The organism is Spartinivicinus marinus, from assembly GCF_026309355.1.
In the GTDB taxonomy this organism is placed as follows: Bacteria; Pseudomonadota; Gammaproteobacteria; order Pseudomonadales; family Zooshikellaceae; genus Spartinivicinus; species Spartinivicinus marinus.
In genome coordinates this window covers 461,373-689,382 of record NZ_JAPJZK010000001.1, presented here as the reverse complement: position 1 = coordinate 689,382, position 228,010 = coordinate 461,373, and the positions used below count along the sequence as shown (strand labels likewise).

Here is a 228,010-nt window from a genome sequence, read left to right as displayed (position 1 = left end):
AGTATTAGAGGGTGCTGATCCTATCACTTGTCGTCCAGCTGATTTACTCAAACCTGAAGTGGATAAATTAACCGAAGAGCTCAATCAGCAAGCCAAAGAAAAAGGCTTTTCATTAGCAAAAGAGAGCATTGATGATGTATTAACTTATGCTTTGTTTCCGCAAGTGGGGCTGAAGTTTTTACAAAACCGTGGTAATTCTGATGCCTTTGAACCCGTGCCAACAGGAGAGGATGCTGTATCTGCTCCAGTAACTAAAGCAACTGTGCCAGCTGCTGGACCAGAGGTTTATACCGTTACAGTCAATGGTCAGGCCTATGTGGTTGAAGTGGCAGAAGGAGGGGAGGTTGCAAATATAGCCTCTACACCGACAAGTCCTGGGCCTGCTGCAACAGCTGAAGGGGATGGTGAGCCATTATTAGCACCATTAGCAGGCAATATTTGGACAGTGCATGTAACGCCGGGGCAGTCTGTTCAAGAAGGTGATGTACTGATTATTTTAGAGGCCATGAAAATGGAAACTGAAATACGAGCGCCAAAAACAGGAAAGGTCACCGCTGTCATGGTTAAAGATGGTGACTCTGTGGCTGTGGGTGATGCGCTGCTCAAGCTGAAGTAAGGTGTAGCTGAATGGATAAACTTCTTCTCTTATGGCAGGGCTCAGGGTTGGCAAACCTTGGGCTTGGTCAGTTTGCCATGATCGTTATTGGGTTCTTATTGCTATTTTTAGCAATACGGAAAAACTTTGAACCGCTTTTGCTTGTCCCCATTGGTTTTGGTGGCATTTTGGCAAATATTCCTGAGGCTGGTTTGGCTTATTCCGCTGTGGAACAGGCATTGCACCAGGCCAGTAATATGATGGCAAATGGTGCAAAGCAAGTAGAAGCACTGATTATTGTCAATAAAATTGCGGCAGCACTGGAACAAACGGGTCTAACAGACCCTCAAGCTGTTCTAAAGGCCTATTATAATGCGGCGCCTACTTTGCAGTCGGCAGCGGCAGGTATTGCCCAAAACTTAGGATATAACAATGGTGTTTTATACCAGTTTTATAATGTAGGTATCGCTAGTGGTGTATTTCCCCTTGTGATATTTATGGGGGTAGGAGCAATGACAGATTTTGGACCATTGCTTGCCAACCCTAAAACGCTATTTTTAGGAGCAGCAGCACAGTTTGGTATCTTTGCCACAATAATGGGTGCTTTAGGTTTAACCTATTTAGGCTGGATGGACTTTTCATTGGCTGATGCAGCAGCAATAGGTATTATTGGTGGTGCAGATGGGCCGACAGCTATTTATGTATCCAGTATTTTAGCACCGCATTTGCTTGGGGCCATTGCTGTGGCGGCATACTCCTACATGGCATTGGTGCCGCTGATTCAGCCGCCAATCATGCGTGCTTTAACCACCCCGAAAGAGCGTGAAATAAAAATGGTGCAATTGCGCCATGTCTCTAAGCGTGAAAAAATTGTTTTCCCATTAGTACTATTAGTGTTAGTTGCATTGCTATTGCCAGATGCAGCGCCATTACTTGGGATGTTTTGTTTTGGTAATTTAATGCGTGAGTGTGGTGTGGTAGGTCGATTAAGTGATACAGCACAAAATGCATTGATTAATACCGTTACGATCTTTTTGGGCTTATCTGTTGGCTCTAAACTAGTTGCTGATAAGTTTTTACAAGCAGAAACCATGGGTATTTTAGGTTTGGGCGTTGTAGCTTTTTGTATTGGCACAGCTACGGGAGTGTTGATGGCTAAGTTAATGAACAAACTATCAAAAACGCCAATCAATCCATTAATTGGTTCTGCAGGGGTCTCAGCAGTGCCAATGGCTGCGCGGGTTTCGAATAAGCTTGGTTTGGAAGCAAACCCACAGAACTTTTTGTTAATGCATGCAATGGGGCCTAACGTTGCTGGTGTTATTGGCTCGGCAGTGGCTGCTGGAGTGATGATTAAATACGTATCAGGCTAGTGCTATTAATTTATACCCAACACTCTGTTGAAAGGTTGCTTAAGTCATTTATTTAGGCAACCTTTTTTATTGGTGAGTTAAAAGTAAATGGTTCTACTAAAGGTATTATGTACCTGAAAATAAATATTATAATTCTATCTTGTTAGAAGAATGATAATGAAAGTAAACATTATTAAGGATTAATCTTGAATAAGAAGCTGTCTTTATAAAAAAGCGTTATTCTTTTTAGTTTTATTGGCTCTTTGCAGATTAGAGGAGGTACTCAGCATATTTGAATACCTCTAGTCTGTGTAATGGCGTGGCAGTAGCTTTTATTTAGGCATCATACTGTTGCTGAGAGTCTTGAGGGCTTTGAAACTGCCTACGTTTTTTATAGACAACCTTGGGTGCAGCCTGGTTTTGCCTAGAGCGAGGCTCCCCAGCTTCATAAGTAGATTGCTGTGGCTGCTGATTATTATAATAGCCTGCTTGCTGTCTAGCCCGGTTTTGTCTGAAAGGGTGGCCAGTTCCTTTATTGTTGTGACCAGCATGATTATGGCTAGATCTAGTATTGTTATAGCCATTACCAGAGTGATGCTGGTTTTCATGTTGGTAAGAAGGTGGCTGAAAATCCCCTTCCTGTTGATCCTGATCCCGTTGGTTTTGCATGTTGTGACGCATACGGTAAGGGTGGCCATGCGTTTTGCGTTGACGGTGCTCAGGCTTTGGTTCTGGCTCGGGTGGCTTTTGCCCAGTGAACTGTTCATAAACGGTAGTATAGAGATACTTGGCCATTACATACTCCTCAATGACTAAATTCTGTATTTATTTTTAATTGCTAAATGATAAAAACTGAGTTGACAGGGTAAATAGGTATGATTACGTAGTAGGTGCTTTTTCTACTCAAAAACAACTTTAACATTCTGAATAAACTGCAATAAGGCTGAACTTAGTTGATTACTACAGAATAAAGCTTGCTCAATAAACTATATCTACTTAGAAAGTTATCCTTATATTAGGCTTCATCGCTGCCAGTTAAAAATAGTCTGATAAATATGCAGCTACCCAAAGATGGGCGATTCTAATGTAAAAGTGAAGCCGTAGCAAGAAGAATGTGAACCAGTTTGTTATCTGTAGCAGTGATGTTATAAAAACTAGTAGTGATGCCTAGATCGCTAAGGTAGAAAACGATTGGAGCTCATCATTTGTTGGATTCCCTTAAAAGCTATTCTTTTTAACTGTAAGTTAAGTGGTGTTTTATTGATTGATTTCTGTACTATTTAATGAAGAATGGTCAGCACTATTATTGAACTTTAAATTGCCAGATATTGATTGAATCCCTGTGATTAGCCATTGGCTGTCCTGCTGTAAGTTTTCCAAATGCCAAATTTCGCAATAGGCCTCTACTTCTTTATTAGCCTTTGCTTTTGACCAGCCATGAAATTTCACGCTAATCATCGCAAGGTCACCTAAATTACTGGCGCTGGTAATGTCAGCAAAAACAGTAAGTAACTCAATTGCAGTTTGCTCTTTAGCCGAAAGTGACAAACTTAAGCGCTCAAACAGCTCAGGTGTTGTATAGTGCTTTAGCGTTTGCTGATCCTTAGCTAACCATGCTTGATGAATGCGCTTAAATAAAATTTTTGCCTGATCTAAAAACAACTCTGGTTGTAAATCTTTAGGTAGGTCAAACTGAGCATAGTGAGCGGCTAAATCTGACGCTTTTTGATCTGCTGAAGCGTCGACTATTTTTGTTAAATCATCTGTAGCGATAGGTTCATCATTTTTGGGGGGATCAGTTGGCTTCATTTTGAAGCTGATGTGAAAAGGAATGGTCTTATCTTTATTAATGTGTGATGTTGGCGACTCTGTGGTAGCCAGGTCTTGTTGGATAGTTGTTGATAGTGAAGCTAGGCTTTCGTCATTAATAGTGGGCTCTGGCCTGGGGGTTAGGTAGCGTTTGAGTCGATCTGCTCGATACTTTAATAAAAAGACTAAACCTGCAGTAAGTAGAAGCAGTAGCAAAACATCTGCAACGCGAAGACCATGGAACGGCTCTTTAAATAGTAAGCTGGCTAAAAAACCACCATCTAATGGCTGAAAACCTGAAGATTGATCCGAGTTAGCAATACTAGCTTCCGGAGAAGGGGTTGCATAGCTGTAGAATGCTGGGGTGCATAATAGGGTGAAAAGTATCAGAAACTTAGTAATACAGTGTTTCAATTTGAACTTCCTGGTAGTGACTGTTTTATTAACTACTTACTTTATCAAGTACTGGTTGCCTTAATTGAAAGCAATGCAGTTAGAAGTACCATGCAACTTGTGTTGTTTTGATATTTTTGCAGGGGTATTTTAAAAGGAGTGTGTAGTTTAAACAGTGAATCATGCCTAATTACTTGTGTTGACTGAATCAGATATTTCGCCATACATGAAAAAATTAGCGATCATCTAAGAATAGAGTGAGCTATATCTGGTTGCTACTGGAGTAATTAGTTTTCTTGTCAGTTCGTTAACCGGTTGGCAGATATGCTCAGATAAGCACTTTATATTTTTGCTAAACCAAGATCATAATGTACTTAGTTTGTTTTTTGAATTTTTAAAACGTCTATTAAAGGTTGATAATGAAGCATTCATTAAATGGTTTATGATTCCTACCGGCGGGGAAGGATGACGTTTTATGGCTGTTATCATTTTAAAAATTAAGCCGACTTAGTTTACAGTTTTTGATGTTTTTTTAAATTTTGATGCTTTTGAATTATAGTTAAAGCAGTTTTACTTAAACTGCTTTATATAAATTAGTTGTTTGGCAAGTTTAACTGGTTGTAATGACTGAAGCTGTAGTAACGAAGAAGTATGCAATAGCCAGATAGTTGTTATAACGGAAAAACAAGGCAAACAACTGATCGATCCCAGTAGCTGGTCTAAAAAATGATAGCCCGCATCTTTTAGCTAACCGCTAGCTGGTGAATAACTAAAAACCAACAAAGCCATAGTCTCAATTCCTACGCCCTTACTTTTATAGTAAGGGTTTTTTGTTTTAAGCGTCTTTAAAATACATTGTCCTCCATATAATACATGTTGAATGGCAAAAAATTGTTTAAGATTTGCTATGCCACTTGAATTGAATATATTTTCTGAAAAATTACTGTGTTCGGATTGAATGTACGTTTTTCTGGATTGATGAGCAGTCTGTTTTTTGGTCAGCGCAGATTAGTCACTTTCAAGAAAATGGTATGTGGCAGGTTATCTGTTAGGGAGAACTTTTTAATCATAAAAATCAGTGATATTGCCCCTTTTAAACTATGCTTGATCAGTATAAGGTTGCCTTGGGAGTTTAACAGCTTTTTCCAAGTTGAAGGCTATACTTAAATGATTAATATTGTCAGACAAAATTAGGATGAGGGTAGTAATGAAGTCTGTAGATCAAATCACTGCCTTTTATGTAGAAGCATTAGTGGAAGGCAAAGGCGACTTTTCTGCAAGGGCTAAATCGCTGGGTCAGGAGTTTTATCATAGTATTCAGAAAGGGCTGCTCTATTGGCTGGCAGCTATTATTGCATCAGCATTATTACTGAATAGCAGCAATACTATTCTAGTTACCATTTTGTTATCAGCTATCGTGATTGGTTGGTATCTACGGAAAGATTATTTACAGCTTAAACAAGCTTTTAATACCGAGTGCTATTCGGCCATTTTACCCAAGGTGGTGCAGTTTGCTGATGACTCTTTGCAATACGAAGCTAATCAAGGGATTACTCGCCACGTCTTTCAGGATAGTAAGCTAGTACCAGGTGCTTTTGTTCGCTACCAAGGCCAGGATTACATCACTGGTCAGTGGGAAGGTGTCCACTTTGAAATGTCAGATGTTTATGCTGCAGTAGAGAGGAAAGGAATATTCCACTTTTTACAAACTGCTTTTCATGGTGTTTGTGTCATTATTGATAATGATAAAAGCTTTCCAGGGCACTTAGTGATACGACCCAAGCCTAACTTTATGGATGAAGAAGATCGTCAGGAGTATGAAGCGTTTTATAAGCCTTTTAATAACATTAATGTTGGGTATGCTGCCTTTGATCGGTATTTTGAAGTCTTCTCGGATTGCACTGAAGATGTTCACCAGTTATTGAGTTCTCGAATGATAATGCAGATGATGTCTTTGCGGGCAAAATATGGTGATAACGTTTATTTAGTATTTAATGGCAATAAGATTGTTATTGGTATTAATGGTTTGCATGTATTTGATCGGTCTAAGAATGTTTATTTTGACAGTTTTTATTCAGATGATGTAGTGGTTTGGTACAGTGAACTGATGCGAGCTTGTTCATTAATCTATGATGTTCGGTTAGCAATAAAGAGCTAAACAAGGCTTGTAAAAGAATAATTGATAACTAAAAAGAGCAAAAGGCCCTGAAATGGGCCTTTTCAGTGATATTAATATCTACTAGTTGTTGTACCAAAGTGGTCTTTTCCTGAGCGAGTCTCTATCTTCTCTTTCAATATAACGCCTACCTTTTCTGCCATCTTGGCTGGTCACATAAGCAGTTAGCCTGACTTTGTTTGAGGGAAATCGAAACCGATGAAAGCCTTCGTTATTTAAGGATTTGTTGATTATAAGGCGATTAAAATCATCAAAAACTTCAAGTTGGGCGCCTCCGGCGGGTTCTCCTTCGGGTAGGTAAGCTCGCAAATTAACAAAGTCACCCTGAGTGTAATAGTAGACACTCAAAGGGTATTGAGCTTGCTGCTTGGCAATATGAGAGCAGCCACTAACTAGTAGTGCGCTGACAAGAAAGCAGGAATAAACAACTCGTTTAAGCATTTAACAACCTCCATGCTTTTATGATTGATGTGCTGGTTTCACAGTACGAAAGCAACAAGTGTACCTGTCTTAACCCGGAAAAATACGTTAAGTGTAAAGTTTGACCTTGATTTGATTGGTTTGTCACCAGTGTGGCGAGCAAATATTAGGGAGAGGGTAAAGTAACTGCAGCACTGAGACTGATCACTCAAAGGTACTGCAGATAGCTAACAACTGCTTAGATGTTTAGGGCTTTTGGTGTTTGACGGAGCTTTGGTTTAGTGTTTTTCAATCAGAGAGCGAATTTTGGTTTTAATTAAATCAATTGCAATCCGGTTTCGTCCGCCATGGGGAATGATCAAGTCGGCATACTGACGTGAAGGTTCAATAAACTGCATAAACATGGGGCGAACTGTTTCTTGGTATTGTTTGAGAACAGAGTCCATGTCTCGGCCGCGGCTAATGATGTCTCTTTGCAAACGGCGAAGTAAACAAATGTCTAATGGGGTATCCATATAAAACTTTAAGTCAAATTCGTTTCTGACTGCTGGGCTTGCAAGGAGTAGAATACCTTCGATAAGTACCACTCGTGTTGGCTTTACTGCTCGGGTTTCTGACCGGCGGTTATGAATAGAGTAGTCGTACACCGGTACCGGAACGGTTGTGCCTAACTTAAGCTCCTGCATATGTTTGATCATTAACTCATGATCAAGTGAGTCGGGGTGGTCATAGTTGGTTTTAGTGCGCTCTTCCATGGTCAGATGGCTTTGATCCTTGTAGTATGAGTCCTCTGAAATCACGCAAACCTGCTCAGATTGAAGTTCCTTGATTAAGGTTTGAGCAAGTAAACTTTTGCCAGAGGCTGATGCGCCTGCAATGCCAACAAGAATGGTATTCTGTGCCATGTGTTTGCTACTTTCTCTATGCTCTAAAAGAGACTACTAATACAAAAATATAAAGTTTCAATATACGATTCTGGCCGAAAATCAGCCAAAAAATTTCCCTATTGTAACATATATACATTAAGGTTCTAGGTCATGTGAGTGCATCTATTTCGGTCAGTAATGTTTAGTGTACATATATAACCAAACGTTATTTTTATGTTATTTTTTAGTATTTTGTGGCTGACCTATTCTTCAGTATGGTGTCCTCCTGGCTAAGTCTATCAACGTTGTTAGGAATCGCTTCCCGCTAACATCATTGGCCAAACCACTCTATAACAAAGCATGTGTACCAAGTACGTGCAACTCGAGTAATTCAGTCTTAAGTACAGCACAAACTGTGTTATTTTTGAGCTTTCTAGTTAATTTTTGAGGAAAGATTAGTGAAACAATTTATAGGTTGGTTACTATCAATAACTGTCGCCTTAACAGGATTGGTTGGTTGCTCATCATCAGAAAATGAACAAGCTGAGGCGAATAAAATACAAGCCATTAAAGTGGGCAGTTCAGGTAGTTACTATCCCTTTACTTTTGTTGAAAAAGGTGAATTACAAGGCTTTGAAATTGACTTGTGGAATGAGATTGGTAAGCGAGTGAACCAACCTATTGAATTTGTGACTGCTAATTTCTCGGGCTTATTTGGTATGTTAGAGGCAGGAAAAATTGACACAATTTCAAATCAAATTACGATTACTGAAGAGCGTAATAAAAAGTACCAGTTTTCTGCTCCTTATGTTTACGATGGTGCCCAAGTAGTAGTCCATGAAAATAATACAACCATTAAGTCGCTTACTGACTTGGCTGGAAAAAAAGTAGCGGTTAATTTGGGGTCTAATTTTGAAGCGATTTTGCGCAATCATGACAAGCAGCAACAGATTGAAATTATCTCTTTTGATACTGGTGTCGAGCAGAATGTAGTTAAAGGCAGCTCAGATGCTTTTGTTATGGATAGGGTATCGGTATTGGCGTTAATTAAGAAATCTAAACTACCTTTAAAATTGGTGGGAAACCCTATTGAAGTTATTCGTAATGCATTGCCATTTCCACGCAATGAACGGGGTGATGCTTTACGTCAGCAAGTTGATGAAGCCTTGGTTGCCATGCAGCAGGATGGCACATTGGCAAACATTTCTAACAAATGGTTTGGCATGGATATTACCACGCAGTCATGAATTTCGACTTTTATTATCTCTACGACCGACTTCCAGTTATCCTCAATGCATTGGACATTACTTTAGGGATGTCCATTGTTGCGGTTTTGTTATCACTGGGGATTGGTATCGTTCTCGCCTTGATAAAAGTCTTTCAGCTAAAAGGGTTAACCCAACTGGCTGACTTTTATATTTCTTTTTTTCGGGGCACACCATTATTAGTCCAGTTATTTTTGTTGTATTACGGGTTGCCTCAGCTAGTACCGGCAGCGGATATGTCTGGCTTTGCCGCCGCTGTGATTGGACTGGGATTACACTTTGCGGCTTATATGGCAGAGAGTATTCGTGCCGCTATTTTAAGTGTTGAGAACGCACAACGTGAGGCGGCATTAAGCATTGGTATGACAGAGCTGCAAGCGATGCGTCGAATAATATTGCCACAAGCTACTCGAATAGCGACTCCGCCACTAATGAATAACTTTATCGACTTACTCAAAAGCACTTCGCTGGCATTTACTTTGGGGGTGGCGGATATTATGGCAAAAGCCAAGCTAGAGGCAGCCAGCAGCTTTAAATATTTTGAAAGCTTTGTTCTTGTGGCATTGGTTTATTGGTTGATAGTGGTGTTGTTAACCCGTTGCCAGCAAGCGTTGGAAAATCATTTAAATAAAGCCTATTGAGTTTAGTGTTTATGCTTGAAGTAAAAGGTTTAACTAAGGCATTTGCAGGTAAAACCGTTTTGTCTGACATTGATCTCTCAGTCAGGGCGGGTGAGACGGTGGCTATTATTGGCCCTTCAGGTACGGGTAAATCCACCTTGTTACGCTGTTTGAACTGGCTGGAAAAACCATCAGCAGGAACAGTGACAATTGATGGTGTAACAGTCAACAGTCTTAGTTATACCTCTAATGATGTGTTAGCTTTGCGGCGTAAGACCGCTTTTGTATTTCAACAATATGCTTTGTTTAAAAATAAGACAGCACTGGCCAACATTATGGAACCACTGGTAGCGGTGCAAAAAAGATCCAAAACAGAGGCAAAAAAAACGGCTACGGACATATTAGCGAAGGTGGGGCTGGCAGATAAGGCAAATGCATTTCCAGCCCAGTTATCTGGCGGTCAACAACAGCGGATAGGTATTGGTCGAGCCCTTGCTACCCAAAGCCCAGTGATATTATTTGATGAGCCTACATCAGCACTTGACCCTGAAAAAGTAGGTGAAGTGCTGGATTTAATGAAAGCTTTAGCTGAGCAACAGCAAACCATGCTAGTTGTTACCCATGAAATGCAGTTTGCTCGTCAGGTGGCCGATCGGGTGTTATTTATGGCTGATGGTGGCATTGTTGAGCAAGGATCACCTGAGCAATTATTTACAAATCCCCAGGATTCCCGTACTAAAGATTTTTTGGCGCGAGTAAGTTAGTTTACTCTGGTCTTGTTATTAACACGATATTCCCTGCCGCCCCTTTTTCCAGCACTTGTTGGTGGGCTTGGCCCGCTTGCTCTAGCGAGAAGCTATGATGAACGACAGGGTTAATTTTGCCATCTTTGGCCAACTCAACAATATTGTTGTACATTGCTTGTCGTTCATCCAGACTGGCATTGGCCAGTGCTAAACCTCTGATATCTGCATTGCGCGCCATTAGATCCCTTGGGTTAATACTCACCTCGCCACGACTACCAATAATAATCACCCGCCCTTTTTTGCTGAGCAAGGGGAGGTCTTGACCCAAATTAACATTAGCCAGCATTTCTAAAATAATATCTACACCTTGATTATCAGTGTATTCCTTAATGGCCTGCCAGTGGCTTTGATCATAATGATTGAATACTTGGTCAGCCCCTTGTTGATAGGCGGCTTGTGTACCAGGCTCAGTGCTGGCTGTGCCTATTACCGTTAAACCATGGGCATTGCCTAATTCAATTGCCGCTAAGCCAACACCACCACTCGCGCCGTGGATTAGTATGGTTTCACCGGTTATTGCTCCAGCTCGCTGATGGATGGCTAGCCAGGCGGTGCCATAAGGAATACCCAGACAAGCCCCTTGAGCAAAGCTAAGGTTATCGGGCAAAGGGTAAGCATGATCTTGTGAGCAAATAGTGGTGTCAGCATAACAGCCCATACCCGTATTGGTACAAAATACTCGATCACCTGGTTTAAACCAGGAAACGGCTTCGCCTACTGCGGCGACTATACCTGCCCCATCTTTGCCGGGTGTATAAGGAAAATTCGCAGTGTAGTTATTAACACCTGCCCTGATATAAGTATCGACAGGATTGACGCCAGCCGCGTACAAATTAATGACTAACTCTTCTGGGCCTGGTGTCGGTAATTCTTTTTCTACCAGTTGCAATACATCAATATCACCGTGCTGTGAAACTTGGATCGCTTTCATTATTAACAGGCTCCATATAGTTGATATGAAAGTCATCAGGTGTTGCATGCCATCTTATATTAACATCCCATAGTTGAATACTGTGTTCACGCTCATAACTATTTTGTAAATAGGCTGGCCTGGGATCTTGGCTAAGTACTTGGTGGGTTAATAAAGACAGATTGCGCCCCGTGACTTGTTGGTATTGATGACAGAATGATTGAGCCTGCTGACTGAAGGTCACCGGTTTATTAGCCACTGGCGGTGGGGCAAAGCCATTACTGGCATCAGCAATATAGTCACTATACGGCAGATAGGGCTTTATATCGATAACGGGTGTGCCATCCAGTAAGTCTATTTCGCTTAACTGTAGGCTTAACTTGTCGCTTTCTTGAGAAATGCTTTTTAGTTTTACAACAGATAAACCAATAGGGTTAGGGCGATGCGTTGAGCGTGAAGCAAAAACCCCCACTCTTTTTTTACCCCCCAAGCGTGGTGGACGAATGGTAGGACGCCAGCCTTCACTTAAGGTTTCGTGAAATATAAATGAAACCCAAAGATGAGAGAATACTTCCAAGCCGTTGAAGCATTCTCGGCGGTTAAAGGGGGGGAGTAACTCCAGTTCGGCAGTGGCAGCAGTAACTAAACCGGGTTGGCGTGGGATACCAAATTTTTGGGTAAAACAAGAATGAATAATCCCGATGGGTTTAAACGTAAACTCGGTTACATTGTCCACACTTTCTCCTCAAAATACATAAAAACCTTACGTTCAAATAATAAAAGTAAAAAATAATAAAAATAAGAGGTTTTCCTTATGTCTTTGTTTAAACACTGGCTCTTGCTAGGGCTATGTCTTTCCTTATTTTCTCAAGTTTGTCAGTCCAAACAAACCCAATTGCAAGTGATGGCTTATAACATCATGCAGCTTGGCAAAATTGCAGGGGACTGGGATCAGTCTAATCGATTAAGCCAACTCAATAAGGCCATTCGGCAACTCAAGTCATTGCCGGATATTATTGTGTTTAATGAGGTATTTACTGATAGTGCGGCAGATATTTTACATCAGTTGGCAGACTTATACCCTTATCAAACGCCTAATGTAGGGCAAGATTGCTCCGGTAGCGGATGGCATAGTTTAAGTGGAGATTGCTCCACTAGTTTGCTTGTTATTCGAGGGGGCGTGATGATGGTAAGCCGTCATCCCATTTTGGAGCAACATGCATTGGTTTTTACGGCTAGTCAGTTTGGCTCTTGGGATTATCAATCCAATAAAGGCGCAGCTTATATAAAAATCGAGCGGAATGGTCAATATTTTCATGTGCTGGGAACTCATTTACAAGCGGCTCATGATGATAGTGAAAACTCTCATCCGGTGCGAATGCAACAGCTAGCAGAGCTACGTCAATGGACAGATGGGTTTAACATCAGTCGCTCCGAACCAGTGATAGTGGCAGGTGATATGAATGTTGAGTTTGGTCGTAGTAGCCATGTAGAGGATATGTTAAGCAGCTGCCAGTGCAACTTAGCCTATCAGCCTGGGCCAGTGATGTCTTATTCAGCAACCACTAATTGGCATACCCTAGCTAATGCATATCATTTTAAGTTTTCGCTTGAATATAACGATACTCTGGATTATGTCATGACTCGAGCCGACTATCGGCAACCTCGTCAAGCAGCCATGATGGAAGTAGTGCCATTAAAATCTAACCAACCCTGGTATTGGTCCTATTTGCGTGGCTGGTGGCCTTTAGCTGCAGGCAAGGAGTGGCATGATGGCTACTATCAAGATATTTCAGATCATTACCCTGTAGTTGCCACCTTTCATTATTAGCAGGCCCTAGGTAATACTGTGTAGATGAGGGTGATGAGCCTGGTCAAAATAGGCGTCAATTGAAGCCTGAAGAACTTGGGTAAATAGTGGAATTTCTTCAAAGGGCATATTACTGGCCAGGCAGTCAGCGAGAATAGCAAATTCATACCACTCAGGCCCGCGCTTTTGTTGCTTGTGCTTGCTTACAATTGCTAAGAGTACGAAGCGGTGTAGCCATTTTTCTCGATAACTTTCCAACATAAATGTGGGTAGTTGATCTTGTTGTTCTTTGGTTAGCTGCTCATTTTCCCACTGTACGATTTTTTTATGGAGCTGGTTATCACTTTCAAACCAGCTAAACTGGGTCATTTCGCTATTAGGCCAGTTGCTGCTTTTGGTGAGTACCTTAGCGATTTGGTTAAACTCAAATAGTGCAGGGTTTGCTTGCTGCCATTCTGCCAAGATTGTCTTACTATCTATAAAAGCAGGCTGCCACTGGGTAATATTAAGCATTTCAAACAGCATCATTACTTCAGCTGTTACCGCTTGTTGGTTAGCCCGATTGTAAGCCAGGAAGTGAGGTAACACATAATTCAGGCACTGCTTATCAACAGCAAAGTTAAAGACCTGTTGGCGAAATTGTTTAAAGGCTTCGTCGCAGTCCTTACGAAATGACAGTGGCGTAAACCAGCTGTCGATAATGCCAAACTGCTCTTTTAACACCATGCCAATTAAGCGAAATTTTTTATGCTCTTTAACCAAGGCTAATAGTGAGCAAGCTCCGGAACCATCAACCATAGAAACCCGAAGATCTTTTAACTCAAAATGGGGCTGATCTAGGTACTCTTCGCAATCAATACCAAGCCGGCGAATTTGTCGGATAATAGTATCCAACTGCTGTTGCTCTTCAGTTGCCAGCCAGTTTCTCATCATAATAAGCCGGCGTAGAATTTTACTAGAGACCTGCTCTAGGCAATGTGGATGCTGTAAGAGGGACAGTAACGTTTGTCGTACTTCAGGACGCTTATGTAATAAAAATAAAAAGCAGCCCTCATTAATGGTGGCGCTGGTAGAGCGTAACATATCTGCCAATAAAGGGATGAGCGTATCTTCTGGTACAAAGGTTAGATTGTCAGCAAAGTGAAGATAAAAGTCATATTCATTGCTAATGTTACAGTCGCTAATTAATGTTTCCAGCTCAGCCATCAGGGTTTCTGGAGTAGCCTCTGCTTTATGCTCCTGTTGGTGATAGGCTTGCTGCTGGTGCCAGTTTTGGCAGGCTGCTACTAGTTGTTGATTAAGTGGCAGGTCAAACTCAGTTAAATGGCCTAAAAATAGTAAGATACTTGATTTGGATAGCTGTTCTGAATTGAGCTTGTCGACAAATGTCGACTGAAATTGCTCCCATTTTTTGCGAATGCCAGGCACTTGATTACGTAACTGGATCATTAGCTCTAATAGGCCTACATAAGCCGTACGGTCAATGGCTTCCAGAATATGCTCATCAATATCGGTAGAAAGTGTTTCAATATAGCTCAATAAATCCATTAAAAAATGAGCAGGGCTGCGCCAGCCACAATCCTCAATATCTTGCCAACTAAGGACTAGCTCAGTGTTGTCACTGAGTACTTGGGCGTACTGGCTGATAACGTTAGTGATGTTGTCAGAGTTAGCGTTCATTAAAAACCTGGTTGTGTCATTTCTAAAGTAAAGCTCAAATTTGCGCTGTTATTCTGAATGTAGGTGCTGGATGAATGTAACGGAATGTATATGGGCTCGCTTTTTTATGAAGCTCTGGTTCCTTAAATTAAGAAAAGAGATGTATTCATCATTTTATTGCTACAGCATGTAGTATAAATGCAGCTTAAGACAGTGGTGTGCAAAAGGTGTGTTTGGTTATCAAGTAGACAACACTTGTTCACTTACCTGCTGCTCACTGAACTAACAGCAAAAAACTCGACTCAAGGACTTTGTTAGTGCCAGGAAGGCTGTCACAAAATGCTTGTACATGCAACTTAAGCACTACCACTTGGTTTAAAAAAGCTGAGCTGAGCAAGACTTTCAGCACGGCGGGCTAGTTGACTGTATCAGGGTTTTGTCATGCTAGCCCTTGCCCAGTTTTGACTTTATCGCAAAAAACAGTGGCTTTAAAGCAAAGCAATATTGAGTACCGAGGCAATATATAACATGCAGGAGATTTGGCTGATGATTATGGCATTTTTATTAGGCCTGTTAACTTTTGGGCTAATAGGCAGGTGTTATTGTTTTAACCCTGGTAACAGTGCCTCAGATTTATCAACGGTTATCGATTGAGCATGAGCAGTTATTAATTAAGCAGGTCATGCCAATGGCTTATCCCGTAATTGGTGGTGTTGCTTTATTATCTGCTCTTTTAAGCTTTCTACAAACTCAGCCAATGTTTTGGGGAGCCGTGCTGTTAGTAGCAGTAGTTGGTGCTAGTTTGTTTGCCTGGGGCTATATGGCACCACAAATTAACCAAAGCTATGAGCTGCTACAGCAGCAGAAATTTGGGGCAGATAAAGATTTTAGCCAATGGCGCAACTTCTACCTGGGGCTGAACGCAGCGCTGTTGGTTGTTTTGTTAACTGTGTTTGTAATGATTTGATTGATAGTTTTTTATCTGAAACCCAGGTTAGCCACTATACAGGTTAACCTGAGGCGCTTAATGCTCTTCTCTTGACTCCATTAACGCATTAAAGTCACTGAGTCGTTTACCTGGCTCATCTAAAAAGTAGCTATTTTGCAACGTCAGCTGTTGAACTCGGTCCAGTCGAAAGTTTCTAAAGTCATTACGTAATTCACACCAAGCGGTGAGAGTCCAAACCTTTCCCCAAAAATAAAGCTGTAGTGGTCGAATGGTTCGAGTGCTGGCTTGTTGTTTTTCATCAAGGTAATCAAGAGTGACTTTTTGCTTATCAACGGTTGCTTTTCTAAGTGGCTCAATTCGTTCACTGACTTGCTTATTATGTAATGGAAAAGGGACTCCTAATGGGTTGTGCTGAATTTGGGTTAATAACTTAGCTGGGATATTTTCTTTGACTTTATGGAGCACTGACTCAGCAGCATGCTGCAGTTGCTGGTCAGTACATTGGATAGTGAGCTGTAAACCAAGAACGAGTGCAGTTAATTCTTCTTCAGTAAATTGTAGTGGGGGGAAGTTAAAACTCTGGTCCAGTTGGTAACCATAACCAGCCTCACTAATCACGGGTACACCACTTAGCTGCAAATCCTGCATATCCCGGTAGATAGTGCGTTCAGATACCTCTAGCCGCTCAGCTAGGTAAGCAGCAGTAGTCCACTGACGGTGACGAATAATTTGAACAATTTGAAACAATCTATCAGAACGGCGCATGGATACTACCTATTCAATTGTTGGAGGTACCTTCAATATTATACTGACCTTCTCCTGCCACCTGTATGTCAGGAGGAGGTTATTCGGGGTAGAACTTGAACTTTGTTGGGACAAATGCGGGTTTTTATGCATAATATGTCGTATTTAACGGTTTGAAATTGTTTTAGAACGAAAAATCAAAATACCTTATATGGCTTCAATACGTGTTTGTTTAATTTTACCTTGGTGGGCTTTTTTATTACTGGCTCCAATCTTTTACAGCTTGATGGCTTATTATTTACCCGATCAAAACTTTTCTATTGGTGTTTTTGAGAGGTTGGTGACTGCTATTGAGCCCTATGCAAAAGATACTGCTTTGGTGATGTTGGCGTTGGCAGTGTTTGAATTAATTATTTACTTATTTCGAGGACGCACCAGCCCAATTAAAGTGAGAGTGAAAGGTAAGGATATTCGTAAAATAAGCTGGCGTGAATTCGAATTACTAGTAGCAGAAGCTTATCGGCGTAAGGGGTATCGGGCGCAGGTCACAGAAGGTTCCGCTGATGATGGTATTGATGTTGTACTGAAGAAGGGAGCACAAATTACTTTAGTGCAATGTAAACACTGGAAGAATAGTAAAGTGGGTGTTAAACCTGTGAGGGAATTATTGGGGGTAATAACGGCTAAAAGAGCCCATAAAGGTATTTTTGTGACATCAGGTACTTATACCCGGCCTGCGATTGAGTTTGCTCAAGCTAATGATCTAACTCTTCTTGATGGTGAGGGGTTACAATCGCTATTAGCAAAAGTGAGTTAAAAGTGGCTTTCTCTTAGCCACTTTTTGTGTTCTATATTGAGTAGTGCTTGTTTCTGTGTTCAGGCTACTCTTTTAAAGCATCAATTTTCTTTAAAGCACTGTACAGTTGTTGCCAGCGTTGTTCGGCAGAACCTGTATATCCAATGGCTAGCCGAATTAAGCCTGGACTAATGCCTGCTTTTTGCTTGTCTTCATCACTCAGTTCGCTGGAAGTGGAGCTGCCAGAGCAAGACATTAAAGTGTCAAAGTAACCTAAACTAACAGCCATATACCCGAACTGGTGTTCGTTTTGTAAGCAGTTCATCAGTTCATTGGCCCTGGTTTCAGTACCCATATCTAGAGTTAAGATACCACCAAAGCCGTATTCAGGATTAGCAATTTCTTTGAACAGCTGATGGTCTGGATGGGTTGGTAAACCAGGGTAATTCACCTTAATACCATTTTCCGTTAGCTTGTTGGCAATGAAGCGTGCTCGTTGGCTGTGCTCTTTAATACGTAAGGGCAAATGGGGCAGGCGCATACTGATTCGAAAGGCCACTTCAGGGTCCATGGTTGGTCCTAATAACATTAAAGTGCCTTGGCGTAAGTCCATCATATCCAGAATAAAATCTTGGCTGGCGCAGATAGCGCCTGCAATGATGTCTGAAGCACCATTAATAAATTTGGTTAAACTATGTAAAACAATATCAGCACCCAGATTAATTGGGTTAATAATCAATGGACTAAAAGTATTGTCTATGACTAATGTGAGTTTATGTTGTTGGGCAAGCTTGGCCAGTAAGGGAATGGGGGCTACCCGTAGAGTAGGGTTAGAAAGGGTTTCTGCGTAAATTACTTTGGTTTTCGTGGTAATAGCTGCCTTGACTGCTTTGATGTCAGTGATGTCAACAAAGTGAGTTTTAATATGATTTTTGGCAGGTAGCAGATCATTTAAGAGTGCAAAAGTGCCACCATAGATGGAGTGGGCGGCAATGATTTCATCGCCAGGCTGGCATAGTTGTATGAGGGTGGAGCTGATTGCACTCATGCCGCTTGCAGTACAGTAACCCGCGTCAGTACCTTCTAAAGCGGCTAACTGCTGGCCTAAATTATAAACAGTGGGGTTAAAGTGTCGTCCATATAAATAGCAGCCGCCTTGGCTTGGCCCTTTTTCTCCTTGAAACAGGGCTGGTAGTGTATCTGCTTCCATTACAGTAAAGGTGGTACTGGCTTCGATGGACATGTTAACGCCACCGTGCTCGCCAAACTCATGGCGAGCAGTTGCCATTCGCTCAACGGGGTCTTGATTATCGGTCATTGGTTAATTCCGTTTATTGTGCTTATTTTATTTTGTACTTACTACTCAGTGTAACGTCAGTTGTTGTCTAAAGAAATACTTTCCTCAGTGCTATCTCTCTCTTGGGCTTATTCAACTAGCTACGGCTGTGAAGATGAGAAATTTTCTATCCTATTTACCACTGGGCAGCATTTTGTATAGGGTGTCATCCTGTTTAATCCAGTGATGGTAAAAAGCCGCTAATATATGTACAACAATTAGCATCCAGACTAAATATTGGCCGCCAATTTGTTTATGAAAAAAATCGATGGGTTTTTCAAACTCTTTAAATGTCATACCAAGTTGCTCAACTACCCACCAGTCAAATAGTGGAGTATGGGCGAATTGAGGGATATTAAATAAAAAGAAAAACTGAGTATCATCGTGGGTACCCAAATACCCCGTTAATGGCATAGCAATCATAAAGAAGTACAGTGCAAAGTGACCAGCCTTAGCTGCTAAGTGTTCCCACCAGCTGCCTGGAGCAGGTTGAGGCGAAGGATTGGTAAAGCGCCAGATGAGTCTGACTATTACAAAAACGCCTATTGAAACACCAAAGGAAAGATGCAGGTGAAGTGCAGTTAAGTTAGCTTCAGTTTTAGGTGTGGTAAACCAGTGACGATAATAAACACTGGTATAAACGGCCAAAAAAACAAGTGCTGTTAACCAATGTAACCATTTGGCAAAGCTGCCATAGTGTTGAGTTGTGTTTTTTAACATGACTACCCCTCCATTGGGAATTGAGTGAATGATGCTCCCTCAATCAATAGGTGTTCTTGTGATATTGGCTATAAATAAACTTTATTGAGTTCTAAAGTGAAAGTAATTTAACTGAAATTAAGTTGTATCCCAAGTAGAACAAACATAACTATTAATTGTTAGTGGATACTATGTGGTCTGAGTAAGTGGATGAGCCAAAAAAAGTTGTTTTAAGCTTGGCTTTATCGGTATGATGGCGCGCCTGATAGGCTTGGCTTGTTGTTAAGAAGCCGAAGTAGCGCTAAGTGTTTATGAGGTAAAAACGTATATGCCCATCATGCAAAGTACGCTCGATGACATTATCGCCGAAGTAAAACCGTTAATTGGCCAAGGTAAAGTGGCCGATTATATTCCAGCATTAGCGGAAGTACCCGCTAATCGGCTGGGTATTGCAGTTTGTACAGTTGACGGCAAAGTGTTTAAAGCAGGCGATGCAGATGAGCTGTTTTCGATTCAAAGTATTTCCAAAGTACTTAGTCTGACATTAGCAATTAACCGGGTAGGGGATGAGCTTTGGGAGCGAGTGGGTAAAGAACCCTCAGGCTTATCATTTAATTCGCTAGTCCAGCTGGAATATGAAAAAGGTATACCTCGAAATCCTTTTATCAATGCTGGGGCTTTGGTTGTGAGCGATGTTTTGCAAAGCCGTCTTTCTGCACCTAAACATCGAATGTTGGAGTTAGTAAGAGGCTTGGCAGATGATCCAGCTGTTATATCAGATAAGCGAGTAGCTCGTTCAGAATATCAGCATAGTGATCGTAATGCGGCAATTGCTTATTTAATGAAGTCATTTGGTAATTTTTCTAACCGGGTAGAAGATGTGTTGCGCTCCTATTTTAGCTATTGTGCGCTAAAAATGAGCTGTGTCGACTTAGCGAAAACATTTATATATCTCGCTAACCAAGGCCGTCCCTTAGGCTGGAATAAGCCTTTGATCACCCCTAAGCAAACTAAACAAATCAATGCGCTGTTGGTTACCTGTGGGCTATATGATGAAGCAGGTGATTTTGCCTATCGGGTGGGTATTCCCGGCAAAAGTGGAGTGGGTGGCGGGATCATTGGGATTGTGCCTGGAGAACTGACAGTATGTGTCTGGTCGCCGGAGTTGAATAAATCTGGAAACTCGCTGGCAGGTACTGCTGCATTAGAACTGTTTACTTCAAGACTGGGACGTTCAATTTTTTAACTAACAATCAATATAGTCACTGCTAAGATATAGTCACTGCTAAGATAGTGTGTAAGAGCAGTGGCTTTTCCATATAGCCATCAGTCAGTGGTGGTTTTCTCACAAGCATTTATACTTCTCTTAGCTGCTTATCCTTCAATTGAATTCAATATTGGCGATAGCATGAGGTTTAGGCTTGCTATTCTGTGGCAAAGTTTAAGAAATATACTCTTGGTAGTCATGCTGATGGTACTGGCATGGTCTCCTGTTGTTTCCCAGGGGGCTGAGCGAAGCTTAGCCAATGTGACTGCTGCGTTTATTTATAAGATAAGTAAATTTGTTATCTGGCCTGACTCTTCCTTTAAATCAAAACAGTCGACGGTAAATTTATGCCTATATGGCCCAGATAAATTGGGCTTGGCAAAGGTTCTGGGGCAATTGAAGGGTAAAAAGACTCAGCAGCGATATATGAAAGTTATCTCGCTGCCAACAGAACAGGCGCTCACTCAGTCGATCAGCCGTGGTCACCAATGCCATATACTTTATTTTACCAATGGCAATCTTAATCATATCTTAGCGCGTAACCGAAACATATTAACAAGTACTCTTTTAATTGGTGCTAGTAAGGGATTTTTAAGTGATGGTGGAATGGTTGCTCTGATTTTGATTGATAAAAAACTGAATATTTATATTAACCGTAAGGCATTAGATAAAAGTGAGGTGAAGTTGCAAGCACGTTTATTGATGATAACCAAGACTTATTGAAAACAGTCACTAGGTGCATAAAGGCAGGAGTAGTTGAACGTCAATGTTGAGTGGATTTCGCACGATAAAAGAAAAGATCATCTTGCTGGCGATGGGAGCGTCATGTGTTGCTTTGCTATTGTCTACGGCGATATTGACCTATTTAGAGGTTAAACGGATTAAGTCCGATACGATTAAAACCGTAGAAACACAGGCTAAACTCATTTCAGTTAATATTATTCCTGCACTGACCTTTGGTGAAGTCACAACGGCAAATTTGATTTTGCAAACATTAGAGTCTGAACCGGGTATTCTAGCGGTAATCATCTACCGTACAGATCCACTAACCAGCCAAACCGATATATTTTCCCACTATGTCAGGCCAGGCGATAGTTTGCCGGTCATCAATAATCATATGAATTACCTGACACTTAAAGAAGAAACCCAAGGTATTCGTTTTACCAGGCCGATTGAGTTTGAAGGGGAAACGCTAGGCTATTTATTTATTCAGGCAGAAATTCGTCAGCTCTCTGATATTTTAATTGCCAGTAGTCAAGCAAGTTTTGTGATAGCACTGATTGCATTGGTTATTGCCTTTTTAATTGCCATTCGCTTTCAACGTTTGATTACCGAGCCGATTCAGTCATTGATGGAGGTAACGCGTAATGTCACTCAACGGAAGGATTATACATTGAGAGTGCCCGTAGTTTCTAATGATGAGCTGGCTCAGCTTGCAGAAACATTTAACTCCATGATGGCAGACATACAAGTTTATTTGGCTGAAAAAAAACAAGCTGAACAAGAAATGAAGCAGCTGAATGAAGAGCTGGAACAAAAAGTGGCAGCGAGAACCTATGAATTGGAAACATCGAACCTAGAGCTGCGTAGTACATTAGATCAATTAAATACTTCGCAACAACAGTTAGTTGAGCGCGAAAAAATGGCTTCATTAGGTGAGCTGGTGGCGGGGGTGGCTCATGAGATCAATACGCCTATAGGTATAGGCGTTACCTCAATTACGTTTTTACAAGACGCTGTAAAACAGCTAGCTAAGGCCTACGAGCAAGAAACGCTTTCCGCTGAAATGTTGGAAGAATTTATTGAGAATGCCAAGCAAAGCTGTCAGCTTTTGTTTTCTAACTTACAGCGGGCGGCTGATTTAGTTCGTAGCTTTAAACAAGTGGCTGTTGATCAGTCGAGTGAGCAAATAAGGACATTTAAGGTAAAAGAGTATTTGGATGAAATTATCCTATCACTGCGACCAAAATTGAAGCGAGTCAAACATGAGATTGTAGTCGATTGTGATGCTGAATTGGTGATTACTAGTCACCCTGGAATCTTGTCGCAGATTTTTACTAACTTAATTTTAAATTCGTTGATTCACGGTTTTGAGGATAAAGAGAAGGGGTTAATAAAGATAGATGTACATCGATCAGACTCCCACATAAAGATTCAGTATCAGGATAATGGTAAAGGTTTAGCTAAGGAGCAGTTGAATAAGTTATTTGAGCCGTTCTTTACAACTAAACGAGGACAGGGAGGAAGTGGGCTAGGTACTTATATTATTTATAATTTGGTTACCCAAGGGCTAGGGGGGCTTATTAAGGTAGATAGTCAGCAAGGAGAGGGACTAACATATGAAATTGAGTTTTCTGTTGATTGACTGGGAATATTAGCGGGAATACTAGAACTAGAAAGTTACTTGGAGTGTCCCGTAGATGGCTCGTCCTTGGTAGTTAGGTGAGGTGTTTACCGTTTGGGTTGAATAGTTAGGGAAAAAGATTTCTTCATCTAACAAATTATCTACATACAATGAAAAAGATGTGTTAGTTAATTGTGGTTTGTCAAAAAGTTTACCCAGATTGAGAGTTAGGTTAGCAGTGACCAGGTGATGGCTGTTAGCTTTAGGATTAACATTTTGTGCAGTGTTTGTTACTGCATCTAAAGGTGTTGGGTCATCAAAATAACTATCAAATAAGGAAAAGCTGAATCCTATAGGATTTTCATAAGCAATACCCAGTTTAGCCATCAGGTTAGGAATAAACGTTGAGTCTTTTAGTCCTGTATCGCTTTTATTGGTTTGATAACTGGCATTAGTAACAAGGCTCAATGTTTTAGTGAGCTGCCACCTAGCCTCAAATTCTACACCATCAAATTCTACAGCACCTGAATTGATTGTTTGGAATTTATTGAGGCTGGGAAGAAATACAGGCTTATGGATGTCGCTTATACGGCTATGGTAATAAGTGAGAGCAATATTATAGTGATCAGCTTGATAGGCTATTTGGGCATCATAAGTTTCTATGGTTTCAGGTTTAAGTGAAGAATTGGCTGTGGCAAGACTGCCATCAAAGTAACGGTTAATGGATTCACCATTGCGATATGCCTGCCCATAAAGCAATTTGCCATGCCAGCCATTTTTGAAGTTAAAAATTAGCCCTGCTCGTGGTGACGTATCAATTGATAATTCTTTGGGGCGATTTAGTTGAAGGCCTCCAACCAGCTTTAGCCAATCAAACCATTGGTAGTCAACTTGGCTAAAAATACCAACCTGCCAGGTGCTCCAATCGCCGCTGAGATTTCCTTCAGCAAAATCACCTTTTGAATATAAAGGATTTATACCTAAGAGAAGATTGGTTTGCTGATTAAGCTGCCCATGTAAATTAAACTCCAGTGAGTGCAGTGTACCATCGACTTCATTGGTTAAGCCATTTGTGGCAATAAAAAGGTCGGCAAAATCAGAAAAGTAGCCATAATGGCTGCGGAAGGACCAGTTTTTTGATAGATCCCAGTTGTGACTCACATTAATTGATGTGCGTCTTGATCTTACCTGTTCGGCAGGAAATTGGAAATCGGCTAGTAAATTATCTCGTTTGGCATCACTGATATAACCATTAACTTTAAAATTATTGAAATCCATTACAAATACGGCACTTGATCCTTGGCCACCCATGGGATAGTTATCAGTTTGGCCGGTAAGGTCTGTGATATCAGAAAATTCATCGCCGGCAAAATCAGTTGTATGCACGGCGCCTGTTAACCAGCCTTCTGCAAGGGGGGTACTACCTTGCAGATTGGCAGATTTGGTTGCGTAAGAACCGTAACTGAAGGATAGAGTATCATCAAATGAAGTGCCTGATTTAGTCTTGATATTAACAATGCCACTAAAAGCATTGCTTCCATATAGAACAGAGCCAGGGCCGCGAATAATTTCTATTTGTTCAATGGTAGTTATTGGAAAAGTTAAAAAAAGGTCTACATGTACATTGCTACTTTGAGTATCGGCTATTGGTCGACCATTTAGCAGATAAAGTATTTGATTATCTTGTGGTGCTTCCAGTGCTCCTCTTAATACGGATCGAGATTCAGGTAGTACATGTCCACCTACCATCATAAAACTGGTTTGACGGTTTAATATATCGCGAAGGTTACGGGCTCCAAATTTTCTAATATCGTCAGCTGTAATAACGCTAATAACACCAGGTGCATTACTAAGAGGTTCTTCTCGTTTTGATGCTATAGTGATGGTTACCAGTTCTTCTAAATCCATTTCCAGAAGTTCGTCCAGTTCATCTTCACTGGCATATGAACTCATAAAGGAAAGACTGGTTATCACCGTAAGTAGCGCAAGACTAACGTAGTGTTTAACAAAAATAAGTGTGCCTATTTTCGGCTTCATAAGATTATTGTTTTAATTGTTTTATTTGTTGTTAATTGGCTTGTATTTGTTTGTTTAGACTGAACAACCCGTTAGTGCAAGTATTGATAATAATAGGAAGAAATTAAAGAAAAGAAAAACCAAATAAATAACATATAAAAACTTTAAGCTTTTTTCTGACTGTTAAACAAAAACGTAAAGGGATGACAGGTTATATTAAAAATGGGTAATGGCGTTATAAGTATGTCATGTCTCAATAGGTAACAGCATCTTTATGATAAGTAGTAAAAAAATTGACTGGAGGGGCAGTTTCTTTATTGGTGGAATACTGTTGCTATTAGCAGCTGAATTATATGCTAAAAATGGGGCTAACGATGATGATCAAGATAGTTTGTATGAACTGCCACTAGAAGAGCTTTTAAATATAGACATATCTGTTGCTTCAATAAAACAGGAGAATATCGCTAATACCCCTGCAGTTGTATCTAGTTACACAGCAGAAGATTTGAGTAAATTAGGCTTGCGCTCATTAAAAGATGTGATCAGTTTTGTGCCTGGATTTGTTGTGGATCGAAATGTATCTGGAACACCGCAAATAATGGTCAGGGGAGCTGCTTCAGATTTTGGAGCAAAAATATTAGTATTGCTCAATGGGGTCCCGTATTGGTCTCCTTCTCACAGTAATATTCCTGTTCTGGGTATTCCTTGGGCTGCTATTGATAAAGTAGAAATTATACGAGGGCCTGGCGCTGTTATTTACGGATCTAATGCTATTGCGGGGGTGATAAATGTGATTACTAAAGAAACCCCGGGAGGGTCTATTCAAGTCGATTATGGCTCAAACCCTACAGTAAATTCAACAGGGTATTATCGCTACTCAAGTGATGGTAAAGAGAGTGGAAGTGGGGTTGTTATTGCTTATGAAAAACAGCATGAAGATGATGGCTATGATGCAGAAGTCAGACAGTTAAATCAGGTGGTTGCTCCAGCTAAGTATCAACAAAAAGAATTATTTGAATCTATTTTTATTCAGTTTAAGCATGAGTATGGGCAAGTGTTTTTATCATATTTTAATGATTTTACTGAAGGAGCCACTGTTAAAGTTCCTCCGTTTCCAACACCTGGCTTGCCGCCTCCGATACCTGGGGAGTTGATCGACTCAAAAGTGCCTGATGTGAAAACCGAAGGATTGTTATTGCATGGTGATTATCAATGGGGTTGGCAAGAACATTCTTTATCGGTGTTTGCTGATTATAATCAATATGCCCCCGCTTTCTTATCACCAGATATGATCTCCCGCTTTGATGACAGTTGGCAAGATAATTTTCGCTTTCGTACTGGACTTTTAGCAGAAGGTTCAGTCAATGAAATAGTTGACTATTTAGCTGGTATAGAGACTGAATTGCGAAAAGTGGATGATTTTAGAAATATACCAAAAAATTCAGGAGGTGCAGAATCGCTTTTATTTTCAGCAGATGATGTACGTGAAGATACTGTTTATGGTCAGTTGGATTTTCATCGGGATAACTGGCGTGTTTTAGTGGGAGCAAGGGCAACAGATAATGAGGCGTCAGGGTTTAAAATAACACCAAGAACATCACTAGTGTACTCTATTGATAAACAACAATCGTTAAAGTTACTTTATTCCGTCGGTTTTACCTCACCGAATTTTGAAACAAATATAACGGCCAGTGGTAGTTCTTTAAAGCCCGAAACGATTAAAATGTTGGATTTGGTTTATTCATACGTTACACCGGAAAAATTATTTGTTGCTAATGTATATTATTATGAAGGGGAAGACTTCATTACCCGCTTTCCAGCGCCACCACCTTTTTTGTTGTTTACCAATAGAGACCCTTTTTCCCGTAAGGGGGTAGAGCTTGACTATCAGATACAGCTGAAGAGCTCCCGTTTACATGCAAACTTAGCTTATAATCACGAAGGTAACCGAACAGGCATAAATAATGATGCTTTTGCTGCGTTAGTACCTGAGCTAACTGTTAATATTGGCGGGCACTATCGGCTTCAAAGTCACTTGTTTGGGGCGAGTTTACGTTATATTAGCCAGAGACAGATTGCTGATAGCTCTGCTGATTTGGCTATTAACTATCAATATAAAAAAAATGGGCTGACGCTCTTTGCAACAGTTAACAATTTGTTGTCTGATGAATTAATTGCAGTTAATTTTTCACCTGGGGGTATAAGTGCTAATCAGCGTAACGATAACAAAATAAATTTTACTCTAGGATTTAAATTCGACTTTTAATGTATACCCTGTGTGAATCATTTTTAGGATTTTTTAGTGGACTATCTATCACTAGAAACGTTTATAACAACAACTTTATTTATCTTGGTAGCGCTCTTTGATTGAGATAAACTCATCTATGTTATTCATTAGAATGTCAACCAAAGTCGGGTCAAAGTGTTTGGCTCGTTCTTTTGTTATGTACGCAAGTACCTCATCTATTTCCCATGGGCTTTTGTAACAGCGCTTGCTACTTAATGCGTCAAATACGTCAGCTAGTGCTGTAATGCGACCATAGATATGAATTTCTTCACCTGATAATTGATTTGGATAACCCGAGCCATCCCATTTTTCGTGATGTTGTTGAGCGATAACACTAGCTGCATAAAATACTTTCGATTCGTCTCCTTTAAGGATATTGTAGCCAGCCTCTGCATGAGTTTTCATTACCTCCCATTCGGTATCAGTCAACTTTTCGGGTTTATGCAGAATGGCATCGGGGATGGCAACTTTACCTATATCATGTAGGGGGGAGGCCATTTCAACAATTTCAGCTTCTGTTGCACTTAACCCTAATTTTATAGCAAGTAATTTTGAGTATTCTGCTACCCGTTGGATATGAGCGCCCGTCTCTTTGGAGCGGTTTTCTACAGCAGAGCCTAGTGTGTTGATGATTTTACGTTGGATTTGATCGCTTTCTTCACTCAGCTTTAAGTTTTCTAAGCATGTAGTAACATTATGTAGAAAAATATCGATTAAATGTTTTTCTATAGCACCTAAAGTATCTATTTTATTAATGCCTGAAAAGTACATGACTAATTCATTGTTATGCCGTGAAGTATAGTAAGCATAGCCGTTTTCCGTGCAGATACTCTGTTGTTTTTCTAAAGCTGTTTTGATGCACGTTTGGATGTTTTCATCTAATTGAGTAATATTGCTTCCAGTTGACGTTTCGTGGCAGCCTGTACCACAAAGCACTTTTATATCGGTTGAGCCTGATAAATTGGCTGTAGCAAGATGATTATTGTTAATAATTAATGTATTATCAGTTAAATGAAGTAATCCACAAAGTTGGGTTGCCACACCTGTTAGTAGTTGATTGAGAGATCGAAACTGATAAATATTGTCCAGAGATTGAATGACCTCTTTGAGCCCTTGCTTGTTTTTTTCAATGGATATGATATTCCGATAGGAGCGCAGGTTGGAGCGCATTAAAGTAAATAGCTTCTGGGAAGTCAGCTCAGTTTTTTCTTTGTAATCATCAATATCATAATTAACAATGACTTCATTTTCTGGGGCTTGGCCTGGTTGTCCTGTGCGGAGTACTATTCTCACAAAAGGGTTTTTCAAATTTTCTCGAATATACTTAACTACCTCAAGACCAGCATGGTCGCTTTCCATTACGACATCTAATAAAATCAGCGCTATATTAGATTCCTTTTCAAGGAGCTGGCATGCTTCTTGTCCTGAGTAGGCACTGACAAACTCGATTTTAGAGCCTTCGAATGTAAAGTTACTTAAGACCATTTTAGTGATTGTGTGTACTTCAAGATCATCGTCAACCACCATTACCTTCCATTTATCTTCAGTTGCTGAGTTCGTATCAGCTTTTTTAGTAGGCTCATTAGAGGAAGATTTGTTCGCAAAGATAAAATTAGGCATGATGTAGCATTACCGCTGTAATGAGCTGATATTTGGCCAGTCAACCATATTATTTGTAGTATAACAGACGCCTATCTTTTGTCAGAGTTAAGCAAAAAGATCATCACTTTATATTAAATAAAAATATATTTATCAGATTTGATTCTATTAAGCCCGGCAATGCTAGGCTTAATAAGTTGCTGGATAATTGGCAGGGTAGAATATGGTTGATTTATTTTACGTTATACCCAGGAGGTACTTTTTTGGGGTCAAAGGCTTCTTTATTTTCCCCAAATGACCAGTGATAGCCATCAATGTCAACGGCAGAATACATTTCATCACCCCAGAACATGAGTGTAGGCTCCATAATAATCTCAGTACCTGCTGCTTTTGCTTGTTCATAGTGGGCTTGGATATCGGGACAGTATACATAAAGGCCAATACCATGCTGAATCTGACTGTGCTTGGGTGTCACGCTATTATTTTGCATAGCCCCTTGTCTACCCAGCATGATCCGGGCGTCATGAAAGGACATTTCTGCATGAACTAGCGTATTACCATCCGCAAGAGGGTTTTCTGCTGGGATAAAACCAAAAGATGTTTGATAAAACTTCAGTGAAGCTTCAATGTCTTTAACTGTAATATAGGGCATCAGTTGTGGCATACCGTCTGCGATGTAGGATGGGGTAGCCATAAATATCTCTCCTTGATGATGGTGAAATTGAGATTAACTTTGTAAGGAACTGTAAAATGCTAAAGCATGATAAGTCTACAATGATATCGGCAGAACAAGCATTACCAGGTTGTGATGAATTGATGAAGATTACCAATCAACACTTTGTTTTGGGTAATCCATTGATACCGCCATTTCCTACGGGGTATCAGCAAGCGGTGTTTGGGTTGGGGTGTTTCTGGGGAGCTGAGCGCTTATTTTGGCAGCAAGCGGGTGTTTATACCACGGCTGTGGGGTATGCAGGTGGTTTTACTCCTAATCCTACTTACCAAGAAGTTTGTTCTGGAATGACAGGGCATGCAGAAGTGGTACTGGTGGTCTTCGATCCTGATCGAATTAGCTATCAGCAGCTGTTACAGATATTTTGGGAGTCCCATAACCCTACCCAAGGAATGAGGCAAGGCAATGATCGGGGAACTCAATACCGTTCTGCTATTTATGTAACCTCTTCTGAGCAGCAACAGTGCGTGGTGCAATCGAAAACGCATTATCAGGATGCTTTGACCCAGGATGGATATGCTGAAATTACCACTGAAATTACTGAGCTGAAACATTTTTACTATGCAGAGGAATATCATCAGCAATACTTAGCTAAAAATCCTGATGGTTATTGTGGGTTGAAAGGCACAGGTGTGAGTTGTGGCATTTAGGGCCTGTTAATATTATTTGAATCACCACTGCCTGAGGTTATTTTTTTGTGCTTTTATCGTTTTATTTTTGTTCAATTAATTAATAAAAAATTGAAGGTTTCTCTCGTAAAAGTTGGCTATTTCTAGTGCGAAAAAATATATGAGGCTTGGTTCTTTTTTTAAAAAGTGGGTGGTTAAAAAATCAAATTTTGATTGGTATCTTTTGTGCCTTGTTTGATAATTGTTCAATATCTAAAAGGAGTTTTTATGAAAAACTTACTCAAGTCTTTAACTCTCGCTATTTCAGTTTTAATGGCTAGCTTCTCTTGGGCAAGTGCCAATGAAGTGAATATTAATACGGCCGATGCAGTCACTATTGCAGAGGTTTTGACAGGTGTTGGTGAAGCTAAGGCAAAAGCCATTATTGCTTACCGTGATGAGCATGGCGATTTTACTAGTATTGAACAATTGCTTGAAGTTAAAGGAATTGGAGAGGGAACTTTGAACAAAAATGAGGGAAAAATAGTAGTTAAATAATTAGCTTTAACTGAATAATTAAAATTGGCTCCCCGAACTGGACTCGAACCAGTGACCCAATGATTAACAGTCATTTGCTCTACCAACTGAGCTATCGGGGAAGCACTAACGGGGTGGTATACTAATAATTTGTGAGGGGAAGGTCAACACTTTGTTGGTGGTTAAAATTCGGTTTTCCAACAAAGTGTTACACTTGATTAAACCTTGTACTACCCTAAGATATTCAAAGCTCACCAAATGGCGAGCTTTCTTTTTTTGCTTCTTACAACGCTTGATGTATACGGTCTAATGCTTCATTAAGTATGACTTCACTTGTTGCATAAGATAACCGCATATAGCCAGGTGCACCAAAAGCGGAGCCTGGTACTAAAGCAACCCCTGCTTGTTCGAGTAAATACTCAGCAAAATCGACATCAGAGTTCATGCCCTTATTATTCATAGCTTCTGAGAAGTTAGCGAAAGCATAAAATGCGCCATCAGCTTCAATGCAAGAAACACCAGGCAATTGGTTGAGCCTTTCAACGACTAGATCATGACGTACTTTAAAGGCTTTAACCATTTCTTTTACGCACTCTTGGGAGTTGCTTAATGCAGCCGTTGCAGCAGCCTGTGAGATGGAGCAAGCGTTGGAGGTGCTTTGGGACTGGATTTTTTTCATGGCAGCAATGAGGGTTGCAGGCCCTGCTGCGTAACCAATTCGCCAGCCAGTCATGGAGTAAGCCTTTGAAACACCATTAAGTACAATGGTGCGAGGATATAAATCAGGTGCTGCATTTAAAATATTGCTGAATGGCTCATCACTCCACAGTATCTTTTCATACATGTCATCAGTGGCAACCAGTATATTGGGATGGGCCTGAAGTACTTCAGCTAATGCGGCTAAGTCAGCTTTAGTATAGGCGACACCTGTAGGGTTTGATGGGCTATTCAAAACAACCAGCCGGGTCTTATCTGTAATAGCGGCAGATAGTTGCTCAGCAGTCAGCTTAAACCGGTTCTCCTCCAGGGTAGGGATGATGATAGGTTCAGCCTCTGCAATCTTCACCATATCAGGATAAGAAACCCAGTAAGGAGCGGGGATAATGACCTCATCACCTGGGTTTAACAGGGCTAAAGCCAAGTTGAAAAAGCTTTGCTTTCCACCAGAGGAAACCAGGATCTGGTTCGGCTGATAGGTGAGCTGATTATCATTAGCCAGTTTATTAATGATGGCTTGTTTTAGTTCGGTTGTACCATCTACAGCAGTATATTTTGTTTGGCCTGCATTGATGGCAGCAATGGCTGCATCTTTAATATGTTTGGGTGTGTCAAAATCAGGCTCACCAGCACCTAGACCAATAATATCTTTACCTTCAGCACGCAGTGCGGCTGCACGGCTGGTGACGGCTAATGTGGGGGAAGGTTTGATGGCACTGACACGAAGGGAGAGCTGCACGTCCACCTTGATTCCTCTTAAATCGGTTTATGTGTTTACTATTTGATTTGCTCAGGCTAGCCTGTATACCCATTCGTAAATAGTTATTACGTTTGGGGTAATTACCAGTTAAAAATAGCCCTAATATATTGGGTAGGTATTAACTGACTTTTTAGATCTTTTGCTCATCCATCATACTAGATGAAGCAGGCTTCAGGAACCATGACAAAGCAATTTCAAGTTGTTTCAACGTTTCAGCCAGCAGGTGATCAAGGCGCAGCGATTAAGGCTGTGATACAAGGTGTGAATGCTGGCCTGGCATCACAGACTTTATTAGGCGTTACTGGGTCAGGTAAAACTTACTCAGTAGCCAAAGTGATTGAGCAGTTACAACGGCCTACATTAGTGATGGCACATAATAAGACGCTAGCGGCTCAATTGTATGGCGAATTCAAAAGTTTTTTCCCAAATAACTCTGTTGAGTACTTTGTTTCTTATTACGACTACTACCAGCCAGAAGCTTATGTACCCACCTCTGATACCTACATTGAAAAAGATGCTTCAATCAATGACCACATTGATCAGATGCGCCTTTCGGCAACAAAGGCATTACTTGAAAGGTCTGATGCCATCATAGTGGCCACTGTTTCGGCAATTTATGGCTTGGGTGATCCAGAATCTTATTTGAAAATGGTGATGCACCTTGATCGAGGTGATACGGTTGATCAGCGAACTATTTTAAGGCGATTGGCTGAGCTGCAATATACTCGTAATGATCTTGAGTTACGAAGGGGAACCTACCGAGTGCGCGGTGATGTCATTGATATTTTCCCAGCAGACTCTGAACAGGAAGCCGTTCGAGTTGAGTTATTTGATGAAGAGATTGACCAACTGGCTTACTTTGACCCACTGACAGGAACGGTCACTCAAAAGACTCCCCGAGTCACTATTTTCCCCAAGTCTCACTATGTGACACCAAGGCAAAAATTGCTGGATGCTGTTGAAGAAATAAAAGTTGAATTAAAAGAGCGTCTGGAGCAGTTACGAAGTAATAATAAGTTGGTTGAAGCTCAGCGCCTAGAACAACGCACTCGTTATGATTTAGAAATGATCATGGAGTTGGGCTATTGCACAGGTATTGAAAACTACTCCCGCTATCTTTCTGGTCGGGCTCCAGGCGAACCCCCACCAACCCTATTTGATTACCTACCCGATGATGCCTTGTTAGTGATTGATGAGTCTCATGTGACTGTGCCGCAAGTGGGGGCCATGTATCGTGGTGACCGCTCTCGTAAGGAAACCCTAGTGGAGTATGGCTTCCGCTTACCTTCTGCCTTGGATAACCGTCCGATGAAGTTTGAAGAGTGGGAGCTGAAACGCCCGCAAACTATTTTTGTGTCAGCAACACCAGGCCCGTATGAAATGGAGCACCAAGGTCAGCAGGTTGAGTTGGTGGTAAGGCCAACAGGGCTAATTGATCCAGAAATAGAAGTTCGGCCTGCGACTAGTCAAATCGATGACTTATTGTCTGAAATCAGTGTGTATGTAGAGCAGCAGCAACGGGTGTTGGTAACTACCTTAACTAAGCGGATGGCAGAAGATCTAACGGAGTTTCTGCTTGAGCATGGGGTTAAGGTCCGTTATTTACACTCAGATATTGATACGGTTGAGCGTGTAGAGATTATACGCGACCTGCGCCTGGGGGTGTTTGATGTATTGGTGGGCATTAACCTGCTAAGAGAAGGCCTGGATATGCCCGAAGTCGCCTTGGTGGCTATTCTGGATGCAGATAAAGAAGGCTTCTTACGCTCAGATCGTTCCCTAATTCAAACTATTGGCCGCGCTGCCCGTAATATTCACGGTAAAGCGATTTTATATGCGGATAAAATTACCGGCTCTATGCAGCGTGCCATTGATGAAACTGATCGCCGTCGAGCAAAACAGGTGGCGTACAATCAACAGCATGGCATTACTCCAAAAGGAGTGACCAAAGCTGTTGCGGATATTCTTGAAGGTGCCACAATTCCAGGGAAAAAAGGCAAGAAGGGCAAGCAGCAGAGGAAGGTTGCAGAGCCGGAAGCACAGTATCAAGTGAAGCACGCTAGCCGAGAGAGTTTGTTAGCGCAAATCAGTAAGCTTGAAGAGAAAATGTATGAGCATGCCAAGAACCTTGAGTTTGAGGAAGCAGCGTCGGTACGTGATCACATTAATCAACTAAAGCAAAATGCGCTCTTACAATAGTTGGGGCTTAGTCGAAATTGCTTGCGTAGTCATTAGTGCTTACTAGGATTATACTTGCCGGCAGTTATAACCTTTAAATTGATAAATGAGTTAGATTTTAGGCGGAGAAACGACTACATGGACCAGCGATTAAAAGAAAAGAAAATCGCAGTAATTGGCTTAGGTTATGTGGGTTTGCCATTAGCCGTGGAGTTTGGCAAGCACTATAACACAGTTGGCTTTGATATTAATCAAACGCGAGTTGCTGAGCTTTGTGATGGTGTAGACAAAACCTTGGAAGTGGACTCAGCTGAGTTAAAAGCGGTAGATAAAATCAGTTATACAGCCAGTGTAGCTGACCTGAAAGACTGCTCTATCTATATTGTGACTGTTCCTACGCCAATTGATGACTATCGGCAGCCTGATTTAACCCCTTTAACCAAAGCCAGTGAAATGCTTGCTAAAGTAATCAGCAAGGGTGATATCGTTATCTATGAGTCGACAGTTTACCCAGGAGCAACCGAAGAACACTGCATTCCTATATTAGAGCAAGGCTCTGGTTTGACTTATAACCAGGATTTTTTTGCTGGCTACAGTCCTGAGCGAATTAACCCAGGTGATAAAGAGCACCGCTTAACGACTATTAAAAAGGTAACGTCTGGCTCAACTCCTGAAATCGCTGAGCTGGTGGATCAACTGTATGCCAGCATTATCACTGCAGGTACTCACAAAGCATCTTGTATTAAAGTGGCTGAAGCAGCCAAGGTAATTGAAAATACCCAGCGAGACTTGAATATTGCCTTGATTAATGAGTTGGCATTGATTTTTGAGCGGATCGGCATTGATACATTAGAAGTATTAGAAGCAGCAGGAACCAAGTGGAATTTCTTACCATTTCGACCAGGATTAGTCGGTGGCCACTGTATAGGCGTAGACCCTTACTACCTTACCCATAAAGCAAAGTCCATTGGCTATCGCCCTGAAGTGATTTTGGCAGGCCGGCGGATTAACGACCGGATGGGTGCCACTGTTGCCAACCGAGTGCTAAAGCTAATGGTGGGTAGAAAACTCAACCTGTCGGAAGCCAAAGTCCTTATTCTTGGGTTGACCTTTAAAGAAAACTGTCCAGATCTACGTAATACCAAAGCCATTGATATCATCTCAGAACTGCAAGGTTGGGGAGTGCAAGTTGATGTGCATGATCCTTGGGTTGATCCTGCAGAAGCACATCATGAGTATCAGCTTGAAGTATTGACTGAGCTACCTAAGCAACAATATCAAGCCATTATTTTAGCCGTAGGGCATCAACAGTTTGTTTCTCTAACAGAAGACCAGCTGAATGCACTAAAAGCCGCGAATGGTGTGCTATTTGATGTAAAAAGTGCGCTCCCTAAAGCATGGGTTGATGATAGGCTGTAATTTTCTTAAAGCGACTACTCATGAAAATAACCATTATGGGGACAGGCTATGTAGGTCTCGTAACAGGGGCCTGCCTAGCTGATGTAGGGCATCAAGTTTTTTGCTTTGATATTAATCGTGAAAAAATTCAACAATTGTTGCAAGGTCAGGTACCTTTTTTTGAGCCTGGCCTGGCTCAAATTATAAAGCGCAATGTCAGTCAGCGACTCTTTTTCAGTGACGATTTTTTGCAGTCTCTTAATTATGCAGATGTTATTTTTATTGCAGTAGGAACACCACCCAACGGAGATGGTTCTGCGGATTTACAGTATGTATTAGGTTTGGCTGAGCAAATTGGCAGTCATATTACTGATAGTAAAATTATTGTTACTAAATCGACTGTGCCTGTAGGCACGGCTGAAAAAGTTAAGCAGGTTGTTGATCAACAGTTAGAAGTACGTGGCTTAACAGTTAACGTTGAAGTGGTAGCAAATCCTGAATTTCTCAAGGAGGGGGCTGCTGTTGCAGATTTTATGCGGCCTGACCGAATTGTTGTCGGTGTTGAATCAGAAAGCACAAAACAGGTGATGTCTGAAATTTATGCGCCATTTAATCGTAACCATAATCGAATGATGTTTATGGAGGTTAAGGCGGCAGAACTAACCAAGTATGCAGCCAATGCTATGTTGGCGACCAAAATTAGCTTTATGAACGATATGGCTAATCTAGCTGAGCGCTTAGGTGTTGATATTGAGCAAGTTCGACTAGGCATTGGTTCTGATCATCGAATTGGTTATCACTTTATTTATCCAGGCTGTGGTTATGGTGGCTCCTGTTTTCCAAAGGATGTCAAAGCAATTACGCAAACAGCAAGACAAGCTGGTAGTCCTCTAACCTTATTAGAAACAGTCGATCAGGTTAATCAAAAGCAGAAGCAAGCGCTATTCAATAAGCTCAACCAGTATTTTGCTGGCGAGCTAAGTGGCAAAGTGATTGCTGTTTGGGGGTTAGCATTTAAGCCTAAAACCGATGATATGCGTGAAGCCCCCAGTCGACAGTTAATGGAGCAATTATGGCAGGTGGGTGCAACCGTTAAGGCATTTGACCCAGAAGCCATGGCGCAAGCCAGGTTAATCTATGAAGGGAGCCTGAAACTGACTTTGGTTGATAACCCTTATGATGCTTTAGTTGAAGCAGATGCGTTGGTTATCTGTACTGAGTGGGCGGTGTTTCGTGCCCCAGATTTTGAGCAGATGAGGCAGTTGTTGCGCCAACCTGTCATTTTTGATGGCCGTAATATTTATGATCCTCATGCGATGGCTTGTTTGGGGTTTCACTATTACGCCATTGGTCGTGGCAAGTCTGCATTAAATGGGTAAAATAATGCTGCCTTGTTTTGCCGTTTTTGTAAGAAGTAAGTGTTGTATACTATCAGTGAAACTGGTGGAAAATATTAGCGCAATCGTTTTGCGGCAGTCTCATTAAGTAGGAAGCCAAGTTGAGCAATAATATGAAGATTTTAGTAACAGGAGCAGCTGGGTTTATTGGTTGTCATGTGACTCGTTATTTATTATCCCGTGGTGATCAGGTTGTAGGCTTGGATAATGTTAATGATTATTATGACGTTAACCTCAAGCTGGATCGGTTGAAGTTGATTGACAGCCATGAGCAGGCTTCCAATTTTCAGTTTGTTAAAATGGACTTGGCTGATAAAGAAGGAATGGCCAAGCTGTTTGCTGAAGAGCAGTTTGATAAGGTGGTTCACTTAGCTGCTCAAGCTGGTGTTCGGTATTCTATAGAAAACCCTCATGCTTATATCGATAGTAATATCGTTGGTTTTATGAATATTTTGGAAGGCTGCCGGCATCAGCAAGTTAAACACTTGGTGTATGCCTCTTCTAGCTCTGTGTATGGTGCCAACGAAGAAATGCCATTCTCAGTGCATCACAATGTGGATCACCCACTGTCATTGTATGCAGCCACTAAAAAGTCTAATGAGCTGATGGCGCATACCTACTCTTCATTATACGGCTTACCTACTACAGGGCTGCGCTTTTTTACCGTTTATGGCCCTTGGGGGCGGCCCGATATGGCGCTGTTTTTATTTACCAAAAATATTCTGGCTGGTAAGCCAATTGACGTCTTTAACTATGGTAAGCATCGCCGTGACTTTACCTATGTTGATGATATTGTTGAAGGTGTAGTCAGAACCCTTGATAAAACGGCCACCGCAAATCCTGACTGGACTGGCATGAGCCCAGATCCCGGTACTTCCAAAGCCCCATGGCGGGTATACAATATTGGTAACAACCAGCCAGTGGAGCTGCTGACATACATTAGTACTCTGGAAGAAAAACTAGGCAAAAAAGCGGAAATGAACTTGTTACCATTACAACCTGGTGATGTGCCCGATACTTATGCCAATGTAGAAGACCTGGTTAATGATGTAGACTACAAACCAAGCACAACAGTTGCTGAAGGTATTGACCGGTTTGTTCAATGGTATCGGGATTACTATCAGGCGTGATAGTTACCTAAGATGGCATTGCAAAATAGGGGTTGTCTTTTTTTAAAATGATTGATAAGGTACGCCCCACGTTTCAGGCGCGTAGCTCAGTTGGTTAGAGCGCCACCTTGACATGGTGGAGGTCGTTGGTTCGACTCCAATCGCGCCTACCAAGTTTTAAAAGAGGCCAGTCTAAAGACTGGCTTTTTCTGTTTCGCTTTGAATGTTTGAGTTAACAAACAAGTCTCCTGACTGAGTTTACCTTACAAAGCAAACTAAACATGTGGCCTTTGGTGTGGGTCACCACTGAACCAAGTAAGGAAATCTAATGCCTGTAATTACCCTTCCTGATGGCAGTAACCGCCAGTTTGATCAGCCCATATCTGTGTTAGCTGTCGCTGAATCAATCGGCCCCGGACTGGCTAAAGCTACGATTGCCGGTCGCGTCAATGGTCAGCTAAAAGATGCCTGTGACCTAATTGAAGAAGATGCTGAGCTTCAAATCATTACCGCCAAAGACGAAGAAGGTGTCGACATTATTCGCCACTCATTTGCTCACTTAGTTGGCCATGCAGTAAAGCAGCTGTTCCCAACGGCTAAAATGGCGATTGGTCCAGTAATAGAAAATGGTTTCTATTATGATATCGCTTATGAGCGCTCATTTACTCACGAAGACCTGCAGGCAATCGAGACTCGAATCGGTGAGTTGATTAAAAAAAATTATCCTGTCATTAAAAAGATGACTCCTGTGGAAGAAGCACGGCAGGTGTTTCTCGATAGAGGTGAGAACTATAAAGTACAGTTGATTGATGATATGGATGCAACTGTTAAGGCAGTCGGCTTATATCATCATGAAGAATACACTGATATGTGTCGTGGCCCCCATGTACCCAATACCCGTTTTTTAAGAGCCTTCAAGCTCACTAAACTGGCTGGTGCCTACTGGCGGGGCGATTCTAATAATGAAATGTTGCAGCGTATTTATGGTACTGCTTGGGCTGATAAAAAGCAGCTAAAAGCTTATTTGCATCGTTTGGAAGAAGCAGAAAAAAGGGACCATCGTAAGCTAGGTAAGCGACTAGGGTTATTTCATACTCAGGAAGAAGCGCCAGGAATGGTGTTTTGGCATCATCATGGCTGGACTATTTATCAAGTGATTGAGCAGTATATGCGACAGGTTCAGCGTGATAATGGTTACCTGGAAATAAAAACCCCTCAAATGGTTGATCGAACTTTATGGGAAAAATCTGGGCACTGGGATAAGTTCCAGGACATGATGTATACGACCCATTCAGAAAGCCGCGATTTTGCTGTAAAACCGATGAACTGCCCTTGCCATGTGCAGGTATTTAATCAAGGATTACGGAGTTACCGTGACCTGCCATTACGTCTGGCTGAATTTGGCTCCTGTCATCGTGATGAACCATCTGGTACCTTACATGGTCTGATGCGGGTAAGAGGCTTTACCCAAGATGATGCTCATATTTTCTGTACTGAGGATCAGATCCAGCAAGAAGTGGCCACGTTTATAGACTTACTATTTGCTGTTTACCGAGATTTTAGCTTTGATGAAGTGATGCTAAAGCTATCCACTCGTCCTGAGCAACGAGTTGGTTCTGATGCAGTATGGGATCAGGCAGAAGCTGCTCTTGCCTCTGCGCTTGATGCTACTGGTTTAGATTGGGAAGAGCTACCTGGCGAAGGTGCCTTTTATGGACCTAAAATTGAGTTTTCATTAAAAGACTGTATTGGTCGGGTATGGCAGTGTGGAACAATTCAGGTAGACTTTTCAATGCCTGATCGATTGAGTGCTCAATACGTGGCTGAAGATGGCTCGCGTCAAGTTCCAGTGATGCTACACCGTGCTATACTTGGCTCGTTTGAGCGTTTTATCGGTATTTTAATTGAGCACTATGAAGGTGCAATGCCACCTTGGCTGGCACCTGTGCAAGCGGTGGTGTTAAATATTACCGATAATCAGGCTGACTATGCAGCGAAAGTCGTTGATCAACTAAAAAATCAAGGCTTTCGAGTCTTATCAGACTTGAGAAACGAAAAAATCAGTTTTAAAATCCGCGAGCACACTTTACAAAAAGTACCTTATCTCTTGGTTGTTGGTGATCAAGAGATGAATGCTGGGACGGTCGCTGTAAGGACTCGAAAAGGGCAAGACCTAGGAACCCTCTCAATCGAAGAGTTCTGCAAGCATCTGTCAGCAGATATAGAATTACGCGGCCGATTACAGAGTGAATCGAAGTAGGAGACATTACAATTAAGCGCGACAACAGAAGAGAAAAACGTGCCAATCGTATCAACGATGAGATTCGTGCTAAACAGGTGCGTTTGATTGGAGCTGATGGCGATCAGGTAGGCATTGTAGATTTATCCGATGCATTGGCTAAGGCAAAAGAAGCTACGCTTGATCTAGTCGAAATCAATAGCAGTGCCGAGCCACCTGTTTGTAAAGTAATGGATTATGGCAAGCATCTGTTTGAGCTTAAAAAGCAGAAAGCGGCTGCAAAGAAAAAGCAGAAACAAACTCAGGTGAAAGAAATTAAGTTTCGCCCGGGAACCGAAGAAGGGGATTATCAGGTAAAACTGCGCAACCTGATACGTTTCCTTACAGAGGGCAATAAAGCCAAGGTGTCGTTAAGATACCGCGGTCGAGAGATGGCTCACCAAGAGCTGGGATTAGAGTTGCTAAAACGGGTTGAAGCCGACTTGGACGAGTACGGTACTGTTGAGCAATATCCCAAAATGGAAGGTCGTCAGTTGATCATGGTGTTAGCCCCGAAAAAGAAAAAGTAGTTTTAAGCAAACTGACACAGGGTTAGTTTCACTACTTTTTATTAACTAAATGGCAAAGGCTATAAGCCTCACGAATGCGGAGTGAATATTATGCCAAAAATGAAAACCAACAAAGGTGCTGCGAAGCGCTTTAAAAAGACTGCGTCTGGCTTTAAGCGTAAGAGTGCGTTTAAAAGCCACATCCTCACAAAAATGACCACTAAGCGTAAGCGTCAGTTACGTGGTACCTCTGCAGTAGCTGCTGCTGATGTACCAGCAGTAAAAAGAATGCTGCGAGCGAACTAGTCAACTTTTCTTAGGGTTCAATATTTTTAAAGTAGGAGTGAGGAATGCCTCGAGTTAAACGTGGTGTTGTGGCGCGTCGCCGTCATAAGAAAATTTTAAAGCAGGCTAAAGGTTATTACGGTGCTCGTAGCCGAGTATTTCGTGTAGCTAAACAAGCTGTTACTAAAGCAGGCCAGTATGCTTACCGTGACCGTCGTCAGCGTAAGCGTCAGTTCCGTGCATTGTGGATTGCTCGAATTAATGCAGGTGCGCGTATGAACGGCTTATCCTATAGCCGTTTTATTGCTGGTTTGAAAAAAGCTTCTGTTACCATCGACCGTAAAGTCCTAGCAGACTTAGCTGTTAATGATAAAGAAGTGTTTACTCAGATAGTCGAAAAGGCAAAGCTGGCATTAGCCTAACCAGATTTGTACATCGACTGAAACTAAGAAAGGAGGCTAAAGCCTCCTTTCTTAGTATATGGAGCATGAAAAATCTAAGAAGCAGAAAAGCCTTGCCAAAAATAATGGTTAGTGTTGTACATCAAGTTAAGTATATTGAAGCGCTGAACAAACAGCACAATTATATTTTTGAGAAGGTTTTTGTAAAAGACTGATTACTAATAGCCGGAGTGACCCATGGAAAATCTTGATGCATTAGTTGCTGCTGCGTTAGCCGATGTATCCTCAGCAGCTAATGAGGCTGCACTGGATCAGGTGCGGGTGCAGTATTTAGGTAAAAAAGGTGAAATTACCCAACTGCTAAAAGGTTTAGGCAAGCTGAGTGCCGAGGAACGGCCGCAGGCTGGTGCCAAAATTAATGAAGCTAAGCAACAAGTGCAGCAGGCTATCAATGAAAATAAAACGTTACTTAAGCAGCAACAGTTAGATGCGAAGCTAGCCAGTGAAACAGTAGATGTTACCTTGCCTGGTAGGCGTCAGTCGAAAGGTAGTATTCATCCAGTCACTAAAACCATGGAACGGATAGAAGCATTTTTTGGTAGTGTGGGCTTTAGTGTGGCTGAGGGACCTGAAATTGAGGACGACTATCATAACTTTGAAGCGTTGAATATTCCCTCACATCATCCAGCAAGGGCAATGCACGACACTTTTTATTTTAATAGCCATACGCTGTTGAGAACTCATACTTCTCCGGTGCAGGTTAGAACCATGAAAGAAAATCAGCCGCCGATAAGGATAATTTGTCCTGGGAAGGTTTATCGTTGTGACTCTGATATGACTCATACCCCTATGTTCCATCAGGTTGAAGGGCTATGTGTTGATAAAAATATTAGCTTTGCTGATTTAAAAAGCACGATAGAAGCATTTTTGAGAGTATTTTTTGAACGTGATTTAAAAGTGCGATTTCGCCCGTCCTACTTCCCTTTCACTGAGCCTTCTGCTGAAGTAGATATTGAGTGGGGAACAGACGAAAAAGGGAATACAAAATGGCTTGAAATAATGGGGTGTGGCATGGTTCACCCTAAAGTATTTGAGGCAGTGGGAATTGATTCTGAAAAATATACGGGGTATGCCTTTGGTTTGGGGGTTGAGCGAATGGCTATGCTGCGTTATGGGGTGAATGATCTGCGGATGTTTTTTGAAAATGACTTGAATTTCTTGCAGCAATTTTAAGTGGCCTTAATAAAAGCAACGAAAGGCGTATAGTTTTCAGAATAATTAATTTGTAAATGGTAAAACGATGAAATTCAGTGAACAGTGGCTACGTGAGTGGGTTAACCCGAAAGCAACAACTGAAGAAATAGTATCTACAATCACCATGGCTGGGCTGGAAGTTGATGAAGTTGAGCCTGTTGCTGGTGATTTTAAAGGCATTGTTGTCGGTGAAATTTTAAGTACTGAGCCACACCCTAATGCTGATAAATTAAAAGTGTGTCAGGTAGCTGCTGGTAATGAAACCCTACAAGTGGTTTGCGGTGCGCCCAACGCAACAGCAGGAATGAAAGTGCCGTTTGCTTTGGTTGGGGCTGTATTGCCTGAAAATTTTAAAATTAAAAAGGCAAAACTTAGAGGGGTGGAGTCTTTTGGAATGCTGTGCTCTGAAGCTGAGTTAGGGATTTCTGAAAATCATGATGGATTAATGGCACTACCTGCTGATGCACCTGTTGGAGAAGATATACGTCAGTATTTACAACTAGATGATCATATCATTGATGTTGATTTAACGCCTAACCGTGCTGACTGTTTAAGTATTGCTGGTGTTGCTCGTGAAGTGGGTGTGAGCTTTGATGAGCCTGTTAATTCAGTTGAAATTAAACCTGTACCTCCACAAATTGATGAAAAATTTGCTATAGAAATACAGGCACCCGATGACTGTCCTCGTTATATTGGCCGAGTAATAAAAGATGTGGATTTATCACAACCTACCCCTTTATGGCTAAAAGAAAAATTACGTCGTAGTGGTATTCGTAGTATTGATCCTGTGGTTGATGTGACCAACTATGTGATGTTGGAATTGGGACAGCCAATGCACGGTTTTGACTTGGCAGAATTACACGGTCAAATAATTGTGAGAAAAGCTAAGGCAGAGGAAAAACTTAAATTATTAGATGGCCAGGAAATAACCCTTCAAGATGATATTTTGCTGATTGCTGATGAAAAAGGGCCATTAGCAATGGCAGGAATTATGGGGGGAGAGCACTCTGGGGTTTCAGAAAAAACCAAAGATATTTTCTTGGAAAGTGCTTTTTTTAATCCGATCACTATTGCTGGTAAGGCACGTCGTTATGGTATGCATACCGACTCATCGCATCGCTTTGAACGAGGGGTAGACTATGAGCTACCACGGCTAGCAGCAGAACGTGCTACCGCATTAATTTTAGCAATTTGTGGTGGTCAGCCTGGCCCATTAACAGAGGCGGTTGCACAAGAAAAACTACCTCCACGCCGACAAGTTAAATTGAGAGAAGCAATAATTGAAAGGCTGCTGGGCTTTGGTATGGCGAAGGAAAAGGTTGAAACCATACTAAGTGGGCTTGGGATGCAAGTGGCAGCTGCTGAAGAAAACAGTTGGATAGTAGATGTACCGAGCTATCGTTTTGATATTGAGCGGGAAGAAGACCTGATTGAAGAGCTTGCGCGTGTGTTTGGCTATAACCAACTGCCCACAACAACACCGCAAAGCCAGCAGGTAATGGCACAAATACCAGAGACTAAAACACCACTAAATCAGCAGCGTAAGTTGTTGACAACTTTAGGCTATCAAGAAGTCATTAATTACAGCTTTATTGCTTCAGAGTTGCAGCAGTTGTTTAGTCCAGATTTAAAGCCTCAACCATTGGCTAATCCTATTTCGGCAGACATGGCTGTCATGAGAACCAGCTTATTGCCAAGTTTATTGAGCAATGTGCAATACAACTTAAATAGACAGCAGCCAAGAGTCAGATTATTTGAAACTGGGCAGGTGTTTATCGAAGCAGGTAATGGTTTGACTCAAGAACAAAAAATAGCGGGTGTTGTTTACGGTAGTCTCTTCCCAGAGAGCTGGCACTCTCAAAAACAGTCAGTAGACTTCTATGACCTGAAAGGAGATGTAGAAGCACTGCTTGCCTTAGGTAATGAAGCTGAAGTTGAAATTAAACCTGGTAAGCATACCGCTATGCACCCTGGTCAAACGGCTGCTGTTTATTGTAATGGAAAGCTTGCAGGTCACTTAGGTACATTGCATCCAGAACTACAAGCGAAGTTGGATTTGCCGAATGCTGCCTATTTATTTGAGCTGGACTTAAAGGCAATTAGTGTTGGCAAAGTTACAAGCTTTGTCCCATTGTCTAAATTCCCAGAAGTTAGACGAGACCTGGCGTTTATTGTAAATAGAGCAGTATTAGCCCAAGAGCTTAAGTCAGTAATTGCGGAAAAAGCGGGTGAATGGCTTAAGTCATTGACTTTATTCGACTTATATGAAGGGAAAGGAATTGAACCAGGTCAGAAAAGTGTGGCTTTAGGCTTGACGTTGCAACATCCATCGCGCACTCTTAATGATGAAGAGGTGAACTCAATTATTGATCAAGTAGTCACAGAACTGGAGCAAAAATTTCAGGCAAGTTTGAGGAAGTAGCCAATGGCGGCACTGACGAAAGCAGAAATGGCTGAGCGTCTTTTTGAGGAGCTTGGCCTTAACAAGCGAGAAGCCAAGGATATGGTAGAGTTGTTCTTTGAAGAAATTCGTCATGCCTTGGAATCTAATGAACAAGTTAAATTGTCTGGCTTTGGTAACTTTGACTTAAGAGACAAACGAGAAAGGCCAGGTCGAAACCCAAAAACAGGGGAGGAGATTCCAATATCTGCAAGAAGAGTGGTTACCTTCAGACCAGGACAAAAACTCAAGGCAAGAGTAGAGGCATATGCTGGAACCAAGCATCATCAATGAAGAACTACCAGCGATACCTGGTAAACGCTACTTTACTATTGGTGAAGTAAGTGAGCTGTGCCAGGTGAAGCCCCATGTGCTTCGTTATTGGGAACAAGAGTTTGAACAACTCAAACCCGTAAAGCGGCGAGGTAATCGTCGCTATTACCAGCGTCAAGATGTATTAATGATCCGGCAAATTAGAAGCTTGCTATATGAAAAAGGCTTTACTATTGGTGGGGCTAGAAATCAGCTTGCTGGTGAAGACTCAAAATCAGATCGCACGCAATATAAACAACTTATACGGCAGATGATCGCCGAGCTGGAAGAAGTGCTTGCTGTATTAAAGTCTCGTTAAATCACGACAGGAAATCCGCTTGAACTTCAGCGGATTTCCTGTATCATCACCATTGCTTCAAAGCCTTGAAGCAATTCGGAGTGTAGCGCAGCCTGGTAGCGCACCACAATGGGGTTGTGGGGGTCGGAGGTTCGAATCCTCTCACTCCGACCATTTTTTCTTTCTAGATCAATCACTTACAAGTCTTTGAAATTGAGACTCATTCTCGTCCTGCAATATTCTGCAATAACCTGCAATATAATTTTTAGCAAAAGTCTACTAAACGACAACTGACTTCTATTTATGGGGCAAGTTTTGTTTTAAGTTGGTGTTTGTTTATGGTTTGATCATTACTGAGTTTAACGATCAGAAGAAGGTATTCTTTCTGGTAAGTTGCCTTAGGTTTGCTTTTGGTATTCAAGTTTGAATTATCACTTCATTGCATGCCAGGGTAATGCGTGGCTTCGTTTTGCTTAGCAAAGGGATATTAAACAGCAGAAGTTTTATGTTAAAGTTTTGTGGAATATATTATAAATAATTATCCCATAAAAAATGGGATAATTATATATTGCCTAGCTTCATTTTATCTATCAAACTATTAGTTTAATAAAATCTAATAATCTTTACAAAATTTACATTTTTATTGTTGTTTGTCTTAATAGACCATATATAATTTAATGGCTTTATATTTTCATGTCTTAGTAGTCTGATAGAGTATTTTATTAATATCAGATACCTCAGAGGTAGACTCTGCTGTAAGTATTGATTTATTTTTGGTTTTAAATCTAGTCTACTTAAACTTACATTAACTCTATATTGTTGAGCGGTAAATATAAGTTATGTTGAATTTTAAAAAACTTAGTTTTGTTATTTTAATGGGAGCTTTTCTATTTGGATGTAGCCCTCATCAGTTAAGGAATACGGTAGGTGGCGTCCCTAGCGATACTTACACGATAAAAATTTTTGACTATTCAGGAAACTACATAGGTTCTTCCACTAGGTTTTTTGAGAATATTTTTGATTTATCTCATCATCAAGAAGTTACCTGTGATAAATATAGAGATGCCTACCATTATCAAATTTTAAAAAGCGATAATAGTATTTATAATAAGGGAAGTTGTAGGATGCAGGAAAAATACTAATCAGTCGGGAATAATCAATACTTTTGTGCTATAATCTCTTGCATGAAATACGATGCAAGAAAATTTAGCACAGAAGAGTAGCGCTTAATCCGAAAAAAGGGAGGAGGTATGGTTATTTCAAGTTTACAGTTAAACTCTTTAAAAACTAGCAAATCACACTATTTTTACACAAATAATATTATTCTTTTAGCCAATCCAACCTAAAATCAGCATCAACCATCGTCCACCTTTCTACATGCCCCTGTAAGTAATGCTCTGTCATCTTGTCAGTAGTATGGCCCATTAATGACCGTACTTCGGCTTTAGTTCTACCGTGCTGTTCATAGAGGTGTCCACCTAAAGCCCTGATTTCATGAAAAGTGGGTCTTTGTTGTTGTGGTACGCTGGTAAATAAATCCGTTTTATCTCGGGCTTGAGCAAAGGCATCCGACAAGTATCGTGGGGTGATGGCTGTCCAATGCGCCTTAGCCTCTAGTTGCTTTCTCTGGCGTTGTAGCGGCTTTCGGTGAATGATGAAAGGGGAGAGCACACCACTAGACCTTGCTCGTTGTATAATGGCTTGTAAATCATGGCCAACATGAATGGATAGTCGGGCTGCATCACCATGCTTTTCGGTTTTACTTTGAACTAGGTATAATCTGCCGTCTTTAATATCGGTGAATTTTAGTTGTAATAAGTCTGAGCGTCTTTGTAGCGTGGTCAGAGCCAAGTCCATTGCTATTTGTAACCAGGGTTCTGCAAATTGATAGATGGCTTGGTATTGTTCTACGGTTAATCGACTTCTTTGTTTTTTTATTTTTTCACCTTGCAGGGTAGGCAGGGTGGCTTCTACGGGATTTTCTTTCATCCAGCCTTTAACTACAGCAGTGCGACAGAGTTGATTTAATACAGAGCGGTGTTGTTTATAGGCATCCCCTTTAAAATTAATATCTAAATAATAAGCAATTTTTTGTGTGGATAATTTCGTTAATGCCCAATGGCCGATATCTTTTTCAATTCTATTTAAGCGGTAATTTATCTCGTATAATGAACGCTCCTTTAATTCTTTCTTGGGTAATATTTCTTCTTTAAATTTAAGGATTAAATCTTTGACGGTTTTATTGTCTAAACCCATGACACCACGAATTAACGTTTCATGATTGGGCAATAATATGGCATTCAGCTCTTTAGCTGCTTTAACGGCTTTAGCCTTATCACGCCCTAAATTATGCCAGGTTTTCTTATAAGGGTGTCGATAACGGTAAAGCCCATCAGACTCATAAAGGTTGGGGCAGAGCCCCGGTTTAATTCTACGTCTAGGTGTCATAAAAACCTATCTCACTTAATACCTGCTCCACTAATGGATCACCACTCGTCGATGAGGCAACATCTATATCTACATACCATAATTTACCTTCCTTTCGAGCGCCAGCAAGATCACCACTTCGGCACTGTCGTCGCAATGACCCCATTGAAGGTCCATCACCAAAAGGAAACTTGGTTTTTCTGTAATTTTCCAAGCTAATAAGTCGCATGGTATCTCCTTAAGCAGCCGTTAACTTTTTATTGGGCTTAATTTTTTTCTTCCTTGCTTCCAGCTCACTTCGTAATATTTTAATCTCTCTCGGTGCATCAAAATAGAAACGCACCTGACCACCAATAAGACGAATAAAAAACGTAATGTCATCATCTAACTTTTGATCAAGCTCGTAAGGTACCTCCTTGATAGCTAATTGTTTATACATCACCACTCCTAGCCGGGCCGACTTACGATTAAACCCACCCAGTGAAATTCTGATATCGTTACCAATATTAATGGACTGTCCGTATTTTCGCGTGAGTGCTAGCATAGTGATTCCTTAATGGTTAACCGGTACAACAGGTATATTGTTGAGGGTGTAGGGTGGTTTACATTTGCCGTTAGTCTTTGTTAGTAAATTTTTCCTCAGCTTTTCATACTGTTTAGCTTCTAACTGTATTCTCTCAGGTTTTCGTCCATCCGCCTTGGCTAGTTTGTAATAGCTAATATATTCCCTCATTCTCTCAACAACCTTTCTATTTTCTCTTGATAAATGCATCTGGTTAATTTCCATAAGCCATCTCCTTTATTGTCTCGGGTAGAAACTCATAATTAATTATTTTTTTATATTTGCCTTCCGGTTTAACCTGAATGGCTGAAGGGGTTTTGACTTTATTATTATTTAAATAATCTAAGGCGCTATCACAATTATTCGGGCAGGGTGGTTGATACCCGACACGTTGTACCCACCAGGTTAATGCGCGATGTTTGGGAAAACCGGTATGCTCAAAGCAAACCCATTCATCAAAAAACTCTGTACCACATTGATAAGTGACTTTGACCGAATTGTTTGAAAACGCCTTGCTATGCAGTTGATAAAACACGGCTTCCACTGGATACCATTCGGCCTGCTGCATGGCAGATAAGACTGCTTTATTGCTGGCTGTCGCTTTGTGAGGGTCTTGAGGTGGAAAAATATAACCACAATCTGGGCACTCTGATGCAAAACATGGAATAAATAACTGGCACTTCGGGCATTCCTTAACAGGCATTTCGCCCGGCTCTTTTTTCTTGCCTGCATTCCTAACTTTGATTTGATCAATTGGCCCATGGCGTTCAACGTTACCCCCATAATCCAACACTAAGCAGTTAGCCTTGCCAGTCTCGGGCGATATTCTCAGTCCTCGTCCTAGTATTTGGACATATAACCCAGCGGACTTAGTGGAGCGTAATAATGCAATCAGGTCGGTTCTAGGTGCATCAAAGCCAGTGGTTAAAACACCTTGCGAAATTAAGCAACGTAACCTACCTTGTTTAAAGTACTTAGTAGTTTCATCCCGAAACTTAATGGGTGTCTTACCATGAATAACACTTACGGAGACACCCAATTTTTTTAATTTCTCTTCAATTTCCAAACAGTGATTAACGGATACTCCAAAGATCAACCAGCTTTTTCGGTCTGCGCCTAACTCAATAATTTCAGCCAAAGCCTTATCAGTTAAATCATCTTTATTAACCGCCTTTTCCATATCCTTAGAGGCATAGTCACCGTTCTGGGTCCGTACGCCAGAGAGGTCGATTTTCTGCCGACCGCCTTTGGTAACCAAGGGAGATAAATACCCATCATCAATTAATTGCTGAATATCGGTTTCATAGACAATTTCATCGAATAAGGCATTGTCACCATGAGTCAGTAAGCCCGATTTCATCCGATATGGTGTCGCTGAAAACCCAATCACTTTAATATTGGGATTCATCTTTTTGGCATCGGTAAAAAACTGGCTGTACATGGTGGTGTCTTTATCGGCATTAATTAAGTGGCATTCGTCTACAATGATTAAATTGAATGGCCCTAAATCAAACGCCTTGGAATACACGGATTGGATGCCAGCAAATAACACACTGGCGTCTTTGTCTTTGCGTTTTAAGCTGGCCGAATAAATCCCCATATCCACGTCAGGGGCCAGGGTTTTTAGTTTGCTGTAATTCTGCTCCAGAATTTCCTTAACATGGCTAAGGATTAATATACGCTGGTTAGGAAATTGGTTTAACACCAACTGACACCAAGCCGCTATGACGACTGATTTACCACCACCAGTAGAGATACAAATTAATGGGTTTCCTGTGGCACGATGGAAATAGTCAATTAATGCCTGAATCGCTTCCTGCTGATAAGGTCGGAGTTTCATGCCACCACCTTGGCATCAAAGTATTCTCGAATAGCCTCAACGTTTTTATCTTTTAATAGTGATAAATCAGAAACGGCTCTTAATTCACTACTCTTGTAGTGTTCAGGTGCTTCACCCGTGGTAATGATTTCACCAGTGGCTTTGATAACAAACTGATACCAGTAATCCCCGCTGTCCAGTACCTCTGCCCAGGGATACAACAGGTGTGGGTTAAACATATGACTCTGGCAGCCCCAGCGCTGCTGTTCATCAGTGGGGTTAAGTTGGTAACGTTCACATAGCCATTGACCATTTTCCACTGGGGTAGAATGCATACAGGTACGGCAGTTAACCGGTGGTAATTTCCCTTGATGGCAAACGGCTTGGTGATCACAAAACTTGCACTTAAAAAAGCTTGGGTCTTCGGTAAGCTTGTTTGGTGGTGCCGTTGAAAAAATTACATGACAGGCTTTATCAATAGCTTCTCTGGCATGGGGTTTATCATACTCAACCCGTTCACCATAAAGCTCGTCAGTGTTTTTATTCACGGCAATATAAAAGGCTCGTTCAAACCCGCCAAGATGCATATACACTTGCATTTGGGTGTAATTTTGAGGCTTGGATTCTTTGACTTGTTTCTTTTGTAAGTCTTTAAATGATTTCTCGCTATGGGTTTTCATTTCCACCACATGCGGTGTCTTTGGGGCTTCTGGAAACCCTTGACCAATGCCATCCATACTGCCACCAAAGTGGCCATCACAAGCCACCACTCGATATTGCAAACCGGTCTTCGGGTCGACGGTATGAATTTGTACGCCAATAGCTCTAAGATTTTCAGCAAAGCGTGCTTCGGCTAATTGACCAGTTTCAAATAACCGGAGTACTTGGCCTGAATGATTACTAGGGGTGCACCAATGGAAGTCATACCACAGCGCCCGTTGGCATTCTTTACCAATGATGGAAGCGCCTAAGTGAGCCCGAAAACCACTATCGGCATTTTGTTCATAATGTTTGTAAATGGCATTAACTGTTGTATTGCTGGCGTCAGGAATTTGCATGTATTCACTCCCGGTAACCGAGTGTTGAAAGTGTCGTTTTTAATAAAATTAGTTATGGCAGTTGCAGTAAACTTTTTTCGTCCATAGCAGTCTTAGTAAATGGGTGTATAGTTACCCCTGCGTACCTTGGCATTGCTTCGTTGTTGTACTTTATGACCCAAGCCCGCGTTTACGAAGCAATGCTTTTTTAGTGCCTATTGTTCTGCTTGTTTAATTTCTTTCTCTGTTTTATCAATGGCATCTAGATAGGTTTGAATGTCTTCTGTGATAAGAACAACAGCTATCTCAGGGTTTCCATCACCATCCATTAACTTCAATTCTATTTTTCTTGTTTTTTGAGTCATCATATGTTGCAAAATGTCTTGTAGTTGGGTCTCCATATAAGTATCAATATTTGCTGTTAATAATGATTCCATTTTTGCTTCCTTATTATTGATTAAGTAATTTCCCACCCGCAGGTGGAACTTAATTAAACGGCTATTTTTGCTGCTTGCTCAGACGATGGCGTATTAAATACCGGCTGACCATTTGGACCTCCAATATTCATTGGTTGTTGTGGAGGCTGAGCTACTGGTTGTTGTATTGGCGCTTGGTTTATTTGTGGTTGTGCAGGTGGCTGCTGTTGGATACCTTGTGGCGGCATAGTAGGCACAGCTGTTTGTTGGTAACTGCCCGGTGATGCCGGTTGTTGCATACCAAACTGATAAGCGGCAAAATGCTTAATAATATTTTTATCGCCATACTCTTTATCTTTTTTTATACCCAAAGTTAACACACAGGGCTTTTGTAGCAGTTGATCGGTATCTTGCGCGTCAGGAATACCGATGGCATGGGCAATAGCCGACAGTCGTTGCCGACCTAATTTCTCAGCCATGGTATTTTGATGGGTAATATTCACTACATCAAAAATATTCCGGTTAGCAAACTCGCCTTCAGTAATTAACCATTTGCAGTTAATAAATTGGCCTGTATTTTTGGAGTTGGTTTTAATATCAGCTTCCACCAGCATTGCTATATAATCACCTGCAGGTAATACATCAAAACCGGCATTAGGATCATATTCGCCCGTGTTAAATCCAAAACTTGCCATGGTTACTCTCCTTATACAGAGGGTTGTGGGTTAAGTGCATTGGTAAATGCCTCCCATGAAAGGGGCATTTTTTCGGGTAAATTAAAACGGTTTTTTGCGATATAAGCGGGTTTTTCGACGGTATGAATCAGCCGTTGTCCAGTGGAAATACCTCGGGCTTTTTCTTTACCAAAACCAACATCCGCTTTATTAATATTGACTTGATAATTACAGAACAGTACACAGTCCACTGACTCTTGAACCAAACCACTGGCCTTGTCATTGAGTTTAATTTGGTAACGGTCATAAGAATCGGTTTCAGGACTATCAAAGCGTTTAATATGGGTATGAGCCGTTAAAATATAGGTCATGCCTTTTTGATTACGTAAGGCATCCAGCCAACCTAATATTTCACGCCAATAACGTAAGGCTTCCATATAGCCTTTGCCATAGCCAAAGTCTTCGATACTGTCTTTATTACATTGCTGAGCCGTATGGGCCCAAATTAAGGGCTCTAAATGGTCCAGTGAATCAATAATGACAGTCTGAAAATTATGTTCCTCATTATATAAAGCCGCTAACGCCTGTATGACATCAAAATAGCTTGTGAGCAATGGAAAGGAATTTAGCTCTAATTGACCGGCTCCATCTTCGGTAAATAAAAAGATAGGATTAGGCGCACCAGCAGCAAAGGTAGTTTTACCAATGCCGTGGGTGCCATAAATCAATATCCGTGGGGCCTTAATCCCGTTGGTTTTTGATATGCTGGCTAATGAAATGGCCATGGTTATTGCTCCAAGCGTTCGACGCTGACGCTAGTTCTGGCTGGGGTGGAAATCACTGCATGCGCTGCAACATTGTAGGTCCGACTATCGGTTATCATTAACTCTTTAAAAGCCGTGGTATTCACCTCATATTTCACCCGAAACAGATTATTAAATAAGGTGGGGTTTATGGACTGCGCGACATCAGCTAACTTATTGACATCTACTTTGCGATTAACTTTAGCGTTAGTTTTTAGCTTGAAGTAATGAGTGGATTTACTGCAAGTACCTTCAGGTTTACGGCCAACTAATTCAATCAGTTTATCTTCAATAGCACGACGACTTTTTATTGCTTCTGTTTCTTGTTGTTTGGCAAACTCCCATTGATTAGCCAATTCATCAATCATATTAACGGGTTGTGGTTGTTGGATTGCATGCATGGTTTAACTCCTTGGTTATTTCAGGTTATTAAAATTGGTTTAGTTGTATGCATAGATTACGGACGCCTTCAGAAAAAGCATGGGGTAATCGTCCGCGATACAAAACAAGTGTTGTGCCTGGTATTGGGCAATTATCAGAGTCTGAAATAGTCCTGGTATAGAATTGTGTTTTGCACTCTTTCATTGCATTAACTAAAATCTCTAGAGGTGCTTCTAATAGTTTTTCGTCTGTTAGTTCTGAGCTCATGATAATCATCCTTGTTGGAATCAATTAATTATTCTTCTGCCATCCACTGATCAAAGCGGGCCTGATCGATAATGACGATTTTCGTTCTATCTTTTGCGTAATAAATAATCTTTTGCTGTTGGTTCCACTCAGTCACGAACTTGATGAGTTCTTCTCGACCAATAACCTTGGAACCCGGTTTGAGTCGTATAAAATCAATTTCACAGTCAAGTATTTCCGCTATGGGCAAGCCTTCCCATCGTTTTTCAAGTGCGGGATAGGCATACCACGGTGGTTCCTTACCTTCTGACTTATATTTTTCGATTAGCTGTTTTGCATTACCATCAAAGAACTTGGCTAACACACTGAATCCTGCTAGCACTGGCACAAATAACTTAGTCAGGCAATCCTCAGCTTTTACTTGTTCTAGCTTTTTTAACCTCTCTTTAAGCTCTTTTTCGTTTTGCTTTTTCAAGCATTTCACACAGTGAGTAGACTTTTTGGTTTTAATTTCCTCACCGCATGCACAATAGCGTTGAATATTATTAGTGATCAGTTGATGCATTAATGTCATGTCCTTCTCCTTTTTTCAGGCAATAAGGTGCCGTGGCTCTAATTTGAGCATTTTTAATTTCAGCTATTTATTCGGTTTAGAACCCGGCAGGTTCTCTTAGTAATCTATGTTTCGTTTTATCGAGTTGATAACGTAATCGTATTCTTAGGCTGTTGTTAATCTTTAATAATTCGTGGTACTCCCTGGAGATTTTCTCCCACATAATTTCGGCTTCAGTTTTTCTCCTTCTTAATGCTTGGTTTGCTTTTAGCTCTCGTTCGGGTAATTGGGTGGCCATGGGTTTCATGCCGCTTTCTCTTCAGGCGCTTTTTCCTCAACCAATCCACCAAACGCCTTAATTAAGGTATTCATAATTTCACTGATGGTTTGTTGAGTGACAAAAGCATTAACCCGGAGGTAATGAAGCTTGTCTTCTTCCTCGTCTGAATTTATATGAGATTCGGTGTAAGCATCATCAATTTTGAGTCGTTTAATTTGCATGTGTTCGGTGATGTCAAAGGTGTAATGCATACTTTCAAGCGTTAATTGCTTGACTTGGCGTGATTGGCAAAGCTCGATAATATCGTCGTTTTGTAAGTCTTCTTTACGACAGTTAATAGCACCACCATCATGGTTGGTTATTTTGGCACTGTCACCTAACCAAAATGCAGAAAAATCTAAAGCCTCTTGAAATATCCAAGCCGTCATCTTGGCGCTAGGTTCATCTCTTGTCACCATTAGCTCACTAGAAAAACCACTCACTACTTGCCTAATAGCGCTCAACACATAATCAAGCACTGTATTATTACAGCTACCCACCACTAACCAACCGTTTTGTGTATCAATATAAGCATCAATGGTTTTATAAAGGCTAAAAGCACGCGGGAGTAATTCAATACGGACAGCCTCTTTTATTTGTTCTTTTTCTTGTTTAGATAAGGGTTTACCGTTTTTTTCTTCGGCTTCTACAATACGTTTTTCGGCATGATGTTCAATCACGGCTTTAGGCAATATTTTTTCTTCGATTTTGTAACGGAATAAAACCAAGTGATCACCCATTAAAACAAAGTTATTGTCAGCAACTGGCGTAAAGCCATGGCTTAATTCCTGAGTTTTACCACAAGGCTGAAATGCATATTGTTGTAACCCACCCATTATTTTTTCCACTACCATATCTGAGTGGACTTTAAGTCTATAAATTGTTGCTTCCTTTATTGATGCCATTGTGTGGCTCCTTATACTAGTAATGTCGTTGTATCATCAGCTCGTCGTACAGGTCGCTGAGTAATGCGTACCTGGCGCGGTTGATTCGGGTCATCGTCTTGGGCAAAGAGTGGTACTTCCGGTAGAGTAATCGCAGCTAATACCATCATTAGTGGGGTAACCACTTTTAGCCTAATTAACTCAGCCACTAAATGTGCCCGGTTATGGGTCTGTAGCTTGTAATGTACAGTTTTTATACGTTGCGTCACTGTGCCCGGTGAGACTTCACAATCGCGGGCGATCTGCTTGTCAGACTTACCCGCTAGGAGACCGAAGCAGTACAACGTTTCCCGTGGGGCAAGATGCGGATTGTTCAGGTGCGCTTGCCAGTGTCCTTCTGATATTACGTTACCGTCCATAGCAACAACTCTACTCTAAGTATCTTTTCTATTTATAGTGTCATTATTTTCGATGAAATCAACCCAAAATAACTAATAAAAGATCTCTTGCTAATTAATAAAATTTATTGATGATTGAGGAAGGTAAAGGAGATGGTTTACTAGTGGGTTAAGGAAGGGTAGCGATTATTCACCTACTTCTATGCGTTCTTCGATAATCTGTAGAAGTGCCTTAAACATTTTTACATCAGACTGCTTAAGTTTGCTATCTAATGCTAATTCAGTAAGTTTCACTGAAATTGTAGTTACATCTTCCATGACACGATTACGAGTTAGATTTTCATTATCAACTTTGTCTGGATGTTCATTAGTGACTTTTTCTAACCACAGAGCATCTATTTCGCTTTCATCTGAGACTAGCCAATCAAAGGGGCAATCAAGAACTTCACTTAGCTGTTGAATTATACGAATACTAGGAACATTTCTTCCATGCTCCCATGCAGCAACAGCAGACTTGCTAAGGCCAAGCAACTCCCCCAACTCCGTTTGGTTATGGAGTCGGTACTTCCTAGCAGCCCTAATACGATCCTTTAGTTCAGACTTTTTGTTACCCATAAAAACTTAAATGACACATAAAATAAATTATAGCAGAACTGTTGACACTTAATTCTACTCTGTGTATACATATACTTGTCACATAATAAAAAGCCGGAACCTCCCAAGGGAAGTCCGGCTAAACCCGAAACAACAAAGGAGATGGGGAGAGGTATAAGGAGTAGCCTCGCGGCTATTGGGCTCTTCACATCCCTTGGTTGAGCAATAACTATATCTGAGTGGGGTTGGGATGTCACTACTCCCCAGTCAGAGATACGGAGTCAGTAGTACCGAATTGGAGTGTTGTAGGACAGGAATTGTACTTATTTAGATACCTAAACTTAAAAGGAAACTGACTGATGGTACCAGAAAAAAATTTTAGTGGCATGACTCCAAAAGAATTGGATGCTGAATTGAGTGCTGAAATCTGGCGGTTAAAATATATCAGGCAAAAAAGTAAAGTTTTACAAGAAATTAAAGAATATAAAGGCCCTTACTTTCACCCAGATACGGGGTATAAATTAGATGAATTTTCGCCTAAAGAACGTAAAGAGTGGTATCAATCTAAAATCGAGCAATTTAAGTACATGAAGTCCATGGATAAACTATCGAGAGTAAGAATGGCTGAAATGGATAATAGTGAGCATATGGATATATATCTAGAATGCAAAAAAAGAACGGCTAATCAGCCAAACAGTTGATAACCCCGTTAAGAGATAGATGCTTTATCACTAAGTCTTGATTAATTTCTAAATTCTTTTTTACATCGAAGTAATAAGTAAATGATGATATTAGGAGGTAGGGTAATGCAATTTACCTTATTGCCCGCCTCACATGAGGCTAAGGGCTGCCTGTGCTCGGAAAACTCCTGGCCAGACTTTTATAAGCACTATTTATCGAATCACCAAGTCAGACCGTTAAAAGAAGGTCCGTTATTTTGTCCGACTATTTTTAAAGACAATCACCGTTGTTTGGCGAATGCCATTAGCGCGCAGTTTATTGTTTTTGACTACGACAATAAAATAGGTAAAGAAAGGTCTAATTCACCAGCATTACCTGATGATGTCGCTTTTGAATTAGAGGGTTATGCCTGGGCGTGTTATTCCACTTATAGTCATCAAGACGACTGGCCGAAGTGGCGTTTAGTGATTCCATTAGACCGCCCGATTAAGCCTTTTGAATGGGAAGCCGTTTGGACTGGTGCTTTTTACACATTAGGTGGTGATTCAAATAATATCGATACCAGCTGTAAAGACATGAGCCGTGCGTTTTGGTTACCGGCTTGCCATCCTGAACGTAAAGACCAAGTCTTCACCGAATTTTATGAGGGGACTTTTATTAGTGTTGAAAAACTAATAGAAGCCTCTGGTCTTATTCCTAAAGCACCCGAGCCAGAAGCGCCAACCATTCCTAAAAATAGAGCATCGACTTTACCACTGGCAACGCTTCGGGATGTGTGCGATGCCTTGCAATACATTGACCCCACCCCTTATGAAGATTGGGTCAAAGTGGGCATGGCACTTTATAACTTAAATAATGATGAAACCGGTTTCAGTCTATGGCAGCAGTGGTCTAGTCAAGCCAGTAATTATGACGCTAAGGCTATAAAGGAGATGCCGGCTAAATGGAAAAGCTTTGGCAACCGACCCAATGAAATTCAGTTAGAAACACTTTTTTATAGAGCCAAAGAAAGTGGCTGGCCTGGTAATCAACAACCGGTCAAAAGTAACTTGGTGGATAACTTACTTAAAAAGCAACAGGAGCAATTAACCATTCCTGATGAGAAGATTTTTAAGCAAGAACACCATCAGCCCCAATTTCCTAGTCATTTATTAACTGTGGGGGGAATGTTGGGCTTGGTATCCGATTTAATCAATCGCACGGCTACCAAAGTACAACCGGTCTTTTCGTTATGTGCAGCCATTATGTTGGTGGGTTTACTGACTAATCGAAAGTTTTGCACACCCACAGGCTTACGACTGAATGAGTATATTGTGTGTCTGGGGCCAACGGGTTCAGGTAAAGATCATCCCCGTAAAGCCCTTAAAAAAATTCTGCATGATTTACAGCTAACCGATTACTTAGGTGGTGAACGGGTGGCGAGTGGTCAAGGCTTATTATCGCGCGTTAAAAACAATCCGAACGTATTATTTCCTATTGATGAAATGGGGCTGCTCCTTCAGTCGGTCATGCATACGAATGCTTCCAACCATGAAGCACAGATCATTACCAACTTAATGCAGTTGTATACCAGTGCAGCTTCTATCTTTATAGGTACAGAATACGCGGATCAAAAAAATAAGCCACGCCAGGATATTGAGTATCCCCATGTGTTTTTATATGGTTCTTCCGCCACTGAAGAATTCTGGCGAGCCTTAGAATCCAAAAATGTGTTGTCTGGATTTGTGAGTCGGATGTTAATCACCCAAACCAGCGATGAATATCCAGCCGATAATGAATTCCAACAAATCGACATTAAAGCACCAGAAGAATTAAAAGAATGGTGGAAAGAGGTCAGTAACTTATCTGGTGACGATGGTAATTTAGTGGGACTGTCACCAGACAAACCGATTCGCTTGTTATTTGATAAGCCCGCGAAAGAATTAGTGGACCACTATAACCGTGATATCATTCACTCAGCATTAAAACAAGGCAATGAAGTTGACCGTGCACTTTTTTCGCGTGCTTTTGAACATGTGAGTAAGCTAGCTTCCATCAGAGCACTCAGCAATAACCCTAAGTCTCGCTATATCCAATTAGATGATGTAAAGTGGGCGATGGACTTTGTGTCGTATAGTATTAATGTCACTCGATTTGCTGCCCAAAACCGAATGGCGGATAGTGAATATCAAAAGAACTACAACGAAATATTAGAAGCTTTTCGATGCGCAGGTAATAAAGGCATTACTGAACGCGAATTTAATCGCGGTGTCTTCTCTAAGTGGTCTAAAAAAGTCAGGATGGAAATCAGGGATACACTCATTGCGGCTGAGTTAATTAAGTATGGCCGTGTAGAAGGTATTGCTGGTCGCCCTCGTCATGCATTTGTTGCCATGCAAGCTGAATAATGACAATAAAGACAATTATGCCAATTAACGTGTCAAAACAAGTGGCTGAAAAATAAAGGGAAAATGGAGTTTTGACAATTATGACAATTACGCAGCAGGGCCTTAAAAACAATCTAATAAATAGGGTTTAAGTACCCCCTTGTCATTATTGTCAAAATTGTCATTATTATATTTATTATTATTTTTTATATTATATATCAATAGTTTATAGATTCTTAGTTTTGACAAAGTAAAAGCAGATTAAAGACAAGGTTGTCAAAAGTACGTAAAACCCGAAATAACGAATGGAGAATAACAACAATGAAAAGCAAAAAACGAACGACCAACTTGATTGCCATGGCAAAACGCTTTGAGAGGCTCGCAGAGCAGCTAGAAGACAGTTTGGAACATGGCAGTAGAGAACTAGCCCTAGCAGTGAGAAAAACGGCTGAGGGGCTGAAGAGAGGCAAGTGTGGTATGTGTGGAGAGTGATTAACAATGCGTGATATCGAAGGAAAAGAACAAGCCGATTTATTTCGTTGGTTACATGGCAACTACCCTGATGTGTATCGTCATGCCTTTCATGTGCCTAATGGTGGCCATCGACATGTGGCCGTGGCAAACAAATTAAAACAGCAAGGGGTTAAGGCTGGGGTACCTGATATTTTTATCATGATGCCCCGTGGTGGTTACCATGGTTTGGTCATTGAGTTTAAAGCCAGCCCTCCAGCTAAGACACAAGTGTCAGCCAATCAAAAAGAATGGTTAAACCGTTTAGCTGATCAAGGTTACCTGGCCGTCTTGTGTCGTGGAATAGAAGCCGCTAAGCAACAGATTCAAGATTACTTAATGCTAACTGAAAATAAAAAAATAGCATAAGTGTTTAATGACCCGAAGCAACAAAAAGAGAAAAGAGGTAACCATCAATGAAATGGTATAGTGCAAAAGTCGCCTGGCATGATGCTTTTCTTGATATCGAAAGTCGAGTAGGTAAAACGCCCTCTGGTTTTAGAACGAACTTAGGTCGTATCGCAAAGAATGTGGAAGCAGGTAAGGTACAAGATATCGTGGCAAAGCTACCTCAGCCAATAAAAGAATGGGGAATGTTTTGTTATGCCCCTGATCACTTACGAACTGAAAAATTAAAATCAAGGATCGCTGACCGGCTTTATAAAGTGGTTATACAAAAGCATGGCGATAAGATCATTAACAGTCGTATAAAGTGTGCTCGGTTAATCTCTTTATGTAATGTGGCGATTGAAGATCGAAAAGAACAGCAATGGAAAGGTGAGTTTATACCTGCGGCTAAAAAGGCTGAGTTGCTTGATGTGAAAAAGCAAAACTTTACGCGTGACTGGGGTGACGTTTATTCCACAATGCAAAGTTTTTTAGATGATTACTGTGGTAAAGCATTAGGTCCCGTGTCCGTCTTGTGCGAAAAAGAACGTAATGCACTTGAGCAAGAAGCGGCATAAACTTTTTTTGAATTTTTTTAAATTTAGGTGTTGACAATTGATTACCCAGAAAGTACCCTTCAGGTAAGCTGTTATTTTTATGTCAACAGCACTCAATTCAAGAAGCCCTGTCAGATGACGGGGCTTTTTTCGTTCTAGCGACCTAATGCCATTCCACCTAGAGAATCAAATGGTACCCAATCTGCTCTAACTTCACGGTTAACATCAACAGTTTGGCTAATTGGCTGAGGGGCCTCTTTTGCGGTTGGTTCTGCAACTTCAATACTCAAACGAGTATTTATATGACTAACAAATTGGCTGTTAGCACGGGCAATTGTAAAATGGTTAATTGAAGCTGGTGGGATTGTTTGTGGGTCGTAATAAAATGCACTTAGTATTCCTTTCTGTGCTTCTAGTTGACCATTTCCATTTTGCGTAACGAAAATGTACCAGCTGCTAACAGAATAGTTACCAGGTTGAGGGACATAATTACCTGAGCAAGACCTATTTAGCTTTTCAAAGTCAGACTTGGCTACTAGCAAATAGTTGAACGTTAACTTGTTATTTCCATCAACAGTTGCTGAATGCCACTCACCATTTATAGTTATTTGCTTTCCATCTGAGTCTTTAGCCCATGACCAGTTGTTCATGTTAGTAAGATCAGAACAGAACACATTTGTTGTCGCAGCTTGTGAGTGTACCGCAATAATAAGTACTACCCATGCAGTAAAAGCGATTCCCATTCGTTTCAACATAGAAAGCTCCTTAAATTTAATATTTCAGATGTTGCTATTTATGATGCAGGAGCATTCTATTTCAGTAATTCACTTACATTAAATAGTATTTTTGTAACCACATTGCACATAAATTGACGTATATCAATCTTAATTAGTAGTTCGTACTACTGTACATCTGCTTTTATCCAATAGTTATACAGTTATCCATGAAAATAACCAAACTCGTCGTCCACTGCTCAGACTCTCCTAACAACCTAGATATCTCCGCCAAAGATATTCACCTATGGCACCTTGAAAGAGGCTGGTCAGGTATTGGGTATCATAAAGTAATTAAACGAGATGGTACTATCGAAAATGGTCGGCCTGAATATTGGGTCGGGGCGCATGTTAAAGGTCACAATAGTCATAGCTTGGGTGTTTGTTTGATTGGACGAGACCAGTTTACCGATGCTCAACTTGATAGCTTAAAAAAAGTGGTTATCGACTGGCACATTAAATACCCTGATGCTGAAGTGGTTGGGCATTGTGATTTGGACTCTGGTAAGGCTTGTCCTAGCTTTGACGTTGCAAAATGGGTAAAAGCAAATCAATAAAACTTTCAGACAGCTTATTGCTTATGCTGGTCTGGCTTTGGGCATAATACCAAAGAAAAGAATTAAATGGGCTTTTATAGGCATTAAGAAAAATATATTTTGATACAAATGATTACAATAATTTACGATACATTTATTTTTCTTTGCTATGATGCGTCATTGTAACATTTGGGATAAATAATAAAGTACGGATGAACTATTGTGAAAAAAATAATTGCTACTATTGTTCTAACTTCTGTTTCAACTTTTTCTCATGCATATTGCCAAGGTTGGGAATGTGCTCGAGGGGTATGGAGTGATCGTAACCTTAAACAAAATATTACTCCTGTCGAAAGCTCACTAAATAAAGTTAGCCAACTCAAAGGCGTTACTTTTGAGTGGAAAATTCCTAGTGAAACTGATATCGAACACCTTCCCCAAGGGAAAGATATTGGTGTAATTGCCCAAGATGTAGAAAAAGTGTTTCCTGAGTTGGTTCATGATACCAAAGTCACAGATAAGAATGGTGCTGAAGTAACACTTAAACAGGTTAACTATGCTGGGCTTGTTGGCGTTTTAATCGAAGCAGTGAAAGAGTTGAAACAAGAGAATAAAGAACTACGCGAGCAGCTAGGCCTTTAAAACTGATTACAATCTGATTCCACTCCAAATTAAGCCAGGGCTAATCAGTCTTGGTTTTTTTATTCCCATGAAATTGATCTCAATTGATAATATAGCTAACACTATTGTGTCTGGCTTGGATAGCTTATTCACTTCAGACGAAGAACGCTTAGCTGCTAAGCAAAAGCTCCAAGAAACACTCAACCAACCGCATTTACTTCAAGCATTTACCAATTTAGAAGAAGCTAAGCATCCATCATTATGGGTTTCAGGTTGGCGGCCTGGATTGGGTTGGTTATGTGTTGGGTTGTTGGCTTATGCTTGGATACTGCGTGATTTTATCGTGATTGGTTTATCCCTAGCCAATCGCCCTGATGTGGTAGCCATGCTACCAACAATTGAAACCAGTGAATTAATGACACTTGTCTTTACCCTCTTGGGTCTTGGTGCTCAACGAACTGCCGAAAAATTAAAAGGTGTTGCTCGACAACGATAATGGTTAGCCCGATGGTAACTGAAAAAATCATATCAAACGCCCCATATGTCGCCAGTGCAGGGACTGTTATTGCAGGTCTAACACTTAAAGACTGGGGTGTGATTATCGGTATTATTTTGACCACGATTACCGTTGTTGTTAATTGGGTGTACAAGCATCGGCGGGATAAGCGGGAGACTGAATTGTTCAACAGGCAGATTACTAACTTGTCTCAGTCAGCAAATAAATAGTTATTTAGCAACTTTCTTATAATAGCCAGTGATAAGCATATCTAAGTGTTTTTCAAATGTACCATCATCTTTCATTGACTGGAGTCCTTTATTAAATATTGTAAGCAATAATTTAGTGTCAGTGTGACTTTTAGGGAATAGCAAGTGAGCAGGATTATTAACTAGTGGTTTACTATTATAAGTAACAGATTGAGCAATAACGGGATCAAACTTTTCATTAAGTATCATGAGGCCTGTAATAGAAGAGACAATCATTAAGTTTAGTCTACCTTTTAGAAGCATTTTCATACTAATTTCATCAGTTGTATTAACTATTAGGTCGAGCTCTTTATTTTTATGAGAATCCCAAAATGCTTTTGTATAGGTATAACCGCGTGTTACGCCTATCTTGTAGCCTTTAAGGTCATCTAATGTATTCCATCCTGAAAATTGAGTTGTTTTTAAGTGAAAAAAAACATAAGCCTCTGTATGAAGAGGCTCACTACAAAAAAAAGATTGTTTCCTTTCTGGCGAACATGCCCAATATGAGGCTGCATGAAACCTACCTTTTTCAGCCTCTTTAATGCTTCTAGCCCATGCTAAATAGATGAAGCTAACTTGGTAGCTTTGTCTACGGAATGCTTCACTAATGACGTGATTAACGAACCCTTGATCTTTATAGTCTTTGGATGTCCATGGAGGGTATTCACCTGAGGCGATACTAACTGTTTTCACATCTTGAGCAAGGATGATCGAACTTAAACTACATACCAAAATAAATAGGAGAAACTTCATTTTAATACTTACTAGTTAACAAACTGTTTTCTTAGTTTAGCATACGTAGGTTAATAGTATTTTTCGTTATATATACTCTCTAATTATTGCTTTTTCAGTCTACCCAAAACCATAAAGAAACGAGACAGGTAATTTTATGAACTTAATACCATTCACTTTTAATCATTCATCAATTCGGGTTATCGATAAAGATGGAGAGCCTTGGTTTGTGGCTAAGGATGTTGCTCAATTACTGGGTTATGCCAGACCATCTGATGCGGTGGCAGCACACTGCAAAGCCACGTCACTTCTTAAATACGGTGAAATACCGACTTTAGAAACACCACCTCGTGGACTTACAATTATTCCAGAAAGTGATGTATTTAGGTTAATTGTTAAATCTAAACTTCCGGAAGCTCAAAAGTTTGAACGATGGGTTATGGAAGAAGTGTTGCCTAATATCCGCAAAACAGGCAGCTATGGTGTCGCTAAAATTGATTGGTCCAATTCACAACAAATAGCAGGCTTGCTAGTTCAGTCATTAGAAAAGGTGCAAGAGCAAACTAAACAAATTGAAGTGCTAACCCCTAAAGCTGAGTTTCATGATCAAGTCATTCAATCGGATGATGCTATTACCATAGCCGAAGCCGCTAAGATTATTGGCACGGGACGTAATCGGTTATTTAAGTTTTTACGTGATATTAAATGGGTAACCTATTTTAATGAGCCTTATCAACGATTGATTGAAAAGGGCTATCTTGACGTTAAATTAAGTGAGTTTGATCATCCTAGCCAAGGGCTAAAACAATCGGTCACTGCATTAATTACGGGTAAAGGGCTTAGGGAATTAAACGAGTTATGGAGTCAGCGGTTAGTAGCCTAAATTTGAATGGAATGTTGCCCACTTCGGTGGGCTTTTTTTAAAGGGTTTTAATATGCAATGCGTGTTATTGGCTGTGTTTATTTATTCCTTATTTAATTATTCAATGACTGCGCAAAATGACTCAAATAAATATCAAAACTAATTTAATATTACACAACACTTGTCGCTATGTTAGTGACGGGTCCTTCTGCAGCCCTTTAAATTCGGGCCGCGCCGCTACAGCGCGGTTCTTGCGTAAAAATCCAGCTCCCTACGCCGCAGCACCAGTAGGGGTTCAGCCCCTCTAACTCGGACCTTTCAAGCAATTTAATCTAGGGCATACTCTCAGTGTGGGACCTCAGAACTGGTCAATCAGCGAAATGGCCGCGTATTTTGGTATGTGCCGTAAAACGGTATCAAAACGTTTGGAAATGGCCAACGTGCAATCCGTGGGTAAACGTCGGGGTTATGATGTGTATCCCTCTGATGTCGTGGGTCCTGTGTTATTCAATGCGGCCAATGGTAATAGCCTAAAGCCCATTGAACAGATGACACCCCGAGAGCGCAACGAATGGTATCGCTCCGAAAATGAAAAACTGACCTTACTTGAACGTGAAAAAAAGCTAGTACCTGTGGAAGATGTTCGCCGCGAATTACATCAAGTGGTGTCTACCGTTAATCAACAACTTGAAACCTTACCGGATCAACTAGAACGTAATTGCCAATTATCTTCTGAGGCATTGAGTCAGGTACAGGTGGTAACGGATGGTATACGCCAATCCCTGTATGACCGAATCAAATAACTTTGCTTCTGCCGAACAAATCCGCAAAGAAGTGGCTTGTTTATTTAAACCACCACGACGATTAACGGTGACTCAAGCCATTGAAGAAAGCTTATGGATACCGGGGGCTGCTGGTAGCAGTCAGCCATGGACAACCGATGCTATTCCCTATTTAGTGGAGGTATTAAATTGCCTCAATCAACGGGATTATGAATCAGTGGTATTTGTTGGGCCTGCACGTTGTGGTAAAACCAATGCGCTTATTGAGGGTTGGATGGCCTATGTCATTATGATTGAGCCAGCTGACATGTTGATTGTGCAGCTTTCCAAAGAAAAAGCGCAAGAGTATTCTAAAAAAAGGATTCGGCGCACCATTTATGCGAGCCCCAATTTACGTGATCAATGCTCCAGTCGGCGGCATGACAACAATGTCCACGATATTATTTTTAAGCCGGGAAATTATTTAAAAATTGGTTGGCCAACAATTAATGTATTATCCAGCTCGGATTATCGTTATGTGGCCTTAACGGACTATGATCGCTTGCCCGCGAATGTGGATGAAGAAGGTGATCCTTATACCTTAGCGAAAAAACGGACCCAAACCTTTATGAGTGCGGGTAAAACCCTGGTGGAATCCTCGCCCGGCTGGGAAGTGCTTGACCCTAAATGGCAACCCACCACCACCCATGAATCCCCACCAACCCAAGGTATTTTAAGCCTGTATAACATGGGCGACCGGCGTCGTTATTATTGGCAATGCCCGAATCCGGTTTGCTTAGAGTGGTTTCAACCGATCTTTGATCACCTGCATTGGGTGGAACAAGCGGATTTAGTCAAAGCGGCTGAATCGGTAGTCATGCGTTGTCCTCATTGCCAAGGGGTAATACGCCCTGAGCAAAAATTCAAACTGAACCAAGCCGGGCGTTGGCTGAAAGAAGGCGAATGGCTGGATAAAAAAGGCAATCAATATGGCACAAGCCGTTCTTCTAAAATGGCCACCTTTTGGTTAGAAGGTCCGGCAGCAGGCTTTCAGACCTGGCAACAACTGGTGTATCAAGGGCTGTTAGCCGAACAGGATTATGAGCATACCGGCAGCCAAGAAAAATTAAAAAGCTGGACCAATTTAGATTTAGGTAAACCCTATCGTTATCGACACAATACCGAATTTCGCACCGCTGAAGCCTTAATGGATCGCCAGGAAAACTTAGGTGAACAAGTCGTTCCTGAAGGCGTCCGCTTTTTAACCGCTGCGATTGATGTGCAGGGCGGTAAACAAAAGCGTTTTGTTGTGCAGGTTATTGGCTGGGGAAAAGAATTTGAAGGTTGGGTCATTGATCGATTCATGATAGATAAATCCCAGCGGCTAGACCATAAAGGTAAACCCTACCCATTAAATCCCGCCGCTTTTAAAGAAGACTGGCATTGCCTGGTTGATCAGGTCATCCATAAAACCTATCCCTTAGCGGACAATTCCGGTCGTTTAATGCAAATTAAATTAGTCGCCTGTGACAGTGGTGGTGAAGATGGGGTGACCGATAAGGCCTATGAATTTTATCGGTATTTAAAAAATCGGCAATTAACTCACCGTTTAATCTTAATTAAAGGCACAGGCCGCGAAGGTGCGCCACGCATTCAAGAAACCTTTCCTGATAATCGCAACCGGCAACAACGTAAAGCCTTTATTCAAGGGGATATCCCACTCTATTTACTCAATACCAATTTAATTAAAGATACGGTGAGTAATGCATTAGAACGGGATGAACCCGGCGCGGATTATATTCACTTTCCGGATTGGCTCACGAAAGACTTTTTTGAAGAGCTCACCAATGAAGCCCGCGATGCGAAAGGCCGTTGGTGCAAAGTCGTCGATAAAGCCCCTAACGAAGCGTGGGATTTATTGGTGTACAACATGGGCTGTTTATTAAAACTCAATGCCCACAAGCTTAATTGGCAACAACCACCGGGTTGGGCCGCTCACTGGGATGATAACCGTTTAGTCACCCACTCAAACCAACCCAACCAATCAACGACACCTGCCTTACAACTCTCAGACTTAGCGGATTTATTAGGATGACCCACCAGCAACGTTTAGAAGAAGCCAAAGCTGCTTTACATAAGCTACAAACGGGTTCACTCCGTGCTACTGTCCGCGACAGCGAAGGCAATAGCGTTACCTTTCATGCCCCTCAACAGTTGGAGCATTATATTAAGTCCTTGGAAGCGGAATTAAATGGAAAAGCACCACGGCAAGCCTTTTGGGTCACCTTTTAATGCCACAATTAATCGATCAATGGGGAAACCCCATTCAAGCGCACACCTATAGCCGACAGTTGCAGGAAACGTTGCAAGACTGGCAGCCGCCTACCTTGTCAGTGGACATGGAGCACTTGCCCGAACGGCAGCTGCGTAACAGCCGTGCTCGGGATATTAAGCGCAGCCATGGTTATGCCGCCGGGGCTGAACAAACCTATGTGGATAATATCGTTGGTCACCAGTTTCGGTTATCGGCTAAGCCTAACTATAAAGTGTTGGGCATTGATCATAAGGTGGCTAACGAATGGGCTAAAGACGTAGAGGCGCGCTTTACCGATTGGGCGGAAGACCCTGACGCTTGGATTGATGCGGAAGAAAAGCGCACCTTAACCATGCTCGCCAGAGAAAGCGTTCGTCACCATGCTCATCAAGGCGAAGTATTGGCCAGTGTGGAATGGCGGAAATTGGCCAGAAATAACGCCCAAACCGCAATCAAACTTATTGATAGTGAACGGCTCTGTAATCCCTATGAATTACCCGACAGTTACCGGCTTCGGGCTGGGGTGGAATTAGGACCACGCGGCCAAGCCTTGGCTTACCATATTCGTTCTGCCCATCAATCAGAAGCCGGCTTAACTCATCAGGCTTATCAGTGGAAAAAAATCGCCAAGCGTAAGCGCTGGGGCCGATTACAAATCTTACATATTTTTGAGCCGGAACAAGCCGACCAAACCCGTGGGGTGAATGTGTTTGTGTCCAGTTTAAAAGGCTTAAAAATGCTGGAACAATTTCAGGATGCCACTCTACAAAATGCCATTGTGAATGCCATGTATGCCGCCGTCATTGAGTCTGAAATGGACAGTCAAACCGTATTAGCGGCACTGGGTGGGGTAGATGATGGCCACAATAATGCATTTACCAATTATTTAGCCCAAGTGGCGGGTTATCACCAAAAGGCTAAAAATATTCGATTTAATGGGGTGAAAATCCCGCATTTACTACCTAATGAAAAGTTAGAGCTGAAAACCGCCAGTACCAATGCCGCCTTTAGCCAGTTTGAGGATACTTTGCTACGGCACTTAGCGGCTAGCATGAATTTAAGCTTCGAACAGCTGAGTAAGGATTACAGTAAAACCAATTATTCCAGTGCCCGAGCCAGTATGCTGGAGAGTTGGAAATATTTCTTAGGGATAAGGGAAATTATTCCCGCCCGATTTTGCAGTCAACTCTATGCGCTTTGGCTAGAAGAAATGGTCAATAAAGGCATCATTCAATTACCTAATGGCTCCCCAAACTTTTATCAAGCCAAATCCGCTTGGTGTCGTTGCCTGTGGATCGCACAAGGTCAAACCCATATTGATGGTTTAAAAGAAGTCAAACGCATTGAACTACTGATGAAGCTAGGCTTACTCACTTACGAGAAAGCAGCCATGATGTTGGGTGAAGATTATCAAGAGTTGTTTGAGCAGCGGTTGCGGGAGAAGGCGGAGCATAAAGGACTAATATGAGTTAGCTATATATCATTAACATATATATAATCAGTGGTTAGTTGGCTAATGTCATGGAATGGTAGGAAAGTAAACTGTGGAACAATTTCCAAACCCTACGTCAATATTTCACTTTACACATATAAGTAACCTTTCAAATATTGTCAAAGTTGGTGCAATATTGTGTAAAAATCGAGTGAATACTCAATATACTAGTGCTGCAAACGCAGAGATTCAAAACCAACGAAATACCTACCAGGTACCAGTACCACCTTACGGCTGTATACACGACTATGTTCCATTTTACTTTAACAGCCTGTCGCCAATGCTGTATACAATCAAACAAGGCAATATCCAAGGTGTCACAATGGAAAAAATGGTTGTTTTTCAGACAACCGTACAAATAGTGCAACAAAACACTAAGCTGTTTGTTTTCACTGATGGTCACAGCATCATGGGTTTGACTGACTACTATAATGATGTAAGAGAACTATCTAAATTGGACTGGCAAATTATTAATGCTAAGTACTGGAAGAATTTCCCGGATGGCAAGAGGATTCGTCAATCTGAGTTTATGATACATGATGAGTTTAACTTAAATTTAGTTCAGTCCATTGGTGTTCATAATCTTGACATGGTAAAGCAAGTACTCCAAGTCATCGGTCAAAAGCAGTACACTATTAACGTAGCAGTTAGGCCAGATTGGTTTTTTTAAATAGGCAGTACAGTATGATTAAGTTTACAACAGGTAATATTTTAAAAGACAAATCAGAGGCATTAGTCAATACTGTTAACTGTGTTGGTGTAATGGGGAAAGGCTTAGCGCTTCAATTTAAGAAAGCTTTTCCAGACAACTTTAATGCCTATAAAAAAGCTTGTGACAAAAAACTTGTTGCTACTGGTAATATGTTTGTCACCAAACAAGAAGATATGTATGACACAAAATGGATTATAAACTTCCCTACTAAAAAGCATTGGCGTGGTAGTTCAAACATTGAATATATCGAAAATGGTTTAGTAGACTTAGTTAAGATAATTAAGAAAAATAATATAAATTCAATTGCAATACCCCCTTTGGGCTCTGGATTAGGTGGATTGGATTGGTCAATAGTCAAGGAAAAGATAATGACTGCACTTGCAACCTTAGAAAATGTAGATATTACAGTATATGAGCCGTCTCGTAGTCCATCTGTGTCAGAAATGCCTATTAGGACTAAAAAGCCCAATATGACCAAAGGCAGAGCGCTGTTACTTAAACTTCTTGAGTTTTATCACAAAAAAGAATACGAATGTACAAAAATAGACATTCAAAAACTTGCTTATTTTCTACAAGAAGCAGGTCAGCCTCTTAAACTTAATTATGAGGCAAATAAATATGGCCCTTATGCCAAAAATTTAAATAATGTTCTACACATTATAGATGGACATTTTATTGAAGGTTATGGGGATGGTGTTGCTAAATCAGAAATATCTGTAAAAACATCTGCAATAGAAGAAGCTTCAAATTTTCTTGAAGAAAATAAAAATATTGAAGCTAAAAAACGGCTAAAGAAAGTAGAAAAATTGATTGATGGTTATGAAACACCATTAAGCATGGAGGTGCTTGCAACAGTACACTGGGTTGTAAACCATGAAGGCTTAGATAAAGATAATGTAGATGGAATTACAGACTTCATTCAACACTGGAATGAGCACAAAGCGTCTATTAAACCTACTTATATACATAAAGCGCTTAATAGACTAAAAGAGTATGCTTGGATATAAGTCAAGCATAACCACAAATTAATGAAACCCGGCAAATGCCGGGTTTTTTTATGCCTAAAAAAAGATGAAACATACCCATTTACTCTCGCAAATAATTAATCAGCCTTTATTGATTGAACCCAGTTATGCCCAAGTGATGCTAGGTGCGCTATCTGACCGGCTAGTGATTGAGTCGTTGATTAATGGTGACAAGCAGTTATCCGCCACCGAATTAAAGCAAGCCGCCGATGAATTTGAGCCTCGTGAACACAAGCTTTATCAAGTCAATCAAGGCGTAGCCATTATTCCTGTGGTTGGCACCTTGACCCATAAATACGGTCATCTGGATCCTTATAGTGGAATGACCGGCTATGATGGGATTCAGAGAAAATTAGCAGAAGCCATTAATGACCCGGATATTCAAGGGATTTTATTGGATATTAATAGCCCCGGCGGCAGTGTTTCGGGCTGCTTTGATTTAGCCGATTTGATTTATCAAGCGAGGCAATATAAACCGATTTGGGCGTTAGTCGATGAACAAGCGTGCAGTGCGGCGTATGCCTTAGCCTCAGCGGCCAATGAAATTATTCTGCCTCGTACCGGCATGGTTGGCAGTATCGGGGTATTACTCGCCCATACCGATCAAAGTGAATTGCTGGCTAAAGAGGGGATTAATGTCACCTTAATTCATGCCGGTGCCCATAAAGCCGATGGTAATCCGTTTGAGCCGTTACCTAATAATGTCAAAGCCGACTTGCAATCTGAAATAAACGACATTTATGGTTTATTTATCGAAACGGTTTCCCGTCATCGGCAACTTGATACAGAAGCCATTAAAAATACCGAAGCCAAAGTATTTACCGGGCAAGCGGCTATCGATGTTGGCTTAGCTGATCGGGTTTTACCCGCCCATCAAGTATTACCCACTTTTATTCAAACCCTTAATTCATCCACCACCCTAAGGACTGTTATGACAGCAACCCATGAACCCGCTTCTAAAGCGGAAGCCCCCATTAATTTAGACGTAGAAAAACAAGCGGCTGTGGCAGAAGAACGCCAGCGGATTCAAGCCATTTTAACCAGTGACGAAGCTAAAGGTCGCGAAGCCACTGCACAACAACTGGCGTTAAATACCGCGATGTCAGCGGATGAAGCCATTATGCTATTAAAAACGATTCCTCAAACTACAAAAGCAAATACAACTGATTTTACCCAAGTAATGAATAACGATACGCATCCGAATATTGATAGCGAAGCAGTACCAGCAGCCGAAGCACCTAAAACAGCCATTGGCCAAATGCTCGCGGATTTTAATCATGTGTATGGAGATAAAGCCTAATGATTGCGGATAGCCAACATCATTCGATTGCCGCCCAACCAATTATTATTACGGGCAATCAGCCGATTACTACGGTTACGGTGACTATTGCTAAAGGCCAAAAGTTAAAACCCTATTCGGTGTTAGGGCGTGATAATAAAGGCCAATATCGTTTATCCGATAAAAATGCTAACGATGGCAGCGAAGTGCCAGATTGCGTATTACCGTATGGGATGGATACCACCAGCAAAGAAACCACCGCCGGTGTGTATACCTCGATTTGTTTAAATCCAGCGATTTTAAACTTAGGACCTGGCCATACAACAGACACCGTTTTTCAGCCCTTAAGAGAGCGTGGCATTTTATTACAAGCTCCTAGTATTTTTTAAATGATAGTTTTACTTAGCCTGCTTACAACACTTCTGCTGTTTATCTTATTTATTCTTTTAATTGATCTTTTTAAATAACAGGTACCCCATGGAACGTTATACCGATACGATGCAATTGGTCCAAACCATTGAGACCAAGAAAAAGCCCTTACCTTTTTATTTAAGCCGTTATTATTCCACTACTCATGAGTTTGAAACTGAAACTATTGAGTTTGAGCTATTATTTCGTGATCGTCATTTAGCCCCCTTTGTTTCACCCATGGTGGAAGGCCAAGTCATGGAAGAGCAAGGCAGCGAAATGAAGTCGTTTAAACCGGCTTATATTAAACCCAAGCAACCGATTATTCCCCAAGCCATGTTAAAGCGTCGGCCTGGTGAGCCTTACCATGGCCAATTGTCACCACAGCAACGACGTAACCTCCGTAAAATGGAAATCTTGCTGGAGCATGCCGAGTCTATCGACAACCGGCTAGAGTGGATGGCGGTAGAAGCGAGTTTACATGGGCGGGTGATGGTTGAAGGAGAAAAATACCCTAAGCGTGTCGTGGATTATCAGCGGGACCCTAGTTTAACTAAAACGGTTTCTGTTAAATGGAATGACCCCAAAGCCACGCCGATCGATGACCTAGAAGACATGAGCGTTGCCATGTCGATGACTAAAGGTGGTGCACCGGCTGAAGATGTGGTGATGAGTCCATCCGTCTGGAAAGCACTACGGAAAAATCAACAATTATTAGAACAGCTAGATACTCAAGTAGCTGGCACTAATGCCACGATTGATCGTGGTCCATTAAATAATAGCGATGAAGTGATTAAAGTGGGTAGCTTAGGCGGTGGTCGTTTTATTTTATACGTCGATAGTCGCCAATACATGGAAAAAGGTATTAGCAAACCCTTTATTCCAGAGGGTGGTGTTAATTTAATGAGTCGTTCAGTGCAAGGTACCCAATGCTTTGGGGCGATTATGGATTTAGATGCACTAATAGCCATGAAACTATTTCCCAAAATCTGGAAGCAGGATGACCCTAGTGTAGAAATGGTCATGACCCAATCAGCGCCCTTAATTGTACCGGTTAGACCGAATGCCACTGCACTGTTAACTGTGTTATGAGATTTAGTGAATATCAACAGGCATTAAACCAGGAGAAAGTAGCATTATTTGGTGAGCCGGTGACCTTGCCAGATGGGAGTACCCTAGCCGGTATTTTTCGCTGGCAAGTGGCTAATACAGAAGTCGGTCATATTGATTCTGACCAGAAACAGCCCACCTTAGAAGTGTTCAATACCGAAGCTGAAAACTGGCCTGATCAACTCACTCTACTTATCCGTAACCAGCCGTATACCTTGGTGAAGTGCCTACCGAAAAACAATGGCATGACATTATGTATGCTAACCGAAACCCCTGATACCCAACCCAATCGAGTCTGGCAATGAATGTGTATTTAGAGGTGGATGAGGCATTTGATGAATTGCTAAAAGGCTTAGATGAAAACAGTAAAGCCGTGCAAAAAGCCATTCGCCGTGCCGTGCGTAAACTCACCCAATTTCTGAGACGGCAGTTGCTACAAGCCCTCAGTCAAACCACGGGATTAAAGCAGAAAGCCTTTAAAAATAATCAGCGGTTATTTATCGAGGTGGCTAAGGATGGCAAATCAGGACGGGTGTGGTTAGGCCTGAATCCCATTGGGTTACACCACTTTGGTAAACCTAAGCAAGTCACCACTGGGGTTAAGGTCAGAGGGAAACCGCTACGCCAAGGGGCTTTTACTATCCAAAGTAGTCACGGCAATACCGTTGTATTTAAACGTAAAGGTAAAGCCCGCTTTCCTATTGAGTATCAAACCGAAGCGATAGACCAATTGGCAACACCAGTCGTTGAACGAATCATTAAACAAGCCGAAGAACGGTTTTTTGTTTTGTTAGAGCAAGAATTAAATTATGCCTTAAACCATGAATGAATTAACCCAACTCCATAACCAAATGCTGGCTACTTTAGGCCAGCACTTTGATAAAAAAATTGATCGTATCCAAGTCTATTCACCCAGCCAAAGTATAGAAAGCCCTGCCATTTATTTAGGTAGTCATGAATTAACTGTAGAAAAACAGCAATGGGATGGTCGCCATTTATTGCATAGTGAGTGGTTTGCCTTGTGTGTGCTCTCCATTCAAACCCCTAACGTGGATATTGAAATACGGCAATTTGCTACAGAAATTATGTTGGTTTTAAATAACCACGACAAAAATAGATGGAGCCTAGCCGACCAGGTATCTGAGCCGAAAATGATTCAAAGTCGGCCTGCGATATTTAATCCCGATGCTGATGGCTATGAAGCTTGGGAAGTGTCATGGCAACAGAGCTTGTACATTGGCGATTCTATTTGGCTAGATGAAGGTACTCCACCTACCACGGTGTTATGCAGTGATGCCCCAGAGATAGGAATCCCTCACGAAGATGACTACCGAGTTATTTCGCGTTAATGAGCTTTACCGGCTTTTAGTTAATTTAATTCGACCAGGCACTATCCATCAAGTTGATCACCAGCGCACACGAGTAAGAGTGCAAATCGATCAATTAACCACTGGCTGGTTACCTTGGTTAACGACAAGAGCCGGTCATGACCAAAGCTGGTGGGCTCCGGAAGTGGGTGAACAAGTCATTGTCTTATCCCCCAGCGGTGAATTAGCCAATGGCTTTGTGTTACCTGCCGTCTGTCAAAACAAGCACCCAACCCCTAGCCATGATCCTGATGAATCGGTGTGGCAATTTAAAAACCATGCTCGGTTTAGCTATCACCGAGGCAATGATGAATTAATCATTGAGTTAACAGGTGCTGGCAATACCAAGCTAATTAGCCCTGAAGGTATTCATTTTGTCGGTGACTTACTGGTGGAAGGAAATATTACAGCTACCCAAGACATTACAGACCACACCCGTAGCATGCAGGCTGATCGAGACATCTATAATGGGCATGGCCACGATGTACCTGGGCATGGTACTGCTATTCCTACTGGCAATAAACAATAAGAAGTGTTAACTCTCATAGAGGAGGATGCATATTTTAATAGTTTTATTCTAGATGGAATAACTCATTAGTAGATCATATTGAAATACTCCTTTCGTTACCAAAGTTAATGAAACTCTGTTTACAAATGTAAAGATAGCGTAAAAAATATTACACCTAAAGAATCATTATGATAAAAATATCTGGCGTATTTAATATTTATATATAGGAGGTTTTAAAGTATTTTTTCATTGTAATTATTAGTCGTCTCAAGCAATCTGCCAGATGTATATATTTAATATATTACTTTGAGTAAGTGCTTATTAGGTATCTTGAAAAAATCTCAAAATATAACGAAGCCAACAATAAACAACCTACTTATTGTTATGTGCCAAGCAATAATAGTTAGTTAATAACATTCTGATTTTTAATTTAAGAATTAGAAAAAGTTACTGGAAGGTCATTTGGATTCGTTATATCTAGGGGTTTTTAGCAATCCCTAATTGAAGAAAAAGTTAATATCAGATAAAAACTTTCAAAAGGAATAAATGATTATGGAAATAAAAAAAATTATACTTGCATCTCTATCTTCAACAATTTTAATGCTTCAAACTAATGTAGCTTCTGCGCTTGACATAAAGGCCGGCCCTATATGGAATAATGCTGATGCTGCAACAAAATGTCCAATGGCAACTCAACATTATGGTGGATGGACTGGTAATTGGAAAACCATTAAACCAGGTGTTATGTCTGTATGTGAGACTGTAGAAGAAAGCATTACCAGTGATGAATATGCTATTCAAGCAGGTCCTATATGGAACAATCAAGATGCTGTTAACAAGTGCTCTTCAGCAACACAGCACTATGGAGGTTGGACTGGAAATTGGACAACTATAATTGCTGGCAAGATGTCCGTATGTGAAACTCACCAAAAAGTCATTACTGAATATCATTAATTTTTTGATAGAAAGGTAAATTTATTTTTTCCTATACAAAATTTTAATTAATCTATTAACTACCCTCAGAGCATAGCCCTCGACAAGAATTTTGTTCTCTATAAGCATAAGATTATGTCGAGGGTACTCAGTAAAAAACTATTCTTATATTGTAGTGTTTTCTTCAAAACTATAATGCAATTAAGGAACATTTTTGTTTGATGAAAGGCACTCACCGACAAACCGGTAAACCCCTTTCTAACCTCGATCACCTCCGCCAATCCATCACTGATATATTAACCACCCGCATTGGTACCCGACTGATGCGGCGTGATTATGGCAGCCGTTTGCCTGAGTTAGTGGATAGACCCATGAATGGTCAGTGGTTAGTGGAAATCTATGCGGCGACAGCTGAAGCCTTAATCCGTTGGGAACCACGCCTAAAAGTCAACAAGGTTAAGGCTTATCGCGGCGAGCCAGGCGAGTTATTGATTGCGTTAGAAGGGATTTATTTACCCGAAGGCAAACCCATTACCTTGGATGGCATCATTGTATGAGCGAATTTACCGCCATTGATTTATCACAGCTACCCGCACCGGATGTAATCGAGCCGATTGATTATGAAGTGGTCCTAGCATCCATGCTAGATGATTTACAAAAGCGCGATAGTAGCTTTACAGCCTTAGTCGAATCTGACCCGGCTATGAAGATTTTAGAAGTTTGCGCGTATCGCGAAATGCTAATTCGCCAGCAATTTAATGAACGGGCTAAAGCCGTCATGCTCGCTTATGCGGCGGGTAGTGATTTAGATCATTTAGGTGCGAATTACGGTGTTAAACGTAAAGTGATTGATTCAGGTGATGATAGCCAAATACCACCAGAATCACCGATTATGGAGACTGACGAAGACTTTAGGCGTCGTATTCAATTAGGGCCTGAAGGCTATTCAACCGCTGGTCCAGTCGGTGCCTACTTAGCCCATGCGCATAATGCCCATGATCAAATTGCGGATGTCTCGGTGTATTCTGATGAGCCTGGCAAAGTCATGATTACGTTTTTACGGCGGCCTTTAGCGAATGAAGCCGATATAGCGCCTGATGACGAAATAAAACAAGCGTTGTTAACTGCTTTAAATGATGAAGATGTTAGACCGCTGACAGATCATATTACCGTGCAAGCCGCTGAAATTATCGATTATTCCATTGATGCCAAACTGCATGTACAACAAGGGCCGTCTTCCAAAACCATTATTGATACAGCTACCACAGCATTAAATGAATATGTCGAGCAGTGTTATAAGCTGGGTAAAACCGTCGCCTTATCGGGTATTTATGATGCACTCCATATGGGGGGCGTTACCCGTGTGGAATTGCTTTCACCTGTAGCGGATATTCAAGCCAAAGTTTTTCAGGCACCTAAAGCCAAGACGATAGCTATTAACCTCGCTTAAATAATCCATTTTTTCTCATGAGTTTATTACCCAGTAATGCTAGCCCGTTAGAGGAAGGGTTGGCTGATAGCACTCGTCGTATTAGTGACATACCCGCTTATCCTAATCACGTCTGGAATCCTGATACTTGCCCAGCGAATTGTTTGCCCTGGTTAGCCTGGGCCTTATCGGTGGATGTATGGAATCCAGACTGGCCTGAGTATGTAAAACGACAAACCATTGCGAATAGTGTGGCGGTGCATCGGATTAAAGGCACAAGAGGTGCGCTTAAAAAAGCACTAGACGCCTTAAATGTGCAAACCGAAATTAAAGAATGGTTTGAATACCATGGTGAGCCCTTTACTTTTCAGGTTACTGCCTATGCCAATGATAATTTAAATACATCAGGTGATATTTTAAATAAAGCGTTAATTGAGCAAATCCAAGAAACCATTCAACGCACTAAAAATGTACGCAGTCATTTTAGCTTTCAGCTGGGTGCCAAATTTAATACAGGCATTACAGCAGGTTGTGTCACTCGAAATATCAATAGCATCAGAGTCACCAGTGTTGGTCGCATTGAGCAGCGCAACACGCTGGGTATTTGTGCGACGGCTGTAGTCCGTCCACTGACAATTATTCGTGTATAGGAATAACCATGCAAATTAATCCTATTATTACCGATGCAGGATTGCAGGCGGTATTTAATGCCAGTAATGATGGTTTACAAGCCACCATTGCCGAAATTGCGCTGGGTGATGGTCGTTACCAGCCTAACGCGAAACAGACTCAATTAAAAAGTGAGCAACTCAGGTTGCCTATTTCAAAAAGTGAACGTGCCGGTAAAACACATATCATTTTAAGCGCCATAGCCGATGGTGAGTCAGAGTTTTGGATTAGAGAGTTTGGCATATTTTTAGAGGATGGCACTTTATTAGCGGTTTGGTCATCATTAGAGAAAGCCTTGCAGTATAAGGCTGCAAGCGCGCCTTGTTTTTTCTCGACTGACTTCATACTCAGTGGCATGCCTGCCGACGCCATTACCGTCAATGACCAAGGGGCGGATATTGCCATTGCCTTATTTTTAGAGCAGTTCGCTATGTTAAGTCAGGCGCAAATTGACCAAATGCGTCGCCACCTGGAATTGTTATTTTCATTTAATCAATACGAAAAAACAGCGAGGAAATGATGACTATCGAACAACGGTTAGCAGATGCGGTACAGGCCAGTAATCAATTAACAGAAGTAGTACAAAATAAAATCAATGATATTAATCAGCAACTGAAAGCCGCTGAAGATCGTTTTAATGCTTTTATGTTAGAGGCCCATAAGGAAAGCCCCTTTTACCGACAATCCAAAAATCAGTTTGGAAATTTAGTGGATAAGATGTTAGATGGATTTGATAAAAGCGAAGCATTTTCTATTGAAGTCTCATTATATCGAGAAATTAAAACTGGTATAGATTGGGAGCAGCGAGATAGCGAAGAAAAAGAAATTCTGACGTGTATGGGGCTTAAAGGGCATAAGTATTTACAGCCGACCATTCGTGTACTGAGACTGAAGTGGAGCGGTTATGATCGAGATACACATAATGCCTACTCTATTTACCCCACAGTTCCTGCCAACCGTTCAGTACCACTCACTGTAGGCTGCTATGCAAAATTAATCTCTGGTGATATTCGTTATACCTGGCTTAACGGTGTTAATCATGAATGGGGGGTATGCGGTGCAAACTATGAAAGCCAGCCTGGCTCATATTTTCATGCTCACCCTTATGTGTATTCTCCGGCAGGTGAAGTGTTATTTTTCTGGCCTGCGATTGTGACGGGTTATGTGCCCATTGATAGGGATAAGCCGCTATGGGGCTATTATCCTTCAATGCACGGCGAAAATCCTTTTGATACAGACCCTTTGCCTGACCTTGATCGTGAGAGCCGGCGCTCAATCGAACGATCATAGTTAGCACTTTACTCCCCTATAAATTAATTCAAAAAGGAACCCTTATGCCTGAAGAATTTCTTCATGGCGTCGAGGTCGTTGAAATTGACAGCGGCCCACGTCCGATCCGTACGGTAAAAAGCAGTGTCATTGGCTTAGTCGGCACAGCGCCCGAAGCTGACGAAAAAGTGTTTCCCTATGACACCCCTGTGTTATTAGCCGGTAGTTTAAAAAAGGCTAAAGAATTAGGCAAAAAAGGGACCTTGCCTGCTGCATTACAAGGTATTTTTAGTCAGATTGGGGCGATGGTTGTCGTTATTCGGGTAAACGATAAACCACCAGCGGCCCCTGAAACGACTGATAATGAAAATACGGCACTGAATGCCATTATTGGTAAGCAAGGCGAGCCTAATACCGGTATTTATGCACTGCTTGATGCGAAAAGTACCGTACATGTCGAACCACGCATTTTAATTGCACCAGAATTTTCACATATCAAAGCCGCTGCTGATGCCTTGATCACAGCCGCTGAGCGCTTAGGTGGCGTGGCTATCATTGATGGTCCTAACACGACAGGTGAAGAGGCAGTCAAATACCGTGAAACATTTGGTAAACGTTATGCCTACCTAGTCGATCCTTGGGTTAAAGTCTGGAATAGTAATGCTAACGAAGGTAAAGGCGGCATTGTCATTGAGCCACCTTCAGCCCGAGTCGCAGGACTCATGGCTAAAATTGATAATGACAACGGGTTTTGGCATTCGCCCTCGAATAAATTAATTAATGGCGTATTAGGTACTGCTAGACCGATTGATTTTAAACTGGGTGATAAAAACTGCCGAGCCAATTACTTAAATAGCAATAATGTCACCACCATTATTCAAGAAAACGGTTATCGACTGTGGGGCAACCGTACCTGTAGTGGCGACCCTAAATGGGCCTTTATTAATGTGGTGCGCACAGCTGATATTATTTATGACTCACTGCAACGTGCTCATATGTGGGCGGTTGATAAAAATATCAGCAAAAACTACGTGGCTGATGTAACAGAAGGTGTGAATAATTATCTACGTCGGCTAAAAAATATTGGTGCTATTTTAGGCGGCACCTGCTGGGCTGATCCTGATTTAAATACCCCGGACGCCTTAGCGGATGGCAAGGTATATTTTAACTTTGATTTTACCCCACCCACTCCAGCCGAACACATCACCTTTAATGCCACTTTAACCGACGATTATTTTAAGGAGGTACTCAGTGCACGCCAATAATGTCACTTATGCCACCCTGTTTATTGATGGGGTAAGCCAGGCAGGACGAGTGCAGTCTATTACACTACCCAAGCTTACAGTTAAAACTGAAGAATACCGTGGTGGTGGCATGGATGGCGTGACCCACCTGGATATGGGAATGGAAGCCATGGAACTGAGCTTTACCATTGATGACTGTAATATCAATGTACTGAAAGAATTCGGTTTCCAGCAAGGTAAGCAAGTGCCGTTCAATATCAAAGGTGTATTGCGCAACCCTGGCCAGGGCGACCAAGGAATTGATGCGGTTTGTCGTGGCCTGGTCAGTGAAATAGATTTTGGTGAATGGAAACAAGCCGAGCTATCCAGCTTAACGACCACGGTCAAACTGGATTACTACAAACTCACCATCAATAACAAACTCATTTACGAGATCGATGTGGTTAACCATGTACGCAAAATAGAAGGCACTGATCACATGCAAAACATCCGTGAGTTACTGGGGCTGTAGTAATAGTGCGTATTTTAAACAAGTTGTTTAAATGGTAATATTGGGGTTGGAATTAACGAACGGAGAAGTAACGTTGAGCAACCCTTATAAAACCCCTGAGTCTCAAATTGGTGGTGATAATGGCTTTACTTATGTAGGTTTTTGGGCAAGATCTGGTGCGGCAATAGTTGATACAATTATTATGCTATTAATTACCGTTCCAATATTAATGTCTGTATATGGGAAAGATTATTATCTTTCAGAAGAGATGATTAAAGGTCCACTAGATTTTCTATTAAGCTATGTATTACCTGCAGTAGTTGTTATCCTATTTTGGGTATACAAATCTGCAACACCAGGAAAAATGGCCGTTAAAGCTAAAATAGTCAATGCAAAGACTGGTCAAAAGGCCTCTACAGGTCAACTTATTGGACGTTATTTTGCTTATTATATTTCCCTCCTTCCATTAGGTTTAGGTATTTTGTGGGTAGCATGGGATAAGAAAAAACAAGGTTTTCATGACAAGTTAGCTGGTACAGTAGTGATTCGTCCCGCTGACTTTGGTGAAACAAAAGCAGAGTTCAGCTAAACCAGTTTACTATTTAAATTCTTATATAAAATGCCTCGTTTTTACGGGGTATTTTATTATCTATAACTTTTTAAAAATAAAGGTATAACATGAGCGAAATAATAACCTTAAATTACCCTATCGAACGCAATGGCGAAGTGATTAACGAAGTGACCTTACGTCGCCCCAAAACCAAAGACATGAAAAACATTGAAAAACGGGGTGGTGGGGAAATTACCCAAAGCATCCATATGATAGCTGATCTATCTGGACTGGATATTAAAACAATAGAAGAACTGGATGCCGCAGACTTTCAACACTTGAATGAAGTGGTGGCAGGTTTTTTAGAATCGACTGGCAATCAGTAAAACAAATCTGCCTGGCCTTATCCTACTACCTGCGAGGTACCCCACTGTCAGAGCTGTTAGACATGGACCTCGACGACCTGCTTGATTGGTACAAATCCCTCCCTAAGCAACAATAATAATCATGGCGAATAAACTCAACATTGCGATTGGCGCTTATATTGATAAGTCGCTGGCGAAGTCATTTAAAAAAACCGAATCTGCTGCCAGTCGGTTAGGTAAAGCTTACCGGGAAACCAATAAAAAACTAGCCGCTGTAAGACAGGTGGATCAGTATCGCCAGCGTCTTGCTCGATTACGCCAACAGCAACAACAAGCGGGTGGTAGTAATCAGCAGTTAGCCAATGCGATTCGGCGTACTGAGCAATCCTTGTCGCGGGCTTCACGTTCTGCACAACGCTATGGAGTCAATTTAAATAACTTGGCACGCACCCAACGACAGTTGCAGCGTACCGCCCGTTTCCAAGGACTTCAGCAATCAGGGATGCAACGGCTTGGCCAGTTAAAAACCGCCGGTAAATGGGCAGCAGGTGGGTTAGCCGGAGCAGCAGGTGGTTTATTGGCGATGGTGAAATCCACGGCTGATCGAGGAGACCCCATTGCCAAGCATGCGGCCAAACTGGGCTTTAGTGTCGAAGGGCTCCAAGAATATCAATATGCGGCTGAGCGTTCTGGGGTGTCTACCGCGCAGTTTAATACCGCCTCTCAACGGATGGTACGACGGGTGTCGGAAGCGGCTGCTGGGATTGGTAAAACGGGTAAAGCGCTCAAAGAATTAGGGTTAGATGCTAAGTGGTTAAACTCACTGAAGCCTGAAGAACAGTTTGAGCATATCTCGGAAGCGATGAAGCATATCCCCAATAAAGCTGATCGTGTGCGACTGGCAATGAAGTTATTCGATACCGAAGGCGTTGGGCTGGTTAATATGCTTAATGGCGGAAAAGCGGGCCTTGAAGCATTAAGAAAAGATGCCAGAGCGACTGGTAACATTATCTCAAAAGAAGATGCCAAAAATGCAGAGGATTTTCAGGACGCGTTTTTAGACTTTAAACAAATCATTGGCAGTGTCAATAAATCCATTGGGGCCAAGTTTATGCCCTTGGTTACCCGCATGATGATTAAGTTTAAAGCCTTTCATGAAAAATACGGTGCTCGCTTTAACCAACGGTTAATTCAGGTAGCTGACTCATTAGTGAGTGTGGGGCGGTTTATGTGGAACCTGGGTAAAACTGTATTTACTGTCGCCAGTAAAATAAGCCATTTTATTGAGGAAACCGTTGGTTGGAAAAACATTGCAGCGGTTGTAGCCGCTTTAATTGGAGTAAAATTAGTGGGTGCCGTATTGGCAGCTGGGTCTGCATTAATAGCATTTATTCCAGCAATAAAAGCCGTTGGGTTAGCCATGATGGCCAATCCGGTTGGCCTAATTATTAAAGCCATTGCGATTGGTGCGACATTAATTATTACCCACTGGAGTACTGTATCCACATTTTTAGGTGATACATTTGATACTGTTGCTAATGCTTGTAGTTCAGCATTTGAAACCATTAAACACTACTTTTTCAATTTTACGCCGCTAGGTTTGCTGATATCTAATTGGGAACCAATCACAGACTACTTTGGTAACTTATGGGAGAGAGTCAAAGCAATATTCGGTGTAGCCTGGGAGGCTATTAAAAACTACTTCTTTACTAGTACACCTCTAGGCTTATTAATCGCTAACTGGGACCCGGTCAAAGACTATTTTAGTAATCTCTGGGATTCTGTGCTTAATGCATTCAGCTCAGGGGTAAATAACATTAAAAACAGGCTTTCTAGTTTTTCAGCTAAAAAGCTATTCATGAAAGTCTGGCAACCAGCAATTGATTGGCTCCGCAGCAAATTCCAGTGGATTAATAAAGCCATTGAGAAGCTAAAAGGTATTAAACGTTGGTTTACTGGTGATGATGAGGAAGAAAAGAAAACAGTTGCCGGAAAAATTAACCAGCGAACGCAGCAACGCAGAGCCCAGATACAAGAGACACAAGCGGTTAATGCTAAGCAAATTGAAAAGCGGCTACAGCAAATCAACCAACAAAAAAACATGAATGTCACCACTCACCTAAACGCACCAATTACCATCAATGCAGCCCCAGGTATGTCAGCAGAAGAAGTCACACAGCAAGTGAAGGATGCTTTAGAAGAACGTGAGCAGGAAGCGGAAGCCAGGCAGCGAGGTGCGCTTTATGATATGGATATGGCGGCTGCTCTATGAGTTATACACTACTCAAGCTGGGTGACTTTATATTCTCCATCAAAACTGCCAGCTATCAAAAACTCCGTCAACAATGGCAGTTTACATGGGCCAGCCAGCCTATTATTGGGGGTTATCCTCAGCAGCAGTATACCGGGGAAACCGTTCGAACGATGGCTTTAAGTGGTACCATGTACCCTGGCCAATATGGCAGTCGTGATAGCCTACTTCATATGGTTGAGCTAGCCGGTACAGGTGCACCCTTCATTTTGGTAGCGGGTACTGGCGAAATACTCGGCTATTGGTGCATCACCCAAGTGAGTGAAAGTGGCACCTACCCGGATAAGGAAGGCATTTGCCGTAAGATTGAATTCAGCGTGAGCATAACCTACTATGGCGACAATCTACCGAACAAAGGACGGTGATACCCTGGATTGGATTTGTAAGCAGTATTATGGCGATGAAGCTTTTGTACTGCAGGTGTTGGATGCTAATCCGAGATTAGTGGAGCAAGGGCCTGTTTTAGTCGCAGGAATTAATATTTTATTACCAGCGCTAACCCCTCAAAATCAGACTGTAGAATACCTTTGGTCTTAAGTTTTCATATTCAGCCAAAGAATACTAATTATATGCTATTTTGATAGTATTATACTACTCTCTAATTAGTTGATTTGACACTCAATATAATATTCGAGATGATTATGTATAAGCTTAGTAAATTTTCGACTATAACTAAATTTTTATTAATTATTATTTTCTCACCTCTAGTATATTCCAATCCTATATGTGATAGAGCTTTAAAAGTTGGCTGGGATGATTGGCCTCCATATCAAATCAAATCCGAAGGGGATCCAAAAGGCATTGACCCTGATATTCTACAAGAAATATCTAAAATTATAGGATGTAAAGTGATTTTTGAAGAGATTCCATGGAAACGTCAGTTAGAAATGCTCAAGCAAGGATTAATCGATATTGTTCCCCAAGCAAATATAACTAAAGAGCGGGAAAAATATGCGATTTTTTCAATAAAATATTTGTTGTATGAGTCAAGGTTGTGGCTGAATACAACAAATTTAAGCCAACCTAAAAACCTACAAAGCTTCCTTGATTCAAATGAACTACTTGGTATTACACGAGGTTATTCCTATGGAAAAAATACTGATGAAATAATTAACAATCCTAAATATACTAATAAAATTAAATCAGGAACTTACACCAAGCAAATTATTGGAATGCTAGCAGAAGGTCGACTCGATGGTATCCTAGGAAATCGATTTACAGTAGGTTATATTGCAAAAAAAGAATCTCTGCATAAAAAAATCCGTGCAACTGGAATTGTAGTTCAATCTGATCCAGTTTATTTTATGTTCTCAAAAAAATCAATATCAATGCCGGTACTAAATTCATTCAATAAAGCAATTCTTGAATTAGATAAAAAACAAATAATTAAAAGAATAGCTAACTCTTATACAGGTGAAAACTAATTAGTGGCTTTCAAAAATTACTCTGACCGGAGTTCGTGCTTATACAGTGAATAGTTAAGAACTCTTATCATCCATTAAAACGTTTACTGAATGTTAACTGCCTAACATTAATAGTTGGGCATAATTTTTTCCAAATTTATAAGTCATAAACCGTGTTTATCGATTATCAAGTATTAATTGCCAACTTGGCCGTTGATATTAAACAACATTTAATTAGCTTAGAACTCTCTGATGAAGCGGGTATCAAGTCAGATAGAGCAACCCTAAAGCTTTCTGACCCTGAAGGTAATTTACCCATACCCGCCAAAGGCACCAGGCTATCAGTGACCATCCAGAATACTCATATGGGTGATTTTATTATTGATGAGGTGTCACTCTCTGGCCCACCTAATCAGATGACCATTCAGGCGAAAGGAGCTAACTTAAGGGATCAGCTCCGTAGCCCTAAATCCCGTTCATGGCATCAAAAAAAGCTGGTAGATATTGTTACCACAGTGGCCAATGACAATGGGTTGATACCTAAAATTGCAGAAGTATTTACCTCTATTGTCATTGATCATATAGACCAGACAGAAGAATCCGATATTAATTTTTTAAGTCGTATTGCATTAGATCATGGGGCAATTGTTAAGCCAATGATGGAGCATTTAGTGTTTGTTGAACGAGGCAAAACCAAAACAGCCACTGGTAAACAATTGTCACCAATAACAATTTCTAAAATTAATAAATGGAATTTAAAAGCCCCTGACAGACAATATTATAAAAGTGTGATAGTTAAATATCACAGTGCTGAAGGTGGTAAGACAGAGCATGTAAAGGTTGGTAATGGTGAACCGATCTATACTATTAAAATGGTATATCCAACCATGGAAGCAGCCAAAGCCAGTGCTAAAGCCAAATTAAGTGGGTTAAATGATACAGAAGCCAGTTTAAGCATAACGGTAGTAGGTAATCCTGAATTAATAGCTGAACGGCCAGTGATTATTCAAGGTGTAAGGACTGGTGTTGATGGTCGGTGGGTGGTGAAGCAGGCAAAGCACTCGGTAAGTGCTTCGGGGTATACGACGGGTGTTAGTTTGATCAAATGAGGCTGTTACGATAGTTTAGCTTTTGGCAGAGGTTTAAACCTGGAACAAACTAATCAAACAGAGTAGAATGTTTTACTGTGTTGTATATCTTAATTACAGCTGGCACACTGTATTAGAAAAAAAGGAATCTCAAAATGAGTATTGATATTGATTCTCTATCTTATGAAGAGTTAATAAAACTGAATCAACAAATTGTAGAACGCCTTAAGTTTTTAGATACAGTGCATACTCAAAAGGAAATGATGCAGTTTTTTACTGGTGATCAAGTGAGTTTTCAATCATCTGGCCGTGGCCGGCAAGTTGGTATAGTCGTAAAATGCAATAAGAAAACCATCACTGTTTTAGCTGAGTCTGGTGAAAAGTGGAATATATCACCTCAATTACTTAGCAAAATAAAAAACGTTAAGTCACGTAGCAAAAAACTAGATAATATTTTTGATCTTCCCCGTAAAAAGTAGCTTATTAATGACTGCTCATAAAAGAGAGCAAAAATCACAGTTATTATAACTAACTGGCGCTTCTTGATATTGTTGATTAATAGGAGTTCAAATTACCACCAAACTGTACGACCAATAATTTGGTAAATAGTATGATGGCAATTTGGTTCGCTACAGAATGGTATTATATTTACCCATCTCCACCCGCCATAACAAACATGCATGCATGGCAAAGCAGGATTGTGCACAAACAACAGGCACAAAAAAACCGCAAATCTGACGGGTGCGGAAACCGCTGTTTGTTTAGTAGTGATTGAAGGCTACACCTGAGGTGTGTTAGGTGTCAAGACAGTTCACCATGACATTTTTATGGTAGGCTTTTCTAGCCTTCTAAAAAGACTCAGCCCCCAAGTTACTATCAAGACACAAAACAACCAATCCGATAATAATTTGTACATAAGCTTTAAAAAATAATCATTTTTGATGAAATAGCTTTCCCATTGTTATCAAACAAAACATTACAAATTTGACCTTTAGGTAAGTGATCCATTTCATCATTAGCTATCCAGTACTTTACTCTTGTATTATTTACATCTATAGCTACCAGCCTTTTATTATGTGACATTACCAAGTTATCCACTCTATTAACTGACATTCCTTTTTGTACACTATTACACTCTCTAACCAAGTCTTTTTCTGAGTATTTTATTTTTTTTATTTCAACTATATCATCCTTAAAATAAACCAACTTAAACCACAGCGCTAATAAAATTAGAGGCAAAAAAAGAGTAAATTTTTTCCAAGACTTCAATTTAGTTAGTGGCTTTATAAGTTTAACAAACCTTTTATTCATAATTGACATATTCACCGTTTAGCCAGTTTACATAATGCAGCTCTTTGTTCTGGCGTTAAGCTTGCTATATAGGCTCTTGCTGCTTCATAAGCAATTTTTTTATATTGGCCAAACTTAGTATAAAAGTCTGTAAATGTTATTATTGGGCATCCTAATGTTGGCAACTTTAGTCTTCCAGCAGCAGCCACAGTCGTGCATATTAGACCAGGTGCAGGTCCCTTATAAGTGATATCCATTGCGTTATAAAAACCATCAACTTCTACAGTCCATTCTTCGCAGGTCTCAGTATCAGAGCACTTTAGTAAACCTTCAGAAACAATTACTTCAAACCAAAGATATACCTCCATACCAAGCCCTGAATGTGTTGCTTTCCAATAGCAATCGGCTATATTTTTTGTTGTACATGCATCCCTATTCCTTCTAAAGCCCCAGTTTTCATCAATTCCAGGCTCTTTAATCCATTCTCCAATTATTTCCAGACCAAAGGGATCCATAAATTTTAAAGGATTACCTAAGACATAAGCATAAGTATTTAAGCCTCCTTGCAGCCCAATCGGATCACTCTGAACATAACGTCCAAGGTTCGGGTCGTAATCCCTAAAGTAGTTGTAGTGTAGTCCTGACTCCGGGTCAAAAACTTGCCCAGGAAAACGCAGTGCAACTACTGTTTTCTGGCCATCACCATCCACATCTTCATTGGCTAAACCAATCCCAAAGGCATCTGATTGCCACTGCCAAACAGCTTGGCCTGCTGCATTAGTAGCAACCCTCGGAGTGTTAAGATGATCACTATGGATATAGGCCACTTGCTGTTTAGTGCTTTGGCCTTTGTCGTTTAGCCATTGCTCTAACATGGCTATGGGTTGAGTACCTAACCACGCATAGTTACGGGTGTAGAAGAGTTTATTGTTAGCGTTATAATAAGCTTCTTCTAATAGTTGTCCGTTTTGGTTGTAGCTATAAATAACAGTTTGGTTATTTAAGACTTTTACTAATCGTTCTCCAATCGCGTTATAGCGATATTCGGCTTGTGTAGTACCACCTTCAACAACTGCTTTTAAACGCCCTTGACCATCATATTGGAGCTGTAAGCCATTACCATTATTCTGGATATTTCCCATACCGTCATAGCTAACATTGCTTTCTTCACGCTTGATTAAGCGGTTGCTATTTTCGGCATAAGTTAATTTTTGCGTTTCAGTTTTACCGTCTTTTTCGGTTGTACGCTTGGTGCGGTTACCGACCGGGTCATATTCATAGGTTTTACGGCCGTAGTTGGCTTGCTCTTCGATTAAGCGGTCTAACGGATCATAACCATATGAGCTGTTGTTTTGCTCAGCCAGTAAATTATCAATGCCGGTAATGTTTCCGTTTGGATCATACTGGTAATTTAGCTCTTGGATACCTTGTACGGTTTGCTGAATTAACTGTAAGTCCTGATCATATTGGCGGTTTAAGGTTTTGCCATTACCCCACGTCAATTGTTGTACAGGGCCAAACGGCACATAGCCAATATTGTTGGCTAAATTAATGGTTTGATCGCTTCCCTTAAATTGGCCTGTCACTTGGTTAACCTGTCCATTGCTATTGCGTTGGTAGCTGATGGTTAAACCAGAGGGGTATTGAATACGGGTCAGTTGGTTAGCCAGGTTGTAGCCATAGGCCACACCAAAGAATTGATCTTTACCATTAAGGCTTACCGAGCGCATAGTTTTGGTGACATTGCCACGGTCATCGTAATGGTAAGCAATTAAGCCTGACTGGTCCTGAATGCCAGTTAAGCGGCCAATACCTTTGCTGCCATCGTTGGTGTTATCATAAAGGTAAGTAACATTTAGCTCAGGGCTAGCAGGATAAGACCGGCTGGTTTGACGATTTAGAGCGTCATAGCTGTATTTAGTAACAACACCACGGCCATCTACCTTTTGAGTAACGTTGCCTGCTGCATCATGGCTATAAACGGTTTCACCACTGCTTGGGCTAATTTCTTTTACCAAACGGCCTAAACCATCATATTGATAAGTAGTAGCCACCCCGCGCGGGTCAGTGACTTGGGTTAAGTTATCTTGCGAATCGTATTTAAATTGCGTGCTTTGGTTTAATGCATCAGTGTTTTGTACCAACCGATTTAACGCATCATATGCATTGCCACTTTTATAATTACGGGGATTAGTCGCACCTGTCGTATTGCTGTTTTTGTCGTATACAAAGTGGCTGGTTTGACCATTAGCGCCAACAGACTTTAATAGCCTACTCATTTCATCATAAGCTTGGCTAAATTGGCTCACTACTGCGCCAGTCGATGATTTAACAACCTGCTTAGTAATATTCCCTGCATTGTCGTGCTGATACTCAATGCGTTCGCCTAAGCCATTTTGAATAGCGGTTAAGCGTTTCGCGGCATCATATTCATAATGTAATTCGCTACCATTCGGTAAATAAACCGCCGTCACTTGACTAATGGCATCGTATTCAAAGCGAGTAGTGATATCACCAGCTGCACTTTTAATAGTGGATTGGGTTAATTGGCCCATCTCATCATAAGACAGGCTAGTTATCGTGCCATTAGCATCAGTAATTTGTTGCGGATTACCAAAGGCATTGTGATTTGATAATTGTGTCGAATGTCCCAAGGCATTAACAACTTCAGTTAATTGCCCTTTATCGTTGTAACTAAATTGGGTGATGTCCTGTACATCTGTCCGTGGGCCATCAATTTGGGTGACATTGCCTTGGTTGTCATATTGGTAACTGGTGGTACTGCTCGCACCTGAAAGTGCTAACGGGGAAATAAATAACGATAATGCCCCGGCTAATAAAGTCTGTTTAAACTGCATCTTTAAATTACTCTAAAAATTTAAACAAAAAATTGAGGTTAGGTAGAAAAGGGTTCTACCTAACAATAAAGCTAAACATATTATTTTGAAGTATTAATGGATGGTATTGCATCGATTGCAATGTATAGATCACCATGATCCCAGCTATTTCTATGACTACCATCATTACCTTCAGGGCTTATTGCAAAATCCAAAATATCACCTTTAGAAACAGTAATGCGGCGAGTTTTAGTGTTGCCTTTAAAATCATCTTTGAGAATTAATTGCTGATTGATTAGCTTACCATTTAAATAAAATTTTCCAGTAAAACCATTTCCTTGGCTATAGGTTATTTTATGTGTTAACCACCTAATTTCTAACATTCCATTGTACATGCTAACCCAACGCCTAACCGGCCAATGTTCGTTTGTTCTAATACCATAAGGGCCGCTAGGAATAAAGTTATTTTTTCCTATTTCCAAATAAGGAGCACCACTCTTACTTAAGTCCCACTTATCTCCAGTCCAATACTGTGTTGCAAATGGTATAAATTCAGAAGGTAAGAAGATTTTATCTTTATCATTTTCATAGTCAAAATACCCATAGTACCAACCATTTTGACCTTGTTCTCCTATCACAGACCAGTCTTTTTTAGAGTCAGCTAAGTTAATTGGTTGAGTTGATTGATTTTTTGCTCTTTCAACAGCACTGATTGAAATGTAAAGATCCCCATGGTCCCAACTATTGCGGTGGCTTCCATCAAGTCCTTCAGGACTAATCGCAAAGTCTAAAACATCCCCTTCAGTAACACTTAGACGATGTGTTTTTGAGTTACCTTTAAAGTCATCCTTTAGCACAACTTGCTGATCATACAGCTTACTATTAAGATAAAATTTTCCAGTAAAGCCATTACCTTTATCATAAGTAATTTTATGTGTTAACCAGGTTACTTCAATGATTCCTGTATAAGGACTAACCCAACGCCTAACCGGCCAATGTTCGTTTGTTCTATTACCATAAGGGCCGCTAGGAATAAAGTTATTTTTTCCTATTTCCAAATAAGGAGCACCACTCTTACTTAAGTCCCACTTATCTCCAGTCCAATATTGACTTTCTAGTTGAGTAAAATCACCTTGCTGAAATTGTTTATCTTCATCTTTTTCATAATCGAAGTAGCCATAATACCAGCCACGCTTTCCTTGCTCACCGTTTGTTGGCCAATCTTGTTTGGAATCTGCAATAACTCTTAATTCCTTAACAACTTCTTTTTTAACTGGGTTACGCCCTAATACAAGCTCTTGTTCAGTGGTAAACCCATCATTATCTAAGTCAAGTTTAGATTCATTTTTTAATGGGTCAGTGTTATTATTTAACTCCCAAGAATCACTTAAACCATCATTATCAGTATCATCACTTTCAAACGAAGTACCTAGTTCCTTCTCTCTTTCATTCGATATTCCATCACCATCGTAGTCATCAATACTCACAATATTTATTTGCGTATTAGGATCGCTAATAGTTTGTGATAGCAGTTTTCCAGTATTAGAGTATTCATAGCTAATTAATTTGCCAGGCTCAGAGATGATTACCGGAAATGAGTATTGATAATGCCATTGCGTAGTAATAGTGCGTGCTTGTGGAGTACCTGCGGCTTCGGTTTTTTCGGTGACTAAACCACGGTCATTATATTGGTAAGTGGTTTTAACCCCTTGCCAGTCAGTTTTAGATTTTAATAAGCCATTGTCAAAATACTCATACTCCTTATTAGCCGCTGCACAATTGGCTGAAGTATGACCTTCTACTTTGGTTACATTAAACACACCATGGTAATTTTTAAAATAATACGTAGTTTTTTTACCGAGCGGATTAGTTACAGTGGTTTGTTGATCACCGTAAATAAGGCTATAACGCTCTTTACCATTAGCCAGTTCACTAACTATCGCACGTCCTTTATCATCATATTCCCATACGAGTGAACGCACTCCACGTCGATCGGTAACACTGGTTAAGTGATTTGGAAATTGCTCATTTTCATAGTGAAAGCGGCGGGTTTTATCACCAGGATAGGTGACGGTAGTTAAACGTTTTTGCTCATCATACTGGTAACTCACTTGATAATTATTATTTAACTGCGCTTCAATTAACTGCTGCGCTTCATTAAATGTCAGAACAAGTGTATTGCCATTATTATCTGCAACCGTGGTTGTATGACCTTGATACTGGTATAGTAAAGCTCTACCATCCAACCATTGTTGCTTAGTGATTTTTCCGCTCTCATTAAACCAGGCTTGACGGTTGTTACTAAATGTTACCAGCCATTTTGAGTCAGCTTCATCAATCGCTTTTAATTGGTGGAAAACATCGGCGTCGCTTTGCCAACCGTTGTCTGTTTGAACAAAGTTATAAACTTTGCCATCACCTAAATGGAGTGATATTTGGTTGCCGAAAATATATAGCTTGGTTTCAAAGTTAAATCGCCAATAACCCAAACTACTGTTATAGGTCCGAATTAAAGGTAAAACACCCACTATATCAGTGTCCACATGATACATATTGCCTGTCGCAATTCGGATAGGCTCACCTTCACTTGGGTTTTTGGTACAATCACCGGCACCATTTTCTTTGGGGCCCATTGGTGCTTCTAAGATTTTAAAACACTCTTTGTTTCCTTGCTTATTTGTGCGCATTTTAAAGTCATCAGGACATTCTAATTTACGTGAACGGCTGACAAATATCGTTTCACCATCACCTGCTTTATCACATGCACCTGAAGAAGAATGTTTATAGCCATTTACTCGAAATCGTTGGCCACTTGATAATTCATGGCCATTTTCATACGTTAGCTCGGCTCCATTACAATTATAGGTTTTAGCCACCTCTCCCCAGCCTGGAAGGCTTGGTCTATCTACTCCACATAAATTATCAACCTTTTGAGTAAAGGCCATCGCCAGCTCAACATAGTTGCTGTCAGTGATAGGACCGCTACCACGGCAACCATTAGAGGAGGTCCAAGTACCACCTTTTACTTCACACCAAGCAGCCACACGATAAAGGTAAGAACCGGTATTATCACAAAGCCTATAACCCCATTTAGATAAACTCGGAGAAATACATAGAGCCTTCCCACCATTTTTTATACAATCACTATCCTCTACAGCACTGACCGGAAAACTAAACCCACCCAGCAATAAAAATATTGAAAAAGCCAGAAGGCCTTTACTTTTCAAAGACTTTAAAACTGATAACCGCATGAAGTAATAACCTAAATAGAACTCTGAAACTTGTGTTGTGAACAATTGCGTTTGATGGCAAGCCAGCTGCTTTGCTATTCACAAAATCGTGCAAATTTTACGCAGAATAAGATAAATATCAAATTTAATTCGCGTATATTAATTTCAGTGATCGACAATCCTATCAATTATAAATGTGAGTGATTATGGGTCGGTAATTACGTAGAAAATACCATGCAAGAAAGCTTGACAATGATCGCGAGAAATGAGGTAAGAAAAGAAAGCTAACCCAATATTGGGCCTGCTATATGGTGTGGCTATAGACAAGACTAAACACGGTTACTTACAGCTCAATAGTAACCGAAGCAGGTTGGAACAGCATAAGGTATGCCCTTATGACAATAGTAGATTGTTGAGTTGTAATTATAGATTTATGTTTTTTGTTGTGGCGTTCAGAAACGTAATAAAACTAGATATAAGTTGCTTCAGCTCTATATTCTCCATTAATACTTTTTGATATTCTTGTTGGCTAACCGTTTCCCCTTTATTTGATAATAACTGATCATACTCAAGCTTTCTCCAAGGTCTAAACTCAGGCATTTTTCATCCTTATATATGCTGGAAAGGTTCATTGAACTGCTGGTTACAACGCAGCAAAACAAAGCTTAAATATACAATAAAAATAAGAGCTGTGCACTATTTTTTAAAGAAAAAATACAACAGTTTTTACATTAAAATCTACTTTTTATTTTTACCTAATTTGACATCTTTTTACCTGGATTTACCTTATTTGATAATTCTTTATATAATCAATATTTCTATAAAGTTTGATCCTTATTATAATTAGTATTTTCTAATGTATATATTAGGGCACTTCATGTCATGAGCCTGTTTTTTATGGTTGGTTCTGGTATCGGTTTGGAGCTATACAAGGTGAAGCTTTTTCAAACTGAAAAGTAGAGTTCAGCTGAGTGGGGTAGGGGATAGATTGTTAGACAATAGATCAAAAGACAAGAAGCCTAAATTTTAACCACGACAGGTGTTACCTATCGCGAAACCCCAGAATGTCTGCAATATGCACCTTGTAGCCCAGGATTCATAAGGGGGTATAATGGCTATAATGGGTGTAGGACAAGAGGGTGCTTTTTTAAATAAAATCAATAGGTTATGCTTGACCATAGGATATATATGGGGTTGTGGGGGTCGGAGGTTCGAATCCTCTCACTCCGACCATTTTTATTCTTTAAATTCAATAACTTACATCCTATCTGCAATTAAGAATCATTCTTCTTTAAGTATAAATTAAGTATATTTTAAGTAAATAACACCAGATTCTACCCCTGTTTTTAGAAGCCAGTTGTAGTGTAATTTGTTTGCCAATCCAATTTATCATGCGATAGATACAAAAGCTGCATATTCCTTTTCATTCTAAAATCGGACAAAGCACATTAGTGCAACACAAGTTGGAAAAAGATGAATAGAAGCTGTGTAAAAGGGTAGTTACTAGAATTTTCACACCTCTATGGCAATCAAATTTGCAAAACAGTTAATATATTGGTTGGGAATTACTTTACTATTAAGTTACATAAATGTAACATTTCTTGCGGCATCTTCAATTTGACTCATCCTTATTAACAGATTTTACGTTATTCGTTATTACATTCCTTGATGGAAAAATATTAACTGGGAAACCTATGCTTACAAAGTTATCGAAAATAAGGACTTATATAGCTGTTATTATTCCAGCTTTATTAGCATTTAGTAATTCACATGGATCAACGGTTCATCCTGTTGATGTCCTGGTTCTTTATACTGATGCAGCAAAAACATTCTTAGATAAAAAGTCTATTAAGGTTGAAGATGAAATAAATGGTTACATAACGTTTTCAAATGAAGTATTTAAAAGAAGCCAAGTCAATATGCAGTACAATCTTGTTTATCAAGGCTATGCTGACTGGCTAAGCTCTATAAAAGAATCATCATCAAGTAATCTTGGAAAAGTTGTTAATGATCAACGCGTTCACCAATTAAGAAGCTACTTTGGTGCTGACCTGGTAGTAGTTTTAACTAAATCAAGCTACCAGGGTGGTATTGCTAGAGGAGTTGATACTACACGTCGAGAAGTCCTTGATGGTGAATTTGATTTACGACATAAAATATCTCCATTTGCTTTGGTAGGCGTAAGTCCTTCAAAGGGAGTAGATGCAGGGTCAGAGGAACAACAAAGATACCAAGCAAAAGCTAACTTTCTTCATGAGGTTGGCCATGCAATGGGATTGGGACATGACTTTGAGACAGATTTTTACTACTTGGATACATCTTTTACTGATGCTATTGAAAAAAAAGCAGAAGAACAACGAAAAAAATATCTTGAAGAAAACAATTTATTGAGCTTTGTAGAGTTTAGCCTGAAAGATGAGTATCAAGGTGCTAAATATGAAAAAATACTTGAGCTGTATAATAAATATTTAATAAAACATAATGCTAGATCTGAAGAGAGCTTTCAAAGAGAGTTAGTTGAGGAGTACATAGGCGGAATTTATAAATATTCAACTGGATTTAAGATATATAAAAATGAAAAGTCATATGGCACAATAATGTCTTATGCCCAAAATCTTCCTTATTTTTCTAATCCAAACATTAAGTGTTCTTCTGAAGATTTAAGTGAAACTGGTATTGTATGTGGATCTGCAGATGATAATGCAGCAAAGTCATTAAATTTATCAGCTCCATCAATAAGTAATTTCTGCTCAGCTTCTAAACGGGATAGATCTGATTTATCCATGAACTTTGAATTGGTTAAGTTGATACCTGAAAGTGAAGCTGAAACCATAGATTTTGATTTTAATCATGCTTATTACAATGAGTTCAGTTCTAAAGATCAGTTTGGTATTTATCCGTGGAATAAAACAGGTATATTAAATTTTGACACAGAAAATAAGCAAGTAGTTGATGATGAAGGTAACTCTAGTACAGAGAAAACGAATGTACTAACAGTTCAAGATAGCAAGTATTTTCCTGCGGTAGGCTTTGAATTGAGTTGTGTAGCAGAGAAGAAAAAGGTATTTGCAATTGGTGCATCTGTGAAGTCAGCAAAACCAGGTAAGTCTACATTATGGCTTTATTATGAGCTAGCGGCTTTAGATCTAGAAACTGATACACAGGTAAAAAAATGGCTAAAGCTTGATGAAAAAGATACTAATAACAAGCAATTTACTGACCTAGAGGCAGGGATTAGGCTACCTGACAATATCACTGTGGTTAGGTTAGCAATCACAAGTACTGATGATAATACACTTATTATTGACTCATTGGCTGTAGCAAAAGAGAAGTAGTACTTCGTTAGTTTATCAAGTCTATGAGCCCCTTTACTGGGGCTCTTTGCTTTTCCATTCAAAATTTAATCCAGCTTCAGCCAACGTCCACCGTGTTTCATGTCCTTGTAAGTAATGCTCTGTCATTTTCTCAGAGGTATGGCCCATCAGTCTTCTAATTGCATCTTTATCATAACCTGCTTGCTCATAAAGATAGCCACCCAGTGATCGTATTTCGTGAAAGGTAGGGCGCTCTCTGGCTTTTAACTCCTTAAATAAATTAGTTTTATCTCGCACTTCAGAGAATGCCCGGCTAAGATAATCCCGCTTGATAGCGGTCCAGTGGTCATTACGTCGATGGCTGCTACTGCGCCTGTCAGGGTTTCGGTGAACAATGTAGGGGCTACGTATGCCACTCTCTCTTGCTCGTTTAATAACTGCACCTAGCTCTTCGCCAATGTTGATGGCCAAGTAGGCTGATTCACCATGCTTTTCTGTCTTCTGTTGTATAACAAAGAGGCGGTTGTTTTTGATGTCCTCAAACTTCATTTTTACAACATCACCTGCACGTTGAAGGGTAATCAATCCAATATCCATAGCATTTTTCAACCATGGGTCTGCTAGTTGGTATATAGCGTGGTATTGCTCAATGGTCATCCGTTGCCGTATTTTTTCAGCTTTTTTATTCATTGTTACTTCAGCGGGGTTGATAGTTAGTAATCCTTTAGTGATACCAAAGCGACAGACTTGAATTAAAATTGATCGATGTTGGCAGTATGAGTCACCTGAAAAACTATTGTCTAGATAGTCAGCAACTGTTGGCACTGTAAGCTCTTTCAATGGCAGCTTTCCAATATCCCTGGCAATGCGATTTAATCGGTACTCTGAATTCAATAAGCTGCGAGGCTTAAGGTTGCGAGTAGGTAAATACTCTTTTTTAAACCTATCAATTAACAGCTCAACATTAGCTGCATCGGAGTCCATCACATGAGCGACCAGCATACACTGGCCATCAAGCCTAATATTCAACTGACGAGCCGCAGCTTGTGCTTTGGCTCGATTCTTACCCATGGGGTGGTACTTTCCAGTAAGGGGGTGCTTGTACCGGAAGTAGTCATTTTTAGGTCCATAGGTATATAAGTTAGGCTCTAGCCCTAGATTTTTCCTACTTCTTTTGCGTGGCGGCATAATTACAAACCATTTAATACTTTATCAACCAGCTCATTACCAGTCATACTCTTTTCAATATCTGCTTCAATGTACCAAGTGTTGCCTATTTTAGTGGCGGGTAATTTACCTTCACGACACAAGCGGTTTACCGTGCTAATAGAGGGCGCACCTGAAATAAATCGGGTTGCAATCCAATCTTTAATTGATAATAAATTAGGTTTTTTTATCATAAATAACTACCTTTATATTTGTTGTTTGTTGTAAAAACCTCAAGTCACTACGCCAAAATAAGTTTGATTATTACTCCTTTTAAAGTCTGTTTCTGTTTCATCGCGAAGTATAATTACATGTTTAGGTGCACTAACACTTAGCTTTGCCTGCCCCATTGACTTAGATAAACTCTCCCTATTGCTAGGGTAGGAGTAAACAGTTATTTCATGATCAAGCTTAAAGGGGTGTCCAAACTCAACCTCTTTGATACTAAGATGCCCGCGGTGAATAGTGGTGAGCGTAACACCACCCACTGTCCTCGCTCGCAGTATCAGTCGATAATCACCAATCTTTAGCGACTCACCAACTCGACGCGTTACAGTCAACATTACCTTACCTCTATATGAATTAAATACAGTACACCTTTAAACTGGCCAGGCAGGGATTGATTACTAGCATTAAATCCAGCTTTTAAGCATTGGTATTGCTTCTCGCTTATCCTTATATAAGCAGGTGGCTCACCCTTGCCAGTTTCAAAATAATCAATAAATTTATATATTTGTTTAACTAGCTTTTGAGTATTTGAATTTAGCAACTCAATATTGAAACTATCGTTTATTGGCTCCATTTGAGTCATATTCCATCATATTAACAATTACCTGGTTGGCTATACCTGCCGATTGATCGAGTACAAACTCAACAATCGCTACATCAATTTCATCGGCATCTTTAGGGTGATGTTTGAATACCCTGGCTCTTGGCTTCCATGGCTGCAAACCTATCATGAGAATTGCCCTATTATTTATTTTCAGCTTTCAATCTTGCTAATCGATTCTGTAAAATCACTTCAACAACAGCAACCACCTCGCTTGCTTCGCTACTATCAACCTGTATAGAGCCGTAGTTCGTTTGAATGGAAAAACCTTGTTTCATATCAGGTACTTGCTTTGCTAAAGAATATTCAACTCTATTTACTTCACTTTTCTTATCGGCTTTCTGCTTAGCTTTCATTGCTAGTTGTTGAATAATACTCATAAGTTCACTCCTTACATATTGACTACATGTATTAGGCGGCTTTTGCTGTTCTTATTTCTTTTAGCCCTGCTTGAACAGATTTAATTATTCTGCATAAATATTGATAATCAGGGTTGGGAACTTCAGGTAAATTGTATATCCAGTCATCATCTCCATATAATTGACTTATTAGCCCATAGTTTTCCTGATACATATCCAATCGTTCAATGTCTTCGAATAGTTCTTTAGCTTCGCGACTGCTTATTTCTTTATTTCTTCGCATTTTAATAACACGTTGTTTTGCATCAGCTTGTAAATCTTCTCCCTCTGCTACTTTTGTTGATCGTTCTCCTGATAAGTTGCTAATTAAGTAGTCTTCATCGCATCGTATAAAAAATTCGGCAATTGTTCCTCCCATACCAGGCCAGTATGATGACCAAGATTTCCCATAACACTCTATAGTTATCTTGCCTTTGCCTAGCTCAAAGTCTTCTAGAAACACTGTAATAGGATCAAGTCGCTCTAAATCTGTTAATTTAATTTTGGTCACTTTGCTTTGTTCAACTTTCATAGCTAAATCCTTTTTTAAGACAATAAGATGCCGTGGCTCAAAATTGAGCATTAGATAATATTTATTAATTAGCTTAAAAAGTTGCTGGTTCTACAAATAACTTATGCAAGGTTTTATCAAGCAAGTACCTCATACGACAACGTAAACTATCATGGACTGCTAATTTAGCTTGATACTCCTCTGTTATTTTATCCCACATCAAATCGGCTTCTGTTTTTCTTCTCCTTAGTTGCTGACTATGAATTATTTCATTCTGAGATAATCGGGTAACCATAGATTTTATGCTGCCACCTTTGAATTGTTTTCGATCCCGCCACATGCTGTTATTGCATGATTAACTATTTCACTGATTGTTTGTCGAATAATATAAGTGTCAACAATTATCTGATGTGTTTGGTCATTGATTTCAGCAGGTGTATGCTCTGTAATAAACTGATCCTTATGTTGAATCTTCTTTACTCTCAACTGATTATCCAGCACAAAGCTATAGTTTTCGTTATACAGAGATATTTCCTTTACAACTCTATCTTCACTGAGCTTGATAATATCGGCGTCATACAAATCTTGTTTACGACAAGTAATCGAGCCAAACTCATCTTTTAATACACAGTAGTTACACGTTTCATAAGAGGTATCTGTGCTATGACCTTCAAATAACCAAGTTTTCATTACATCACTTAATGGGTGTTTAACAGTAATCAGCGATGAACTAAGGCCAATAACCTCTCTTAAAAGCCCAATAATTGATTCACAATGTGACGGCTTAACACTATCAATAACCAGCCAATTATTTTCAGCATCAACATATACGTCAGTGTAGGTAGTTGTCGAAAATGCCTGTGGCATTAATTCCGATCTAATCCGCTCTTTAATCTGGAAAATCTCTTTTTTGGAAGGCGTCTTGTCTTGTTGTGCTTCAAATTCTTCTTTAGCTTCATATACCAGTTGACTAATCGTTGAAGCCGGTATTTTCTTTTCATCATGTCGAACACGAAATAAAGCAAAGCGATCACCAGGAATAACTAAACTATCCCCATCAATAGCCACAAACCCTAAACTAAACTCTTGCAGTTTACCGCAAGGTTTAAACTCAGCATCACGCAAACCACCAATTAACTGCTCTACAATATAATCAGCATTAGTTTTTAGGCGATATACAGTTGCGTTTTTAAACATAGCTCGTCTCCTTTTATATTATTGTCTAACGGCAAATACTCTGGTCGTCTTCCAGTCCGTTGTACTATGCGGACTTGTCTGGGTTTATCAGGGTTATCATTCACTACCAAAGGCACGCTATTCACAACAAATACAGCCAATAACATCATCACCATCGGTGAAGCATTAAGTGTGACGATTTTTAGCCGTATTAACTCGGCTACCAGGTGCGCTCGATTAGCAGTTTTAAGCTTGTAATGTACGTTTTTTATTCTGTTGCTAACGGTGCCAGGCTCTACACCTTGTTCGCGGGCTATAACTTTGTCCGTCTTGCCAGACAATAAGCCTAAGCAATATTTGGTTTCACGCGGTGCAAGGTGTGGATTGTCTAAATGCGCTTGCCAGTGTCCATCAATAGTAATCATTATCTCAGCCGTCCTTAGCTCTAAAATATATTTAATTTAAAATAAGCATATTTTAGTTTTGCTTAAGCTTTAAATTGAATTTTGTGATTGATTGATGGTAGTTAATAGTTTTTTTGAATTGAAATGAGGCTTTCCGGGTGAGTGCTGGAGAGAGAAGAAGAGGTAGGGGGGTGAGCTTATGGCTTTCTATTGGTTGCTATATCTACTACTGTACGTAAAATTTGTACATCTTCATCTGTAAGTTTGTCACGAACAAGTAGGCTATTTAGGTCCATTAGCACTTGCATTTTTGTTTGATAGGTTTCGGCTTTAGTTTTTGAATCAATATAGTCGTCCTCTTCAACATAACTAATACGCTCTTCATAGTTAGTCAGACTAATTGAATCATCAAGAAACCAGTCAGTGTCTACTTCTAAAACTTCACTAAGTTTTTTTAGTACTTTCTTGCGGGGTACTACTCTTGTTTCAGGATTTTTTGCTTCCCATTGAGCTACTGCTCCATGGCTAACTCCGCAGAAACTGGCTACTTCACGCTGTGTTAAGTCTAACTCTCTTCTGCGTGCTCTTAGTTTTTGCCAAAGTTCTGCCATAAAATTTAGTTCTCAACTAAGCTTGATCTAACAAAAGTTTAGATATAGGATTGCTTTAATAACAAAAAAGCCGGACTCCCTTAGTAGAGAGGTCCGGCATCATAATAAACCCTTATCAACACTAACACTAGTGCTTGAGAGGCACCCTTACGCCTAAAGTACGGGTTTGAGTGTTAAAGGAGACGGAAACACCCGGCTCTCTAAGTAATAGCGCTCATGTTGTGTAAAAACTATACCGAGTTTCTGTTTAGCTGTCATTGAAACTAACTGAACTGGCTACTTATACAGTATCCAAAAGGAGAGCTGATATGGAAGTAGTGAAAATGAATCCACAGTGTATCTATCCAAAATCTCAATCTGGGTAATTTAGCCGTAATTAATTAACTGGGCTTAAAGCTCAATAAAATTTATTAAATCCTAATTTAGTAGCTAGCAATTAATTGTATTTTGCTGGCAGGGTATTTTTACGCTTTAAAATTGGAGAGTAAGAATAAATGGAAGTTACTTTTACTACAAAAATAATTGGTCATATATCTGATCATGAATTAGCAAATGTATTATTTGATCGAGCGTCAAAAATTGAGCAGAACATAATGAGACAGGGTGAGTTCTTTACTGATTTAGAAGGTAATACTTACCGCCATTATTATTACAGTTACGAACCTATTGAGTTAGTTAGCTCAAACTCAGATGTGGCAGCACTAATCGATGCTCACAACGCACTGAGCCAGATCAAAAGGACTTTTGAAAAATACAAGTATTCAAAAGAAGAGATAGAACAGCTAAAGAAAATCTTATTTGTAGTTAAGGACTAAATTTTAGGCATAAAAAAACTGCTTTACCCGACCAAGAGAAGCAGTTTTTTTAACAACCAAAGGATGTAAATATTATGCAGAAAACTGCCGAAAAAATCAACGTTTACACAGTGTTTCGGGAGGGTTATTTATGAGTGTGCAAGCGATAGCTTGGGCGTTTTCCCTCTCAAAACTCGAACCCAATAAAAAAATAGTGTTATTGGCGTTAGCAGATAATGCTAACGACCAAGGTTACTGCTGGCCATCAATGGATACAATAGCCGAAAAAACATCATTATCTCGCTCAACAGTCAAACGACATATCAAGTCTTTAGCAGAATTAGATTTATTAACAAAATTTGAGCGAGCTTCAGCCAGTGGTGCAACCACATCCAATCATTTTTATTTACATGTGGGCTGCCAAATTAATTTAGATAACTCCTCTGAAGCCGAAGAAAATGAGGGGGATCAAAATGACCCGCCCTCAAGTAATGGGGGAGTTCAAAATGAACTACCTGAAAATATAGGGGGTTCACCAGTGAACCGGGAGGGGTGCACTAGTGACCTGGGGAGGGGTTCACCTGTGACCCCCAAACCATCATTAGAATCATCATATACAACTACAACAAACACGCGCGAGGTCAAAAATTCAGAGCCTGATGTTTTTCAAAAAAAATACGAAACTCGAATAAAACCCCAAGGTAACCCCATGACTGAAAACTGGGAACCTGACTGGAAGCGAGTGAAAGCCAGTTTAATTCGGGCAGGCATTAACCCTGACTTTGCTAACTTAAAATTCGATGAATTTAAACTCTACTGGATTAGCCGTGGTGATTTACATCCAGCTTGGACAGCCCGTTTTATACAACACCTGATAGACCAATGGCCTCGTCACCAAAGGCAGCAAGAGCTTAACCAAGCTTTGGATCAAAAAACCGAGCAGCAAGTACAAAACATCAAGCAAGAAACCAAAACCCTTGTCAACAACGCGCCTAAGAAACCAGTCGACCTTGATGATGAGAGCTGGGCTGATGATATGGAGATATTTAAATGAAACGCATCAACGAAATAACACAACGCTTTCAGCCTGGTCAGACACCTGCTCAACCTAAATTCACAGCGGAAGATAAACAAATAGCGATCAAGTTAATTAACTATGTTTTTCAAAAACTCAAAGGCTGCTGTACAGCCTGGAAACACACATACCCTGATAACGAATCGCTTAACCTGGCAAAGCAAGAATGGTTAACCGGGTTTATTGAAAACGGCATCAGCACCGATTTTCAAATACATTACGGTCTGAAAAACGTGCGCAAGCAAGGCAAGGCGTTTGTACCCACCATCGGTGATTTTATTAAATTCTGCCAACCTAAGCTTGAAGAACTGGGATTACCCGAGGCTGAAGTTGCCTACCGTGAAGCTTGCCGCCACAGCCACGAACCATTAAAAGCCAAATGGTCACACCAAGCCGTATACGAAGCAGCAAAGCAAACCGGTTTCTTTGAGTTAAAGTCAATGGCAGAAAAACACATACTGCCGGTATTCACCAGAAACTACGACATTATCACTAAAAAAATACTGAAGGGTGAGCCCATCAGCGATATACCCAAAGCCTTACCTGGCCAAGTACAACAAACCATCGCTGAACGCAATAAGGCTTACCACGACCAACAGCAACAACAATCAATTCAACAAGCAGGTTTAAGCCATTTAAACAATAAGACAGATGCAATGGCGGCCATCAAAGGAATGTTAAACAGAGGAGCTCAATAATGGCTGATTTTAAACGCGAAAAACGATACTACGTACTGAAATTATCTGACATTCAGCATTTAAGTAGAGATGATCACGCAAAGCTTCTAAGTATTGGAGTAAAAGCCGATCAATTCCGCCAGCAACATGGCAAGCAAGACTTAGAGTGTGTAGTTGTTGAAAGCGACTGGCCTGAATACGAAATTGTATGGTCACTAATTGAAGCCAGAGAAACAGCCAAATCAGAAGTACAAAAGCTCAAAAGTATATTTCACCGTCTTCGTAATGAAACTGAAAAAGCTGCTCATGCTTACGCAGTTGCTTGTGATGTAGGCCCAGAAAGATTATTTGCTTTTGAGGTCTACGACAGAATTCGTCATGTAATCAGGAAGTTTTATTAAAAAAAGCACTGCTTCGTCAACGCTGTTTAGGGGTAGTGAGTAAAACGAAGCAATGCACACGGGGGCTACCGTGCAATCAGTATGACCCTAGCCAATTAAAGAAGTTCACCGCTAACGACTTATATCAAATACCGCAAAGGTAATTTATGAATAAGAACGCACATAACGCACTATGCCAGATAGCTAAACGCTGGTTACTCAACACAGTAGGCTGCTCCTTTGCTTTCTCTGAATTAAGAGCAAGAGCATTAACCTCTGAAGAACCTGATGCTATTGGCTGGAAACAGTCAGGTAGCGAATCCTACCTCATTGAAGTCAAAGTAAGTCGTAATGATTTTCATGCAGATAAAAAGAAATTTTTTAGATTAAATCCTGAATTTGGAGTGGGCACTTTCCGATATTTCATGACGCCACCCAAGCTATTAACTGTGGATGACTTACCGCCTGGCTGGGGCTTGCTGGAAGTACAAGGAAAAAAGCGAATTAAAGTTGTGCACGGCTTTCACCCTAAAAAGCGTGATGGCGGCCAAGAGTTTGTCTTTCAAATTAATGCTCAATCCGAGCTGGCAATGATGGCCTCAATGCTTAGGCGAGTAAAACTAAGAATCGGTGACCTACAGGATTTTACATCTAAAGACGTTCTTGATTATGAATCAAGGGTAAATAAATTAAAAAAAGAAATCAGGGAGCTTGAGCAGAAAAAGAAGCAAGCGTGTCAGCTAGTTAATTATGAACAAAATACGTCACAAGTGGAATTACGTGAATACAAGCAGGTATTTTAAATGCTAGGCCGCAGCGTAACCAAAGCACAAAAACAATTTCATGATGCCCTGGCAGAACACGTCGGCTGTATTGCATGCAGAAAAGCAGGCAGCCACAACAACTGGGTATCAATCCACCATATAGACGGCAGAACCAAAGACCATGCCCATTGGTACGTATTACCCCTATGTGCAGGCCACCACCAAGACGGCACTGGTCACCAAGTATTAAAAGGCTGGGCCATCCACCCATACAAAGCCAGATTTGAAAAACGCTACGGCACCCAACACCAGCTATACATCGAATGCCTACACCTACTCGCTAAACATAACTGTCCATTACCCCAGGAACTAATCAAATGGATAAGGGAAACAACATGATAGAAATCAACAAACAACTCATCAAGCAAGTATTCCCCCGCTCAATGTTCAAACAGCTAGCCAGACCCACAGTCAGCCAAACCGCAATAAACGTAAAACCTGGCCAATGGGTATGGGAAGACGGACAGGGCAACACATACAGCCTAGATGGCATAGTCGAATGGCACGCCAATGACAGCCCATTCAACTATGAATACCGCGATGACGTGATGTACCAAGTGTATTTAAGACTAAGCCAATTACACGGATATGAGGTGTAGAGATGCTAATAGGAATAACCGGCAAAGCCCGAGCAGGCAAAGACACCTTTGCTAACTACCTGCAAGAACAACTGCCCGAGTACAACAAATACGCTATAGCTGATCCAATAAAACAGTTTATTAATGATTTATTCTGGAAAGGGTTAAATACCGAGCCATTAAAAGAGCTGGAAATACTAAGCCTGCCTATTCATTTTCTGGTGCTAGAAGATTTTTTAGAACCAATTCTTAAAGCACTCAATATAGATATGAAGCTTAGGGATATGGTTTTACACTTCATCAATGCATTCGGTGCCTACGAAGTAGATGAACAAGAAAGGAGAAGCATCAAAGAGGGATTGCATTACGACTCTGTTATTTACCAAGTTTCTCCAAGAAAAGCCTACCAACTATTCGGCACTGAAGTCTGTCGCCACTTCGACCAAGACTTCTGGTTAAAACCATTAAACCAAACGCAAAACACCATAATCACTGACGTAAGGCTAAACCGAGAAGCTGAATACATTAAAAACCGTGGGGGTGTAATCATAGAGGTAGTCAGAAACAACACCCCACCTGTAGAAAGCCACGTAACTGAAGAAGGCATATCAAAACACCTTATCAATCAAATTGTACTCAACCTGTCGGGTACAACATTAGACCTACAGGAAAAAGCAAAGCAAGTAGCTCATATCTTAATGAGTGATAGACAGGTGGCCTGTAGTTAATGAAGGGGGTGAAGAAACAGAGCCTATTAGAGGAGACCCTGAAACTGCATATCAAAGGGTTAAAGCTGCCCATGCCAATAACAGAATATAAATTCCACCCAACCAGAAAATGGCGCTTTGACTTCGCCTGGCCAGATAAAAAGTTAGCAGTAGAGGTAGAGGGCGGAGGATGGATAAACGGAAGACACAACCGAGGCAAGGGCTTTGCCAACGACATGGAGAAATACCACGAAGCCATGGACCTGGGCTGGAATATATACCGTTGCAACAGTGAGCTAATCCATAGTGGCCGAGCGGTAGAACTTATACAAAAGCTGTTGTCTGCTAGTTGCTACTAGGCGTGCTAGACAGCCTGGGACCGAATAGGAGGACATACACACGACAAACAGAGGACACAACAGGACACAGAAAAAGGCCGCTAATACTTGAGTTAGAGCAGCTAAGACTGAATTTAAAGACAAGAAATACGACAAGCTCAATATACTCATTTGCCGCTAGTAGGCGTGCTAGAGGGGGTGAGACCAGATTTAAAGGAGACAGCATGGTAAAGATAATTCCCTTTAACAAACCCAAGCAGCAACCAAGACAAAAATGTCAGAGCCGTGATAGCAACATATACATCACTAAAGACGGCTCACCCTTCACCAACCCGAAATATAAGGAGGCAGTAAAAAGCATATTAGAAGACGCAAAAAAACTGGGCTGGTAATAACTCACGAGGATGGCATGGCAAAAATAATCCCTTTCAATAACCCCAGAAAACTACAACCCAGACAACAGCAAGAAGACAATAGCTTTATTCCATCAGAGCCAATTAATAAGAATGGTTCACTACTTGAAGACCCGAAGTATCAAGAAGCATTTAAAGCATTATTAGAAAAAGCCAAAAAGCTAGATTGGTAACCAAATACAACAATAAAAGCCTCCTACTTATCGTGCTAGAGAGGCTAAGACCATATTAGTAAGAATGAATAAACCCTTGGAGGAGTGAAGTATGGTAAATGCAAACGTAATGGCATTATTAGCCCATGGCAGTATCAACTACGAAGGTGTACCTGGCGGTACTCCCCAATTAACCGCTGAAGATGTTGCTGGTGCATTGGGTATGGGCAACCTACCACGGGAGGCGTACTTATTAGGACTACTAAAGTATGCAGGTGATAAGACTGTATTGCATGAATTGGATAGATTAGTGCAAGAGTATGTAATTCGTGTGGGGGTGAGGGAAGGTTGGCGCGAACCATGGCCAAAGGAGAAAAAGAAATCGTTATTCTTCTTCCTTCAGTTTTCCAGACAAATGATTAACGAGGTGCTTAACGAAAATATATGTAAGACATGTAATGGCACAGGTATTTATCAGCACAAGTCAGTTACTAGAAAATGTAACTGTAACAATGGCAAAAAAGAGTTAAATAAAAGTGGGCTTGCAAAAAACTGCTGCATTGCTTATAAAAATTGGCACAACACCTGGCATTCCCGTTATTTAGAATGCTTGAAACAATTGCATAAGTGGGATCAGGAAATTAATTATCAACTTTTACGCTATTTATTTTCAAAAAGCAGTTGACTATCGTTATAACTCAGTTATATACTTTTTCCAGAATGTATTTTTGTGTCTAACGGAAATCATTCAAGTATAGAAAGTTTTGAGAAGAAAGCCCTGTTATTTGATGGGGCTTTTTTTATGCCTGCAGAAAACCTCTCCCCTAATAGAAATTACTATGGACACTACTAACCTGTTTACTGGCTCGCTTGTTAGATTAAAATCAGGCGGGCCGGTGATGACTGTTATTAATGTAAACACTTCAACTGTCGAATGCCGTTGGTTTGATGGCGCTACTCCACATAAAGCTGTATTCCCAAAATCTGCTTTAGAGCAAGTTAATTCTTTTTAACCATGAAAATCACTAAACTCGTTGTGCATTGTTCTGATACACCCGACGACCGAGATATATCAGCTGAGGATATCCATCGCTGGCATAAAGAACGGGGGTGGGATGGCATCGGTTATCACAAAGTCATTAAACGTGATGGCACAATAGAAAATGGTAGGCCTGACTATTGGTCCGGTGCTCATGTTAAAAACCACAACAAGCACAGCTTAGGCGTTTGCTTAATTGCTCGAAATACCGTTACTTCCGCTCAACTAGTTAGTTTACACAACGTAATTAATGACTGGTTGTTGAAATATCCAAAAGCTGAAGTGCTTGGCCACTGTGATTTAGACCCTGGCAAAACCTGCCCTAACTTTGATGTGATTAGCTGGTGGAGTGTGGTTAAAGACATAAGGAGATACAGCCAAGGTGGAAATGATAATTAGCTTTAATACTTTACTTGCAACTGTATTTTTGCAAAAGCTATGCAACCTCTAGGTACGCCTTGTTAAGGTAGGTGATTTGTAACTTTATGCCACAATTTTTCATTGTCGACTGGAGTTTTTTTAGGGAGTAATGGATTTGAAAGCTTAAAAATAATTCTTTTTTCCATTTTTGCTAATTTAAACACTTGAGCATGTGATGGGTGAGAATAGAATAGTTCGTCAAAACTTCCATCATCAATTGCTATCCACAGCCCTTTTTCAATTCTAGTCGCAAGGGTTATGTTAGAGTTATTAACAAAAAAATAAATAGGTGCTGGATAATAAAGCATTAAATTCATTTCAAGCACCAAACTTTTATTTGAATACTCCTTTAACTCTTCCCAAACTTCTGGTACTCCTCTAGGGAAGTAGTCAAAACGAAAGTGCTCTAACATGGTAAAGAGTCCTTCATAGTTTGGGCTTGTGGTAACTGGAAACCCATTTGCCTGAAGTATTTTAGTGTCAGGCCAGTCGTGACCTTGGCCTGCTTGCAACTGTTTCATTTCCGTAAGAGTTTTAACTTTAAAAAATTTTTCTTTATCAGCTTCTCTAATGATAAATATGCGATGCCCCAGTAAGCCTTTCAGTAGTGGAATTCGAATTGGTAACAACAGCTTTTCTCTTTCAACCGAAGTCATTGTCCAAATCACATCTAAGTATTTGTTTTGCTGAAGGCTAGCAATTGCTCTGTCTTGGTTCATTATAGATTGGGACATTTCAAGACTAAAGCTTCCATCTGTATCTTGAGTATTTTTTAGTGCTATTTCCAATAAGCTGAGGAAATAGACATATCTCTTATCATGTTTACTCTCTGGAGGGGAGTATCTTACAGTCAATTCTCCAAAACTAGTGCTGCTTATAATAATGCTTAAATAAACGATTATTGTAATAAGTAATTTCATCAATTTAACAGCTTAGTTTATCTATAACGTATAGATTATAGTACTTTAACCTCTAGATATGATTAATAACTCACTTTCAAGCCTAACCAATACCATAATAGCCGGGCTAGATAGCCTATTCACTTCTGATGAAGAACGATTAGCAGCTAAGCAAAAGCTTCAAGAAACCCTTAATCAGCCGCATTTACTCCAAGCATTAACCAATTTAGAAGAAGCTAAGCATCCATCATTATGGGTTTCAGGTTGGCGGCCTGGATTGGGTTGGTTATGTGTTGGGTTATTGGCTTATGCTTGGATATTACGTGATTTTATAGTGATTGGTTTGTCGCTAGCCAATCGACCTGATGTGGTAGCCATGCTACCCATAATTGAAACCAGTGAACTAATGACACTTGTCTTTACCCTATTGGGTCTAGGTGCACAAAGGACTGCCGAAAAAATTAAAGGTGTTGCTCGACAACGATAATGGTTAGCCCGATGGTAACTGACAAAATCATATCAAATGCCCCTTATGTCGCTAGTGCTGGCACTGTGATTGCGGGTCTAACACTCAAAGACTGGGGTGTGATAATCGGTATTATTCTGACCACGATTACCGTTGTTGTTAACTGGGTATATAAGCACAAGCAAGATAAACGTGAGACAGCATTATTTTATCGAGAAATGTACGGCAGTAAGCCTGCTGAAAAAGAGTAAATAGATAACCCCCAACCTTTGCCCACACCCTGCGGGCTTTTTTTAAAACAATAAAGAAGATAGGTAAGTTATGAACATTATTCCTTTCGAGTTTAAAAATTCTGAAATCCGAGTAATTGATAAAAATGGTGAGCCTTGGTTTGTTGCCAAAGATATAGCTGAAGTACTTGGATATACTGAAGCATATAAAATGACACGTAATTTAGATGATGATGAGATTGCCCCCCACATTGTGGGGACGAATGCTGGCCCCCGTGAATTCAGTATTATTAATGAATCTGGTCTTTACTCAGCCATCCTTAAAAGCCGAAGGCCTGAAGCAAGAGCTTTTAAAAAATGGGTTACCAGTGAGGTACTACCCAGCATTCGCAAAACTGGCGGCTATATTGCCGGACAAGAAAATGATTCACCTGAAGTAATTATGGCTAAGGCACTGCAGGTGGCACAATCTGTTATTGAAACTAAAGCTAAGCAGTTAGCTGTTGTTAAAGAGGAAATCAGAGAAGTATTACCTAAAGTTGAGTTTCACGATCAAGTAGCTAAAGCTCATGATGCTATTACAGTGGGTGAAGCAGCCAAAATCATTGGTACTGGCCGTAATCGTTTGTTTGAATATTTACGTCAGATTGGTTGGGTTACACGATATAACCAACCCTATCAACACAAGATAGAACAAGGCTTATTAAACGTTAAGCTTAGTCAATTTGAACACCCTGACGAAGGGTTAAAACAAAAAGTTACCACATTAGTAACTGGTAAAGGACTAACTAAGTTGCAACAAATGTGGAACTTAGTTAGTCAAGCAGAAATGGAAGCTTAGTTTATACTAAGCATCAAAAAGGCATAAATTGTTATGGGGCTGGAAAGTATTGGCTAATAGGAAACGTTGCCCATTCAAATGGTATATCATTTTCTTGAGCATATGCTTCAATTAAACCTTTAGCTTCACGAATACGATCTAAATATTTATCAGCTGATTCTTGATGAAAACCAATAGACACATAAATGTTCTTATCAGTATTTTTCTGCCATTTTGTAACATTTTTCTTAAATATCTCAAGCATTCCTTCGGCAGTGATATAGTCTGCAAGAATACCATTATCAGGAATTTCTAATACTCGAGCTTGTCCTGATCTACTGATTACGTAAGGTTGAGTATCTGTATCAATATTACTCCATAGCCGATCTAGCCATGTATAAAGGGGAAGCTTTTCCCATGGGCTACCTTTTAATAATTCTGGAGGCATTGCTGATGAATCATATTGAATACCTTCTTCAGATAAAGCCTGTATGGCATTAGATCTAGTCATCCAGCCGCCTGCACGAAAACTAACAGGTTGATCAAAGCCTTCGTCCATTAGAGTTCGTTTGCTAAAACGTATTATATTTCTTAGTTCACTTTTACTATATGAACTTATATCAATATCATGTCCACAATCCTTGGGTGGCTGGCATTTATCTAAAGAAATGGGATCTTTTTTACCCATGCGAGGTGAAGTATTGAATGTTACGCCACTTGCTTCTACAAGAGATCGCCAACCATGAATATGTAAGCCGTGTTCGTCATTTGGAAGGAGTACTGACTGAATTGTTTGGGTTATTTCAGGATAATTTGCATCATGTTTCGTATAATATGCGGCATTTAAAAAATGAAGCATTCCTACTTCTGGGAAATCTTCTCTAAACTGCCTCATTTTTTGGATATCTTTTTCTTTTATCCAATATCCTTCCCAGTCAACACTTATAATTCCAACGACCTTTCCTTCAGCTAAGGCGTTGTTTATAAATGCTAATGTTATTAGTAAAGGAACTAAAATAGATTTAATAGAAGAAATATTGCTATTTTTTTTCATATACACACTCCTAGGTCTTTAATAGGCAAGGAAGTGTAATAGAATAAAATTTTGGTAGCAAACAGTTTGAAAAACTTATTGATATATACCAATAAAAATTGGCTTTTTGTTGATTTTTGTCGATAAATTTTATTGGTTTAAAATAAATAATACTGACGTTAGTACTACAGATAGTGCTTATTGCTTTGTCTGTAAAAATAATTATTTTTATGAGGTGTATTTGTGAAAATGATATTAATAATGATTCTATTTAATTTCATCTTTAATTATTCATACATTACTATTAATACAAATAATCATCACAACGAACATCATGCCTAAACGCACACCACGCCCCTGTCGATCACTAGATTGTAGTGGCTTAACTCGTGAAAAACACGGTTATTGTGAGCAACATAAACAACAGGCGTCAGGCTGGACTCAGTGGCAAAAGAATAAAGGCAACCGCCACCAGCGTGGCTATGGCAAACCATGGGAAAGACTACGTAAGCTGGTATTAGAGCGTGATACTTATCTATGCCAAATGTGTTTATTAATGAATAAATACACACCTGCGAATATTGTTGACCATATTAAACCTAAGAGCCAAGGCGGTGATGATGCACTTGAAAATCTACAAGCCATCTGTCGTGCTTGCCACCAGAAAAAAACCGATCAAGAAAAAAATTACCGTCGCTAAGACTGCCTGAGAGCCTTTCTAAGCAATGCCGCCCACAATTAATGGCAAGGTATTAATAATAATGCCATAGGGGGGCGGGGTTAATCTCTGGGGCTTGTAGCTAGGTATCGAGCGCTTCAAGAATTTTTTTATTCCCGCGAAATTAAAAATTACAACATGCGATGGCTAGAGGTCGAAAACCAAAGCCCACCCAGCAGAAGTTACTCGCAGGGAATCCCGGTAAACGGGCTTTAAATCAAGATGAGCCGAGTTACGGTGCACTTACCAATGTTGACCCACCCAACTGGTTGGATGCCACTGCAACCGAACTATGGAGCTACTTAGCCCCCAAGTTAATCAAGAGTGGTGTACTGACTGAGGTTGACTTCCATAACCTGGAAATCTTTTGTACGGCTTACGCGCGCTGGCGGGCCGCTGAAGACGCGATCGAGCAACACGGCATTATGGTCATGGATAACAAGGGTAACTTAAAGAAAAACCCAGCGTGTACGGTGGCGAACGAATCCATTAAGCAAGTGGATAGCTACGGTGCCAAGTTGGGCCTTGATCCTGCCAGTCGTGCTCGGTTAGCGGTTGGCCAGCCAGCGGAAGAAACCAACGAATTTAATCTATGACGAATTACGAGCGCGCTGAACATTATGCGAAAGCGGTGGTCTCTGGTGACATACCGGCTTGCCAATACGTTATTCAAGCGTGTCAGCGCCATTTAACTGATTTAACCAAAGTCGATGATCCTGATTACCCTTATTATTTTGACGAAGAAAAAGCCGAGCGAATTTGTAAATTTGTTCAGCTACTGCCGCATACCAAAGGCAAGTGGGCTTCTAAAAAGCAAAATATTCAGTTAGAGCCCTGGCAGTGTTTTGCGTTTGGTGTGCCATTTGGTTGGTGCAGAAAAAAAGACCACACCCGCCGTTATCGTGAGGTGTATTACGAAGTCCCCCGTAAAAATGGCAAGTCCATTTTAGCAGCAGGTGTTGGTTTATATTGCTTTGCGATGGACGATGAATTTGGTGCAGAAGTTTACTCGGGGGCAACCACTGAAAAACAAGCTTGGGAGGTGTTTCGACCGGCCAAGATCATGGTGGAGAAAAGGCCAAAGTTACAGAAACATGCAGGCATTCAAGTCAATGCCAAAAACATGCATATTGTGTTAGATCATGCTCGCTTTGAGCCGTTGATTGGTAACCCAGGTGATGGTTCTTCTCCTAGCTGCGCGTTAATTGATGAGTATCACGAGCATCAAACCAGTGACTTATATGACACCATGCGTTCAGGCATGGGAGCCAGAGAACAACCGTTATTATTTGTGATTACCACGGCAGGCTTTAACATTGCTGGGCCTTGTTATGACAAACGACAAGAGGTGATTAATATCCTTAACGGTTCCGTGCCGAATGATGAACTGTGGGGACTCATTTATACCATTGATGAAGACGACGACTGGACCCAACCGGAAGCATTAATTAAAGCGAATCCGAATTACAATGTGTCGGTATTGGAGGATTTTTTATTATCCCAGCAAGCCAGTGCCGTCGCCAATGCTAGCCGCCAAAATCCATTTAAAACGAAGCACCTGAATGTTTGGGTCAATGCCCGAGAAGCCTGGATTAATTTAGTCGATTGGCATCGCTGTTGTGACAAAGGGTTATCCATTGACGATTTTAAAGGCGATGAGGCTGTATTTGCGATTGACCTTTCATCACACATTGATATTTGTTCTTTTGTGCAGGTATTTACCCGTCAAGTCGCGGATAAACAGCATTATTATGCCTTTTCTCGTCACTATTTACCGGAAGACACAATCTATGACGAGAATAATAAAAACCACTCCGCGTATCAGCAGTGGTTAAATGAAGGGTATTTAACGAAAACTGATGGGGCTGAAATTGATTACAGCCAAGTCAGGCAAGAGATATTAGAGCTTTCCGAGCAACATCAAGTAAGAGAAATTCCCCATGACCCTTGGGGAGCGGTACAACTGGCACAAGAACTGGATCAGTACAATTTAAGTCCGGTTAAATTTCCCCAAACCACGTCCAACTTTTCACCCGCGATGAAAGAGTTAGAGGCAGCCATAAAAGCCCAACGCTTTCACCATGATGGTAATCCGATATTAACTTGGATGATGTCAAACGTAACGGTAAAAGAAGACGCTAATGAGAACATCTTTCCGCGCAAAGAAAAGCCCCATAACAAAATTGATGGTGCTGTTGCATTAATTATGGGAATTGGCCGTTCCATGCTCGACGACGACAGCCCCTCATTAAATAAAGCCTACGAAAACCACGGCATTCGTTTTCTATGAGTTTTTTTAAAAAATTGTTTACCAAGAGTCAGGCAGCCCCGTTTGATTCCCATGGACTATTGCAAGCACTGGGAGTTGGCTATGAAACCGATACTAATATCACCGTTACGCCTGAGAGCGCCATGCGTTGCTGTACCGTGTTTTCCTGTATTCGGGTATTGGCTGAATCAGTTGGCCAGTTACCGCTGAATTACTTTGTGCAGCAAGGTGAAAAACGGGTAAAAGCCACTGGGAATCGTCTTTATCACCTACTTAAACTGTCGCCAAACAGTTATATGACGTCCCAAGAGTTATGGGAATTGTGCATTACTCATTTATGTTTGCGCGGTAATTTTTACGCCTATAAAAATACAGTCAAAGGTGAGCTACGGGAATTATTACCCTTAAACCCGGATAATGTAGAACCCAAATTATTGGATGATTACACCCTGGTTTATGATGTCACCTTTGCCAATGGTAGCCGTGACATTCTTACTGCTGACCAAGTCTTCCATGTAAAGGGTTTTTCCGTTGATGGCATCAAAGGCGTGTCACCCATTAGTTATGCCCGCAATGCCATTGGCTTGGGGTTAGCCACTGAAAAACACGGCGCTAAATTGTTCAGTAATGGGGCTCGTCCAGGGGGCATTTTAAGTACGGACCAAACCTTAAATGATGATGTGGTTAAGCGGGTCAAACAAAGCTGGGACGATCAATATCAAGGGTTAGATAATGCCCATAAAGTTGCGATTTTAGAGGCTGGCTTAAAATGGGTGAGCGTGGGCATGACGTCAGATGATGCCCAGTTTTTAGAAACCCGCAAATACCAACGTTCGGAAATCTGTGGATTATTTCGAGTGCCACCCCACATGGTGGGTGATTTAGAAAAAGCCACGTTTTCCAATATTGAGCATCAAGCACAAGAATTTGTGGTTAATGCACTGGTGCCGTATTTAACCCGGATTGAGCAGCGCATTCAGGTGAGTTTAATTCCTGAAGCCAAGCGTGCCAGCCACTTTGCCAAGTTTAATGTAAATAGCCTGTTGCGTGGGGACATGAAATCCCGAGCTGAGTTTTACACCAAGCTGCAGCAAACCGGCTCACTATCTCCCAATGAAATTCGGGCGCTGGAAGATTTAGACCCAAGGGACGGTGGCGATATTTATTTAACCCCTATGAATATGCTGATTAATGGTAAAGAGCCAGAGAAAAATGAAACTAACTAAGATTGCGAAACCGTTTGAAATTAAATCGGTAGACGAGTCAGGGGTATTTGCAGGCTATGGCTCAGTGTTTGAAGTAGAAGACAGTTATGGTGACGTGGTTGAAAAAGGGGCTTTTTTACAATCACTGAATCAGTGGCAACAGAAAAATAAATTACCGGCTTTATTGTGGCAGCATCGTTATGACGAGCCTATCGGCGTCTATACCAAAATGGTGGAAGATAACCACGGCCTGTATGTTGAGGGGAAATTATTAATTGACGATGACCCCTTAGCAAAGCGGGCTTATGCCCATTTAAAAGCCGGTTCCGTCACTGGGTTATCAATTGGCTTTACTCTTCCCAAGGGTGGTGGTGAATGGGATGAAGACACCGACACCTATCGTCTAAAGCAAGTGAAATTATGGGAAGTGTCCTTGGTGACATTTCCTGCCAATGAATCGGCCACGGTTGATGGCGTTAAATCGGCCATTGACGGTGGTCCAAAAACGTTTGAGCGATTCCTGCGCGAGGCCGGTTTATCGCGAGCCCAAGCCAAAGGCTTAATGGCTGATGGTTATCACGCCTTGAATCAGCGAGACGCTGAGTTATCAAGTACCGTGAATCAATTGCAATCCCTTATTCAAACCTTAAAAGGATAAATCAATGGCTTACGCTGAAGATATTAATAAGACAATTGAGGAATTAGGTGGTGCCTTTAATGAGTTTAAAAAAACCAATGATGATCGCTTAACTACCTTGGAAAAAGGTGACGCGCTGGATGGATTGGTTGAAGGTAAATTGAAGGCGATCAATGACAAACTCTCGGAGCTGGAAAAGCTAAAAGGCCAGTTTGAAGAGCTGGAAACCAAGGCAAATCGCCCTGGCAGCACGTTTGGTGGTAAACAACAAAACGCCGAATATGAAAAAGCCTTTGATCAATTTGTCAGAAAAGGCAAAACCGACCAGATCGATGATTTAAAAACCAAAACCATGCAAACCAGCAATGATGAGGATGGCGGTTATGCGGTACCAGAACAATTAGACCGGCAAATTATCGACTTTGGCCGTGATCAAGTGGTCATGCGTTCGGTTTGCTCCAGTCAAACCTTATCCACACCGGACCTTAAAAAACTACGGAAAGACGGGCGAGCTACATCGGGCTGGGTGGGTGAAACATCGCCAAGGCCGAACACTGATACTTCACAGCTGAAGCCAATTACCACGCACTGGGGCGAGATTTACGCCAATCCAGAGGCTACTCAAACCATGCTGGATGATGCGTTTTTTAATGTACAACAGTTTTTGCTTAATGATATTGGTGAGGAATTTAGCGAACAGGAAGAAGCTGCTTTTACTAATGGTGATGGAAACCTAAAGCCTGTGGGCTTGTTTGCTTATCCTCGTACTACACAAAGCGATGATGTGAGGGAGTTCGGCAAATTACAGTATTTGGATACCGCCACCGCTAAGCTCGAAGCCGATGACCTGTTAAAGCTATTGTACGCTTTAAAACGTAAATACCGCACAGGTGCCCGCTGGATGATGAACAGCACCAGTGTTGGGCAAGTACGGCTGATGAAGGATAATGACGGTAATTATTTATGGAGCCCTGGCTTACAAGCCGGTGAGCCTTCGCGGTTGCTAGGTTATTCGATGACGGAAAATGAACAAGTCGATGATATTGCCGCGAAAAAAGCGCCGATATCCTTTGGTAACTTTAAGCGGGCTTATTTGATCTTAGATCGGATTGGTACACGGGTATTGCGCGACCCTTACACCAATAAGCCCTTTGTGTCGTTTTATACCACCAAGCGCGTGGGTAATATGTTGCTGGATAGTAATGCTGTTAAGGTATTACAAATCAAAGGGGGCTAATTATGGGCGGGGAAACCCGCCTTTAGTTATTTATGATTGAACTCAACCTAGTAAAAAAACACCTCAATGTTGATGAGGAGTTTACGGAAGATGACGCTTATTTGCAGGTATTAATAGAAGCGGCTGTTGCCCATTTTGAAAGCACCACACAACGCCCGCTCGTGCAAGAAAACCCTACTGATACCGCTGTAGTTATCACTCGTGAAATTGAAATTGGTTTATTAATGCTCATTGGCCACTGGTATAACAACCGGGAGTCTGTAGTGATTGGCGGGGTTGTCAGTGAATTACCGTTATCTACCCAAACTATTTGGAATAAATACCGTTTTAAATCCCTATGAGAGCCGGCCGCTTAAAACATCGTATTACCATTGAAAAACCTGAGTTAATTAAAGATGAATTCGGCCAACCGACTAAAACCTGGGTAACGGTATGTCAAACCCGAGCGGCCATTGACCCCATATCAGGTAAAGAGTTTTTTGCAGCCCAGCAAATTAATAATGCGATTAATTACAAAATAACGATTCGTTATCGGCCTGGGATTAAATCGCAGTTTCGGGTGAAGTATAAAGACCGTACTTTTGAAATTCATGCGCCACTTAACCCAAGAGAAGCCAACCGCGAACTGCTACTCATGTGTGAAGAGCATGAAACTTGATATTAATTTACGGGATGTTGAAGAGTTAACTGAACAACTTCGAGATGTAGAAGAAAAACTGATTAATCGGGCGGTACGGCAAGGCTTATTAGAAATCATTAAGCCGGTTAAAAAGCAGATGAAGCAAAACGCGCCAGTTGATACCGGTGAGCTTAAAAAAGCGATTAATCATAAATCCTTTGCTAAAGACCAATTTGCAGTGGTTTACTCCGGCATTTCACAAAAAAAACACCAGCCATCCGTCGTACAAAAAGCATTAGCCATGGAATATGGCAATGAACGGCAAAAAGCTAAAAAGCCCTTTATTCAACCCGCTGTTGATCAATCCAATTTTTCCAATGCTAAGCAGGAGGTTATCGAGCTGATTGAAAAAAGGCTTGATGAATTGCTAAATGATTGAAATTAAAATCCAACAAACATTATCTGCATTAGTCGATGATCGGGCTTATCCCACAATATTACCGGAACAAGCCAAATATCCTGCCATTACTTACCATCGGGTGAATGCAGCCCAAGGCAGTGGTCGTATTAATACCACTGATATTACTGGGCAAAACAGCGTATTTCAGGTGGTAATCTGGAGTAAAAACTACGGCCAGGCTCATTTGCTACAAAAGCAGTGTATTACTGAATTTGCAGGATTAGGACTGCAACTAAACTCCAGTGCTGATGGCTTTGAACCAGAAAAAATGCTGCACTCAGTGATTATGGAGTTTGAGTGCTGGGGCGATTTAGCGTTAACGGCTGATCGCCAAAGCACACCGACTAAAAGCCCAATAAAGCAGTTTTTACACAGCGTAAGGCAACAGTTGTCAGGTATTTCAGAAACAAGCCTCAGCGATTACCAGCTGATTCAGCCGGTATTACCTGCCATTGTCGTTAAACTCCAACAGATTAAACCTGCTGATGATTGGAATGGACCAGGGGCCGTTAAGTGTTTTATGGCAGTCAATTGTTACCATCAAGTGGGTTACGCTGAAGACTTGGCAGCTCAGGTATCGCTTAAGATCAATGCCAATCAATGGGATTTGGGCGAGGCATTGGACTATCCCACGGATATTAGTGCTGATCAGCAAGTCATGACATTAGGTGGCGTGCCTTATGAACGCTGGCAAATCAATTGGCAGCAAGTTATAAGAACTGAAGCGTCAATCTGGCAAGACAGCGGAACCCCGCCAACCACTGTTTTATGCAGTGATGCCCCAGAGATAGGAATCCCTCACGAAGATGACTACCGAGTTGTTTCGAGTAAATGAGCTTTACCGGCTACTGGTTAATTTAATTCGACCAGGCACTATCCATCAAGTTGATCACCAGCGCACACGAGTAAGAGTGCAAATCGATCAATTAACCTCTGGTTGGTTACCTTGGCTTACAACAAGAGCCGGTCATGACCAAAGCTGGTGGGCACCGGAAGTGGGCGAACAAGTCATTGTGTTATCACCCAGTGGTGAGCTAGCCAATGGCTTTGTATTACCGGCTGTCTATCAAAACAAGCATCCAGCTCCTAGCCATGATCCTGATGAATCGGTGTGGCAGTTTAAAAATCATGCTCGGTTTAGTTATCACCGGGGCAATGATGAACTTACTATTGAGCTAACTGGCGAGGGTAATACCAAACTAGTGAGCCCTCAAGGCGTGCATATTGTGGGTGATGTGTTTGTGGATGGAAATATTGAAGCCACTGGCGATATAACCGACCACACGCGAAGCATGCAGAGGGATCGGGATATTTATAACGGTCATGGCCATGATGTGCCGGGACACGGTACAGCGGTACCCACAGGGAATAAACAATAATCAATATTATTATGCAAGGCACTCACCGACTAACCGGTAAACCCCTTTCTAACCTTGATCACCTCCGCCAATCCATCACTGACATATTAACCACCCGCATTGGTACCCGACTGATGCGGCGTGATTATGGTAGCCGTTTGCCTGATCTTGTTGATAGACCCATGAATGGTCAATGGTTAGTGGAAATCTACGCGGCGACTGCTGAAGCCTTAATCCGTTGGGAACCACGCATAAAAGTCAACAAGGTTAAGGCTTATCGCGGCGAGCCAGGCGAGTTATTGATTGCGTTAGAAGGGATTTATTTACCCGAAGGCAAACCCATTACGTTGGATGGCATCATTATATGAGCGAATTTACCGCCATTGATTTATCACAGTTACCTGCACCAGATGTTATCGAGCAAATAGATTATGAAATGGTCCTAGCATCAATGCTGGATGACCTAAAAAAGCGCGATAGCAGTTTTACGGCGCTGGTCGAATCTGATCCTGCGATGAAGATTTTAGAGGTCTGTGCTTATCGTGAAATGCTGATTCGACAGCAGTTTAATGAACGGGCTAAAGCCGTCATGCTAGCATATGCAGTGGGTAATGATTTAGATCATTTAGGCGCTAATTACGGCGTTAAGCGTAAAGTGATTGATTCAGGTGATGATAGCCAAATACCACCAGAACCACCGATTATGGAGACTGACGAAGACTTTAGGCGTCGTATTCAATTAGGGCCTGAAGGTTATTCAACCGCTGGTCCAGTCGGTGCCTATTTAGCTCATGCGCATAATGCCCATGATCAAATTACCGATGTCTCAGTGTATTCCGATGAGCCTGGCGAGGTGATGATTACTTTTTTACGGCGACCTTTAGCTAATGAAGCCGATATGGCGCCTGATGACGAAATCAAACAAGCGTTGTTAACCGCGTTAAATGATGAAGATGTTAGACCGCTGACAGATCATATTACCGTGCAAGCCGCTGAAATTATCGATTATTCCATACATGCCAAACTACATGTACAACAAGGGCCATCTTCTAAAGCCATTATCGATACGGCTACCACAGCATTAAACGAATATGTCGAGCAGTGTTATAAATTAGGTAAAACCGTCCCCTTGTCGGGTATTTATGATGCGCTCCATATGGGGGGCGTTACCCGTGTAGAATTAATTTCACCCACAGCAGATATTCAAGCCAAAGTCTTTCAAGCACCTAAAGCTAAGTCTATTACAACCAATCTCGCATGAGCTTATTACCCAGTAATGCTAGCCCATTAGAGCAAGCATTATCCGACAATACCCAACGGTTTAGTGATATCCCTGCTTACCCGAATAGTGTCTGGAACCCTGATACCTGTTCTGACAATTGCTTACCTTGGTTAGCCTGGGCCTTATCGGTAGATGAATGGGACGAAGCCTGGGAAGAACAAACCAAGCGTAATGTTATAAAAGCATCAATAGAAGTACATCGCCATAAAGGCACGCTTGGCGCAGTAAAAAAAGCTTTGGCTGCAACCGGTGTGGATATCACGGTAACCGAATGGTTTGAATATAACGGCCAGCCTTATACGTTTAAAGCCGATGTTAACTTAGAAACCCGTGGCCTCACTGAAAAAGAATATGAAAACATTAATCGGCTAATTAAACAGACGAAAAATGTACGCAGTCATTTTGATTTAACCATTTATTTAACCAATAAAGCCAAAGTACCGCGTCTAGCTACCAGCTGCCAGCAAGGCCAACAAACAACAGTTATTCCTCATTTAACTAAACAAATTGATAGTCAATTTTGTAGTTGTCTAACATCTGGCTATCAAACTGTAGCAAAACATACTGTACTTCCAAAAATTACAACTCATTTAGAAAGCCAACTTTGTCGATTTGCTGCGAGCGGCTTCCAATCAATCAACATCTTAACTATTCGTCCGAAAGGAGCTTAAATTGAATCAAGAGTTTTTTAGTTTGCTCACAAAGCAGGGGCAAGCAAGAATTATTAATGCCCAAGCGCTAGGTAAAACAGTTAAGTTAACCACTTTAAAAGTGGGTGATGGAGGCGAAGATGGCGGTAAAGAAACCAACCCAAAAGAAACAGATACTTCTTTAGTCCGCGATAAATGGCAAGGCCCAATTAACCATATTTTTCAACACCCAGACAACGATAACTGGCTAGTGGCTGAAACAGTTATTGTTGAGGAAGACGGTAATTTTTATATTACCGAGTTTGGCTTGTATGATGAAGACGATAATTTAATTGTCATAGGAAAATACCCTAAAACTTATAAACCAACACTGGCCCAAGGCAGTGGTAGTAGCTTATATGTCCGGGTGATATTTGAGCTAAGCAATACAGCGAATGTTGAACTAAAAATTGATCCAGCCATTGTCTTAGCTTCGCGGCAATATGTTGATGATAAATGGAAAACCCATTTAGAAGCTGATAATCCTCACCCACAATATGTTAAACACTCACTGTATGACAACGAAAAAAACTACACAGGTGTGCCTGATGAAATGGGGTCAAGACGCCATTGTGTATTCCAAGGAATTGTATATAGAACCAGTTTTGAATCCTCTAATAATGAATCGCCAGCGTCTGGTGGTGACTTTGAGGTATTTGATTTAAAAACACAAGATAATGTGTATTTCCACTTTGTTACACCGTTTAATATTTACCAGCATGATGCAATGTTTTTATTTCATGTACTGGGCTTTAGCTACAACTCAAGCCGAATTCTTAATGATCATTTCGCAGGCTATTGTTATGCGCCTAATCGAGAGCTTATAAAAACCACATCCGAAGGAAAAAGTGCTAAAGCAATATATACCGATAGCCAAGGTAATGTCATTTTTTCTCTCTTTATCCCTAATACTTACTTCACCACGGTCACAGTAGACTTTGTGCGTGTAGGAACAGGAACAACCCTTAATCGAGGTGATATTAAATGCGTATTATCACTAAAAGAGAAAATTGAATATACCCGTTAACCCATCCTAAAAAGGAATACTCATGACAGATGAATTTCTCCATGGCGTCGAGGTCGTTGAAATTGACAGCGGCCCACGCCCAATACGTACCGTAAAAAGCAGTGTGATTGGTTTAGTGGGGACGGCACCCGACGCTAAAGAAGATGTTTTCCCCTATGACACACCCGTTTTATTGGCAGGTAGTTTAAAAAAGGCTGAGCAACTAGGTAATACAGGTACTTTACCTGCCGCCTTGCAAGGTATTTTTGATCAGATTGGGGCAATGGTTGTCGTTATTCGGGTTAACGATAAACCACCTGCGGCTCCCGAAACAACTGATAATGAAAACACTGCACTGGGTGCCATTATTGGTAAGAAAGGTGAACCTAATACCGGTATTTATGCACTGCTTGATGCTAAAAGTACCGTACATGTCGAACCACGTATTTTAATTGCGCCAGAATTTTCACATATCAAAGCCGCTGCTGATGCCTTGATCACAGCCGCTGAGCGCTTAGGTGGAGTGGCTATCATTGATAGTCCTAACACGACAGGTGAAGAAGCAGTTAACTACCGTAAAAAGTTTGGTAAACGTTATGCCTACCTGGTCGATCCTTGGGTTAAAGTCTGGAATAGCAATGCTAACGAAGGTAAAGGCGGCATTGTCATTGAACCGCCATCAGCCCGAGTCGCGGGACTCATGGCTAAAATTGATAACGACAATGGGTTTTGGCATTCTCCCTCGAATAAATTAATTAACGGCGTGCTAGGTACCGCTAGACCGATTGATTTTAAACTCGGTGATAAAAACTGCCGAGCCAATTACTTAAATAGCAATGAAGTCACTACCATTATTCAAGAAAATGGCTACCGCCTTTGGGGCAACCGGACCTGTAGCGGTGATCCTAAATGGGCCTTTATTAATGTGGTACGTACAGCCGAAATTATTTATGACTCATTGCAACGTGCTCATATGTGGGCGGTTGATAGAAATATCAGCAAAAACTACGTGGCTGACGTAACAGAAGGTGTCAACAATTATCTACGTCGGTTAAAAAATATCGGGGCTATTTTAGGCGGCACTTGCTGGGCTGATCCTGATTTAAATACCCCGGACGCCTTAGCAGATGGCAAGGTGTATTTTAACTTTGATTTTACTCCACCCACCCCAGCTGAACACATCACTTTTAATGCGACGTTAACCGACGATTATTTTAAGGAGGTACTCAGTGCACGCCAATAATGTCACTTATGCCACCCTATTTATTGATGGGGTAAGCCAGGCAGGACGAGTGCAGTCTATTACACTACCCAAACTCACGGTTAAAACTGAAGAATACCGTGGTGGTGGCATGGATGGCGTTACCCACCTGGATATGGGGATGGAAGCCATGGAGCTGAGCTTTACCATTGATGACTGTAATATCAATGTACTGAAGGAATTTGGCTTCCAGCAAGGTAAGCAAGTGCCGTTCAATATCAAAGGTGTATTGCGCAACCCTGGTCAGGGTGATCAAGGAATTGATGCGGTTTGCCGTGGTCTAGTCAGTGAAATTGATTTTGGTGAATGGAAACAAGCCGAGCTATCCAGCTTAACGACCACGGTCAAACTGGATTACTACAAACTCACCATCAATAACAAACTCATTTACGAGATCGATGTGGTTAACCATGTGCGCAAAATAGAAGGCACTGATCACATGCAAAGCGTCCGTGAATTTTTAGGCTTATAAACTCTAAACCAACATACAACACAATAGGTACATCATGAGCGAATTAATTACCTTAAACTATCCTATAGAACGTAATGGTGAAGTCATTAACGAAGTCACTTTACGTCGCCCTAAAGCCAAAGATTTAAAAAATATGGAAAAACGGGGTGGTGGGGAAATTACCCAAAGTATTCATATGGTGGCTGATTTAACCAGCTTGGATATTGCTACTGTAGAAGAATTAGATGGAGAAGACTTTCAACACTTGAATGAAGTGGTGACAGGTTTTTTAGACTCGACTGGCAATCAGTAAAACAAATCTGCCTGGCCTTATCCTACTACCTGCGAGGTACCCCACTGTCAGAGCTGTTAGACATGGACCTCGAAGACCTCCTTGATTGGTACAAATCCCTTCCTAAACAATAACCATGATAATCAAAGGGAATCGTTTTTAGGGGCGGCATCAAATGATGAAGCGAAGGAGCTTATAAAAAAATAAGTGACTGAGCTGAAGAATGCAGATAACAAACCCTAAAAATTATTCACGAAGAGTATATGGCGAATAAACTCAACATTGCGATTGGCGCTTATATTGATAAGTCGCTGGCGAAGTCATTTAAAAAAACCGAATCTGCTGCCAGTCGGTTAGGTAAAGCTTACCGGGAAACCAATAAAAAACTAGCCGCTGTACGACAGGTGGATCAGTATCGCCAGCGTCTTGCTCGATTACGCCAACAGCAACAACAAGCGGGTGGGAGTAATCAGCAGTTAGCCAATGCGATTCGGCGTACTGAGCAATCCTTGTCGCGGGCTTCACGTTCTGCACAACGCTATGGAGTCAATTTAAATAACCTGGCACGCACCCAACGACAGTTGCAGCGTACCGCCCGTTTCCAAGGACTTCAGCAATCAGGGATGCAACGGCTTGGCCAGTTAAAAACCGCCGGTAAATGGGCCGCTGGTGGCTTAGCGGGGGCTGCAGGTGGTTTATTGGCCATGGTGAAATCCACGGCTGATCGAGGAGACCCCATTGCCAAGCATGCGGCTAAACTGGGCTTTAGTGTCGAAGGGCTCCAAGAATATCAATATGCGGCTGAGCGTTCTGGGGTGTCTACCGCGCAATTTAATACGGCTTCCCAACGGATGGTACGACGGGTGTCGGAAGCCGCCGCTGGGATTGGTAAAACGGGTAAAGCGCTCAAAGAATTAGGGTTAGATGCTAAGTGGTTAAACTCGCTGAAACCTGAAGAACAGTTTGAGCATATCTCGGAAGCGATGAAGCATATCCCCAATAAAGCCGATCGTGTGCGACTGGCGATGAAGCTATTCGATACCGAAGGCGTTGGGTTGGTGAATATGCTAAAGGATGGGAAAAAAGGGCTCGATGCACTAAGAAAAGACGCCAGGGCCACCGGTAATATAATTTCAAAAGAAGATGCCAAAAATGCCGAGGATTTTCAGGACGCCTTTTTAGACTTTAAACTAACCATTGGCAGTGTCAGTAAATCAGTGGGTGCCAAGTTTATGCCTTTGGTTACCCGCATGATGATTAAGTTTAAAACTTTCCATGAAAAATACGGCGCTCGCTTTAATCAGGTGTTAATCCAAGTGGCTGATTCATTAGTGAGTGTGGGTCGGTTTATGTGGAACCTGGGCAAAACCGTCGTTACTGTGGCTAGTAAAGTCAGTCATTTTATTGAGGAAACCGTTGGCTGGAAAAACATTGCAGCGGTTGTAGCTGCTTTAATTGGAGTAAAATTAGTGGGTGCCGTATTGGCAGCTGGGTCTGCATTAATAGCATTTATTCCAGCAATAAAAGCCGTTGGGCTAGCCATGATGGCCAATCCGGTTGGCCTAATTATTAAAGCCATTGCGATTGGTGCGACATTAATTATTACCCACTGGAGTACTGTATCCACATTTTTAGGCGATACATTTGATACTGTTGCTAATGCTTGTAGTTCAGCATTTGAAACCATTAAACACTACTTTTTCAATTTTACACCACTAGGTTTGCTGATATCTAATTGGGAACCAATCACAGACTACTTTGGTAACTTATGGGAGAGAGTCAAAGCAATATTCGGTGTAGCCTGGGAGGCTATTAAAAACTACTTCTTTACTAGTACACCTCTAGGTTTATTAATCGCTAACTGGGACCAGATTAAAGACTACTTTAGAAACCTCTGGGATTCTGTGCTTAATGCATTTAGCTCAGGGGTAAATAACATTAAAAACAGGCTTTCTAGTTTTTCAGCTAAAAAGCTATTCATGAAGGTCTGGCAACCGGCAATTGATTGGCTCCGCAGCAAGTTTCAGTGGATTAATAAAGCCATTGAGAAGCTAAAAGGTATCAAGCGTTGGTTTACGGGGGATGATGAGGAAGAAAAGAAAACAGTTGCCGGAAAAATTAACCAGCGAACGCAGCAACGCAGAGCCCAGATACAAGAGACACAAGGTGTTAATGCTAAGCAAATAGAAAAGCGGCTACAGCAAATCAATCAGCAGAAAAATATGAATGTTACTACCCACCTAAACGCACCAATTACCATCAATGCAGCCCCTGGTATGTCGGCAGAAGAAGTCACACAGCAAGTGAAGGATGCTTTAGAAGAGCGTGAGCAAGAGGCGGAAGCCAGGCAGAGAAGTGTTTTATACGATACGGATATGGCTACCCTATGAGCTATACACTACTCAAGTTGGGTGATTTTATATTTTCTATCAAGACCGCTAGTTATCAAAAGCTTCGTCAGCAATGGCAATTTAAATGGGTAAGCCAGCATATCATAGGCGGCTACCCACAGCAGCAGTATACCGGGGAAACCGTTCGAACGATGGCTTTAAGTGGCACCATGTACCCTGGCCAATATGGCAGTCGTGATAGCCTGCTTCATATGGTTGAGCTGGCGGGTACAGGTGCACCCTTCATTTTGGTAGCGGGTACTGGCGAAATACTCGGCTATTGGTGTATCACCCAAGTGAGTGAAAGTGGCACCTACCCGGATAAGGAAGGCGTTTGCCGTAAGATTGAATTCAGCGTGAGCATAACCTACTATGGCGACAGTATACCGAACAAAGGACGGTGATACCCTGGATTGGATTTGTAAGCAGTATTATGGTGAAGAAAGTTTTGTGCTGCAGGTGTTAGATGCTAATCCAGGGTTAGTAGAAAAGGGGCCTGTTTTAGCAGCAGGAATTAATATTTTATTGCCAGCGCTAACCCCTCAAAATCAGACTGCAGAAACCCTTTGGTCTTAACTTTCCATTCTTATAAGTCATAAACCGTGCTTATTGATTATCAAGTATTAATTGCCAATCTGGCCGTTGATATTAAACAACATTTAATTAGCTTAGAACTCACCGACGAAGCGGGTATTAAGTCAGATAGAGTAACCCTCAAGCTATCTGACCCTGAAGGTAATTTACCGATCCCTGCCAAAGGCACCAGGCTATCAGTTGCCATCCAGAATATTCATATGGGTGACTTCATTATTGATGAGGTATCACTCTCTGGGCCTCCTAACCAAATGACCATTCAGGCCAAAGGCGCTAACCTTCGGGATCAACTCCGTAGCCCTAAATCACGCTCATGGCATCAAAAAAAGCTGGTAGATATAGTTACCACCGTGGCTAATGACAATGGGTTGAAACCTAAAATTGCAGAAGTATTTACCTCTATTATCATTGACCATATAGACCAGACAGAAGAATCGGATATTAATTTTTTAAGTCGTATTGCGTTAGATCATGGGGCAATTGTTAAGCCTATGATGGAACATTTGGTATTTGTTGAGCGTGGAAAAACCAAAACAGCGACTGGTAAGCAACTGTCAGCAATAACAATTTCTAAAATTAATAAATGGAATTTAAAAGCCCCTGACAGACAATATTATAAAAGTGTGATGGCTAAGTATCACAGTGCTGAAGGGGGCAAGACAGAGCATGTCAAGGTGGGTAATGGTGAACCGATCTATACTATTAAAATGGTATATCCAACCATGGAAGCAGCCAAGGCTAGCGCTAAAGCTAAGTTAAGTGGGTTAAATGATACAGAAGCCAGTTTAAGCATAACCGTAGTGGGTAACCCTGAATTAATAGCGGAGCGCCCTGTAATTATTCAAGGTGTTAGGGCTGGTGTCGATGGCCGGTGGGTGGTGAAGCAGGCAAAGCATTCTGTAAGTGCTTCGGGGTATACGACGAGTGTTAGTTTGATCAAATGAGGCTGTTACGATAGTTTAGCTTTTGGCAGAGGTTTAAACCTGGAACAAACTAATCAAACAGAGTAGAATGTTTTACTGTGTTGTATATCTTAATTACAGCTGGCACACTGTATTAGAAAAAAAGGAATCTCAAAATGAGTATTGATATTGATTCTCTATCTTATGAAGAGTTAATAAAACTGAATCAACAAATTGTAGAACGCCTTAAGTTTTTAGATACAGTGCATACTCAAAAGGAAATGATGCAGTTTTTTACTGGTGATCAAGTGAGTTTTCAATCATCTGGCCGTGGCCGGCAAGTTGGTATAGTCGTAAAATGCAATAAGAAAACCATCACTGTTTTAGCTGAGTCTGGTGAAAAGTGGAATATATCACCTCAATTACTTAGCAAAATAAAAAACGTTAAGTCACGTAGCAAAAAACTAGATAATATTTTTGATCTTCCCCGTAAAAAGTAGCTTATTAATGACTGCTCATAAAAGAGAGCAAAAATCACAGTTATTATAACTAACTGGCGCTTCTTGATATTGTTGATTAATAGGAGTTCAAATTACCACCAAACTGTACGACCAATAATTTGGTAAATAGTATGATGGCAATTTGGTTTGCTACACACCTCATCTGCAATGCGTGCCATCGTTGCTACTTCCTCTAAAATCTTGTCAATATGCTAACAAGGAACTATTATAGTTCCTGTTTAGATTACTTTGTCAATACCCAAATTTTTAGGGGGTTAATATATGAAGCTCATCAGTACACCACTAAGGGTGTTAATATTAATGAGCTTTTCAAAACGATTAACGACTGTAAGAAAAGGAAAAGGGCTAACCCAGCAGCAAATGGCTGAAGTGATTGGAATTCATCTATCACAGGTTAAACGCTATGAATCGGGTGAAACGCAACCTTCGTTAGACGTCTTGCGTAAAATTGCATTAGCGTTGAATGTGAGTGCAGATACACTGCTGTTTGATGAGGAAGAGCGTGGGCCATCAGAAGGTTTTAGAATGCAATTTGAGGCAATTACACAGTTCTCAGATGACGAGAAAATAGTCGCTAAGCAGGTGCTTGATAGCTTAATTCTTCAACACACGGCTAATCGGTTAGCAGCTAAAAAATAAACAAAAAAACCCAGTTTTTTAGGCTGGGGTTTTGGTGTATTAACACCACATTTGAATAGTTTGGTAAAAATACTGCTGATAATTTAGTAATGCTATATTTTTAACCAAACTCCTACCGAGTCATATTTGTATGTATCGTTAATACTTTTTGCCAGGTCATCTGCCATAGATTCTTTTTCTATCAAACCATAACTATTAATAGAATATCCAGTTGTATCCACATGAAGTAAAAATGTCTCCTGAGTATATAAATCTACAACATCAAAACCAATAAACTTAAACCCTGCAGAAAAAAGAAAATCATTTTTCTTTTCAAGCATATGATAAAGCCCAAATGTCGATGCCATATGCTGAATGATTTGCTTGTTGGCATCAAATGCTAAAACAGCCGTATCCAAAGGAATTTCGACGTCTAATAATTCATCAAAAAGATTTAATCCATTAGTAGTTTTAGAAGGAGTAATTCCTTTGCTATTAGGTTTATCAATAAATTCAGGCTGGAGACACACACTACTATCAATACCTAAATATGGTGAGCTAGCCTTTAGCCTGTAATCATATCCAATAAATACCCTAGACATTACCTATTCCCCTTTGGGGCTCGACCTTGAAACCCTGGATAGCTAGAGCAAGGTCGCATGTTCTGAGGCTGGCTAGTATGAACACCTTTACCTATTTTGCCTCCTAGGTATCTCCAAAAACATTTCCCTTTTTCTGGACCGCCTCTAACTTTTTGCATTTGAAATACTCGCCAAGTTTCTAAGTGGCCAGCATGAGCTCTACTATTTAATTTTGGAGGCTTGTGTTCATAACACATAGTTCCTTCTTTAGGGGAGCACTCTTCATCATCTTCATTTTTACACTCTTCCTTAGTGCTTTCTTGAGGAATATCTACTGGCTTATCTTGAGTTTCAGTACTATCACCATTAACAGCTTCATATATTAAACCACCTAAGCTCGCTCCAGTTATTGCAGTTATTACATAGTTAATTCCCCCACCTATTCGAGTACCAACACTAAAAGCACCCCTTAAAGCGTATTGTGCTAAAAGGCCATTAGAGTCGTAGGCATTAACTGGATTTCCACCTACATACGCATAGGTATTTAGCCCACCATCTAACCCAATTGGATCACTCTCAATATACCGCCCAATATTTGGGTCATACGTTCTATAATAGTTGTAGTGTAGCCCTGACTCTGGGTCAAAAACCTGCCCAGGAAAGCGCAGTGCAATAACCACCTTCTGGCCATCACCATCAACATCTTCATTGGCCCGGCCAACCCCAAAGGCATCCGACTGCCATTGCCAAACGGCTTGGCCAGCTGTGTTGGTGGCAACCCTGGGAGTATTGAGGTGATCACTGTGGATATAGGCCACTTGTTGCTGTGTGCTTTGGCCTTTGTCGTTGAGCCATTGCTCTAACATGGCTATCGGCTGTGTACCTAACCACGCATAGTTACGGGTGTAGAACAGCTGGTTGGTAGCGTTGTAATAAGCTTCTTCTAACAGTTGCCCGTTTTGATCGTAGCTGTAAATAACGGTTTGGTTATTTAAGACTTTTACTAATCGTTCTCCAATCGCGTTATAGCGATATTCGGCTTGTGTAGTACCACCTTCAACAACTGCTTTTAAACGCCCTTGACCATCATATTGGAGCTGTAAGCCATTACCATTATTCTGGATATTTCCCATACCGTCATAGCTAACATTGCTTTCTTCACGCTTGATTAAGCGGTTGCTATTTTCGGCATAAGTTAATTTTTGCGTTTCAGTTTTACCGTCTTTTTCGGTTGTACGCTTGGTGCGGTTACCGACCGGGTCATATTCATAGGTTTTACGGCCGTAGTTGGCTTGCTCTTCGATTAAGCGGTCTAACGGATCATAACCATATGAGCTGTTGTTTTGCTCAGCCAGTAAATTATCAATGCCGGTAATGTTTCCGTTTGGATCATACTGGTAATTTAGCTCTTGGATACCTTGTACGGTTTGCTGAATTAACTGTAAGTCCTGATCATATTGGCGGTTTAAGGTTTTGCCATTACCCCACGTCAATTGTTGTACAGGGCCAAACGGCACATAGCCAATATTGTTGGCTAAATTAATGGTTTGATCGCTTCCCTTAAATTGGCCTGTCACTTGGTTAACCTGTCCATTGCTATTGCGTTGGTAGCTGATGGTTAAACCAGAGGGGTATTGAATACGGGTCAGTTGGTTAGCCAGGTTGTAGCCATAGGCCACACCAAAGAATTGATCTTTACCATTAAGGCTTACCGAGCGCATAGTTTTGGTGACATTGCCACGGTCATCGTAATGGTAAGCAATTAAGCCTGACTGGTCCTGAATGCCAGTTAAGCGGCCAATACCTTTGCTGCCATCGTTGGTGTTATCATAAAGGTAAGTAACATTTAGCTCAGGGCTAGCAGGATAAGACCGGCTGGTTTGACGATTTAGAGCGTCATAGCTGTATTTAGTAACAACACCACGGCCATCTACCTTTTGAGTAACGTTGCCTGCTGCATCATGGCTATAAACGGTTTCACCACTGCTTGGGCTAATTTCTTTTACCAAACGGCCTAAACCATCATATTGATAAGTAGTAGCCACCCCGCGCGGGTCAGTGACTTGGGTTAAGTTATCTTGCGAATCGTATTTAAATTGCGTGCTTTGGTTTAATGCATCAGTGTTTTGTACCAACCGATTTAACGCATCATATGCATTGCCACTTTTATAATTACGGGGATTAGTCGCACCTGTCGTATTGCTGTTTTTGTCGTATACAAAGTGGCTGGTTTGACCATTAGCGCCAACAGACTTTAATAGCCTACTCATTTCATCATAAGCTTGGCTAAATTGGCTCACTACTGCGCCGGTCGAGGATTTAACGACCTGCTTAGTAATATTCCCCGCATTATCGTGTTGATATTCGATGCGCTCGCCTAAACCATTTTGAATAGCCGTTAAGCGTTTAGCTCCATCGTATTCATAATGAAGTTCGCTACCATTCGGTAAATAAACCGCCGTCAGTTGGCCAATGGCATCGTATTCAAAGCGAGTGGTGATATCACCGGCTGCACTTTTAATAGTGGATTGGGTTAATTGGCCTAGTTCATCATAAGACAAGTTAGTTACCGTACCATTCGCATCAGTAATTTGTTGGGGATTACCAAAAACATTGTGATTAGAAAGGCTGGTAGTATGACCAAGAGCATTAGTTACCTCAGTTAGTTGGCCTTTGTCGTTGTAACTAAATTGGGTTATGTCCTGGACATCCGTACGCGGGCCATCAATTTGAGTGACATTGCCTTTATCATCGTATTGGTAACTGGTGGTACTAGTTGCACCTGAAAGTGCTAACGGGGAAATAAATAACGATAAAGCCCCGGCTAATAAAGTCTGTTTAAACTGCATTTTAAAATTACTCTAAAAATTTAAACAAAAAAATCTGTGATTAGGCTGCGAAAGCTGCCTAAAAATATGAAAATATGTTGCAAAGTTACTTAAGAATCATTAATTGTCATTGTTGAAGGCAATGCATCTATAGAAATATAAATATGGCCGTAGTCTCCATGATTACTCCGCTTTCCATCACTACCTTCTGGGCTAATAGCAAAATCTAAAATATCACCTTTTTTCAAATTAATTCGGTGAGTTTTATTTGTACCTTGATGATCATTTGCCTGGATCTGCTGTTGAGCATAGTGTTTGCCGTTAATAAATAATTTTCCAGTAAAGCCATTACCATTATTAGATACTACCTTATGAACTAACCAGTTGATCTCTACTGTACCAGTATAAGGACTAATCCAGCGCTTAATTGGCCAGTGCTCATTAGTTCTAAAGCCTGGATATGGTCCACTAGGTATAAACTGTTCTTGTCCAACTTCTAAAAACGGCGAACCATTCTGATTTAAATCCCACTTAGTACCAGTCCAATAATTAGAGGTAAGTGTAATAAACTCTACAGTTTGATAATGCTTATCTTCATCATTTTTATAGTCGAAGTAACCATAATACCAGTTTTTATATCCTTGCTTTCCTTCTGTAGTCCAGTCTTGTTTAGAGTTGGCCAATAAAACCTTTGTTGCTTCTTCTTTTTCATTTGGATTTCTCCCCAATACTAATTCCTGAGCATTGGTAAAACCATCATTATCTGAGTCGATTGTAGAGTTATTTGTTGATGGGGTAGCTTCATTATCTACTTCCAACCCATCAGTTGCTCTACCACCATCAGTATTGGGGGTATCGGTAGTGGTTTCTGATGCTTCTTCCTGTTGACTCGACAGACCATTATTATCGTTACCTACCCCACTAGAACTACTTGCAACTCCTGCTGAATCAGTTTCTGTCGTTGATTGTAATTGACCAGCTTCCGTGTACTGATAAGTAGTTAGTTTACCTGGCTCAGAAACCTGTATGGGTAAAAAGAATTGATTATGCCACTGAGTTGTTGTTGTACGAGCTTGTAGGGTACCTGCTGCTTCAACCTTTTCGGTCGTTAAACCACGATCATTATATTGATAAGTCGTTTTAACACCTTGCCAATCCGTTTTGGATTTTAATAAGCCACTATCAAAATATTCGTAGTTTTTATTGGCTGCTAAGCAATTAGCTGAAGCATGACCTTCAACTGACTTTACTTTACGGAAACCATTAATTTCTTCAAAATGATAGGTGGTTTTCTTACCTAAAGGATTAGTAACAGTAGTGGAGTTTTCATCTGGATAGCTGAAGGTAAATTCATCCACATCCCCTGCATGTTTACTTACTGTTGCCCGCCCTTTTGAGTCATATTCCCAGGTAGCGTAGCGTTGATTGTTAGCGTTGGTAATTCCTGTTAATAACACCGGAAACTGTCCATTTTCATAATGGTAGGTTTCCTTATATTTACCATTAAAATCAGTACCACTTAATCGGCCTTGCTCATCATATTGATAGTTACGAACTAAACTTCCACTTTCAATACTAGTAATTTGGTGTTTATCATTCAGGTGATAGTTAACTGATATATTTCCTTGACTAATAACTATCTTATTATCCTCATAAGCCAACTCCATAGCCTGCTGTGAGGGAAACTCAACTTTAATTAAACGACCTTGATTATCGTATGTCTCTGTAGCATTTGAAGGTGTTAATAATTGATATTGACCACTATCATCTAATGTTTTAACTTGGTAACCACTAGCATCATCATCCTGCCATGTGCCATCTTGCTGATATAGAACAATTTCTTGGCCACTATCTCTAGTGATATGGGCAACTAAATCATTATTATATTTAAAAACATTCAAGGTACGCTGAAAACTAAAATACCATTTGCTTAAAGTACCTACTTGAAGATAAAGGCGTTTTACTTTTAGATGAGATAGAGCTAAATCAGTAAACCATTGAATTTTATTGCCAGTAGCAATATTAACCGGGTTTCCTGCACAAACTTGTGGTTGTGCATTTTTATTAATACAAGCCATTGCCTTATCATCAAGGTACTCAGCTTCTCCACAGTCTCTACTTATCGCTGACAATGGAAGCAACCAAGTACTAGAGCTACTTTTGTTGTATCTATTGACACAATTTCCCCAGTAAGGTGATTTAAAAGCAATCTCTTCCACAAAGTAAGTAGGAGCTCGATTGGCAAGCGGTTGAACTCGATTATATGATGCCACCGCTTTCTTACAAGCTTCTATAGGAGTTGCTCCATACTGGGAATGGCTTTCACCAGGTTTTAACAGAGGGTCACTTGGATGACCTGGTGCGGTCCAAACAATATCAGATAAAACTGAAGTGGAAATGACTAATGATCCCATCCCAGCTAAGAAAAACAGCTTATTCTTCATTTAAACCCTTGCCCATGTATTGAAATAGAGGAACAATTACGATCGAAGTACCGAAACAAATTCGGTCAATTTTTACCCACAACAAAATCAAAATCAAATTTAAATCGCGTTTATCAAATTCAATGATAAGCAAGCCAAACCACGATTAGCGCAAGTTATTATTGCTCGGTAACTACGTAGAAAATACCACCCAACTAAGCTTGACAGATAGCGTAAAAATTGAATAGGAAAGGAAAGCTAACCCAATATTGGGCCTGCTATATGATGTGGCTATAGGTAGGACTAAACACGGTTACTTACAGCTCAATAGTAACCAATATTCAAGGGAAGACATACATGTCTCTCTAAAAAAATAAGAACTTATAATTATTGTTGGTACGTTAAAGAATTGACTATTTCATTTTATTAAGCGTTATTTCAGTAATTTGGTAACATTGGCTAACAACGTTGTGAAGTTTTAAATTGTCTCGCTTGAGGTTTTGGTTATCCTTTTTAAGAATTTGATTTTCAATTACTAAGTTATGAATAACATTAAGTAATTCCTTTGGCTTAATAGTAGTCAGAACGGTTTCATTAGTTACAGTTTTTGGTGAGTCAATAAGCTTCGACAACCAGGGTTCATTTTGCTGCATTGCTGATCCTTTTACCAACTGGAAAACTGAATTTAAAGTGTGGGTACAACGCAGTGACTTTAAAACTTAATTATATCGTAGCGTTAGTGGAAATACAGCAGTTTATTTAAGAGTATTTATAACTTTTTTTTCAAGAAAATAATTTCGGAAATTATTAAATTTAACCTGTTTTTACCAAATTTAACTTGATTTTACATCACCCTATATAATCAATAGTTATAAGCTTGTATTAACTTCTAAATTAGCTTTGTCTTATATTTGATTTGCGAGACAACTTATGCTTATGACTTGCTTCATTCTGAATAAGATTTGTACTCGCTTGCCTCTGTATTCGGCTGACTCTTTCCGGTGAGAAGTAAAAGAAAATAGGGTAGGGAGGTGTAGTATTGTTCGACTGGATAGGACTGACTTGGTTGGATGAAATTTAATCACGACAGGTGTTACCTATCGCGAAACCTCAGAATGTCTGCAATATGCACCTTGTAGCCCAGGATTCATAAGGGGGTATAATGGCTATAATGGGTGTAGGACAAGAGGGTGCTTTTTTCAAAAAAATCAATAGGTTATACTAGATCATAGGATATATATGGGGTTGTGGGGGTCGGAGGTTCGAATCCTCTCACTCCGACCATTTTTCCTTTCTAGATCAGTCACTTACAAGCCTTTAATAATGAGTCTCATTTGCAAGTTGCAAAAAATTGCAAAATATTGCAAAACTCAAAGCAAATTTTAAGGCCTTAAACGGCAACTGACATCTAATTTTTCCTCTCTGATAAAGCCCATAATTACAAGGTTGAATACCTGTTCTTGTTCGTAATGTTACGCCATTAAATATTTAGAATCGTATTGAGGAGCGGTAAGCATTTAGTCACTTTTCCAATCAACCTTTAAATCTGCTTCCACTAACGTCCACCTTTCCTCGTGACCTTGTAGGTAATGCTCTGTCATTTTCTCAGACGTATGGCCCATCAGAGCGCGTACATTTGCTTTTGACCAACCCTGTTGCTCGTATAAATACCCACCGAGAGAACGAATCTCATGGAATGTGGGGCGACTGGATTTGGGTATGTCAGAAAATAAATGAGTTTTGTCTCTGGCCGTCACAAAAGCATCTGTAAGGTAACGGGGTGTTACTGCCGTCCAATGCTCTTTGGCATTTAAGTGTTTTCTTTCACGGTGTATGGGCTTTCTATGAATCAGTAGTGGAGATAATACGCCAGTTGATCGGGCTCGCTGTATAATCTCTAAAAGCGTTTTACCAATGCCAATCGATAGCCGCGCAGCATCCCCGTGTTTTTCTGTCTTACTTTGAATTAGATATAATCTGCCGTCTTTAATATCAGTGAATTTTAGTTGCAATAAATCAGAGCGCCTTTGTAAGGTAATCAAAGCTAAATCCATAGCAATTTGTAGCCAAGGCTCGGCCAATTGGTAAATAGCTTGGTATTGTTCAAGGTTTAAACGAGATCGCTGTTTTTTAATAATCTCGCCTTGAAAGGTAGATAAAGTTGCTTCAACAGGGTTTTCCTTCATCCAGCCTTTCACCATGGCAAGTCGACACAACTGACTAAGCACTGATCTGTGTTGCTTGTAAGAATCACCTTTAAAATGCGTATCTAAATAAAAAGCGATTTTTTGTGTATTAATTTTATGTAATTCCCAGTCCCCAATATCGCGTTCAATTCTATTTAAACGATACATCATACCTTCAAGAGAGCGGGGTTTTAGCTCCTTATTTGGTAATATTTCATCTTTGAATTTTTCAATAACATCTTTTAATTTTCTAGAATTTAATCCCAATACATTACGGATAACCACTTCGTGATTCAATGTCATTAAGTTAAGCCCACTCTATCTCACCGAGTCCTTTTATTATTCATACTACATGGTGGACGCACTTTTTTATTCCTCTCAAATGAACGATTCGGTCGAACGGCTTCAGCAAAACTTGCCATCCATTTAATTACCCTGTGGAAACGTTGATAATCATAGGAAAAAACGAGCAATTTAATGATGTTGTCCTTCATCTTAGATAGTGCACGTGTAAAATTCACTTTATATGGATGCTTACAATGTGACTTGTTTTGCCCTACTTGCTTCTGAGCCTCATTCACGAGTAAAGCAGTTAAGTTCTTGCTAAAAATTTTGGCATGAAAGTCCTGAAGTACTGCATGTACAGAGAGCCCAGAAAATTGCTCCACTTCTAGACGACACTTAACTCTCTTGTAATCTTCTTCTATCCCCCAACGCATGTGGTAAAGTGCTTTAAATTCTACAGCCGTGATAGTATTTTCTGAAAGTACCGAGGTAATCAACACCTCAGGCTCGCCACTGTCTAGGTCTACTCGAATGAGTCTGACTTTGATAGGCTGTACTGATATACCTTGCTTTTTACACAGTTGCTTGGTTTGGCTACAGGGTGTCAGTGTCACCTGTTGCTGTTTTTTTCCAGAGTTCAAGAAATCACGCGTTTCGTTGTATAAATTCCATGGAGAGCGGGCACAGAAATGCCTGTTGAGCTCTCGGTGCTGTGCAAATAATTCGAAAGAAGGATACCCTCTATCATACAGTACGAGATCATTCTGATGTGTATGCTGTAAGTGCTGGAGTGCCAATGCCCGCTCGCCTATGTTATGTGGTTTTAACAAGGCGTCAATGGTGACATGATTGAGTACATCATAAAGTTGTGAGGCCCGTGCTTGAGGATGTTGATTATCCTTACCTTTAGGCTGAAAGTGTTCTCTAAGTGCTTTATTATTAGGGAGATTAATAGTGCTTCCATCGACTGCACAGACACGGAATCCCTTCCAGAGGCTAGGCTTTATTTTATCATATAAGGTATCAACAAATACCTGATTCAGCTCGACAAAGGCACTGTATTTAAGTTTTTTTCTCGCTTGAGTGAATGCTGATTTTGTTACAAACGGTTGGTCAGTTTCCTCTTCCTGAAGCAGGTTAAAAAATCCATCTAATTCATCGTCAGCTGATCCTTTAAGGAAATTCAGTAAAAATAAGACTAGATGTGGGAAAGTAAGCTTACGGCTGCGAATAAAGTTGCATTCGTCTTGACGATGGCGTTGGCAAAAGGCATCGCTATAAATAAAGACGGCTATTTTTTGTGCAATTTCTTTGCGGGATAAAGTTCATCCTGTCAACCTTTTTCATAAAAAAATATTCAAATAAGTAGTGATAATTATATAAGATATTAGGAATACTTTCAGGTGTTTCTTAACTTAATGGCATTGCTTCGTGATTAGGTAATAATATGGCGTTTAACTCACGGGCAGCCTTTATGGCTCGGGGCTTATCCCGGCCTAAAGGATGCCATTCTTTTGTGATGGGGTGTTTATAGCGATACCCACCTTTGTATTCATAAAGGTTGGGGCATAGCCCCTTTTTCTTTCTGGGACGAGAAGCCATTTACCTGCCTATACTATTTAATACTTGCTCAACTAATGGGTCACTACTGGCAGCAGTATTTACATCTAAATCTATATACCAAAGTCGCCCTTCTTTCCTGGCACCTGGTAACAGTCCTTCCATACATTGTTTACGAAGTGTTTTCATTGATGGACCATCGCCAAAGGGGTACTTTGCTTTTTGGTAAGTTGATAGTTTAACGAGTTGCATGGAAATCACCCTGTATTTAAACTTAGCTTAAGAAAAAAATTAATTGCTATTATTTTTTACAGAAGCCATCATTTTTGAAATAGCCTGATTTGCTATCGATGCCGCAACCTCCATCTGACCGACAGCGTATGCCCTGCCAAAAGCTTTCATAAGGTCATAATCGTGCTTCATATCAATGCGAATCACACATTCGCGAGGCCTCCATTTCTTCATGACTCTATTCCTTAATTTATTTTTAATTGGGGGATTATTTGGCAGTGTTAATCGAGCATATATCTAGTTTTAAAATTCTTAGCCGATGCTCCAACACTCGCTCTATACAATTAACTATTTTATTAAGTTCGTCGTGACCTCTGTATTCGATAATGTCGTTAAAATCTATGCTGCCGTAGTGGGTTTTAATGACAAAGCCAGTTTTCATATCAGGTACTTGTTTGGCTAATGCATATTCGACTTCTTCTACTGTGTTTAGGCTCATTTTTCTATCCTTAGCATTAAAAGTGTTATGAGGGTTTAGCGACTGCAAACTGCTAAACGAATAAAAATTAATTTAACCGTTTATTGAATTTTTGCGGCTCGATTGAAGATAAGTCTAACTCGCATTGGTCCGGGTCATGTTTAAGTAAATCACCATCTGCTGTGGACCATAAAACATCTTGCAGTGGATCTTCCTCAGGAACCACTAATTTGATTACTGGTGTTATTTTTACGGGGTCTTCTTCCACAGAGTCAAACATATTGATTTTTAACTGCAGTGTAATAGACTCTGCCTTTCTAGTTTTTCTAACAGCTTTAACCACCTTGGATATCTTTTCGGTTAATTCTGCGTCTAGACAGCCTTTACTAAACTCGGCAATGGTTTTGCTGAATACTCGATTCCGAAGTTTTTTTAGGTTGACATAACTGCTAATTTATTTATGCAGCCGCTCTGTATTTTAATGAGTCAGTGGGCTCTTGTTTGCCCAAATCTAAACCCGCTAAATGCTTTTTCGAGCGGCGCTCAGGAAGCACACTGATTATTGCAGCGGTAAAGGCTTTCAGTTGCTGTTTTGGTTCATCAGCCGTGACAACTGCTTCTACAGTTTTTATTAGGGCTTCTGTTTTGATTCGCTCAGTCAAACAGCCAACAGGAAGCCCGGGCTGCTTATTTTCAAGGCGGACGGATTGCTCTGGATGTAGCAGTAACATATGGTCGTACAGCAGGCTCATGATCACGCCTCGCGTTGATCCTTCTTCGCCTTGTTGTTTGGCCAATCGGTTCCAGCCAGCATGTTGCTTCCAGTCCTCAATGAAAACCTCAACTAACCATCTCAATGTATAAACCCTAGCAATATCACCATGCCGCCAGGACATGTCGGATGCCACTAGATATCGATAATTTTTTTCTCCCTCATATTTCAAAGCAACCACAAACCGCTTTTTACCATGGGCTTTCACATAAACCCGAGCCGCCAGCATGGTGATTGACTGTGTTTTTTGGCCTCGGATAATTAACTTGGTATCGACGCCTGTTTGGCGTGCAAAGTAATGTGTAAGTCGTACTTTTTTTCCTTGGGAAAGGATTAGTTGATTGGAGCGTAATTGACTCACCACTTGAGCACCACCCGTCGCAATGGAAGCCTTATCCATGAATTCTGCTGTGCTATACAGTGCATCAGCAATGACCGCATTAATCTTTATATCAGAAAATGACAATGAAAATGCTTCAACCATCTCAAGTGCTAAAGCTTGTTTGGTCGGATAATCTGGGTTGGGCTTAGGTTTTTTGGGTCTTTCTTTTCCAGGAATACCCAGCCTCTTTAGGGCTTTATTTTTCTGACGCCAAGCACTTAACGCTGGATCAGGTGTATAAAAGCGAAAAGCAATCGGTAAGGTAGCTACAGGTGTCACCAGTAGCATAAACACTAGCTCTTGCCCTTGAACATAGCCGCCGGATTTTTTATGTTTTATTTTATGCACACCTTTAATACGTCGTGTTCTCTTGGAGCGGACTTTATCACTATCGTCAAAAATGAGTACTCCTCTCGTAATATGATAGTGATTGAGTACTTGTCGGACACTGGCTTGCAACAACAATGACCAGGCAATTTTACTATGGTAAAACATCCAACGTAATTGGTCCTGCTTGAATGCTCCTAAGCTACACCGCTCAAAAACAGCCCAGCAAAATACACCAGTGACACCAATTCCCATCAGCATAATAGTTAACCAGCGACACTGGATACGACTTAATCCAGGAGATTGAAAAGAAACAGTCAAGGTGTCGTTTAGAGTTTGAACAAACTTTATCACATGGGGAATAGGGGTAATCAACACAAGTCGTCATCAAGTCGCTATTGAAATACAAGCGCGATATACTACACCATCACTGGTCTGCAGGTGTCGTGTTGATCGTTCTTTGCTAGGCGAAGAAATGGAGCAATACCTGTAGTCCAGTCTTCTGAATCTCTCTCATCGTGCTAGTCAAGCATTAAAAACTTCGGAATCGAGTGAATAAAGTGTTATCGTTCATTTGATTCCTAAGCCTTATTTTTTGCCAGTTTTAAAAGGGGAGGTAATTCACTTGATTCTCTCTGCTACTAACTTTGAATAACTTCCCCTGTTTCTGTATCAACCAGCTCCTTTTTATTCTCTGGCTCTTCGCTATATTCGCCTTCAAACACATTAGCATCATCAAATAAGGATTTATGATCTTGGCTTTCACCACTATGGGCTTGCTCTTCCAAGGTGACCGCTTTTTGCATCTCGACACTGACAGGCAGGTATTTAAATAAACGACGGATGACGGTTTTCTTGGCCATTTCTTCATAGTGAGTTTTCCAGGGGCCAGAGTCTGCGGCTTTGGATTGGCGACGTACTTCATCTACTTCAGGCTTCCACATTACCTCGATTTGGTGGCCACCGTCTTTTAATTTGGCCAGGGCATAAACACCTAACATACTACCGCGGTTTAAAGTGTCACTGGTTGGGATATGGTGTAAACGCTCTTCTAGGCCATAAGCAAAATCAAATTCATCACCTTCATAAACTGCATGGGCTTGTAAGGAAATGATCTGGCCTGAGCGACGAGCCAGGTCAATCATGCCGCGATAGCCGACAATAAACTGCACATCCACTCGATTAGCCCGGCGATTGCGAAAGGGTATAAGGTAGGAGTGGCCTAATCCTGAACCGACTTCTAAACCCAGCTGAGCGGATTGCACAATGGCGCCAAACAAGGAGAGGGGGTCGCATTCACCTAGCATTTTATTTTTACGAATTTCGGTCAGAGCAATGCGAGACATCCGCTCGGGTGTCATATGCTTAGGTAAAGCCGCCTGAATTTGATTTAAAAACCGTTTGTCTTTCAACATGCCATCAATGGTGGTAGGCAATGGTTTCTTGTTGTTAACCTGAGTTAAAGGCTGTTGGTTTAGGGCTTGGGTAATTTGTTGGCTTCTACTCATCGTCTTGTCCTTTGGTGGTGTGGCGTTTCCTGTTTTTACCCTGGTTATGAGGGGCTGTTGTTAAAGGCGAAATACCCGGCTTTGGTTTTGTTTCATGAACTTCTTGGCTAGTGCTGGGTGTGCTGCTTTAAAACCTTTGCCATCGAATCGATTGGAATTTTGTGCTTTCCAGGTAGCTATTTTGTTGCCGTGGTTATCAATTAAATTAGCGGCCTCACCCAAGCACTTTTTAATTTTGGTTTCGTGTACGTCGGCTAGTTTTTCGAGAGCCTTAATTTTACTTTTCAGTTCTTTTAATTTTTCAATAGACACTTGCGTTTCATGGTCGGCTAAAACCGACTGGCCATTATCCTTTTTGAAAAATTCATTCACTTCATTTAAGGCGGTTGGTTCAGGTGGCACACCAGCAATCACATGATCAACCCAAAATTGGCGAGCACGTTCGATCATCATGGTTTCGACTTGTGGATTACGCTCAACCCGGTATTGCAAATATTGTTGGCCGCCTTTTAATAAAGCCACATCACAAATATCGGCATTTAAGGTAGCTAGGTACCAGGTGCATTGCAGCCAATAGGAGTGGGGAATTTCGTCGGTGTTTTCTTCTCCCCATTCTTTGGCAAAAGGACTTGCGGTTTTGCACTCTAATAAATGTTTGGAGCGAATTTTATTTTTAACAACGGGCGCTTTACCATTTTGCCAAATAATCCGGTCAATATTCGCGGCCATCCAGGGCATGTCGGCATGATGAATAACACGATTGATGCGCTGTATTTTATGGCCTGTGCGTTTGGTATATTCCTGGGCAACGACGGGTTCTAGTTGAGTGCCCCAGTAGGCTGCTTCACCTGCTTGATCAGGACCCACTTCACCGACTTTTTCCTTCCACACCTGTAGCGGCGTTTTATATGGATTTAATCCTAAAATAGCGCCAATATCCGAACCACCCATACCCATTCGACGATTAAAGTGCCAGGCTTCTTCCTCTGACATTTCGGCTACATTATGTTGAGCTGCTAAGTTAGTGACATATTCATTATGAATTTTTGCGTCAATATCCATTTTAATCCTCTCCATGAATGATACACGCGAGTTCGAAAGCTGACTCAATTAGTAGTTGGCGATATTGATTTAATGTTTTATTTAAATCCTCTGGATTATTGGCATGGCAGGCCATGCTTTTGGTGATGTCAGTAAATTTACTTGTACCAGCGGCATGATCATAGACATCATCAAACGTCCATGTCTGGTTGAAAAATCTTACGGGTGTGTCGTTTAATAAATCTTTTGCCGTTTGTTTAATATCAATTTCTTTAATTAGAAAAGCATTTTCCAGTTGTTCTTGTTTTTGGTAATAGCGGTCTAAGTCCGCCATAACGCGGCATTGCATAATAAGCTCCTTATATTTTTATTATGGGGAGTGGGAATTTAATTGGCTGGCCTAAGGTGTTGTAAGCTTGCCAATATTTTTCCTGACGCTTTTTATAAGCGCTTAGGCGATCATTATTAGTGGCTGCCCTGTTGGGGGTTGCCATGTATCTTGATACTGTGAAGGTCGTACGCCTGCTGTTTCTCTTCCTGCGCATGATGCTTCTCCATACTGTTTAAGCTGCGTTCAGTAATAAAATATAACCAAAGTAATTATGGTGTCAATGATAAAAGTAATATTTTTTTGGAGAAGTTAATAAGAAAAGTTGTAAACAGGGGGAAGGCGCCATCAGTGCTGGGCGCTTCGGGTAGGCTGCTGGTGTTATAGGTTGGGGCTAGTAACGCCGTCCAGAAAAGATAACAGTACCAATGATGCGTGAACTGGCATCAAGATGTGTTATTTGCTCAGGCCAGTTAGGATTTGCTGACTTTAAGTATTTATTGCTGCCTTCAATGAAAAGCTGTTTAAAAGTTACATCGCTAGTTTTGTTGGGCTGGGCAACAACATACTTGCCGCTTTTAGGTTCAACTTGGGGGTCAACATATATCATTTCACCCTCTTGAAAGATGGGTTCCATGCTTATGCCTTGCACCTCAAGAATAAAAGCTTGCTCACTGCATTGAACACCGCAAGGTAGGTGCTCTAGGAGGCTTAGTTGATTGGTTGAAATATTTGGCCACTGAGAAGCCTGTTCCCAGCTGATAATTGGGTAAAGGCCTATGGGTGCACTGATTGGAGTAACAGGCAAGATGACAGGCTCATCACCTCCATGGAGCAGCCACTCTGGTTGGCACTTTAATGCACTAGCTAGGTCGAGAATGTTTCTGGGTTGTCTAGTTCGCCCTTCTTCAAGCTTATGAATAGCTGCCTGAGAAACATTTACCATGCGTGCAAGTTGTTCCTGGGTTAGCCCCAGCTCTTTGCGTCTTAGTTTGATTCGTTCGCCAATGTTCATCTTTCTATTGTTACAACATTAGTAATTGACTTCAAATTACTTTGGTTTTAATCTGTATATAACTTTAGTTATAGTTAGGGAGGAGATAACTATATGACAGCAATTGAAAGAGCAGTTGAACTTGTTGGAGGACAAACTGCATTAGCCCGTTTGATAGGGATACAACAATCAAATGTGTGGCATTGGTTGAATAGGCATAACCAAGTTCCTGCAAAGTTTATTCGTGCTGTTTCTAAAGCCACAAATGGTTTAGTGACTGTAGATGAACTGCTTGATGATCATGAAAAAACTAACAAGTAGATAGGAAGACTATAAATAAGCCATGGAGGTAAATCATGAACTACGTTTCACATAGAAACAGAATTACTTTGTTACTTAAGTATATTCATCGGTGGTTAGATCATCCCAAAATGTCACGCTCCCTTGTAGGTGAAGAAATTGTAAAAATTTTTTATGAATTAAACTTTGATGAAGCCTTAATAAAGGAGGGCATTCAATTTTTACGGACCAATGATGTGTCTAATGATATGCGTACACATGCACAAAAAATTTTTAGATGGCTTGGTTATTATGAAGAAGTCAAGCCCTCGCCCAGCAAATTATTTTTTGTTGAAGCAGTAATAGTAGCTGCCTTGCCTCTTGATCTACGTATGGCTTATTTAAACGAAGTATACGATGTTGCCGGTGTTTATATCGGGGTTAAACAATCCAGTAGTGAAGGTATTTGCAGTCAAACCATGGCAGCCCGATTAACCAAAGAAAATATGGAGGCTCAACTATCAGTGATTGAGCTGGGCCATAACCCAACGGCAGATGCTGTAAAAAATGCCCATCGTGAATTAAAAGAATCGGCTGCAACCACTCAAGCGGCTGTTGAAGCCTTAGAAACAAATTACCCGTTTATTTCACTGAAGAAAGAAAAAAGCTGCCAATCCAGCTGAGCATATCCAGAAAAGCAGCTTTTAATTTTAGTGTTGGAGATATAAGTATGAATCAACTTTCTGAATCATGCAAAGTTTTAGCTTTTCCTAGTAGTGAAAAACCGGAGTTTAGGAAGCAGGGGGAGTCGGTCAAAGTGGATATTAATAATGGATACATGCGAATTGCTAATGAGTTAATAGAAGCTATTTCGCGCTTAGATGTTAGTGGTCGTCAGTTTCGAATCCTGATGGCAGTTATCCGAAAAACCATTGGTTTCAATCTTGAAGTGGATTGGATTGCACCTCAACAAATTGCCGAGTTAATTCATTATGAGGGGGATATTTCACATATCTATGCAGATTTACGGATATTAAAAGCGAGAAATATTTTATTTACGAAAGGGAGAAATAAGGGTATCAATTTAGTGACATCTGAGTGGATCTATCAAAAACCTAAGACAGTCAAAACTAGCAGAAATCGGCCACAAAACTGGCAGAAAATGGCTACTACTGAAGAGCCAAAACTAGCAGAAACCGGCCAAAAAACTAGCGGAAATTCGCTACAAAAGTGGCCGAAAACCGCTACAAATGAAAACGAAAAACTAGCAGAAAACGGCTACTCGACTAGCAGAAACCGGCCACAAAAACTAGCAGAAATCAGCCAGACACAAAAGACAAAAAACACTATACCAAAAAACAATATCCCCCCTATGGTCCCCCCCCAGGGGGAAAACCCAACCAACACGATTTCGAAATCTCGAACTCGATCGCCAACCAAACGAGCCACCCAGGCACCGGAAAAATTCCAGTTGACTCCCGAGCTGGTTCAGTGGGCTAACGAAAAATTAATCCAGGTAAATCTCGTGGCTGAAACTGAAAAATTCTTGGATTACCACCGAGCCAAGGGTTCGACGTTCAAGTGTTGGGCATCGGCTTGGAGAAACTGGATGCGTAATGCTCAAAAATTTGCGGCTGAAAAACAAACTCAACCGGTCGGCCCAGCCAACACTAGCGAATTAGACTGGGATGATACCAGCTGGCGGTTTAACCTAGGACTGTGAGGATTTGAGGATGAAAAAATCAGGTGAAATTATTTCAGGAATTAATTTTAATCAACCGCAGCCTCAGCAAGCGGAGTCTAACTCGCAGGATGTCTCAGAGCATGCAGCCCAGTTAGTCAATTTAATTTTTCGTGAATTACAGGGTATTTTCCCTGCATGGAAACAGGCCTTTGCTGACACAGAAACCCTCAACAGCGCTAAGCGCAATTGGACCAAAGGATTTATCGAAAACAAAATTCTCAAGGTTGAGCAAGTTCGTATTGGTTTGAACAAAGCGCGCCAGGCTTCAGGTGATTTTATCCCAAGCATTGGAAAATTTATTTCCTGGTGCAATGGTGACCCAGAAGATTTTGGCTTACCCAAGCCGCAGCTAGCCTACCGGGAAGCTTGTCAGAAAGCCCATGAATTAAATCCTGGCCAACTCAACTGGAGTCATCAAGCGGTGTATTCAGCGGCCAGAAACACAGGATTTTTCGAATTAAAATCCATGCCTGAGCGAGATATTTTTCCAGTATTTGAGCGAAATTATGAACTGATTTGCCAACAGGTTATGGCAGGGGAGCCACTGCAGGATATCCCCAAAGCGCTGACAGACGAAACACCTAAATCGATCGCGGAAAAAAATAAAGCCTACCACGATGTTCAACAGCAGAAGTATTTACAGCAAAAGGGCTTTGATCAGCTGGATAATCCGCGAGAGGCGATGAGCGAAATATATCGGATGTTGGGAAGGAAATAAAAAAAGCACTGCTTCGTCAACGCTGGTTTAGGGCTTGGGGGTAGTACAACAAAGCAGTGCATAAAACACACGGAGGTAAACGTAATAGCTATGACCTCCACTTAGACAAGAAGTTCACTGCTAATGATGTGTAAAGCAACCAATATTATGGCGACAAGGAAAATAGAAAAAAGCATTGCCTCAAATAAGTACGGATGCAAAAGAAAGGAAGCGCAGCTGAGGCAATGCGTAACTAGTGAGTTTTAACAGTCTTTGTGACCAGTTAAACAATACAACAAACGTAGTTTATTTCGCTAGCAACGAACGACCATGTAAGTGATAAAAAAGACAGGGGTTTGATATGAGTCAATTGGAAGCAACGTTGGAAGTACACTTTCGAGCTTATAAAGTGCCACAACCAATAAGGGAGTACCGTTTTCACCCTGTTAGACGGTGGCGGTTTGATTTTGCCTGGGTTGATCAAAAAATAGCGGTGGAGGTGGAAGGTGGTGGCTGGATCAATGGTCGCCATAATCGAGGCAAGGGCTTTGCAGGTGACATGGAAAAATATCATGAAGCCACGTTGCTGGGCTGGAATATCTACCGTTGTAACGATCAGCTGATCACCAGTGGCCGTGCAATCAAGGCTATTAGGTTGTTACTTGCCAGAGCTCAACAAGCCGCCTAATACCGTGTTTCGATCGAGGGGGAAGCTATGAACCTGTTACATGAACTCGCTGAAATCATAGGCCCTGAGGCTACATTGAAGCTGGGTCAAAACCTGGGAGGGGCACGGTTGTATATTCCACATCGAATGACGGATGAACATATTCTAGTAGCGCTCATTGGTTTTGAGGCAGCAGAGCAACTCAGTGATTACTTTCAGGGTGAGCATATCGAGCTACCCACTAAGCAGCAGTTTAAGCAGGTGCGTAATGACTTAATACGCAAGGAGTATGTCACGATAAAGTCCGGTGGTGGCTGCTCTCGGGTGGATTGGCTGGCGGCTAAGTATGGTATCTGTCGACGGCAGGCGTTGAATATTTTGAGGGATGAGGGTTTGGAGGAGGAGGTTGGGGTGGAGCCGGTACAGGTGGTTTTGGAGTTAGGGTAATAGATAGATAACTCCTTTTTATTGACTCAATATTCTGAAGTCATTTTTTAAAGGTACTTTAGCTATGATCCCTTGTTTTGAGAAACTGTTGTAAATTTCAGACATCCTCCCATTTTTATATAGGTTTAATATAGCTTCATTGAATTTATAAATGTAGGATTTTGGTGTGGTGTCTTTGACAAAAACTATGTAATAGATATTTTTTTTATCAACTCCGGCAAATCTTATGTTACTCAACAGTTCTTTTCTAATTGATAGTTCTGCATTGGAATCAGGAGCATAAATGGCTCCTTTTTCTCCAAATCGTCCATTGTCTAGCATTTTATAAACATTCTTGTATTCTGGGAAAATTTTAATCGTTAGGTTTGGAATGAGCTCAGCAAAACCACTCAAGGTTTTAGACATATTTGTTGGCCCCCAAGTAGCAACTGTATAACCCTCTAATTGCTCTCGTTTGGAATATTTTAATGGATTGGTTTTGTTAACATATAGAGAATAATTTATATAATTTATTGGATAACTATAATACCATTTTTTGGCTCTTTCAGCTCTATAACTCATGCCAAATGCTGCGTGTGTGCTGTGATTTTTTAAGTTTTTAAACATTCTCAAAATAGGGTGAAGTTGTATTTCAATTTTATGGTTGATATTTTTGTTTGCTTATTTAATGAGCTGGACTATTGGTCCATCAGCTTTCCCTGTTTTTGAGTTTATATATGTCAGTGGAGGGTATGTATCAAAAGTTATCGTATCATTAGCATATATATTGCAAAACCAAAAAACTGTGACTATTATGACTATTGGAGTTTGTTTCATGATAATATATCTTACGATATTTTTAAAAGCTTAGACTTTTTATGGCTTGATTGATTTTGTCAATAATACTATTGTCTACTTTTTTACTACACATAAAATAACGCTTACTCCCTGGAGGAAGATCTGAAAGTTTATGGATTGCAAAAAAACCTTTGTTTGCTAAAACTAGTTCTTCTGCCTCTTCTTCTGCGACTATGAAGTAGTTAAATCTATTAGCTTTTAGCATTTTCATCATTCCAAGGTTGTCCTTAGACATACGTAGTTTTTTTGGATTATGCTGGCTAATTTTTTTATCTATAAACCCTCCATATGAATATCCTATTTTAATGCCGATATATAAACTTTGATCGGATAGCAAGTTGTCGATGTTTTTTTTTATTGAGTACATTTAACTGGTTTTTGGTTGTAACTAATACTGCGGGCCTATCTTGGTAGATAGGCATGGTGTACTTTGCAAATAACTCCCTTTCTTTATTTTTAAACCAGCCCACTGCACATATATGTTTCTTATTGATTTTGACTTCTTCTATTTGGCGTGCTGCAGGTATGTTTGATAAACGATATGGAACTTTGCTTTTTTCTAGTATTTGTTGAGCTTTGCTGCCAACAATGCCTGTTAACTTATTATCTTCTATTTTGTAGTAAGGTGTTCGCTCATGATAGTAAATACGAATATAATGCTCGTCTGCATTTGATAAGTAGGTTAAATTATAGGCTATAATTAAGATAAATAAGATTGGTTTTTTTTGCATTTTGAACTAGTTCAGTTTGATATAACTTGGTTTGATTATAGCTCAGTTGAAATAATAAGAGGTCTTCACTTCTATGTGAAAGTAAAGAAAATTTCCCCTAACTTCTCCTGATTAAATTATTAAAACTCCTCACTATCCCTAACCAGATCCTGAGGAGTTTATGCCAAAATTCAGCCCTACATCATTAGAACGTTTAGCCACCTGTCACGAAGACCTACAAGTTTTATTCAGCGAGATCATTAAAGACTGTGATTGCAGTATTTTAATTGGTCACCGCAACCAGCAAGATCAAGATGTGGCTTATGTAGCAGGTAAATCTACGTTGCTATTTCCCCACAGTAAACACAATCGACTCCCGGCGTTTGCTGTAGACGTAGCGCCTTATCCGATTAAGTGGGAGGAATATAACCAGTTTTATTACTTAGGTGGCTTGGTGGTGGGCACAGCAATCAAGCTGTTTAAAGAAGGACGCATGAAGCATCGCTTGCGCTGGGGTGGGGATTGGAATCGTAACCATCAAGTGAGTGACCAGACCTTTAATGATTTGGTCCATTTTGAGTTAGTCGAGGGAGATGATGGATAAATCAGGTGTTGTCAGTTATGTGGTGGGCTCTGCCACCGTCATAGGTGCCGCGACCGTTGAGCAGTGGAGCACTATGGATTGGTTGAGTGCACTGGGGATTATTGTCGGTGTCATTGGCGTGCTGGTGCGGATTTATACGGATATTGCCGCCCACCTGGGTCGGCGGAAGGAGTAACCATGAGTTGGTGGAGTAAATTAATAGGCGGTGGTTTAGCTGAGCCCATCGAAGCTATTGGTAATGTGCTGGATAAAGTGACGACTAGTGACGCTGAGCGTGCCCAGGCTGAGATTTTATTATCCCGCATACGACAGCAGCCGCGCTTGCTGCAAATTGAGCTGAACAAGGTAGAGGCCCAGCACAGAAGTTTATTTGTGGCTGGTTGGCGTCCGTTTATTGGTTGGGTCTGTGGCCTGGGATTAACCTTTACCTTTTTGATTAATCCCATTTTGCAATGGGCCTCTGGCGAACCAGGACCACAACTGCCGTTTGATGTAATGACAGAGCTGGTCATGGCGCTGTTAGGCTTAGGTGCACTGAGAACGGCTGAGAAACTGGGAGGGCGAACGAAGTAATGAGCGGTAAGCTAACCCCCAAGCAAGCAATGTTTGTCAAAGAATACCTGGTGGATTTAAATGCTACTCAGGCAGCGATTCGTGCGGGGTATAGTGCTAAGACGGCCAGTGAGCAAGGAGCCAGGTTGTTAGGAAATGTTAAGATTCAAGCAGCGTTAGGGGAAGTACAACAGAAGCGGGGTAATCGTCTTGATGTGACAGCTGACCGCATCGAAAAAGAACTCGCCAAAATTGCCTTTAGTCATATTACTGATGTAATTGACTGGCGTGAAATCACCTTGGAGTCCAATGAGGATGAGCCAAATCATTCAGCGGCCATAGCTTGCCAATCAATACGATTAAAAGATTCTGATACCTTATCCCCAGAAGTAACGGCCACTATCCAGGAAATCTCCCAAACCGCTCACGGGGTTAAAGTCAAACTCTACGACAAATTAAAAGCCCTGGAATTATTGGGCCGTCGTCACGGTATTTTTATTGATAAAGTTGAACACAGCGGCACCATCAAAAACCAAAACCTATCGGAAGCTGAACTGGATAAGCGCATAGCGGAATTAACGAAAAAACTGTCATGACCATGGCAGAGAAATTAAAACTCTTAGCTTTGCTGGAAAAGAAATTGGCTTTACGGGCTGCTAACTCATTAGACGCCTACTGTCGTTTTATTGAAATTCCTGGCGTGCCACTCACGGATGATGACTGTGAATGTTTTTACCCTGATACCGTTGAGCCCGCCGAACATCATCAATTAATTAATAAAACCCTGGAGCAAGTCGAGCAGGGCAGTATTAAACGGGTGATGTTATTTATGCCCCCCGGCTCGGCGAAATCGACTTATGCCAGTGTCGTATTTCCCACCTGGTTTATGGGCCGCAATCCGAGAAAAAATATTATTTCCACCTCCTATGGTAGTGACCTGGCGAAAAAATTCGGGCGTAAATGTCGAGCAATAACCCGCAGCGAACAATTTAAAACCATCTTTAATGCCGAGTTAAATCAAGATAACCAGGCGGTGGATAACTGGTCGTTAACCAATAGTGCGACTTATATGGCGGGTGGGATTTTATCAGGGATTACCGGTAACCGGGCCGATGGATTAATCATTGATGACCCGGTGAAAGGCTTTGAACAAGCTGAAAGTGTCACCATCCGAGATAAAACCTGGGATGCTTATTTAACGGATTTACGTACCCGACTGAAGCCGTCTGGTTGGATTATCATTATTCAAACTCGCTGGCATGAGGATGACTTATCTGGTCGTATATTACCCCCTGGCTATGAGGGACAATCAGGCTGGGTGAATGCTCAGGATGGTGAGGAATGGTACGTCATCTGTCTTCAAGCGCTGTGTGAGCGAGAGGATGACCCATTAGGTAGGCAAATAGGCGAGTATTTATGGACGGATTGGTTTAGCCCTGAGCACTGGCAGCAAGAACGAATTAGCCAAGGTAGCCGTAACTGGGATGCGCTTTATCAGCAACGGCCAGCACCGGCAGAAGGTGGGCTCATTAAACGGGCTTGGATTAAACGCTATAAGGCTTTGCCTGCTAACCCGATTCGGATTATTCATAGTTGGGATACGGCTTATAAACCGGATCAAATTAATGACCCGTCAGTGGCGACTGTGTGGATGGAAACGAAATTCGGTTATTACCTGGTGGATGTCTGGCGGGAGCGGGTCGAATATCCCCATTTAAAAACCGTTGTTAGAGCATTAGCCGACAAGTGGGGGGCACAGGCAATACTTATCGAAGATAAAGCCAGCGGCCAATCCTTAATTCAGGAACTACGACTCACCACCAGCTTACCGATTATTGCCATTGAACCCGAGGGCGACAAACTCACCCGCATGAGCAGCCAAAGTGCCACCATTGAAGCGGGCAAAGTGTTTTTACCAGAGTCTGGCTGTTGGCTGGTGGATTACGAGCGCGAAATCTTTGTATTTCCCCTATCCGAACATGACGACCAGGTGGATAGTACTAGCCAATTCCTGAAATGGGTGAATGACCATAAACAACAGTTTGAGTATAAGCCAGTGAAAGGGTGTGGTACTGAATTTAAACGCAAGAAAGGAGCCTGGTAAACATGGCTGAGAATAAGACAAAGGCAGTGAATAAAAAAAGCCTCACCCGTGAGGTAGCAGGTCCTTCTGCAGTACGAAACCCGTTTGAAATGGAAGCGGTCGCCAGTGGCTTAACCCCCAGTAAATTAGCATCGGTTTTACAGGAAGCTGCCGAAGGTGACATGCAAGCCTATTTAACCCTGGCGGAAGAAATGGAAGAGCGGGAGCCTCATTATGCCAGTGTCTTACGCACCCGAAAATTTGCGGTGTGTAGTTTGGATATTAGCGTGGAGCACAGTACTGAAAATAAATTCACAGAAGAAATACAGCAGTTAATTGATACCCCAGAATTTGCTGACATGATGAGTGATGCGCTGGATGCCATTGGCAAAGGGTTTAGCGTCAATGAAATTATCTGGGACCAGACCGGCAGCGTATGGAAGCCCGTGGCCTATAAGTGGCGAGATCCTCGGTACTTTATGTTCCTAAAAGACAACCCGGAAGAACTGCGGATTATTGACGAATCCAACTCAGAGGCAGGGCTGGAAATTCCACCGTATAAATTTATTGTCCATCGGCCACGGTTGAAATCGGGTTTAACCTTAAGAGGCGGGTTAGCCCGATTAGTAGCCTTTTCCTACCTGTGTAAAATGTATGGTCTCAAGGACTGGATGGCTTTTTTAGAAATTTATGGCGTACCGCTTCGAATCGGTTATTACGATGGTGAAATTGATGAAAAGCAGGAAGAGACCTTACGGCGTGCGGTGTATGAAATTGGCAGTGACGCAGCGGCTATCTTACCCAGGACTATGGCCATTGAGTTTCAAGAAATAAGCCATACGGCGAGTGGCTCGGATGCGTTTGCCCGACTGGCGGAGTGGATCGACCGGCAGCTATCTAAAGCCGTACTCGGCCAGACCATGACCGCCGATGATGGGAGCAGTCACGCACAAGCTCAAGTCCATGATGAAGTGAGACAGGATATTATTGACGCCGATGCGAAACAATTAGCCACCACCATTAACCGGGATTTAATTAAGCCCTATATTGATTTAAATTACGGGGTGCAGGAAGAATACCCGCGCATCAAAATTAGCCTACCAGAGTCGTATGATACGGAAAATCTGGCGGATAATTTAGCCAAACTGGTGCCGCTGGGGTTAAAAGTCTCACAGCAAGAAGTACTCAGTAAATTAGGTTTATCAGAGCCCCAGGAAGGGGAGGAATTATTAGCAGCCCCAAGTACACAACCCGCTGAGTCCAATAAAGAAGATAAAGCGAATAACCGGCAACAGACGTGTAGTCACTGCCAGGCAGTAAACAGCCAGCAGCCCGACGAAATCGACCAGTTGGAAACCCTGATGTTGGATGATTGGCAACAGCAGCTGACACCGGTAATTGATCCCCTTATATCGGCTATTCAACAAGCGCAAAGCTATGAAGAGTTACAACAGTTGTTACCTGATTTATTGAGTAAAATGGATCGTACTCAACTGGCGGAGAGCTTGGCCAAAGCCGGATTTATTGCCTATGGTCATGGTGTAGCAGAGGGCGACAACTGATGCATTTTGCGTTTAATCGTGAGCAGAAAGGTGATGAACCGGCTGGCGCTAACAAAGCCCCAAAAGAAGCACTGGATTATTTTCGGGATAAAGGGATTAAAATCACTTGGGATTATCGTGAGGTATGGAAAACACAGCATACGGAAGCTTTCACTGTGGCTAAGGCCATGTGTCAGGATGTACTGCTGGAAATTCGATCTGCATTGGATAAAGCCTTGGCCGAGGGGCTGCCGTTTGAAACCTTTAAAAAAGAACTAATGCCCTTTTTGGAAAAGCGAGGTTGGACAGGCATTAACATTCACCCAGACGGATCACGAGTAGAGTTAGGTACTCCTAGACGCTTAAAATTAATTTACGATACCAATATGCGAGTCGCAAGAGCGGCTGGTCAATGGCAACGTATTCAACGGGCTAAGCGGGTTATGCCTTATCTGTTGTATAGTCTAGGGCCATCCAAAGAGCACCGTCCCCTCCACGAAAAATGGGCAGGTTTAGTCCTACCGGTAGACGATGTTTTTTGGAATACCCATTTCCCCCCTAATGGCTGGGGCTGCCGGTGTCGTGTAAGGCAAATTACTAAGCGAGATGCTACCCGCCGAGGACTTTCACCATTGCCTGATATAAATCCCATTCGTTGGACAAACAAATACACTGGGCGCACGGAAATGGTGCCCGAGGGTATAGACCCCGGCTGGAATTATAATCCTGGTCAATCCCGTTCGCAGTGGTTAAAAAAGCACGCTCAAGAAAAAGATAAGGAGTTTAATGAGGCGTTAAATTAATTAAACTGGTCGTCCTATCAATATCACTCGACCTAAGCATTGGTGTGAAATATCAGTATTTTTCATAATAAGTTCCCTATTGTCCTCCGTTAAAAACAAGCCTAATTCATTCTGTGCAGGTTGTTGTTGAGTATCAATTATCACGCTATCCCCAGCTTTGAAGTGATTATTTGGATCTGTGATAATACGAGTTATATATCTATGAGCCATACTGATCCCTTTGGCGTAAATAGACGCGCATCCAATACGAGGAATTATAAAGCTCTTGTTGTATACACTGAAGCTAAGACTATAGCTAAATTACATTGGAATTCGCATTTAATTATTTTCTATTACTTAAATCAGATAATTGAGCAACTGTTTTATAATTTCAGCTAATCAAACAGTCGTAAGAATATGAAGCATTTTTGTAACAAATGGAAGACCAAATCGTAAAAAAATCTAACAATAGTGCCAAAAAAAATAAGTTGTCAGACATGGAATGAATGAGAGGAATAAAGTACTTGAATTAAAGTAAAAATAGGAGGTGAGAAGGGTGGTTTTTATGACTGATTGGTCGTATTGATTCTCTTGTTAGCTAAAGAGTGAGATATTCTTTGCGCTGAGAGTTTGAATGCCTGTTCGGTAATACTCTTAGAGGTGGTTAGCCCAGTACTGAAAATTAGATTTTTGATCATGGGCTAACACACTTCAAAGAAAGCTATATATCAGCATCAGCTTGTCTATCTTCCTTCTTTTTATGGAAGTCATTAACAAACATAATATTGCTAATGATAACTTTCCATATAGATTCAAACTGAAGTATGCCCAAAACTATAGAAAATGATAATGCTGCTGAATCTATAATATTGGCGTTACTATTGTAGATAGTGGTTTTTGTAAATAGTAGCTTCAAAATGAATATAAACATGATCATCATGACAACAAAAGCTGATCGCAAGACGCTCCCTACTAAGCCCTCTAATCTAGTTGCATCTCTACTTGCTTCGCTGAAGTCAACATTCTCAATTTTTTCCGGGTCAACTAGCCTTTGCAAAGCATTTGGATATAAAAAAGCAATCCATAGCCCCATAATAGTGAACACCATTATTGATGTTTGTAGTAGTACTAAAAGATACTCTTTAAGGTCGCTGTAAGTATACTTAATATCTAGCAAGTAAAAAACTAGTATAAGCACTGAAAACAAAAGAAGATATAGTATAATTCTGCAAAACATCTTACGCCTCTTCAAGCACTTGATTGGAACTATCAATCATATCACTAATTGGATTTAAATACCGTTTTCTATCGTTCTTAATTATTTTGTATAGTTTCTCTGCCTCTAATATTTTAGTTTTATTATCATAAACATTAACTTGATCCCTTAATACATATCTATCACACCAAGTCACTCTTCCATTATCAGTAACAAACCCAACATTATCCCATTCATGCTTCATTCTATTTTCTAGTGCATTGTTTTCTATAATTGTCTTGATTTCATTAACATTCGGTTTTGCTTCTGCTTTAATTTCAATTTTTCGATTTTTTGACTTTGGTTTAGGTGCAACTAGTGGCAACTTATCAAATAACTTTAACCACTCTGATCGCTCATCTTCTGATGCAACTTTTATAGTTTCCCTACGTATTATATGAGTTATTTTAGAAGCAAGCTCACTTAGCTTTACATCTGAAGTGTTTAGGCTTTTTAGGCTTACGTTAAATCTATACCTATACTGAATCCCATCACCATTCTCATATGATATCCGCACGTGCCCTTGATCAGTATATTCTTTTTTTCTATTTTTATGTTGAACTCGATTATTTATACAAGAGATAACATAATACTCAAAAAGCTTAGCATCACACAAAGAGTGATCAAATTTAATCGAGACTATTGTATTAAGCTCTGTAATTATCCAATAGTAGCATGGTCGTCCCCAGATCACTTTTTCTCCTCTATAGTTATTTGTATACTTTACAACCTTAACATCTCCTGTTGCATTATCTTCTGGAGCCCCCCAAAGTGTTCCTGCACTATCGGTATCAGATTTCCAAAGAACAACGAGAAAATCTCCTGTAGCACTATCTTTATATATATCCTTACAATAGCATTTTGAAATATTTTTCTTTGCTTTATCTTCTGACCATGGAATTGTATCAGCGAGATTACGCCCTTTTACCCATTTTTTTATTAAATCAAAAGTTTCACCAAGCTCACACCCGTATGTTTCTTTGTTACCAATTTTATACAAACCACAGTGATCAACATTAAAAAAGTTCATGTGCCCAGCATCGTAGTGCATAGTAAGTCCTTACAAATAATTGTTTTTTTATTAAGTTTCTCGCTAGTTTAAGAAGTTATCAAAAAGACTACTTTAATGCTAACTTACAGACTAAATTACACAAAACTGCAACAACTTTCGTATTGATCTTCCAGCCAAGTTGATATAGCTTAGTAACTGAGGCGTCGAAACCTCACCAAAAGCGGTACAAACCAACCCCGAAAGCGTTGGTATTTTTATGCCTGAAATAATGGATTCACTCGGTTTATGCCGGGAGGGCGACGAATACAACACCCTTTGGGGGAATAAGTCCGCGGTATCTTTTGGGCCGTTTCGAACCTCCTGGCAACCTCTATTTCGAAAAAAACCAAAAGGAGTCATTGGATGACTACTGACCTTATTGCCTTTCATGCGCAAGTAATCTCAGATCAACAAGTTGAAACAGTAAATGCTCGCGAATTACACAGTTTCTTGGAGGTTGGTCGTGACTACTCAACTTGGATTAAAAACAGAATTAAACAGTACAAGTTTGAAGAGTGCCAGGATTTTATTTTGATTCACCAAAACGGGGGAACCAATGGTAAAGGCGGAGATAGGCGCTCTGTAGACTACTTCATCACCCTGGACATGGCCAAAGAGCTAGCCATGGTTGAACGCAACGAAAAAGGCCGCCAAGCTCGCCGTTACTTCATTGAGTGTGAAAGGCAACTGAAGGAAAAGCTACAACAGGAAGCGCAACCTGCCCAGCCCGAATTAAATTTGCAATCCCCTGTTACCAACCTATTGGATCGTGTACGGATGTTGTTGGTTTTCGAAAAAGGCAATTTGGTGCATACACGGGCAATTAAGGAAGATGAACTACTCACATCGACTGAACCAAAGTACCTGGCCCAGTTTGTTCGGGAGTGCATGCCAGACTACGCCCTGGTGAAGAAAGAAAACGTGCTTAAAGCTAAGGAGTTACTGGGGGTTTTGGCTTAGCTTACGTCTGCCAAGTATGAGATAATCACCCAACTATAGCCCCCTACATGGGGGTTTTATATGTTGGTTAGATGGATGTGAAGATGCAGTACAAAAGCTATTTAAAACTGACTTTATTTATGCCTGTTATTGGCCCTGTGGTTATTTGGTTGCTTGCCTTAATTACTCAGTTTGAAGCAGCTATAATGGTTTTTGGGATAAATATAATAGGGCTATTGTTTTTTTGTATTCCATACTTCTTGGCAGTAGGAGTAACTTGGTGGAGGATGAGAAGTAAAACAGATAAACAAGCATTTTGGTCTGTATGCTACTTTCCTTTGTTAGTAGTTATTTTTTCGTTAATTGGCTTTACTGTAGTTAATTTTGATAAATTCAGTAGTTTTTCCAAGTTGCACAAATTATTTGAAGCTTTTGGTCCGATTACTCTACTTGAGTTGGCTTTTGGTGTCCCATGGATAATTCTATCACTGTTTTATATCCACTTCTTTAAAAAGAGAGATGACCAGTAAGCATAGTTCTACAGATTCAACTCTATTCTCATAAAGTCAAACTGTTTTTCATCAGGAAAAATTTCCAGTGCTTTATTGGCTGCCTGTTCAGCTTTGTCTTTTTGGCCTAGCTTCAAGTAAATTAAGGTGATAGCAGCCCAGGCACTATTATTGATTCTGTTAATTTCTGTGATTTGCTTGTAGCAGGCTAGCGCAGACTTAAATTCCCCTAGCTGGGTATGACAGCCACCTTTGTAATGCAAAATACTGGATTCTAAATACCCTTTGCCTATTGACTTTAAGTTGAGTTGTAGCAGTGAATTAGCAAGCTCCAACGCTTCTTGGATTCTATCTTGGTAATAGATAGAACGCATTTTTTCATATCGTAGCTTGATATTCTCTGACGATGTATCAACCCCATTAAAAAATGAATTAAGGGCTTTCTGATGATAAAAAGGGAGAACGTTATTTGATGCCATAATACTACGCACTGCTATGATTTAGAAAAAACAATCTTCAAATTAAAGTTGATAAAAATCTAAAATCCTTTTTTGATGGCCACTAACCTTGAATGTGTTAGCGAAGCGCGTGTGCAATATATATGATTGAGTGTTTTTTGAACACTTGTGTGTTTGAATATGAGATAAAAGTCACATGGCCTTGCATAGTCTTTACAGATAAAAATTTCCCCTAACTCCCTTCCAATGCCCGCATTACCCTGCGGGCATGAACAACCAAACTATTGCACTCAACACCGAACTAAACCCAATTCTCCAGGCCATCGAAACCAGCCAAGCCCCGCAGTGGGTGCAGTTAATTCCGGCGGGTGTCGATGTGGTAGGCCGTGATGGTCGCACCTGGATCAATGATAACCCTCAAGCGATCGTGCGTGCCTTTAACAGTAGTGGGGTTGAATTACCCATTGATATTGAGCACGCCTCGGAGCATAAAGCGCCGAAAGGCGAACCTGCCCCTGCAGTGGCCTGGGTCAAGCAGTTGGAGGCCCGTGAAGGCGGTAGTATCTGGGGCTTAGTCGCCTGGAACCGGGAGGGGGACACGTTAGTCACCAGTAAGCAGTATCGGTACCTCTCGCCGGTTTTTACTTATGAAACAGACTCCCGGCGTATTTTGCGTTTGTCTTCTGCGGGATTAACCAATCAACCAAACCTTCATTTAACAGCACTCAATCAGCGCCAGTCACAAGAGGATCCCACTATGGATGAAAAACTAGTAGCGGCGTTGGGCCTGGAGCCTGGCGCGACGGTAGAGCAGGCAATTAATGCTATTAATCAGTTAAAAGCCAATGAGCAGAAGGCGTTAAACCAACAACAAACGCCAGACTTAAATAAATTTGTGCCACGCTCAGATTACGATAAAGCGCTTAACCGCGCCCAAACAGCCGAGTTGGAAATTAAAAAGCAGCAGGAAAAAGCCTTGAATGCTGAGATTGAAACGCTGATTGATAAGGCATTAAAAAGCGGTGTGATTACCCCGGCGAGTGTCGAATACCATAAAAGTTGTTGCCGTCAGGAGAAAGGCTTGGAACTGTTTAAACAGTATGTCATGCAAGGGCCGAAGGTGGTACAGGATGTGGGTAATTTCGATAAGAACCCCCCTGAATCCAGCGACAAGCTAACTGAAGAGGATAAAGCAGTTTGCCACATGCTAGGTCTGTCAGAAAAAGAGTTTACATCCCATAAATAACATCAGCTTTTAATTGCTAGCTGTTTTTGCGCGTATTTATTTTTTAAAGGAACCGTTCATGGCCATTATTACTCCTCAGTTATTAAAAAGCTTATTTACCGGTTATAAAACGAATTTTCAGAAAGGGCTGGGGATGGCTGAACCTCAGTATAATCAGATTGCTACCACTGTACCGTCAAGCACCGCCAGTAATACCTACGGCTGGTTAGGGCAATGGCCTGGGTTTCGTGAATGGATTGGGGACAGGGTGATTAAATCCATGGAAGCCCATGGTTACCAGATTTTCAATAAACAGTTCGAGAGTTCTGTGGGTGTGAAACGCACGGATATTGAAGACGACAACTTAGGTATTTATTCGCCCATGTTTGAAGAGATGGGCAGGGCAACCACAGCTTTTCCTGATGAATTAACCTTTCCATTATTGGCTAATGGCTTTATTAGCCTGTGTTACGATGGCCAGAACTTCTTTGATGAGGACCATCCGGTTAATAGCCAAGTAGACGGGCAGGGCACGGATCAGAGCGTATCCAATATTATTAAGGACCCAAATTATAAAGGCCCTACCTGGTATGTGATGGATACCACTCGAGCGATTAAGCCGATTATTTTCCAAGAGCGGAAAAAGCCTAAGTTTGTGGCCATGACTAAAGAGGAAGACGAGTCGGTGTTTATGCGGGGCGAATACCGCTATGGCGTCGATTTACGCTGTAACGTGGGCTTTAGCTTCTGGCAGATGGCCATTGCTGTGCAAGCAGAATTTAGTACTGATAGTCTCTGGGAAGCCAAGACTAAAATGTCAGAATATAAAGCTGATGGTGGCCGTCCACTGAATTTAAACCCGAATTTAATTGTGGCGCCAGCTGGTTTGGAAAAGAAAATCACTCAAACCCTTAACCGGGAGCTGATCCAGGATGGCAACACCACTGTGTCTAATGAGTTAAAAGGCGCATTCAAAACCCTAATATCTCGTCGTCTGTAAGTCGTTGGTGTGTCCCACTGCCACCGAAAAACGAGTGAAGTTGTCCGTTTTTCTGGTGGATTTTTTTTGAGGAAAAAATAATGCCAGAAGGTTATTTAATTCGCTCCAAGCAATCGCCAGGATTTCGTCGTTGCAATCGCTATTTTCCTTATGAGGGGATAACGATTCCAACAAATGAGTTGGATGCTGACACGCTTGCAACACTCAAAGCTGAGCCGAGGCTGATTATTAAGCACGGTGAGTTTGAAGGCTTAGCAGAAGAGGTGGAAATTAATAAAACGACACCTGATGCCCTGGAAGATATTATCGAAGTGATTGGTATGTTGGATGCCAATCACAACGAAGATGACTGGGCCAAAGACGGTAAACCCAAGGTTGAAGCGATAGAGGGGCTACTCGGAAAAGATGTATCAGCTGCCCAGCGTAATCAGGCTTGGGCCGAATATCAGCAGCGGGTGAAATAGTGTACGCCATTGAACAAGCCATAATCGATCGCTATGGTAACGATGCCCTGTATATTGTTGCCGACCGTGATAAAGACGACCAGTTGGATCACTTGGCGATTGAGCACGCCTTAGCGGATGCCAGTGCTCATATTGATTTATACCTCACTGGTCGTTATACCCTCCCATTATCAACACCCTCTGCTTTATTAACTCGCCTTTGTGTGGATATTGCCATTTATTGGTTGGGTGAAGATCGCGGTGGTGCATCCGAAGAACGACGTAAGCGGTTTGAAGACGCAGAAAAAACCTTGGCCAAAATTGCCAGTGGTGAAGTTAAACTGATGATTGATGCGCCTACCTCTAATTCAACAGGTATTTCCTTCTCTGCCAGTAAACGACAGTTTAGTCGTCAGTCGCTTAAGGGATTTTAATGGCAGGCGCAGGTTTAGATATTAATCTCCGGGGAATAGATCGGCTAAACCAGCTTATTGAACGTTTGCAGGTTCTGGGCACAGATAATAGCGAAATACTCGATGTGCTGGGTGCCTTAGCGGAAGACCAAATCCGTCGGCGGATTGAAGAAGAACAAACCGCGCCGGATGGTACCCCCTGGCCTGAGTGGTCATCGGGCTATTCAACCACGCGGCATAGTAATCAAGGTTTACTCCAAAGCGAAGGCCATTTACTTGATAGCATTAATTATGTGGTGGGTATTGATGATGTTACGGTGGAGACCAATTTACTTTATGCCGCTATACACCAGTACGGAGGTATCATTAAGCCCAAAAATGGTCGTTTTCTCGCATTTCAATTAGGCAGCCAAACCGTATTTGCTAAAGAGGTCACCATACCTGCTCGACCTTTTATGGGGCTATCCGATGATAACCAGGACGAGATTGAGCAGGTGTTGGTGGATTGGGTGGAGAGTTTGGTTTAAACGCTTGGCTTTAGGATAATATTGTTTACCACTGCATTTAGTTCTGACTCATATTGGCTGATTATTTTATTGTAGTTATTTTTTACATCTAATTGGCATGATATGCCAACTTTGTAAACAGCTATATGAATACTATTTTTTTTGTTTCCAACAGCTCTACGAAACATTTTTTTTATGTAACAGTTTTTTGGACCGTAAGTGTTAGTATTTGTTCTACCAAAGCCATAGGCTGTATTATATCTATTTCCATCAACGAGCACTTCTTTCTTTTGGGCTAGATAATTTGTGTTTGTAAAGTTAGCAGGAAAGTAGCCATATTGTCCTTCAAGACGACTAAATACGATTTCAATAACTTTATTAGCCTGGTTTGAGTTAGTTGTATTTTCAATAAACTGGAAATACTCTCTAGTAATATTTGTACCTAAATGACCGCCACTTTCACCGCCTTTAGTATAATCTTCATAGCCTGATTGGGAGTCTGTTTTATTAAGCTTCCAATTACTAGGCACTTTAAATTTAAGACTAGGGCTTCTGGAAGAAAAAAAGTAACCATCTTGAATATTGCGGACAGGAGGAGCTACACATCCAACTAATAGACTAACTAAAACAAGGCTAACTAGTGCTTTCACTTTAATTATTCTCCGTATTAAAATATAAAAAGTAACAGTATGTTTGGTATAGGACTTAGTTTAACTACTTGAGCTTTGTACAATGCTATTAGCTACAGCGTTGAGTTCAGATTCATACTTTTTGATAACTTCAGCGTGATTGTTTTTGAAATTTTTGTCACAGGTAACTCCACCTTTATATACTCTTACAACAAGAATATGCTTTCTTTTGGTATGGCTTCGTTTAAATACTTTAAGTAAGTAACAGTTTTTTAGGTTTTTCTTGTCATAAATTGGATTGTCAATACTTATATTAGGGTTGGTGACTTTACCTAAATAAACATCAGTTAATAAGTATCCTGTATAATAGTTGTAACCATCAGCAAGTTTTTCTCTTTTTTGTGAGTGGTATGCATTGTTTGCAAAACCATCTCCGAATGAGAATTCTTTTCCATAGATAAAATCTATTTTTATTATTTTATCTATTTTGGATGAATTGCTTTCAGTTTCAATAAATTCAAAATAATCAGTAGTTACATTACTCCCAAAAAGTCCTTGACCAACACCTGTATTATATTTTTGAAATTTTGTTGTGGTATAGCTATCACTTGGCTGCCAGTTATTGGGGATTTTAAATGTTAAATGTGGGCTTCTCGATGAGGTTAAATAATTATTCTCTATTTTACGCACAGGGGGTTGGGAGGCGCAACCAACTAATAAAGTAACTAAAATAGCAGTAACTATCGCTTTCACTTCAATGTTTCCGTATTGAGTTTGATATAAATAGGCGCGTACCATAGCAAATATAATGTGATCAAGCTATATTCACTAATAAGAAATAGCTTTTATTTATAGTAACTTTTAAAAATATTGCTGGTTGAATAAGTCAAGTATATATTGCAAGGCATCAATTATTAGTTTAATGAATTATTGTCAGGTATTCAGTAACAGTATTTCCCCTAACCTCACCGCTCCTGTTTTCCTATAACAGGAGCCATGCAAATCTATCAATTACTCTCAGCCATTACCCAAACCATCCACAGTCATTTACCCGACTTAAAGGATGTCTCCACCCATGCAGGTCGGTTTGACTTGGGCGAGGTAAAGAGGGTCGCCAACTACACACCTGCCGTCAAAGTGGCACTCATGGAAGCCTGGGAATTCAAGTCGATAGAAACCGAACAGTGGGATGTGAGCCTGCGTTTAGCAGCATTTGTGATGGTGAGTGACAGTCGCAAATTACCCAAGGATGAGGCGGCCATCAATATTATTGAAGCCCTAAGCCTGTTAATTGCTGAACAACGCTGGGGTGTAGAGGGTGTATTAGCGGCCAGTGGCATTAAAGCCAGTAATTTATTCAGTACTCAAACGGATCGGCAGGGCTTAGCTATTTGGGGAGTTACCTGGGATCAAGTGATGCGCCTTAAGGAAAACATCTGGCAGCCCAGCCAGGTTATTCCTTCCCGTTTATATGTGGCTGATGATGAATCCGAGTTTGGCCAGGAGGAACGCTATGACTTACTCAACGGATGACGTGTTGTTTCGCTTGACTGAGTTGGAGCGTCAGCTGGCGAATTTAGTATTAATTGCCACTGTGTCTGATGTGGATTTTGAGCGTTCGTTAGTACAAGCCACCTCAGCTGAATTAGTGACGGGTTGGCTCCCTTGGGTTACTCACCGGGCAGCCAATGATGTCAGTTATTGGGCACCGGAAATTGGCGAGCAGGTAGTGGTTCTCAACCCCCAGGGTGAACCGGCGTTGGGTGTCGTATTACCTGCACTTTATCAAAATAAATTTCCTGCTCTGGATCAACGGCCCAGTATCCATCGGGTGATGTATGCGGATGGGGCAATAGTGGAATATGACCGGGAGATTAGCCGGCTGGTAGTGCAATTACCCACGGCAGGAACGGTACACATTGTAAGTCCTTCAGGGCTGTCTATTGAAGGTGATGTGTATGTGGAAGGGCAAATCAAGGCCACCCAGGACATCATTGACCATACTCGCAGTATGCAAGGCGACCGGGATATTTATAACGGCCACGGCCATGATGTACCAGGGCATGGTACCGCAGTACCTACCGGAGCCAAACAATAATGCACGGCATTGATCGGGTAACAGGCAAACGATTAAAGGGCCATGCCCATTTAAAACAGTCGATCCAGGATATTTTAACCACACCCATTGGCAGTCGAATCATGCGCCGTGACTATGGTAGCCGGTTATTTGAGCTGATTGATGCCCCGATTAATCCCGAAACCATTACTGATATTTATGCTGCTACGGCTGAGGCGTTAGACCGCTGGGAACCTCGGTTTCGTTTGGAGCAAATCCAAGTACACGACATTCGGGGTGGACAAGTTACCGTGACACTCAGCGGTGAATATCGCCCTGATGGCCAATTAATTACGTTGGAAGGCTTAATCCTATGACCAATGCCATTAATTTATCCCAATTACCCGCACCCGATGTGGTTGAGACGCTGGATTATGAAGCCATTTTGGATGAGATTTTAACGGATTTAAAAAAGCGGGATAGTGAATTTACTGCCTTAGTGGAGTCGGACCCAGCCTATAAAATTCTAGAGGTAGTGTCCTACCGAGAATTAATACTCCGTCAGCGAATTAATGATGCTGCCCGTGCGGTGATGGTGGCTTATGCTCGGGGCAAGGACTTAGATCACTTAGCCGCCTTGTTTCGTATCAATCGTTTACTCATTGAAAAAGGTAACCCTAATGCGATTCCGCCCACTGAAGACCAATGGGAAAGTGATGATCGATTGCGGGAGCGGATTGTTTATTCGTTAGAAGGGTTAAGCACAGCAGGCCCTAAAGGCGCTTATCGATATCATGCGTTAAGTGCCAGTGCCTTGGTCAAAGATGTCAGTGTGGAAAGCCCTTCACCAGGCCAAGTAGTGGTTACGGTATTAAGTACCCAAGGGCAGGGCGTTCCTTCTGAGGATATTATTACAGCCGTTGAAACCCAATTAAATGACGAGGATATTCGGCCATTAACCGATCAGGTATTCGTCAAACCGGCGGAAATTATTAACTACCAAATTAATGCCGAGCTGACGTATTTTACTGGGCCGGATATTACCTTGGTGACGGATGAAGCCACCCAGCGGATTAATGACTATGTAAACAATCAGCATCGACTGGGCTTGGATATTACCTTATCGGGAATTTATTCGGCGTTGCATATCCCTGGAGTGCAAAACGTTAAATTAATTAGCCCCAATCAAAATATTAACGTATCCCCAGCACAAGCCGCTTATTGCACCCAAATTGTCATCAGCAAAGGGGCTGCAGATGAATAAATCATTGCTGCCACCCAATGCGAACCCCCAAGAAAAAGCCTTATCGGAAGCGACAGCAAGAGCCGGGGAAGCCCCCGTTACTTTCCAAACCCTATGGCAAGCGGATCACTGCCCACTGCCTTTATTACCCTGGTTGGCCTGGACCTTATCCGTTGACGAATGGGACGAACACTGGGATGAACAGACGAAACGCCAGGTGATTAAAAACTCAATTAAAGTGCACCAGCATAAAGGCACCATTGGTGCGGTGAAAAAAGCGCTGGACGCGTTGCATGTACGCACTGAAATTAAAGAATGGTTTGAAATGGGGGGAGAGCCTTATACCTTTCGGGTAACGGCTTATGCCAATGATAATTTAAATACGCCAGGCATTATTTTAAACAAAGCGTTAATTAATCAAATTCGCACCACTATTGAAAGCACTAAAAATACCCGCAGTCATTTTGATTTTCGTTTGGGTGCCAAATTTAACACAGGTATCGCGGCGGTTTGTACTGCACGGAATTTAACGATATTCCGGGCCAGTTGTGCGCCTGTTATTGAACAACCCGTAACAGCAGGTATAGGTACAGCTGCTGTAGTGCGCCCCGTGACCATTATTCGTGTTTAGGAGAATTCTATGCAGATTAATCCGGTGATTACTGATGCAGGCTTACAGGCAGTATTTAATGCCAGTAATGATGGGTTGCAGGCGACTATTACAGAGATAGGGTTAGGAGATGGGCGCTATATTCCCCACACCAAACTTATCAAGCTACAAAGTGAACGACAGCGGCTGCCTATCTCTAAGAGCGAACGGGTAGGGGAGTCATACATCACCTTAAGTGCAGTGGCGGATGGAGAAAAGGAGTATTGGATTAAAGAGTTTGGTTTGTTTTTAGCTGACGGTACGTTATTAGCCGTGTGGTCGTCGTTGGATAAACCATTGCAATACAAAGCCGCGAGCGCGCCTTGTTTTTTTTCTACCGATTTTATCTTAAGTGGTATGCCTGCCGATGCCATTACTGTCAATGATCAAGGGGCAGATATTGCCATTGCCTTATTTTTAGAGCAGTTCGCCATGTTGAGTCAGGCGCAAATTGATCAAATGCGCCGCCACCTGGAATTGTTATTTTCATTTAATCAACACAAAAAATAGCGAGGAAACAATGACTATTGAACAACGGTTAGCGGATGCGGTACAGGCAAGCAATCAACTAACAGAAGTCGTGCAAAATAAAATCAATAAGATTAATCAGCAACTGCAGGCTGCTGAAGATCGTTTTAATGCTTTTATGTTAGAGGCTCGTAAAGAAAGGCCCTTTTACCGGCAATCCAAAAACCAGTTCGGTAATTTAGTGGATAAGATGTTAGATGGGTTTGATAAAAGTAACTCATTTTCTATTGAAGTATCACTATACCGGGAAATTAAAACGGGTATTGACTGGGAAAAGCGAGATAGCGAAGAAAAAGAAATTCTGACGTGTATGGGGTTAAAAGGCCATCAGTTTTTTCAGCCTAAGATTCGTATTTTAAGAATGGTTTGGAGTGGCTATGATCAAGAGAAGCATAACAGCAACATTATTTGGCCAATAATTCCTGCAAACCGTTCAGTGCCTGTCACAACAGGCAGTTATGCAAAATTAATTTCTGGTGATATTCGCCATACCTGGCTCAATGGTGTTAATCATGAGTGGGGTGTATGCGGAGAAAATTATGATAGTCAGCCGGGCTTGTATTTTCATGCCCACCCTTATGTGTATTCTCCAGCAGGTGAAGTACTGTTTTTCTGGCCTGCGATAGTGACGGGTTATGTACCCATTGATAGAGATAATCCACTATGGGGTTATTATCCTTCAATGCATGGCGAAAATCCTTTTGATACGGACCCAGTACCTAACATGGATCGAGAAAGCCGGCGATCTACAGAGCGTTAATAACTTTTCCCCTAATTTCCCATTTTAAAACACGGCATGCTGAGCCTAAATCCGAAAATGAGGATATTAGCATGACCGAACATTTTCTCCATGGGGTGGAGGTCGTTGAAATTGACAGCGGTCCCCGTCCCATTCGTACTGTTAGAAGCAGTGTGATTGGCATTGTCGGGACCGCACCCGAAGCCAAAGCCGAACAATTCCCTATTAATAAACCGGTATTAATTGCGGGTAATCGTAAAGAAGCCGCTCCCTTGGGTAAAACCGGCACCTTACCCGCTGCATTGGATGCGATTTTTGACCAAGCTGGGGCGATGGTCGTCGTGATTCGGGTGGAAGAGCATGCGGAACCTGACGACCAACTAGCCGCGATTATTGGTGGGGTTAATGAAAACACTGGTAATTATGAAGGGGTGCATGCATTACTCGGCGCTGAGTCTGTGGCTAAAGTGCAACCGAAATTATTAATCGTTCCAGGGTTTACCCAGATTGAGGCAGTGACACAAGAACTGTTAGGCATTGCCGATCGACTACGGGCGATAATTATTGCTGACGGCCCTAATACGACAGATGAGGCGGCTAAAACATACCGGGGTAAATTTGGCTCTGCCAGGGTGTATTTAGTAGACCCAGCTGTCACCGTATTTGATACCACATTAAAACAAGAAACGGCACAACCCGCCAGGGCAATTGCATATAAAAATACAACAAAATCAGTATAATAGAATAAAAAGCAACTGATATAGAGTGCAACATTGGTAAAAAATAGTACAGTTTTAGATCATTTTGAACAGTTAGATGATCCTCGAATGGAACGCCGTCGTCGTCATAAGCTCATTGATATTATTACTATTACGATTTGTGCTGCTTTATGCGGGGCAGATGACTGGGTCGCTATTGAGCGATTTGGTAACGCCAAAGAAGCATGGTTTAAGAGCTTTCTAGAGCTACCCAACGGAATACCCTCTCATGATACCTTTGGTCGTTTTTTCTCACGCCTTTGCCCTACATCGTTTCAAAGCTGCTTCATCCAATGGGTTCAGTCAATCACTGATAGCTTACCTGGCAAGTTGGTAGCCATTGATGGTAAAACGCTTAGACGATCATTTACTGAACCTGATAAGAAGAATGCTATTCACTTGGTTAATGCATGGTCAATAGAAAATAAGTTAGTGTTAGGTCAACTTAAGACTGATATAAAATCCAATGAAATTACCGCCATTCCTGAACTATTAGAAGCGATAGCGGTTAAAGGTGCTGTTGTATCAATAGATGCGATGGGGTGTCATAAAGCCATTGCTAAAAAAATTCGTGAAAAAGGGGCTCATTACTTGTTGGCAGTTAAAAATAACCAGCGTCGCTTATATTCTGCTATTCAAGAACAACTGTATTCTAAAAAAGCCAAAGTGTATCAACGTCCAGCTATTGACTTTCATTCTTCAGAAAAAGAACAGCATGGCCGTCATGAGATACGACGCTGCTGGGTTTATCACTCAGTGGCTAAACTACCTATAGCAACAGAGTGGATCGATTTAGCTGCTGTCATTAGGGTTGAGACAGAACGTACCTTGCAAGGCAAAAAATCAAAAGAACAACGCTATTATATTTCTAGCCAGCCCTTATCAGCAAAAGCTGTCAGTGAAATGATTCAACATCATTGGCAAATTGAGAACAGCCTACATTGGAGTTTGGATGTTGCATTTAGGGAAGATGATAGTCGAATTCGTATAGGTCATTCAGCAGAAAACATGTCTAGGATTAGGCAAATAGCCCTTAATATTCTTAAACAAGATGACACTTATAAAATTGGTATAAAAAATAAGAGGCTTTCTGCTGGTTGGGATCATGAGTATTTAATGAAGTTAATTTGCTCCGTGTAAATTTATATGCGATTGCCCTGGTGGGTGGTAACATTCATATTCTTTTGCTGGTTGATTTGCTGTAGCCGCTTTTCTATTTGCTTAGCATTAACGGCTTGTGTCTCTTGTATCTGGGCCCTGCGTTGCTGCGTTCGCTGATTAATTTTTCCGGCAACTGTTTTCTTTTCTTCCTCATCATCACCAGTAAACCAACGCTTGATGCCTTTTAGTTTCTCTATGGCTTTATTAATCCACTGGAATTTACTGCGAAGCCAATCAATTGCTGGTTGCCAGACTTTCATGAATAGCTTTTTAGCTGAAAAACTAGAAAGCCTGTTTTTAATGTTATTTACCCCTGAGCTGAATGCATTAAGCACAGAATCCCAGAGATTACTAAAATAGTCTTTGATCTGGTCCCAGTTAGCGATTAATAAGCCTAGAGGTGTACTAGTAAAGAAGTAGTTTTTAATAGCCTCCCAGGCTACACCGAATATTGCTTTGACTCTCTCCCATAAGTTACCAAAGTAGTCTGTAATTGGTTCCCAATTAGATATCAGCAAACCTAGCGGTGTAAAATTGAAAAAGTAGTGTTTAATGGTTTCAAATGCTGAACTACAAGCATTAGCAACAGTATCAAATGTATCGCCTAAAAATGTGGATACAGTACTCCAGTGGGTAATAATTAATGTCGCACCAATCGCAATGATTTTAATGATTAGGCCAATGGGATTGGCCATCATGGCTAATCCAACCGCTTTTATCGCTGGAATAAATGCTATTAATGCAGACCCAGCGGCTAATACGGCACCGACTAATTTCACACCAACTAATGCACCCACAACAGCCACAATATTTTTCCAACCAATGGTTTCCTCAATAAAATGACTGACTGTACTAGCCACAGTAACGACGGCTTTGCCCAGGTTCCACATAAACCGACCCACACTCACTAATGAATCAGCCACTTGGATTAACAGTTGATTAAAGCGAGCGCCGTATTTTTCATGGAAAGTTTTAAACTTAATCATGAGCTTGGTCACCAAGGGCATAAACTTGGCACCCACTGATTTACTGACACTGCCAATGGTTAGTTTAAAATCTAAAAAGGCGTCCTGAAAATCCTCGGCATTTTTGGCATCTTCTTTTGAAATTATATTACCGGTGGCCCTGGCGTCTTTTCTTAGTGCATCGAGTCCTTTTTTCCCATCCTTCAGCATATTGACTAGCCCAACACCTTCGGTATCGAATAGCTTCATCGCCAACCGGACTCTATCTCCTTGTCGATCATCACCAATATGCTTAATTGCTTCCGAGATATGCTCAAACTGTTCTTCAGGTTTCAGCGAGTTTAACCACTTAGCGTCCAGCCCTAATTCTTTGAGCGCTTTACCGGTTTTACCAATGCCTGCGGCAGCTTCCGACACCCGTCGTACCATCCGTTGGGAGGCAGTATTAAATTGCGCGGTAGACACCCCAGAACGCTCAGCCGCATATTGATATTCTTGGAGCCCTTCGACACTAAAGCCCAGTTTAGCCGCATGCTTGGCAATGGGGTCTCCTCGATCAGCCGTGGATTTCACCATGGCCAATAAACCACCTGCAGCCCCCGCTAAGCCACCAGCGGCCCATTTACCGGCGGTTTTTAACTGGCCAAGCCGTTGCATCCCTGATTGCTGAAGTCCTTGGAAACGGGCGGTACGCTGCATCTGTCGTTGGGTACGTGCCAAGTTATTTAAATTGACTCCATAGCGTTGTGCAGAACGTGAAGCCCGCGACAAGGATTGCTCAGTACGCCGAATCGCATTGGCTAACTGCTGATTACTACCACCCGCTTGTTGTTGCTGTTGGCGTAATCGAGCAAGACGCTGGCGATACTGATCCACCTGTCTTACAGCGGCTAGTTTTTTATTGGTTTCCCGGTAAGCTTTACCTAACCGACTGGCAGCAGATTCGGTTTTTTTAAATGACTTCGCCAGCGACTTATCAATATAAGCGCCGATAGCGATATTGAGTCTATTAGCCATGATTATTGCTTAGGAAGGGATTTATGCCAATCAAGGAGGTCTTCAAGGTCCATGTCTAACAACTCTGACAATGGGGTGCCTCGCAGATAATAAGACAGGTTTAGGCAGATTTGCTGGACCGATCGCCAGTCGAGTCTAAAAAACCAGCCACCACATCATTAAGGCGTTGAAAATCAGCGGCATCTAGCTCTTCTATCGTTTTAATATCCAAGCCCGATAAATCCGCAATCATATGGATACTTTGGCTAATTTCACCGCCACCGCGTTTTTCAATGTTTTTCATGTCTTTGGTTTTGGGGCGGCGTAAAGTGACTTCGTTAATCACTTCGCCATTGCGTTCGATAGGGTAATTTAAAGTAATTAATTCGCTCATGATGCACCTATTGTGTTGTATGTTGGTTTAGAGTTTATAAGCCTAAAAATTCACGGACGCTTTGCATGTGATCAGTGCCTTCTATTTTGCGCACATGGTTAACCACATCGATCTCGTAAATGAGTTTGTTATTGATGGTGAGTTTGTAGTAATCCAGTTTGACCGTGGTCGTTAAGCTGGATAGCTCGGCTTGTTTCCATTCACCAAAATCTATTTCACTCACCAGGCCACGGCAAACCGCATCAATTCCTTGATCACCCTGACCAGGGTTGCGCAATACACCTTTGATATTGAACGGCACTTGCTTACCTTGCTGGAAACCAAACTCTTTCAGTACGTTGATATTACAGTCATCAATGGTAAAGCTCAGCTCCATGGCTTCCATCCCCATATCCAGGTGGGTAACGCCATCCATGCCACCACCTCTAAACTCTTCGGTTTTAACTGTGAGCTTTGGGAGTGTAATAGACTGCACTCGTCCTGCCTGGCTTACCCCATCAATAAACAGGGTGGCATAAGTGACATTATTGGCGTGCACTGAGCACCTCCTTAAAATAATCGTCGGTTAACGTCGCATTAAAGGTGATATGTTCAGCTGGGGTGGGCGGGGTAAAATCAAAGTTAAAATACACCTTGCCATCCGCTAAGGCGTCTGGGGTATTTAAGTCTGGATCAGCCCAGCAAGTGCCGCCTAAAATAGCCCCGATATTTTTTAGCCGACGTAGATAATTGTTGACACCTTCCGTTACATCAGCCACATAGTTTTTGCTGATATTTCTATCAACCGCCCACATATGCGCCCGCTGCAGTGAGTCATAAATAATTTCGGCTGTGCGCACTACATTAATAAAGGCCCATTTAGGATCACCACTACAGGTACGGTTACCCCACAGGCGGTAGCCATCTTCCTGAATAATGGTGGTGACATCATGGCTATTTAAGTAATTGGCTCGGCAGTTTTTATCACCCAGTTTAAAATCAATCGGTCTTGCGGTACCTAGCACGCCGTTCATTAATTTATTCGAGGGTGAATGCCAAAACCCGTTGTCGTTATCAATTTTAGCCATGAGTCCCGCGACTCGGGCTGAGGGTGGTTCAATGACAATGCCGCCTTTACCTTCATTTGCATCGCTATTCCAGACTTTAACCCAAGGATCGACTAGGTAGGCATAACGTTTACCAAATGCTTTACGGTAGTTAACGGCCTCTTCACCTGTCGTATTAGGGCCATCAATGATTGCCACTCCACCTAATCGTTCAGCGGCTATGATCAAGGTATCAGCAGCGGCTTTGATATGTGAAAATTCTGGTGCAATTAAAATACGTGGCTCGACATGTACGGTACTTTTAGCATCAAGCAGTGCATAAATACCGGTATTAGGTTCGCCTGCCTTACCAATAATGGCACTCAGTGCCGTATTTTCATTATCCGTCGTTTCTGGGGCTACTGGTGGTTTATCGTTTACCCGAATAACGACAACCATCGCCCCAATCTGGTCAAAGATACCTTGTAAGGCGGCAGGCAAAGTACCTGTTTCACCTAATTCTTTAGCTTTTTTTAAACTACCGGCTAATAACACTGGGGTGTCATAGGGGAAAACGTCGTCTTTAGCCTCGGGCGCTGTACCCACTAAACCAATCACACTGCTTTTGACGGTACGTATTGGGCGTGGACCGCTGTCGATTTCAACGACCTCGACGCCATGGAGAAATTCTTCAGGCATAAGGGTTCCTTTTTGAATTAATTTATAGGGGAGTATAGTGCTAACTATGATCGTTCGATTGAGCGCCGGCTCTCACGATCAAGGTCAGGCAAAGGGTCTGTATCAAAAGGATTTTCGCCGTGCATTGAAGGATAATAGCCCCATAGCGGCTTATCCCTATCAATGGGCACATAACCCGTCACAATCGCAGGCCAGAAAAATAACACTTCACCTGCCGGAGAATACACATAAGGGTGAGCATGAAAATATGAGCCAGGCTGGCTTTCATAGTTTGCACCGCATACCCCCCATTCATGATTAACACCGTTAAGCCAGGTATAACGAATATCACCAGAGATTAATTTTGCATAGCAGCCTACAGTGAGTGGTACTGAACGGTTGGCAGGAACTGTGGGGTAAATAGAGTAGGCATTATGTGTATCTCGATCATAACCGCTCCACTTCAGTCTCAGTACACGAATGGTCGGCTGTAAATACTTATGCCCTTTAAGCCCCATACACGTCAGAATTTCTTTTTCTTCGCTATCTCGCTGCTCCCAATCTATACCAGTTTTAATTTCTCGATATAATGAGACTTCAATAGAAAATGCTTCGCTTTTATCAAATCCATCTAACATCTTATCCACTAAATTTCCAAACTGATTTTTGGATTGTCGGTAAAAGGGGCTTTCCTTATGGGCCTCTAACATAAAAGCATTAAAACGATCTTCAGCGGCTTTCAGTTGCTGATTAATATCATTGATTTTATTTTGTACTACTTCTGTTAATTGATTACTGGCCTGTACCGCATCTGCTAACCGTTGTTCGATAGTCATCATTTCCTCGCTGTTTTTTCGTATTGATTAAATGAAAATAACAATTCCAGGTGGCGACGCATTTGGTCAATTTGCGCCTGACTTAACATAGCGAACTGCTCTAAAAATAAGGCAATGGCAATATCCGCCCCTTGGTCATTGACGGTAATGGCGTCGGCAGGCATGCCACTGAGTATGAAGTCAGTCGAGAAAAAACAAGGCGCGCTTGCAGCCTTATACTGCAAGGCTTTCTCTAATGATGACCAAACCGCTAATAAAGTGCCATCCTCTAAAAATATGCCAAACTCTCTAATCCAAAACTCTGACTCACCATCGGCTATGGCGCTTAAAATGATATGTGTTTTACCGGCACGTTCACTTTTTGAAATAGGCAACCTGAGTTGCTCACTTTTTAATTGAGTCTGTTTCGCGTTAGGCAGGTAACGACCATCACCCAGCGCAATTTCAGCAATGGTGGCTTGTAAACCATCATTACTGGCATTAAATACCGCCTGCAATCCTGCATCGGTAATAATAGGATTAATTTGCATGGTTATTCCTATACACGAATAATTGTCAGTGGACGGACTACAGCCGTCGCACAAATACCCAGCGTGTTTTGCTGCTCAATGCGACCAACACTGGTGACTCTGATGCTATTGATATTTCGAGTAACACAACTTGCTGTAATGCCTGTATTAAATTTGGCACCCAGCTGAAAACTAAAATGGCTGCGTACATTTTTAGTACGTTGAATAGTTTCTTGGATTTGCTCAATTAATTCTTTATTTAAAATATCACCTGATGTATTTAAATTATCATTGGCATAGGCAGTAACCTGAAAAGTAAAGGGCTTGCCATTGTATTCAAACCACTCTTTAATTTCGGTTTGCACATGTAATGCGTCTAGTGCTTTTTTAAGCGCACCTCTTGTGCCTTTAATCCGATGCACCGCCACACTATTCGCAATGGTTTGTCGTTTAACATACTCAGGCCAATCTGGATTCCATACATCCACCGATAAGGCCCAAGCCAACCAGGGCAAACAATTCGCTGGGCAAGTATCAGGATTCCAGACGTGATTAGGATAAGCGGGTATGTCACTCATACGACCAGTGCTATCAGCCAATCCTTCCTCTAAAGGGCTTGCATTGTTGGGTAATAAACTCATGAGAAAAAATGGATTATTTAAGCGAGGTTTATAGCAATTGATTTGGCTTTAGGTGCTTGAAAGACTTTGGCTTGAATATCTGCTGTCGGTGACAGCAATTCCACACGGGTAACGCCCCCCATATGGAGCGCATCATAAATACCCGAAAGCGCCACAGTTTTACCCAGTTTATAACACTGCTCGACATACTCATTCAGTGCTGTTGTAGCTGTATCGATAATGGCTTTAGAAGACGGCCCTTGTTGTACATGCAGTTTGGCATCAATGGAATAGTCGATAATTGCAGCGGCTTGCACGGTAATATGATCGGTTAACGGCCTGACATCTTCATCATTTAACGCGGTTAACAACGCCTGTTTTATTTCATCATCCGGTGCCATATCGGCTTCATTAGCTAAAGGTCGCCGCAAAAAAGTAATCATCACCTCGCCAGGCTCATCAGAATACACAGAGACATCCGCAATTTGATCATGGGCATTATGCGCATGAGCTAAATAGGCACCCACTGGGCCAGCGGTTGAATAACCTTCAGGCCCTAATTGAATACGACGCCTAAAGTCTTCATCAGCCTCCATAATCGGTGGTTCTGGTGGTATTTGACTATCGTCACCGGGATTAACTACCTTACGTTTTACGCCGTAATTAGTGTCTGACCGAAAAAGAGCAACCTCTTTATTACCAAGGCCTAGCGCAAGATACATGTTATCGAAGTTTGCCTTCTTGATTACAATAAATGCTTAAATTACCTAGTCTTTCAGTTAAAATAAGCAAAACTTCACAGGGAAAATAGCATGAGGCTAGTTAAAAACCCACAACTTCAGTTTGGTGAAACCGATATTTCAGAGATTAGGTTTGATCCAAAATCCAGAGATGATGTGCCTCAGTTGTTAAAGGGATTGCAACACATTTATGTCACACCAGAAATTAGACATAAAGTATTCACTATTTTAGAAAGCGCCATAGCGAATAGGGTTAGTCTAAATCGTGGTCGCCCTGGTATGGAGTTGTGGAAAATACTGGTGATGGGTGTTTTGCGCCTTAACTTAAATTGTGATTATGATCGTTTGCACGAGCTGGTGAATCAGCACCGAACCATTCGCGCGATGTTAGGGCATGGCGTCAACTGGGAAGACCTTACTGAATACCATTTGCAGACGCTAAAAGATAATGTATCGCTTTTGACTCCAGAGATTCTGGATAAGATTAATACGGTAGTTGTGGAAGCTGGACATACTTTGTTAAAAAAAAACGAAGAAGAAAGCCTTCAAGCTCGTTGTGACTCATTTGTGGTTGAAACGTCTGTGCATTACCCTACCGATATCAATTTATTATGGGATGCCATGAGAACAGTGATTGAGCAGATGGCTAATGTATGCAGGGATTATCGCTTAAGTGATTGGCGACAACATAGGCATAATCTTATAGAGCTTAAACAACTCTTTAAAAGTGCACGGAAAAGTAATCAGTCAAAAGCTAAAAGTGCTGAAGCACAAAAACAAAAAGCACATACACACTACCTGAACAAAACACAATGGTTTATTGATAAAGTCCAATTCACCTTAGAGAAGCTCAAATTACTTGCTGCCCCGGTTTGGACATTACGACATATTGCCAACAATCTTTCTCATGCCCAACGGCAAGTGTCGCAGATTCACAGGCGAGTACTGAAGGGCGAACAGATCCCAAATGATGAAAAGATATATTCAATATTTCAACCCCATACCGAGTGGGTAAGCAAAGGAAAAGCAGGTGTACCAGTGGAATTAGGCGTTAAAGTATGTGTAATGGAGTGTCAGCATGGTTTTATCCTTCACCATAGAGTGATGGAAAATGAGCAAGATGTTGATGTTGCCGTCGTGATGGTTAGAGCAACCCAAGCCAAATTTCCTATGCTTCACCAGTGTAGTTTTGATAAAGGGTTTCATTCACCCGATAATCAGTTGCTGTTGGCCAGCGAGTTAGAAAAAGTGGTGCTGCCGAAAAAAGGGCGTTTATCAATAAAAGAAAAAAAACGCGAAAGTGATGAAAAGTTTAAAAAAGCAAGAAAACAGCATTCAGCTGTTGAGTCAGCGATTAATGCACTCGAAGTGCATGGTCTTGATCGATGCCCAGATCACGGCATTAATGGTTTTAGGCGTTATGTTTCATTAGCGGTATTAGCGCGGAATGTTCAAAAATTGGGAGCCTTACTTTATCAGCAAGAAAAAGAGGAACGATTTCACCAAGCAAAAAGGTCACGAAAAAAAGCAGCTTAGCTGCAGCACCTTCGATCCATTATATAAAACAACACATTCAATCTAGGCTGGAGAGGTCCGGCTGACTGCTAAACAGTAAATTTAGGAGTAACTGTACAGAAAGCATTCATATTTTCACCTTCAAGCAAAAAGATGACATAAATGGTCATTGTTAATTTATAAAAACAGAGAAAATTTCAGCCAAAAGAGAAAATAACTGCTTTTTCTGTCAGGCACTAATTAGCCCTAAAGGTATTCATTTTGTGGGTGACTTGTTTGTGGATGGAAATATTAAAGCCTCCCAAGAAATAACAGACCACACGCGTAGTATGCAAGGCGACCGGGATATTTATAATGGCCATGGGCATGGTATAGCGATACCTACGGGTAACAAGCAATAACTCTTAAATCAGAAAATAAATACAATACTGGTTAATTAAACAGTAGTTATCGTATAATTTTGTATTAACGAATTGGATAACAGTTAACCATATAGGAGTATTTATGGGAATTGCTTGTTGGGTGGACGCATGTAGGTTTAATATTCCAAAAGAAAAACATAGTGAGATATATGACTTGCTTATAAAAAAGCTAAAGAAAGAGTCATATGAATTTAAGGGCTATTCTTTTCCGAGAACATTGCGTGATTTATTGGATAGGATAGGCATTGATATATCTGATGATGGTGAACTATATGGCTTTGTTAATGAAGTTAAATTTGGTTCTAGATCAGATACTATTTTTGAAGTATTGAATGATATCGCTCCCTATGTAGAAGAAGATAGCTATATCCAAGTTGAAAATGAATTATCAATAGAATACGAAGAAGACCATACTCAAACACATTATGATGTGCACACGGTTAAGAATGGCAAACTTGTTGAGAGCGGAAAAATTCTTATTGAGCTTGATAGACGCAATTGGTTCGAGATTACTGAATTCCCTGAAATTGACCCTGAAGATGAAGAATTGGATTATGGAGTTGGTAAGTTTATTAGAAAGCAAATTTATAATTATTATCTTAGCAAAACAAATAAAAGTATTGTTTTATATAACAATACTGTAGACACTTTTATGCAGCAATAGCCCCATAGTCGCTTAACTGCTCATACAATTGAGCGACTTTTTTATTACTTTTGCTCAGACTTAACTTATCAAAAAGTTTTTCCATTAAATGCTGATTAAATTTCTTACGTTTCCATGAGGTTATTGAAATAACGGTCTCATCATTGTCTCCTTTTAATTGTGAGCTTCCGAGAGCGTAGCTCAACTTAGTATTTATTCCATGATTAACTGACGGCCTCACTTCATAAGAGGTATTACAATGTCAGTACCAACACTTGAGGCTGTTGCCTCCACATTTAAAACCTGGCGAACAAATCGCACCCATGGGCGTAGAAAAATACCAGCCGAGCTACGGCAGCAAGCAGTAGCCCTTTTAAATGATTATCCTGTTTCTCTGGTAATTAATACCTTAGGGTTAAGCCACTCAGCATTAAAGCGCTGGCAACAGCCACCGGATGAAGCTAAGTCAGCAGATACCCCATTTATTACTCTACCAGAACCCACTCAAGCCTCTTCATCATTATGCGTCACATTATGTCTAGCGAATGATACCCAGCTAGTGATTCAAGGCGAGCTGTCTAGCGAACAGCTTGGTGTGATAGTGCGTGAATTACAGCCAGGTAAGCGGGGTGAGCGATGATATCATTAACTGAAGCGAGTCGTATTTTACTGGCCACTCAGCCGGCTGATTTTCGTAAAGGCATTGATGGATTTGTGGCATTATGCCAACAGGCCTTACAGCAAGATCCTCGTTCAGGTGTCGTCTTTGTCTTTATTAATCGCAATAAAACCATGATTCGCGCCTTACATTACGATGGCACCGGTTTTTGGTTAATGACCAAGCGCTTATCTAAAGGGTATTTTTCTGGCTGGCCCTTTGGCCAAACGATAGTCAGTGCGATGACGGCGAAACACTTGAGCCTCTTGCTTCGCGGTCAACCGTTACAACGTCTTTCTTCGATATAAATCGAACAATTATTTTCTATACGACTTGCGACTTATTGACGAATGCGTATCCTATGGTGGCTTAAGTATAAGGTGTTGCAGTGACTCAAACCGTTAAAATTAATGCCAGTGACATACAAAAACTGAAGCAACGTATAGGTGATGCCCAGGCCTATGGTTTATCACTGAGTGAGCAAGATAACCAGCATGTGTTGGATGCTCTGGCCACCTTAGAGCATCTTCAGCAACAGTTGCATACAGACAGTATTACCTTGCACAAACTGCGTAAACTATTGGGCATTGAAATCAGCTCTGAAAAGCTGAGTGCTTTATGCCGGCAGACGGATAAAGACCAGGCTAATGACTCCAAGCCACCACGTCAGCGAAAGCCTAAACCCACTTCCCCTCAATCGCCTCCTGTGACTGTGCATCATCCGTTGACTGATTATCAAGTGGGTGATGCTTGTCCTGAATGCTCACTAGGGAAGCTCTACCCCACTAAACCCGCTCGCTTGTTGCGAATCACTGGACAAAGCCCCTATAGCCGAGAATGTCATTTATCAGAACAATTACGTTGTAATGCTTGTGGAGTTTATTTGACAGCCTCCTTGCCTGAATCAATCAAACAGGATGGCGATACCCAACAACAATATGGTTATTCAGCGCGCGCTTTAATGGTTTTGAGTAAATATTTTGTTGGCTCTCCTTTTTACCGTCAGGAGAGCATGCAAGATTTACTGGGTGTGACCATTAGTAGCTCAACCTTTTATGACCAGTGCCGCTATCTTGCCAATGATGCTCAACCCTTATTTGATCGATTTAAACAATTAGCAGCAAATGCTGGCGATTATTTACTAGATGATACGCGCCATCGTATCCTGAAACAGGGGCCGATCATGAAAAAGCGCCCTAAACAGAAAAAAGCCAAACGACGAACGGGTATTTATGCATCAGGCATTATTGCTAACTTAATCAACCAACAACAAATTGTCTTGTTCCAAACCAGTGTCGGCCATGCCGGTGAGTTTATCGACGAATTACTTGAAAAACGTTCACCTGACCAACCCCCACCCATTTTGATGAGTGATGCATTATCCAGTAATAATCCCCAAGCGGCTTGTGAAACGATTCGTTCTTTATGTAATGCACATGGACGACGCCAGTTTGCTGATGTGATTAGCCATTTTCCTGAACAGGTGGAGTATGCCCTGAAGCAGTACCAAGTGATTTGGGTGAATGAATCAATGATTAGCCAACAACAACTGTCGTCTGAACAGCGCTTGGCTTATCATCAAACCTACTCACTCCCAGTGATGGCCAACCTACGCGAATGGGGTAATCAGTTAATTCAAACAGGCGCCGTAGAAGAAAACAGTGGATTGGGAAAAGCTATCCTTTATTTTGATCGTCATTACGAAGGGTTAACCCGGTTTTGCACTTACACTGGGGCTCGAGTGGATAATAATTTAATGGAAGCCATGTTGAAGTTGATTGTCAGAGGTCGAAAAAACAGCTTATTTTATCAAACCCAAACCGGTGCTAATGTTGCTGATGTATTGACCTCACTTATTGCCACCGCGGCAAGTGCTAGGATTAATGTGTTTGATTATTTAAATGCTATTCAACGCAATAAAGAGTCGGTGAAAACCAACCCTGATCAGTGGTTACCATGGAATTTTAAGGCAACTGAATAAAGTATTTTTACCCGTAGACAAAACTTTAGCTATTTACACCATCAGCTCGGAAGCTCACTTTTAATTGCTGATCTTCTAGCTTCAATAAATTCAGTGCTGACAATGAAGCATTTAAATGGGTATGAATGGCTTCTTTTTTGCGTGACTGGCAATGGGTCAATCCTGTGTGCTGTTTAGCATCACGAAATAAAAACTCAATTTGGAACCGTGCTTTATAATATTCAATGATTGTCATTGCATCCAGTTCTGTGTCAGTTGAATAAAGCAATACTCTACTAACCTGTTTATCTGAGGTTTGCCTTAGCATTACAACTTTAATAGCACGTTTGAATTTCTTTGAATAAACCGTTTTGCTGTAAATGTCTAAGCCTTCTTGCAGGCAGCCTACTTGCTCAAAACGATGTAGTTCTTTTTCGAAATACACTTTTCCATCATACTTTTTGGGGCGTCCAACCCCACTGTATTCACCCTCATAAAGCCACAGTAAATCAGCATCGGCCCTCAGTTTGCCGACAAGCTTTAATTTTGCTTTCACCACGGGAGTGATAAACTTTTCTTTACTGTAGTAAGCATCGGCGACTAAGTACTGAATGCCTTGCTCTAGAAGCTGGGGAGCCAATTCCACTACTTGCTCTGCATAGACTTCAATACGCGTTTTATTTTCTTGATCAATAGTTTGACGCACATCGTAAGCAAAAGCTGTATTCAATTTAAGGTCAACCAATGCGAGGAGTGAAGCTTCCAAGCCTTGCTGGGCTTGGCTAACAGAGCCATTATAAAACCACCCTAAGCCCTCAGTCTTCGTTAATAAAGCTGGCATCGATAGCCGCGATACGGCCATTTTTAGGAAGAGCAAGTGTTAATGTATCCCTATTGAACTGGGTAAAATCAAACTGACGCCTATACCAACGGCTAAAACGTTTTTCACTCATTTGGCTATAACGGCTCATGTTTCTAAAGGTCGCTTTGCCTTGAAAGACTACCAGCGTCGTCAATAAAGCAACAATAAATATTCGTTGAGGTTTATTAACATTGGACATTGAGCGTAAAACCGTTTCTACTATGCTTTCCAAAGATAGATTCCTGTGACAATTCGATTTCGACAACCGCATTCTCACAGTTTCTATTTTTGGTTCAATCCTACCATTTTAAGACCAAAAACTGTCTACAGTATTGATATCTATAGATTTGTTACTTTTGACTATACCTCTGAATTCGATGCGTTCTTAATCCTGAGTATTACTCATACTTTTATTAGTTATGAACTTCTCAATAAACAACAAGCAAGCATGGTAGAATAGCGGTCAAGATATTCTACTGATTTATTAAACAACTTTTTGTTATAAGTCATAGTGATTAAGGGTTGGTTTGATTAATTAGAATTCGTTATTGATTAGGTAGTTGTCAGAACATGCAGTTATTAGGTTTAGCATTTATTGCAGTTGCTCTCATAGGTTTTAACTTTGGTGATAACTATGCGATTGTTTTGCTAGTTGTAGGCTGTGTTGCTACTTGCATGTATCTAATTACTGATGGTAGAAAAGCAAGCGCTAGGGTTGAAGTGAACGAGTTTACTCTTGATGCTTAGCTAGCTGTTCCTGATCGAGTTAAATCTGCATGATTAAACTAGAGATAAGCAAGCAATAAGTAATCAATAAGTAACAAGCAAAGCATTAAGTAATAGCTATATAAAGAAATATACAAGTTTGAATGAAAACGCCCAGCTTTAAAGTTAAAGCTGGGCGTTTTCATTTGTTAGTAAGCATGTGTTGGATTACGGCAGAACAGTGATGAACTTCACAGGGCTAGCTTGAGTTCTAGAACGGAAATGCCTAAGTAGTTCTTCAAACTCCTGATGCACTTGTTGATAGCTTTTTTCCTTTATATGACCAAAGCCTTTTATTTTACTGGGTAATTTGGCTATTTGGATGGCTATATCATAATTAAATAAATTGAGTTTTTCCAAAATCAGCTCAATGTCTTCTTCATAATTATTAATTAACATTTTTTCGAGTTTTCGGTCTGCGGTGTAACCAAAGGGATCGAAGGGGGTATTGCGTAGCCATTTGAGTTTGGCTAGCCCTTTCATTATAGGTTTTAGCCAAGGGCCAAACTGGCGTTTTTCGGGCAGCCCAGTTGCTGGATTGCGTTTGCTTAGCAGGGGCGGGGCTAAATGAAATGCTACTTTGTAATTGCCTTCAAATTGCTGATTGATTAATTCCCAAAAATAATTATCGCTATATAAACGCGCTACTTCATATTCGTCTTTATACGCAAGTAGTTTCCCATAATTTTCAGCGACTGCTTTAGCTAATTGCTCTTGGCCTTGGCATTTTTTGTGTTCTTTGGCTGCAACTTTTTTAATGAGTTGCTCGTAACGATTAGCATACGCTGCATTTTGATAAGCTGTTAGTAGGGTTGTATATTGGTTAATAATGTCGTCCAGGCTTTTTTCATTGGCTTTTTTAATTTCTTGTTGTGGTGCTGAATTCACTTGCTGCTCTACGGCTGTTAAGTTTTCAGCTGCTTTACGTCCCCAAATAAAGGCAGCCTGATTAAAGCTAACAGCCACCCCATTTAACTCAATGGCTCGCATAATTGCTCGCTCAGGTAAGGGAATTAACCCTTGTTGCCAGGCATAACCAATCATAAATAGGTTGGTTGCGATGGCATCACCTAACAGGGCAGTTGCCAACTGTTGGGCGGCCACTGTGAAGTGCTGCTGGGTATATTGAGCTAGTGTGGCTAGCATTGCTTGGTTGGGAAACGCTAAGTCAGGGTTTCTGGCAAAAGTACCTGGCATGGACTGCTGAGTATTAATCACAGCATGGGTGAGGGTTGCTGATAACTTATCTAATGCATCATCACTGTTGGCGACCATAAGATCGCAGGCCAGCAGCAGGTTGACGCTATTAGTGGGGATTTGCGCACAGGCTAAGGATTGTTGTTCATCGGCAATTCGCACATGGCTGGTAACTGCACCAAACTTTTGCGCTAACCCCGTTTGATCAAGGGTTGTAACACCTTTACCTGTAATGTGAGCTGCCATGGCTAAAATGGCGCTAATAGTCACTACGCCAGTACCGCCAACGCCAGTAATTAAAATATTGTAAGGTTTTTTGCAGTTAGGAATCTTAGGTTGATTGTTGGGTAAATCAGGTTGTTGGCCTGCTTGTTTTTTACGGATTTGTCCACCAATGATGCTAACAAAACTAGGGCAAAATCCTTTACTACATGTGTAGTCTTTATTGCAGGCAGATTGGTCGATCATCCTTTTCCTGCCAAAAGGCGTTTCTTTGGGCACTATGGAAAGGCAGTTTGATTGTTCACTGCAATCCCCGCAACCTTCACAAACCTCAGGGTTGATCATTAAACGACGGGGTGGGTCAATAAATTCTTTGCGCTTACGTCGGCGGCGCTTTTCGGCAGCACAGGTTTGTTGATAAATTAATACACTAGTCCCGATGTATTCTCTTAGCTGTTTTTGTAGTTCATCTAATTCATCTCGGTGATGAAGGGTGACATTAGGGGCAAAGCCTTGTTGGATATTTATTTGATTGGGATTATCGCTAACCACAATAATTTTCCGTACCCCTTCAGCATACACTTGTTGGCTAATTTGTTGTATGGATAATTGGCCATCGACTGATTGGCCTCCAGTCATTGCTACGGCATCGTTATAAAGAATTTTAAAGGTAATATTCACTTTAGCTGCAATACAAGCCCGGATAGCTAATATCCCTGAGTGAAAATAGGTGCCATCCCCTAAATTTTGAAAAACATGCTTGGTGTTAGAAAAAGAGGCTTGGCCAATCCAGGTGACTCCCTCGCCCCCCATTTGGGTAAAAGTGTCTGTGTTTCGATCCATCCAGGTCACCATATAATGACAACCAATGCCGGCCATTGCTCGGCTTCCTTCAGGCACTTTCGTTGAAGAGTTATGCGGGCAGCCAGAACAAAAATGGGGGGTACGGCTAAGCCGTTGTTTAGGTTCGGCTAATGCCTGCTGCTTTTCATTCAGTTGTTTAAGTTGTTGTTCAATATTTAATGTTTCTCTAAGCAGGGAGGATGGAATATCAGTTAACAGCTGTTGTGCCAATACTTGCGTAATTTGACTAACACTAAGCTCTAACGTTGAAGGTAATAATGGTGGCTGTTCAGGGTGGGTTTTTCCAATAATTTTGGGTTTGGCCTTGTCAGGCAGCTCATACAATAGTTGTTTAATTTGATTTTCTAACAGCGGACGCTTTTCTTCGATAATGATCAATTTATTTAGCCCACTGGCAAATTGCTTAATTTGCGTTGGTTCTAAAGGCCATACGACAGCCGCTTTATAGACTGTCAGACCGATTTGTTTGGCTATGGATTCAGTAATACCTAAATCGGATAAAGCTTGGATAACATCAAGATAAGACTTACCAGCAGTAATAATCCCTATTTTGCTAGTGTTTGTGCGCCAAATAGGGCGATCTAGTTGGTTAGCTCTAACAAAAGCTTGCGCAGCGGGTAGCTTAAATTGATGTAAGCGAGCTTCTTGCTCTGGTGGTGGGTCTGGCCAGCGAATATTTAATCCACCTGCTGGTAAAGTAAAGTCGGTGGGTAGCATTATTTGAAAATTATTCAGGCCAATATCTACCCGCATACTGGAATCCATTACTTCGCCTAAACACTTAAAGCCTATCCAGCAGCCGCTGTAGCGGGAGAGCGCCCAGCCGTATAAACCATATTCAATGACTTCTTGGGCATTGGCAGGGTAGAGCACTGGCATCATTGCATCAATAAATGCGAAGTCACTTTGATGGGGGAGGGTGGAAGATTTACAAGCATGATCATCACCCGCTACAGCAAGGACGCCACCATACTGACTGGAGCCTGCTGCATTAGCATGTTTGAAAACATCCCCCGTGCGATCAACACCGGGGCCTTTACCATACCAAAGGCCAAATACCCCTTGATAGCGGGCATCTGGAAAAAGTTGGGGTTGTTGAGAGCCCCATACTGCCGTAGCCCCTAAGTCTTCATTAATACCGGGAATAAATTCAATATTATGTTGAGCTAAGTGACTATTTGCTTCCCATAGGGCTTTATCAAAGCTGCCAAGGGGGGATCCTCGATAGCCTGAAATAAATCCAGCTGTATTCAGCCCATGTTGTTTATCTAATTGGGCCTGCATTAATGGAAGACGGGTTAGGGCTTGAATGCCCGTTAATAATACCATTCCCTGCTGTTGCTTATATTTATCATCAAGGCTAACCGCTGCGAGTGCCATGGTTGACTCCTATTCATAAGGCTGTTGCAGAGCAGTTACCGCTATACCCTTCGTTTTGAGTGTATATACTCTGTTACAAACAACCTTTTATAAAAATGGTACAAGTTGAGCTTGTTTAATTGTTCTTTGTTTTTATGTTTAGTTTGATGAGTTATTAAGGGTTGAATAAATCGATTCGATAGGAGACAGCTTGGTTTGCGTCTATTTTGTGTTGAACGGGAAGGGGGAAAGTGAATCTAAAGCAGGTACTTGTTAAGTAGCACATTGTTATTATCCTCATATGCAGGATCACTGCATCATAGTTGTTATCTTATTATACCCTTCACATTGGGTTTAGTAGCCGCAACATCCGCTTTGTTTTGCATACTCAGAATGCGGTAAATCGGTAGATTGTTGGGCATTCTTTTATTTTTTGTTTAATTGTTTGTTTTGGCTTATTTTACTCAACCACTTCCCTTGTGAGGTGTGGTTGTAAAATAGTCTACAGGCTAACTAATAAGTAAAAGTACTGTCAATATTTCCTGTCACAAAAGGGTTTTGGAAATAAGTCTAATGTCTGATCTGGAATAACAGGTGCCCATGTTCGTTAGTTTTAGGGGCTAGTGATATCACCTAACTGCTCGTATAATTCACTACCTTAGACATAAACCAACACTTATTTAGAAAATACTTATGACTGTTCGCACAAGAATTGCGCCTTCACCGACGGGTGATCCCCATGTGGGCACTGCTTACATAGCCTTATTTAATCTGTGTTTTGCACGTCAACACGGTGGTCAGTTTATTTTACGTATTGAAGATACTGACCAGGCTCGGAGTACTGATGCATCTGAACGGATGATTTTGGAGTCATTAAAGTGGTTGGGGTTAGAGTGGGATGAAGGTCCAGATGTGGGTGGCGAGTTTGGTCCTTACCGGCAAAGTGAGCGGGGGGGTATTTATCGTCAGTATGCCGAACAGTTAGTCAAACAGGGCGATGCCTTTTACTGCTTTGCTACGCCAGAAGAACTGGATGAAATGCGTAAAGAGCAAATAGCCCGCAAAGAAACCCCTAAGTATGATGGGCGTGGCTTAGCCCTACCTGAAGAAGAAGTACAACGGCGTCTGGCGGCTGGTGAGCCTCGTGTGATTCGGATGAAAGTGCCGGCAGAAGGTGTTTGCGTTGTTGATGATATGCTGCGGGGCAAAATCGAAATTGAATGGTCCCAGGTGGATATGCAGATCTTGCTGAAACAAGATGGTATGCCTACCTATCACTTGGCTAATGTGGTGGATGATCATTTAATGGCTATTACCCATGTAATTCGCGGTGAAGAGTGGATTAACTCGGCACCTAAACATCAGTTGTTGTATCAGTATTTTGATTGGCAAATGCCGCAGCTGTGTCATATGCCACTGTTACGCAACCCAGATAAAAGCAAATTAAGTAAGCGGAAAAACCCCACCAGTATTAACTATTATGAGCGCATGGGTTTTATGCCAGAGGCGCTGTTAAATTATTTGGGGCGGATGGGCTGGTCGATGCCTGATGAAAGAGAGCAGTTCTCTTTACAGGAAATGATCGAGTACTTTGATATACAGCGAGTGTCACTGGGTGGGCCGATTTTTGACCAGGAAAAACTCAGCTGGTTGAATGGTCAGTGGTTGCGTAATTTAACGGCTGATGAGTTTGCAGGGCGGATGCAGCAGTGGGCTGTTAATGAAAGCTACTTAAAGCCAATTATTCCGTTAATCCAAAGCCGAGTTGAAACTTTTTCTGATGCACTACCACTGGCGGGTTTCTTTTTAGCCGGCATGCTGAAAATTGGCGAGGCTGATTTTAGTCATAAGAAATTAGACTTAGATAGCTGCCGAAAAATACTACAGTTTACGACTTGGACTGTGGAACAGCTGCAAGATTGGGATAAGGATGTCATTTATCAGGCACTGAGCCAGTTAGCCAACAATATGGAGGTGAAGTTTAAAGAGTTTCTGTTCCCAATCTTTGTCGCGATTACCGGCTCAGGCTCGTCAGTGTCGGTATTGGATGCAATGGCATTACTCGGGCCAGATCTCTCCCGCGCCAGATTACGCTATGGAGCAGAAGTATTGGGTGGTATGTCGAAGAAAGAAGCGAAACGCTGGGAGAAGGAGTTTCGTCAGTTTAACTAGTGTGACTAAACCCAAGTCTGGTTGAAACCAGCCTTGGGTTAATCATCCCTAGCCCTAAAGATTTTGTAGATAAATGCTTGACACAAAAGACATTGCTACATAGAATGCGCACCACATTTCGGGGCTGAGCCAAGCGCGAAAGTACTGAAATGAAGAATTGAAAAGTGAAAGCCTAGATGTAAAGCAGGTGTATATTACACAGCCTTACATAAGGCGACGCAAAGCTTGGGGCCATAGCTCAGCTGGGAGAGCGCTACAATGGCATTGTAGAGGTCGGCGGTTCGATCCCGCCTGGCTCCACCAAGTTTTAAAATGCGTCCCCTTCGTCTAGTGGCCTAGGACACCGCCCTTTCACGGCGGTAACAGGGGTTCGAGTCCCCTAGGGGACGCCACTATTGAGTTAAAGTGATGCTAAACTGATAGATCACTTTAATGTTTGCGGGAATAGCTCAGTTGGTAGAGCACAACCTTGCCAAGGTTGGGGTCGCGAGTTCGAGTCTCGTTTCCCGCTCCAAATTTTGAAAGTCGACAGATGTCGGCTTTTTTGATCCTTAGCGAAGGCTTTTATGCAGTCCCCTTCGTCTAGTGGCCTAGGACACCGCCCTTTCACGGCGGTAACAGGGGTTCGAGTCCCCTAGGGGACGCCACTATTAAGTTAAAGTGATACTAGACTAATAGATCACTTTAACGTTTGCGGGAATAGCTCAGTTGGTAGAGCACAACCTTGCCAAGGTTGGGGTCGCGAGTTCGAGTCTCGTTTCCCGCTCCAATTTAAAATGCCAGCATCAGTTGGCAACGTTATTCATTAACGAAGGTTTTTATGTAGTCCCCTTCGTCTAGTGGCCTAGGACACCGCCCTTTCACGGCGGTAACAGGGGTTCGAGTCCCCTAGGGGACGCCACTTTTACTGCCAGTCATTAACATCAGCAAAATAAAAATCACCTGTGTTAGTTTTTACTAATAGCTGTTACTAATAGAAGGTGAACCCTAAAAAGACCCTCATAATTGAATTTTATTACCGCTTCGAATAGGCGGTTTTTTGCGTTTACTATTAACTTAGTGATAAGTAACTACTTGGTTTGTTGGCAGCAACTTTGCTGTATTTGTATGCTTATTTGTCGTTATATGCCTGATATAACTGTGTATCTGGTGTATAAGCCATATAGTGCGGGTTTTGGTGCTAACTAAGCGAAGTGGTTAGTCTTCTTAATAGGTGTTGGATTTTTAGTTATGAATGATGCACTGATAGGTTATTTTGCTGCATTTTGTACAACATTAGCCTTTTTACCTCAGGTATTGCATATTATTAAGCACCGAGATACTGCGGGCATTTCAGTCTTCATGTACTGTATTTTTGTATTTGGTGTAGCGCTATGGTTAGTATATGGGATTATGCTGGGCAACTGGCCAATGATCATTGCTAATGTTATTACACTGATACTTTCTTCTATTGTACTCGTGTTGAAGTTAAAGCATGGCTAGTAGTCAATGTACAAATTAAAGACATAGCTTCTTTAAGACGATTACCAGAGTTTACGCATAAATCTACTAGCAGTGATGCTTAAAAATAAACCGAGCCTTTATCAATAATGAAAACCATATGGATTGTTGGGGGAAGTACAGGGATTGGCCGCGAGCTAGCTATTCAACTAGCATTGGCAAGTTACTGTGTTGTGGTATCTGCTCGAAATACAGCAAAGCTGGAACAGTTGGCAGAACGGCATAATATTAGCGAACAACTGTTTACTATTCAGCTTGATGCCACTGATGAAGGCGCTTGCCAGCAAGTATGGCAAACAATTAACCAGCGATATGGTAAAGTTGACTGGGTGTTTCTTAATGCAGCGATATATGAGCCTGCCTCGGTTGTTCCTTTTGAGCAACGTAAATGGCGAGATATTGCTCATACTAATATTGATGTAGTTTTGAATCCATTAGCTACTATTTTAGCGCAATCTGATTTAATTCCAGAGCAGCTGTTTATTACGACTAGTCTGGCGGGTTATAGGGGGTTACCAAAAAGCGGTGGCTATGGTATGAGTAAAGCCGCGTTGATTAGTTTAGCCGAATCAATTCAACCTGAATTAGCTGCACTAGGCTGTCGAGTACGACTGATTACCCCAGGTTTTATCGACACCCAAATTACCGCAAAAAATCGCTTTAGAATGCCTGCGATTATTTCTGCTGAGGAAGCTGCACAGCAAATTATTAAAAAGATTAATGCTAAAACATTTGAAATTGCCTTTCCGTGGCGTTTTGTAATCTGGATAAAACTTCTGCGTTTCTTGCCTTATCGCTGGTTTTTTTTAATCACTGGTCGTATGGTTAAAAAGTGAAAACTGGTCTGTGGTGATAGGATTTTTCTGTTTATTTTCGGCCATCAATAAGAGTTGAAAGAAAATCTTTATTTAGTGTTGTGCTGTGTAAAATACCTAGTGAGTCGAATTGCTTACCATGAATAATATTGGCTTCCCCAATGATGGCTAAGGGTAATTGAACACTATTTAATAACTGAGGTATCTCTCGTTTAAAAAGGCTACTCATTGAGTGGTGACTGACGAGAATTACACTATCGAAGTGAGCTTTGGTCGTTATATAACTGATTTCGTTGATTGGTAAATCGGGTCCAAAAAATTGTACTTGATAATTATAGCTAACTGCTAACAGAGCAGGAAAAAACAAATAAATATCGGTTGGTTCTGTAGGAGGGGCTATCAATAAGAGTTTATCGCCAGTTGCCTGTTTATTGGCATGATATAGTTTAATATTGAGCTTGTTGCGTAAGTATTGATAGAAAAAAATTCGCTCTGCTTGGCTGCCATATTCATGTTGCCAGGTTTTTTCTAGCGCTTTTAATATGGGTAAAAGCAATGAATTGCTGACAGTATTAATGGGGTAAATAGCTAGTGCCTGATTACACAGGTCATCGAGTTTTGTTTCGTTAAAGTGCTGGACAGCTGTTGAAATTTGCTCTTGATAAGATAGCCACTGTTCATTGTTGGTTGATTCTGTCGATGGTGTTTCAATGGTGGCAGGTTGGGTGGTTTGTTTTTCGAGTAACCCTTTAACTTTGCTAACTGCTACACCACGATTTATCCATTCAACAATTTGCTTAATGAGCGTAATGTGCTCGTTTGAATAAAGGCGGTGTCCTTTAGCTGTTCGATGGGGCTTAATTAACCCGTAACGCCGCTCCCAGGCTCGTAGCGTAACAGCATTAACCCCTGTTAGTTTAGAAACTTCCCTAATAGGTATTAATTGTGGAGTGTCGGTATTTTCAATTGTCATAATTACGATAAACAGTCATTTATTTGTTCAAACCAAATAATAATAACATGGGTATCTGCTTATAGCTGATTCCTTAGCCCAAGTGATGGAGGGTGAGGGTGCAGGTATGTTTGTAGCCTAATATAGTCATTTCCATATTGTTCTACATAATGGTTAATGAGAGTGACAGGTACTATCAAAGGTAGTATGCCAGAGCGATAGGACTCAATTGACTCAAGAATTTGCTGTTTAGTTTTGGCTGAAGCATTTTTTTTCAAAAAGCCCAAAATATGTTGTAAGACGTTACAATGGTTTTTACGCGAGGCTTTTACTGAAAGGATTTTCATAAAAGCTGTAATATAAGTGTCGGCTATTTGTTTTAGTGGTTTGTGGGCTATTTGCGCCACTATACGGCCCAGTGACCGGTATTCTTTTTGTTGATGGGCCATCAATAAATATTTGTAGCGGCTATGAAATTGAATGATAGCTTGCTTGGAAAGATGTGGGACGACAGTTGTTTGCCATTCATGATAAGCGAAAACACGGTTGATAAAGTTTTCTCTAATCACTGGGTCGTGCAATCGGCCTTCTTCTTCAACGGGTAACAGGGGATAGGCTTTCATTAATGCTTTAGCAAATACCCCAACACCGCCACCTGGTAGAGCATAGCCATTGCTAGCATAAACTTTAACCCGTTCCATGCCACAGCTTGGAGATTTCTGCATTAAGATGTAGCCGCTTAAGTGAGCTAACTGTTGCACCTTGTGTTGAGAAAACTCAACCAAAGCTGCTGTAACATCCTCTTCTGGGTGGTGAGTTTTTACAGCACGTGGGTTTGTAATGTCGCCAACCAGCCTAATGGGTTCTCGGGGTATTCCCAAACCGATCCCCACTTCTGGGCAAACAGGCTCAAATTGAAAATGCTCTGCTAGCTGCTGGGTACAATATTTTGAGTGCTTGTGGCCTCCATTGAACCTGACTTCCTGGCCTAGTAAACAAGCACTGATACCAATGTGAGGCTTTGCTTGGTGTGGACTCATTGTGCATACTCCATGGTAATTAATAGAGTTATATTATACAAAATAGTATTATTGTATAAGATTGTAAAGTAGACTCTACTCATACCCCCATGAATTTTTAACTTATCATTAAAAAACAATAAGTTATTGATGAGGTGAGTTTTCACTGCGTTGTACAATGTTGATCAGCTATTGTAGATAGGACTTTGCTTCTTTTAACTGTTTAAAGGCTGAAAGTACTCTTTCTCTTGCTTGGCTATGGTCTACGATTGGGATTGGGTAGGTGTTGTGTAGCTGGTTTTGCTGTAAATAATCTTGGGGTTGATGAATATATTTAATGGGTACCTGTTGTAACTCAGGAACAAACTGTTTGATAAATTGCCCTTGAGGGTCAAATTTTTTAGATTGGTTAGTGGGGTTAAATATTCGAAAGTAAGGAGCAGCATCCGTGCCTGTCGATGCTGACCATTGCCAACCACCATTATTAGCAGCTAAATCACCATCTACCAAATGTTGCATAAAAAACTTTTCGCCTAGCCGCCAATCTAGCATCAAATCCTTGGTTAAAAACATGGCGACGATCATTCTCAATCGATTATGCATCCAACCAGTTGCTACCAGTTGTCGCATGGCTGCATCGACGATTGGAAATCCAGTTTTGCCTTGCTGCCAAGCTTTTAGCAGATCACTGTCATTAGACCAGGGAATAAGTTGAGTTTCCGCTAAAAAAGGCTGGTGTTTAGATACTTGAGGAAATCCAACTAGAATATGCTTATAAAACTCTCGCCAGATAAGCTCATTTATCCAACAAGTAATTCCAGACTTGCCTGAAGCGAATTCTCCTAAATTGGCGCTGCGTGCTACATGTAAGCATTGTCGAATCGAAATAATCCCTGCCGTTAAATAGGGGGAAAGCTGACTAGTAGCGGGTTGAGCAGGGAAGTCGCGGTTTTCCTGATAAGCTACTATTTTGTCGTTGATAAATAACTGTAACCGTTGTTGTGCTGTTGTTTCTCCTATGGGCCAATGATCAAAGAGTTTGGTAATGGCTTTATTGCAATAATCTAGAGCAAGACTGTCTTGAGTTAGTTTTATATTGAGTTTTTTTTGTTTGGCTGGGGTAGGAAGGGGTAATCGATTAACCACCGATAATTTTTCATATAGCTTGCGTTTAAACTGGGTAAAAACTTTATAAAAATTACCCGACTGATTTTTTATAGTACCAGGGGTAAATAGCAACTGATCGGTAAAGCTTTGACAAGTTAGTTGTGCTTGATGAAAAGCCTGATGAACTTGCCGGTCTCGATTGATTTCATTAACCCCGTATTCTTCATTAAAAAATAAACCGCTGCATTGGTATTGTTTCGCTGTACTTAACAGAAATTCTGCGGCTTCATTAAAGTGATGAAATTTCTTGATCAATAATGGAATATTGAGTTCGTTAAGTGCTTGTTTTAAGTCTTCTAGCTGGGCAAGCTGAAACTTGATTTTGTTTGGTGAGTCATCATGTTGTTGCCATTGTTCAGGAAATAGTAAATAAACAGCAATGACTTGGCCGTTATTACAAGCTTCGTATAAGGCAGTATTGTCGCTAATTCTTAGGTCACTGCGAAACCACATTAAATAGGTACTAGAACTCATCTAACTCAAAATCCATTAAACTGGTTTTACCGGACTGAATATCAGTACTAAGGAATTCAATTTCCGGTAAAATTTTACTAAAAAAGAAGTGGGCAGATTTTATTTTGGCCTGATAAAAGTTTTTTTGAGAGGCGTCTTGTTGTAATTGTTGATCAGCCAGTGCTGCCATTTTTAGCCATAGGGCACCTAAACACACTAGAGCAACTAGCCTTAAATAAGGAGTAGCCACGGCAACAGCTTGTTCTGGGTCTTTACTGCCATTGATGGCTAACCATTGGGTTGTTTCTTTAAGCAGATTAATTGCTTGTTGCTGTTGAGTTAAGTGAGGGCTATCAGTATAGGGTTTAATTAATAGATTTATTTTGGTTAATAATACAGCAAACAAACGCCCTTGATGAAGAGGAAGCTTTCTGCTGACTAAATCTAAAGCTTGAATACCGTTAGTACCTTCATAAATACGGGTTATTCTGACATCGCGGACGAGTTGTTCAATCCCCCAGTCTTTAGTGTAACCAGCTCCCCCCAACGTCTGTAAAGCAAGGTTACAGCAGTAGCTACCTTCATCGGTTAAAAAAGCTTTTACCACTGGTGTCATCAGCTGGATAAAATCATCGGCTTGTTGACGCTCTGCTTTATCTGGATGATATTCGCTGATATCAATTTCTGCGCCCACCCAGTAGGCTAAGGCACGATTGCCTTCATTGATGACTTTTTGTCTTAACAGCATACGTCGTACATCTGGGTGGACAATAATTGGATCGGCAGGTAATTCAGGAAACTTGGCGCCGGTGACTGCTCGACTTTGCAAGCGTTCTTTGGCAAAGGTGAGTGCGGTTTGATAAGCGGTTTCAGCAAGCCCTAACCCTTGTAAACCCACCATCAGTCGTGCGTTATTCATCATGGTAAACATGCAACGCAAGCCGCCATTTGGTGGGCCGACTAACCAGCCAACAGCATCTTCAAAATTCATTACACAGGTGGCGGAGCCATTCAGTCCCATTTTATGTTCCACCCCACCACAAGAAACCCCATTACGGCTGCCGTCGGGTAATAATTTGGGTACCAGAAATAATGAAATACCTTTGGTGCCTTCAGGCGCATCTGGCAGTTTGGCAAGCACCAGATGGATAATATTATCGGTTAAATCATGTTCTCCAGAGGTGATCCAGATTTTAGTGCCGGTAATACGAAACTGGTCGTTATTATTAAAGGGAATGGCTTTGGTTTTGATTAACCCTAAGTCAGTGCCACATTGTGGCTCAGTCAAGCACATGGTGCCAGACCATTTACCTTCAGCCATTGGCGGTAGATATTGTTGCTTTAATGTTTCACTGGCGTGGGCGCTGATACAATTAATTGCGCCTCCAGTTAAGCCTGGGTAGGCACTAAAGGCCAAGTTAGTCGCACAGGAAAGCTCCTCCATCACAAAACCAACTAAGTGGGGCAGAGCTTGGCCACCATAAGCTTCATCAAGGGTTACACCGTTCCAGCCAGCGGTTACATAGCGCTGATAGGCTTGCCTAAAACCAGGGGGTGTTTTAACACTTTGATCGCTTGGGTCATAGAGGCAGCCAACCCGATCTCCTTCGGCATAACAAGGGAAGAGTTCTTGCTCACAGAGTTTACCCCCTTCGCTGATTATGGCCATAACAAGATTAGGGGTTACCTCTGTAAATCGAGGTAACTGGTTTAATTTGGCGCCACCCAGCAATTCATATAGTACAAACTCAATATCTTGTAGGGGGGCTTGGTAATGCAAAGTCATCAGGGTTATCCTTAAGTTGTACTAATTATTATTATTGTATAAGAATTTTTTGAGCTTGTATAACTTACTTGGTAATAGTGTTGCTCATCGGGGGGCTTAGCGTGCCATACTAAGTTACAGGCTGTAGACCATACATTATTAGGGCAACTTAGCAGAAGCAATGAAACTTTTAATGACAGGCGGAACCGGGTTTATTGGGCAAGCACTAGTTAAACGGTGGCTTAAGAGTAATCATCAACTCACTGTGCTGACTCGAAGGCCAGGACAGTGGACAGATTATTGGAATAACCAAGTGGTTTGTATTAGTCAATTTGACCAGTTAGAGCAAGCTGCTGACTTTGATGTTGTGATTAATCTGGCTGGTGAACCGATTGTTGATAAACGTTGGACTGGTGAGAGAAAACGACAATTAAGAGCAAGTCGAATTGATTTAACTGAGCATTTGATTAATTTTTTAAAGCAGTTAGCCACTCCACCAAAAGCATTACTCAATGCATCCGCCATTGGCTTTTATGGGTATCACCGAGCTGATAAGTCGATTGATGAGAATTGCCCGGCTGCTGATGATTTTGCTGCAACACTTTGTAAAGACTGGGAACAAACGGCAAAAACAGCTGAACCATTAGGTATTCGCGTATGTTTGATGCGTTTTGGAGTAGTACTAGGGCAGGGAGGCGGTGCACTACAAAAAATGTTGCTGCCGTTTCGACTGGGTTTAGGTGGACGAATCAGCACAGGTGAGCAAACGATGTCTTGGGTTTACTTGGAAGATTTACTCAATGCTATTGATTTTCTTATAAATCATGACGAGTTATCAGGCCCATTTAATATTACCAGTCCAAATCCTGTGTCAAATGCCCAATTTAGTAAAGCGTTAGCAGATCAGCTAAAGCGCCCCGCGATATTTCCAGTCCCTGCTTTTATGTTAAAACTAATGTTAAGTGAAGCGGCAGATTTATTACTCAAAGGACAACGAGTGGTGCCTGATCGATTAGTGAAAGCTGGATTTGAATTTCAGTTTGCAGAGTTGCAAGCTACCTTGGCTGCTATTTTGCCAAGGTAAAACTGTATTTTATACTTGAGTTGTTATTAGGCTCTCTGTATTAGAGATATGGCCACTCTTAGTTAGTGACGACTTTTTCTTTTATGATTGGATGAATGAGAAGAAGCCGAGCGTGGTTTGCTTTGCTCTGCGGTTTGTTGGTCATTTTGCAGCTCTTTGACAATAGCCGTTAAATGAGTAAGCTCTGTAGAGAGTTGATTTAATAGGGTGCGAATATCTGGTTCTTGATTGGCTGTATTTTTGGTGTGTTCGTGCTTACTCGATAATGAGTCTGGTACAGATTGTGCCGATTTATCTTGGCTTGCTTTATCTTGTTGCTCGTGAAGGCGCTTTTCTAACTTTTCTCCTTCTTCAACTAAATGATCAAATAAGCGATGACTTTCTTGACCAGCTTTTTCTAGCTGAACAAATGCACCTAAACCGGCCAGCCAGATCTTATGAGCTGCATTTTTGAGTGGGCCCAATGTGAGGCCATTATCTTTGACAAGTTCCATACAACAGACCAACTGATTAAGAATATATTAAAGTTAAGTGGCAGTAGTCACTCATTTAAGTACTATTATTTTAGTCTAGTATTAGTTGGGCTACTGAATAAAAAGCTAGGAATCTTTCAGTGACTTCATTAAACTGACACTTAACACTGTCATAACCGAAGGGAGATAGGTTCAGTTGTTAGTAAAGCAGTTAAATTGAGCTTTAAAGACTGTACTTTTAAGGTTAGTGACGAGTTAACTCATCGGTCTGGCTTTATTAATTTATTTAGCAATTACTGACTGCTAAGAATTAATGGTCCAGTACAAGCTGCTCGGTATAAAAGGTTATTCATGGAAACAGTTGCTGCTAAGGATATTTCGCAACGAATTAAAGAAATTGGCTTAGCTATCGAACAATTGGAAGAGGAAGATGTAGCAGCCGCACGCCGATGCCGTAAACAGCTGGCAAAGATTATTGGCCGAGATGTGGATGGCATTGCTGATGCTTATATTGATTTTGAAAATATGGCAGGCCCCAATCCCATTATTGGTATTCATACCAAAGATATTACTGATACGTTAATGGTCATGGGTAAACAGGTTGTTAAACACCCTCAACTAGCCTTATACCAAAGCTGGCAATTATTAGGTGATGCTGTACAGGTCTTGCTAGGTAATTCTGACTTAAAACCAACCAAGCAAGACAAACGTTTTAATGATCCCACCTGGTTTGATAACCCATTTTATAAACGTTATATGCAGCTTTACTTTGCCTGGTGTAATCGACTGTTTGAATGGACTGAACAAGTCGGATTTGAAGATGCTGAGCAACGTCGTTCTAGGTTCATTTTATCACTGATAACGGAAGCATTGGCGCCCACTAATTCATTATTAAACCCTGCAGCTATTAAACGAATTTTTGAAACGGCTGGAGAGAGTGTTCAACAGGGGCTAGTCAATTTGTTGGATGATTGGTTGCATAATGGTGGAATGCCTGCACAGGTAAACAAACGTGCATTTAGTGTAGGAGAAAATCTTGCTACCACACCCGGTTCAGTGGTATTTCGTAATGAAGTACTGGAACTCATTCAATATAAGCCTATTACCCCGCAAGTTTATAGCAGACCTTTATTTATTATTCCTCCTCAAATTAACAAATTTTATATTTTTGACTTAACACCAGATAAAAGCTTTATTCATTATGCGCTGAGTTTAGGTATTCAAGTTTTTGTGTGTAGCTGGCGTAATCCGAATATTGAACATCGTGATTGGGGGTTAGAAACTTATATTATTGCTTTGGAAGATGCCATTGATGCTACCTGCGAAATTACCGGTGCTAACAATGTTAATGTGCTAGGCGCTTGTTCTGGTGGTATTACCGCAGCCACGCTGGTGGGGTATTTACAGGCAGCGGCAAAAACCAAGGTAAATGTATTAACCTTGATGGTTAGTGTGCTGGATATGAATATTGACTCAGATGTCGCTTTATTTGCTACGGAGCGTTCATTGGCACAGGCTAAGAGTTACTCTCATCGTAAGGGGGTTTTAGAAGGGCGGGATTTAGCGAAAGTGTTTGCCTGGATGCGCCCCAATGATTTGGTTTGGAACTACTGGGTTAATAATTACTTATTAGGTTATCCTCCACCAGCCTATGATGTGCTTTATTGGAATAATGATACCACTCGACTTCCTGCAGAACTGCATGGACAATTTCTAGATATGTATGAAGAAAACCCATTTCATCATCCAGGCTTATTAAAAATTTGTAATGAGCCAATTGATTTAAGCCAGGTGGAATGTGACTTATATGCAGTGGCTGGGTTGAATGATCATATTACCGCGTGGGAAGCCTGCTATCGATCAACGTTACTCTTTGAAGGACATTGTGACTTCATATTAAGTAATAGTGGTCATGTGCAGTGTATTTTAAATCCACCAGGTAACCCAAAATCATTTTATTATACTAACAACAGCCACCCGCAACGGGCTGAAGAGTGGCGCAAAACAGCATCCAAGCATCGTGGTAGTTGGTGGGATCACTGGGCAGGCTGGATAAAAGTAAGATCGGGTGAGCAGTTAGAAGCACCCAAAAAAATCGGTAGTAGTTTATACCCTCCAACGGATATTGCTCCAGGCACTTATGTTCATGAATAAATAAGATTCATGAGTAACCAGGCTTCATGAGTATACAGTCAATGAGTAAAGCAGCTGAAAAGAAATGGGCTAGATATCCTGACTTTGATATTCAATACCAGGAAGTCGCCGGGCAACAATTGCGTGTGGCCATTCGCCCGGGCAGCCTTCAAAATAAACCCCCTTTGCTTCTATTAAATGGTATTGGTGGTAGTGTGGAGTTTTTACAGCCTTTAGCTGACGAGTTAACCGGTGTAGAGATTATTGCCTTTGATGTTCCTGGATCAGGAGGGTCACCAGCGCCACTAGTGCCTTATCGGTTTGCCGGTTTATCAGAGTTAACGGTAAAGCTTCTTAATAAACTCAATTATGGGCAAGTCAATGTTATGGGGTACTCATGGGGTGGAGCATTGGCACAACAGTTTGTTCATGATTTCAGTCGACGTTGCCGTAAACTGGTTTTAGCTGCTACCACGATGGGAGTAGTTGCTGTGCCAGGCCATGTTTCTGAGTTGTTGAAAATGGCATGGCAGCCTAAAAAATATTTTCGTCAGGCAGTCAGAGGAGCCTTAATTAATAACTACAGTCGCCATGAGAGTTTGCCTGAAAAGCCTCCTTCACAGGGACTTCGGGGGTTTTCGTACCAGCTATTGACAGGCTATGGTTGGACCAGCTTTTTATGGTTAAGTAAAGTGAGAAATGACACTTTGTTATTAGCGGGTGACAATGACATGGTTGTACCTGCCATCAATATGAAGCTGATGGCAAGGCTAATGGCTAACGCTGACTTAAAGTTATTGGCAGGTGACCATTTTTTCCCGATAGTTCAGCCAAAACAAACTGCAGAACTGGTGCTTAATTTTTGTGACTATCACTAGCTCTGCAGATTTATGGGTATGTCTGCTGATACAGTATATGTTGTACTAATGAAACTGTTTGTTGGTTGTTACTTGTGAGTTTGTCTTTTGTGTGTTTAGTAGTTGTTTGGTCTCTTGCCAATCAAAAGATTGATTGGCAGCTTCTGCTGAAGCCTGCAGTTCTTCCAGTTGTTGATAAACAGCAATCTCTTCTTCAGGCATAAAGTGTAAACATTCCCCACCAAGTAACCATAATAAGTCTCTGGAAATAAGGTGTGTCAGTTGTGGCCAGTAATTGATCAGCTGACATACAGTATCTTGCCCTTGTTGATAGGCGGCTTCATCACCTTGTTTGAAACACTCGGCCAGTTCTTGGCAGCGGTTTATCCAATTGGTCAATGTTTCTTGATTGACTTCGGAACTGGCTTGTTTAATCCCATTGGCAAGTTGATTAAATAGGGCTTCTAATGATGGTGTTGTTGACATAGGCTTGGATTTCTAATGATGAACCTCAATTAAAGGAGAAAGGGTAGCCGATTTAGAGCCTGTTATCACTATTAAAATGTATAAATTATCAGAACCTCTTACCTATCTTGTTGGACAATCAGCTGCTAATAAGTAGTTGATTACACCTTAGCTCTGATGTTGATTTTTCTTGACCCAGTATTGGTGTCTAAGGAGGTATCTGCATCAAGTCTAGTCAGACTTACTTATGGGTTAAATTGCATGAAGTCATTAGCACTTGAAATAAGCAACTTACATAAAACCTATGACAATGGCCATGAAGCCTTAAAAGGTATTAATTTAACGGTTGAGCAAGGCGACTTCTTTGCTTTGCTAGGGCCTAATGGAGCAGGCAAATCCACTACTATCGGTATAATTTCCTCATTGATCAATAAAACGGCAGGTGATGTCTCAATCTTTGGTTACAACTTAGCTCAGCAGCGTTATCTGGCAAAAAAGCAATTAGGCGTTGTACCACAAGAGTTTAACTTTAATCAGTTTGAAAAAACCAAGGATATTTTGGTGACTCAAGGTGGCTATTATGGAATGCAGCCACAACAGGCAAAAGCTCAGGCTGAACACTATTTAAAGCAGCTAGGTATTTGGGATAAACGTGATGTACCCGCAAGAATGCTATCGGGAGGAATGAAGCGGCGGCTAATGATTGCGCGAGCCTTAATCCACGAACCTAATCTATTGATTCTGGATGAGCCAACGGCGGGGGTCGATATTGAGTTGCGCCGCTCTATGTGGGAATTTTTAACGGATATTAATAAAAATAAGGGGATTACTATTATTTTAACCACTCATTACTTAGAAGAGGCAGAACAACTTTGTCGAAATATTGCCATTATTGACAAAGGTAGTCTGGTTGAAAATACCAGTATGAAATCGCTATTGAGACAGCTTCATTTAGAAACCTTTATTCTGGATACTCGCCAAGCGATTAATGAACTACCAGAGGTTAATGGCTACCTTATGAAATTAGTCGATGACCATACGCTGGAAGTACAGGTTGAAAAAAGCCAGGGGCTTAATCCGTTATTTTCCCAGTTATCTCAGCAGCAAATTGATGTGACCAGTATGCGAAATAAAGCCAATCGGCTAGAAGAATTGTTTGTGTCTTTGGTAGAAGCTGGTAATGGCAGCAGTAAATAAGGAAGAATGAGTTATGTATTGGCAGCATATTTGGATTGCATTTCAAACTATTTATTATAAAGAGGTACGTCGTTTCCTCCGAATCTGGCCGCAAACTTTATTACCACCAGCGATTACGATGGTGCTGTATTTTGTGATTTTTGGCAGCATCATTGGTTCTCGAGTAGGGGAGATGGGTGGTTTTTCCTATATGGAATATGTCGTGCCAGGTTTAGTGATGATGTCGGTTATTACTAATGCATACAGCAATGTATCTTCATCATTTTTTAGTAATAAATTTCAAAAAAGTGTTGAGGAAATGTTGGTAGCACCAATCCCTAACTGGGTCATATTAGCAGGTTTTGTAGCAGGAGGGGTGACCAGAGGTTTGTTAGTTGGTTTAGTCGTTACCTTGTTATCACTGGGTTTTGCTGATTTACAAATAGTGAATATTGGAGTGACGGTGATAGCTGTGTTATTAACAGCCATTGTTTTTTCACTGGGTGGTTTTATTAACGCAATTTACGCTGATAAGTTTGATGATATTTCGATTATCCCTACCTTTGTGTTAACACCTTTGACTTACTTAGGTGGCGTATTTTATTCAGTAGAGGTATTACCTGAGCTTTGGCGTCACCTATCGCATGCTAACCCTATACTGTATATGGTGAATACATTTCGCTATGGCTTATTAGGATATGCCGATGGTATTAATATCCTGTTTTCCATTGGTATGTTGGTTTTCTTTAGTATATTGCTGACTGTGTATAGCTTAAGACTGCTAAATAAAGGCAAAGGACTGTTGCACTAAAGTGATTGATAGGACCTAGCCTGAATATTGCTGTAGCGTGGAAGAAGTTCAGGCTGGTTTGATACTAAATAATGACTTTATCTCGTAGTTTTTTGGCTGCATCTTGTAAGGCTGCAATAATTTTTTCTTTGTCATAGCGCTGGACATTAGCTGTATCCAGATACATTGAGAAACCTTCAAGCTCATGTTCAATAAAGCTTTGTGTGGCTCCCAGGTCACGACGAAAATCAACAACTTGATAAATAGCAATAGGCCGAGAAAACCCCTTAACACTAATATTGCCTTTATCTCGGCACATGATGATATCTTTGATTAACGAGTAGGTTTCGTAAGAAATTAATATCTCATTAGGCTCAGCACTGCCTTCTAAACGACTGGCAAGGTTAACCTCTTTACCAATGATGGTGTAATCCATTCTAGACTCTGCACCAAAGTTGCCCACTGTACAATAGCCGGTATTAACCCCCATTCTGATTTCCAGTGGTTTGCTAATGCCTTGGCTACGCCATTGCTGACGTAATACTTTCATATGCTTACGCATGGCAATGGCCATTGATACTGCTGACATAGCATCTTTTTTGGCTCCCTGACTGGTTGGGTCGCCAAAAAACACCATGATGCTATCACCCACAAATTTATCAATAGTGCCACCATATTTGAGGGCAATATTAGACATTTCGGTCAGGTAGTTATTGAGCAAGTCGGTGAGTGCTTCGGCTTCCATTTCTTCCGTCAATTCAGTGAAACCTTTTATATCAGAAAAAAATACCGATAGCTTTTTACGTTGAGTTTCTAGTCTGGCCTTATGCCTGCCAGAAAAGATCATCTCATATACCTGAGGCGAGACGTATTTACATAAGTTGTTGGCTAGCTGTAGTGATTTTTCTTTTTGCAGTTGTACTTCTTTTTTGCTGGTTCTAAGTTGCTCCCCGGTATGATGAAATTGGTAAGCAATATATAAAATATAAACACCACTACTGATGCCTGCTGCAACAGCCATGAGTGTTGGAGTTGGCCCTGCCAGCTGGCCCCCGCCTAGTATATAACCTGCCATAGCACTGGCAATGAGAAATAAGTTAGTTGTCGATAGCGTTTGCCTGCCACTAAATGCAATGGTGCTAAACTCCAGCATTAATATAAACAAGATCGTGGGGACTGCTGAAAACCCCATTAACCCAATGATTATGCCAGTATTAATTGTGTCTAAATAATGAAGTGTTCGTCGGCTTGCTTTGTTTGCAAAATGGAAAAATCGTTGGCAAATAAGGTATGTGATGTGTGGGTAAAGTAAAGCATAAGGGATTACCCAGAGAATGCTATGGGCTAAGTGCCCGGTATAGGAGCCAGATGCGATGGTTACAGCACCTGCAAGATAAGCCAGGATGCGAACATTGTAGTCCCTGATCAAGGGGTTATTAGTTACTGCACTCATCTACGTTAATGGCCTGTTCTTCAATATCGACAACAAGCAATTGGTGTGGCTGTTATCAATTATGCTTTTAATTCAAGAGGTTAGGAACCAATCTTAACCTTTGCCACTACCTTTCTGCAATATACAGTGTGAAATAGCTGATAGTATTTTTTAGTTTTTGCTCAATATTTTGTGTTGAGCTTTACCCTGCTGCATAGCGGCATAAGGGAGCCCAATTACCTTTAGATTATTACAAGAATAGCGGAAGGCGGCTGGATTATGGATTGCAAGCGTCAGTTATATTAATAAATGTTGAGATCTTTAGCTCAGATAGCTTTAGTGCGCAATGATGGGGAGCTGATGGTCGCTATATGTTGATCACTATATGATAGTTAGATGTTGTTCATTATTAATATGAGTAATAACAGGCTTGAGCTTACTACTGACTTCATTAGCCTGTTCTTCAAAAGGCTCTGGAGAAACCAAGCTGAATAACTTTGGATCATTTAAGTCGCGAGGTAGTGTTAATAAGGTGTATTTTAAAGCAGTTTCTAAGTTTAGCCTGTGTCCTACTGAGATATAAACAGGTGGATAATCTTCATGTAAACGTAAAATTGCGCTATGAGCTTGTTGATGGGTTTTTAGAGGTATCCAGGTTCCCCTTTTCCGTGAAAGCTTGTGATGCACTGGCATATGGGGGATTGAGCGGATTCCAATGGAAGGGGTATTTGTCAATAACCCAATATGGCTGGCAAGACCAAATCGGTCGGGGGGAATTAAGCCTCGGCCATCGCATAGAATCAGGTCAGGATTCACTTTTAAACTAGCCAAGGCCTTGAGTAACACTGGTGCTTTTCTAAACGAGATTAAGCCATTTTGATTAGGAAAGGTCAGTTTTTCTGTTGCGCTATGTCGCTCAATTACCCTATGGTCAGGGAGCCTTAGCAAAGTGATATGAGCGGTGGAATAGTCTTGGTCTAAGTTGATTTCTACTTGTGCTCTGGCGACATACTGGATATGAGTAAACTGGTCATCAGTGACAATCCAGGCACGCAGGCACTTTTGAATAGACTCAGCCTCAGCGGGTGAGATATTCCATGGATGCAGCTGATGTATCTTCATATGTTAATAATTGGTTAAAGATATATGTTCGAACTATTTAATACCAGTCTCTTCTAATCGTAACCTGAGTATAGAACTAATGGAAGCGTGTTTATAAAATTCCTTTCCTGTAAATCTATTTTATTACTGATAAGTGAATATTAATGGAAATCTTAACTGCACTACATAACAGAGTCTCAAAGCCTAGATTAGTTGAGCCTGGGCCTTCAGAAGAACAGTTAGCGGCTATTTTTCAGGCGGCTTTAAGAGCACCTGATCATGCCATGCTAAAACCATGGCGCTTTTTAACGATAGTTGGGGTAGGGCTAGAGAGGTTAGGGCAACTGTTTGCTGATGCCGCTAAACAAGATCAGCCTGACTTAAGTGAAGAAGCGTTGAACAAATATTTAGGAATGCCGTTGCGTGCACCCATGATTATTGTGGTGATTTGTAGCCCAAAGTCACACCCAAAAGTCCCCGAAGTGGAGCAAGTCCTGTCAACTGGCGCAGCGACTCAAAATATGTTGCTAGCTTGTCATGGCATGAAGCTGGGAGCTATGTGGCGAACAGGCGCGATGGCTTATCATGCTCATGTTAAAGCTGGGCTAGGCATTGGTACAGACGAGTTGCTTGCGGGCTTTTTATATGTGGGTACACCACAAGGCTCGATTAAACGAGTACCTGAATTAAATTTGACAGATTTTGTACAAAACTGGCCTTTAAATAAAAAATAACACAGTAATAAGTCTTATTTGATAGACAGGCTCCTTGCTGATGGTAGGGCTAGCTTCTTAAATATATGATTGACTATGGATATAATTCGTGCAAAGGACTGCTGTGAGTTAACCGACATAAAAATATTGCTCTCGTTGGGTTTTCATGACTTTTTTCATAAGACAATCACAGAAATTCATATACTCCGTTGTTAGACTAAATAATATTAGTTATTTCAATAAGATAGCCTAAACCTGTAAATTTTGTCGACAGTTTAACTATTAGCTCATACACTTGTGAATAAGGAGCTTAATCACAGTTTGGCAGTAGCCTCTTTAAATAATAAAGACACAACTGATTGACTGCCGCTGTGTTTAAGCAAGGGGAGAGGATTTAGCTTGTATTTCACTTCTACGATAAGACCTGCTTACACATTTTCCACTACACTGGTCGCTATTAAGGAATCACATATGAAAAGTGGTGTTTGCCACTTGATTACAACAGGAAGTAGCTATGGATTCAGTAGGCTTCGTCAGCTATAGCATTGCCGCCACTGCCTACCTTGCCCTTACTTTCTTGCTTTGTACCCGGCTAAAAGAAGGAACTGTTGGTGGTTGGCTGGTACTGGCAACAGCGGGTATGTCGATATGGGCTGGTATTGCTGCCTATGCCAGTTGGGATGAAACTGTCTTTCTTGCTGATGTGCTTCCTGTAGAAGCAGTGAGGGCACTACTTTGGTGTTGGTTTTTATTAAAGTTGTTAGGTTATACAGCTTTAGCAGGCAGTAAAATTATTGCGGTAGGACGCCCCGCTCTGTTAGTGGCTGTTGCTTTATTAGTTTGGTTAGAGGTGGACTCAGACTTCTTGTCCTTAGTGCAGCAACAAAGTGCTTCAGATCTACGTATTATTAGTCATTTGTTATTGGCTATTATTAGCTTATTTCTGATTGAACAACTATACCGAAATACCCAAGTTGATAAGCGCTGGGCAGTTAAGCACTTATATCTAGGACTAACAGTTGCCTTTGCCTTTGACTTTATTCTTTATGCTGAAGCATTACTTTACAGCCATATTAACCTGGTAATGTGGAATGCCAGAGGCTTGGTTGATGCTTTGATTGTACCACTCATCGCATTGTCTGCTACCCGTAATCCAAAATGGGCTGTGGACGTATTTGTTTCCCGACGAGTTATTTATAGAACATCTGTATTAGTGATTACAGGTGGTTACCTGTTGGTAATGGCGATTGCAGGTTATTACATCAGGGATTTTGGAGGTGAATGGAGCGAAGTTTTTTTAGCTGTTTTTATCACTTCTGCGCTTGTTGGCTTTTTTGTTCTGTTATTTTCTGCGCAAATTCGTGCAAAATTTAAAGTCTTAATAAATAAACACTTCTTTCATTTTAAATACGACTATCGTGATGAGTGGATGCGTTTAAATAATGCGCTGGTTTCTATTGATGCCACAGAGCCACTACAACAACGTTGCATTAAAGTCATGGCTGACACGGTAGATAGTCCGGCGGGTGTATTATGGTGCAAAGATAAAAAGTCTGTGTTTCAGCCAGTTTATGGTTGGAATATGCGTTTTTCTGATCATTGGCAAGAAACCCGAGAGTCGGAGTTAGTCCGCTTTCTTATGGTGAAAAAATGGGTGATTAACAAGACTGAATATGATGCTAACCAGTCGCTTTATGATGGGGTTGCGTTTCCTGATTGGTTTACCCAGAACGAAGATAACTGGCTAATAGTACCCTTAATCAATCACGATGATTTATTTGGTTTTATTGTATTAGCTAAACCACGAGCAAAGCGAACAATAAACTGGGAAGAGCATGATTTATTAAAAATGATTGGCTATCAACTAACGAATTATTTAGCGTTAATAGATGCCAGTGAAGAGCTGGCGAATGCACGACAGTTTGAAGCATATAACCGGCTGTCTGCGTTTGTAGTACATGACTTAAAAAATGTCGTGGCTCAACTATCATTGATTGTTACTAATGCATCTAAACACAAGCATAACCCTGAATTTATTGATGATGCCCTAGAAACGCTAACTAATGCTGTGGCTAAAATGAATCGGATGCTAGAGCAGTTACGTAAAGGGAAAATACCCACTAAAAATAAATCAATAGTAGATTTAAATACAATTATTGCAGAAGTAGCTAGGCAGCAATCGGGGTATACACCACAAGTGATGCTGGTCAACTCAGATCAAACGATTTCATTAAACATTGATCGAGCTAAGCTGGTATCGGTGCTTGGTCATTTAGTTCAAAATGCTCAGGATGCAACAGAAGATAGCGGCTGGGTTAAATTAACAGCAGGGCAAGATACTGATAATGCCATTATTAGCATTACTGATAATGGCGTAGGAATGGATGCTGAGTTTATTAAAACACGACTTTTTAAACCTTTTGATACAACTAAAGGAAATGCGGGTATGGGCATTGGTGTGTTTGATGCCAAAGAATTTATTGAGTCTCAAGATGGCATAATTTCAGTTAACAGCGAACCTGGCAAAGGAACCGAGTTTATGATTCGTTTACCGTTACACCAGGGGTTGCCCAATGAAGCAACAAAAAGCACTGAAGGAGAACAAGCATGTCAGATATAAAACGGACATTGCTTATTGTTGAGGATGATCCGGGGTTACAAAAGCAACTTAAGTGGTGCTTTGAGGGTTATGAAACTATTATCTGTGGTACGCGTGAAGAGGCGATTAAGCATCTCAGGCGCACTGAACCCCAAGTGGTAACAGTTGATTTGGGGTTGCCACCTGACCCTGCAAATGCCAGTGAAGGCTTGAAGACCGTTGAGCAAATTTTATCTTTGGCGCCTCAAACAAAGGTCATTGTGGTGACTGGTAATGATGACCGTGAAAATGCTATTCGGTCTATTGCATTAGGTGCTTATGATTTTTATCAAAAACCCATTGACACTGATGTGTTGGGGCTAATCATTGAAAGAGCATTTCATGTCCATGCTTTAGAACAAGAAAATCAACGCTTACAGCAAAAATATAATGCAGAGCCTCTGTCGGGTATTATTGCTTGTAGTGAGAGCATGCAAAAAATTACTCGAAGCATTGAAAAAATTGCACCAACGGATGTGGGTGTGCTGCTATTGGGAGAAAGTGGTACTGGTAAGGAAGTGTTAGCCCGTGCCATTCATAATTTAAGTGAAAGAAAGAAAAATAATTTTGTTGCCGTTAACTGTGCAGCTATTCCAGAGAACCTTTTAGAAAGCGAGCTTTTTGGCTATGAAAAGGGAGCATTTACTGGCGCGGTTAAACAAACCAAAGGAAAAATTGAATATGCGATAGACGGCACTTTCTTTTTAGATGAGGTGGGGGATTTACCCATGTCATTACAAGCAAAGCTATTGCGTTTCTTGCAGGAAAGAACCATTGAAAGGGTCGGTGGCCGTGAAGAAATTCCCGTTGATGTAAGAGTGATTTGTGCAACGCATCAAAACTTACCCAAGCTCATTGATGAGGGGCGATTTAGAGAAGACTTATATTATCGAATCAGTGAAATTACCTTGAAAATACCGCCGCTTCGGGAACGGCATGGTGATGCGGTGGTGATTGCTCGTAATTTATTACAGCGCTTTAATGAGCAGCACAAACGCAATTTAAAAGGCTTTACCAATGATGCGCTAGATGCCATTTCTAGCTACCACTGGCCAGGAAATATCCGCGAGCTGGAAAACCGCCTGAAAAGAGCAGTGGTGATGGCTGATGGCAAAATGATTAATGCTGAGGATCTTGAGTTAGAAAATGTTGAACTGAATGAGTTCCCGTTTAATTTAAAAGAAGTAAGGGAGAAAGCGGAAAAAGAAGTTATTAATCGAGCTATTGGCTATACCAATAAAAATATTTCTAAAACGGCGGATTTACTCGGCGTTACAAGACCTACTTTATACTCACTTATGCATAAATATGGAATAATGGAATAAGACAATGTTAAATCGCACGAAACAGGATAAAACTAATAAAAGGCAGTCTAGCTATTTTAAAAAGTCGCTATTAGCAATTTGCTTAGGTATTTCTTTACCATTACAACCTTTGTTTGCTGCTGACCTTTATCAGGAAGCTGAAAAATACTATAAAGATGGTGAATATAAAACAGCGATTATTCAACTAAAAAACTTACTAAAAGAAAGTCCTAAGGATGGCAAAGCAAGAGCACTATTAGGTCGTGTCTATGTAAAAGACGGTAACTTTTCATCTGCTATTAAAGAGTGGGAAAGAGCAAGTAAACTAGGTGCTTTATCCAGTCAAGATAAGCTAGATCTTGCAGAGTTATATTTACTGCAGCGCAAATATGCGGAAGCTATTTCTTTAATTGAATTGGACACTATAGAAAATGAGCAAAAGCCAGAAGCATTAGCTATTCATGGATTTGCCTATTTGGGGCAGGGTATGTTGGCTGATGCAAAGGATGCATTTAATCAAGCAATTGCAATTAAGCCTGATGTTTCTGCTCAAATGGGGCTTGCACGAGTTGCCTTTGCGGAAGCGGATATAATGACCGCCTATGGTTATGTTGGTAAAGTGCTAAAAGAAAAGCCAGATCATGCAGATGCGCTTACTTTACAAGCTCAACTTAAGTTAAAAGAAGCTAAAGTTGAGGAAGCTATTGCGATACTTAACAAAGTGTTAGCTAAGAACAGTAAAAATTTTAATGCATTGCTAAAACGGGCAGAAGGGCTGGTTACTTTAGATAAGCTTGCAGAAGCAAAAGTGGATGTTGAAACTGTTGCTAAAGAAGTGCCTAACCATCCTGAAGCAAACTTTGTATTAACAAAGATTTTATTAAAGGAAAATAAGTTTAAGGAAGCAAAAGAAGCTGCCGAGAAAGTATTGCGCATTCAGCCAGGATTCTTACCTGTTATTTACTTACATGCGATAGCTAATTATGGTCTCGAAAACTATAAACAAGCTGCAGAAAGTTTAGAAAAATATGTGTCTAGTGTTAAAGGTAATGAAGGTGCCAATATCTTATTGGCTCAAATCTATTTAAAAGAAGATAACCCAAAAGCAGCAATCAAAGTATTATCACCATTAACTGGTCGTGATAGCCAGCACCAAGCCAAAGTATTTGCTTTACTTGGTAATGCTTATATGAAGCAAAACAACTATGTTAAAGGAACTGAGTATCTTGATAAAGCATTAGAGCTAGAGCCAGATGTTTCTAGATTGAGAGCACAAGCTGCAGTTGGTCACTTATTTTCAGGGGATGTAGATACCGCAGTAAAAGAGTTAAAAACCTTATCTGATAAAGCTACTACACCTAATGATGCAGATTTATTATTAGTCAGGACTTGGGTCCAACAGAAAAAATATGACGAAGCCTCAGAGCTTGTTGATCAGCGGATTAAAAAATGGCCAGATAATCCTGTTTATTATAATTTAAAAGGAATTATAATGCAGGTAAAGGATAAGCAAGAAGAAGCTGAAAAGTTGTTCAAAACGGCTCTTGAAAAAGATAGCAAGTATGTTCCTTCAATTATGGCATTAGCTGCGTTAGCTGCAGATAAAGGAGAAAAAGCTAAAGCCAAAGAACATTACCAAAATATAACCAAGATTAATAACAGCTATTTACCAGCTTACTACGCATTGAGTGCGTTAGCATCAAGTGAACAGGACAGTGCCGGCGCTATTGAGTGGCTAAAGAAAGCGAATGAAATTAACCCGGGTCATACCAGAACCAGCAGCTTACTGGTAGAAGCCTATATGAGGTCTCAGCAACCACTTAAAGCTGAAAAAACGATTAGTGAAGCATTGAGCCAAAATCCTAATAGTTTAGGGTTGCTGGATTTAGCTTATCAAGTTTATTTAAATCAAGATAAAAAAGATAAAGCTCAGTTCTATCTAGAAAAGCTCTATGGTAAACAGCCTGAGAATAAAAATTTATTGGGCCAGTTGGTTAACTTACGTATGAGTAATAAGAATGCTGTTGGAGCTATCAAACTGGTTGATACAGCAATTTTATCGAACCCAGAAGATATGGATTTATTACTCATGAAGTATCAGATTTTAATGGCTGATAAGCAATATGATAAAGCGATGTCAGTGGCTGAGCTAATTATTAAGAAAAATCCTGGTAAACCAGCGTTGGAAACATTTGTTGCCAGTGTAGAAGTAGCAAAAGGAAACAAAGATAAAGCTGATCAAATCTACCAGAAGCTTTTCGATGAGCTTGCAGCACCTGAAGTCTTCTTACCTGTTTATCAATACTATCTAAGTAACAAAGATGAGAAAAAGGTTGAAGAACTGTTTGCTAAAGCCACTAAAAAGTTTGATAAAAACCCTTCAATCAAAGCAAGATATGCTGGACACCTGCATCAGCAAGGCAAAGTTGATGAAGCGATAAAAGTATATGAAGAAGTATTATCCTTACAGCCAGAGCATATAGAATCACTTAATAACCTTGCTTGGTTTTATATGAGCAGCAATAAGGAGAAAGCCTTAGGTTACGCAAAGAAAGCATATAATTTGATGCCTCAACAACCAGAAATTGCTGATACTTATGGTTGGATTCTATTAGACAATAATCAAGTGGATGAGGCTTTAAAGCTGTTACAGCAGGCTTTGCAGGGCGCGCCTAATAATGGTGATATTGTTTACCATTACGCTGTCGCACTGGCTAAAAAAGGAAAAACTAAACAGGCAAAAGAACAACTACAAACACTATTAAGTAAAAATGTAAATTTTTCTGAAAAAACAGAGGCAGAAAAGTTTCTATCTGAGCTTAATTGAATTTAGCCCTTTTGGAGTTATAAAAAAGCTGGTGCTACCAAAATAGCACCAGCTTTTTTGTTGGTGGTGATGAGTTTTTATAATGTAATTAAATCTGTTGTTGGTGTTTTAGAATGATGTTTTTAATAATCCAAATCATGCCTTTTTGAAGCATGTTATCGTTGCCTCCTGGGCGATAAGTAATTTTTAATTTATTTCTATAAGCATCAAAATGCAATCCCCAAGGGGCAGCTAAAATAGGCCCGCGATGCAGAAGAATTTTTAGCACATTGGTGGCTGCCACCCCAGCACATAAGTCACAACCCATGATTGTTGATGGCCCTTTTTTATTATTTAAATTGACCCGTTTTTTATCCATCAAATAGGGTCTTTGCAGCATAGCAGGGGATAGCCCAACAAGAAATTTAAGTGCTTGATCTTCTTCAGAAGAACCTTCTAATTTAAAGTATTCCTCAAAAGACATTTTTCCTGGCATAAAGTTAAGAACAGCTGTACCCATACCTAAAGGTGCAGCAGTTGTTGCAGGAATATCTCGTTTATGACATTCAGCAAAAACAATTCGACGGGCTTCAAGGGCAAAAAAATCTAATGAGTCTACATAAAGATCAATCCCTTCTACGAAGTCTTTAGCATTTTTTTCATTAATGCCGTCTGGAAACTCTCTTACCGTTAATTCGGGGTTAATATCTTTGGCCATTTGGACTAGTGTTGCAAGTTTGGGCTGACCAACGGATGACATTTTAGCACCAGCTTGACGATTAAAATTTTCCACTTCAAAGCTATCAAAATCAGACAGATGAAAGTGTCCAATACCCAGTCTGGCTAATGTCACTAAATGGGCTCCTCCAACACCACCCATGCCTGCTATAGCAATTGTTTTATTGCGTAACTCATGTTGCTCTTCTTCAGTCACCCAACCGATATTACGTGAGAATGCAAGATCATAATCAAAGTTAGCCTGTTCCATGTTATTTCTTCACTGTTAAGGTTCGTTGATGAGACATGTTATGTATAGACAGTTCAGGAGAAAACTGATCTGCGAGATCGTTATATACACGCTCGAAAAATGGTTTTGCCAGATGAGGAAGGTTTTTATGAAAAATTCCTTCATTAATATAAAAAGGTGCTCTGCGGCCATGGTAATCAACAACGGGGCCAATTTGTTGAAATGTTATACCCATCATTCCCAGATGTTTAGCAAGCCTAGGTTCCATCATTACGAAGACGTGTTCAATTTCATTTAGCTTGGCAATGGCTGTGACGGATAAATACAAACTTACTGCAATAAAGGGAAAATTACGACGTTCTTCCGCTTGATTAGTTTGTTTAACCTCAGGTGCTCCTGTTGGTGTTTTAGAGTCTCCTGACCGTCGTCTAAATTGGCTTTTAACTGCCAGGCGAGAAATCTCACCAAAAGTACCACGCTCAAAACTATCGATATCGACAATTGATTTATCAAGTGCGTCGTAGCAGTATTTTTCTAATGGTAATTGTGCATCTCGATTATTTTTAGGAGGAACAACCAAACGAACACAACCTGCATAGCTTTGACTTGATAAGTGTTCAATTAGTACATGTTGGGAATAATGATCGAAGTCATCGGTTTCCAAATCTGATGTTGTATCGGGCTCAAATTTGAGCTCTTTACAATAGACATCACAACGAATTCGATAGGCGTGCTGTACCAAGGACAGGTCACTAGCAAGCATGGGCTTAAAGTATTGATAAAAATGATCAACAATAGCATTAGGGTTGAGCATAAAAGTTACAACCTGATACAACGGACTTAATGATTAACTATAGGTAAACCAAGTTTAGTTGAGGTAATTAAATAGAAGGATTTTTTTTATATTAATATAATTTTTTATTGTAATAATACTTACTTATTTTTCTAAATGTACTAATGGGCACTTATGATAGTAGCAAAGAGGGCTTTTTTATAAGTGGTTAAATCCTATTGACAAAAGTTTACGATGAACAGATATCGTAACATTCACCACAGTGACTATTCTCTATCTATACTGATCTGTTAATGTTGTATCACTTTAAGAGAAATATCATGAAACCGACTCAATGGTTATCCCGACTTTTTTTATTTGGGTGGTTTATCTCCCTTCCTGTTTTTGCAGCGAGTGATGCTGAAGTATTAGCTAAACGAGTATATGAGCGCCCCGATGGGGATGACCGTGCTAGCTTTGGCTATATGGTTTTGGTGGAAGAAGGTCATAAACCAAGGGTTAGAGGGATGTTTAGTTATGGTAAAGATAAATCTTATAGTGATGTTTGGTCATTAATTCGTTTTACATCACCTAAGGATATAGCAAATACTGGCTTGTTAACTTTAGACTCTGAAGCGAAAGACAGTGAACAGTGGGTGTATTTACCTGGCCTCGATCGAGTCAGACGAATTTCTTCTAGTCGAAAGGGGGGGCGATTTGTTGGTTCTGATATTTTTTATGAGGATTTGCAAAACCGTTTATATACAAAAGACAATCATAAAGTCCTTGGCAAGGCAAAAGTAAATAAACTTGATGCCATTATTTTAGAAAGCATACCTAAAAAAGCAGATGATTCAGCATATTCCAAAAAAGTTAGCTGGATCCATGAAAGCTCATTAATTGCACTTAAAGTTGAGTACTATCAGGATGGTGCAACCAAGCCAATGAAACGCTTGATAGTTAATAAAATCAATAAAACTCAGGGTTATTGGACAGTTTTAGAGTCTACAGTCACTGATCTGGACTCTGGGCATAAAACCATTATGAAGGTGAAAAATGTTCTGTACGACCAAGGCTTAGCGGATGATATGTTTACGGTACAGGTATTGGAGGACCCTTCTAGAGAGACAAAATATAGACCAAAACAACTAGAACAAAAATAAATTTTATCGATTTTATTATGAGAAAAAAAATGTTAAAGCAGCTTCCAAAGAAGCATGCCTTTTTATGGCTGAGTGTTTTTTTTGCCGGAACTAGCTATGAGCATGCCTTATCTGCTGAAACGCAGGAAAATAATAAATCATCTGCATTTAAACAGTTAAAATTGCTTTGGTGGGCTGATGCTTCTGCGCAAAATGTGCCATCTCCTGATGAAGGCGAAGTAATAATTATTACAGATGATACTGAGGTTGAGGATGAAATCAGTGATAGTGATGAAGAAATTTTATTGGATACAGATACTGGCAATGACTCATTAGACATAGAAGCATTGGAAGAGTTGGCTGCTGGAGAATCTACAGACAGTTCAGGATTAAATTACGGCTTGAGTACAAATATTACTGGCTCATGGTTAAGTCGATCAGCCAGTAATGTCAGTCATTATGAATATGGTCAGTTAAATGCTTTTCTTCAATATCAGCCCAGTGAAAAATGGGAATGGCAATTGGGTATACGAGCTGATTATGACAAGCAAGTGGGCAGCCCAGATTTTGAAGCATTAAAATTTGATTATGATGAAGTATTTTTACGATATCGAACAGATCAATTTAGTTTTACGATTGGTAGCCAAATAGTACTTTGGGGAGTAGCTGATGAAGTAGCACCTACTGATCAAGTGAGTGTTCAGGACTTGACGAGGGGATTGATTCCGGACTGGGAAGATCGGCACCGAGCTTATCCCATGTTAAGGTTTGAGTATTTTATGGATAACAGAAAGCTAGACGCAATTTGGTTGCCTGATTTTAGAGCTGCAGAGTTGCCTAATGATGACAGTATTTGGGCTCCTATTAGAAGAGATACTGGACAAATATTTGCGCCACTACGTTCATTTCAAGTGTCTCAAATTACCATTGGAGAGGATGATGAAGGTTCTGGTGGTGGAGGGGTACGCTATAGTGTCACTGCTGAAGGGTTTGATTATGCAGTGACTTTGTTACGGGTAAAGCGCTCTTTACCTTATTACAAACTAAGCAATGAAACGTTGGATATATTAAGGACTAACCCAAACCCTTTAGCTATTTTAACAGCTAGTGATGACAATTTAATAGAAACTCACCCTTATAGTTGGGTTGTCGGTGGAGACCTTACTTTTCAATTATGGGATGTAACTTGGCGACTAGAAGGGGCTTTTTCGAGTGAAAAACCGGCAACCAAGCAAACACTTGATTATACCACTTATGATGGGTTTGATTGGGTGTTCAGTGGTGAGTTTTATCCTGGTGATGGAGATGATCGTTTAAACCTTCAATTGGTTGGTAGCACTATTAATTCAAATGATAAATTGATTGATCGAAAAAGGGTTTATTCGTTAAATGGTCAGTTTGAAGGGCTTTACAGTAATGAGCGTTGGCGACTACGTATTCGTTTTAATCATGGTTTAAATTTGCATGATGACTTTATAGGAACTGAAATTGCTTTTCTTGGTTGGGAACCTCATGAGCTTTATTTAGCTTCCTATTTTTTTGATGGTAGCCCACGAAGTGTTGGTGGTTTTTTTAAAAACAATAATATGTTTACTATTGGTTGGCGGGGAGAATTCTAATGCCAGGCCGAGGGAAAGCAATTGCGTGTTTAATGACTTTATTAATAATGAACTGTATTCCTTCATTATTATTCTTAACAATCAATAATGCCCCTGAGCAGTATTTACCTAAAACTCAACCAAGTGTCCAGTTTAGTGATGAACTAAGAAAAGAATTTCCCGAAGATCAAGTGTTGATGGTGTTATTTGAAGGAGAAGGGTTATTCAGTAATGAAGTTTTAACGAAGCTTGAAAAAGCGACTAAATCGATAAAGAAACACGCTAAAATTGATCGAGTAATTAGTGTGTCCGCTGTTGATCATATTGCAGGCACTGCTGATGGATTTGAAGTACTGCCTTTGATGAATAGTAAGCGGTTGCGTCAGATAAAAGAGTCTGAGCGTGCTGCTTATATTCGAGATGATAGGTTTGCGTTGGGAGCACTAATTGGCAGACAGGATGATGTGTTGGCGATGGTAGTAAGGCCAGAGTTATTAGATGATACTATGGCTCGCCAAGAAATATTAGATTTTGCTTTACAGGAGTTAGATAAAGCAGGTTTGACAAATTTGATTACTGCAGTAGCAGGCCCTGTGCCTTTGGAAACCTACCAGTTAGCTTCGATGCTGCGTGATACCTTCACATTTGTCCCCATCACAGTATTACTAGGAGTAGTATTAATTGCGTTACTGTTCCGACGCTTGTTGGCAGTGGTAATGACTCTTCTGACCATTGGGGGAGTAGTGAATGTTACCTTGCTATGGTTTATCCCATTAGGTCAGCCTTATACTCTTATTTCAAGTATGATTCCCTCATTGCTTGCGGCATTGACCATGGCTGTGCTTATTCACTTTTTTAACGGACTACGGCTTGCGTCAGGCTTTAAGCTTGAAGGAAAGAAACGTGTTGACTGGGCATTAGCGGAAATTAAAAAGCCTGCTACTTATACTGTAGCGACAACTGCAGCAGGCTTGTTATCTTTAGCTGCGAGTGAAATTCCGCCTATCCGATACTTTGGAATTATTTCTGCGTTTGGTGTCTTACTCGGCTTTGCTATTGTTATCTTATTATTGCCTCCTATTTTCACTTGTTGGGATAAAGCCAGTTGGCCATCTGATAATCCACTAATGAAGGGGCTGACCCGAACTGTAAAAAAACTCACCATTATAGCAATTCGTTATCCCGTTCATGTGTTGGTAGTTTTTGTAATTGGGCTGGTTATAGGTATTCCACAAATCTTTAATGTTAAAGCAGAAACCAATTTACTAGCATTTTTTGCTGATGACCACCCAATAACTATTGCAACTAAAAAAGTGGAAGAAAAATTGACAGGCGTAACGCCATTAGAAATTGTCATTGACGGAGAGAAGCGTGATGCAATTAAGCAGCTTGAAAGCTTACAATTGATCAAAAAAATACAAACACACGCGATAGAAATGCCAGAAGTTGAAAAGGCTCAATCAGTTGTTGACTTTGTTGAAGACATGCACTGGGGTTTTCATGAAGAAGACCCTAGTTACCGTGTAATTCCTGATCAGCAAAATCTAGTTAACCAGTATTTACTGTTATACGATGGTAATGACTTATATGAAATTGTAAACAAAGAGTTTAAACGAACCCGTATTTTATTGAACTTAAATGTGCATAGTTCTCGTGATATTAGAAAAGTGGTAAAAAAACTGACAGAATATTTAAATGTCAATATTACGCATGACTTGAAGTGGACTATTTCAGGCTATGGAAAACTGTTCGAAGATCAAGAAATCCTGTTAGTTGAAGGGCAAGTTAACAGCTTAGTTGGTGCTGTAATATTGATATTTGTCATGATGTTTTTACTATGGCGTAAGCTAAGTACAGCTTTACTTACATTGTTTCTTAATTTGGCTCCAGTTGTAGTCATGTTTATTTTGATGGGGCTATTTTCAATCTGGTTGGATATGGCAACGGCGATGATTGCAGGTGTTATAGTGGGAATTGCAGTGGACGACACAATACACCTATTTCATGGTTTTCAGGATGGTATTAAGCATGGAGCAAAACCACTTCGAGCATTACTAAAAAGTTATTATCAGTCTGGCAGTGCAGTAACTGTAACAACGATTATCTTAGGTTTTCAATTTTCTGTGTTATGTTTCTCATTATTTCAGCCGACTGTTCACTTTGGTTTTCTTACGGCAGCTGGTTTAATCACAGCGCTTATATTTGATCTGATTCTAATGCCTGCTTTAATTGTCATGACGTTTTCTTTTAACAAGTGACGCTGAAGTTGTGAACTACTATATTTATCAAAGTAGTTATCAATGCTAATGTTTACTCGCTTTTAGAATAGATACTTAAATGTAAGTATTTGTTAACTTAATAAAAATTCATGCGTTACAGGTTGCAAGGTTTATAATGATTGCATCCCATCACTTAGGTTTGGAGCGAAACTGATGATCAAGGATGTGAAGAAAGCAGCATTCTTTCTCTCTATCTTAACGTTGGCGGCTGGTTGTGCAAATAATGAATACCCATCTTTAGGGGCAACGACAACCAAACAGCCTTTAACAACAAATCCCAGTAATTACAATTACCGAATTGGTCCTGGTGATCAGCTACAAGTATTTGTTTGGCGAAACCCAGAGTTATCTACCAATGTGTCAGTGCGACCTGACGGTAAAGTCACTTCTCCTTTAATTGAAGATATTAGTGTTAGCGGAAAGACAGCAACTGAGGTAGCACGTGCCTTCGAAAAAGAACTAGCTAAATATATTCGAGATCCTATAGTCACTGTTTTAGTTGAAGGGTTTACTGGCCCTTATAGTGAGCAAGTACGAATTGTGGGTGAAGCCAGCCAGCCTCAAGCCATTGCTTATCGTGAAGATATGACTTTATTGGATGTTATGATTGCTGTGGGAGGTTTAACTGAATTTGCTGCAGGTAATAAGGCCACCCTGGTTCGAGTTGAAGATGGGGGACAGAAGCAATACTCCATTAGGCTGGAAGATTTAATAGAAGGAGATATCTCTGCTAATGGTGATGTCTTGCCAGGTGATGTTATCATCGTTCCAGAAGCTATCTTTTAATTACGATAGGACAGGAAGTCATCCATGCAAGATATTATCGGGTTGGTTGTAGGCTACCTACGCGAAGTATGGTCAAGACGTTGGCTAGTAGTACTGGTTTCAGTGGTTGTTGCACTGGCAGGCTGGTTTGTTGTTATTAAATTGCCAGATCAGTATCAGGCCTCGGCTCGCTTTTATGTTGATACTCAAACCCTGTTAAGACCACTACTGCGTGGTTTGACAGTGCAAACGAATATTGACAATCAAGTTAACTTGATTGTCAAAACCTTGTTAAGTCGACCTAACACC

At 40.9% G+C, this 228,010-nt stretch carries 257 protein-coding genes and 9 tRNA genes (2 of these 266 only partly in view); 170 read left to right on the top strand and 96 right to left on the bottom strand.

The genetic code is table 11. The annotated features are described in order from the left end of the window. Together oadA and OQE68_RS03380 are read left to right on the top strand one after the other, a co-directional pair. Positions 1-616, top strand: the final stretch of a protein-coding gene (oadA, locus tag OQE68_RS03385; RefSeq protein WP_180567999.1) for a sodium-extruding oxaloacetate decarboxylase subunit alpha. Its footprint begins 1,172 nt before the window's first position; the window shows 616 of its 1,788 coding nt (coding positions 1,173-1,788); the start codon falls outside the window, past its left edge; the stop codon is at positions 614-616. Positions 617-627: 11 nt separating this feature from the next. Further along, the gene (locus OQE68_RS03380; RefSeq protein WP_180567998.1) at positions 628-1,968 is read left to right on the top strand and encodes a sodium ion-translocating decarboxylase subunit beta; all 1,341 of its coding nucleotides are present in this window, start codon (positions 628-630) and stop codon (positions 1,966-1,968) included. Positions 1,969-2,283: 315 nt separating this feature from the next. Here OQE68_RS03380 and OQE68_RS03375 read toward each other — a convergent pair whose 3' ends face one another. Both OQE68_RS03375 and OQE68_RS03370 read right to left on the bottom strand, forming a co-directional pair. Continuing rightward, positions 2,284-2,742: a hypothetical protein gene (locus OQE68_RS03375; protein WP_180567997.1), complete on the bottom strand. Its 459-nt coding sequence runs from the start codon at positions 2,740-2,742 to the stop codon at positions 2,284-2,286. A gap of 462 nt (positions 2,743-3,204) precedes the next feature. Beyond that, positions 3,205-4,170: a Tim44 domain-containing protein gene (locus OQE68_RS03370; protein ID WP_180567996.1), complete on the bottom strand. Its 966-nt coding sequence runs from the start codon at positions 4,168-4,170 to the stop codon at positions 3,205-3,207. A gap of 1,186 nt (positions 4,171-5,356) precedes the next feature. Here OQE68_RS03370 and OQE68_RS03365 point away from each other — a divergent pair. Beyond that, complete coding sequence (locus OQE68_RS03365) at positions 5,357-6,307, top strand: DUF3137 domain-containing protein (RefSeq protein ID WP_180567995.1); 951 nt, start codon at positions 5,357-5,359, stop codon at positions 6,305-6,307. 81 nt (positions 6,308-6,388) lie between these two features. On the opposite strand, the gene OQE68_RS03360 is transcribed toward OQE68_RS03365, so the two are convergent. Both OQE68_RS03360 and udk read right to left on the bottom strand, forming a co-directional pair. Further along, on the bottom strand, positions 6,389-6,766 hold the full coding sequence (locus OQE68_RS03360) for a hypothetical protein (protein ID WP_180567994.1): 378 nt from the start codon (positions 6,764-6,766) through the stop codon (positions 6,389-6,391). Positions 6,767-7,023: 257 nt separating this feature from the next. Continuing rightward, positions 7,024-7,650, bottom strand: a complete 627-nt coding sequence (udk, locus tag OQE68_RS03355) for a uridine kinase (protein ID WP_180567993.1) — start codon at positions 7,648-7,650, stop codon at positions 7,024-7,026. A gap of 419 nt (positions 7,651-8,069) precedes the next feature. Here udk and OQE68_RS03350 point away from each other — a divergent pair, with 419 nt between their 5' ends. Genes OQE68_RS03350 through OQE68_RS03340 form a run of 3 tightly spaced genes read left to right on the top strand, consistent with a single transcriptional unit; the run spans position 8,070 to position 10,260 of the window. Beyond that, positions 8,070-8,858, top strand: coding sequence for an amino acid ABC transporter substrate-binding protein (locus OQE68_RS03350; RefSeq protein WP_266195514.1), 789 nt, complete (start codon positions 8,070-8,072; stop codon positions 8,856-8,858). Beyond that, positions 8,855-9,517, top strand: a complete 663-nt coding sequence (locus OQE68_RS03345) for an amino acid ABC transporter permease (RefSeq protein WP_180567992.1) — start codon at positions 8,855-8,857, stop codon at positions 9,515-9,517. The genes OQE68_RS03350 and OQE68_RS03345 overlap by 4 nt, the downstream gene beginning before the upstream one ends. A gap of 11 nt (positions 9,518-9,528) precedes the next feature. Then, complete coding sequence (locus OQE68_RS03340) at positions 9,529-10,260, top strand: amino acid ABC transporter ATP-binding protein (protein ID WP_180567991.1); 732 nt, start codon at positions 9,529-9,531, stop codon at positions 10,258-10,260. 1 nt (position 10,261) lies between these two features. Here the strand turns inward: OQE68_RS03340 and OQE68_RS03335 are convergent, their stop codons facing one another. After that, a complete protein-coding gene (locus OQE68_RS03335; protein ID WP_180567990.1) occupies positions 10,262-11,233 on the bottom strand; it encodes an NADPH:quinone reductase in 972 nt (323 codons plus the stop codon). Beyond that, on the bottom strand, positions 11,202-11,948 hold the full coding sequence (gene tsaA, locus OQE68_RS03330) for a tRNA (N6-threonylcarbamoyladenosine(37)-N6)-methyltransferase TrmO (RefSeq protein ID WP_180567989.1): 747 nt from the start codon (positions 11,946-11,948) through the stop codon (positions 11,202-11,204). Before tsaA ends, OQE68_RS03335 begins: the two co-directional genes overlap by 32 nt. A 78-nt stretch (positions 11,949-12,026) precedes the next feature. Between tsaA and OQE68_RS03325 the strand changes: the two genes are divergently transcribed. Next, positions 12,027-13,043 carry a sphingomyelin phosphodiesterase gene (locus OQE68_RS03325; RefSeq protein WP_180567988.1) on the top strand — a complete coding sequence of 339 codons (1,017 nt, stop codon included), beginning with the start codon at positions 12,027-12,029 and terminating at the stop codon, positions 13,041-13,043. A gap of 6 nt (positions 13,044-13,049) precedes the next feature. Here the strand turns inward: OQE68_RS03325 and OQE68_RS03320 are convergent, their stop codons facing one another. Next, a complete protein-coding gene (locus OQE68_RS03320) occupies positions 13,050-14,702 on the bottom strand; it encodes a hypothetical protein (RefSeq protein WP_180567987.1) in 1,653 nt (550 codons plus the stop codon). A gap of 601 nt (positions 14,703-15,303) precedes the next feature. On the opposite strand from OQE68_RS03320, the gene OQE68_RS03315 reads away from it, so the two are divergent. Next, positions 15,304-15,648 (top strand): hypothetical protein, encoded by a 345-nt coding sequence (locus tag OQE68_RS03315; protein WP_180567986.1) that lies wholly within the window; start codon positions 15,304-15,306, stop codon positions 15,646-15,648. 57 nt (positions 15,649-15,705) lie between these two features. On the opposite strand, the gene OQE68_RS03310 is transcribed toward OQE68_RS03315, so the two are convergent. Continuing rightward, complete coding sequence (locus OQE68_RS03310; protein WP_180567985.1) at positions 15,706-16,395, bottom strand: helix-turn-helix transcriptional regulator; 690 nt, start codon at positions 16,393-16,395, stop codon at positions 15,706-15,708. Between the two features lie 190 nt (positions 16,396-16,585). Between OQE68_RS03310 and OQE68_RS03305 the strand changes: the two genes are divergently transcribed. After that, entirely contained in the window at positions 16,586-17,191 is a 606-nt protein-coding gene (locus OQE68_RS03305; RefSeq protein ID WP_180567984.1) for a restriction endonuclease, read from the top strand. A gap of 64 nt (positions 17,192-17,255) precedes the next feature. On the opposite strand, the gene OQE68_RS03300 is transcribed toward OQE68_RS03305, so the two are convergent. Then, positions 17,256-18,488 (bottom strand): aminotransferase class I/II-fold pyridoxal phosphate-dependent enzyme, encoded by a 1,233-nt coding sequence (locus OQE68_RS03300; protein ID WP_180567983.1) that lies wholly within the window; start codon positions 18,486-18,488, stop codon positions 17,256-17,258. Positions 18,489-18,638: 150 nt separating this feature from the next. After that, the gene (locus tag OQE68_RS03295; protein WP_180567982.1) at positions 18,639-19,226 is read right to left on the bottom strand and encodes a cytochrome b; all 588 of its coding nucleotides are present in this window, start codon (positions 19,224-19,226) and stop codon (positions 18,639-18,641) included. Positions 19,227-19,533: 307 nt separating this feature from the next. Here OQE68_RS03295 and glsB point away from each other — a divergent pair, with 307 nt between their 5' ends. The 3 genes from glsB (at position 19,534) to OQE68_RS03280 (ending at position 22,837) form a co-directional block, all read left to right on the top strand. Continuing rightward, entirely contained in the window at positions 19,534-20,451 is a 918-nt protein-coding gene (gene glsB / locus OQE68_RS03290; RefSeq protein WP_353618531.1) for a glutaminase B, read from the top strand. A gap of 90 nt (positions 20,452-20,541) precedes the next feature. Continuing rightward, a complete protein-coding gene (locus tag OQE68_RS03285; protein WP_180567981.1) occupies positions 20,542-21,195 on the top strand; it encodes a YfiR family protein in 654 nt (217 codons plus the stop codon). Positions 21,196-21,238: 43 nt separating this feature from the next. After that, the gene (locus tag OQE68_RS03280) at positions 21,239-22,837 is read left to right on the top strand and encodes an ATP-binding protein (RefSeq protein WP_180567980.1); all 1,599 of its coding nucleotides are present in this window, start codon (positions 21,239-21,241) and stop codon (positions 22,835-22,837) included. Positions 22,838-22,864: 27 nt separating this feature from the next. Here OQE68_RS03280 and OQE68_RS03275 read toward each other — a convergent pair whose 3' ends face one another. Beyond that, positions 22,865-24,853, bottom strand: a complete 1,989-nt coding sequence (locus OQE68_RS03275) for a TonB-dependent receptor plug domain-containing protein (RefSeq protein WP_180567979.1) — start codon at positions 24,851-24,853, stop codon at positions 22,865-22,867. A gap of 253 nt (positions 24,854-25,106) precedes the next feature. Between OQE68_RS03275 and OQE68_RS03270 the strand changes: the two genes are divergently transcribed. Then, complete coding sequence (locus OQE68_RS03270) at positions 25,107-27,098, top strand: TonB-dependent receptor plug domain-containing protein (protein WP_180567978.1); 1,992 nt, start codon at positions 25,107-25,109, stop codon at positions 27,096-27,098. 75 nt (positions 27,099-27,173) lie between these two features. Here the strand turns inward: OQE68_RS03270 and OQE68_RS03265 are convergent, their stop codons facing one another. Both OQE68_RS03265 and OQE68_RS03260 read right to left on the bottom strand, forming a co-directional pair. Next, complete coding sequence (locus OQE68_RS03265) at positions 27,174-28,739, bottom strand: DUF3369 domain-containing protein (protein WP_180567977.1); 1,566 nt, start codon at positions 28,737-28,739, stop codon at positions 27,174-27,176. Between the two features lie 211 nt (positions 28,740-28,950). Further along, positions 28,951-29,412: a VOC family protein gene (locus OQE68_RS03260; protein ID WP_180567976.1), complete on the bottom strand. Its 462-nt coding sequence runs from the start codon at positions 29,410-29,412 to the stop codon at positions 28,951-28,953. 56 nt (positions 29,413-29,468) lie between these two features. On the opposite strand from OQE68_RS03260, the gene msrA reads away from it, so the two are divergent. Together msrA and OQE68_RS03250 are read left to right on the top strand one after the other, a co-directional pair. Further along, positions 29,469-30,101, top strand: coding sequence for a peptide-methionine (S)-S-oxide reductase MsrA (gene msrA / locus OQE68_RS03255; protein WP_180567975.1), 633 nt, complete (start codon positions 29,469-29,471; stop codon positions 30,099-30,101). 246 nt (positions 30,102-30,347) lie between these two features. Next, positions 30,348-30,617 carry a ComEA family DNA-binding protein gene (locus tag OQE68_RS03250; RefSeq protein WP_180567974.1) on the top strand — a complete coding sequence of 90 codons (270 nt, stop codon included), beginning with the start codon at positions 30,348-30,350 and terminating at the stop codon, positions 30,615-30,617. Between the two features lie 25 nt (positions 30,618-30,642). On the opposite strand, the gene OQE68_RS03245 is transcribed toward OQE68_RS03250, so the two are convergent. Together OQE68_RS03245 and OQE68_RS03240 are read right to left on the bottom strand one after the other, a co-directional pair. Continuing rightward, positions 30,643-30,718, bottom strand: a tRNA-Asn gene (locus tag OQE68_RS03245). A gap of 161 nt (positions 30,719-30,879) precedes the next feature. Further along, positions 30,880-32,058, bottom strand: a complete 1,179-nt coding sequence (locus tag OQE68_RS03240; protein WP_180567973.1) for a pyridoxal phosphate-dependent aminotransferase — start codon at positions 32,056-32,058, stop codon at positions 30,880-30,882. Between the two features lie 195 nt (positions 32,059-32,253). Here OQE68_RS03240 and uvrB point away from each other — a divergent pair, with 195 nt between their 5' ends. The 15 genes from uvrB to OQE68_RS03165 all read left to right on the top strand — a co-directional run bounded on the left by uvrB (position 32,254) and on the right by OQE68_RS03165 (position 47,074). After that, on the top strand, positions 32,254-34,272 hold the full coding sequence (uvrB, locus tag OQE68_RS03235) for an excinuclease ABC subunit UvrB (protein WP_180567972.1): 2,019 nt from the start codon (positions 32,254-32,256) through the stop codon (positions 34,270-34,272). 117 nt (positions 34,273-34,389) lie between these two features. Further along, a complete protein-coding gene (gene tviB, locus OQE68_RS03230) occupies positions 34,390-35,670 on the top strand; it encodes a Vi polysaccharide biosynthesis UDP-N-acetylglucosamine C-6 dehydrogenase TviB (protein ID WP_180567971.1) in 1,281 nt (426 codons plus the stop codon). 20 nt (positions 35,671-35,690) lie between these two features. Continuing rightward, entirely contained in the window at positions 35,691-37,028 is a 1,338-nt protein-coding gene (locus OQE68_RS03225) for a UDP-glucose dehydrogenase family protein (RefSeq protein WP_180567970.1), read from the top strand. Between the two features lie 131 nt (positions 37,029-37,159). Beyond that, on the top strand, positions 37,160-38,176 hold the full coding sequence (locus OQE68_RS03220) for an NAD-dependent epimerase (protein ID WP_180567969.1): 1,017 nt from the start codon (positions 37,160-37,162) through the stop codon (positions 38,174-38,176). A gap of 75 nt (positions 38,177-38,251) precedes the next feature. Next, a tRNA-Val gene (locus OQE68_RS03215) sits at positions 38,252-38,328 on the top strand. Positions 38,329-38,483: 155 nt separating this feature from the next. Continuing rightward, the gene (gene thrS, locus OQE68_RS03210) at positions 38,484-40,415 is read left to right on the top strand and encodes a threonine--tRNA ligase (protein ID WP_180567968.1); all 1,932 of its coding nucleotides are present in this window, start codon (positions 38,484-38,486) and stop codon (positions 40,413-40,415) included. Next, positions 40,406-40,963, top strand: coding sequence for a translation initiation factor IF-3 (infC, locus tag OQE68_RS03205; protein WP_266195862.1), 558 nt, complete (start codon positions 40,406-40,408; stop codon positions 40,961-40,963). Before thrS ends, infC begins: the two co-directional genes overlap by 10 nt. 90 nt (positions 40,964-41,053) lie before the next feature. Then, positions 41,054-41,248, top strand: a complete 195-nt coding sequence (gene rpmI, locus OQE68_RS03200; RefSeq protein WP_180567967.1) for a 50S ribosomal protein L35 — start codon at positions 41,054-41,056, stop codon at positions 41,246-41,248. A 44-nt stretch (positions 41,249-41,292) separates the two neighbouring features. Next, positions 41,293-41,649: a 50S ribosomal protein L20 gene (gene rplT, locus OQE68_RS03195; protein WP_180567966.1), complete on the top strand. Its 357-nt coding sequence runs from the start codon at positions 41,293-41,295 to the stop codon at positions 41,647-41,649. A 216-nt stretch (positions 41,650-41,865) separates the two neighbouring features. Further along, positions 41,866-42,861, top strand: coding sequence for a phenylalanine--tRNA ligase subunit alpha (gene pheS / locus OQE68_RS03190; RefSeq protein ID WP_180567965.1), 996 nt, complete (start codon positions 41,866-41,868; stop codon positions 42,859-42,861). A 67-nt stretch (positions 42,862-42,928) separates the two neighbouring features. After that, a complete protein-coding gene (gene pheT, locus OQE68_RS03185; protein ID WP_180567964.1) occupies positions 42,929-45,304 on the top strand; it encodes a phenylalanine--tRNA ligase subunit beta in 2,376 nt (791 codons plus the stop codon). Positions 45,305-45,307: 3 nt separating this feature from the next. Continuing rightward, entirely contained in the window at positions 45,308-45,616 is a 309-nt protein-coding gene (gene ihfA, locus OQE68_RS03180) for an integration host factor subunit alpha (protein ID WP_180567963.1), read from the top strand. Beyond that, entirely contained in the window at positions 45,591-45,953 is a 363-nt protein-coding gene (locus OQE68_RS03175) for a MerR family transcriptional regulator (RefSeq protein ID WP_180567962.1), read from the top strand. The genes ihfA and OQE68_RS03175 overlap by 26 nt, the downstream gene beginning before the upstream one ends. 76 nt (positions 45,954-46,029) lie before the next feature. Continuing rightward, positions 46,030-46,106 (top strand) — tRNA-Pro (locus tag OQE68_RS03170). A gap of 665 nt (positions 46,107-46,771) precedes the next feature. After that, positions 46,772-47,074 carry a hypothetical protein gene (locus OQE68_RS03165; RefSeq protein ID WP_180567961.1) on the top strand — a complete coding sequence of 101 codons (303 nt, stop codon included), beginning with the start codon at positions 46,772-46,774 and terminating at the stop codon, positions 47,072-47,074. A 178-nt stretch (positions 47,075-47,252) separates the two neighbouring features. On the opposite strand, the gene OQE68_RS03160 is transcribed toward OQE68_RS03165, so the two are convergent. The 16 genes from OQE68_RS03160 to OQE68_RS03085 form a co-directional block, all read right to left on the bottom strand. Then, entirely contained in the window at positions 47,253-48,380 is a 1,128-nt protein-coding gene (locus tag OQE68_RS03160; RefSeq protein ID WP_180567960.1) for a tyrosine-type recombinase/integrase, read from the bottom strand. Further along, the gene (locus OQE68_RS03155; protein ID WP_180567959.1) at positions 48,370-48,588 is read right to left on the bottom strand and encodes a DNA-binding protein; all 219 of its coding nucleotides are present in this window, start codon (positions 48,586-48,588) and stop codon (positions 48,370-48,372) included. The genes OQE68_RS03160 and OQE68_RS03155 overlap by 11 nt, the downstream gene beginning before the upstream one ends. Before the next feature lie 9 nt (positions 48,589-48,597). Then, positions 48,598-48,903: a carbon storage regulator gene (locus tag OQE68_RS03150; RefSeq protein ID WP_266195513.1), complete on the bottom strand. Its 306-nt coding sequence runs from the start codon at positions 48,901-48,903 to the stop codon at positions 48,598-48,600. Positions 48,904-48,912: 9 nt separating this feature from the next. Continuing rightward, the gene (locus tag OQE68_RS03145; protein WP_266195512.1) at positions 48,913-49,146 is read right to left on the bottom strand and encodes a hypothetical protein; all 234 of its coding nucleotides are present in this window, start codon (positions 49,144-49,146) and stop codon (positions 48,913-48,915) included. Next, entirely contained in the window at positions 49,136-50,761 is a 1,626-nt protein-coding gene (locus OQE68_RS03140) for a DEAD/DEAH box helicase (RefSeq protein WP_266195511.1), read from the bottom strand. The genes OQE68_RS03145 and OQE68_RS03140 overlap by 11 nt, the downstream gene beginning before the upstream one ends. Then, the gene (locus OQE68_RS03135; protein WP_266195510.1) at positions 50,758-51,798 is read right to left on the bottom strand and encodes a hypothetical protein; all 1,041 of its coding nucleotides are present in this window, start codon (positions 51,796-51,798) and stop codon (positions 50,758-50,760) included. The genes OQE68_RS03140 and OQE68_RS03135 overlap by 4 nt, the downstream gene beginning before the upstream one ends. Before the next feature lie 194 nt (positions 51,799-51,992). Beyond that, positions 51,993-52,214: a hypothetical protein gene (locus OQE68_RS03130; protein WP_180571960.1), complete on the bottom strand. Its 222-nt coding sequence runs from the start codon at positions 52,212-52,214 to the stop codon at positions 51,993-51,995. A 53-nt stretch (positions 52,215-52,267) separates the two neighbouring features. Continuing rightward, a complete protein-coding gene (locus OQE68_RS03125; RefSeq protein ID WP_266195509.1) occupies positions 52,268-52,888 on the bottom strand; it encodes a DUF669 domain-containing protein in 621 nt (206 codons plus the stop codon). Positions 52,889-52,899: 11 nt separating this feature from the next. Then, entirely contained in the window at positions 52,900-53,652 is a 753-nt protein-coding gene (locus OQE68_RS03120; RefSeq protein WP_266195508.1) for an ATP-binding protein, read from the bottom strand. 2 nt (positions 53,653-53,654) lie between these two features. Then, positions 53,655-54,071 (bottom strand): DUF7173 family protein, encoded by a 417-nt coding sequence (locus OQE68_RS03115; protein WP_266195507.1) that lies wholly within the window; start codon positions 54,069-54,071, stop codon positions 53,655-53,657. Positions 54,072-54,099: 28 nt separating this feature from the next. After that, complete coding sequence (locus OQE68_RS03110) at positions 54,100-54,318, bottom strand: hypothetical protein (protein ID WP_266195506.1); 219 nt, start codon at positions 54,316-54,318, stop codon at positions 54,100-54,102. A gap of 28 nt (positions 54,319-54,346) precedes the next feature. Next, a complete protein-coding gene (locus OQE68_RS03105) occupies positions 54,347-54,871 on the bottom strand; it encodes a hypothetical protein (RefSeq protein WP_266195505.1) in 525 nt (174 codons plus the stop codon). A 76-nt stretch (positions 54,872-54,947) separates the two neighbouring features. Then, positions 54,948-55,157, bottom strand: coding sequence for a hypothetical protein (locus tag OQE68_RS03100; RefSeq protein ID WP_266195504.1), 210 nt, complete (start codon positions 55,155-55,157; stop codon positions 54,948-54,950). Next, positions 55,154-56,074: a recombination-associated protein RdgC gene (locus OQE68_RS03095; RefSeq protein WP_266195503.1), complete on the bottom strand. Its 921-nt coding sequence runs from the start codon at positions 56,072-56,074 to the stop codon at positions 55,154-55,156. Before OQE68_RS03095 ends, OQE68_RS03100 begins: the two co-directional genes overlap by 4 nt. An 11-nt stretch (positions 56,075-56,085) precedes the next feature. Continuing rightward, complete coding sequence (locus OQE68_RS03090; RefSeq protein ID WP_266195502.1) at positions 56,086-56,472, bottom strand: helix-turn-helix transcriptional regulator; 387 nt, start codon at positions 56,470-56,472, stop codon at positions 56,086-56,088. Positions 56,473-56,637: 165 nt separating this feature from the next. Further along, complete coding sequence (locus OQE68_RS03085; protein ID WP_180572113.1) at positions 56,638-57,066, bottom strand: helix-turn-helix domain-containing protein; 429 nt, start codon at positions 57,064-57,066, stop codon at positions 56,638-56,640. A gap of 338 nt (positions 57,067-57,404) precedes the next feature. Here OQE68_RS03085 and OQE68_RS03080 point away from each other — a divergent pair, with 338 nt between their 5' ends. The 5 genes from OQE68_RS03080 (at position 57,405) to OQE68_RS03060 (ending at position 61,567) form a co-directional block, all read left to right on the top strand. Further along, the gene (locus OQE68_RS03080; protein WP_180571752.1) at positions 57,405-57,746 is read left to right on the top strand and encodes a hypothetical protein; all 342 of its coding nucleotides are present in this window, start codon (positions 57,405-57,407) and stop codon (positions 57,744-57,746) included. A gap of 105 nt (positions 57,747-57,851) precedes the next feature. After that, a complete protein-coding gene (locus OQE68_RS03075) occupies positions 57,852-60,113 on the top strand; it encodes a PriCT-2 domain-containing protein (RefSeq protein ID WP_180571753.1) in 2,262 nt (753 codons plus the stop codon). 300 nt (positions 60,114-60,413) lie between these two features. Beyond that, complete coding sequence (locus OQE68_RS03070; protein WP_266195501.1) at positions 60,414-60,584, top strand: hypothetical protein; 171 nt, start codon at positions 60,414-60,416, stop codon at positions 60,582-60,584. 6 nt (positions 60,585-60,590) lie between these two features. Further along, a complete protein-coding gene (locus tag OQE68_RS03065) occupies positions 60,591-60,971 on the top strand; it encodes a VRR-NUC domain-containing protein (RefSeq protein WP_180572264.1) in 381 nt (126 codons plus the stop codon). 47 nt (positions 60,972-61,018) lie between these two features. Continuing rightward, a complete protein-coding gene (locus tag OQE68_RS03060; protein ID WP_180572155.1) occupies positions 61,019-61,567 on the top strand; it encodes a bacteriophage antitermination protein Q in 549 nt (182 codons plus the stop codon). Between the two features lie 134 nt (positions 61,568-61,701). Here OQE68_RS03060 and OQE68_RS03055 read toward each other — a convergent pair whose 3' ends face one another. Then, a complete protein-coding gene (locus OQE68_RS03055) occupies positions 61,702-62,301 on the bottom strand; it encodes a hypothetical protein (RefSeq protein ID WP_180571898.1) in 600 nt (199 codons plus the stop codon). Positions 62,302-62,489: 188 nt separating this feature from the next. On the opposite strand from OQE68_RS03055, the gene OQE68_RS03050 reads away from it, so the two are divergent. The 4 genes from OQE68_RS03050 to OQE68_RS03035 all read left to right on the top strand — a co-directional run bounded on the left by OQE68_RS03050 (position 62,490) and on the right by OQE68_RS03035 (position 64,202). Continuing rightward, positions 62,490-62,876, top strand: coding sequence for an N-acetylmuramoyl-L-alanine amidase (locus tag OQE68_RS03050; RefSeq protein WP_180571897.1), 387 nt, complete (start codon positions 62,490-62,492; stop codon positions 62,874-62,876). 201 nt (positions 62,877-63,077) lie between these two features. Continuing rightward, a complete protein-coding gene (locus tag OQE68_RS03045) occupies positions 63,078-63,497 on the top strand; it encodes a tail fiber domain-containing protein (RefSeq protein ID WP_180571896.1) in 420 nt (139 codons plus the stop codon). A 67-nt stretch (positions 63,498-63,564) separates the two neighbouring features. Next, the gene (locus OQE68_RS03040) at positions 63,565-63,972 is read left to right on the top strand and encodes a 3TM-type holin (protein ID WP_266195500.1); all 408 of its coding nucleotides are present in this window, start codon (positions 63,565-63,567) and stop codon (positions 63,970-63,972) included. Between the two features lie 11 nt (positions 63,973-63,983). Then, positions 63,984-64,202: a phage holin gene (locus OQE68_RS03035; protein WP_180571932.1), complete on the top strand. Its 219-nt coding sequence runs from the start codon at positions 63,984-63,986 to the stop codon at positions 64,200-64,202. On the opposite strand, the gene OQE68_RS03030 is transcribed toward OQE68_RS03035, so the two are convergent. Then, positions 64,203-64,976, bottom strand: coding sequence for a substrate-binding periplasmic protein (locus tag OQE68_RS03030; RefSeq protein ID WP_180571933.1), 774 nt, complete (start codon positions 64,974-64,976; stop codon positions 64,203-64,205). A gap of 136 nt (positions 64,977-65,112) precedes the next feature. Between OQE68_RS03030 and OQE68_RS03025 the strand changes: the two genes are divergently transcribed. The 30 genes from OQE68_RS03025 to OQE68_RS02880 all read left to right on the top strand — a co-directional run bounded on the left by OQE68_RS03025 (position 65,113) and on the right by OQE68_RS02880 (position 89,023). Beyond that, positions 65,113-65,838, top strand: coding sequence for a phage antirepressor KilAC domain-containing protein (locus tag OQE68_RS03025; RefSeq protein WP_266195499.1), 726 nt, complete (start codon positions 65,113-65,115; stop codon positions 65,836-65,838). Between the two features lie 329 nt (positions 65,839-66,167). After that, positions 66,168-66,620, top strand: coding sequence for a DUF1441 family protein (locus OQE68_RS03020; RefSeq protein ID WP_266195498.1), 453 nt, complete (start codon positions 66,168-66,170; stop codon positions 66,618-66,620). Next, positions 66,604-68,673, top strand: a complete 2,070-nt coding sequence (locus OQE68_RS03015) for a phage terminase large subunit family protein (RefSeq protein WP_266195497.1) — start codon at positions 66,604-66,606, stop codon at positions 68,671-68,673. The genes OQE68_RS03020 and OQE68_RS03015 overlap by 17 nt, the downstream gene beginning before the upstream one ends. Then, a complete protein-coding gene (gene gpW, locus OQE68_RS03010; protein ID WP_266195496.1) occupies positions 68,670-68,870 on the top strand; it encodes a gpW family head-tail joining protein in 201 nt (66 codons plus the stop codon). Before OQE68_RS03015 ends, gpW begins: the two co-directional genes overlap by 4 nt. After that, positions 68,870-70,360, top strand: coding sequence for a phage portal protein (locus tag OQE68_RS03005; protein WP_266195495.1), 1,491 nt, complete (start codon positions 68,870-68,872; stop codon positions 70,358-70,360). Before gpW ends, OQE68_RS03005 begins: the two co-directional genes overlap by 1 nt. Before the next feature lie 76 nt (positions 70,361-70,436). Next, the gene (gene darT / locus OQE68_RS03000) at positions 70,437-71,054 is read left to right on the top strand and encodes a type II toxin-antitoxin system toxin DNA ADP-ribosyl transferase DarT (protein WP_180571800.1); all 618 of its coding nucleotides are present in this window, start codon (positions 70,437-70,439) and stop codon (positions 71,052-71,054) included. Between the two features lie 14 nt (positions 71,055-71,068). Continuing rightward, positions 71,069-72,103 (top strand): type II toxin-antitoxin system antitoxin DNA ADP-ribosyl glycohydrolase DarG, encoded by a 1,035-nt coding sequence (gene darG, locus OQE68_RS02995; RefSeq protein WP_180571801.1) that lies wholly within the window; start codon positions 71,069-71,071, stop codon positions 72,101-72,103. Positions 72,104-72,167: 64 nt separating this feature from the next. Beyond that, positions 72,168-73,421 carry a S49 family peptidase gene (locus tag OQE68_RS02990; protein WP_266195494.1) on the top strand — a complete coding sequence of 418 codons (1,254 nt, stop codon included), beginning with the start codon at positions 72,168-72,170 and terminating at the stop codon, positions 73,419-73,421. After that, the gene (locus OQE68_RS02985) at positions 73,421-73,789 is read left to right on the top strand and encodes a head decoration protein (RefSeq protein WP_266195493.1); all 369 of its coding nucleotides are present in this window, start codon (positions 73,421-73,423) and stop codon (positions 73,787-73,789) included. Before OQE68_RS02990 ends, OQE68_RS02985 begins: the two co-directional genes overlap by 1 nt. An 88-nt stretch (positions 73,790-73,877) precedes the next feature. After that, positions 73,878-74,900 carry a major capsid protein gene (locus OQE68_RS02980; protein ID WP_266195492.1) on the top strand — a complete coding sequence of 341 codons (1,023 nt, stop codon included), beginning with the start codon at positions 73,878-73,880 and terminating at the stop codon, positions 74,898-74,900. Then, complete coding sequence (locus tag OQE68_RS02975) at positions 74,897-75,223, top strand: hypothetical protein (protein WP_180571989.1); 327 nt, start codon at positions 74,897-74,899, stop codon at positions 75,221-75,223. Before OQE68_RS02980 ends, OQE68_RS02975 begins: the two co-directional genes overlap by 4 nt. Beyond that, positions 75,220-75,747: a phage tail protein gene (locus tag OQE68_RS02970; RefSeq protein ID WP_180571990.1), complete on the top strand. Its 528-nt coding sequence runs from the start codon at positions 75,220-75,222 to the stop codon at positions 75,745-75,747. Before OQE68_RS02975 ends, OQE68_RS02970 begins: the two co-directional genes overlap by 4 nt. Beyond that, on the top strand, positions 75,740-76,267 hold the full coding sequence (locus tag OQE68_RS02965; RefSeq protein ID WP_266195491.1) for a hypothetical protein: 528 nt from the start codon (positions 75,740-75,742) through the stop codon (positions 76,265-76,267). Before OQE68_RS02970 ends, OQE68_RS02965 begins: the two co-directional genes overlap by 8 nt. Beyond that, the gene (locus OQE68_RS02960; protein WP_266195490.1) at positions 76,242-76,814 is read left to right on the top strand and encodes a phage baseplate assembly protein V; all 573 of its coding nucleotides are present in this window, start codon (positions 76,242-76,244) and stop codon (positions 76,812-76,814) included. The genes OQE68_RS02965 and OQE68_RS02960 overlap by 26 nt, the downstream gene beginning before the upstream one ends. A 531-nt stretch (positions 76,815-77,345) precedes the next feature. Beyond that, positions 77,346-77,747 carry a mannan-binding protein gene (locus OQE68_RS02955; protein WP_180571946.1) on the top strand — a complete coding sequence of 134 codons (402 nt, stop codon included), beginning with the start codon at positions 77,346-77,348 and terminating at the stop codon, positions 77,745-77,747. A 200-nt stretch (positions 77,748-77,947) separates the two neighbouring features. Continuing rightward, positions 77,948-78,283 carry a GPW/gp25 family protein gene (locus OQE68_RS02950; RefSeq protein WP_266195489.1) on the top strand — a complete coding sequence of 112 codons (336 nt, stop codon included), beginning with the start codon at positions 77,948-77,950 and terminating at the stop codon, positions 78,281-78,283. Next, a complete protein-coding gene (locus tag OQE68_RS02945; RefSeq protein ID WP_180571839.1) occupies positions 78,280-79,176 on the top strand; it encodes a baseplate assembly protein in 897 nt (298 codons plus the stop codon). Before OQE68_RS02950 ends, OQE68_RS02945 begins: the two co-directional genes overlap by 4 nt. Before the next feature lie 17 nt (positions 79,177-79,193). Continuing rightward, positions 79,194-79,805: a phage tail protein I gene (locus OQE68_RS02940; protein WP_266195488.1), complete on the top strand. Its 612-nt coding sequence runs from the start codon at positions 79,194-79,196 to the stop codon at positions 79,803-79,805. An 8-nt stretch (positions 79,806-79,813) separates the two neighbouring features. After that, positions 79,814-80,344 (top strand): phage tail-collar fiber domain-containing protein, encoded by a 531-nt coding sequence (locus tag OQE68_RS02935; protein ID WP_266195487.1) that lies wholly within the window; start codon positions 79,814-79,816, stop codon positions 80,342-80,344. Then, positions 80,341-81,114, top strand: a complete 774-nt coding sequence (locus tag OQE68_RS02930; RefSeq protein WP_180572154.1) for a hypothetical protein — start codon at positions 80,341-80,343, stop codon at positions 81,112-81,114. Before OQE68_RS02935 ends, OQE68_RS02930 begins: the two co-directional genes overlap by 4 nt. 44 nt (positions 81,115-81,158) lie before the next feature. Then, positions 81,159-82,358 (top strand): phage tail sheath C-terminal domain-containing protein, encoded by a 1,200-nt coding sequence (locus OQE68_RS02925; RefSeq protein ID WP_180572003.1) that lies wholly within the window; start codon positions 81,159-81,161, stop codon positions 82,356-82,358. Further along, the gene (locus OQE68_RS02920; RefSeq protein WP_266195486.1) at positions 82,345-82,848 is read left to right on the top strand and encodes a phage major tail tube protein; all 504 of its coding nucleotides are present in this window, start codon (positions 82,345-82,347) and stop codon (positions 82,846-82,848) included. Before OQE68_RS02925 ends, OQE68_RS02920 begins: the two co-directional genes overlap by 14 nt. Positions 82,849-82,879: 31 nt before the next feature. Then, entirely contained in the window at positions 82,880-83,416 is a 537-nt protein-coding gene (locus OQE68_RS02915; protein ID WP_180572063.1) for an RDD family protein, read from the top strand. A gap of 89 nt (positions 83,417-83,505) precedes the next feature. Next, on the top strand, positions 83,506-83,763 hold the full coding sequence (locus tag OQE68_RS02910) for a phage tail assembly protein (protein ID WP_180572064.1): 258 nt from the start codon (positions 83,506-83,508) through the stop codon (positions 83,761-83,763). Positions 83,764-83,884: 121 nt separating this feature from the next. Further along, positions 83,885-86,014, top strand: coding sequence for a phage tail tape measure protein (locus tag OQE68_RS02905; protein ID WP_266195485.1), 2,130 nt, complete (start codon positions 83,885-83,887; stop codon positions 86,012-86,014). Further along, positions 86,011-86,418: a phage tail protein gene (locus tag OQE68_RS02900; RefSeq protein WP_266195484.1), complete on the top strand. Its 408-nt coding sequence runs from the start codon at positions 86,011-86,013 to the stop codon at positions 86,416-86,418. The genes OQE68_RS02905 and OQE68_RS02900 overlap by 4 nt, the downstream gene beginning before the upstream one ends. Continuing rightward, positions 86,387-86,590 carry a tail protein X gene (locus OQE68_RS02895; protein WP_180571887.1) on the top strand — a complete coding sequence of 68 codons (204 nt, stop codon included), beginning with the start codon at positions 86,387-86,389 and terminating at the stop codon, positions 86,588-86,590. The genes OQE68_RS02900 and OQE68_RS02895 overlap by 32 nt, the downstream gene beginning before the upstream one ends. Before the next feature lie 104 nt (positions 86,591-86,694). Next, positions 86,695-87,477 (top strand): substrate-binding periplasmic protein, encoded by a 783-nt coding sequence (locus OQE68_RS02890; protein WP_180571888.1) that lies wholly within the window; start codon positions 86,695-86,697, stop codon positions 87,475-87,477. A gap of 152 nt (positions 87,478-87,629) precedes the next feature. After that, entirely contained in the window at positions 87,630-88,565 is a 936-nt protein-coding gene (locus OQE68_RS02885; RefSeq protein ID WP_266195483.1) for a contractile injection system protein, VgrG/Pvc8 family, read from the top strand. 134 nt (positions 88,566-88,699) lie between these two features. Further along, positions 88,700-89,023, top strand: a complete 324-nt coding sequence (locus tag OQE68_RS02880) for a hypothetical protein (RefSeq protein WP_180571785.1) — start codon at positions 88,700-88,702, stop codon at positions 89,021-89,023. A 442-nt stretch (positions 89,024-89,465) separates the two neighbouring features. Here the strand turns inward: OQE68_RS02880 and OQE68_RS02875 are convergent, their stop codons facing one another. From OQE68_RS02875 to OQE68_RS02860, 4 genes are all read right to left on the bottom strand, one after another. Then, positions 89,466-89,855, bottom strand: coding sequence for a hypothetical protein (locus tag OQE68_RS02875; protein ID WP_219340286.1), 390 nt, complete (start codon positions 89,853-89,855; stop codon positions 89,466-89,468). Between the two features lie 11 nt (positions 89,856-89,866). Continuing rightward, positions 89,867-92,692, bottom strand: a complete 2,826-nt coding sequence (locus OQE68_RS02870; protein WP_266195482.1) for an RHS repeat domain-containing protein — start codon at positions 92,690-92,692, stop codon at positions 89,867-89,869. An 80-nt stretch (positions 92,693-92,772) separates the two neighbouring features. Next, positions 92,773-95,922 (bottom strand): RHS repeat protein, encoded by a 3,150-nt coding sequence (locus tag OQE68_RS02865; protein ID WP_180571633.1) that lies wholly within the window; start codon positions 95,920-95,922, stop codon positions 92,773-92,775. A gap of 402 nt (positions 95,923-96,324) precedes the next feature. Beyond that, positions 96,325-96,501, bottom strand: a complete 177-nt coding sequence (locus OQE68_RS02860) for a hypothetical protein (protein WP_180571634.1) — start codon at positions 96,499-96,501, stop codon at positions 96,325-96,327. 1,094 nt (positions 96,502-97,595) lie between these two features. Here OQE68_RS02860 and OQE68_RS02855 point away from each other — a divergent pair. Then, positions 97,596-99,236 (top strand): zinc-dependent metalloprotease family protein, encoded by a 1,641-nt coding sequence (locus OQE68_RS02855; protein WP_180571696.1) that lies wholly within the window; start codon positions 97,596-97,598, stop codon positions 99,234-99,236. A gap of 33 nt (positions 99,237-99,269) precedes the next feature. Here the strand turns inward: OQE68_RS02855 and OQE68_RS02850 are convergent, their stop codons facing one another. The 10 genes from OQE68_RS02850 to OQE68_RS02805 all read right to left on the bottom strand — a co-directional run bounded on the left by OQE68_RS02850 (position 99,270) and on the right by OQE68_RS02805 (position 104,350). Then, positions 99,270-100,403 carry a tyrosine-type recombinase/integrase gene (locus OQE68_RS02850; protein ID WP_180571695.1) on the bottom strand — a complete coding sequence of 378 codons (1,134 nt, stop codon included), beginning with the start codon at positions 100,401-100,403 and terminating at the stop codon, positions 99,270-99,272. 2 nt (positions 100,404-100,405) lie between these two features. Then, positions 100,406-100,615 carry a helix-turn-helix domain-containing protein gene (locus tag OQE68_RS02845; RefSeq protein WP_163834722.1) on the bottom strand — a complete coding sequence of 70 codons (210 nt, stop codon included), beginning with the start codon at positions 100,613-100,615 and terminating at the stop codon, positions 100,406-100,408. Between the two features lie 39 nt (positions 100,616-100,654). Then, positions 100,655-100,984 (bottom strand): hypothetical protein, encoded by a 330-nt coding sequence (locus tag OQE68_RS02840; protein ID WP_180571694.1) that lies wholly within the window; start codon positions 100,982-100,984, stop codon positions 100,655-100,657. 219 nt (positions 100,985-101,203) lie between these two features. Then, the gene (locus OQE68_RS02835) at positions 101,204-101,380 is read right to left on the bottom strand and encodes a hypothetical protein (protein ID WP_266195481.1); all 177 of its coding nucleotides are present in this window, start codon (positions 101,378-101,380) and stop codon (positions 101,204-101,206) included. Between the two features lie 13 nt (positions 101,381-101,393). After that, complete coding sequence (locus tag OQE68_RS02830; protein ID WP_266195480.1) at positions 101,394-101,630, bottom strand: hypothetical protein; 237 nt, start codon at positions 101,628-101,630, stop codon at positions 101,394-101,396. A gap of 31 nt (positions 101,631-101,661) precedes the next feature. Beyond that, positions 101,662-102,180, bottom strand: a complete 519-nt coding sequence (locus tag OQE68_RS02825) for a phiTE_072 family protein (protein WP_180572165.1) — start codon at positions 102,178-102,180, stop codon at positions 101,662-101,664. A gap of 73 nt (positions 102,181-102,253) precedes the next feature. Further along, entirely contained in the window at positions 102,254-102,454 is a 201-nt protein-coding gene (locus OQE68_RS02820; RefSeq protein WP_266195479.1) for a hypothetical protein, read from the bottom strand. Between the two features lie 5 nt (positions 102,455-102,459). Then, positions 102,460-103,356 (bottom strand): recombination-associated protein RdgC, encoded by an 897-nt coding sequence (locus OQE68_RS02815; protein ID WP_180571892.1) that lies wholly within the window; start codon positions 103,354-103,356, stop codon positions 102,460-102,462. Continuing rightward, on the bottom strand, positions 103,326-103,760 hold the full coding sequence (locus OQE68_RS02810) for a helix-turn-helix transcriptional regulator (RefSeq protein WP_266195478.1): 435 nt from the start codon (positions 103,758-103,760) through the stop codon (positions 103,326-103,328). The genes OQE68_RS02815 and OQE68_RS02810 overlap by 31 nt, the downstream gene beginning before the upstream one ends. A gap of 176 nt (positions 103,761-103,936) precedes the next feature. Next, complete coding sequence (locus tag OQE68_RS02805; RefSeq protein ID WP_180572038.1) at positions 103,937-104,350, bottom strand: helix-turn-helix domain-containing protein; 414 nt, start codon at positions 104,348-104,350, stop codon at positions 103,937-103,939. A 494-nt stretch (positions 104,351-104,844) separates the two neighbouring features. On the opposite strand from OQE68_RS02805, the gene OQE68_RS02800 reads away from it, so the two are divergent. The 14 genes from OQE68_RS02800 to OQE68_RS02735 all read left to right on the top strand — a co-directional run bounded on the left by OQE68_RS02800 (position 104,845) and on the right by OQE68_RS02735 (position 111,726). After that, positions 104,845-105,165 (top strand): hypothetical protein, encoded by a 321-nt coding sequence (locus tag OQE68_RS02800; RefSeq protein WP_180571825.1) that lies wholly within the window; start codon positions 104,845-104,847, stop codon positions 105,163-105,165. Positions 105,166-105,295: 130 nt separating this feature from the next. After that, positions 105,296-106,198 carry a helix-turn-helix domain-containing protein gene (locus OQE68_RS02795; protein ID WP_180571824.1) on the top strand — a complete coding sequence of 301 codons (903 nt, stop codon included), beginning with the start codon at positions 105,296-105,298 and terminating at the stop codon, positions 106,196-106,198. Beyond that, the gene (locus OQE68_RS02790; RefSeq protein WP_266195477.1) at positions 106,195-106,917 is read left to right on the top strand and encodes a replication protein P; all 723 of its coding nucleotides are present in this window, start codon (positions 106,195-106,197) and stop codon (positions 106,915-106,917) included. Before OQE68_RS02795 ends, OQE68_RS02790 begins: the two co-directional genes overlap by 4 nt. Then, positions 106,917-107,297 carry a hypothetical protein gene (locus OQE68_RS02785; RefSeq protein ID WP_266195476.1) on the top strand — a complete coding sequence of 127 codons (381 nt, stop codon included), beginning with the start codon at positions 106,917-106,919 and terminating at the stop codon, positions 107,295-107,297. The genes OQE68_RS02790 and OQE68_RS02785 overlap by 1 nt, the downstream gene beginning before the upstream one ends. Positions 107,298-107,443: 146 nt before the next feature. Beyond that, positions 107,444-108,079, top strand: coding sequence for a hypothetical protein (locus OQE68_RS02780; RefSeq protein ID WP_180572000.1), 636 nt, complete (start codon positions 107,444-107,446; stop codon positions 108,077-108,079). After that, positions 108,080-108,439, top strand: a complete 360-nt coding sequence (locus OQE68_RS02775; protein ID WP_180572001.1) for a Ref family recombination enhancement nuclease — start codon at positions 108,080-108,082, stop codon at positions 108,437-108,439. Next, the gene (locus tag OQE68_RS02770) at positions 108,436-108,699 is read left to right on the top strand and encodes a hypothetical protein (protein ID WP_266195475.1); all 264 of its coding nucleotides are present in this window, start codon (positions 108,436-108,438) and stop codon (positions 108,697-108,699) included. Before OQE68_RS02775 ends, OQE68_RS02770 begins: the two co-directional genes overlap by 4 nt. A gap of 2 nt (positions 108,700-108,701) precedes the next feature. Beyond that, complete coding sequence (locus OQE68_RS02765) at positions 108,702-109,406, top strand: deoxynucleotide monophosphate kinase family protein (protein WP_266195474.1); 705 nt, start codon at positions 108,702-108,704, stop codon at positions 109,404-109,406. After that, positions 109,406-109,744, top strand: a complete 339-nt coding sequence (locus tag OQE68_RS02760; protein ID WP_266195473.1) for a putative endonuclease domain-containing protein — start codon at positions 109,406-109,408, stop codon at positions 109,742-109,744. The genes OQE68_RS02765 and OQE68_RS02760 overlap by 1 nt, the downstream gene beginning before the upstream one ends. A gap of 203 nt (positions 109,745-109,947) precedes the next feature. Beyond that, positions 109,948-110,115 carry a hypothetical protein gene (locus tag OQE68_RS02755; protein WP_180572122.1) on the top strand — a complete coding sequence of 56 codons (168 nt, stop codon included), beginning with the start codon at positions 109,948-109,950 and terminating at the stop codon, positions 110,113-110,115. A gap of 17 nt (positions 110,116-110,132) precedes the next feature. Beyond that, positions 110,133-110,309: a hypothetical protein gene (locus tag OQE68_RS02750; RefSeq protein WP_180572123.1), complete on the top strand. Its 177-nt coding sequence runs from the start codon at positions 110,133-110,135 to the stop codon at positions 110,307-110,309. A gap of 91 nt (positions 110,310-110,400) precedes the next feature. Further along, positions 110,401-110,973: a hypothetical protein gene (locus OQE68_RS02745; RefSeq protein WP_180572170.1), complete on the top strand. Its 573-nt coding sequence runs from the start codon at positions 110,401-110,403 to the stop codon at positions 110,971-110,973. Positions 110,974-111,127: 154 nt separating this feature from the next. Next, positions 111,128-111,301, top strand: a complete 174-nt coding sequence (locus tag OQE68_RS02740; RefSeq protein WP_266195472.1) for a YodC family protein — start codon at positions 111,128-111,130, stop codon at positions 111,299-111,301. A 2-nt stretch (positions 111,302-111,303) separates the two neighbouring features. Then, positions 111,304-111,726, top strand: coding sequence for an N-acetylmuramoyl-L-alanine amidase (locus OQE68_RS02735; protein WP_266195471.1), 423 nt, complete (start codon positions 111,304-111,306; stop codon positions 111,724-111,726). A gap of 62 nt (positions 111,727-111,788) precedes the next feature. Here the strand turns inward: OQE68_RS02735 and OQE68_RS02730 are convergent, their stop codons facing one another. Then, the gene (locus tag OQE68_RS02730; RefSeq protein ID WP_180571997.1) at positions 111,789-112,667 is read right to left on the bottom strand and encodes a type 2 periplasmic-binding domain-containing protein; all 879 of its coding nucleotides are present in this window, start codon (positions 112,665-112,667) and stop codon (positions 111,789-111,791) included. Positions 112,668-112,725: 58 nt separating this feature from the next. On the opposite strand from OQE68_RS02730, the gene OQE68_RS02725 reads away from it, so the two are divergent. The 3 genes from OQE68_RS02725 to OQE68_RS02715 all read left to right on the top strand — a co-directional run bounded on the left by OQE68_RS02725 (position 112,726) and on the right by OQE68_RS02715 (position 114,183). Continuing rightward, positions 112,726-113,133 (top strand): 3TM-type holin, encoded by a 408-nt coding sequence (locus OQE68_RS02725; RefSeq protein ID WP_266195470.1) that lies wholly within the window; start codon positions 112,726-112,728, stop codon positions 113,131-113,133. Between the two features lie 11 nt (positions 113,134-113,144). Beyond that, positions 113,145-113,363, top strand: a complete 219-nt coding sequence (locus tag OQE68_RS02720) for a phage holin (protein WP_180571767.1) — start codon at positions 113,145-113,147, stop codon at positions 113,361-113,363. A gap of 70 nt (positions 113,364-113,433) precedes the next feature. Beyond that, entirely contained in the window at positions 113,434-114,183 is a 750-nt protein-coding gene (locus OQE68_RS02715) for a phage antirepressor KilAC domain-containing protein (RefSeq protein ID WP_180571766.1), read from the top strand. Between the two features lie 31 nt (positions 114,184-114,214). Here OQE68_RS02715 and OQE68_RS02710 read toward each other — a convergent pair whose 3' ends face one another. Further along, on the bottom strand, positions 114,215-115,216 hold the full coding sequence (locus OQE68_RS02710; RefSeq protein ID WP_180571765.1) for a polysaccharide deacetylase family protein: 1,002 nt from the start codon (positions 115,214-115,216) through the stop codon (positions 114,215-114,217). Between the two features lie 313 nt (positions 115,217-115,529). On the opposite strand from OQE68_RS02710, the gene OQE68_RS02705 reads away from it, so the two are divergent. From OQE68_RS02705 to OQE68_RS02590, 24 genes are all read left to right on the top strand, one after another. Beyond that, positions 115,530-115,895: an HNH endonuclease gene (locus OQE68_RS02705; protein ID WP_266195469.1), complete on the top strand. Its 366-nt coding sequence runs from the start codon at positions 115,530-115,532 to the stop codon at positions 115,893-115,895. 161 nt (positions 115,896-116,056) lie between these two features. Next, the gene (locus tag OQE68_RS02700; protein WP_266195468.1) at positions 116,057-116,509 is read left to right on the top strand and encodes a phage terminase small subunit P27 family; all 453 of its coding nucleotides are present in this window, start codon (positions 116,057-116,059) and stop codon (positions 116,507-116,509) included. After that, positions 116,506-118,203, top strand: coding sequence for a terminase large subunit (locus OQE68_RS02695; protein ID WP_180571515.1), 1,698 nt, complete (start codon positions 116,506-116,508; stop codon positions 118,201-118,203). The genes OQE68_RS02700 and OQE68_RS02695 overlap by 4 nt, the downstream gene beginning before the upstream one ends. After that, positions 118,200-119,408 carry a phage portal protein gene (locus tag OQE68_RS02690; protein WP_266195467.1) on the top strand — a complete coding sequence of 403 codons (1,209 nt, stop codon included), beginning with the start codon at positions 118,200-118,202 and terminating at the stop codon, positions 119,406-119,408. The genes OQE68_RS02695 and OQE68_RS02690 overlap by 4 nt, the downstream gene beginning before the upstream one ends. After that, positions 119,395-120,045 carry an HK97 family phage prohead protease gene (locus tag OQE68_RS02685; protein ID WP_180571513.1) on the top strand — a complete coding sequence of 217 codons (651 nt, stop codon included), beginning with the start codon at positions 119,395-119,397 and terminating at the stop codon, positions 120,043-120,045. Before OQE68_RS02690 ends, OQE68_RS02685 begins: the two co-directional genes overlap by 14 nt. Positions 120,046-120,049: 4 nt before the next feature. Then, entirely contained in the window at positions 120,050-121,261 is a 1,212-nt protein-coding gene (locus tag OQE68_RS02680) for a phage major capsid protein (protein WP_266195466.1), read from the top strand. Between the two features lie 32 nt (positions 121,262-121,293). Continuing rightward, a complete protein-coding gene (locus OQE68_RS02675) occupies positions 121,294-121,602 on the top strand; it encodes a head-tail connector protein (protein ID WP_266195465.1) in 309 nt (102 codons plus the stop codon). Continuing rightward, positions 121,599-121,919, top strand: coding sequence for a phage head closure protein (locus OQE68_RS02670; protein ID WP_180571509.1), 321 nt, complete (start codon positions 121,599-121,601; stop codon positions 121,917-121,919). The genes OQE68_RS02675 and OQE68_RS02670 overlap by 4 nt, the downstream gene beginning before the upstream one ends. Then, on the top strand, positions 121,909-122,319 hold the full coding sequence (locus tag OQE68_RS02665) for an HK97-gp10 family putative phage morphogenesis protein (RefSeq protein WP_180571508.1): 411 nt from the start codon (positions 121,909-121,911) through the stop codon (positions 122,317-122,319). The genes OQE68_RS02670 and OQE68_RS02665 overlap by 11 nt, the downstream gene beginning before the upstream one ends. Then, complete coding sequence (locus tag OQE68_RS02660; protein ID WP_266195464.1) at positions 122,312-123,175, top strand: hypothetical protein; 864 nt, start codon at positions 122,312-122,314, stop codon at positions 123,173-123,175. The genes OQE68_RS02665 and OQE68_RS02660 overlap by 8 nt, the downstream gene beginning before the upstream one ends. Continuing rightward, positions 123,147-123,719, top strand: coding sequence for a phage baseplate assembly protein V (locus tag OQE68_RS02655; protein WP_266195463.1), 573 nt, complete (start codon positions 123,147-123,149; stop codon positions 123,717-123,719). The genes OQE68_RS02660 and OQE68_RS02655 overlap by 29 nt, the downstream gene beginning before the upstream one ends. Positions 123,720-123,730: 11 nt before the next feature. Then, complete coding sequence (locus OQE68_RS02650) at positions 123,731-124,066, top strand: GPW/gp25 family protein (protein ID WP_266195462.1); 336 nt, start codon at positions 123,731-123,733, stop codon at positions 124,064-124,066. Next, positions 124,063-124,959 carry a baseplate assembly protein gene (locus OQE68_RS02645; protein WP_266195461.1) on the top strand — a complete coding sequence of 299 codons (897 nt, stop codon included), beginning with the start codon at positions 124,063-124,065 and terminating at the stop codon, positions 124,957-124,959. Before OQE68_RS02650 ends, OQE68_RS02645 begins: the two co-directional genes overlap by 4 nt. Continuing rightward, the gene (locus OQE68_RS02640) at positions 124,956-125,651 is read left to right on the top strand and encodes a phage tail protein I (RefSeq protein WP_180571856.1); all 696 of its coding nucleotides are present in this window, start codon (positions 124,956-124,958) and stop codon (positions 125,649-125,651) included. The genes OQE68_RS02645 and OQE68_RS02640 overlap by 4 nt, the downstream gene beginning before the upstream one ends. Position 125,652: 1 nt before the next feature. Next, the gene (locus OQE68_RS02635) at positions 125,653-126,696 is read left to right on the top strand and encodes a phage tail protein (protein ID WP_180571857.1); all 1,044 of its coding nucleotides are present in this window, start codon (positions 125,653-125,655) and stop codon (positions 126,694-126,696) included. Positions 126,697-126,718: 22 nt separating this feature from the next. Further along, positions 126,719-127,918, top strand: a complete 1,200-nt coding sequence (locus OQE68_RS02630) for a phage tail sheath C-terminal domain-containing protein (protein WP_266195460.1) — start codon at positions 126,719-126,721, stop codon at positions 127,916-127,918. Further along, positions 127,905-128,408, top strand: coding sequence for a phage major tail tube protein (locus tag OQE68_RS02625; protein ID WP_180572083.1), 504 nt, complete (start codon positions 127,905-127,907; stop codon positions 128,406-128,408). Before OQE68_RS02630 ends, OQE68_RS02625 begins: the two co-directional genes overlap by 14 nt. A gap of 34 nt (positions 128,409-128,442) precedes the next feature. After that, positions 128,443-128,700 (top strand): phage tail assembly protein, encoded by a 258-nt coding sequence (locus OQE68_RS02620; RefSeq protein ID WP_180572084.1) that lies wholly within the window; start codon positions 128,443-128,445, stop codon positions 128,698-128,700. 242 nt (positions 128,701-128,942) lie between these two features. Beyond that, positions 128,943-131,069 carry a phage tail tape measure protein gene (locus OQE68_RS02615; protein ID WP_266195459.1) on the top strand — a complete coding sequence of 709 codons (2,127 nt, stop codon included), beginning with the start codon at positions 128,943-128,945 and terminating at the stop codon, positions 131,067-131,069. Continuing rightward, positions 131,066-131,473: a phage tail protein gene (locus OQE68_RS02610; protein WP_266195458.1), complete on the top strand. Its 408-nt coding sequence runs from the start codon at positions 131,066-131,068 to the stop codon at positions 131,471-131,473. Before OQE68_RS02615 ends, OQE68_RS02610 begins: the two co-directional genes overlap by 4 nt. Then, positions 131,442-131,645, top strand: coding sequence for a tail protein X (locus tag OQE68_RS02605; RefSeq protein WP_266195457.1), 204 nt, complete (start codon positions 131,442-131,444; stop codon positions 131,643-131,645). Before OQE68_RS02610 ends, OQE68_RS02605 begins: the two co-directional genes overlap by 32 nt. A 26-nt stretch (positions 131,646-131,671) precedes the next feature. Next, positions 131,672-132,607: a contractile injection system protein, VgrG/Pvc8 family gene (locus OQE68_RS02600; RefSeq protein WP_266195456.1), complete on the top strand. Its 936-nt coding sequence runs from the start codon at positions 131,672-131,674 to the stop codon at positions 132,605-132,607. 134 nt (positions 132,608-132,741) lie between these two features. Next, entirely contained in the window at positions 132,742-133,065 is a 324-nt protein-coding gene (locus tag OQE68_RS02595; RefSeq protein ID WP_180571785.1) for a hypothetical protein, read from the top strand. 282 nt (positions 133,066-133,347) lie between these two features. Next, the gene (locus OQE68_RS02590; protein WP_219340265.1) at positions 133,348-133,725 is read left to right on the top strand and encodes a helix-turn-helix domain-containing protein; all 378 of its coding nucleotides are present in this window, start codon (positions 133,348-133,350) and stop codon (positions 133,723-133,725) included. Between the two features lie 92 nt (positions 133,726-133,817). On the opposite strand, the gene OQE68_RS02585 is transcribed toward OQE68_RS02590, so the two are convergent. The 16 genes from OQE68_RS02585 to OQE68_RS02510 all read right to left on the bottom strand — a co-directional run bounded on the left by OQE68_RS02585 (position 133,818) and on the right by OQE68_RS02510 (position 149,649). Further along, complete coding sequence (locus tag OQE68_RS02585; RefSeq protein ID WP_180571786.1) at positions 133,818-134,306, bottom strand: hypothetical protein; 489 nt, start codon at positions 134,304-134,306, stop codon at positions 133,818-133,820. Continuing rightward, positions 134,306-137,134, bottom strand: a complete 2,829-nt coding sequence (locus OQE68_RS02580; protein ID WP_266195455.1) for an RHS repeat-associated core domain-containing protein — start codon at positions 137,132-137,134, stop codon at positions 134,306-134,308. The genes OQE68_RS02585 and OQE68_RS02580 overlap by 1 nt, the downstream gene beginning before the upstream one ends. Before the next feature lie 89 nt (positions 137,135-137,223). Continuing rightward, positions 137,224-139,557, bottom strand: a complete 2,334-nt coding sequence (locus OQE68_RS02575) for an RHS repeat domain-containing protein (protein ID WP_266195454.1) — start codon at positions 139,555-139,557, stop codon at positions 137,224-137,226. A 392-nt stretch (positions 139,558-139,949) separates the two neighbouring features. Beyond that, the gene (locus tag OQE68_RS02570; RefSeq protein WP_180571812.1) at positions 139,950-140,189 is read right to left on the bottom strand and encodes a hypothetical protein; all 240 of its coding nucleotides are present in this window, start codon (positions 140,187-140,189) and stop codon (positions 139,950-139,952) included. 864 nt (positions 140,190-141,053) lie between these two features. After that, positions 141,054-142,025, bottom strand: coding sequence for a tyrosine-type recombinase/integrase (locus OQE68_RS02565; RefSeq protein WP_180571720.1), 972 nt, complete (start codon positions 142,023-142,025; stop codon positions 141,054-141,056). Positions 142,026-142,045: 20 nt separating this feature from the next. Further along, on the bottom strand, positions 142,046-143,290 hold the full coding sequence (locus tag OQE68_RS02560; RefSeq protein ID WP_266195861.1) for an IS4 family transposase: 1,245 nt from the start codon (positions 143,288-143,290) through the stop codon (positions 142,046-142,048). A 127-nt stretch (positions 143,291-143,417) separates the two neighbouring features. Next, on the bottom strand, positions 143,418-143,609 hold the full coding sequence (locus OQE68_RS02555) for a phage integrase Arm DNA-binding domain-containing protein (protein ID WP_180571719.1): 192 nt from the start codon (positions 143,607-143,609) through the stop codon (positions 143,418-143,420). After that, positions 143,610-143,819, bottom strand: a complete 210-nt coding sequence (locus OQE68_RS02550) for a hypothetical protein (protein ID WP_180571718.1) — start codon at positions 143,817-143,819, stop codon at positions 143,610-143,612. A gap of 39 nt (positions 143,820-143,858) precedes the next feature. Next, positions 143,859-144,032, bottom strand: coding sequence for a hypothetical protein (locus OQE68_RS02545; protein ID WP_180571717.1), 174 nt, complete (start codon positions 144,030-144,032; stop codon positions 143,859-143,861). A gap of 34 nt (positions 144,033-144,066) precedes the next feature. Next, positions 144,067-144,297: a hypothetical protein gene (locus OQE68_RS02540; RefSeq protein WP_180571716.1), complete on the bottom strand. Its 231-nt coding sequence runs from the start codon at positions 144,295-144,297 to the stop codon at positions 144,067-144,069. A gap of 67 nt (positions 144,298-144,364) precedes the next feature. Continuing rightward, complete coding sequence (locus tag OQE68_RS02535) at positions 144,365-144,676, bottom strand: YfdP family phage-associated protein (RefSeq protein ID WP_491899821.1); 312 nt, start codon at positions 144,674-144,676, stop codon at positions 144,365-144,367. Between the two features lie 58 nt (positions 144,677-144,734). Next, on the bottom strand, positions 144,735-146,135 hold the full coding sequence (locus tag OQE68_RS02530) for a transposase (protein ID WP_266195417.1): 1,401 nt from the start codon (positions 146,133-146,135) through the stop codon (positions 144,735-144,737). Between the two features lie 263 nt (positions 146,136-146,398). Then, entirely contained in the window at positions 146,399-147,265 is an 867-nt protein-coding gene (gene recT / locus OQE68_RS02525) for a recombination protein RecT (protein WP_180570966.1), read from the bottom strand. 60 nt (positions 147,266-147,325) lie between these two features. After that, complete coding sequence (locus OQE68_RS02520; protein ID WP_180570967.1) at positions 147,326-148,327, bottom strand: YqaJ viral recombinase family nuclease; 1,002 nt, start codon at positions 148,325-148,327, stop codon at positions 147,326-147,328. Position 148,328: 1 nt separating this feature from the next. Beyond that, on the bottom strand, positions 148,329-148,655 hold the full coding sequence (locus OQE68_RS02515) for a hypothetical protein (protein ID WP_180570968.1): 327 nt from the start codon (positions 148,653-148,655) through the stop codon (positions 148,329-148,331). A gap of 373 nt (positions 148,656-149,028) precedes the next feature. Next, the gene (locus OQE68_RS02510; RefSeq protein WP_180570969.1) at positions 149,029-149,649 is read right to left on the bottom strand and encodes a LexA family protein; all 621 of its coding nucleotides are present in this window, start codon (positions 149,647-149,649) and stop codon (positions 149,029-149,031) included. Between the two features lie 93 nt (positions 149,650-149,742). On the opposite strand from OQE68_RS02510, the gene OQE68_RS02505 reads away from it, so the two are divergent. The 6 genes from OQE68_RS02505 to OQE68_RS02480 all read left to right on the top strand — a co-directional run bounded on the left by OQE68_RS02505 (position 149,743) and on the right by OQE68_RS02480 (position 153,462). Then, entirely contained in the window at positions 149,743-149,949 is a 207-nt protein-coding gene (locus OQE68_RS02505; protein ID WP_180570970.1) for a YdaS family helix-turn-helix protein, read from the top strand. A gap of 35 nt (positions 149,950-149,984) precedes the next feature. Further along, a complete protein-coding gene (locus OQE68_RS02500) occupies positions 149,985-150,590 on the top strand; it encodes a toxin YdaT family protein (protein ID WP_180570971.1) in 606 nt (201 codons plus the stop codon). Between the two features lie 47 nt (positions 150,591-150,637). Beyond that, positions 150,638-151,630 (top strand): replication protein, encoded by a 993-nt coding sequence (locus OQE68_RS02495; protein ID WP_180570972.1) that lies wholly within the window; start codon positions 150,638-150,640, stop codon positions 151,628-151,630. A gap of 10 nt (positions 151,631-151,640) precedes the next feature. Next, the gene (locus OQE68_RS02490; protein ID WP_180570973.1) at positions 151,641-152,369 is read left to right on the top strand and encodes a replication protein P; all 729 of its coding nucleotides are present in this window, start codon (positions 151,641-151,643) and stop codon (positions 152,367-152,369) included. A 340-nt stretch (positions 152,370-152,709) separates the two neighbouring features. Further along, a complete protein-coding gene (locus OQE68_RS02485) occupies positions 152,710-153,036 on the top strand; it encodes a putative endonuclease domain-containing protein (RefSeq protein ID WP_180570974.1) in 327 nt (108 codons plus the stop codon). A gap of 27 nt (positions 153,037-153,063) precedes the next feature. Next, a complete protein-coding gene (locus OQE68_RS02480) occupies positions 153,064-153,462 on the top strand; it encodes a hypothetical protein (protein ID WP_180570975.1) in 399 nt (132 codons plus the stop codon). 18 nt (positions 153,463-153,480) lie between these two features. Here the strand turns inward: OQE68_RS02480 and OQE68_RS02475 are convergent, their stop codons facing one another. The 3 genes from OQE68_RS02475 to OQE68_RS02465 form a co-directional block, all read right to left on the bottom strand. Beyond that, a complete protein-coding gene (locus tag OQE68_RS02475) occupies positions 153,481-154,110 on the bottom strand; it encodes a substrate-binding periplasmic protein (RefSeq protein ID WP_266195860.1) in 630 nt (209 codons plus the stop codon). Positions 154,111-154,300: 190 nt separating this feature from the next. Next, positions 154,301-154,513: a hypothetical protein gene (locus tag OQE68_RS02470; RefSeq protein ID WP_180570977.1), complete on the bottom strand. Its 213-nt coding sequence runs from the start codon at positions 154,511-154,513 to the stop codon at positions 154,301-154,303. Between the two features lie 88 nt (positions 154,514-154,601). Further along, a complete protein-coding gene (locus OQE68_RS02465; protein ID WP_180570978.1) occupies positions 154,602-155,030 on the bottom strand; it encodes a transporter substrate-binding domain-containing protein in 429 nt (142 codons plus the stop codon). A 160-nt stretch (positions 155,031-155,190) separates the two neighbouring features. On the opposite strand from OQE68_RS02465, the gene OQE68_RS02460 reads away from it, so the two are divergent. Genes OQE68_RS02460 through OQE68_RS02430 form a run of 7 tightly spaced genes read left to right on the top strand, consistent with a single transcriptional unit; the run spans position 155,191 to position 160,592 of the window. Continuing rightward, positions 155,191-155,613 (top strand): M15 family metallopeptidase domain-containing protein, encoded by a 423-nt coding sequence (locus OQE68_RS02460; RefSeq protein ID WP_180570979.1) that lies wholly within the window; start codon positions 155,191-155,193, stop codon positions 155,611-155,613. Continuing rightward, positions 155,603-155,788, top strand: coding sequence for a hypothetical protein (locus OQE68_RS02455; RefSeq protein WP_180570980.1), 186 nt, complete (start codon positions 155,603-155,605; stop codon positions 155,786-155,788). The genes OQE68_RS02460 and OQE68_RS02455 overlap by 11 nt, the downstream gene beginning before the upstream one ends. A gap of 2 nt (positions 155,789-155,790) precedes the next feature. Next, positions 155,791-156,186: a 3TM-type holin gene (locus OQE68_RS02450; protein ID WP_180570981.1), complete on the top strand. Its 396-nt coding sequence runs from the start codon at positions 155,791-155,793 to the stop codon at positions 156,184-156,186. Next, entirely contained in the window at positions 156,186-156,761 is a 576-nt protein-coding gene (locus OQE68_RS02445; RefSeq protein ID WP_180570982.1) for a terminase small subunit, read from the top strand. The genes OQE68_RS02450 and OQE68_RS02445 overlap by 1 nt, the downstream gene beginning before the upstream one ends. Positions 156,762-156,763: 2 nt before the next feature. Further along, positions 156,764-158,269, top strand: a complete 1,506-nt coding sequence (gene terL / locus OQE68_RS02440; protein ID WP_180570983.1) for a phage terminase large subunit — start codon at positions 156,764-156,766, stop codon at positions 158,267-158,269. Between the two features lie 2 nt (positions 158,270-158,271). Further along, positions 158,272-159,810 carry a DUF935 domain-containing protein gene (locus tag OQE68_RS02435; protein ID WP_180570984.1) on the top strand — a complete coding sequence of 513 codons (1,539 nt, stop codon included), beginning with the start codon at positions 158,272-158,274 and terminating at the stop codon, positions 159,808-159,810. Beyond that, positions 159,810-160,592, top strand: a complete 783-nt coding sequence (locus OQE68_RS02430; RefSeq protein WP_180570985.1) for a phage head morphogenesis protein — start codon at positions 159,810-159,812, stop codon at positions 160,590-160,592. Before OQE68_RS02435 ends, OQE68_RS02430 begins: the two co-directional genes overlap by 1 nt. Here the strand turns inward: OQE68_RS02430 and OQE68_RS02425 are convergent, their stop codons facing one another. The 3 genes from OQE68_RS02425 to OQE68_RS02415 form a co-directional block, all read right to left on the bottom strand. After that, positions 160,593-160,802, bottom strand: coding sequence for a hypothetical protein (locus OQE68_RS02425; RefSeq protein ID WP_180570986.1), 210 nt, complete (start codon positions 160,800-160,802; stop codon positions 160,593-160,595). A gap of 490 nt (positions 160,803-161,292) precedes the next feature. Beyond that, the gene (locus OQE68_RS02420) at positions 161,293-161,664 is read right to left on the bottom strand and encodes a hypothetical protein (protein ID WP_180570987.1); all 372 of its coding nucleotides are present in this window, start codon (positions 161,662-161,664) and stop codon (positions 161,293-161,295) included. Positions 161,665-161,809: 145 nt separating this feature from the next. Continuing rightward, positions 161,810-162,877, bottom strand: a complete 1,068-nt coding sequence (locus tag OQE68_RS02415; protein ID WP_180570988.1) for a hypothetical protein — start codon at positions 162,875-162,877, stop codon at positions 161,810-161,812. Between the two features lie 363 nt (positions 162,878-163,240). Between OQE68_RS02415 and OQE68_RS02410 the strand changes: the two genes are divergently transcribed. Continuing rightward, positions 163,241-163,837, top strand: a complete 597-nt coding sequence (locus OQE68_RS02410) for an antA/AntB antirepressor family protein (RefSeq protein WP_180570989.1) — start codon at positions 163,241-163,243, stop codon at positions 163,835-163,837. A gap of 83 nt (positions 163,838-163,920) precedes the next feature. Continuing rightward, on the top strand, positions 163,921-164,346 hold the full coding sequence (locus tag OQE68_RS02405; RefSeq protein ID WP_180570990.1) for a hypothetical protein: 426 nt from the start codon (positions 163,921-163,923) through the stop codon (positions 164,344-164,346). Between the two features lie 8 nt (positions 164,347-164,354). On the opposite strand, the gene OQE68_RS02400 is transcribed toward OQE68_RS02405, so the two are convergent. Continuing rightward, on the bottom strand, positions 164,355-164,804 hold the full coding sequence (locus tag OQE68_RS02400) for a tetratricopeptide repeat protein (RefSeq protein ID WP_180570991.1): 450 nt from the start codon (positions 164,802-164,804) through the stop codon (positions 164,355-164,357). 247 nt (positions 164,805-165,051) lie between these two features. Here OQE68_RS02400 and OQE68_RS02395 point away from each other — a divergent pair, with 247 nt between their 5' ends. The 5 genes from OQE68_RS02395 to OQE68_RS02375 all read left to right on the top strand — a co-directional run bounded on the left by OQE68_RS02395 (position 165,052) and on the right by OQE68_RS02375 (position 168,391). After that, positions 165,052-166,029, top strand: a complete 978-nt coding sequence (locus OQE68_RS02395) for a phage protease (RefSeq protein ID WP_180570992.1) — start codon at positions 165,052-165,054, stop codon at positions 166,027-166,029. A 58-nt stretch (positions 166,030-166,087) separates the two neighbouring features. Next, complete coding sequence (locus OQE68_RS02390) at positions 166,088-167,008, top strand: Mu-like prophage major head subunit gpT family protein (RefSeq protein ID WP_180570993.1); 921 nt, start codon at positions 166,088-166,090, stop codon at positions 167,006-167,008. Between the two features lie 80 nt (positions 167,009-167,088). Continuing rightward, positions 167,089-167,472 carry an HI1506-related protein gene (locus tag OQE68_RS02385; RefSeq protein WP_180570994.1) on the top strand — a complete coding sequence of 128 codons (384 nt, stop codon included), beginning with the start codon at positions 167,089-167,091 and terminating at the stop codon, positions 167,470-167,472. Then, on the top strand, positions 167,472-167,885 hold the full coding sequence (locus OQE68_RS02380; RefSeq protein WP_266195453.1) for a gp436 family protein: 414 nt from the start codon (positions 167,472-167,474) through the stop codon (positions 167,883-167,885). The genes OQE68_RS02385 and OQE68_RS02380 overlap by 1 nt, the downstream gene beginning before the upstream one ends. Further along, positions 167,885-168,391: a phage virion morphogenesis protein gene (locus tag OQE68_RS02375; RefSeq protein WP_180570995.1), complete on the top strand. Its 507-nt coding sequence runs from the start codon at positions 167,885-167,887 to the stop codon at positions 168,389-168,391. Before OQE68_RS02380 ends, OQE68_RS02375 begins: the two co-directional genes overlap by 1 nt. Here the strand turns inward: OQE68_RS02375 and OQE68_RS02370 are convergent. After that, entirely contained in the window at positions 168,388-169,020 is a 633-nt protein-coding gene (locus OQE68_RS02370; protein WP_180570996.1) for a hypothetical protein, read from the bottom strand. The two genes, OQE68_RS02375 and OQE68_RS02370, sit on opposite strands and share 4 nt — an antisense overlap. A gap of 60 nt (positions 169,021-169,080) precedes the next feature. Then, the gene (locus OQE68_RS02365) at positions 169,081-169,752 is read right to left on the bottom strand and encodes a hypothetical protein (RefSeq protein WP_180570997.1); all 672 of its coding nucleotides are present in this window, start codon (positions 169,750-169,752) and stop codon (positions 169,081-169,083) included. Positions 169,753-169,995: 243 nt separating this feature from the next. Between OQE68_RS02365 and OQE68_RS02360 the strand changes: the two genes are divergently transcribed. From OQE68_RS02360 to OQE68_RS02320, 9 genes are all read left to right on the top strand, one after another. After that, positions 169,996-170,532: a phage protein Gp37 gene (locus OQE68_RS02360; protein WP_180570998.1), complete on the top strand. Its 537-nt coding sequence runs from the start codon at positions 169,996-169,998 to the stop codon at positions 170,530-170,532. Next, positions 170,513-171,097, top strand: coding sequence for a phage baseplate assembly protein V (locus OQE68_RS02355; RefSeq protein ID WP_180570999.1), 585 nt, complete (start codon positions 170,513-170,515; stop codon positions 171,095-171,097). Before OQE68_RS02360 ends, OQE68_RS02355 begins: the two co-directional genes overlap by 20 nt. Next, positions 171,097-171,432 carry a GPW/gp25 family protein gene (locus OQE68_RS02350; RefSeq protein ID WP_180571000.1) on the top strand — a complete coding sequence of 112 codons (336 nt, stop codon included), beginning with the start codon at positions 171,097-171,099 and terminating at the stop codon, positions 171,430-171,432. The genes OQE68_RS02355 and OQE68_RS02350 overlap by 1 nt, the downstream gene beginning before the upstream one ends. Further along, positions 171,429-172,319 carry a baseplate assembly protein gene (locus tag OQE68_RS02345; protein ID WP_180571001.1) on the top strand — a complete coding sequence of 297 codons (891 nt, stop codon included), beginning with the start codon at positions 171,429-171,431 and terminating at the stop codon, positions 172,317-172,319. Before OQE68_RS02350 ends, OQE68_RS02345 begins: the two co-directional genes overlap by 4 nt. Next, the gene (locus tag OQE68_RS02340; RefSeq protein ID WP_180571002.1) at positions 172,312-172,929 is read left to right on the top strand and encodes a phage tail protein I; all 618 of its coding nucleotides are present in this window, start codon (positions 172,312-172,314) and stop codon (positions 172,927-172,929) included. Before OQE68_RS02345 ends, OQE68_RS02340 begins: the two co-directional genes overlap by 8 nt. A 9-nt stretch (positions 172,930-172,938) precedes the next feature. Next, positions 172,939-173,457 carry a phage tail-collar fiber domain-containing protein gene (locus tag OQE68_RS02335; RefSeq protein ID WP_180571003.1) on the top strand — a complete coding sequence of 173 codons (519 nt, stop codon included), beginning with the start codon at positions 172,939-172,941 and terminating at the stop codon, positions 173,455-173,457. Between the two features lie 10 nt (positions 173,458-173,467). Beyond that, entirely contained in the window at positions 173,468-174,235 is a 768-nt protein-coding gene (locus OQE68_RS02330) for a hypothetical protein (protein ID WP_180571004.1), read from the top strand. Positions 174,236-174,306: 71 nt separating this feature from the next. Then, the gene (locus OQE68_RS02325; RefSeq protein ID WP_180571005.1) at positions 174,307-174,954 is read left to right on the top strand and encodes a phage tail sheath protein; all 648 of its coding nucleotides are present in this window, start codon (positions 174,307-174,309) and stop codon (positions 174,952-174,954) included. Positions 174,955-174,987: 33 nt separating this feature from the next. Further along, complete coding sequence (locus OQE68_RS02320; RefSeq protein WP_219340303.1) at positions 174,988-176,112, top strand: ISAs1 family transposase; 1,125 nt, start codon at positions 174,988-174,990, stop codon at positions 176,110-176,112. Positions 176,113-176,114: 2 nt separating this feature from the next. Here the strand turns inward: OQE68_RS02320 and OQE68_RS02315 are convergent, their stop codons facing one another. From OQE68_RS02315 to OQE68_RS02280, 8 genes are all read right to left on the bottom strand, one after another. Continuing rightward, on the bottom strand, positions 176,115-178,115 hold the full coding sequence (locus OQE68_RS02315) for a phage tail tape measure protein (protein ID WP_266195452.1): 2,001 nt from the start codon (positions 178,113-178,115) through the stop codon (positions 176,115-176,117). A gap of 100 nt (positions 178,116-178,215) precedes the next feature. Next, positions 178,216-178,488 carry a phage tail assembly protein gene (locus OQE68_RS02310; protein ID WP_180572272.1) on the bottom strand — a complete coding sequence of 91 codons (273 nt, stop codon included), beginning with the start codon at positions 178,486-178,488 and terminating at the stop codon, positions 178,216-178,218. Positions 178,489-178,522: 34 nt separating this feature from the next. Then, positions 178,523-179,026, bottom strand: coding sequence for a phage major tail tube protein (locus OQE68_RS02305; RefSeq protein WP_266195451.1), 504 nt, complete (start codon positions 179,024-179,026; stop codon positions 178,523-178,525). Continuing rightward, on the bottom strand, positions 179,013-180,212 hold the full coding sequence (locus OQE68_RS02300) for a phage tail sheath C-terminal domain-containing protein (RefSeq protein ID WP_266195450.1): 1,200 nt from the start codon (positions 180,210-180,212) through the stop codon (positions 179,013-179,015). The genes OQE68_RS02305 and OQE68_RS02300 overlap by 14 nt, the downstream gene beginning before the upstream one ends. 44 nt (positions 180,213-180,256) lie before the next feature. Next, on the bottom strand, positions 180,257-181,030 hold the full coding sequence (locus OQE68_RS02295; RefSeq protein WP_180572154.1) for a hypothetical protein: 774 nt from the start codon (positions 181,028-181,030) through the stop codon (positions 180,257-180,259). Continuing rightward, the gene (locus OQE68_RS02290; RefSeq protein WP_266195449.1) at positions 181,027-181,557 is read right to left on the bottom strand and encodes a phage tail-collar fiber domain-containing protein; all 531 of its coding nucleotides are present in this window, start codon (positions 181,555-181,557) and stop codon (positions 181,027-181,029) included. Before OQE68_RS02290 ends, OQE68_RS02295 begins: the two co-directional genes overlap by 4 nt. Before the next feature lie 8 nt (positions 181,558-181,565). Next, entirely contained in the window at positions 181,566-182,177 is a 612-nt protein-coding gene (locus tag OQE68_RS02285) for a phage tail protein I (protein ID WP_266195448.1), read from the bottom strand. 17 nt (positions 182,178-182,194) lie between these two features. Then, positions 182,195-182,878 (bottom strand): baseplate assembly protein, encoded by a 684-nt coding sequence (locus OQE68_RS02280; protein WP_180572054.1) that lies wholly within the window; start codon positions 182,876-182,878, stop codon positions 182,195-182,197. A gap of 90 nt (positions 182,879-182,968) precedes the next feature. On the opposite strand from OQE68_RS02280, the gene OQE68_RS02275 reads away from it, so the two are divergent. The 3 genes from OQE68_RS02275 to OQE68_RS02265 all read left to right on the top strand — a co-directional run bounded on the left by OQE68_RS02275 (position 182,969) and on the right by OQE68_RS02265 (position 185,497). Then, positions 182,969-184,432 carry an ISNCY family transposase gene (locus OQE68_RS02275; protein WP_266195447.1) on the top strand — a complete coding sequence of 488 codons (1,464 nt, stop codon included), beginning with the start codon at positions 182,969-182,971 and terminating at the stop codon, positions 184,430-184,432. A 242-nt stretch (positions 184,433-184,674) separates the two neighbouring features. Beyond that, positions 184,675-184,812: a hypothetical protein gene (locus OQE68_RS02270; RefSeq protein ID WP_266195446.1), complete on the top strand. Its 138-nt coding sequence runs from the start codon at positions 184,675-184,677 to the stop codon at positions 184,810-184,812. Between the two features lie 103 nt (positions 184,813-184,915). Then, on the top strand, positions 184,916-185,497 hold the full coding sequence (locus OQE68_RS02265) for a hypothetical protein (protein WP_266195445.1): 582 nt from the start codon (positions 184,916-184,918) through the stop codon (positions 185,495-185,497). Here the strand turns inward: OQE68_RS02265 and OQE68_RS02260 are convergent. Continuing rightward, a complete protein-coding gene (locus tag OQE68_RS02260; RefSeq protein WP_266195444.1) occupies positions 185,484-185,681 on the bottom strand; it encodes a hypothetical protein in 198 nt (65 codons plus the stop codon). The genes OQE68_RS02265 and OQE68_RS02260 overlap by 14 nt on opposite strands. Positions 185,682-185,735: 54 nt before the next feature. Between OQE68_RS02260 and OQE68_RS02255 the strand changes: the two genes are divergently transcribed. From OQE68_RS02255 to tnpC, 3 genes are all read left to right on the top strand, one after another. After that, a complete protein-coding gene (locus OQE68_RS02255; RefSeq protein ID WP_266195443.1) occupies positions 185,736-186,116 on the top strand; it encodes a hypothetical protein in 381 nt (126 codons plus the stop codon). Continuing rightward, positions 186,113-186,442, top strand: coding sequence for an IS66 family insertion sequence element accessory protein TnpB (gene tnpB / locus OQE68_RS02250; protein ID WP_180571804.1), 330 nt, complete (start codon positions 186,113-186,115; stop codon positions 186,440-186,442). Before OQE68_RS02255 ends, tnpB begins: the two co-directional genes overlap by 4 nt. 80 nt (positions 186,443-186,522) lie before the next feature. Next, positions 186,523-188,115, top strand: a complete 1,593-nt coding sequence (tnpC, locus tag OQE68_RS02245; protein ID WP_266195442.1) for an IS66 family transposase — start codon at positions 186,523-186,525, stop codon at positions 188,113-188,115. Between the two features lie 25 nt (positions 188,116-188,140). Here the strand turns inward: tnpC and OQE68_RS02240 are convergent, their stop codons facing one another. Then, positions 188,141-188,935, bottom strand: a complete 795-nt coding sequence (locus OQE68_RS02240) for a transposase (protein ID WP_266195441.1) — start codon at positions 188,933-188,935, stop codon at positions 188,141-188,143. After that, positions 188,910-189,188, bottom strand: a complete 279-nt coding sequence (locus tag OQE68_RS02235) for a hypothetical protein (protein ID WP_266195440.1) — start codon at positions 189,186-189,188, stop codon at positions 188,910-188,912. Before OQE68_RS02235 ends, OQE68_RS02240 begins: the two co-directional genes overlap by 26 nt. Before the next feature lie 338 nt (positions 189,189-189,526). Between OQE68_RS02235 and OQE68_RS02230 the strand changes: the two genes are divergently transcribed. Next, complete coding sequence (locus OQE68_RS02230) at positions 189,527-189,703, top strand: hypothetical protein (protein WP_180571543.1); 177 nt, start codon at positions 189,527-189,529, stop codon at positions 189,701-189,703. A gap of 186 nt (positions 189,704-189,889) precedes the next feature. Here the strand turns inward: OQE68_RS02230 and OQE68_RS02225 are convergent, their stop codons facing one another. Next, positions 189,890-193,384: an indolepyruvate ferredoxin oxidoreductase family protein gene (locus OQE68_RS02225; RefSeq protein ID WP_180571544.1), complete on the bottom strand. Its 3,495-nt coding sequence runs from the start codon at positions 193,382-193,384 to the stop codon at positions 189,890-189,892. Between the two features lie 672 nt (positions 193,385-194,056). Here OQE68_RS02225 and gltX point away from each other — a divergent pair. The 9 genes from gltX to OQE68_RS02180 all read left to right on the top strand — a co-directional run bounded on the left by gltX (position 194,057) and on the right by OQE68_RS02180 (position 197,871). Beyond that, positions 194,057-195,535: a glutamate--tRNA ligase gene (gene gltX, locus OQE68_RS02220; RefSeq protein ID WP_180571545.1), complete on the top strand. Its 1,479-nt coding sequence runs from the start codon at positions 194,057-194,059 to the stop codon at positions 195,533-195,535. A 227-nt stretch (positions 195,536-195,762) separates the two neighbouring features. Further along, positions 195,763-195,838, top strand: a tRNA-Ala gene (locus OQE68_RS02215). A 13-nt stretch (positions 195,839-195,851) separates the two neighbouring features. Then, positions 195,852-195,927: transfer RNA gene (locus OQE68_RS02210), tRNA-Glu, on the top strand. Positions 195,928-195,973: 46 nt separating this feature from the next. Continuing rightward, positions 195,974-196,049, top strand: a tRNA-Gly gene (locus OQE68_RS02205). A gap of 57 nt (positions 196,050-196,106) precedes the next feature. Next, positions 196,107-196,182: transfer RNA gene (locus tag OQE68_RS02200), tRNA-Glu, on the top strand. 46 nt (positions 196,183-196,228) lie between these two features. Further along, a tRNA-Gly gene (locus OQE68_RS02195) sits at positions 196,229-196,304 on the top strand. Positions 196,305-196,360: 56 nt separating this feature from the next. Next, positions 196,361-196,436 (top strand) — tRNA-Glu (locus OQE68_RS02190). A gap of 329 nt (positions 196,437-196,765) precedes the next feature. Then, positions 196,766-197,017, top strand: a complete 252-nt coding sequence (locus OQE68_RS02185) for a SemiSWEET transporter (protein ID WP_180569728.1) — start codon at positions 196,766-196,768, stop codon at positions 197,015-197,017. Between the two features lie 107 nt (positions 197,018-197,124). Continuing rightward, a complete protein-coding gene (locus tag OQE68_RS02180) occupies positions 197,125-197,871 on the top strand; it encodes an SDR family NAD(P)-dependent oxidoreductase (protein WP_180569727.1) in 747 nt (248 codons plus the stop codon). 31 nt (positions 197,872-197,902) lie between these two features. On the opposite strand, the gene OQE68_RS02175 is transcribed toward OQE68_RS02180, so the two are convergent. The 4 genes from OQE68_RS02175 to OQE68_RS02160 form a co-directional block, all read right to left on the bottom strand. After that, positions 197,903-198,823, bottom strand: coding sequence for a MerR family transcriptional regulator (locus OQE68_RS02175; protein WP_180569726.1), 921 nt, complete (start codon positions 198,821-198,823; stop codon positions 197,903-197,905). A 59-nt stretch (positions 198,824-198,882) separates the two neighbouring features. Beyond that, entirely contained in the window at positions 198,883-199,842 is a 960-nt protein-coding gene (locus OQE68_RS02170; RefSeq protein WP_180569725.1) for a YbgA family protein, read from the bottom strand. 168 nt (positions 199,843-200,010) lie between these two features. After that, positions 200,011-201,462 carry a deoxyribodipyrimidine photo-lyase gene (gene phrB, locus OQE68_RS02165; protein WP_180569724.1) on the bottom strand — a complete coding sequence of 484 codons (1,452 nt, stop codon included), beginning with the start codon at positions 201,460-201,462 and terminating at the stop codon, positions 200,011-200,013. After that, on the bottom strand, positions 201,452-203,227 hold the full coding sequence (locus OQE68_RS02160) for an acyl-CoA dehydrogenase C-terminal domain-containing protein (RefSeq protein WP_255490957.1): 1,776 nt from the start codon (positions 203,225-203,227) through the stop codon (positions 201,452-201,454). The genes phrB and OQE68_RS02160 overlap by 11 nt, the downstream gene beginning before the upstream one ends. Positions 203,228-203,387: 160 nt before the next feature. Between OQE68_RS02160 and OQE68_RS02155 the strand changes: the two genes are divergently transcribed. Continuing rightward, positions 203,388-204,290 (top strand): TIGR01777 family oxidoreductase, encoded by a 903-nt coding sequence (locus tag OQE68_RS02155; protein WP_180569723.1) that lies wholly within the window; start codon positions 203,388-203,390, stop codon positions 204,288-204,290. A gap of 62 nt (positions 204,291-204,352) precedes the next feature. Here OQE68_RS02155 and OQE68_RS02150 read toward each other — a convergent pair whose 3' ends face one another. Continuing rightward, positions 204,353-204,784: a phasin family protein gene (locus OQE68_RS02150; RefSeq protein ID WP_180569722.1), complete on the bottom strand. Its 432-nt coding sequence runs from the start codon at positions 204,782-204,784 to the stop codon at positions 204,353-204,355. Between the two features lie 330 nt (positions 204,785-205,114). Between OQE68_RS02150 and OQE68_RS02145 the strand changes: the two genes are divergently transcribed. Both OQE68_RS02145 and OQE68_RS02140 read left to right on the top strand, forming a co-directional pair. Continuing rightward, positions 205,115-206,917 carry an alpha/beta fold hydrolase gene (locus OQE68_RS02145; protein WP_219340107.1) on the top strand — a complete coding sequence of 601 codons (1,803 nt, stop codon included), beginning with the start codon at positions 205,115-205,117 and terminating at the stop codon, positions 206,915-206,917. Positions 206,918-206,958: 41 nt separating this feature from the next. Beyond that, entirely contained in the window at positions 206,959-207,774 is an 816-nt protein-coding gene (locus OQE68_RS02140; RefSeq protein WP_180569721.1) for an alpha/beta fold hydrolase, read from the top strand. Positions 207,775-207,819: 45 nt separating this feature from the next. Here the strand turns inward: OQE68_RS02140 and OQE68_RS02135 are convergent, their stop codons facing one another. After that, positions 207,820-208,239 (bottom strand): PA2817 family protein, encoded by a 420-nt coding sequence (locus tag OQE68_RS02135; protein ID WP_180569720.1) that lies wholly within the window; start codon positions 208,237-208,239, stop codon positions 207,820-207,822. Between the two features lie 240 nt (positions 208,240-208,479). On the opposite strand from OQE68_RS02135, the gene OQE68_RS02130 reads away from it, so the two are divergent. Then, the gene (locus OQE68_RS02130) at positions 208,480-209,415 is read left to right on the top strand and encodes an ABC transporter ATP-binding protein (RefSeq protein WP_180569719.1); all 936 of its coding nucleotides are present in this window, start codon (positions 208,480-208,482) and stop codon (positions 209,413-209,415) included. Between the two features lie 13 nt (positions 209,416-209,428). Continuing rightward, positions 209,429-210,205, top strand: coding sequence for an ABC transporter permease (locus OQE68_RS02125; protein ID WP_180569718.1), 777 nt, complete (start codon positions 209,429-209,431; stop codon positions 210,203-210,205). A 64-nt stretch (positions 210,206-210,269) separates the two neighbouring features. Here the strand turns inward: OQE68_RS02125 and OQE68_RS02120 are convergent, their stop codons facing one another. Beyond that, positions 210,270-211,637 (bottom strand): adenylate/guanylate cyclase domain-containing protein, encoded by a 1,368-nt coding sequence (locus tag OQE68_RS02120; protein WP_180569717.1) that lies wholly within the window; start codon positions 211,635-211,637, stop codon positions 210,270-210,272. 360 nt (positions 211,638-211,997) lie between these two features. Then, positions 211,998-212,738 carry an endonuclease V gene (locus OQE68_RS02115; RefSeq protein ID WP_180569716.1) on the bottom strand — a complete coding sequence of 247 codons (741 nt, stop codon included), beginning with the start codon at positions 212,736-212,738 and terminating at the stop codon, positions 211,998-212,000. Between the two features lie 143 nt (positions 212,739-212,881). On the opposite strand from OQE68_RS02115, the gene OQE68_RS02110 reads away from it, so the two are divergent. From OQE68_RS02110 to prsT, 4 genes are all read left to right on the top strand, one after another. After that, a complete protein-coding gene (locus OQE68_RS02110; RefSeq protein WP_180569715.1) occupies positions 212,882-213,451 on the top strand; it encodes a nitroreductase family protein in 570 nt (189 codons plus the stop codon). Between the two features lie 493 nt (positions 213,452-213,944). Then, on the top strand, positions 213,945-216,050 hold the full coding sequence (prsK, locus tag OQE68_RS02105) for an XrtA/PEP-CTERM system histidine kinase PrsK (protein ID WP_180569714.1): 2,106 nt from the start codon (positions 213,945-213,947) through the stop codon (positions 216,048-216,050). Further along, positions 216,038-217,393 carry a PEP-CTERM-box response regulator transcription factor gene (gene prsR, locus OQE68_RS02100; protein ID WP_180569713.1) on the top strand — a complete coding sequence of 452 codons (1,356 nt, stop codon included), beginning with the start codon at positions 216,038-216,040 and terminating at the stop codon, positions 217,391-217,393. The genes prsK and prsR overlap by 13 nt, the downstream gene beginning before the upstream one ends. 4 nt (positions 217,394-217,397) lie before the next feature. Further along, on the top strand, positions 217,398-220,199 hold the full coding sequence (gene prsT / locus OQE68_RS02095; protein WP_180569712.1) for an XrtA/PEP-CTERM system TPR-repeat protein PrsT: 2,802 nt from the start codon (positions 217,398-217,400) through the stop codon (positions 220,197-220,199). Positions 220,200-220,287: 88 nt separating this feature from the next. Here the strand turns inward: prsT and OQE68_RS02090 are convergent, their stop codons facing one another. Both OQE68_RS02090 and OQE68_RS02085 read right to left on the bottom strand, forming a co-directional pair. After that, positions 220,288-221,166, bottom strand: coding sequence for a ThiF family adenylyltransferase (locus OQE68_RS02090; protein WP_180569711.1), 879 nt, complete (start codon positions 221,164-221,166; stop codon positions 220,288-220,290). A gap of 1 nt (position 221,167) precedes the next feature. Further along, the gene (locus OQE68_RS02085; protein WP_180569710.1) at positions 221,168-221,959 is read right to left on the bottom strand and encodes a PEP-CTERM/exosortase system-associated acyltransferase; all 792 of its coding nucleotides are present in this window, start codon (positions 221,957-221,959) and stop codon (positions 221,168-221,170) included. A gap of 299 nt (positions 221,960-222,258) precedes the next feature. Here OQE68_RS02085 and OQE68_RS02080 point away from each other — a divergent pair, with 299 nt between their 5' ends. The 5 genes from OQE68_RS02080 to OQE68_RS02060 form a co-directional block, all read left to right on the top strand. Beyond that, a complete protein-coding gene (locus OQE68_RS02080; RefSeq protein ID WP_180569709.1) occupies positions 222,259-223,080 on the top strand; it encodes an outer membrane lipoprotein-sorting protein in 822 nt (273 codons plus the stop codon). A 29-nt stretch (positions 223,081-223,109) separates the two neighbouring features. Further along, complete coding sequence (locus OQE68_RS02075) at positions 223,110-224,678, top strand: hypothetical protein (RefSeq protein WP_180569708.1); 1,569 nt, start codon at positions 223,110-223,112, stop codon at positions 224,676-224,678. Then, positions 224,678-226,915, top strand: a complete 2,238-nt coding sequence (locus tag OQE68_RS02070; protein ID WP_180569707.1) for an efflux RND transporter permease subunit — start codon at positions 224,678-224,680, stop codon at positions 226,913-226,915. The genes OQE68_RS02075 and OQE68_RS02070 overlap by 1 nt, the downstream gene beginning before the upstream one ends. Before the next feature lie 174 nt (positions 226,916-227,089). Next, on the top strand, positions 227,090-227,722 hold the full coding sequence (locus OQE68_RS02065) for an XrtA/PEP-CTERM system exopolysaccharide export protein (RefSeq protein WP_180569706.1): 633 nt from the start codon (positions 227,090-227,092) through the stop codon (positions 227,720-227,722). A gap of 24 nt (positions 227,723-227,746) precedes the next feature. After that, on the top strand, positions 227,747-228,010 hold the beginning of the coding sequence (locus OQE68_RS02060; RefSeq protein ID WP_180569705.1) for an XrtA system polysaccharide chain length determinant. 1,275 nt of this gene lie beyond the right edge of the window; 264 of the gene's 1,539 nt are visible here — the first part of the coding sequence; its start codon is at positions 227,747-227,749; its stop codon lies beyond the right edge, outside the window.

Bases quoted from the DNA above. Each gene is read 5' to 3' on its own strand.
- OQE68_RS03380 (WP_180567998.1), top strand. From the start codon at position 628: ATGGATAAACTTCTTCTCTTATGGCAGGGCTCAGGGTTGGCAAACCTT.
- OQE68_RS03375 (WP_180567997.1), bottom strand. From the start codon at position 2,742: ATGGCCAAGTATCTCTATACTACCGTTTATGAACAGTTCACTGGGCAA.
- OQE68_RS03365 (WP_180567995.1), top strand. From the start codon at position 5,357: ATGAAGTCTGTAGATCAAATCACTGCCTTTTATGTAGAAGCATTAGTG.
- OQE68_RS03360 (WP_180567994.1), bottom strand. From the start codon at position 6,766: ATGCTTAAACGAGTTGTTTATTCCTGCTTTCTTGTCAGCGCACTACTA.
- udk (WP_180567993.1), bottom strand. From the start codon at position 7,650: ATGGCACAGAATACCATTCTTGTTGGCATTGCAGGCGCATCAGCCTCT.
- OQE68_RS03345 (WP_180567992.1), top strand. From the start codon at position 8,855: ATGAATTTCGACTTTTATTATCTCTACGACCGACTTCCAGTTATCCTC.
- OQE68_RS03340 (WP_180567991.1), top strand. From the start codon at position 9,529: ATGCTTGAAGTAAAAGGTTTAACTAAGGCATTTGCAGGTAAAACCGTT.
- OQE68_RS03335 (WP_180567990.1), bottom strand. From the start codon at position 11,233: ATGAAAGCGATCCAAGTTTCACAGCACGGTGATATTGATGTATTGCAA.
- OQE68_RS03325 (WP_180567988.1), top strand. From the start codon at position 12,027: ATGTCTTTGTTTAAACACTGGCTCTTGCTAGGGCTATGTCTTTCCTTA.
- OQE68_RS03320 (WP_180567987.1), bottom strand. From the start codon at position 14,702: ATGAACGCTAACTCTGACAACATCACTAACGTTATCAGCCAGTACGCC.
- OQE68_RS03310 (WP_180567985.1), bottom strand. From the start codon at position 16,395: ATGCGCCGTTCTGATAGATTGTTTCAAATTGTTCAAATTATTCGTCAC.
- OQE68_RS03305 (WP_180567984.1), top strand. From the start codon at position 16,586: ATGGCTTCAATACGTGTTTGTTTAATTTTACCTTGGTGGGCTTTTTTA.
- OQE68_RS03300 (WP_180567983.1), bottom strand. From the start codon at position 18,488: ATGACCGATAATCAAGACCCCGTTGAGCGAATGGCAACTGCTCGCCAT.
- OQE68_RS03295 (WP_180567982.1), bottom strand. From the start codon at position 19,226: ATGTTAAAAAACACAACTCAACACTATGGCAGCTTTGCCAAATGGTTA.
- glsB (WP_353618531.1), top strand. From the start codon at position 19,534: ATGCCCATCATGCAAAGTACGCTCGATGACATTATCGCCGAAGTAAAA.
- OQE68_RS03280 (WP_180567980.1), top strand. From the start codon at position 21,239: ATGTTGAGTGGATTTCGCACGATAAAAGAAAAGATCATCTTGCTGGCG.
- OQE68_RS03275 (WP_180567979.1), bottom strand. From the start codon at position 24,853: ATGAAGCCGAAAATAGGCACACTTATTTTTGTTAAACACTACGTTAGT.
- OQE68_RS03270 (WP_180567978.1), top strand. From the start codon at position 25,107: ATGATAAGTAGTAAAAAAATTGACTGGAGGGGCAGTTTCTTTATTGGT.
- OQE68_RS03265 (WP_180567977.1), bottom strand. From the start codon at position 28,739: ATGCCTAATTTTATCTTTGCGAACAAATCTTCCTCTAATGAGCCTACT.
- OQE68_RS03260 (WP_180567976.1), bottom strand. From the start codon at position 29,412: ATGGCTACCCCATCCTACATCGCAGACGGTATGCCACAACTGATGCCC.
- msrA (WP_180567975.1), top strand. From the start codon at position 29,469: ATGCTAAAGCATGATAAGTCTACAATGATATCGGCAGAACAAGCATTA.
- OQE68_RS03250 (WP_180567974.1), top strand. From the start codon at position 30,348: ATGAAAAACTTACTCAAGTCTTTAACTCTCGCTATTTCAGTTTTAATG.
- uvrB (WP_180567972.1), top strand. From the start codon at position 32,254: ATGACAAAGCAATTTCAAGTTGTTTCAACGTTTCAGCCAGCAGGTGAT.
- tviB (WP_180567971.1), top strand. From the start codon at position 34,390: ATGGACCAGCGATTAAAAGAAAAGAAAATCGCAGTAATTGGCTTAGGT.
- OQE68_RS03225 (WP_180567970.1), top strand. From the start codon at position 35,691: ATGAAAATAACCATTATGGGGACAGGCTATGTAGGTCTCGTAACAGGG.
- OQE68_RS03220 (WP_180567969.1), top strand. From the start codon at position 37,160: ATGAAGATTTTAGTAACAGGAGCAGCTGGGTTTATTGGTTGTCATGTG.
- thrS (WP_180567968.1), top strand. From the start codon at position 38,484: ATGCCTGTAATTACCCTTCCTGATGGCAGTAACCGCCAGTTTGATCAG.
- rpmI (WP_180567967.1), top strand. From the start codon at position 41,054: ATGCCAAAAATGAAAACCAACAAAGGTGCTGCGAAGCGCTTTAAAAAG.
- rplT (WP_180567966.1), top strand. From the start codon at position 41,293: ATGCCTCGAGTTAAACGTGGTGTTGTGGCGCGTCGCCGTCATAAGAAA.
- pheS (WP_180567965.1), top strand. From the start codon at position 41,866: ATGGAAAATCTTGATGCATTAGTTGCTGCTGCGTTAGCCGATGTATCC.
- pheT (WP_180567964.1), top strand. From the start codon at position 42,929: ATGAAATTCAGTGAACAGTGGCTACGTGAGTGGGTTAACCCGAAAGCA.
- ihfA (WP_180567963.1), top strand. From the start codon at position 45,308: ATGGCGGCACTGACGAAAGCAGAAATGGCTGAGCGTCTTTTTGAGGAG.
- OQE68_RS03175 (WP_180567962.1), top strand. From the start codon at position 45,591: ATGCTGGAACCAAGCATCATCAATGAAGAACTACCAGCGATACCTGGT.
- OQE68_RS03165 (WP_180567961.1), top strand. From the start codon at position 46,772: ATGTTGAATTTTAAAAAACTTAGTTTTGTTATTTTAATGGGAGCTTTT.
- OQE68_RS03160 (WP_180567960.1), bottom strand. From the start codon at position 48,380: ATGACACCTAGACGTAGAATTAAACCGGGGCTCTGCCCCAACCTTTAT.
- OQE68_RS03155 (WP_180567959.1), bottom strand. From the start codon at position 48,588: ATGCGACTTATTAGCTTGGAAAATTACAGAAAAACCAAGTTTCCTTTT.
- OQE68_RS03150 (WP_266195513.1), bottom strand. From the start codon at position 48,903: ATGCTAGCACTCACGCGAAAATACGGACAGTCCATTAATATTGGTAAC.
- OQE68_RS03145 (WP_266195512.1), bottom strand. From the start codon at position 49,146: ATGGAAATTAACCAGATGCATTTATCAAGAGAAAATAGAAAGGTTGTT.
- OQE68_RS03140 (WP_266195511.1), bottom strand. From the start codon at position 50,761: ATGAAACTCCGACCTTATCAGCAGGAAGCGATTCAGGCATTAATTGAC.
- OQE68_RS03135 (WP_266195510.1), bottom strand. From the start codon at position 51,798: ATGCAAATTCCTGACGCCAGCAATACAACAGTTAATGCCATTTACAAA.
- OQE68_RS03130 (WP_180571960.1), bottom strand. From the start codon at position 52,214: ATGGAATCATTATTAACAGCAAATATTGATACTTATATGGAGACCCAA.
- OQE68_RS03125 (WP_266195509.1), bottom strand. From the start codon at position 52,888: ATGGCAAGTTTTGGATTTAACACGGGCGAATATGATCCTAATGCCGGT.
- OQE68_RS03120 (WP_266195508.1), bottom strand. From the start codon at position 53,652: ATGGCCATTTCATTAGCCAGCATATCAAAAACCAACGGGATTAAGGCC.
- OQE68_RS03115 (WP_266195507.1), bottom strand. From the start codon at position 54,071: ATGCATGCAATCCAACAACCACAACCCGTTAATATGATTGATGAATTG.
- OQE68_RS03110 (WP_266195506.1), bottom strand. From the start codon at position 54,318: ATGAGCTCAGAACTAACAGACGAAAAACTATTAGAAGCACCTCTAGAG.
- OQE68_RS03105 (WP_266195505.1), bottom strand. From the start codon at position 54,871: ATGACATTAATGCATCAACTGATCACTAATAATATTCAACGCTATTGT.
- OQE68_RS03100 (WP_266195504.1), bottom strand. From the start codon at position 55,157: ATGAAACCCATGGCCACCCAATTACCCGAACGAGAGCTAAAAGCAAAC.
- OQE68_RS03095 (WP_266195503.1), bottom strand. From the start codon at position 56,074: ATGGCATCAATAAAGGAAGCAACAATTTATAGACTTAAAGTCCACTCA.
- OQE68_RS03090 (WP_266195502.1), bottom strand. From the start codon at position 56,472: ATGGACGGTAACGTAATATCAGAAGGACACTGGCAAGCGCACCTGAAC.
- OQE68_RS03085 (WP_180572113.1), bottom strand. From the start codon at position 57,066: ATGGGTAACAAAAAGTCTGAACTAAAGGATCGTATTAGGGCTGCTAGG.
- OQE68_RS03080 (WP_180571752.1), top strand. From the start codon at position 57,405: ATGGTACCAGAAAAAAATTTTAGTGGCATGACTCCAAAAGAATTGGAT.
- OQE68_RS03075 (WP_180571753.1), top strand. From the start codon at position 57,852: ATGCAATTTACCTTATTGCCCGCCTCACATGAGGCTAAGGGCTGCCTG.
- OQE68_RS03070 (WP_266195501.1), top strand. From the start codon at position 60,414: ATGAAAAGCAAAAAACGAACGACCAACTTGATTGCCATGGCAAAACGC.
- OQE68_RS03065 (WP_180572264.1), top strand. From the start codon at position 60,591: ATGCGTGATATCGAAGGAAAAGAACAAGCCGATTTATTTCGTTGGTTA.
- OQE68_RS03060 (WP_180572155.1), top strand. From the start codon at position 61,019: ATGAAATGGTATAGTGCAAAAGTCGCCTGGCATGATGCTTTTCTTGAT.
- OQE68_RS03055 (WP_180571898.1), bottom strand. From the start codon at position 62,301: ATGTTGAAACGAATGGGAATCGCTTTTACTGCATGGGTAGTACTTATT.
- OQE68_RS03050 (WP_180571897.1), top strand. From the start codon at position 62,490: ATGAAAATAACCAAACTCGTCGTCCACTGCTCAGACTCTCCTAACAAC.
- OQE68_RS03040 (WP_266195500.1), top strand. From the start codon at position 63,565: ATGAAATTGATCTCAATTGATAATATAGCTAACACTATTGTGTCTGGC.
- OQE68_RS03035 (WP_180571932.1), top strand. From the start codon at position 63,984: ATGGTAACTGAAAAAATCATATCAAACGCCCCATATGTCGCCAGTGCA.
- OQE68_RS03030 (WP_180571933.1), bottom strand. From the start codon at position 64,976: ATGAAGTTTCTCCTATTTATTTTGGTATGTAGTTTAAGTTCGATCATC.
- OQE68_RS03025 (WP_266195499.1), top strand. From the start codon at position 65,113: ATGAACTTAATACCATTCACTTTTAATCATTCATCAATTCGGGTTATC.
- OQE68_RS03015 (WP_266195497.1), top strand. From the start codon at position 66,604: ATGACCGAATCAAATAACTTTGCTTCTGCCGAACAAATCCGCAAAGAA.
- gpW (WP_266195496.1), top strand. From the start codon at position 68,670: ATGACCCACCAGCAACGTTTAGAAGAAGCCAAAGCTGCTTTACATAAG.
- OQE68_RS03005 (WP_266195495.1), top strand. From the start codon at position 68,870: ATGCCACAATTAATCGATCAATGGGGAAACCCCATTCAAGCGCACACC.
- darG (WP_180571801.1), top strand. From the start codon at position 71,069: ATGATTAAGTTTACAACAGGTAATATTTTAAAAGACAAATCAGAGGCA.
- OQE68_RS02990 (WP_266195494.1), top strand. From the start codon at position 72,168: ATGAAACATACCCATTTACTCTCGCAAATAATTAATCAGCCTTTATTG.
- OQE68_RS02985 (WP_266195493.1), top strand. From the start codon at position 73,421: ATGATTGCGGATAGCCAACATCATTCGATTGCCGCCCAACCAATTATT.
- OQE68_RS02980 (WP_266195492.1), top strand. From the start codon at position 73,878: ATGGAACGTTATACCGATACGATGCAATTGGTCCAAACCATTGAGACC.
- OQE68_RS02975 (WP_180571989.1), top strand. From the start codon at position 74,897: ATGAGATTTAGTGAATATCAACAGGCATTAAACCAGGAGAAAGTAGCA.
- OQE68_RS02970 (WP_180571990.1), top strand. From the start codon at position 75,220: ATGAATGTGTATTTAGAGGTGGATGAGGCATTTGATGAATTGCTAAAA.
- OQE68_RS02965 (WP_266195491.1), top strand. From the start codon at position 75,740: ATGAATGAATTAACCCAACTCCATAACCAAATGCTGGCTACTTTAGGC.
- OQE68_RS02960 (WP_266195490.1), top strand. From the start codon at position 76,242: ATGACTACCGAGTTATTTCGCGTTAATGAGCTTTACCGGCTTTTAGTT.
- OQE68_RS02955 (WP_180571946.1), top strand. From the start codon at position 77,346: ATGGAAATAAAAAAAATTATACTTGCATCTCTATCTTCAACAATTTTA.
- OQE68_RS02950 (WP_266195489.1), top strand. From the start codon at position 77,948: ATGAAAGGCACTCACCGACAAACCGGTAAACCCCTTTCTAACCTCGAT.
- OQE68_RS02945 (WP_180571839.1), top strand. From the start codon at position 78,280: ATGAGCGAATTTACCGCCATTGATTTATCACAGCTACCCGCACCGGAT.
- OQE68_RS02940 (WP_266195488.1), top strand. From the start codon at position 79,194: ATGAGTTTATTACCCAGTAATGCTAGCCCGTTAGAGGAAGGGTTGGCT.
- OQE68_RS02935 (WP_266195487.1), top strand. From the start codon at position 79,814: ATGCAAATTAATCCTATTATTACCGATGCAGGATTGCAGGCGGTATTT.
- OQE68_RS02930 (WP_180572154.1), top strand. From the start codon at position 80,341: ATGATGACTATCGAACAACGGTTAGCAGATGCGGTACAGGCCAGTAAT.
- OQE68_RS02925 (WP_180572003.1), top strand. From the start codon at position 81,159: ATGCCTGAAGAATTTCTTCATGGCGTCGAGGTCGTTGAAATTGACAGC.
- OQE68_RS02915 (WP_180572063.1), top strand. From the start codon at position 82,880: ATGGTAATATTGGGGTTGGAATTAACGAACGGAGAAGTAACGTTGAGC.
- OQE68_RS02910 (WP_180572064.1), top strand. From the start codon at position 83,506: ATGAGCGAAATAATAACCTTAAATTACCCTATCGAACGCAATGGCGAA.
- OQE68_RS02905 (WP_266195485.1), top strand. From the start codon at position 83,885: ATGGCGAATAAACTCAACATTGCGATTGGCGCTTATATTGATAAGTCG.
- OQE68_RS02900 (WP_266195484.1), top strand. From the start codon at position 86,011: ATGAGTTATACACTACTCAAGCTGGGTGACTTTATATTCTCCATCAAA.
- OQE68_RS02895 (WP_180571887.1), top strand. From the start codon at position 86,387: ATGGCGACAATCTACCGAACAAAGGACGGTGATACCCTGGATTGGATT.
- OQE68_RS02890 (WP_180571888.1), top strand. From the start codon at position 86,695: ATGTATAAGCTTAGTAAATTTTCGACTATAACTAAATTTTTATTAATT.
- OQE68_RS02880 (WP_180571785.1), top strand. From the start codon at position 88,700: ATGAGTATTGATATTGATTCTCTATCTTATGAAGAGTTAATAAAACTG.
- OQE68_RS02875 (WP_219340286.1), bottom strand. From the start codon at position 89,855: ATGAATAAAAGGTTTGTTAAACTTATAAAGCCACTAACTAAATTGAAG.
- OQE68_RS02870 (WP_266195482.1), bottom strand. From the start codon at position 92,692: ATGCAGTTTAAACAGACTTTATTAGCCGGGGCATTATCGTTATTTATT.
- OQE68_RS02865 (WP_180571633.1), bottom strand. From the start codon at position 95,922: ATGCGGTTATCAGTTTTAAAGTCTTTGAAAAGTAAAGGCCTTCTGGCT.
- OQE68_RS02860 (WP_180571634.1), bottom strand. From the start codon at position 96,501: ATGCCTGAGTTTAGACCTTGGAGAAAGCTTGAGTATGATCAGTTATTA.
- OQE68_RS02855 (WP_180571696.1), top strand. From the start codon at position 97,596: ATGCTTACAAAGTTATCGAAAATAAGGACTTATATAGCTGTTATTATT.
- OQE68_RS02850 (WP_180571695.1), bottom strand. From the start codon at position 100,403: ATGCCGCCACGCAAAAGAAGTAGGAAAAATCTAGGGCTAGAGCCTAAC.
- OQE68_RS02845 (WP_163834722.1), bottom strand. From the start codon at position 100,615: ATGATAAAAAAACCTAATTTATTATCAATTAAAGATTGGATTGCAACC.
- OQE68_RS02840 (WP_180571694.1), bottom strand. From the start codon at position 100,984: ATGTTGACTGTAACGCGTCGAGTTGGTGAGTCGCTAAAGATTGGTGAT.
- OQE68_RS02835 (WP_266195481.1), bottom strand. From the start codon at position 101,380: ATGATAGGTTTGCAGCCATGGAAGCCAAGAGCCAGGGTATTCAAACAT.
- OQE68_RS02830 (WP_266195480.1), bottom strand. From the start codon at position 101,630: ATGAGTATTATTCAACAACTAGCAATGAAAGCTAAGCAGAAAGCCGAT.
- OQE68_RS02825 (WP_180572165.1), bottom strand. From the start codon at position 102,180: ATGAAAGTTGAACAAAGCAAAGTGACCAAAATTAAATTAACAGATTTA.
- OQE68_RS02820 (WP_266195479.1), bottom strand. From the start codon at position 102,454: ATGGTTACCCGATTATCTCAGAATGAAATAATTCATAGTCAGCAACTA.
- OQE68_RS02815 (WP_180571892.1), bottom strand. From the start codon at position 103,356: ATGTTTAAAAACGCAACTGTATATCGCCTAAAAACTAATGCTGATTAT.
- OQE68_RS02810 (WP_266195478.1), bottom strand. From the start codon at position 103,760: ATGATTACTATTGATGGACACTGGCAAGCGCATTTAGACAATCCACAC.
- OQE68_RS02805 (WP_180572038.1), bottom strand. From the start codon at position 104,350: ATGGCAGAACTTTGGCAAAAACTAAGAGCACGCAGAAGAGAGTTAGAC.
- OQE68_RS02800 (WP_180571825.1), top strand. From the start codon at position 104,845: ATGGAAGTTACTTTTACTACAAAAATAATTGGTCATATATCTGATCAT.
- OQE68_RS02795 (WP_180571824.1), top strand. From the start codon at position 105,296: ATGAGTGTGCAAGCGATAGCTTGGGCGTTTTCCCTCTCAAAACTCGAA.
- OQE68_RS02790 (WP_266195477.1), top strand. From the start codon at position 106,195: ATGAAACGCATCAACGAAATAACACAACGCTTTCAGCCTGGTCAGACA.
- OQE68_RS02785 (WP_266195476.1), top strand. From the start codon at position 106,917: ATGGCTGATTTTAAACGCGAAAAACGATACTACGTACTGAAATTATCT.
- OQE68_RS02780 (WP_180572000.1), top strand. From the start codon at position 107,444: ATGAATAAGAACGCACATAACGCACTATGCCAGATAGCTAAACGCTGG.
- OQE68_RS02775 (WP_180572001.1), top strand. From the start codon at position 108,080: ATGCTAGGCCGCAGCGTAACCAAAGCACAAAAACAATTTCATGATGCC.
- OQE68_RS02770 (WP_266195475.1), top strand. From the start codon at position 108,436: ATGATAGAAATCAACAAACAACTCATCAAGCAAGTATTCCCCCGCTCA.
- OQE68_RS02765 (WP_266195474.1), top strand. From the start codon at position 108,702: ATGCTAATAGGAATAACCGGCAAAGCCCGAGCAGGCAAAGACACCTTT.
- OQE68_RS02760 (WP_266195473.1), top strand. From the start codon at position 109,406: ATGAAGGGGGTGAAGAAACAGAGCCTATTAGAGGAGACCCTGAAACTG.
- OQE68_RS02755 (WP_180572122.1), top strand. From the start codon at position 109,948: ATGGTAAAGATAATTCCCTTTAACAAACCCAAGCAGCAACCAAGACAA.
- OQE68_RS02750 (WP_180572123.1), top strand. From the start codon at position 110,133: ATGGCAAAAATAATCCCTTTCAATAACCCCAGAAAACTACAACCCAGA.
- OQE68_RS02745 (WP_180572170.1), top strand. From the start codon at position 110,401: ATGGTAAATGCAAACGTAATGGCATTATTAGCCCATGGCAGTATCAAC.
- OQE68_RS02740 (WP_266195472.1), top strand. From the start codon at position 111,128: ATGGACACTACTAACCTGTTTACTGGCTCGCTTGTTAGATTAAAATCA.
- OQE68_RS02735 (WP_266195471.1), top strand. From the start codon at position 111,304: ATGAAAATCACTAAACTCGTTGTGCATTGTTCTGATACACCCGACGAC.
- OQE68_RS02730 (WP_180571997.1), bottom strand. From the start codon at position 112,667: ATGAAATTACTTATTACAATAATCGTTTATTTAAGCATTATTATAAGC.
- OQE68_RS02725 (WP_266195470.1), top strand. From the start codon at position 112,726: ATGATTAATAACTCACTTTCAAGCCTAACCAATACCATAATAGCCGGG.
- OQE68_RS02720 (WP_180571767.1), top strand. From the start codon at position 113,145: ATGGTAACTGACAAAATCATATCAAATGCCCCTTATGTCGCTAGTGCT.
- OQE68_RS02715 (WP_180571766.1), top strand. From the start codon at position 113,434: ATGAACATTATTCCTTTCGAGTTTAAAAATTCTGAAATCCGAGTAATT.
- OQE68_RS02710 (WP_180571765.1), bottom strand. From the start codon at position 115,216: ATGAAAAAAAATAGCAATATTTCTTCTATTAAATCTATTTTAGTTCCT.
- OQE68_RS02705 (WP_266195469.1), top strand. From the start codon at position 115,530: ATGCCTAAACGCACACCACGCCCCTGTCGATCACTAGATTGTAGTGGC.
- OQE68_RS02700 (WP_266195468.1), top strand. From the start codon at position 116,057: ATGGCTAGAGGTCGAAAACCAAAGCCCACCCAGCAGAAGTTACTCGCA.
- OQE68_RS02695 (WP_180571515.1), top strand. From the start codon at position 116,506: ATGACGAATTACGAGCGCGCTGAACATTATGCGAAAGCGGTGGTCTCT.
- OQE68_RS02690 (WP_266195467.1), top strand. From the start codon at position 118,200: ATGAGTTTTTTTAAAAAATTGTTTACCAAGAGTCAGGCAGCCCCGTTT.
- OQE68_RS02685 (WP_180571513.1), top strand. From the start codon at position 119,395: ATGAAACTAACTAAGATTGCGAAACCGTTTGAAATTAAATCGGTAGAC.
- OQE68_RS02680 (WP_266195466.1), top strand. From the start codon at position 120,050: ATGGCTTACGCTGAAGATATTAATAAGACAATTGAGGAATTAGGTGGT.
- OQE68_RS02675 (WP_266195465.1), top strand. From the start codon at position 121,294: ATGATTGAACTCAACCTAGTAAAAAAACACCTCAATGTTGATGAGGAG.
- OQE68_RS02670 (WP_180571509.1), top strand. From the start codon at position 121,599: ATGAGAGCCGGCCGCTTAAAACATCGTATTACCATTGAAAAACCTGAG.
- OQE68_RS02665 (WP_180571508.1), top strand. From the start codon at position 121,909: ATGAAACTTGATATTAATTTACGGGATGTTGAAGAGTTAACTGAACAA.
- OQE68_RS02660 (WP_266195464.1), top strand. From the start codon at position 122,312: ATGATTGAAATTAAAATCCAACAAACATTATCTGCATTAGTCGATGAT.
- OQE68_RS02655 (WP_266195463.1), top strand. From the start codon at position 123,147: ATGACTACCGAGTTGTTTCGAGTAAATGAGCTTTACCGGCTACTGGTT.
- OQE68_RS02650 (WP_266195462.1), top strand. From the start codon at position 123,731: ATGCAAGGCACTCACCGACTAACCGGTAAACCCCTTTCTAACCTTGAT.
- OQE68_RS02645 (WP_266195461.1), top strand. From the start codon at position 124,063: ATGAGCGAATTTACCGCCATTGATTTATCACAGTTACCTGCACCAGAT.
- OQE68_RS02640 (WP_180571856.1), top strand. From the start codon at position 124,956: ATGAGCTTATTACCCAGTAATGCTAGCCCATTAGAGCAAGCATTATCC.
- OQE68_RS02630 (WP_266195460.1), top strand. From the start codon at position 126,719: ATGACAGATGAATTTCTCCATGGCGTCGAGGTCGTTGAAATTGACAGC.
- OQE68_RS02620 (WP_180572084.1), top strand. From the start codon at position 128,443: ATGAGCGAATTAATTACCTTAAACTATCCTATAGAACGTAATGGTGAA.
- OQE68_RS02615 (WP_266195459.1), top strand. From the start codon at position 128,943: ATGGCGAATAAACTCAACATTGCGATTGGCGCTTATATTGATAAGTCG.
- OQE68_RS02610 (WP_266195458.1), top strand. From the start codon at position 131,066: ATGAGCTATACACTACTCAAGTTGGGTGATTTTATATTTTCTATCAAG.
- OQE68_RS02605 (WP_266195457.1), top strand. From the start codon at position 131,442: ATGGCGACAGTATACCGAACAAAGGACGGTGATACCCTGGATTGGATT.
- OQE68_RS02595 (WP_180571785.1), top strand. From the start codon at position 132,742: ATGAGTATTGATATTGATTCTCTATCTTATGAAGAGTTAATAAAACTG.
- OQE68_RS02590 (WP_219340265.1), top strand. From the start codon at position 133,348: ATGAAGCTCATCAGTACACCACTAAGGGTGTTAATATTAATGAGCTTT.
- OQE68_RS02585 (WP_180571786.1), bottom strand. From the start codon at position 134,306: ATGTCTAGGGTATTTATTGGATATGATTACAGGCTAAAGGCTAGCTCA.
- OQE68_RS02580 (WP_266195455.1), bottom strand. From the start codon at position 137,134: ATGCAGTTTAAACAGACTTTATTAGCCGGGGCTTTATCGTTATTTATT.
- OQE68_RS02575 (WP_266195454.1), bottom strand. From the start codon at position 139,557: ATGAAGAATAAGCTGTTTTTCTTAGCTGGGATGGGATCATTAGTCATT.
- OQE68_RS02570 (WP_180571812.1), bottom strand. From the start codon at position 140,189: ATGCAGCAAAATGAACCCTGGTTGTCGAAGCTTATTGACTCACCAAAA.
- OQE68_RS02565 (WP_180571720.1), bottom strand. From the start codon at position 142,025: ATGACATTGAATCACGAAGTGGTTATCCGTAATGTATTGGGATTAAAT.
- OQE68_RS02555 (WP_180571719.1), bottom strand. From the start codon at position 143,609: ATGGCTTCTCGTCCCAGAAAGAAAAAGGGGCTATGCCCCAACCTTTAT.
- OQE68_RS02550 (WP_180571718.1), bottom strand. From the start codon at position 143,819: ATGCAACTCGTTAAACTATCAACTTACCAAAAAGCAAAGTACCCCTTT.
- OQE68_RS02545 (WP_180571717.1), bottom strand. From the start codon at position 144,032: ATGAAGAAATGGAGGCCTCGCGAATGTGTGATTCGCATTGATATGAAG.
- OQE68_RS02540 (WP_180571716.1), bottom strand. From the start codon at position 144,297: ATGAGCCTAAACACAGTAGAAGAAGTCGAATATGCATTAGCCAAACAA.
- recT (WP_180570966.1), bottom strand. From the start codon at position 147,265: ATGAGTAGAAGCCAACAAATTACCCAAGCCCTAAACCAACAGCCTTTA.
- OQE68_RS02520 (WP_180570967.1), bottom strand. From the start codon at position 148,327: ATGGATATTGACGCAAAAATTCATAATGAATATGTCACTAACTTAGCA.
- OQE68_RS02515 (WP_180570968.1), bottom strand. From the start codon at position 148,655: ATGCAATGCCGCGTTATGGCGGACTTAGACCGCTATTACCAAAAACAA.
- OQE68_RS02510 (WP_180570969.1), bottom strand. From the start codon at position 149,649: ATGAACATTGGCGAACGAATCAAACTAAGACGCAAAGAGCTGGGGCTA.
- OQE68_RS02505 (WP_180570970.1), top strand. From the start codon at position 149,743: ATGACAGCAATTGAAAGAGCAGTTGAACTTGTTGGAGGACAAACTGCA.
- OQE68_RS02500 (WP_180570971.1), top strand. From the start codon at position 149,985: ATGAACTACGTTTCACATAGAAACAGAATTACTTTGTTACTTAAGTAT.
- OQE68_RS02495 (WP_180570972.1), top strand. From the start codon at position 150,638: ATGAATCAACTTTCTGAATCATGCAAAGTTTTAGCTTTTCCTAGTAGT.
- OQE68_RS02490 (WP_180570973.1), top strand. From the start codon at position 151,641: ATGAAAAAATCAGGTGAAATTATTTCAGGAATTAATTTTAATCAACCG.
- OQE68_RS02485 (WP_180570974.1), top strand. From the start codon at position 152,710: ATGAGTCAATTGGAAGCAACGTTGGAAGTACACTTTCGAGCTTATAAA.
- OQE68_RS02480 (WP_180570975.1), top strand. From the start codon at position 153,064: ATGAACCTGTTACATGAACTCGCTGAAATCATAGGCCCTGAGGCTACA.
- OQE68_RS02470 (WP_180570977.1), bottom strand. From the start codon at position 154,513: ATGATGAAAATGCTAAAAGCTAATAGATTTAACTACTTCATAGTCGCA.
- OQE68_RS02465 (WP_180570978.1), bottom strand. From the start codon at position 155,030: ATGCAAAAAAAACCAATCTTATTTATCTTAATTATAGCCTATAATTTA.
- OQE68_RS02460 (WP_180570979.1), top strand. From the start codon at position 155,191: ATGCCAAAATTCAGCCCTACATCATTAGAACGTTTAGCCACCTGTCAC.
- OQE68_RS02455 (WP_180570980.1), top strand. From the start codon at position 155,603: ATGATGGATAAATCAGGTGTTGTCAGTTATGTGGTGGGCTCTGCCACC.
- OQE68_RS02450 (WP_180570981.1), top strand. From the start codon at position 155,791: ATGAGTTGGTGGAGTAAATTAATAGGCGGTGGTTTAGCTGAGCCCATC.
- OQE68_RS02445 (WP_180570982.1), top strand. From the start codon at position 156,186: ATGAGCGGTAAGCTAACCCCCAAGCAAGCAATGTTTGTCAAAGAATAC.
- terL (WP_180570983.1), top strand. From the start codon at position 156,764: ATGGCAGAGAAATTAAAACTCTTAGCTTTGCTGGAAAAGAAATTGGCT.
- OQE68_RS02435 (WP_180570984.1), top strand. From the start codon at position 158,272: ATGGCTGAGAATAAGACAAAGGCAGTGAATAAAAAAAGCCTCACCCGT.
- OQE68_RS02430 (WP_180570985.1), top strand. From the start codon at position 159,810: ATGCATTTTGCGTTTAATCGTGAGCAGAAAGGTGATGAACCGGCTGGC.
- OQE68_RS02425 (WP_180570986.1), bottom strand. From the start codon at position 160,802: ATGGCTCATAGATATATAACTCGTATTATCACAGATCCAAATAATCAC.
- OQE68_RS02420 (WP_180570987.1), bottom strand. From the start codon at position 161,664: ATGGGGCTATGGATTGCTTTTTTATATCCAAATGCTTTGCAAAGGCTA.
- OQE68_RS02415 (WP_180570988.1), bottom strand. From the start codon at position 162,877: ATGCACTACGATGCTGGGCACATGAACTTTTTTAATGTTGATCACTGT.
- OQE68_RS02410 (WP_180570989.1), top strand. From the start codon at position 163,241: ATGACTACTGACCTTATTGCCTTTCATGCGCAAGTAATCTCAGATCAA.
- OQE68_RS02405 (WP_180570990.1), top strand. From the start codon at position 163,921: ATGCAGTACAAAAGCTATTTAAAACTGACTTTATTTATGCCTGTTATT.
- OQE68_RS02400 (WP_180570991.1), bottom strand. From the start codon at position 164,804: ATGGCATCAAATAACGTTCTCCCTTTTTATCATCAGAAAGCCCTTAAT.
- OQE68_RS02395 (WP_180570992.1), top strand. From the start codon at position 165,052: ATGAACAACCAAACTATTGCACTCAACACCGAACTAAACCCAATTCTC.
- OQE68_RS02390 (WP_180570993.1), top strand. From the start codon at position 166,088: ATGGCCATTATTACTCCTCAGTTATTAAAAAGCTTATTTACCGGTTAT.
- OQE68_RS02385 (WP_180570994.1), top strand. From the start codon at position 167,089: ATGCCAGAAGGTTATTTAATTCGCTCCAAGCAATCGCCAGGATTTCGT.
- OQE68_RS02375 (WP_180570995.1), top strand. From the start codon at position 167,885: ATGGCAGGCGCAGGTTTAGATATTAATCTCCGGGGAATAGATCGGCTA.
- OQE68_RS02360 (WP_180570998.1), top strand. From the start codon at position 169,996: ATGCAAATCTATCAATTACTCTCAGCCATTACCCAAACCATCCACAGT.
- OQE68_RS02355 (WP_180570999.1), top strand. From the start codon at position 170,513: ATGACTTACTCAACGGATGACGTGTTGTTTCGCTTGACTGAGTTGGAG.
- OQE68_RS02350 (WP_180571000.1), top strand. From the start codon at position 171,097: ATGCACGGCATTGATCGGGTAACAGGCAAACGATTAAAGGGCCATGCC.
- OQE68_RS02345 (WP_180571001.1), top strand. From the start codon at position 171,429: ATGACCAATGCCATTAATTTATCCCAATTACCCGCACCCGATGTGGTT.
- OQE68_RS02340 (WP_180571002.1), top strand. From the start codon at position 172,312: ATGAATAAATCATTGCTGCCACCCAATGCGAACCCCCAAGAAAAAGCC.
- OQE68_RS02335 (WP_180571003.1), top strand. From the start codon at position 172,939: ATGCAGATTAATCCGGTGATTACTGATGCAGGCTTACAGGCAGTATTT.
- OQE68_RS02330 (WP_180571004.1), top strand. From the start codon at position 173,468: ATGACTATTGAACAACGGTTAGCGGATGCGGTACAGGCAAGCAATCAA.
- OQE68_RS02325 (WP_180571005.1), top strand. From the start codon at position 174,307: ATGACCGAACATTTTCTCCATGGGGTGGAGGTCGTTGAAATTGACAGC.
- OQE68_RS02315 (WP_266195452.1), bottom strand. From the start codon at position 178,115: ATGGCTAATAGACTCAATATCGCTATCGGCGCTTATATTGATAAGTCG.
- OQE68_RS02310 (WP_180572272.1), bottom strand. From the start codon at position 178,488: ATGAGCGAATTAATTACTTTAAATTACCCTATCGAACGCAATGGCGAA.
- OQE68_RS02300 (WP_266195450.1), bottom strand. From the start codon at position 180,212: ATGCCTGAAGAATTTCTCCATGGCGTCGAGGTCGTTGAAATCGACAGC.
- OQE68_RS02295 (WP_180572154.1), bottom strand. From the start codon at position 181,030: ATGATGACTATCGAACAACGGTTAGCAGATGCGGTACAGGCCAGTAAT.
- OQE68_RS02290 (WP_266195449.1), bottom strand. From the start codon at position 181,557: ATGCAAATTAATCCTATTATTACCGATGCAGGATTGCAGGCGGTATTT.
- OQE68_RS02285 (WP_266195448.1), bottom strand. From the start codon at position 182,177: ATGAGTTTATTACCCAACAATGCAAGCCCTTTAGAGGAAGGATTGGCT.
- OQE68_RS02280 (WP_180572054.1), bottom strand. From the start codon at position 182,878: ATGTATCTTGCGCTAGGCCTTGGTAATAAAGAGGTTGCTCTTTTTCGG.
- OQE68_RS02275 (WP_266195447.1), top strand. From the start codon at position 182,969: ATGAGGCTAGTTAAAAACCCACAACTTCAGTTTGGTGAAACCGATATT.
- OQE68_RS02265 (WP_266195445.1), top strand. From the start codon at position 184,916: ATGGGAATTGCTTGTTGGGTGGACGCATGTAGGTTTAATATTCCAAAA.
- OQE68_RS02255 (WP_266195443.1), top strand. From the start codon at position 185,736: ATGTCAGTACCAACACTTGAGGCTGTTGCCTCCACATTTAAAACCTGG.
- tnpB (WP_180571804.1), top strand. From the start codon at position 186,113: ATGATATCATTAACTGAAGCGAGTCGTATTTTACTGGCCACTCAGCCG.
- OQE68_RS02240 (WP_266195441.1), bottom strand. From the start codon at position 188,935: ATGCCAGCTTTATTAACGAAGACTGAGGGCTTAGGGTGGTTTTATAAT.
- OQE68_RS02230 (WP_180571543.1), top strand. From the start codon at position 189,527: ATGCAGTTATTAGGTTTAGCATTTATTGCAGTTGCTCTCATAGGTTTT.
- OQE68_RS02225 (WP_180571544.1), bottom strand. From the start codon at position 193,384: ATGGCACTCGCAGCGGTTAGCCTTGATGATAAATATAAGCAACAGCAG.
- gltX (WP_180571545.1), top strand. From the start codon at position 194,057: ATGACTGTTCGCACAAGAATTGCGCCTTCACCGACGGGTGATCCCCAT.
- OQE68_RS02185 (WP_180569728.1), top strand. From the start codon at position 196,766: ATGAATGATGCACTGATAGGTTATTTTGCTGCATTTTGTACAACATTA.
- OQE68_RS02180 (WP_180569727.1), top strand. From the start codon at position 197,125: ATGAAAACCATATGGATTGTTGGGGGAAGTACAGGGATTGGCCGCGAG.
- OQE68_RS02175 (WP_180569726.1), bottom strand. From the start codon at position 198,823: ATGACAATTGAAAATACCGACACTCCACAATTAATACCTATTAGGGAA.
- OQE68_RS02170 (WP_180569725.1), bottom strand. From the start codon at position 199,842: ATGAGTCCACACCAAGCAAAGCCTCACATTGGTATCAGTGCTTGTTTA.
- phrB (WP_180569724.1), bottom strand. From the start codon at position 201,462: ATGAGTTCTAGTACCTATTTAATGTGGTTTCGCAGTGACCTAAGAATT.
- OQE68_RS02160 (WP_255490957.1), bottom strand. From the start codon at position 203,227: ATGACTTTGCATTACCAAGCCCCCCTACAAGATATTGAGTTTGTACTA.
- OQE68_RS02155 (WP_180569723.1), top strand. From the start codon at position 203,388: ATGAAACTTTTAATGACAGGCGGAACCGGGTTTATTGGGCAAGCACTA.
- OQE68_RS02150 (WP_180569722.1), bottom strand. From the start codon at position 204,784: ATGGAACTTGTCAAAGATAATGGCCTCACATTGGGCCCACTCAAAAAT.
- OQE68_RS02145 (WP_219340107.1), top strand. From the start codon at position 205,115: ATGGAAACAGTTGCTGCTAAGGATATTTCGCAACGAATTAAAGAAATT.
- OQE68_RS02140 (WP_180569721.1), top strand. From the start codon at position 206,959: ATGAGTAAAGCAGCTGAAAAGAAATGGGCTAGATATCCTGACTTTGAT.
- OQE68_RS02135 (WP_180569720.1), bottom strand. From the start codon at position 208,239: ATGTCAACAACACCATCATTAGAAGCCCTATTTAATCAACTTGCCAAT.
- OQE68_RS02130 (WP_180569719.1), top strand. From the start codon at position 208,480: ATGAAGTCATTAGCACTTGAAATAAGCAACTTACATAAAACCTATGAC.
- OQE68_RS02125 (WP_180569718.1), top strand. From the start codon at position 209,429: ATGTATTGGCAGCATATTTGGATTGCATTTCAAACTATTTATTATAAA.
- OQE68_RS02120 (WP_180569717.1), bottom strand. From the start codon at position 211,637: ATGAGTGCAGTAACTAATAACCCCTTGATCAGGGACTACAATGTTCGC.
- OQE68_RS02115 (WP_180569716.1), bottom strand. From the start codon at position 212,738: ATGAAGATACATCAGCTGCATCCATGGAATATCTCACCCGCTGAGGCT.
- OQE68_RS02110 (WP_180569715.1), top strand. From the start codon at position 212,882: ATGGAAATCTTAACTGCACTACATAACAGAGTCTCAAAGCCTAGATTA.
- prsK (WP_180569714.1), top strand. From the start codon at position 213,945: ATGGATTCAGTAGGCTTCGTCAGCTATAGCATTGCCGCCACTGCCTAC.
- prsR (WP_180569713.1), top strand. From the start codon at position 216,038: ATGTCAGATATAAAACGGACATTGCTTATTGTTGAGGATGATCCGGGG.
- prsT (WP_180569712.1), top strand. From the start codon at position 217,398: ATGTTAAATCGCACGAAACAGGATAAAACTAATAAAAGGCAGTCTAGC.
- OQE68_RS02090 (WP_180569711.1), bottom strand. From the start codon at position 221,166: ATGGAACAGGCTAACTTTGATTATGATCTTGCATTCTCACGTAATATC.
- OQE68_RS02085 (WP_180569710.1), bottom strand. From the start codon at position 221,959: ATGCTCAACCCTAATGCTATTGTTGATCATTTTTATCAATACTTTAAG.
- OQE68_RS02080 (WP_180569709.1), top strand. From the start codon at position 222,259: ATGAAACCGACTCAATGGTTATCCCGACTTTTTTTATTTGGGTGGTTT.
- OQE68_RS02075 (WP_180569708.1), top strand. From the start codon at position 223,110: ATGTTAAAGCAGCTTCCAAAGAAGCATGCCTTTTTATGGCTGAGTGTT.
- OQE68_RS02070 (WP_180569707.1), top strand. From the start codon at position 224,678: ATGCCAGGCCGAGGGAAAGCAATTGCGTGTTTAATGACTTTATTAATA.
- OQE68_RS02065 (WP_180569706.1), top strand. From the start codon at position 227,090: ATGATCAAGGATGTGAAGAAAGCAGCATTCTTTCTCTCTATCTTAACG.